Annotated in this window: 184 protein-coding genes, 2 tRNA genes, 5 pseudogenes and 2 riboswitches (1 of these 193 running past the window's edge); of the genes and pseudogenes, 74 read left to right on the forward strand and 117 right to left on the reverse strand. The window is 37.4% G+C overall.

Annotated elements, in window-relative coordinates:
- Positions 1-497 precede the first annotated feature (497 nt).
- On the forward strand, positions 498-929 hold the full coding sequence (locus tag ABFY81_RS03600) for a hypothetical protein (protein ID WP_346790218.1): 432 nt from the start codon (positions 498-500) through the stop codon (positions 927-929).
- A gap of 153 nt (positions 930-1,082) precedes the next feature.
- Here the strand turns inward: ABFY81_RS03600 and ABFY81_RS03605 are convergent, their stop codons facing one another.
- The 14 genes from ABFY81_RS03605 to paaA form a co-directional block, all read right to left on the reverse strand.
- Positions 1,083-2,027 carry a hypothetical protein gene (locus ABFY81_RS03605; protein WP_347913053.1) on the reverse strand — a complete coding sequence of 315 codons (945 nt, stop codon included), beginning with the start codon at positions 2,025-2,027 and terminating at the stop codon, positions 1,083-1,085.
- Between the two features lie 347 nt (positions 2,028-2,374).
- Complete coding sequence (locus ABFY81_RS03610; protein WP_347913054.1) at positions 2,375-2,758, reverse strand: PaaI family thioesterase; 384 nt, start codon at positions 2,756-2,758, stop codon at positions 2,375-2,377.
- A gap of 78 nt (positions 2,759-2,836) precedes the next feature.
- A complete protein-coding gene (locus ABFY81_RS03615; RefSeq protein ID WP_347913055.1) occupies positions 2,837-3,442 on the reverse strand; it encodes a gamma carbonic anhydrase family protein in 606 nt (201 codons plus the stop codon).
- Complete coding sequence (paaX, locus tag ABFY81_RS03620) at positions 3,429-4,394, reverse strand: phenylacetic acid degradation operon negative regulatory protein PaaX (protein WP_000062822.1); 966 nt, start codon at positions 4,392-4,394, stop codon at positions 3,429-3,431. The genes ABFY81_RS03615 and paaX overlap by 14 nt, the downstream gene beginning before the upstream one ends.
- Positions 4,395-4,447: 53 nt before the next feature.
- Positions 4,448-5,737, reverse strand: coding sequence for a phenylacetate--CoA ligase PaaK (gene paaK / locus ABFY81_RS03625; RefSeq protein ID WP_004702409.1), 1,290 nt, complete (start codon positions 5,735-5,737; stop codon positions 4,448-4,450).
- A gap of 40 nt (positions 5,738-5,777) precedes the next feature.
- Positions 5,778-6,986, reverse strand: coding sequence for a 3-oxoadipyl-CoA thiolase (pcaF, locus tag ABFY81_RS03630; RefSeq protein WP_347913056.1), 1,209 nt, complete (start codon positions 6,984-6,986; stop codon positions 5,778-5,780).
- 12 nt (positions 6,987-6,998) lie between these two features.
- The gene (locus ABFY81_RS03635) at positions 6,999-8,537 is read right to left on the reverse strand and encodes a 3-hydroxyacyl-CoA dehydrogenase (protein WP_347913057.1); all 1,539 of its coding nucleotides are present in this window, start codon (positions 8,535-8,537) and stop codon (positions 6,999-7,001) included.
- A 2-nt stretch (positions 8,538-8,539) separates the two neighbouring features.
- Positions 8,540-9,331, reverse strand: a complete 792-nt coding sequence (paaG, locus tag ABFY81_RS03640) for a 2-(1,2-epoxy-1,2-dihydrophenyl)acetyl-CoA isomerase PaaG (protein ID WP_347913058.1) — start codon at positions 9,329-9,331, stop codon at positions 8,540-8,542.
- Complete coding sequence (locus ABFY81_RS03645) at positions 9,331-10,104, reverse strand: enoyl-CoA hydratase-related protein (RefSeq protein WP_151768565.1); 774 nt, start codon at positions 10,102-10,104, stop codon at positions 9,331-9,333. The genes paaG and ABFY81_RS03645 overlap by 1 nt, the downstream gene beginning before the upstream one ends.
- An 8-nt stretch (positions 10,105-10,112) precedes the next feature.
- A complete protein-coding gene (paaE, locus tag ABFY81_RS03650) occupies positions 10,113-11,174 on the reverse strand; it encodes a 1,2-phenylacetyl-CoA epoxidase subunit PaaE (protein WP_004793393.1) in 1,062 nt (353 codons plus the stop codon).
- Positions 11,175-11,197: 23 nt separating this feature from the next.
- Complete coding sequence (gene paaD / locus ABFY81_RS03655; RefSeq protein WP_308965177.1) at positions 11,198-11,698, reverse strand: 1,2-phenylacetyl-CoA epoxidase subunit PaaD; 501 nt, start codon at positions 11,696-11,698, stop codon at positions 11,198-11,200.
- A gap of 16 nt (positions 11,699-11,714) precedes the next feature.
- On the reverse strand, positions 11,715-12,470 hold the full coding sequence (paaC, locus tag ABFY81_RS03660) for a 1,2-phenylacetyl-CoA epoxidase subunit PaaC (RefSeq protein ID WP_347913059.1): 756 nt from the start codon (positions 12,468-12,470) through the stop codon (positions 11,715-11,717).
- 11 nt (positions 12,471-12,481) lie between these two features.
- Positions 12,482-12,772 carry a 1,2-phenylacetyl-CoA epoxidase subunit PaaB gene (gene paaB, locus ABFY81_RS03665; RefSeq protein ID WP_000389648.1) on the reverse strand — a complete coding sequence of 97 codons (291 nt, stop codon included), beginning with the start codon at positions 12,770-12,772 and terminating at the stop codon, positions 12,482-12,484.
- A 32-nt stretch (positions 12,773-12,804) separates the two neighbouring features.
- Positions 12,805-13,743 (reverse strand): 1,2-phenylacetyl-CoA epoxidase subunit PaaA, encoded by a 939-nt coding sequence (gene paaA, locus ABFY81_RS03670; protein ID WP_046879723.1) that lies wholly within the window; start codon positions 13,741-13,743, stop codon positions 12,805-12,807.
- Between the two features lie 265 nt (positions 13,744-14,008).
- Between paaA and paaZ the strand changes: the two genes are divergently transcribed.
- Complete coding sequence (paaZ, locus tag ABFY81_RS03675) at positions 14,009-16,111, forward strand: phenylacetic acid degradation bifunctional protein PaaZ (protein WP_347913060.1); 2,103 nt, start codon at positions 14,009-14,011, stop codon at positions 16,109-16,111.
- Positions 16,112-16,155: 44 nt separating this feature from the next.
- Here paaZ and ABFY81_RS03680 read toward each other — a convergent pair whose 3' ends face one another.
- The 4 genes from ABFY81_RS03680 to ABFY81_RS03695 all read right to left on the reverse strand — a co-directional run bounded on the left by ABFY81_RS03680 (position 16,156) and on the right by ABFY81_RS03695 (position 19,556).
- Positions 16,156-17,535, reverse strand: a complete 1,380-nt coding sequence (locus tag ABFY81_RS03680; RefSeq protein ID WP_347913061.1) for an L-serine ammonia-lyase — start codon at positions 17,533-17,535, stop codon at positions 16,156-16,158.
- A gap of 491 nt (positions 17,536-18,026) precedes the next feature.
- Positions 18,027-18,461 (reverse strand): I78 family peptidase inhibitor, encoded by a 435-nt coding sequence (locus ABFY81_RS03685; protein ID WP_347913062.1) that lies wholly within the window; start codon positions 18,459-18,461, stop codon positions 18,027-18,029.
- A gap of 158 nt (positions 18,462-18,619) precedes the next feature.
- On the reverse strand, positions 18,620-19,072 hold the full coding sequence (gene soxR / locus ABFY81_RS03690; protein ID WP_347913063.1) for a redox-sensitive transcriptional activator SoxR: 453 nt from the start codon (positions 19,070-19,072) through the stop codon (positions 18,620-18,622).
- Between the two features lie 196 nt (positions 19,073-19,268).
- Complete coding sequence (locus ABFY81_RS03695) at positions 19,269-19,556, reverse strand: hypothetical protein (protein ID WP_004702430.1); 288 nt, start codon at positions 19,554-19,556, stop codon at positions 19,269-19,271.
- A gap of 425 nt (positions 19,557-19,981) precedes the next feature.
- On the opposite strand from ABFY81_RS03695, the gene ABFY81_RS03700 reads away from it, so the two are divergent.
- Complete coding sequence (locus tag ABFY81_RS03700) at positions 19,982-20,641, forward strand: epoxyqueuosine reductase QueH (RefSeq protein ID WP_077166341.1); 660 nt, start codon at positions 19,982-19,984, stop codon at positions 20,639-20,641.
- Positions 20,642-20,934: 293 nt separating this feature from the next.
- Here ABFY81_RS03700 and ABFY81_RS03705 read toward each other — a convergent pair whose 3' ends face one another.
- The gene (locus tag ABFY81_RS03705; protein ID WP_347913065.1) at positions 20,935-22,410 is read right to left on the reverse strand and encodes a PLP-dependent aminotransferase family protein; all 1,476 of its coding nucleotides are present in this window, start codon (positions 22,408-22,410) and stop codon (positions 20,935-20,937) included.
- A 113-nt stretch (positions 22,411-22,523) separates the two neighbouring features.
- On the opposite strand from ABFY81_RS03705, the gene ABFY81_RS03710 reads away from it, so the two are divergent.
- The gene (locus tag ABFY81_RS03710) at positions 22,524-22,979 is read left to right on the forward strand and encodes a GNAT family N-acetyltransferase (protein WP_263613418.1); all 456 of its coding nucleotides are present in this window, start codon (positions 22,524-22,526) and stop codon (positions 22,977-22,979) included.
- 65 nt (positions 22,980-23,044) lie between these two features.
- On the opposite strand, the gene ABFY81_RS03715 is transcribed toward ABFY81_RS03710, so the two are convergent.
- The 3 genes and pseudogenes from ABFY81_RS03715 to ABFY81_RS03725 form a co-directional block, all read right to left on the reverse strand.
- Entirely contained in the window at positions 23,045-24,202 is a 1,158-nt protein-coding gene (locus tag ABFY81_RS03715) for a crosslink repair DNA glycosylase YcaQ family protein (protein WP_347913066.1), read from the reverse strand.
- 130 nt (positions 24,203-24,332) lie between these two features.
- A pseudogene (locus tag ABFY81_RS03720) lies at positions 24,333-25,515 on the reverse strand (cyanate transporter).
- Positions 25,515-25,997 (reverse strand): nucleoside deaminase, encoded by a 483-nt coding sequence (locus tag ABFY81_RS03725; protein WP_347913067.1) that lies wholly within the window; start codon positions 25,995-25,997, stop codon positions 25,515-25,517. The pseudogene ABFY81_RS03720 and the gene ABFY81_RS03725 overlap by 1 nt, the downstream one beginning before the upstream one ends.
- Positions 25,998-26,265: 268 nt before the next feature.
- On the opposite strand from ABFY81_RS03725, the gene ABFY81_RS03730 reads away from it, so the two are divergent.
- Positions 26,266-27,117, forward strand: a complete 852-nt coding sequence (locus ABFY81_RS03730; protein WP_347913068.1) for a LysR family transcriptional regulator — start codon at positions 26,266-26,268, stop codon at positions 27,115-27,117.
- 4 nt (positions 27,118-27,121) lie between these two features.
- On the opposite strand, the gene ABFY81_RS03735 is transcribed toward ABFY81_RS03730, so the two are convergent.
- The 19 genes from ABFY81_RS03735 to ABFY81_RS03825 form a co-directional block, all read right to left on the reverse strand.
- Positions 27,122-28,075 carry a M15 family metallopeptidase gene (locus tag ABFY81_RS03735; protein ID WP_019457589.1) on the reverse strand — a complete coding sequence of 318 codons (954 nt, stop codon included), beginning with the start codon at positions 28,073-28,075 and terminating at the stop codon, positions 27,122-27,124.
- Between the two features lie 7 nt (positions 28,076-28,082).
- Positions 28,083-28,685 (reverse strand): hypothetical protein, encoded by a 603-nt coding sequence (locus ABFY81_RS03740; RefSeq protein ID WP_347913070.1) that lies wholly within the window; start codon positions 28,683-28,685, stop codon positions 28,083-28,085.
- Positions 28,686-28,697: 12 nt separating this feature from the next.
- Positions 28,698-29,504 carry a type IVB secretion system protein IcmH/DotU gene (icmH, locus tag ABFY81_RS03745; protein ID WP_198071306.1) on the reverse strand — a complete coding sequence of 269 codons (807 nt, stop codon included), beginning with the start codon at positions 29,502-29,504 and terminating at the stop codon, positions 28,698-28,700.
- Positions 29,505-29,521: 17 nt separating this feature from the next.
- Complete coding sequence (gene tssK / locus ABFY81_RS03750) at positions 29,522-30,886, reverse strand: type VI secretion system baseplate subunit TssK (RefSeq protein WP_004702450.1); 1,365 nt, start codon at positions 30,884-30,886, stop codon at positions 29,522-29,524.
- A gap of 16 nt (positions 30,887-30,902) precedes the next feature.
- Complete coding sequence (tssA, locus tag ABFY81_RS03755; RefSeq protein ID WP_347913071.1) at positions 30,903-31,997, reverse strand: type VI secretion system protein TssA; 1,095 nt, start codon at positions 31,995-31,997, stop codon at positions 30,903-30,905.
- A gap of 21 nt (positions 31,998-32,018) precedes the next feature.
- Positions 32,019-34,703 carry a type VI secretion system ATPase TssH gene (gene tssH, locus ABFY81_RS03760; RefSeq protein WP_347913073.1) on the reverse strand — a complete coding sequence of 895 codons (2,685 nt, stop codon included), beginning with the start codon at positions 34,701-34,703 and terminating at the stop codon, positions 32,019-32,021.
- 217 nt (positions 34,704-34,920) lie between these two features.
- Positions 34,921-35,184, reverse strand: a complete 264-nt coding sequence (locus tag ABFY81_RS03765) for a PAAR domain-containing protein (RefSeq protein WP_002048345.1) — start codon at positions 35,182-35,184, stop codon at positions 34,921-34,923.
- 16 nt (positions 35,185-35,200) lie between these two features.
- A complete protein-coding gene (locus ABFY81_RS03770; RefSeq protein ID WP_004702456.1) occupies positions 35,201-35,968 on the reverse strand; it encodes an OmpA family protein in 768 nt (255 codons plus the stop codon).
- Between the two features lie 2 nt (positions 35,969-35,970).
- Positions 35,971-36,930, reverse strand: coding sequence for a type VI secretion system-associated protein TagF (gene tagF, locus ABFY81_RS03775; protein ID WP_022574835.1), 960 nt, complete (start codon positions 36,928-36,930; stop codon positions 35,971-35,973).
- A 37-nt stretch (positions 36,931-36,967) separates the two neighbouring features.
- Positions 36,968-40,807, reverse strand: coding sequence for a type VI secretion system membrane subunit TssM (gene tssM, locus ABFY81_RS03780; protein ID WP_288100338.1), 3,840 nt, complete (start codon positions 40,805-40,807; stop codon positions 36,968-36,970).
- Between the two features lie 37 nt (positions 40,808-40,844).
- Entirely contained in the window at positions 40,845-42,257 is a 1,413-nt protein-coding gene (locus ABFY81_RS03785; RefSeq protein WP_347913074.1) for a hypothetical protein, read from the reverse strand.
- Positions 42,254-43,252: a type VI secretion system baseplate subunit TssG gene (gene tssG / locus ABFY81_RS03790; RefSeq protein WP_347913075.1), complete on the reverse strand. Its 999-nt coding sequence runs from the start codon at positions 43,250-43,252 to the stop codon at positions 42,254-42,256. The genes ABFY81_RS03785 and tssG overlap by 4 nt, the downstream gene beginning before the upstream one ends.
- Entirely contained in the window at positions 43,216-45,027 is a 1,812-nt protein-coding gene (gene tssF / locus ABFY81_RS03795) for a type VI secretion system baseplate subunit TssF (protein WP_347913076.1), read from the reverse strand. The genes tssG and tssF overlap by 37 nt, the downstream gene beginning before the upstream one ends.
- A gap of 16 nt (positions 45,028-45,043) precedes the next feature.
- The gene (gene tssE / locus ABFY81_RS03800; RefSeq protein WP_039255167.1) at positions 45,044-45,520 is read right to left on the reverse strand and encodes a type VI secretion system baseplate subunit TssE; all 477 of its coding nucleotides are present in this window, start codon (positions 45,518-45,520) and stop codon (positions 45,044-45,046) included.
- Positions 45,521-45,599: 79 nt separating this feature from the next.
- A complete protein-coding gene (locus ABFY81_RS03805; protein ID WP_000653195.1) occupies positions 45,600-46,103 on the reverse strand; it encodes a type VI secretion system tube protein Hcp in 504 nt (167 codons plus the stop codon).
- A 49-nt stretch (positions 46,104-46,152) separates the two neighbouring features.
- On the reverse strand, positions 46,153-47,634 hold the full coding sequence (gene tssC / locus ABFY81_RS03810) for a type VI secretion system contractile sheath large subunit (protein WP_004702469.1): 1,482 nt from the start codon (positions 47,632-47,634) through the stop codon (positions 46,153-46,155).
- On the reverse strand, positions 47,627-48,130 hold the full coding sequence (tssB, locus tag ABFY81_RS03815; RefSeq protein ID WP_107973378.1) for a type VI secretion system contractile sheath small subunit: 504 nt from the start codon (positions 48,128-48,130) through the stop codon (positions 47,627-47,629). The genes tssC and tssB overlap by 8 nt, the downstream gene beginning before the upstream one ends.
- Positions 48,131-48,146: 16 nt before the next feature.
- Complete coding sequence (locus ABFY81_RS03820) at positions 48,147-48,836, reverse strand: hypothetical protein (protein ID WP_068935586.1); 690 nt, start codon at positions 48,834-48,836, stop codon at positions 48,147-48,149.
- A gap of 1,065 nt (positions 48,837-49,901) precedes the next feature.
- Entirely contained in the window at positions 49,902-50,798 is an 897-nt protein-coding gene (locus ABFY81_RS03825; protein WP_347913077.1) for a LysR family transcriptional regulator, read from the reverse strand.
- 98 nt (positions 50,799-50,896) lie between these two features.
- Here ABFY81_RS03825 and ABFY81_RS03830 point away from each other — a divergent pair, with 98 nt between their 5' ends.
- From ABFY81_RS03830 to ABFY81_RS03845, 4 genes are all read left to right on the forward strand, one after another.
- The gene (locus ABFY81_RS03830; protein ID WP_347913078.1) at positions 50,897-52,270 is read left to right on the forward strand and encodes an MFS transporter; all 1,374 of its coding nucleotides are present in this window, start codon (positions 50,897-50,899) and stop codon (positions 52,268-52,270) included.
- The gene (locus ABFY81_RS03835; RefSeq protein ID WP_347913079.1) at positions 52,230-52,631 is read left to right on the forward strand and encodes a hypothetical protein; all 402 of its coding nucleotides are present in this window, start codon (positions 52,230-52,232) and stop codon (positions 52,629-52,631) included. The genes ABFY81_RS03830 and ABFY81_RS03835 overlap by 41 nt, the downstream gene beginning before the upstream one ends.
- A 95-nt stretch (positions 52,632-52,726) precedes the next feature.
- A complete protein-coding gene (locus tag ABFY81_RS03840) occupies positions 52,727-53,671 on the forward strand; it encodes an ABC transporter permease (RefSeq protein ID WP_347913080.1) in 945 nt (314 codons plus the stop codon).
- Positions 53,671-54,552 carry an ABC transporter ATP-binding protein gene (locus tag ABFY81_RS03845; RefSeq protein ID WP_347913081.1) on the forward strand — a complete coding sequence of 294 codons (882 nt, stop codon included), beginning with the start codon at positions 53,671-53,673 and terminating at the stop codon, positions 54,550-54,552. Before ABFY81_RS03840 ends, ABFY81_RS03845 begins: the two co-directional genes overlap by 1 nt.
- Positions 54,553-54,604: 52 nt before the next feature.
- Here the strand turns inward: ABFY81_RS03845 and ABFY81_RS03850 are convergent, their stop codons facing one another.
- The 6 genes from ABFY81_RS03850 to ABFY81_RS03875 form a co-directional block, all read right to left on the reverse strand.
- Entirely contained in the window at positions 54,605-55,627 is a 1,023-nt protein-coding gene (locus ABFY81_RS03850; RefSeq protein ID WP_347913082.1) for an ABC transporter substrate-binding protein, read from the reverse strand.
- The gene (gene atzF / locus ABFY81_RS03855) at positions 55,624-57,435 is read right to left on the reverse strand and encodes an allophanate hydrolase (RefSeq protein ID WP_347913083.1); all 1,812 of its coding nucleotides are present in this window, start codon (positions 57,433-57,435) and stop codon (positions 55,624-55,626) included. The genes ABFY81_RS03850 and atzF overlap by 4 nt, the downstream gene beginning before the upstream one ends.
- 12 nt (positions 57,436-57,447) lie before the next feature.
- A complete protein-coding gene (locus tag ABFY81_RS03860) occupies positions 57,448-57,882 on the reverse strand; it encodes a transcriptional regulator (protein WP_001118704.1) in 435 nt (144 codons plus the stop codon).
- Positions 57,883-57,886: 4 nt separating this feature from the next.
- On the reverse strand, positions 57,887-58,012 hold the full coding sequence (locus ABFY81_RS03865; protein ID WP_001000625.1) for a hypothetical protein: 126 nt from the start codon (positions 58,010-58,012) through the stop codon (positions 57,887-57,889).
- A 172-nt stretch (positions 58,013-58,184) separates the two neighbouring features.
- Positions 58,185-58,724: a hypothetical protein gene (locus ABFY81_RS03870; protein ID WP_347913084.1), complete on the reverse strand. Its 540-nt coding sequence runs from the start codon at positions 58,722-58,724 to the stop codon at positions 58,185-58,187.
- Between the two features lie 86 nt (positions 58,725-58,810).
- Positions 58,811-59,164, reverse strand: coding sequence for a helix-turn-helix domain-containing protein (locus ABFY81_RS03875; RefSeq protein WP_191108417.1), 354 nt, complete (start codon positions 59,162-59,164; stop codon positions 58,811-58,813).
- 92 nt (positions 59,165-59,256) lie between these two features.
- Here ABFY81_RS03875 and ABFY81_RS03880 point away from each other — a divergent pair, with 92 nt between their 5' ends.
- Positions 59,257-59,793 (forward strand): NAD(P)H-dependent oxidoreductase, encoded by a 537-nt coding sequence (locus ABFY81_RS03880; RefSeq protein ID WP_347913085.1) that lies wholly within the window; start codon positions 59,257-59,259, stop codon positions 59,791-59,793.
- A gap of 38 nt (positions 59,794-59,831) precedes the next feature.
- On the opposite strand, the gene uca is transcribed toward ABFY81_RS03880, so the two are convergent.
- From uca to ABFY81_RS03895, 3 genes are read right to left on the reverse strand one after another with little or no spacing between them, the layout of a single operon-like run.
- On the reverse strand, positions 59,832-63,437 hold the full coding sequence (gene uca, locus ABFY81_RS03885; protein WP_347913086.1) for an urea carboxylase: 3,606 nt from the start codon (positions 63,435-63,437) through the stop codon (positions 59,832-59,834).
- Positions 63,438-63,439: 2 nt separating this feature from the next.
- Entirely contained in the window at positions 63,440-64,093 is a 654-nt protein-coding gene (locus ABFY81_RS03890) for an urea amidolyase associated protein UAAP2 (RefSeq protein WP_347913087.1), read from the reverse strand.
- 15 nt (positions 64,094-64,108) lie between these two features.
- Positions 64,109-64,849, reverse strand: a complete 741-nt coding sequence (locus ABFY81_RS03895; protein ID WP_347913088.1) for an urea amidolyase associated protein UAAP1 — start codon at positions 64,847-64,849, stop codon at positions 64,109-64,111.
- A 28-nt stretch (positions 64,850-64,877) separates the two neighbouring features.
- Positions 64,878-64,973, reverse strand: a riboswitch (guanidine-I (ykkC/yxkD leader).
- A 225-nt stretch (positions 64,974-65,198) separates the two neighbouring features.
- Between ABFY81_RS03895 and ABFY81_RS03900 the strand changes: the two genes are divergently transcribed.
- Positions 65,199-65,630 carry an SRPBCC family protein gene (locus ABFY81_RS03900; protein ID WP_077164194.1) on the forward strand — a complete coding sequence of 144 codons (432 nt, stop codon included), beginning with the start codon at positions 65,199-65,201 and terminating at the stop codon, positions 65,628-65,630.
- 53 nt (positions 65,631-65,683) lie between these two features.
- Here ABFY81_RS03900 and ABFY81_RS03905 read toward each other — a convergent pair whose 3' ends face one another.
- The gene (locus ABFY81_RS03905) at positions 65,684-66,238 is read right to left on the reverse strand and encodes a TetR/AcrR family transcriptional regulator (protein WP_347913089.1); all 555 of its coding nucleotides are present in this window, start codon (positions 66,236-66,238) and stop codon (positions 65,684-65,686) included.
- A 706-nt stretch (positions 66,239-66,944) separates the two neighbouring features.
- On the opposite strand from ABFY81_RS03905, the gene ABFY81_RS03910 reads away from it, so the two are divergent.
- The 3 genes from ABFY81_RS03910 (at position 66,945) to ABFY81_RS03920 (ending at position 69,580) form a co-directional block, all read left to right on the forward strand.
- The gene (locus tag ABFY81_RS03910; protein WP_347913090.1) at positions 66,945-68,192 is read left to right on the forward strand and encodes a serine hydrolase; all 1,248 of its coding nucleotides are present in this window, start codon (positions 66,945-66,947) and stop codon (positions 68,190-68,192) included.
- Between the two features lie 157 nt (positions 68,193-68,349).
- Positions 68,350-69,027, forward strand: coding sequence for an HAD family hydrolase (locus ABFY81_RS03915; RefSeq protein WP_191012961.1), 678 nt, complete (start codon positions 68,350-68,352; stop codon positions 69,025-69,027).
- Between the two features lie 124 nt (positions 69,028-69,151).
- On the forward strand, positions 69,152-69,580 hold the full coding sequence (locus ABFY81_RS03920) for a GNAT family N-acetyltransferase (RefSeq protein ID WP_212511637.1): 429 nt from the start codon (positions 69,152-69,154) through the stop codon (positions 69,578-69,580).
- A 111-nt stretch (positions 69,581-69,691) separates the two neighbouring features.
- On the opposite strand, the gene ABFY81_RS03925 is transcribed toward ABFY81_RS03920, so the two are convergent.
- Complete coding sequence (locus ABFY81_RS03925; protein WP_347913091.1) at positions 69,692-70,306, reverse strand: TetR/AcrR family transcriptional regulator; 615 nt, start codon at positions 70,304-70,306, stop codon at positions 69,692-69,694.
- 95 nt (positions 70,307-70,401) lie between these two features.
- On the opposite strand from ABFY81_RS03925, the gene ABFY81_RS03930 reads away from it, so the two are divergent.
- Positions 70,402-70,848 (forward strand): DUF6130 family protein, encoded by a 447-nt coding sequence (locus ABFY81_RS03930; RefSeq protein ID WP_347913092.1) that lies wholly within the window; start codon positions 70,402-70,404, stop codon positions 70,846-70,848.
- A gap of 106 nt (positions 70,849-70,954) precedes the next feature.
- Here ABFY81_RS03930 and ABFY81_RS03935 read toward each other — a convergent pair whose 3' ends face one another.
- From ABFY81_RS03935 to ABFY81_RS03945, 3 genes are all read right to left on the reverse strand, one after another.
- On the reverse strand, positions 70,955-71,413 hold the full coding sequence (locus ABFY81_RS03935) for a hypothetical protein (RefSeq protein ID WP_263613364.1): 459 nt from the start codon (positions 71,411-71,413) through the stop codon (positions 70,955-70,957).
- A gap of 252 nt (positions 71,414-71,665) precedes the next feature.
- Positions 71,666-71,860 carry a hypothetical protein gene (locus tag ABFY81_RS03940; protein ID WP_217486288.1) on the reverse strand — a complete coding sequence of 65 codons (195 nt, stop codon included), beginning with the start codon at positions 71,858-71,860 and terminating at the stop codon, positions 71,666-71,668.
- Between the two features lie 156 nt (positions 71,861-72,016).
- Positions 72,017-72,967: a 3-hydroxyacyl-CoA dehydrogenase NAD-binding domain-containing protein gene (locus ABFY81_RS03945; RefSeq protein ID WP_347913093.1), complete on the reverse strand. Its 951-nt coding sequence runs from the start codon at positions 72,965-72,967 to the stop codon at positions 72,017-72,019.
- Between the two features lie 245 nt (positions 72,968-73,212).
- Between ABFY81_RS03945 and ABFY81_RS03950 the strand changes: the two genes are divergently transcribed.
- Positions 73,213-73,911 (forward strand): DUF1826 domain-containing protein, encoded by a 699-nt coding sequence (locus ABFY81_RS03950; RefSeq protein ID WP_347913417.1) that lies wholly within the window; start codon positions 73,213-73,215, stop codon positions 73,909-73,911.
- Between the two features lie 94 nt (positions 73,912-74,005).
- On the opposite strand, the gene ABFY81_RS03955 is transcribed toward ABFY81_RS03950, so the two are convergent.
- On the reverse strand, positions 74,006-74,869 hold the full coding sequence (locus ABFY81_RS03955) for a hypothetical protein (RefSeq protein WP_100193299.1): 864 nt from the start codon (positions 74,867-74,869) through the stop codon (positions 74,006-74,008).
- 321 nt (positions 74,870-75,190) lie between these two features.
- Here ABFY81_RS03955 and ABFY81_RS03960 point away from each other — a divergent pair, with 321 nt between their 5' ends.
- The gene (locus ABFY81_RS03960) at positions 75,191-75,763 is read left to right on the forward strand and encodes a TetR/AcrR family transcriptional regulator (RefSeq protein ID WP_019457351.1); all 573 of its coding nucleotides are present in this window, start codon (positions 75,191-75,193) and stop codon (positions 75,761-75,763) included.
- Between the two features lie 351 nt (positions 75,764-76,114).
- On the opposite strand, the gene ABFY81_RS03965 is transcribed toward ABFY81_RS03960, so the two are convergent.
- Entirely contained in the window at positions 76,115-76,327 is a 213-nt protein-coding gene (locus tag ABFY81_RS03965; protein WP_002054492.1) for a cold-shock protein, read from the reverse strand.
- A gap of 749 nt (positions 76,328-77,076) precedes the next feature.
- On the opposite strand from ABFY81_RS03965, the gene ABFY81_RS03970 reads away from it, so the two are divergent.
- Positions 77,077-77,799: a type 1 glutamine amidotransferase gene (locus tag ABFY81_RS03970; RefSeq protein ID WP_347913094.1), complete on the forward strand. Its 723-nt coding sequence runs from the start codon at positions 77,077-77,079 to the stop codon at positions 77,797-77,799.
- A gap of 207 nt (positions 77,800-78,006) precedes the next feature.
- On the opposite strand, the gene metC is transcribed toward ABFY81_RS03970, so the two are convergent.
- Both metC and ABFY81_RS03980 read right to left on the reverse strand, forming a co-directional pair.
- Complete coding sequence (metC, locus tag ABFY81_RS03975; RefSeq protein WP_347913095.1) at positions 78,007-79,188, reverse strand: cystathionine beta-lyase; 1,182 nt, start codon at positions 79,186-79,188, stop codon at positions 78,007-78,009.
- 343 nt (positions 79,189-79,531) lie between these two features.
- Complete coding sequence (locus ABFY81_RS03980; RefSeq protein ID WP_347913096.1) at positions 79,532-80,035, reverse strand: Lrp/AsnC family transcriptional regulator; 504 nt, start codon at positions 80,033-80,035, stop codon at positions 79,532-79,534.
- 206 nt (positions 80,036-80,241) lie between these two features.
- On the opposite strand from ABFY81_RS03980, the gene ABFY81_RS03985 reads away from it, so the two are divergent.
- Complete coding sequence (locus tag ABFY81_RS03985; RefSeq protein WP_004702576.1) at positions 80,242-80,562, forward strand: pyrimidine/purine nucleoside phosphorylase; 321 nt, start codon at positions 80,242-80,244, stop codon at positions 80,560-80,562.
- Positions 80,563-80,682: 120 nt separating this feature from the next.
- Here the strand turns inward: ABFY81_RS03985 and ABFY81_RS03990 are convergent, their stop codons facing one another.
- Positions 80,683-81,387: an SDR family oxidoreductase gene (locus tag ABFY81_RS03990; RefSeq protein WP_347913097.1), complete on the reverse strand. Its 705-nt coding sequence runs from the start codon at positions 81,385-81,387 to the stop codon at positions 80,683-80,685.
- Positions 81,388-81,702: 315 nt separating this feature from the next.
- Between ABFY81_RS03990 and ABFY81_RS03995 the strand changes: the two genes are divergently transcribed.
- From ABFY81_RS03995 to ABFY81_RS04010, 4 genes are all read left to right on the forward strand, one after another.
- Positions 81,703-82,521, forward strand: a complete 819-nt coding sequence (locus ABFY81_RS03995) for an isocitrate lyase/phosphoenolpyruvate mutase family protein (protein ID WP_347913098.1) — start codon at positions 81,703-81,705, stop codon at positions 82,519-82,521.
- Positions 82,522-82,570: 49 nt separating this feature from the next.
- Entirely contained in the window at positions 82,571-83,155 is a 585-nt protein-coding gene (locus tag ABFY81_RS04000; RefSeq protein ID WP_347913099.1) for a GNAT family protein, read from the forward strand.
- A 157-nt stretch (positions 83,156-83,312) separates the two neighbouring features.
- Entirely contained in the window at positions 83,313-85,484 is a 2,172-nt protein-coding gene (locus ABFY81_RS04005; RefSeq protein ID WP_347913100.1) for a TonB-dependent siderophore receptor, read from the forward strand.
- A 48-nt stretch (positions 85,485-85,532) separates the two neighbouring features.
- Entirely contained in the window at positions 85,533-86,210 is a 678-nt protein-coding gene (locus ABFY81_RS04010; RefSeq protein ID WP_151684531.1) for a hypothetical protein, read from the forward strand.
- Between the two features lie 53 nt (positions 86,211-86,263).
- Here ABFY81_RS04010 and ABFY81_RS04015 read toward each other — a convergent pair whose 3' ends face one another.
- The 4 genes from ABFY81_RS04015 to ABFY81_RS04030 form a co-directional block, all read right to left on the reverse strand.
- On the reverse strand, positions 86,264-86,734 hold the full coding sequence (locus ABFY81_RS04015; RefSeq protein WP_347913101.1) for a spore coat U domain-containing protein: 471 nt from the start codon (positions 86,732-86,734) through the stop codon (positions 86,264-86,266).
- Between the two features lie 440 nt (positions 86,735-87,174).
- A complete protein-coding gene (locus tag ABFY81_RS04020; protein ID WP_347913102.1) occupies positions 87,175-87,456 on the reverse strand; it encodes a YciI family protein in 282 nt (93 codons plus the stop codon).
- 2 nt (positions 87,457-87,458) lie between these two features.
- A complete protein-coding gene (locus ABFY81_RS04025; RefSeq protein WP_347913103.1) occupies positions 87,459-88,091 on the reverse strand; it encodes an NAD(P)H-dependent oxidoreductase in 633 nt (210 codons plus the stop codon).
- Positions 88,092-88,111: 20 nt separating this feature from the next.
- Positions 88,112-88,885: an alpha/beta hydrolase gene (locus tag ABFY81_RS04030; RefSeq protein ID WP_151762114.1), complete on the reverse strand. Its 774-nt coding sequence runs from the start codon at positions 88,883-88,885 to the stop codon at positions 88,112-88,114.
- 116 nt (positions 88,886-89,001) lie between these two features.
- Here ABFY81_RS04030 and ABFY81_RS04035 point away from each other — a divergent pair, with 116 nt between their 5' ends.
- The gene (locus tag ABFY81_RS04035; protein WP_347913104.1) at positions 89,002-89,997 is read left to right on the forward strand and encodes a helix-turn-helix domain-containing protein; all 996 of its coding nucleotides are present in this window, start codon (positions 89,002-89,004) and stop codon (positions 89,995-89,997) included.
- Between the two features lie 181 nt (positions 89,998-90,178).
- On the opposite strand, the gene ABFY81_RS04040 is transcribed toward ABFY81_RS04035, so the two are convergent.
- Positions 90,179-91,402, reverse strand: coding sequence for a hypothetical protein (locus ABFY81_RS04040; RefSeq protein ID WP_347913105.1), 1,224 nt, complete (start codon positions 91,400-91,402; stop codon positions 90,179-90,181).
- 456 nt (positions 91,403-91,858) lie between these two features.
- Between ABFY81_RS04040 and ABFY81_RS04045 the strand changes: the two genes are divergently transcribed.
- Entirely contained in the window at positions 91,859-92,296 is a 438-nt protein-coding gene (locus ABFY81_RS04045) for a DUF2147 domain-containing protein (protein ID WP_025465118.1), read from the forward strand.
- Positions 92,297-92,391: 95 nt separating this feature from the next.
- Here ABFY81_RS04045 and ABFY81_RS04050 read toward each other — a convergent pair whose 3' ends face one another.
- Both ABFY81_RS04050 and ABFY81_RS04055 read right to left on the reverse strand, forming a co-directional pair.
- Positions 92,392-93,696, reverse strand: a complete 1,305-nt coding sequence (locus ABFY81_RS04050) for an MFS transporter (protein WP_347913106.1) — start codon at positions 93,694-93,696, stop codon at positions 92,392-92,394.
- 263 nt (positions 93,697-93,959) lie between these two features.
- Positions 93,960-94,514 carry a TetR/AcrR family transcriptional regulator gene (locus tag ABFY81_RS04055; RefSeq protein WP_191105437.1) on the reverse strand — a complete coding sequence of 185 codons (555 nt, stop codon included), beginning with the start codon at positions 94,512-94,514 and terminating at the stop codon, positions 93,960-93,962.
- Between the two features lie 1,107 nt (positions 94,515-95,621).
- Between ABFY81_RS04055 and ABFY81_RS04060 the strand changes: the two genes are divergently transcribed.
- From ABFY81_RS04060 to ABFY81_RS04080, 5 genes are read left to right on the forward strand one after another with little or no spacing between them, the layout of a single operon-like run.
- Complete coding sequence (locus ABFY81_RS04060; RefSeq protein ID WP_347913107.1) at positions 95,622-97,019, forward strand: TolC family protein; 1,398 nt, start codon at positions 95,622-95,624, stop codon at positions 97,017-97,019.
- Positions 97,009-98,703 carry an efflux RND transporter periplasmic adaptor subunit gene (locus ABFY81_RS04065; RefSeq protein ID WP_347913108.1) on the forward strand — a complete coding sequence of 565 codons (1,695 nt, stop codon included), beginning with the start codon at positions 97,009-97,011 and terminating at the stop codon, positions 98,701-98,703. The genes ABFY81_RS04060 and ABFY81_RS04065 overlap by 11 nt, the downstream gene beginning before the upstream one ends.
- Positions 98,704-98,707: 4 nt before the next feature.
- Positions 98,708-100,876 (forward strand): site-2 protease family protein, encoded by a 2,169-nt coding sequence (locus tag ABFY81_RS04070; RefSeq protein ID WP_347913109.1) that lies wholly within the window; start codon positions 98,708-98,710, stop codon positions 100,874-100,876.
- The gene (locus ABFY81_RS04075) at positions 100,869-102,869 is read left to right on the forward strand and encodes a hypothetical protein (protein WP_347913110.1); all 2,001 of its coding nucleotides are present in this window, start codon (positions 100,869-100,871) and stop codon (positions 102,867-102,869) included. Before ABFY81_RS04070 ends, ABFY81_RS04075 begins: the two co-directional genes overlap by 8 nt.
- Positions 102,870-103,676: an efflux RND transporter periplasmic adaptor subunit gene (locus tag ABFY81_RS04080; RefSeq protein ID WP_347913111.1), complete on the forward strand. Its 807-nt coding sequence runs from the start codon at positions 102,870-102,872 to the stop codon at positions 103,674-103,676.
- Between the two features lie 71 nt (positions 103,677-103,747).
- Here ABFY81_RS04080 and ABFY81_RS04085 read toward each other — a convergent pair whose 3' ends face one another.
- From ABFY81_RS04085 to ABFY81_RS04110, 6 genes and pseudogenes are all read right to left on the reverse strand, one after another.
- Complete coding sequence (locus ABFY81_RS04085) at positions 103,748-104,845, reverse strand: hypothetical protein (protein ID WP_347913112.1); 1,098 nt, start codon at positions 104,843-104,845, stop codon at positions 103,748-103,750.
- A gap of 72 nt (positions 104,846-104,917) precedes the next feature.
- A complete protein-coding gene (locus tag ABFY81_RS04090) occupies positions 104,918-138,847 on the reverse strand; it encodes a CARDB domain-containing protein (protein ID WP_347913113.1) in 33,930 nt (11,309 codons plus the stop codon).
- Between the two features lie 481 nt (positions 138,848-139,328).
- Positions 139,329-139,679, reverse strand: a pseudogene (locus ABFY81_RS04095) (TetR family transcriptional regulator); the annotation flags it as partial.
- A gap of 550 nt (positions 139,680-140,229) precedes the next feature.
- The gene (locus ABFY81_RS04100) at positions 140,230-141,429 is read right to left on the reverse strand and encodes a PepSY domain-containing protein (RefSeq protein ID WP_347913114.1); all 1,200 of its coding nucleotides are present in this window, start codon (positions 141,427-141,429) and stop codon (positions 140,230-140,232) included.
- 83 nt (positions 141,430-141,512) lie between these two features.
- The gene (locus ABFY81_RS04105) at positions 141,513-143,702 is read right to left on the reverse strand and encodes a TonB-dependent receptor (RefSeq protein ID WP_347913115.1); all 2,190 of its coding nucleotides are present in this window, start codon (positions 143,700-143,702) and stop codon (positions 141,513-141,515) included.
- 138 nt (positions 143,703-143,840) lie between these two features.
- The gene (locus tag ABFY81_RS04110; RefSeq protein ID WP_347913116.1) at positions 143,841-144,332 is read right to left on the reverse strand and encodes a DUF2946 family protein; all 492 of its coding nucleotides are present in this window, start codon (positions 144,330-144,332) and stop codon (positions 143,841-143,843) included.
- Positions 144,333-144,554: 222 nt separating this feature from the next.
- On the opposite strand from ABFY81_RS04110, the gene ABFY81_RS04115 reads away from it, so the two are divergent.
- From ABFY81_RS04115 to ABFY81_RS04145, 7 genes are all read left to right on the forward strand, one after another.
- The gene (locus tag ABFY81_RS04115) at positions 144,555-145,013 is read left to right on the forward strand and encodes a DUF2946 domain-containing protein (protein WP_347016220.1); all 459 of its coding nucleotides are present in this window, start codon (positions 144,555-144,557) and stop codon (positions 145,011-145,013) included.
- Positions 145,014-145,160: 147 nt separating this feature from the next.
- Positions 145,161-146,594: a cytochrome ubiquinol oxidase subunit I gene (locus ABFY81_RS04120; RefSeq protein ID WP_004702604.1), complete on the forward strand. Its 1,434-nt coding sequence runs from the start codon at positions 145,161-145,163 to the stop codon at positions 146,592-146,594.
- A complete protein-coding gene (cydB, locus tag ABFY81_RS04125) occupies positions 146,591-147,595 on the forward strand; it encodes a cytochrome d ubiquinol oxidase subunit II (protein WP_004702606.1) in 1,005 nt (334 codons plus the stop codon). Before ABFY81_RS04120 ends, cydB begins: the two co-directional genes overlap by 4 nt.
- A 139-nt stretch (positions 147,596-147,734) precedes the next feature.
- Positions 147,735-147,959: a helix-turn-helix domain-containing protein gene (locus ABFY81_RS04130; protein ID WP_347913418.1), complete on the forward strand. Its 225-nt coding sequence runs from the start codon at positions 147,735-147,737 to the stop codon at positions 147,957-147,959.
- 151 nt (positions 147,960-148,110) lie between these two features.
- Positions 148,111-149,013 carry a GTP cyclohydrolase FolE2 gene (gene folE2, locus ABFY81_RS04135; protein WP_347913117.1) on the forward strand — a complete coding sequence of 301 codons (903 nt, stop codon included), beginning with the start codon at positions 148,111-148,113 and terminating at the stop codon, positions 149,011-149,013.
- Positions 149,014-149,142: 129 nt separating this feature from the next.
- Positions 149,143-149,703, forward strand: coding sequence for a carbonate dehydratase (locus ABFY81_RS04140; RefSeq protein WP_019457373.1), 561 nt, complete (start codon positions 149,143-149,145; stop codon positions 149,701-149,703).
- Positions 149,693-151,048 (forward strand): dihydroorotase, encoded by a 1,356-nt coding sequence (locus ABFY81_RS04145; RefSeq protein ID WP_347913118.1) that lies wholly within the window; start codon positions 149,693-149,695, stop codon positions 151,046-151,048. The genes ABFY81_RS04140 and ABFY81_RS04145 overlap by 11 nt, the downstream gene beginning before the upstream one ends.
- Before the next feature lie 103 nt (positions 151,049-151,151).
- On the opposite strand, the gene ABFY81_RS04150 is transcribed toward ABFY81_RS04145, so the two are convergent.
- The 7 genes from ABFY81_RS04150 to ABFY81_RS04180 form a co-directional block, all read right to left on the reverse strand.
- The gene (locus tag ABFY81_RS04150; protein ID WP_004702617.1) at positions 151,152-151,388 is read right to left on the reverse strand and encodes a hypothetical protein; all 237 of its coding nucleotides are present in this window, start codon (positions 151,386-151,388) and stop codon (positions 151,152-151,154) included.
- 144 nt (positions 151,389-151,532) lie between these two features.
- A complete protein-coding gene (locus ABFY81_RS04155) occupies positions 151,533-152,465 on the reverse strand; it encodes a lauroyl acyltransferase (RefSeq protein ID WP_039250617.1) in 933 nt (310 codons plus the stop codon).
- A gap of 470 nt (positions 152,466-152,935) precedes the next feature.
- Positions 152,936-154,327, reverse strand: a complete 1,392-nt coding sequence (locus ABFY81_RS04160) for an EAL domain-containing protein (protein ID WP_151684548.1) — start codon at positions 154,325-154,327, stop codon at positions 152,936-152,938.
- Between the two features lie 345 nt (positions 154,328-154,672).
- Positions 154,673-155,752 carry a sodium:calcium antiporter gene (locus tag ABFY81_RS04165; protein WP_223851871.1) on the reverse strand — a complete coding sequence of 360 codons (1,080 nt, stop codon included), beginning with the start codon at positions 155,750-155,752 and terminating at the stop codon, positions 154,673-154,675.
- An 11-nt stretch (positions 155,753-155,763) separates the two neighbouring features.
- Positions 155,764-155,876, reverse strand: a riboswitch (yybP-ykoY riboswitch).
- A 102-nt stretch (positions 155,877-155,978) separates the two neighbouring features.
- The gene (gene dmeF, locus ABFY81_RS04170) at positions 155,979-156,917 is read right to left on the reverse strand and encodes a CDF family Co(II)/Ni(II) efflux transporter DmeF (protein ID WP_347913119.1); all 939 of its coding nucleotides are present in this window, start codon (positions 156,915-156,917) and stop codon (positions 155,979-155,981) included.
- 277 nt (positions 156,918-157,194) lie between these two features.
- Complete coding sequence (locus tag ABFY81_RS04175; RefSeq protein ID WP_134263365.1) at positions 157,195-157,737, reverse strand: TetR/AcrR family transcriptional regulator; 543 nt, start codon at positions 157,735-157,737, stop codon at positions 157,195-157,197.
- 684 nt (positions 157,738-158,421) lie between these two features.
- A complete protein-coding gene (locus ABFY81_RS04180; RefSeq protein WP_347913120.1) occupies positions 158,422-159,612 on the reverse strand; it encodes an MFS transporter in 1,191 nt (396 codons plus the stop codon).
- 102 nt (positions 159,613-159,714) lie between these two features.
- Here ABFY81_RS04180 and ABFY81_RS04185 point away from each other — a divergent pair, with 102 nt between their 5' ends.
- The 6 genes from ABFY81_RS04185 to ABFY81_RS04210 all read left to right on the forward strand — a co-directional run bounded on the left by ABFY81_RS04185 (position 159,715) and on the right by ABFY81_RS04210 (position 166,611).
- On the forward strand, positions 159,715-160,626 hold the full coding sequence (locus tag ABFY81_RS04185) for a LysR family transcriptional regulator (RefSeq protein ID WP_347913121.1): 912 nt from the start codon (positions 159,715-159,717) through the stop codon (positions 160,624-160,626).
- Between the two features lie 356 nt (positions 160,627-160,982).
- Positions 160,983-163,628, forward strand: a complete 2,646-nt coding sequence (mutS, locus tag ABFY81_RS04190) for a DNA mismatch repair protein MutS (protein WP_077162544.1) — start codon at positions 160,983-160,985, stop codon at positions 163,626-163,628.
- A 64-nt stretch (positions 163,629-163,692) separates the two neighbouring features.
- Positions 163,693-164,223 (forward strand): GNAT family N-acetyltransferase, encoded by a 531-nt coding sequence (locus ABFY81_RS04195; RefSeq protein WP_200001258.1) that lies wholly within the window; start codon positions 163,693-163,695, stop codon positions 164,221-164,223.
- A gap of 345 nt (positions 164,224-164,568) precedes the next feature.
- Positions 164,569-164,892, forward strand: a complete 324-nt coding sequence (fdxA, locus tag ABFY81_RS04200; RefSeq protein ID WP_003650851.1) for a ferredoxin FdxA — start codon at positions 164,569-164,571, stop codon at positions 164,890-164,892.
- 131 nt (positions 164,893-165,023) lie between these two features.
- Positions 165,024-165,746, forward strand: coding sequence for a D-Ala-D-Ala carboxypeptidase family metallohydrolase (locus ABFY81_RS04205; protein WP_174742285.1), 723 nt, complete (start codon positions 165,024-165,026; stop codon positions 165,744-165,746).
- Between the two features lie 196 nt (positions 165,747-165,942).
- Positions 165,943-166,611 carry an O-methyltransferase gene (locus ABFY81_RS04210; RefSeq protein WP_004702639.1) on the forward strand — a complete coding sequence of 223 codons (669 nt, stop codon included), beginning with the start codon at positions 165,943-165,945 and terminating at the stop codon, positions 166,609-166,611.
- Positions 166,612-166,727: 116 nt separating this feature from the next.
- Here ABFY81_RS04210 and ABFY81_RS04215 read toward each other — a convergent pair whose 3' ends face one another.
- From ABFY81_RS04215 to ABFY81_RS04265, 11 genes are all read right to left on the reverse strand, one after another.
- Complete coding sequence (locus ABFY81_RS04215; RefSeq protein ID WP_004702641.1) at positions 166,728-167,570, reverse strand: universal stress protein; 843 nt, start codon at positions 167,568-167,570, stop codon at positions 166,728-166,730.
- A gap of 156 nt (positions 167,571-167,726) precedes the next feature.
- The gene (locus ABFY81_RS04220; RefSeq protein ID WP_019457392.1) at positions 167,727-168,338 is read right to left on the reverse strand and encodes a chloramphenicol acetyltransferase CAT; all 612 of its coding nucleotides are present in this window, start codon (positions 168,336-168,338) and stop codon (positions 167,727-167,729) included.
- Positions 168,331-168,930 (reverse strand): YigZ family protein, encoded by a 600-nt coding sequence (locus tag ABFY81_RS04225; RefSeq protein ID WP_004702645.1) that lies wholly within the window; start codon positions 168,928-168,930, stop codon positions 168,331-168,333. The genes ABFY81_RS04220 and ABFY81_RS04225 overlap by 8 nt, the downstream gene beginning before the upstream one ends.
- 92 nt (positions 168,931-169,022) lie before the next feature.
- Positions 169,023-170,213: an HlyD family efflux transporter periplasmic adaptor subunit gene (locus tag ABFY81_RS04230; protein ID WP_019457393.1), complete on the reverse strand. Its 1,191-nt coding sequence runs from the start codon at positions 170,211-170,213 to the stop codon at positions 169,023-169,025.
- A 3-nt stretch (positions 170,214-170,216) separates the two neighbouring features.
- A complete protein-coding gene (locus ABFY81_RS04235) occupies positions 170,217-172,352 on the reverse strand; it encodes a type I secretion system permease/ATPase (protein WP_019457394.1) in 2,136 nt (711 codons plus the stop codon).
- Positions 172,349-173,815: a TolC family protein gene (locus ABFY81_RS04240; protein ID WP_039250636.1), complete on the reverse strand. Its 1,467-nt coding sequence runs from the start codon at positions 173,813-173,815 to the stop codon at positions 172,349-172,351. The genes ABFY81_RS04235 and ABFY81_RS04240 overlap by 4 nt, the downstream gene beginning before the upstream one ends.
- Positions 173,816-174,089: 274 nt before the next feature.
- Entirely contained in the window at positions 174,090-174,836 is a 747-nt protein-coding gene (gene lptB, locus ABFY81_RS04245) for an LPS export ABC transporter ATP-binding protein (protein ID WP_002051056.1), read from the reverse strand.
- A complete protein-coding gene (gene lptA / locus ABFY81_RS04250; RefSeq protein WP_004702651.1) occupies positions 174,836-175,384 on the reverse strand; it encodes a lipopolysaccharide transport periplasmic protein LptA in 549 nt (182 codons plus the stop codon). The genes lptB and lptA overlap by 1 nt, the downstream gene beginning before the upstream one ends.
- Complete coding sequence (lptC, locus tag ABFY81_RS04255; protein WP_004702654.1) at positions 175,368-175,916, reverse strand: LPS export ABC transporter periplasmic protein LptC; 549 nt, start codon at positions 175,914-175,916, stop codon at positions 175,368-175,370. The genes lptA and lptC overlap by 17 nt, the downstream gene beginning before the upstream one ends.
- Positions 175,917-175,953: 37 nt before the next feature.
- The gene (locus ABFY81_RS04260; RefSeq protein WP_004702656.1) at positions 175,954-176,493 is read right to left on the reverse strand and encodes an HAD-IIIA family hydrolase; all 540 of its coding nucleotides are present in this window, start codon (positions 176,491-176,493) and stop codon (positions 175,954-175,956) included.
- A gap of 3 nt (positions 176,494-176,496) precedes the next feature.
- Positions 176,497-177,474: a KpsF/GutQ family sugar-phosphate isomerase gene (locus tag ABFY81_RS04265; RefSeq protein ID WP_019457396.1), complete on the reverse strand. Its 978-nt coding sequence runs from the start codon at positions 177,472-177,474 to the stop codon at positions 176,497-176,499.
- Positions 177,475-177,688: 214 nt separating this feature from the next.
- On the opposite strand from ABFY81_RS04265, the gene cysS reads away from it, so the two are divergent.
- A complete protein-coding gene (gene cysS / locus ABFY81_RS04270; RefSeq protein WP_347913122.1) occupies positions 177,689-179,110 on the forward strand; it encodes a cysteine--tRNA ligase in 1,422 nt (473 codons plus the stop codon).
- A 63-nt stretch (positions 179,111-179,173) separates the two neighbouring features.
- A tRNA-Gly gene (locus ABFY81_RS04275) sits at positions 179,174-179,249 on the forward strand.
- A 129-nt stretch (positions 179,250-179,378) separates the two neighbouring features.
- Here ABFY81_RS04275 and ABFY81_RS04280 read toward each other — a convergent pair.
- Positions 179,379-180,014 carry a TetR/AcrR family transcriptional regulator gene (locus tag ABFY81_RS04280; RefSeq protein WP_347913123.1) on the reverse strand — a complete coding sequence of 212 codons (636 nt, stop codon included), beginning with the start codon at positions 180,012-180,014 and terminating at the stop codon, positions 179,379-179,381.
- An 80-nt stretch (positions 180,015-180,094) separates the two neighbouring features.
- Here ABFY81_RS04280 and ABFY81_RS04285 point away from each other — a divergent pair, with 80 nt between their 5' ends.
- Positions 180,095-180,967, forward strand: coding sequence for an aldo/keto reductase family oxidoreductase (locus tag ABFY81_RS04285; protein WP_347913124.1), 873 nt, complete (start codon positions 180,095-180,097; stop codon positions 180,965-180,967).
- A 283-nt stretch (positions 180,968-181,250) separates the two neighbouring features.
- On the opposite strand, the gene ABFY81_RS04290 is transcribed toward ABFY81_RS04285, so the two are convergent.
- Positions 181,251-181,697, reverse strand: a complete 447-nt coding sequence (locus ABFY81_RS04290; protein WP_347913125.1) for a helix-turn-helix domain-containing protein — start codon at positions 181,695-181,697, stop codon at positions 181,251-181,253.
- Between the two features lie 110 nt (positions 181,698-181,807).
- Between ABFY81_RS04290 and ABFY81_RS04295 the strand changes: the two genes are divergently transcribed.
- Positions 181,808-183,025 (forward strand): MFS transporter, encoded by a 1,218-nt coding sequence (locus tag ABFY81_RS04295; RefSeq protein WP_347913126.1) that lies wholly within the window; start codon positions 181,808-181,810, stop codon positions 183,023-183,025.
- A gap of 77 nt (positions 183,026-183,102) precedes the next feature.
- On the opposite strand, the gene ABFY81_RS04300 is transcribed toward ABFY81_RS04295, so the two are convergent.
- Together ABFY81_RS04300 and ABFY81_RS04305 are read right to left on the reverse strand one after the other, a co-directional pair.
- Positions 183,103-183,867: a hypothetical protein gene (locus ABFY81_RS04300; RefSeq protein WP_347913127.1), complete on the reverse strand. Its 765-nt coding sequence runs from the start codon at positions 183,865-183,867 to the stop codon at positions 183,103-183,105.
- Between the two features lie 322 nt (positions 183,868-184,189).
- Complete coding sequence (locus tag ABFY81_RS04305; protein ID WP_004702672.1) at positions 184,190-184,513, reverse strand: hypothetical protein; 324 nt, start codon at positions 184,511-184,513, stop codon at positions 184,190-184,192.
- A 434-nt stretch (positions 184,514-184,947) separates the two neighbouring features.
- Between ABFY81_RS04305 and ABFY81_RS04310 the strand changes: the two genes are divergently transcribed.
- Positions 184,948-185,067 carry a hypothetical protein gene (locus tag ABFY81_RS04310; RefSeq protein WP_004702673.1) on the forward strand — a complete coding sequence of 40 codons (120 nt, stop codon included), beginning with the start codon at positions 184,948-184,950 and terminating at the stop codon, positions 185,065-185,067.
- A 161-nt stretch (positions 185,068-185,228) separates the two neighbouring features.
- Here ABFY81_RS04310 and ABFY81_RS04315 read toward each other — a convergent pair whose 3' ends face one another.
- The 3 genes from ABFY81_RS04315 to ABFY81_RS04325 form a co-directional block, all read right to left on the reverse strand.
- The gene (locus ABFY81_RS04315) at positions 185,229-186,044 is read right to left on the reverse strand and encodes a pyrroline-5-carboxylate reductase dimerization domain-containing protein (RefSeq protein WP_004702676.1); all 816 of its coding nucleotides are present in this window, start codon (positions 186,042-186,044) and stop codon (positions 185,229-185,231) included.
- A 281-nt stretch (positions 186,045-186,325) separates the two neighbouring features.
- A complete protein-coding gene (locus ABFY81_RS04320; RefSeq protein ID WP_068934403.1) occupies positions 186,326-186,547 on the reverse strand; it encodes a hypothetical protein in 222 nt (73 codons plus the stop codon).
- A gap of 204 nt (positions 186,548-186,751) precedes the next feature.
- Positions 186,752-186,967 (reverse strand): cold-shock protein, encoded by a 216-nt coding sequence (locus tag ABFY81_RS04325; RefSeq protein ID WP_004702680.1) that lies wholly within the window; start codon positions 186,965-186,967, stop codon positions 186,752-186,754.
- Positions 186,968-187,480: 513 nt separating this feature from the next.
- On the opposite strand from ABFY81_RS04325, the gene ABFY81_RS04330 reads away from it, so the two are divergent.
- A complete protein-coding gene (locus ABFY81_RS04330) occupies positions 187,481-188,098 on the forward strand; it encodes a LysE family translocator (protein WP_019457414.1) in 618 nt (205 codons plus the stop codon).
- Between the two features lie 95 nt (positions 188,099-188,193).
- Here the strand turns inward: ABFY81_RS04330 and ABFY81_RS04335 are convergent, their stop codons facing one another.
- Together ABFY81_RS04335 and ABFY81_RS04340 are read right to left on the reverse strand one after the other, a co-directional pair.
- Entirely contained in the window at positions 188,194-188,739 is a 546-nt protein-coding gene (locus ABFY81_RS04335; protein WP_068934405.1) for an N-acetylmuramidase, read from the reverse strand.
- 36 nt (positions 188,740-188,775) lie between these two features.
- Positions 188,776-189,165 (reverse strand): hypothetical protein, encoded by a 390-nt coding sequence (locus ABFY81_RS04340; protein WP_004702686.1) that lies wholly within the window; start codon positions 189,163-189,165, stop codon positions 188,776-188,778.
- Positions 189,166-189,755: 590 nt separating this feature from the next.
- Here ABFY81_RS04340 and ABFY81_RS04345 point away from each other — a divergent pair.
- On the forward strand, positions 189,756-190,427 hold the full coding sequence (locus ABFY81_RS04345; RefSeq protein WP_019457418.1) for a LexA family transcriptional regulator: 672 nt from the start codon (positions 189,756-189,758) through the stop codon (positions 190,425-190,427).
- Positions 190,428-190,577: 150 nt separating this feature from the next.
- On the opposite strand, the gene ABFY81_RS04350 is transcribed toward ABFY81_RS04345, so the two are convergent.
- Together ABFY81_RS04350 and ABFY81_RS04355 are read right to left on the reverse strand one after the other, a co-directional pair.
- Entirely contained in the window at positions 190,578-190,811 is a 234-nt protein-coding gene (locus ABFY81_RS04350; RefSeq protein ID WP_002119938.1) for a hypothetical protein, read from the reverse strand.
- A 174-nt stretch (positions 190,812-190,985) separates the two neighbouring features.
- Positions 190,986-191,062 (reverse strand) — tRNA-Met (locus ABFY81_RS04355).
- A 265-nt stretch (positions 191,063-191,327) separates the two neighbouring features.
- Here ABFY81_RS04355 and xseA point away from each other — a divergent pair.
- Positions 191,328-192,593, forward strand: a complete 1,266-nt coding sequence (xseA, locus tag ABFY81_RS04360) for an exodeoxyribonuclease VII large subunit (RefSeq protein WP_347913128.1) — start codon at positions 191,328-191,330, stop codon at positions 192,591-192,593.
- The gene (xseB, locus tag ABFY81_RS04365; RefSeq protein ID WP_004702693.1) at positions 192,583-192,777 is read left to right on the forward strand and encodes an exodeoxyribonuclease VII small subunit; all 195 of its coding nucleotides are present in this window, start codon (positions 192,583-192,585) and stop codon (positions 192,775-192,777) included. Before xseA ends, xseB begins: the two co-directional genes overlap by 11 nt.
- A 241-nt stretch (positions 192,778-193,018) precedes the next feature.
- Here the strand turns inward: xseB and ABFY81_RS04370 are convergent, their stop codons facing one another.
- On the reverse strand, positions 193,019-193,237 hold the full coding sequence (locus tag ABFY81_RS04370) for a hypothetical protein (RefSeq protein WP_004702694.1): 219 nt from the start codon (positions 193,235-193,237) through the stop codon (positions 193,019-193,021).
- Positions 193,238-193,284: 47 nt separating this feature from the next.
- Positions 193,285-193,878 (reverse strand): LysE family transporter, encoded by a 594-nt coding sequence (locus tag ABFY81_RS04375; protein WP_347913129.1) that lies wholly within the window; start codon positions 193,876-193,878, stop codon positions 193,285-193,287.
- Positions 193,879-194,250: 372 nt separating this feature from the next.
- Between ABFY81_RS04375 and ABFY81_RS04380 the strand changes: the two are divergent.
- Both ABFY81_RS04380 and ABFY81_RS04385 read left to right on the forward strand, forming a co-directional pair.
- Positions 194,251-194,581 (forward strand): annotated as a pseudogene (locus ABFY81_RS04380) (hypothetical protein).
- Between the two features lie 478 nt (positions 194,582-195,059).
- Positions 195,060-195,422 carry a four-helix bundle copper-binding protein gene (locus ABFY81_RS04385; protein ID WP_347913130.1) on the forward strand — a complete coding sequence of 121 codons (363 nt, stop codon included), beginning with the start codon at positions 195,060-195,062 and terminating at the stop codon, positions 195,420-195,422.
- A gap of 603 nt (positions 195,423-196,025) precedes the next feature.
- Here the strand turns inward: ABFY81_RS04385 and ABFY81_RS04390 are convergent.
- From ABFY81_RS04390 to ABFY81_RS04400, 3 genes are all read right to left on the reverse strand, one after another.
- Positions 196,026-196,433 carry a GFA family protein gene (locus ABFY81_RS04390; RefSeq protein ID WP_347913131.1) on the reverse strand — a complete coding sequence of 136 codons (408 nt, stop codon included), beginning with the start codon at positions 196,431-196,433 and terminating at the stop codon, positions 196,026-196,028.
- Between the two features lie 29 nt (positions 196,434-196,462).
- A complete protein-coding gene (gene cueR / locus ABFY81_RS04395; protein ID WP_005070253.1) occupies positions 196,463-196,864 on the reverse strand; it encodes a Cu(I)-responsive transcriptional regulator in 402 nt (133 codons plus the stop codon).
- Positions 196,865-196,939: 75 nt separating this feature from the next.
- Positions 196,940-199,411, reverse strand: coding sequence for a heavy metal translocating P-type ATPase (locus ABFY81_RS04400; protein ID WP_134263311.1), 2,472 nt, complete (start codon positions 199,409-199,411; stop codon positions 196,940-196,942).
- 165 nt (positions 199,412-199,576) lie between these two features.
- On the opposite strand from ABFY81_RS04400, the gene ABFY81_RS04405 reads away from it, so the two are divergent.
- Positions 199,577-199,777 carry a heavy-metal-associated domain-containing protein gene (locus tag ABFY81_RS04405; RefSeq protein ID WP_077164555.1) on the forward strand — a complete coding sequence of 67 codons (201 nt, stop codon included), beginning with the start codon at positions 199,577-199,579 and terminating at the stop codon, positions 199,775-199,777.
- Positions 199,778-199,834: 57 nt separating this feature from the next.
- On the opposite strand, the gene mobR is transcribed toward ABFY81_RS04405, so the two are convergent.
- Positions 199,835-201,505, reverse strand: a complete 1,671-nt coding sequence (gene mobR, locus ABFY81_RS04410) for a phenol degradation transcriptional regulator MobR (RefSeq protein WP_288421333.1) — start codon at positions 201,503-201,505, stop codon at positions 199,835-199,837.
- Positions 201,506-201,875: 370 nt separating this feature from the next.
- Here mobR and ABFY81_RS04415 point away from each other — a divergent pair, with 370 nt between their 5' ends.
- The 7 genes from ABFY81_RS04415 to ABFY81_RS04445 all read left to right on the forward strand — a co-directional run bounded on the left by ABFY81_RS04415 (position 201,876) and on the right by ABFY81_RS04445 (position 207,599).
- Positions 201,876-202,163, forward strand: a complete 288-nt coding sequence (locus ABFY81_RS04415; RefSeq protein WP_000193471.1) for a phenol hydroxylase subunit — start codon at positions 201,876-201,878, stop codon at positions 202,161-202,163.
- 20 nt (positions 202,164-202,183) lie between these two features.
- A complete protein-coding gene (locus ABFY81_RS04420) occupies positions 202,184-203,185 on the forward strand; it encodes an aromatic/alkene monooxygenase hydroxylase subunit beta (RefSeq protein ID WP_347913132.1) in 1,002 nt (333 codons plus the stop codon).
- A gap of 11 nt (positions 203,186-203,196) precedes the next feature.
- On the forward strand, positions 203,197-203,463 hold the full coding sequence (locus ABFY81_RS04425) for an MmoB/DmpM family protein (RefSeq protein WP_000049450.1): 267 nt from the start codon (positions 203,197-203,199) through the stop codon (positions 203,461-203,463).
- Between the two features lie 45 nt (positions 203,464-203,508).
- Positions 203,509-205,035, forward strand: a complete 1,527-nt coding sequence (locus tag ABFY81_RS04430; protein ID WP_151744609.1) for an aromatic/alkene/methane monooxygenase hydroxylase/oxygenase subunit alpha — start codon at positions 203,509-203,511, stop codon at positions 205,033-205,035.
- 59 nt (positions 205,036-205,094) lie between these two features.
- Positions 205,095-205,457: a phenol hydroxylase subunit P4 gene (locus ABFY81_RS04435; protein WP_347913133.1), complete on the forward strand. Its 363-nt coding sequence runs from the start codon at positions 205,095-205,097 to the stop codon at positions 205,455-205,457.
- Positions 205,458-205,471: 14 nt separating this feature from the next.
- Complete coding sequence (locus ABFY81_RS04440) at positions 205,472-206,533, forward strand: phenol 2-monooxygenase domain-containing protein (protein ID WP_347913134.1); 1,062 nt, start codon at positions 205,472-205,474, stop codon at positions 206,531-206,533.
- A gap of 184 nt (positions 206,534-206,717) precedes the next feature.
- Entirely contained in the window at positions 206,718-207,599 is an 882-nt protein-coding gene (locus ABFY81_RS04445; protein ID WP_347913135.1) for a transporter, read from the forward strand.
- Between the two features lie 48 nt (positions 207,600-207,647).
- Here the strand turns inward: ABFY81_RS04445 and ABFY81_RS04450 are convergent, their stop codons facing one another.
- Positions 207,648-208,607, reverse strand: coding sequence for a LysR family transcriptional regulator (locus tag ABFY81_RS04450; protein WP_003652630.1), 960 nt, complete (start codon positions 208,605-208,607; stop codon positions 207,648-207,650).
- 44 nt (positions 208,608-208,651) lie between these two features.
- Positions 208,652-208,781 (reverse strand): annotated as a pseudogene (locus ABFY81_RS04455) (hypothetical protein).
- Positions 208,782-208,887: 106 nt separating this feature from the next.
- Here ABFY81_RS04455 and benA point away from each other — a divergent pair.
- From benA to ABFY81_RS04490, 7 genes and pseudogenes are all read left to right on the forward strand, one after another.
- The gene (gene benA, locus ABFY81_RS04460; RefSeq protein WP_347913136.1) at positions 208,888-210,270 is read left to right on the forward strand and encodes a benzoate 1,2-dioxygenase large subunit; all 1,383 of its coding nucleotides are present in this window, start codon (positions 208,888-208,890) and stop codon (positions 210,268-210,270) included.
- Positions 210,267-210,786 (forward strand): annotated as a pseudogene (benB, locus tag ABFY81_RS04465) (benzoate 1,2-dioxygenase small subunit). Before benA ends, benB begins: the two are co-directional and overlap by 4 nt.
- A gap of 52 nt (positions 210,787-210,838) precedes the next feature.
- On the forward strand, positions 210,839-211,855 hold the full coding sequence (gene benC / locus ABFY81_RS04470; protein ID WP_191105468.1) for a benzoate 1,2-dioxygenase electron transfer component BenC: 1,017 nt from the start codon (positions 210,839-210,841) through the stop codon (positions 211,853-211,855).
- An 18-nt stretch (positions 211,856-211,873) separates the two neighbouring features.
- Positions 211,874-212,659 (forward strand): 1,6-dihydroxycyclohexa-2,4-diene-1-carboxylate dehydrogenase, encoded by a 786-nt coding sequence (locus ABFY81_RS04475; protein WP_347913137.1) that lies wholly within the window; start codon positions 211,874-211,876, stop codon positions 212,657-212,659.
- A 57-nt stretch (positions 212,660-212,716) separates the two neighbouring features.
- Positions 212,717-213,910 carry a benzoate/H(+) symporter BenE gene (gene benE / locus ABFY81_RS04480; RefSeq protein ID WP_347913138.1) on the forward strand — a complete coding sequence of 398 codons (1,194 nt, stop codon included), beginning with the start codon at positions 212,717-212,719 and terminating at the stop codon, positions 213,908-213,910.
- A gap of 480 nt (positions 213,911-214,390) precedes the next feature.
- Positions 214,391-215,749 (forward strand): aromatic acid/H+ symport family MFS transporter, encoded by a 1,359-nt coding sequence (locus ABFY81_RS04485; protein ID WP_347913139.1) that lies wholly within the window; start codon positions 214,391-214,393, stop codon positions 215,747-215,749.
- Positions 215,750-215,793: 44 nt separating this feature from the next.
- On the forward strand, positions 215,794-217,050 hold the full coding sequence (locus tag ABFY81_RS04490) for an OprD family outer membrane porin (RefSeq protein WP_347913140.1): 1,257 nt from the start codon (positions 215,794-215,796) through the stop codon (positions 217,048-217,050).
- A gap of 101 nt (positions 217,051-217,151) precedes the next feature.
- Here the strand turns inward: ABFY81_RS04490 and ABFY81_RS04495 are convergent, their stop codons facing one another.
- The gene (locus tag ABFY81_RS04495) at positions 217,152-218,258 is read right to left on the reverse strand and encodes a beta-ketoacyl-ACP synthase III (RefSeq protein ID WP_039250692.1); all 1,107 of its coding nucleotides are present in this window, start codon (positions 218,256-218,258) and stop codon (positions 217,152-217,154) included.
- 95 nt (positions 218,259-218,353) lie between these two features.
- Positions 218,354-222,211, reverse strand: coding sequence for an ATP-dependent RNA helicase HrpA (hrpA, locus tag ABFY81_RS04500; RefSeq protein ID WP_347913141.1), 3,858 nt, complete (start codon positions 222,209-222,211; stop codon positions 218,354-218,356).
- A 352-nt stretch (positions 222,212-222,563) separates the two neighbouring features.
- On the opposite strand from hrpA, the gene ahpC reads away from it, so the two are divergent.
- The gene (ahpC, locus tag ABFY81_RS04505) at positions 222,564-223,127 is read left to right on the forward strand and encodes an alkyl hydroperoxide reductase subunit C (RefSeq protein WP_003652649.1); all 564 of its coding nucleotides are present in this window, start codon (positions 222,564-222,566) and stop codon (positions 223,125-223,127) included.
- 253 nt (positions 223,128-223,380) lie between these two features.
- Entirely contained in the window at positions 223,381-223,590 is a 210-nt protein-coding gene (locus tag ABFY81_RS04510) for a KTSC domain-containing protein (protein WP_004702739.1), read from the forward strand.
- 50 nt (positions 223,591-223,640) lie between these two features.
- Here the strand turns inward: ABFY81_RS04510 and ABFY81_RS04515 are convergent, their stop codons facing one another.
- Positions 223,641-224,834 (reverse strand): alkane 1-monooxygenase, encoded by a 1,194-nt coding sequence (locus ABFY81_RS04515; RefSeq protein ID WP_347913142.1) that lies wholly within the window; start codon positions 224,832-224,834, stop codon positions 223,641-223,643.
- Positions 224,835-224,954: 120 nt separating this feature from the next.
- Here ABFY81_RS04515 and ABFY81_RS04520 point away from each other — a divergent pair, with 120 nt between their 5' ends.
- Entirely contained in the window at positions 224,955-225,989 is a 1,035-nt protein-coding gene (locus ABFY81_RS04520) for a helix-turn-helix domain-containing protein (protein WP_347913143.1), read from the forward strand.
- Here the strand turns inward: ABFY81_RS04520 and ABFY81_RS04525 are convergent.
- Positions 225,981-226,568 (reverse strand): class I SAM-dependent methyltransferase, encoded by a 588-nt coding sequence (locus ABFY81_RS04525; RefSeq protein ID WP_347913144.1) that lies wholly within the window; start codon positions 226,566-226,568, stop codon positions 225,981-225,983. The two genes, ABFY81_RS04520 and ABFY81_RS04525, sit on opposite strands and share 9 nt — an antisense overlap.
- Before the next feature lie 45 nt (positions 226,569-226,613).
- On the reverse strand, positions 226,614-226,832 hold the full coding sequence (locus ABFY81_RS04530; RefSeq protein WP_004702746.1) for a DUF1653 domain-containing protein: 219 nt from the start codon (positions 226,830-226,832) through the stop codon (positions 226,614-226,616).
- Between the two features lie 255 nt (positions 226,833-227,087).
- Between ABFY81_RS04530 and ahpF the strand changes: the two genes are divergently transcribed.
- Together ahpF and ABFY81_RS04540 are read left to right on the forward strand one after the other, a co-directional pair.
- A complete protein-coding gene (ahpF, locus tag ABFY81_RS04535; protein WP_347913145.1) occupies positions 227,088-228,653 on the forward strand; it encodes an alkyl hydroperoxide reductase subunit F in 1,566 nt (521 codons plus the stop codon).
- Between the two features lie 172 nt (positions 228,654-228,825).
- Positions 228,826-229,170 (forward strand): hypothetical protein, encoded by a 345-nt coding sequence (locus ABFY81_RS04540; RefSeq protein ID WP_004702748.1) that lies wholly within the window; start codon positions 228,826-228,828, stop codon positions 229,168-229,170.
- Positions 229,171-229,231: 61 nt separating this feature from the next.
- On the opposite strand, the gene ABFY81_RS04545 is transcribed toward ABFY81_RS04540, so the two are convergent.
- Entirely contained in the window at positions 229,232-229,843 is a 612-nt protein-coding gene (locus ABFY81_RS04545; protein ID WP_004702749.1) for a glutathione binding-like protein, read from the reverse strand.
- Positions 229,844-230,050: 207 nt separating this feature from the next.
- Positions 230,051-230,686: the 3' portion of an ExeM/NucH family extracellular endonuclease gene (locus ABFY81_RS04550; protein ID WP_347913146.1), read on the reverse strand. The gene runs 1,803 nt beyond the window's last position; 636 of the gene's 2,439 nt are visible here — the last part of the coding sequence; the start codon falls outside the window, past its right edge; it ends in the stop codon at positions 230,051-230,053.

A 230,686-nucleotide genomic window follows, 5' to 3' on the forward strand; every position in this document is an offset into this window, starting at 1 on the left:
GCAAAGCCAACTCCTTTTTATTGGGAGTTCTGCCGACATGAATAGAATTATGGTGGCAGAACGAAAGGGGGTTCGCGGACTGGCCTTAAGATTCCAGCACACCCAAAGGTGTCCCCCTCCCGTTCCGCCGCAGAGGGGGCACGAGGGTGTACACACTAAAAGTATAAAACCTTTAATGCTCTTAAGGGACGATCCGCGACGATCGACTGGCAATGTAGGCCAGCAGGCAAAGAATAGTGCCCAACCCTTTTGCAGTCAAGCACACAAAATGCCATTTGTTTTAAATTAAATCATTAGAAAAGTAAGGCTAAATAATGAAGGAGTTATTGTTAAGTGGAGCGTTATAGAGGGGTATGAAAAAACAGCCGCGGGAGGCTGTTTTGAACGGGGTCTATTTTTAAAAATTAATTTTTTAATTTATCAATCATTACAAACTTTTTTTTTATACATCTGCTAATCTTTATGAAATTATAGTTCAACTCATAGTGAGGTGCGCAATGTTCAAAAATACTATTATTAAACATACCGAAATTTGTATAATAGTAATTCTATCTACTTTAACAATATATGCATTACATCTATTTTTCCCAAAAAATAATTTAGTTGAAACATATTTTACAGAACTAACAATTTCAACAACTACAGCCATTATTAGTTGTTTAGCAATTATTATAAAATTATTAATCAATATATTTAAAATAGAATTACCTGATTTTTATCATAGATCACTAACATTCTTTATAGAAAAAATTTCAATTTGTTTTATTTCAATTTTTGGCTTTTGTATAGCTATGTCCATAATAAATGCTATTTATGGGAATTATCAAATTATACTTCTTTATATTGTTTTAGGAATATTCGGATTAATATATGGATCAGCTACAATTTTCTTAAATATTAAACTTCAAATTAAAGGTTATTTAACTTAAAATAAATTTGACTAAACAGCAATCAGGTAATTTACTTATCTGATTGCTGTTTATTAATACTATATTTTTTCAACTCTAATATTCAATTGATTCAAAAAATCTAATTTACAATACTCAAGAATAAAATTAAAAAAACACTCAATAAATCAACTCTTACACAAACTGAGCAGCCCAATTTCGGAATTCTTTTTTAGCACTATTATCTTTTATTGCATTTTCAATTTTTAAAATATTATCATAAGATAAAAGCTTATTCCCTTTCAAACAATAATTATTTATTTCATGCATATTTTGTTCATATGCCCTAAATTCTTTAACCAACTTTTTGCGATCTTCTTTTTTCATATCTCTTGGATGTTTTAAAGTTCTATGAATAGAAGAAAAATATTTTATTAAATTTTCTATTTCATATGCTTTATATGTAATTTCAAAACATTCCACCTTTGCAATTTTCTCTTTACGATATAAATCTATTTTTATCTCACCCTGACTAGATGTAGGATCATAAATATTGCCCTGTGACTCAACCCGTAATCTTCTTTCATTTTCTATTTCTTGTTCATTTTTCCTAACATTCATCCAAATATCGCCTGAATTGGTAATATTCTGACGTATATCAGCGACTGTCCAATAATTTAAACTTTCATTAGCAGTACTTAGCTGTTTAATTGTTTGAAGTATTTTATGAATTCCATGTTTACCAGCAAATAAAGTTATTTTTTCATAATTATCTTTTAGCTCATTTATTAATAAAAATTTCTCTTCTAAAATTTTAAAGTTTTCAGACTCAGTTCTAAGAGTATTCATCAACTTATATTGTGCCTTAAATTCAGCTCCAAAATATTTTTTCCCACAATCTTTACCAATTATAATCTCTTTTCCAGTTTTCAACTTAACAAGAAAACCATAGTTATGTTTAGTTTTACATCGACTAATTCCACATTTAACTTTATCTCTAAATTGATAAGGTGCAATAATATGACTAAGATTGTCTATCGCTTCTTCTTCATTATTTATAGTAATTTCAGGCAAAAAATTTGGTCTTTCCTCAATATCTTTCCAATTGTAAATTAAACGGTATTCTTGCACTTCCATCATTTAGCAACCACCTTAAGATTCTGTACTATAGATTTTTTGATTTAAAGCTTTAGTAATCTCTTGATATCAATTTTTTCTTTGTGCTCTGTTATCAACTTCAATATTGCTCAAAAAATCTCGAAGCACTTGTGAAACTGATATCAATTTGTCCTTTTTATTAAAGGCAAGTATTAACTTAATAATCTTAATTTAACATAGTTGAATCTATATAAAAGATACTCAACTGAAATGTGCGACAGATTAAGACGTGGAATTAATTGTTATTTATTTAATATCGGAACAGTTAAAAGAATGAACATAAAAAAGCCCCTGTTTTTGCAGGGACTCTCTTCAAAACTAACCCCATATCACGGCGCGAGTCTGTAACACGTAGAAGTAAACAAAGCGACTCTATTATTCAAACCGTCTGTTATCACAACTTCATAATGCGCAAATTTTTTACTACTGCCGACCTTGGTTGCCGTTGCCAATAACACCCTATCTTTCGCACCGCTCATATAGCGAATATCCGCCTGTAGGCCAGTATATGGCGCATCCCCTGCATTACAAGCCATCGCAAAAGCAATATCGGCTAAAGAAAATATCACGCCACCATGTACGCCGCCCAAGGCATTCATGTGTTCGTCTTTTACATTAAGCTGACAACGCGCTTCATCAAAACTGCGATGCAGCACTTGAACACCCAATAGCTCTGCGAATTGATCAACCGCAGTAGTTTCCATTTTTTGCACAAACGTCTCCCTACTCGTGCGAGTATTTCCCTAAATGTTATAAACCTATGTGTATTGAAATTGACTGATTAAAAGCCGTTAAACGCTATCTTGTTTAATCTGATAGTTTGAAGAACTAAAGTCCTTATAAGTCAGGCGGTCATCCACCTCAGAGCTTAAAGGCTGAACTTCTTGCATTGAGTTTAAGCAGCGCTGTGCAAGCTCCATGTATTCTTGCGTGCCTCTAGTTTTCCACTTTTTTTCTTGTTCTGACAAATCACGTGCAACCTTGGCAGGACTACCCATTGCCAAAACATTTGCTGGAATTATATCTTTGGTTTTGACCAGACTATTTGCACCAATAATGGAGTTTTCACCAATTTCGGCATAGTCTAAAATTACGCTGTTCATGCCGACCAAAACATTTTTACCAATGCGGCAGCCATGTAAAGTTGTGCCATGCCCAATGTGGCCCATTTCCTCAACTAAAGTCACGCTTTGCGGAAAGCCATGTACGGTGCAGCTATCTTGTATATTGGCATTTTGCTTAATATGAATACGACCAAAATCGGCACGCAATGATGCAAAAGGTCCCACATATACACCCGCTTCAATAATCACATCACCAATTAAAACAGCAGTTGGGTGTACAAAAGCTTCTGGGCTAACGACTGGAATAACACCGTCAATACTATAACAAGGCATGATTTAACCTCTCATTTGTTGCCACCAAACCTCCGAAACGGCGCCAATAATGTGCTGTGGCATTTGGCATTGGTCCTTCTGCTGTTGCGGCAACAGACAAGAAGTATTCATCGGCAGGTTCAAATACTTTTTTATAAATATTCATTGATAAAGTTCGTGCACTAATCGCAGGCCAGTCAGTTGGCAACAATTCAAGCGGTAGTGCTGGGTCTTTCAATAAAATCCGTCGATAATAATGAATGAGCAAAGTTCGAATTTGAAAGGCCTGAACAGGTTCAAGTTGTTCGTTTTCTTGCATGAGCAACACGCCAATTTCCCTAAAAATATCGAGAAACTGTAAATATCTTTGGCGTAATTCATCAATTGGCCAGTTGGTTCTGAGCATACGACCAATGGTATCGACAGAATTATTAAAGAGCTGCAAGGTTTCGGCTTTAAACACCACCACTTGCTCACTCATATTTAAGTCAACCAACAAGCGTTGCAGTTCAATACGGTTACAACCCGGATAAGCCATTAGGTTTGTAGAAATATTGGCAAACCCTAACCATTCGAGTTCTTTCTTTAGCAACGCTTTATTTTCAGTGTCGAGGCTAGACATCAGAATAAGATCCCAATAATGGTCCCACTCTTTCATCTGGTCGTTATAAATGCGTTGCTCGGCCTGCAAATAAGTCGAACGGCTTGAATCGGTAATTCGATAAAAACTGGTTCTGCCGATTTTGTCCGAACATAACCAATCATTTTTAACTAAACGAAAAACAGAGGTTCTTACAGCGCGGTCATTAAAACCAAACAGCTCTAATAACTGAATCAGGCTCGCAAGACTAATGTTTCCACCCCGATGAAGTACTGAATCTCCAAAAATTGTCGAAATAAGCGAAGTTCCACTTAAGGTTTCATTCTTTACAACAGAATCAATTATTTGCTGTATTTTTGCACTCATACTCATGTCTTGGCGTTTAGTTTCAGGGTATAGATTCTATACCCTGAATGATCTTGATGTTAAGCAATCTGACGCATATCGATTACCCGCTTTGCCTTACCTTCCGAACGAGGTAAGGTCGCTTCTGTAACAACTTCTACAGTAACGCTAATCCCAATCATGGTTTTAATGCGTTTCATCAACTCCTGAGCAAGTTGATTGGCCTGTATATTACAGTTATGACACATCTCTGTACGAATATGCAAAGTATCCATATGTCCTTTTTTAGTCACCAAAATTTCATAATTTGGAACTAAATGCGGAACTTGCAAAATTTGCTCTTCAATTTGAGTCGGGAAAACGTTCACGCCGCGAATAATCAGCATGTCGTCACTACGGCCCACAATTTTATCCATTTTACGCATCGCCAGATTTTCACCAGCAAGCAAACGGGTCAAATCACGGGTACGGTAACGAATAATCGGTAAGCCTTCTTTAGTAATGGTGGTAAAGACTAGCTCGCCAAGTTCGCCATCTTTACAGACTTCACCCGTTTCAGGGTTAATAATTTCTGGGTAGAAATGATCTTCCCAAATGGTTAGCCCTTCGCCCTCGCCTAGACATTGCATCGCAACACCCGGTCCCATCACCTCAGACAAACCATAAATATCGAGTGCTTTAATATTTAGGCGTTCTTCAATTTCACGGCGAAGTTCGTTGGTCCATGGCTCGGCACCAAAAATACCGACTTTTAAAGACGTATTACGTGCCGTACCAAATTGTTGCTCGAGTTTTTCAATAATACTCACGCAATACGATGGCGTAACCATAATTGCAGTAGGCTTAAAGTCTTGAATAAGCTGAACTTGCTTTTCAGTTTGACCGCCAGACATTGGAATAACCGTCGCACCTAAGCGCTCAGCGCCATAATGTGCACCTAGACCACCTGTAAATAGTCCATAGCCATAAGCCACCTGAACCATATCTTTCGCGGTTAAACCTGCCATGCGTAAGCAACGCGCGACAATGTCAGACCAAGTATTAATATCTTTTTGGGTATAACCCACGACTGTCGGTTTACCCGTTGTGCCTGATGACGCATGTAAACGCACAATTTGCTCTTGCGGTACGGCAAACATTCCAAACGGATAGTTGTCTCTTAAATCCTGTTTGGTGGTAAATGGAAACTTTGCCAGATCGTCTAAAGTCACGAAGTCATCAGGATGTACACCTGCTTCATCGAACTTTTTCTTATAGACCGGACTATTTTCATATACAAAAGTCAGGGTTTGTTTTAACCGTTTAGTTTGCAGCTCTCTAAGCTCTGCAAGTGTTAATTGTTCAACATTATCCGTTGTAAGGCTGTCCATCGCCTCTCTCCTCATTATGTAATTTTTAAAACCGTCTGAATTAATTTAAGTTTTCCAAAATCAGTGCGACGCCTTGTCCAACACCTACACACATCGTGCAAAGTGCATAGCGTCCACCGCGTTTTTTTAGCTCACGTGTTGCTGTAATTACTAAGCGAGTACCACTCATACCGAGCGGATGTCCGAGTGCAATCGCACCGCCATTTGGGTTCACGCGTTCATCGTCATCTTTTAGACCAAGTTCACGCATACAAGCCAAAGATTGGGCTGCGAATGCTTCATTAAGCTCAATCACATCTATCTGATCTAGCGTTAAACCTGTCTGCTTTAAAATTTTCTGTACAGCCGGAACAGGACCTATACCCATATATTTGGGTTCAACCCCTGCACTTGCAATGCCAATCACGCGTGCTAAAGGTTTTAAACCATGTGTATCTGCAAATTCACGGTTGGTAATTAACACACATGCGGCGCCATCATTTACACCAGAGGCATTTCCGGCAGTCACCGAGCCACCTTCTTTTTTAAATGGCGCTTTTAGTTTAGCGAGTGCGTCAAGTGTCGTTTCACGTGGATGTTCGTCTCGATTAACAACGTTCACGTTTTTCTTACGGTCTACAATCTCGACAGGCAAAATCTCATCATTAAAGAAACCGTTTTGTTGTGCCGCAGCCGTTTTTTGTTGGCTACGCAATGCAAACGCATCTTGGTCTTCACGACTAATTTGATATTTTTCAGCTACATTTTCAGCAGTTTCAGGCATGCTGTCGGTGCCGTATTGCGCTTTAAGTTGCTTATTTACAAAGCGCCAGCCAATGGTAGTGTCATAAATTTCAGGGGTACGGCTAAATGCTTCAGTTGGTTTAGCTTGTACAAATGGCGCACGGCTCATTGACTCCACACCACCTGCCAAAACGAACTGTGCTTCACCTGCTTTAATTGAACGTGCTGCAAGTCCTACCGCATCTAAACCCGATGCACACAAGCGATTGACCGTCATGGCAGGTACCGTATCAGGTAAGCCTGCTAACAGTGTTGCCATACGTGCAACGTTACGGTTGTCTTCACCTGCTTGGTTAGCACATCCTAAAAACACTTCGTCTACAGTATTCCACGGTAGGTTCGGGTGTTTATCTTTTAAATATTTAATTGGCAATGCAGCTAAATCATCTGCACGTACTGCACTTAGGGCACCTGCATATCGTCCAATTGGGGTACGAATAAAATCGCAAATTAAAACGTCTTCCATGTTGACTCCTGATTATGCAAATTCGGTCATATCACGTGAATATTGAGTAGCAATTTTTTGAGTTTTCGCTACATATTGCTTGAGGTAGATACTCGCGCGATATTTTTCCTCTCCATACAGTGCATATAAGTTATTTAAGGTTTGGAGCACATAAGCACCGCCCATTTGTGTCAACCACTGGTAAGGACCCTTAGGATAATTCACTCCATATTTCATGGCATTATCAATATCTTCCAGACTCGCAACCCCATGTAAACTTGCTTCGCAGGCTTCATTAATGAGTAAAGCGATGGTGCGTAAGGTTAACAGCGCAGGATGGTCTTTAATCCACATCACACTGATACCAAACTGCGCAAAGTAAGTCTCAACTTTAGCCAGATCACTTGCTTCACAAAGTTCGTTATGACTGAGTACTAAAGCTTGCGCCTGCTCAAAATCATGGTGCCAATCCATTAAAACCACTTTACGGCTTAAGTAATGAATATTGGCAGACTCACCTTGGCTTAAACGTAAGTCGATATCATCAATTTGAAGAATATTGTCGTCGCTAGCAGATCCGCTTTTTAAACCTAAACGCGTTAAAAAAGCAGGTAGCTGAGACCAAGTCCCTTTTAGCTGAATATGGGCATCGACTGGCTCGGCAACCACAGCTTGAAGTTGAAATGTCTCGTACTGATTTTTTTCGTTATAACTATAGAAGCCCTGTTTTGACTTACGGCCCCAAGCACCCGCATCGACTAATTCTTTTTGAATGAGGCTTGGACGGTAGCGTGGCTCGTAAAAAAACTCTTGGTAAACGCTTTGAGTTACCGAAAAGTTAACATCTTGTCCAATGAGGTCGGTAAGTTCACACGGCCCCATCGCAAAACCGCCACACTGTTTTAAAGCATAATCTAGTTGGTCGTAGCTGGTAACTTGTTCTTGCAGTGCTCTAAAGCCTTCTGCATAAAATGGACGTGCAATTCGGTTAACAATAAAACCAGGAGTCGACTTGGTGAGTACAGGAATTTTTTTCCAGCCGAGCATCAAGTTTTTTAAAGCCAAACATAGGCTGTTTGGTGTTTTTAAGCCTTGTACAATTTCAACCAGTTTCATGACTGGCGCAGGGTTAAAAAAGTGTAAACCCACTACGCGCTCAGGGTGAGCAATGCCCGCCGAAATTGCAGTCACTGAAATTGAAGATGTATTGCTTGCAAAAATGGTTTGTACACTACAAATTTCAGCGAGTTGCTTAAATAAAGACTGTTTAACTTCTTTTTTCTCAACGACTGCTTCAATGACCAAGTCAGCATCACGTAGTGCTTCAATTTGATTGACCACAGTTAAACGCGCTAAGGCTTCATCAGCTTGCTGTTGTGTGAGCTTGTTCTTTTCAACCAGCTTTTTAAACGTCTGCTCTAAGCCTTGAGCGGCTTGTTGCGCTTTTTGAGCATCTAAATCATATAAAACGGTCGAGTGCCCATTGACGATGGCTAACTGGGCAATGCCGATGCCCATGGTGCCAGAACCAATAACGGCAATTCGGGCACGAGATAAATCTAAATCTGTCATGCTTAGCGCCCTTTAAAATTTGGTTCGCGTTTATTCATAAAGGCTTGCACACCTTCACGATAATCTTCGGAACGACCCGCAATACGTTGTAAATCACGCTCTAAAAGCATTTGCTCATCAAAAGTGTTATTGCTTGATTGATGAATAGCTTTTTTAATAAGAGATAAGCCAAATGTAGGCTGTTTTGCTAAACGTTCAGCGAGTTCAGTTACTTTTGTTTTAAGCTCGGCATCTTCTACAACATCCCAAATCATGCCCCATTCTTTTGCGGTTTCTGCTGGGAGCTTGTCACCTAACAAGGTTAAACCCATCGCACGTGCATGACCTACAGCACGAGGTAAAAACCATGTACCCGCAGAGTCTGGAACCAAACCTAAGCGGCAAAAGGCTTGTACGAAGTTTGCCGATTTCGCTGCAATCACCAAATCACATGCCAGTGCAATATTTGCCCCTGCACCTGCTGCCACGCCATTTACTGCACAAATGACAGGCTTTGGCATATTTACAATCGTTTTAATGAGCGGGTTATAGTAAGTTTCAATGGAATATCCTAAATCTGGAGCTTCAGCATTTGGGTCAACTACACGGTCGCCTAAATCTTGCCCTGCACAGAAGCCACGGCCTTCGCCACTAATCACCACACAGCGAACATCTGGATTTTTAGTCCATAGGTTTAAAACCTCAGCCACTTCACGGTGCATATCAACGTTAAAGCTATTCAGTGCTTTTGGGCGGTTAAATGTCAGGTAGCCAACACCATTTTTTTCTTCAGCAATAATATTTTGATAGACCATCACTCACCTCTAAACACTGGCTTTCTTTTCTCAAAGAAAGCATTAATCCCTTCGTTTCGATCTTTTGTAGCCGCCAGCCAGACAAAGTTTTGACGTTCAAACTTGAGTCCCTGACTTAACGTTGTTTCATGAATACTTTTAATTGATTGTTTAATCACGCGAATCGCTAAAGGCGCTTGTTTGGCAATTTTTGCTGCAAGTTGAACCGCATATTCAACGGTTAATTCGGTCGGCACCACTTGACTGCAAATGCCATGTTGCTCTGCCTGTTTTGCCGAAATCATCTCACCTGTCATGGCCCAGCGCATGGTAAGCTGTTGTCCAACCAAGCGCGCTAAACGCTGTGTTCCACCTGCACCCGGCAACATCCCCAAGGTAATTTCAGGTAAAGCAAAACGGGCATTTTCACCGCAAATCACCATATCTGAATGCAAAACCAGCTCAAACCCAGCGCCTAAGGCATAGCCATTCACTGCTGTAATCAGTGGTTTACTAAACGCATCAATTTTTTGCCAAAGCTTCGGACGAATATCGAGTTGCAAAGACACGGCGTCCATTGCAGCCAACTCGCTAAGATCTGCTCCAGCAGCAAAACATTGTGAGTTACCTGTTAAAACCACCGCTTTGACTTGAGCATTGTGCTCAGCTTCTTCGAGCAACTCGCATAAACACTGCAATGTTGCATTGTTTAAAGCATTTCTTTTTTCTGGACGGTTTAGGGTTAATAACAAAACACCGTCAGTTGCTGTGCTGGCTTTGATTAACTCTTGCATGACAGCCTCTACTCATCAAAACTCAAACGAACATTTGGGCCTTTTGGTAAGGTTTGACAGCTAAGTACATAGCCCTTTTCGACTTCGTCTTTTTCAAGGCTATAGTTAAGGAACATATCGACTTCACCAGAAACAACTTTACAACGACAAGTCGCACACACCCCACCTTTACAGGCATACGGTAAGTCAGCACCCGCACGTAAAGCCGCATCAAGAATACTTTCATCGTCCTGAGCCACAGAAACAATCAGTTCACGACCGTCTAAAATGATGTTGACCTTTTCTTCTTTACGATTTGCATCCGCTTCAACACTACGTTTACGGGCTTGTCCTGTGTGGAAACGTTCGGTGTGGATTTTTTCTTTTGCAATACCATAGTTTGGCAAAGTGCTTTCTACGGCATTCATCATTTCGTCTGGACCACAGGCAAACACATGGTCAAAACTCGTTTCAAGCACATCAAAATCAAAAAGTTGTTTTAGCTTTTCTTCATCAATACGACCATTCATCAGCTCACTATCGTTGAACTCACGAGAAAAAATATTGATGAGCTGAAAACGTTCTTTAAACTGATCTTTCAAATCCATAATTTGCTCGGCAAACATGGTTTGTTTCCATGAGCGATTGCCATAGAGCAAGGTAAATTTAGCTTCAGGTTGTTCAAATAAAACTTGCTTAACAATCGATAAAATTGGGGTAATACCACTGCCCGCAGCAACACCTAAATAGTTTTGTCCGCCCATCTTGGCTGCTTTTTGAAAAAACACACCTTGTGGTGGCATCACTTCAAGCACATCGCCCACTTTCAAATGATCATTTGCCCAATTTGAAAATTGACCCTGATCAATTTTTTTAACCGCAATACTGATGTCTTCTTTTGCTGCATAGCTACAAATTGAATAACAACGGCGGATTTCACCCGCTTCAGTTAAGTGGCGAATGGTTAAGTGTTGACCCGGTTGAAATTGAAATTGTTCTTGTTGTTCAGGTACAACGTCAAATGCAATACAAATTGCCTGATCGGTTTGAGGCGTAATACTTTTTACTTTTAATGGTACAAATTGGCTCATGGCTGATTTCCTTATCTAAAGACTTAAATACATTTGAAGTAATCAAAAGGCTCAAGACAGTCCTGACATTTATAAAGTGCTTTACAGGCGGTAGAACTAAACTCTGTTAACAGTCGGGTGTCTCGGCTTTTACAACGTGGGCACTCGACACCATCTTTTAAATGAACGTGAGTCCCACATTGATGCGCCAACCCTTCAGGTGGTGCAATGCCATAAACTTGCAGTTTCTTTTTACCCGCTTCAGACATCCAGTCCGTGGTCCATGCTTCTGACAAATCGACCATCACTTTGACCGGTGTCAAAGCTTCTGCGGTAAAGGCTTCAGCAATTTGTGTTTTGAGCATATCTGTTGCTGGGCATCCGCTATATGTCGGAGTTAGACGAACAATAATTTCTTGTTGATCGTTAATTTCTACACCACGAATCATGCCTAAATCGACAACCGATAAAACAGGAATTTCAGGGTCACTTACCGTTTGTAGAACATCCCAACATTGGTCGATGCAATGACGAATCATTTGCATGGCTCACCTCCTTGTCTTACCAGGTCATTCCCGGATAAGTTCTTTGAATACATTGCATTTCAGCCAACAAATAACCTAAATGCTCGGTATGCAATCCTTGTTTTGCACCACGGCGATAAGCACCGTTCACAGCAACATTTAATTCAAAACGCTTAAGCTCATCTGCAATGGTTTGGTTCCATTGTTCTTTTTCATTTGAAAAATCTGGAATCACGCCTTGTTCGACTAATGCTTGTTCGTCCGCATTAAGTTCAAATAACTCAGCAGTAAAGCGCCATAAATTATTTAAACCGTCTTGCACACGTTGATGCGCTTCATCTGTGCTTAAACTTAAACGTTCCATCCAGCTTGTTGAAAAACGGATGTGATACTTCACTTCTTTTAAAGATTTAACGGCAAGTGCGCTTAATTCAGGAAGTGAGCTTTGCGTTAAAGCCGTAAATAAATGAAGATGGTAATGGTCCATCAACCACTGGCGTACTATCGTTTGTGCAAAATCGCCATTGGGTTGTTCACACAACAATAGGTTTAAAAACTCTCGTTCTGTACGGAAATACGCAAGCTGATCTTCATCACGCTTAGCTTCATCATATTGACCTGCCAACGTCAGAAAGTTTCTTGCCTGACCCAACAAGTCCAAACCGATATTTGCTAAAGCAATATCAACTTCAAGCTCAGGTGCGTGCCCGCACCATTCAGCCAAACGCTGAGATAAAACCAGTTGGCTGTCGCCAATATGTAATAAGAATTTAGATAAAACTGAATTATTCATTTCCATTCCCCTTACATGTGCTCAATGCCATCTGGAATATGGTAAAAAGTCGGATGACGATAAACCTTGTCTAGAGAAGGATCGAAAAATTCAGCTTTTTCATCTGGCTGTGATGACTTAATCAGTTCAGAGCGAACCACCCAAATGCTAATTCCTTCATTACGACGTGTATAAACATCACGAGCATGTTGTAGTGCGATTTCATCATCAGGTGCTCTTAAGCTGCCTACATGACGGTGGCTTAAGCCTTGTTTACTACGTACAAATACTTCGTAGAGCGACCAGTTGTTTTTATCTTCCATTTTGATTTCCTCAAATTTTTCCATAAATCTTGTTAAGCCACTTTGTTCGCTTCAAGCTGCTGTTTTTTCGCGTAGACTACTGCTGCATCACGAACCCATTTGCCGTTTTCCCATGCTTTACGGCGTGCTTCGATACGCTCGTGATTACATGGTCCACGTCCAGCAATTACTTCATTAAATTCGTGCCAGTCAATCTCGCCAAACTCGTAGTGACCAGTTTCTTCATTGAACTTTAAATCTGGGTCCGGTACTTCCAAGCCAAGTTGCAACACTTGTGGTACGGTGTTATCGACAAACTTTTGACGTAATTCATCGTTACTAAAGCGTTTGATTTTCCACGCCATGCTTTGTGCGCTGTTTGGAGAGTGTTCATCACTTGGACCAAACATCATCAGTGCTGGCCACCAATAACGATTTACCGCATCTTGCGCCATCTGTTTTTGTTCTGGTGTACCGCCTGCCAAAGCCATCATGGCTTCAAAACCTTGGCGCTGGTGGAAACTTTCTTCTTTACAAATACGTACCATTGCACGTGCATATGGTCCGTAAGAGGTACGGCAAAGCGCAACTTGGTTCACAATGGCTGCCCCATCGACAAGCCAACCAATTGCAGCGACATCTGCCCAAGTCAAAGTTGGATAGTTAAAGATGGATGAGTATTTCATTTTTCCATCAATTAATTTTTCCATCATGTCATCACGGTCAGCACCTAAAGTTTCTGCCGCACTGTACAAATACAAACCATGACCCGCTTCATCTTGTACCTTCGCGAGCAAAACCGCTTTACGTTTTAAAGTCGGCGCACGAGTAATCCAGTTTCCTTCAGGCAACATACCTACAATTTCAGAATGACCATGTTGCCCAATTTGACGAATTAATGTTTTGCGGTAGGCATCGGGCATTTGATCCTTAGCCTCGATCGTAATTTCATTGGCAATATTTTGTTCAAATTTCTGGTAATTGTTTTCCATTCTTTCATTCCCTGTAGGTATCACCCATGAATCTATTTTTCGATACACTAAAAACAAAGTCAATCACTTTTTTAGTATCAAATTAAATCTACCACAATAAAATACATCAAATCATTGAAATTATTAATTTTAATCCAATTGTAAAAAACCTTTTTACTTTTATAAATCAAAATAAAGTTGACTTTTAAACAAATTAATCTGAAATTATGAATCATATTTTTGCAATTTTTATAATTGACGTATCAAATAAAAAAGGAGTTTGGTCATGCTTGAACAAGCACACCTAGAAGGAACCTCAACTGACACAGATTTTCAGCAGTCTGAGCATCAACTGCCTCATCTTGCTTCTTATGTCTATGGAACATGGCATTCATCTGACGAAGAACTACGCCCTGTTTACCATGCCATTACAGGTGAATCGATTTATGCCGTAAGTAGTCATGGCATAGATATGAAACGTGCTGTTCAGTATGCCAAACAAAATGGTTCAGAACTGGCAAACTGGACATTCCACCAACGTGCAAATGCGTTAAAACAAATTGCCCAACATTTACTTGAACGTAAGGAAGAGTTCTACAAGCTTGCTTATGCGACAGGTGCAACTCGTAAAGATGCTTGGATTGATATTGAAGGTGGAATCCAGACATTATTTGCTTATTCAAGTCTGGTTCGCCGTGAACTCAATGACGAAAAAATTATTACTGAAGATAGCTGGATTCAATTATCTAAAAATGGAACTTTTGGTGCTAAACACATTTTAAGTCCTAAAGCAGGTGTTGCCGTTCACATTAATGCTTTTAACTTCCCGATTTGGGGAATGCTTGAAAAAATTGCACCGACGCTACTTGCAGGTGTGCCATGTATTGTGAAACCTGCAACCGATGGCTCTCAATTAACTCAAGCGGTTGTAAAAGCCATTGAAGAAGCGCATGTATTACCAAAAGGCTCGCTGCAACTCATTTGCGGTCAGACGTATGACCTGTTAGAGCACCTAGGCCCACAAGACTGTGTTACCTTTACAGGTTCTGCTTACACAGGTCAAAAACTGCGTAATCACCCTCACCTCAATAAATATTCGATTCCATTTAGCATGGAAGCCGACTCGGTAAACAGTGCAATTTTAAGCCCTGAGGCAAATGAAGAAGCTGTCGATTTATTTGTGCGTGAAGTCTTCCGTGAAATGACCACCAAAGCAGGCCAAAAATGTACTGCGATTCGTCGTGCATTTGTTCCTGAAAATTTGTTAGCGACAGTACAAGAAAAGCTAACTGCTAAACTTGCTAAAGTTGTGGTGGGCGACCCTCAAAAAGAAGAAACAACCATGGGTGCTTTAGCGAGCATTAAACAAAAACATGACGTTGCAGAAAAAGTTGCCGAACTCAGCAAAGACGCAAAAATTGTTTTTGGTGGCAATGATAGCTTTACATTTAATGCAGACCATCCTGAAAAAGGTGCTTTTTTCGCTCCAACTTTATTGCTCTGCGAACAACCTTTACAAGCGACCAATGTTCATACCACAGAAGCTTTCGGCCCTGTATGTACCCTCATGCCATATCAAAACATTGAAGAACTAGCTGACCTTGTTTCACGTGGTGAAGGTAGCCTAGTGGCTTCTGTCGTTAAAAATAACGATGAGAATATTGAGCTGATTATTCAAAAAATTGCGCCTTGGCATGGTCGTGTGCATGTACTTGATGCGGAATCGGCAAAAGAAAGTACAGGTCATGGTTCACCACTTCCACATTTAGTACACGGCGGTCCTGGTCGTGCAGGTGGTGGTGAAGAGTTAGGTGGTATTCGCGCGGTTAAACATTATATGCAGCGCACTGCAATTCAAGGCTCTCCAAATAGCCTGACGCAAATTACCCACTCGTGGACTGCCGGCTCGAAAGTTAACGAAGACCGTGTACATCCATTTAAAAAGTCTTTTGATGAGTTAGTGATTGGTGAACGTTTATTAACGGCGCGTCGCACCGTAAGCGAAGCAGATATTGTTAACTTTGCTGGTTTAAGCGGTGACTACTTCTATGCGCATACCGACAAAATTGCAGCTGCCGAGTCTTTCTTTGGTGAACGCGTTGCCCATGGCTATTTCATTGTGTCTGCAGCAGCAGGTCTATTTGTAGATGCAGCACAAGGCCCTGTGATTGCCAACTACGGTATGGACAACTTACGTTTTGTTGAACCGGTTAAAATTGGTGACTCGATTCAGGTTGAACTCACCTGTAAACAAAAAACACCTAAACCACAAAAAGACCCATCTCAGCCTGCGCATGGCGTTGTGGTATGGGATATTAAAGTCAAAAACCAACGTGGTGAACTTGTCGCAACCTACGACATTTTAACTTTAGTTGCTCGCGAGGCTTAATGTTTAAAATGAGATGGGGCCACCTCGTCCCCATCTCATTTTTTTTAACACTCAATGGCGTTAACAGCGAGGCCACCTTTTGAAGTTTCTTTATATTTCTCAGACATATCTCTACCTGTTTCCTTCATGGTCTGAATAACTTTATCTAAAGTCACAAAATGCTCACCTTCATCATGAAGTGCCATTTGTGCTGCATTAATCGCTTTTACAGCCGCAATTGCATTTCGTTCAATGCAAGGCACCTGAACCAAACCACCAATCGGGTCACACGTTAAACCCAAGTTATGTTCAAGCCCAATTTCAGCTGCATGCTCCACTTGCTCAGGAGATGCTCCTAAAATCTCGGCTAAACCCGCCGAAGCCATCGCACACGCCGAGCCGACTTCTCCCTGACACCCTACTTCTGCACCAGAAATAGAAGCATTGAGTTTACATAAAATGCCGACGGCTGCCGCACTTAGAAAAAAGCGAACCACTTTATCTTCGGAAAAGTCTTTAGAAAAAGTCACGTAGTAATATAAAACTGCCGGAATAATCCCTGCTGCACCATTTGTAGGTGCCGTCACCACTCGACCGCCAGCAGCATTTTCTTCATTTACCGCTAAGGCAAATAAATTGACCCATTCCATTGCATGGAAAGTCGTCACAATCAGGTTTGAATTTTTCTTATTTAATAACTTGTCGTGAATTTTTTTAGCCCGACGTTTTACGTTTAATCCGCCCGGTAATATTCCTTCATTGATTAATCCGTTGTGAATACATTGCTGCATCACTTTCCAGATTTCCATAATCTTGCTACGAATCTCAGTTTCACTACGCCAACTTTTTTCATTTTCAAGCATTAACTCACTCACCGATAAATGATGAGCCTTACATAAGCTTAAAAGTTCAGCCGCACTGTGAAATGGATAAGGAACCTTAACGTCATTGGTTTCAGTCTGAGTTTGTGTTAATTGCCTTTGACTGACAATGAAACCTCCACCGATTGAATAATATGTTTCTGCATATAAAATTTCTTGAGCCTCGTTATACGCAATCAGTTCCATTGCATTGGGGTGATAAGGCAAAGATTCATCTAAAAAAAGCACATCATGCTTATAGTCAAAACAAATACTCTTTTGCCGATGAAGCTTAATTGCTTTATTTTCAAGAACATCTTCAATCAAGCTTGTGCTCAATTGAGTATCGATATGTTCAGGGTCAAAGCCCATTAAGCCCAACAGGACTGCTTTATCAGTCGCATGCCCAACGCCAGTTGCTGCAAGCGAACCATATAGCTTAACCTGAACTCTAACCGTCTTTTCTAAATCATTTTGCTTCAATAAATCATCTACAAAATGATATGCCGCTCGCATTGGTCCAACTGTATGGGAGCTAGATGGGCCGATGCCAATTTTAAAAAGATCAAATACACTAATAAACACTGGGTCCTACCTTCGATTCATTATTATTCGTATGTTCGTCATTATTGTGTCCTTGCGGATAGCTCTAAAATTATCATTAAGCCAAATACAAATCACGAATAACTCTTGGGTAGTCGCACAAAAAGACAACGGTTGAACAAGAACCCTAAGCTCATGAGTCCATAGTCATAAATTTTAAAACTTCTATTTTTTAGTAGATGTTTAAAACGATTCTTAAATTAATTTAATGCATCAATTCGTATAAATAACAAACAGCACATATTAGCCATTAGTCGCACGCCCCTATTTTTACTCATTTTTACTGGTAAAGTGCTTTACATGGTTTGATACAACCTACTTAACTCAGATGCATAATTCACCTGTTCTTGCATCTGAAGTTTTTCTGCCTCTAGTCCGCTAGGGGCTTTTTTTTGAGTAGCTGAAAAAATAATAAAAGCCCATCTTCTGACAGGCTTTCTTGTTCGGTCTTAAATCAATTTTTAATTAAAAAATTAACCACAGTTCGCGTTGGTAATTTTTTTAGTTGCTGGATCAATGGTAACAGTGACACGGTTTGTACGATAATCCATTGTCATTGGCTGACCTGGAGCGACTCTACGTACAATTTCTGACTTGGTTGTTTGTTTGATTTGGTCATCAGTTAAGCCAGACTGACCAACTAATTTTTGAGCTTCTTCAGCTACACAGTTAGCTTGGTTATCGCGGAATAATTTCCACTCTTCGACCACTTGACCATTTGGCAAATGACAGTAACCAACCTGACCATTTGCTTCATTTCTAATTTCTAATTTTCCACCTTGATCAACACAATATTTGCTTGCTGGGTTTGGTGAACCAATTTTTGGTGGAGTTAACTCTTTATGTTGTACTGCTGAACAAGCCGTTAACGAAACGAGCGCTAAACCAAGAAAGATAATTTTTTTCATAAATTTTACTTCTTACTAAAAAAGCTAAAGATATCAAAAAAACTCATGTTTTATATGACTTATTTACAATAAAAAACCTTTATAGATAGCGGCTTACAACACATTAAGTTATTCCGATCGGTAAACTATAATCAAAATTTGAAGCCTAAAATCAAGGTTTATGGTCTTTCTAAAATACGTGGTCCAGAGCCTTCTTGTCCTAGTTTATCATCTGGATTTCTTAAGGGGCACTGCTCTAGAGAGAGGCATCCACATCCAATACACCAATCCATCTCATCTCTAAGTCTCGTAAGTTTTTGAATACGCTCATCCAAATTTTTCCGCCAGTCAAGAGATAACTCTTTCCATTGCTGTGCAGTTAATTTAGATCCCATTGGGTACTTGCTTAAAGCTTGTTTAATTTCCTCTAGTGGAATACCCACAGTTTGCGCAATTTTAATGATCGCTATATAACGTAAAACCACTAAAGTAAAACGGCGTTGATTTCCATTGGTCCTAATACTTTTAATTAAATCTTTTGATTCATAAAAATGAAGCGTTGAAACGGCAACGCCACTACGCTTTGCAACTTCACCTACAGTCAACAAACGGCTCTGATTCGTTTCAGTCATTTTTATTAATCTCAAGTTTAGTTGAGGTTTTATAAAAGCATGAGAAAACTTTGTCAAATGAGAAATATAAATTTTAATCATTCATTTATGAGGATTGTTTATAACAACTAAAATTTAGTAAAAGTATTTAGCACTCAATAATGCATAAAAAACAGACAATGTTTTGAAGTCAAATTTTATTAGACCTCATAAAATGCTATTGCCTTCTTTCACAGCCACATATCCAAAACATGTTGTAAACAAATGGCATAGGAGCACCTAATGGATAGACTTTAGCTTCTTCAATTTTATATGTCTTTTTTCTTGATTCGATATGTAAAATATTATCGCAACGAGCAATCACTATTCCTTTTTTATATAATTTTTTTCTTTCATTTTTTGCATCGAATTTATATACCAAAAAGTAAACTTTTTCTCCTACTCCTATCTTTGAATGATTAACCATAATGTAACCATTACAATACTTACATTGCCAATCGTCCATATCTTAAAATATCACATACTCAAATTAGAAAAACATAATAACTGTTATATTATAAAATTATTAAAAACATAAATCTAAAAAATAATTGAATTTTAAAAAATAATACTTATTTGTGACACCCATCACACTAATTTCCAATCAAAATATGAAAAATAAATACCTAAAAGACAAATAGTTACAGCAATGTAGAATTATCATCATTTCTAGTGACCCATAATTTTTCTTGCTATAAAATTAAAAATCACCTCATTGATATTAGGTTAATATAATATATTTATTATATTAATAGCGTTGAATTTTATTTAATCCAAATTAATATTACAAAATAAAAAAATAAAAATTTTCATCTTAAATTGAAAAAAATTCATTCCAATATAATTTTAAAAAACTTAAAATATATAGAAACATAAGTTAATTTTTAAATTATGACCATTCAACGTCAAAAAATCGAGCTCCCATTAGGACATAATAAACTATTACTTCATTCATGCTGTGCGCCTTGCTCAGGTGAAGTAATGGAAGCATTAATTGAATCCGAAATAGATTTTTCTATATTCTTTTACAATCCGAATATTCATCCAATAAAAGAATATCTTATTCGTAAAGAAGAAAATATTAGATTTGCAGAAAAACATAATATTCCATTTATTGATGCAGATTATGATACAGACAACTGGTTTGCGCGTGCCAAAGGTATGGAAAATGAACCTGAACGTGGTATCCGATGTACCATGTGTTTTGATATGCGTTTTGAACGCACTGCCTTATACGCTTATGAACATGGGTTTAGCTTAATCAGTAGCTCATTAGGGATTTCAAGATGGAAAAATATGACGCAAATCAATGATTGTGGGATTCGTGCTGCTTCTCACTATCCTGAAATTCAATACTGGGACTATAACTGGCGAAAGAATGGTGGCTCTAGTCGCATGATCGAAATTAGCAAACGCGAGGAGTTCTACCAACAAGAATATTGTGGTTGTGTATATTCTTTACGCGATACAAATCGCTGGCGTATGAGTAATGGCCGAGATCGTATTAAACTAGGCGTTAAGTTTTATAGTAATGCTATGGAAGAAGATTAAAACTATTCTATATATTTAATCTTATTAGTTTATTTATTTTGTTAACTTTTTAAATTTTCCATAAAAAGAGCCACATCTGGAGAATGTGGCTAAAAGGTGTACTTAGATGAGCTTTGATGTTTTTAGAATAATAAAGCTAGCTTAAAATAAGATTAATATTATTTTAAATTTAAAATATTTTCGCTATTTAGTTAAATTTCATAAAATTATTAAATTTTACTGAATAATTTACTTTATTTATTAAAAAGTAAAATTAACCAATCTTTCATATATAGTTTAAAAAACTCGCTATTTTATTTGTCTAAAATTAAAGCCAATTTCTTAATATTTTCTATAATTTCCTCAGGTTGATGCGCAGCATAGCCTAATAAAACAGCAGCCTTTTTCGGTGTTCGTTGACAATATCGAGATAGAGGCTGAACCGCCAAACCCAAAGCCGAACAATGTGTAATAAATTCTTGCTCAGTCCATGCGCCTTTTAACCAGCATATAAGATGAATGCCTGAGTCTGTGGGCTGAACATCAAGTATGTCTGGAAGATACTCCTTAATTACTTTAATTAGTGTCTGCTGGCGTTCATAGCACGCTTTTCGAACTTTTCGCACATGCCTAGCATAGTGACCTTGTTGTATAAATAGCGCTAAAGCAACTTGTTCTAAATATGAACTTCGCACGTCAGTATAATATTTAGCAGCACTAAAGGTTTCAATTAATGCCTCAGGTACGACCATGAAACCTAAGCGAAACTCCGGAAACATCATCTTGGTAAAAGTACCAGAGTAAATAACACGTTGCTGCTGATCCAAACCTTGTAGGGCTTGGATGGGGTGAGTGCCATAGCGGAATTCACTATTATAATCATCTTCAAAAATCCATTTTTCTGCTTTATTCGCCCAATCTAATAATGCAAAACGGCGAGTCAAACTTAAAGTTCCACCTAAAGGAAACTGATGTGATGGCGCAGTGTAAACAAGTTTGCTTTTTAAATAATGCTCTGTAATGTCAGAGACTTGCATACCCTCTTCATCACTCTCGATTAAATTGACCTGAGCTCCAAAACTTCGAAAAATATTAAAGGCTGCATCATAACCCGGCTCATCCAAACACACCTCATCATTTGTTTGAAGTAAGGCATAGGCAGTCAAATGAATGGCCTGCTGTGTTCCATTTACAATTATAATTTGCTGTTCATTACAATTCAGCCCACGGGTTGAGCGCACATATTCGCAAATTGCCTGACGCAGTGGTAAATAACCACGCGGGTCATGAAATTGACCCAGTTGATAATAAGATTGTCGCCAAGCTTGAGTTAATAGCTTTCCCCAAAGCTGATGTGGAAATAAATCTACACAACCTACCCCTACATGGAACATTTTTTTCTTTTGACTTGACGATGACTGCTCTCGCCATGAAGCCAATAACGCTTCTATATTCGGATTAATATTTAAGGTATGAGGCTTACTTGTTATCGTTTTTTTTGAACTTTCTTGGATATGTATGAGTTGATCTGGTACAACCTCGGCAACGTAAGTCCCTGAACTCGGTTTAGTAAATAAATATCCTTCATCGAGCAAACGTTCAAGAGCCGCCAATACGGAATTTCGTGAAATCGACATCATCTCTGCTAAAGCACGGCTTGAGGGTAATTTTGTTCCGGCAGTGAGTCTTCCATCTAAAATCGCATCACGTAAAGCTGAATATAGCCCATCTTTAATCTGGCCTTTTGGCAAAATCAAATGAGGAAAAGGCGCAGAAATTGAAGCAGCCATAACAAAACTGGTACTGTAGAAAATATCAAAAGTGTACCTTATAAAAATACCACTTTCAAAACTACACTTTAGTTGTCAATTTTCCATTACTTTAAAAATAGAGTGTGCTTTTTATGCAAAATCAAGAGATTAAAATTGTCCCTGTTCAACCACAAGACTATTCACAATGGGAAAACTATTGGCTTGCCTATCAAAATTTTTATCAGGTTAATTTACCTTCTCACGTCACAAAAATAACTTGGGAGCGTTTTTTTAATGAAAAAGAACCTGTGTATTGTGCTGTTGCCAAACAAGGTGAACATATTTTAGGAATTGTGCATTATGTTATTCATCGCTCAACATGGGCAGAGAATAATTACTGCTATTTAGAAGACCTTTATGTTTCACCTGAAGCTCGTGGACAACACATTGGTAAGCAACTTATCGAATATGTTCAGAAGCAAGCCATTGAACAAAACTGCAACCGTTTATATTGGCATACACAAGAGACCAATCATACAGCTCAAAAACTCTATGACTGGATTGCACAAAAACCAGGCGTTATTGAATACCGTATGTCTTTAACCTAACAAGTAAAAACACCAAAAGCCTTAATTCTTTTGGTGTTTTATTTTAAAACTAGAATAGTATTTATTTACTTCTTGCTGCGAATAAGCTTACTCACCTTGTCATTCACAGTTAAACATTGGTTAAATGCTGCGAAGCGTTTGAGTTCTTGATCTAACTCGAAAAAGAAATGCTCTTTATCTTTCACTTTTTTTTCTAAATGTAAGCTAATTACCTCTAATTCTTTCACACTCCGATGTGCTTTACAGTCAATTCGGCCGACCAACTCATCTTGATAAAGAATAGGTAAACAAAAATATCCAAATACCCGTTTGGCTGCTGGTACATAACATTCGATTCGATAATCAAACTCAAATAAAGAAGTTAAGCGGTCACGATGAATGAGCGAATTATCAAAAGGCGAAAGTATTTTTAAACCAAAATCCGTCTCCACTTTTTGTTCTATTGCAGCTACATCCACATACAGGGTTTGACCATCGGCAAGTTTAACCGCTGATACAACACCAGCATCAACCTGCTCTTTTAGCACAACACGCATAGCCTCTTTTAAATCATTTTTCTTTAAATGAACTAATTGCTTCCATGTGAAAGCCCCATGTGCTCGAAGCGTATTATTAAATAAATACTGCGCATATTCATAAAGCGTGGGCATTCTTAAATCAATATTTTCAGGCAAGCAACGCTCAGTCAAATCATAGACTTTTTCCATGCCGTTACGCTCACAAATCATCAGATCACCCTGCATATATAACTGCTCAAAAGCATGGCGACCCGGACCTGTATTCCACCAATTCCCTAAACTTTTTTTATTTTTCTTGTCAATATCACGTAGTCGAATTTTACCTTCGGCACGAACACGCGCCAATATTTCATTCATCAGGTGTTGATCACCTCTATTAAAATATCGGCTTTCCCCATTCTTAACCGACATCATGGCAGGTAAAGCATAGCGATAATCTTTTATAGGAAGATAAGACGCCGCATGGTACCAATATTCAAAAATCTGACGTTCACGAACCAAACTGTTTAAATGACTTAAATCGTACTCAGGCACTCGGCTCCACAATATATGGTGATGAGCACGTTCAACGACAGAGATGGTATCAATCTGCACATATCCTAAATGTTCAATCGCTTGTAAAGTTCCATCTACCCCTGTCGCAAATGGACTATTTTTTCCTAAGCCTTGTTTAAGTAAGGCAATTTTTTTCAAAGAAGACGTCATAAAAATCAAATATTGTTGTATTCATTTAAAATCTAAAAATTTAAGTATCATCCTATCATTATTCCTTAATGTTCTTTACATGCAAATCGTATTTCTTTAGATAGGTCATATTCTCAAATCACATCATATTTTATAGGCGAATTTTGCGATAACTTTTAGGTGCCAGCCTTACCACTAAAGCCATCACGAGCATCACACAACATAAATGAAAAATCCATCCCGCTTTATAAGCACCCGTAAAATCATGTAATGCCGCTACAAACCAAGGTGGTATTGCCGCAAGTAAAAAAACCACCACCTTGCATGAGTGCAGATAAAGCCCCTGCATTGCTAGGCTCTTCAAAATGGTCAAGCGCAACAATGAGTGTTAAAGCAAAACAGCCTCCCAAGCCAACGCCTAAACAAATTGCCCATAAAATAGAGGCAAGTTCAGGCACAAATGCAAGTCCAGAAAACCCAGCAAATTGCATGAATAGAGTAAACCATAGCCATGGACGGCGATCTTTATAGTCTCTAGCTAAAATAGGCAAAATTAGTGCCGATGCTGCTTGGCTTAAAGCAAGTAAAGCGAGCAATTTTCCACTTTGTCCACTACTCCAACCATGATCTTGAAATGAAGGTGCTAACCAAGCAACAACCGAGGAATAACCACCATTAACGAGCCCAAAGCACAGCATTAATAACCATGTTCTAGGTTTCTTAAGCAGCCTCTTGACAGGTGCTGGAGGTGCATTTGAAATTACGATAGAGGGTAAAAAAATAAATGTTGAGATTAATGCCAATACAGCTGGTATAGCAAAGAAAGCCAGTCCAACAGACCATAACCCCGTTATATTGGAGACCACAGGCGCTAACCATGCGCCTACTGCACCACCGCCCATAAGCATGGCTGAATAAAGGCCCATCATCGGTCCAATATATTGGCTGAACTCTCTTTTGATAATGCCAGGAAAAGCTGCTTGTATCAGCGCGACGCCTAAACCAATCACGACTGCACTGATAATTAAACCTTCAGATGTAGGAAATAAAAATCTAAGTATACATCCAATACAAATAGTCAGTAAGGAGCCCAAAACAACGCTACGTTCCCCAACCACGCTCTGTACGATTGGACCAACAAAGGCAATAATTCCCATCAGCATCATGGGTAATAAAGTGAGTAAAGCTATTCCTTGTAGACTTAACCCAGTTCCTGCCCGAATACTGGAGACTAATGGACCAATACTCGTCATAAAAGGTCTTAAATTAAGTCCAACCAAAGCGACTGTTACGATGAGCATGGGCCTAGCCAAGAAAGCTCCAGACTGCTTCATTACTCTGAGCCTGACTTATTGGGTTGATAACTTTGCCAAAGCACATAAAGATCGGTACGGTCTTCAAATCGAACGGGTACATATTCAATTTTCATAGTCTGCTCAGCAAATGGTTTTGCAAGATCAGCATATATTTCAGCTGTAGATAAACCAAAGGGTGTTCCGTCTTCATTAGAATACGCATAGTGAACTGCTTTGATACCTGCTAAATGCATTGCAGCCATACACATTGGGCATGGATGTCCACTTGCATACACAGAGCAGCCTTCTAAGTTTGCAGATCCTAAAACTTGACTAGCTGCACGAATTGCAAATAATTCAGCATGAGCCGTTGGATCATTGGTTGTCAAAATTTGATTTACACCCGAAGCAATCACTTGGCCATCTTTTACAATCACTGCGCCAAATGGCCTGCCACCCTTTTCAATATTGTGATAAGCAAGTTCAATGGCTTGGCGTAAAAACATTTGATTTTCTTTCATCCCTTATCCTCAACTACTTTGCACCTGCTAAAAGAAGTAACTTTTCAATTTCACAGTATTCGCTTGAACATGCATGCTGTAGCAACGATCAAATTGATCCATATATGAAACTTACTTATGAAAAATCTAAGTAAACTTTAAGAGCAGAACAATTTGGAACTAGAATAAGCGTGCCTAAAAGTATTTGGAAATTAAATTATTTAATCAATTGTATTAAGATTATAAATACTTAAGCATTCCGTTCTTTGCCTAGTTGGTGATAATTCTTATGTTTGACCCTCGTCTTCTTCGTGCATTTGTGACTATTTTTGAAAGTGGCAGTTTTACCGCCGCTGCTGATAAGTTACATCTGACACAATCAACGATTAGTCAGCAGTTGGCACGTCTTGAAGAATCTGTTGGTCATTCACTTATTGATCGCACATCACGACCTTTACAATTGACTGCCTCAGGTGAATATTTAATTGGTTATGCTCAAAGGATTTTGACACTTCAACAAGAAGCAGAGGCCGTTCTAAAAGATCCAGCAGGTAGTATTACTATTCGGATTGGCTTACCAGAAGATATGATGAGTACCGCTATGGCAGAAATTTTCGGCATGTTCGCACAAGCCCATCGGTCTATTCGTTTAGATGTTACTTCTGGCCTAAGCCGTAACCTAACAGAGCGTTATCGAAATGGTGAGCTGGATATTATTATTGTAAAAGAACCAGCCGCTAGTGCTGATTGTTATGCATCTTTTCCAGAAGAAATGGCGTGGTTTGAAAGTGAAAATACCACCACACCGATGTCCGATCCAATTCGTTTAGTAACTTTCCCCCAAGGAGGACTTTATCGAGACGAAATGTTTGAAACCTTAGAACGTGAACGAAGACGTTGGTATATTGCTTTTACAGGCAGTAGTTTAGAAAGTGTTTTAGTGAGTGTTGAAACGGGTTTAGGAATATCTTTACTCCCTGTAAGTACCACTATAGGTCGTCGTGTACGTAAATATAAGTCGTTAGGCAAAGCTTCACCTATGGTGGTTTCAATTTACACATGGGAAAAAGCTGGGTTGATTTCCCAGCTTGCTGATAAGATGACTACTTTATTGCACGATCGTTTCGAATCGCTCTCTTAAGCTTTTAACTTATTTCATTTAAGCTTTCAGCAATTAATTTTTCCGCCATTTCCTGAGTTTTCCTCAAACCAGGCATTCTATATTCCGTATGACCATAGTCTTGTATAGATTTCCAGCGCCCCCCCCATGTCAGTCCAACTGACTCTGCAACTTGCCCATACAGTCGGTACCCCTGCATAGCCCATGGATCACGTTCAGAAATAACAACTTTACCATTTCGTTTAAATGCTACATCTGCCGCTAAACCAAATTGATGATAACTTTGATACCCTTTTGCCTTGGTGGTATTCGGGTTGCCTGCCAACATATTTTGGCGGCCTGGGCTGCGATAACCTTCAAGCAAAACAAGTTCATAACCATATTGCTCTTTCATAATTTTAAAGACCATGAGTAAACGCTGCTTATAGCGTGGGTTCATTTTGTCCCACTTACGGTTGACCATGTTGGTATCTAAAATTGCACGACCATCGAAACTTGCTTTATCAATAGGTGAAGAATTAATTGCACCACTGTCTTGAGAAGCATATTGCTGTTCTAATTGCGTCGCTTCAACAATTGCCGCTTCAATCAGACCTTCATCAACTTCAGGCGGTGGTGATAAGATTTCTCCATTTAATAACGCATAAATTTGCGGATCAGTTTTTTTCAAATATTCGGCTTCAATCCGAGTTGAGCTAATTGGGCGAGTAAAGGCAAAAACTAAAATACTGGCAAATAAAAAAAATCCTGCAATTACAATCCACCATTGTTGCAAATGCCAATGAGATTGTAATTTTTCAGGTGCAGCTGCCTGATTCATGGTTTGGGCAAATTGCCGTACTTGATTCAGTTGTCGACGCCCTTGAGGTAATAAAGATAGAACAAATGTTCTACCCTTACTTCTGAGTTCGTAAGACATTAAAAATGCCAGCCCTATAGCAAGGCAGGCAAAACAAAAGAAAATTAGAAAAATCATCATGAATTTACTAATTCACCGCAAACGGGCTGCGAGTCACTTTGATATCAACCGATGCTTTTGGTGTTTCCGCCTCAGCTTCTGGCTCAGCTGGAGCTTGCTTAGCTTCAACAGGTTTAGCTTGAACTACCTTAGGTTGAGCGATAGGTTTTTGCTGAGCTGGGTGTATGGGTTGAGTTGGCTTAGCCACAACTTGTTGCTTAGGTGCTACCCGTTCACCTGTTAACTGTGCATCAAAAGGTGAAACACGTTGCTGAGTTGTTGGAGCCACATTTTTATGAGGAGCAGGTTTAAAAATACCACTCAGTTCATTTTCTTTAGGTTGTTCAAAACCATCATGGCTCATTGGATCAGTTTGTTCTTGCTGACCATTTGTAGCTTGCTCATGTGTAGAGGAGCTCGTCATTAATACTGGATCACGTTCTTGATCTTGAGTTGATTTATTCTCAACAATTGTAGGTTCTGACGAATACGGTTGAGACAAGAACAGGAACAGTGAGATGCTTACAAACACCCCTGCAATAATACCAATGATGATATAGATTACTGGTGATCTCGACTTTTTTTTATTCGATTGCAAAACTCGAATAGAAGTTGGTTTTTCCTGAGCCATTTCGTTCCATCATCAAGGTAAATAAATTGTAATATGTGCCTGCTCTTGTGGGGCAGAAATCACATTTTGATAGCTAGATAATGCTTTATCATTTTGATTATTGAGCATAAATCTTAGACCCGCGAAAGTAAGTAATGCAAAAATCAACAAGAAAATCAAAATCCAGAAAAAAGGTAATTCGCGATGAATAATATTTCGTATCTGATCTGGAATTGCCGAGAACGGCGAAAAAGCAACTTTTTTACCTTTTAAATAATCAATTTCGTCGCCTACTCGTGCAACCAAATGATTTAAGCTTTCGATAGACTCAATTCGATATTTACCCTGAAAACCTAATAATAGACAGTAATGAAATACTTCAAGAGCAGCTAAACGGTCTTTTCCACGGCTTCGCAATTGTTCTAATATTTCGAAGAACTGATAACCCGCCAATTGAGAACCAAATAAGCTCAATTGCAACGGGCTAATCAACCAAGCATTTTGCAAATTAAAATAGCTTGGGTCTTGTTGGGTCACGATTGTTTCATCAATCAATGCACAAAATGCATATTTAGCATCATGAATATCATCTGCTGAAAACTGCAACTTTTTAGCTTGTTGTTCAAATCTATTAAGCAAATCTAAAATCTTTTCACGAAACCGCTGTGGGTCAGCTGGCACATACTGATTTCGAATCAAAAAGATTAAATAAAAACCATCGTGCAATAAATCGATCAGATTAATTACCTGCAGTTTTGCTTGGGACTGACTATTGTTATTTCCCCCAGTCCCGATTTGCCCATCATCAAATAAAGAAGGAGCACCTGTAGATTGTGACATTTTTCTCTCCTTTATCTTTAAGCGTTCATGACCGCAATCAGCTCAATACTGATATCTTGGAAGCCAGCTGGAACGTAAATACAAATCGTCTCTGAATCTAGCATGCGCTGATAGAGTTCATGATGTGGTTCGATTTCGAAATAACTCACGCCAGAACGTACCGGAATAGCCGTTGGAACTTGAATTAAGTGGTGTAATGGAATGGCCGGCAATGCTGCAACAACACGCTGCTCAACATCCAGCGTACTACCGATTTTAAATCGTAGAGGTACAATCTGAATCAACTCGTGAGTCTGCATTGCACTACTTGATACGGCTATATAAAGTCTTGTGTCACGAGTAATCTTATCTGTCTCAAGACTTCCCACCCAATATGAAGGTCGAATTTCTTTAAGTGCAATACTGATATAACGACTAGAAATAATGGTGTCTAATAAATCACGCAAAATGGTGTCGAGCTGGGTGAAGCTTTCTTGCAAATTGTGATGTTTATATGCAGGTAACTGATCGACTTCATAAGCTGTCGAAAAAGTTAATAATGAGCCTGCTAAACGCAATAATTCAAAAAACAATCGTTCTGGATGAATTTGCGGATATTGTAAGAAATGGTTCAGACCAGCATGTGCAGTATTTAAAGCATTGACCAACCAAAACGAAACGATATCACCTGAACGGAATTCAATTAATTTCTGTTCATTTTCTCGGTTGTTGGTTTGAATGGTTTTAATTTTTGCCTTAATAACGTTCAATGTTCTTTTTAAATTCGAAACCAATGTTTCAGATGCATCGACATGCAAAATAGGTGGAATAAATTTGCGGTCAATTTCAAAAGCACCTGAACTCTGACGTTTGATTTTACCTATTGGCAAATAGAGGAAACCATCCAAATTATGATCAGGATTGCTGTTTGCATCTAATAATTTAAACACAGCTCGACGGCGTAACAAGCTGATATCAGCTTCTGTCGCATTTGTGAAAAGATCATGAGTCTCCACAAGATGCGATTGATAACGTCCCTTCTGTGATTGGTTTTGATCGATTAAATTTTGTTTATTGGCTTGTAATAATGGTAATGCCAAATAAATGACCATCTCACCACGTAAATTAAGCTCATCAAGCAAAATTGGTTCAGGTAATAAGTCATAAGCCGGTGCTTGGTATATTTCACCGTCTTGCCAAATCATTTCTACCGACTCAAGCGCAAGAATATGCGTACTAAGCTGTGCTTCATCAAAACTGAGTTTTTGAACACCATATGAAAATGGTACAACAGCGCGAACGGTGTGATTTAAGCGTTGTTCATGATAAGTATCTTGAATTTGGAAATGTTGAGGTCTTAAAAATAAACCTTCGCCCCACAGGACTTTTTCAGCTTTAAACATATGTCTTTACCAATCTTTATTCATATTCATTTTTAGGCTGTACACCTAACATTTCCTGAACCATTTGTAATGGATTTTCATCTTTAATGACTTGTGCCAACCATTCATGTAATGGCATTTGACTCCATTTAATGGTCTTTTGAAGCATATAACTCACAGGGCTATGTGGCTCATTGGCCTGAAAATAATCGGCTATTTCTTGTAGCACTTTCATTGCTTGCTCACGGTTAGCCAAGTGAGTTTGTGCTTGGGGCTGAAACATAGGCTGCTCCGATACGATTTGTACAGGCACTTGATTTCCCATAGATGGAGTCATGATCACAGCGGCCTGTTCTTGGGTTTGGGCAAGCCCAGCACCAAAAGCCTCTGCTTTATAAATCTTGCGTAAAGTGCTGTGAATTGTTTCAAATGCAGAATCAATTGAAGCAAAACTTGGTGCATCCAATCCCATTAAATGATCAAGCGTCTGCTTTAAGACATTCCATTCAGTTAAAACTGAAGTAAATTCTTGATAATTTGAATATTGAAAGGTTTTAGACGTATTAAAGATCGCTTGATCAAATTGTTCCAATTCAGATGGGCCTGATTGGCTGTCGTAATCTTCAGTTTGCTTACGACGAATGTTCTCGTGATATAGAAAATTATCGTAATCAAGCAAATTGTAATAAGGCACTGTGTTAGTTAAAGAGACTTTCTTCAACAAACCAGGCAACTGATTAATTAAACCTTGTAATAAACCAATACGTTGGTCCAAATCATCATCTTCAATAATTGGATGAATATCCTGCCAGTACTGGTTCAGCATGGTATGGGTTAAGGTTAAACCCTTTACCATACCTTCAAAGCCGTGTAGATGATTCCAGGCTTCTATTAACCATGTTAATAGACGGATATCTTTGGTTTTTTCTGTGAGCAAAGTGCTTACGCTCTTTGCAACAAAATCCCAGTCTGCCTGTTTCCGCTCAGCAACCCAATCCCCCTGATCTAATAGTAGATCGTCCTCTGTTCTTGCTTTCTTTATTTCGTGAAATTCATTAGAAAATGAATAATCCTCTCCACAAAGTAAGCTGTCATTAATGGGTTTAAGCAGTTCAGAAATATCAATACTCATCTAATTTTGGCTCTATTAATTTTAAACTTCTGATTTCAACTTTTTACTAGTCCGTCTTTTAGCAGGCTTCGCCACTGGATCTAATAAATATTGGATTTCATCATCTTTCGCATCAATCATGATCACTTTCGGCAATTTTTGATCTGCTAGCGCTACCAAAATTTCAGTTGCCAAAGCAGGTAAAACTGTCGAATTTAAGATGTTATCGACATTACGGGCGCCACTATCCACTTCAGTACAACGGCTGAGTAGCAACTCAACCAAGTCATCTGAATATTGGACTTCTGTTCCATATTGTTTTTCAATTCGTGCGGTAATTTTGCCCAATTTATGTTTAATAATTCGAACCAATAAATCGTCATGCAACGGGAAATATGGCACAACTCTCATACGCCCTAAAAAGGCTGGTTTAAATTGTTTATATAAACTTGGTTTTAAGTGTTCGATTAATTCTTCTGCTGTAGGCCATTCTTCAACAGGCTGATTTAAACACGCCTGCATAATTGCACTTGAACCGGCATTTGAAGTTAATAAAATGGTCGTGTTTTTAAAATCAATAACGCGACCTTCACCATCTTCTAAAGTACCTTTATCAAATACTTGGTAGAACAGCTCTTGTACATCGCTATGTGCTTTTTCAATTTCGTCGAGTAGTACAACACTATAAGGATTACGGCGTACTGCTTCGGTTAACACACCACCTTGACCATAGCCCACATATCCTGGAGGTGCACCTTTAAGTGAAGATACCGTATGTGCTTCTTGATATTCAGACATATTGATCGTGATTAAATGCTGCTCACCGCCATATAGCTCATTTGCTAAGGTAATTGCGGTTTCAGTCTTACCCACCCCGCTAGGGCCAACTAAAAGGAATACACCTTGAGGTTTATTTGGATCTTCTAATTTAGCCTTTGATGTTTTAATACCCTGAACCAATTGTGTAAGTGCATAATCTTGGCCCATTACACGCTCGCCCAATTTATCTTCAAGCGTTAAAATTTGCTTAATTTCATCATTTACCATTTTCCCAACAGGAATACCGGTCCAATCAGAAATAATTTCATTAATAATTTGAGAATTTACGCGCTCAAAAACTAATGGCTGTTGACCTTGAAGACCAGCAAGGTCTTTGCGCATTAAATTAATCTGATCGTAGGCTTCAGACTCATTAGAATGGCTTTGCGCTTCTAATTCCTGAATTTTACGAACTAGCTCTAATTCTTTTTGCCATTGTTCTTGAGTCTCTTGAATCTCATTTTGTAAAGACTCTAAATGATTTTTCAGGTTCTCTAATCGTTCATGATGTATTGGAATCTGACGATGTTCATTTTCCAAAATCTGTTGCTCAAGCTTTAAATTATGTTCTTGTGCCTTCAATTGATCAAGTTTGACTGGCTGTGCATTTTGGGTCAACGCTACACGTGCTGCCGCAGTATCAAGAACACTTACTGCTTTATCCGGGAGTTGACGACCACTGATATAGCGATGAGAAGCATGTACAGCTGTGATAATTGCTTCATCATCAATTTGTAAATTAAAGTGCTTCTGCATTACTGGAATCATTGCACGAAGCATATCAACAGCAACTTCTTCGGTCGGCTCTTCAACCTTTACGACCTGAAAACGACGGCTTAAGGCAGCATCTTTTTCAAAATACTGTTTATATTCAGCCCATGTTGTTGCAGCAATCGTTCGTAGCTCACCACGTGCAAGAGCAGGTTTTAAAAGGTTAGCAGCATCGTTTTGCCCTGCTTGACCACCTGCACCAATAAGCGTATGTGCTTCATCAATAAATAAAATAATAGGATGAGCCGAAGCCTGAACTTCCTGAATCACTTGTTTTAAACGGTTTTCAAACTCACCTTTAACACTTGCACCTGCTTGTAAAAGGCCCATATCTAAAACATGCAAATGTACATTTTTTAAAGCTTCAGGCACTAAACCTTGAGCAATTTTTAAAGCTAGCCCTTCAACTACAGCTGTTTTACCTACACCTGGTTCGCCAGTTAAAATCGGATTGTTTTGGCGTCTACGCATTAAAATATCGAGCATTAAACGAATTTCAAATTCACGCCCAATAACAGGATCAATTCCACCATTCTTCGCTTTTTCAGTTAAATTAATCGTATATTGATCTAAAGCTGGTGTTTTTTGAGTTTTTACAGCTGGAGTAGCGACTTGTTCTAACTCATTTTCTTCTTGTGAAGAGGTTTTAGTTTCTTCTTGTTGTTCTACGCTCTTTTCACAAATCTCAAGAAACTTATGTTTCATCGAATCTATAGGTAAAAGATCAAATAAACTCGAAGCTCTTGTTGCGATTTGATATAAATCTGGTGCAGTTAATACTGCAACCAATAAGTGACCACTACGAATGACAGGGTTTTGTTCTGCTGAAGCCAGTAACCAAGCTTGCTCAAATAAACGCACAATTGATTTGGCAAAAATTGGAGTACGTGTATTCCCTTTTGGTAATTGAGAGATTGTCTCTTTTAAATCATCTGCCAAGGCATCAGCTGAGATTTTATATTTTTTTAATAAAATTTTTAAATCATTTTCTAAAGGCTGATTAAGTAGCTCTAAAAATAAATGTTCAATTTCAATTTCGTAGTTTTGCTGAAGAACACAAGCATTAGCTGATTTTTCTAAAGCAGTGCGCGCAACTGTAGAAAGTTTTGTAATTAAAATTTTTAAACTACTCATCATTACTCTCAATATTTTTAAATAATTTAATACTTAAAATCATAATGCCCGTATATTACCAAAATTTAGCTTTATCCGACAAATAACCTAGCATCATAATCATTAATATGATTTGTTCGATTTCTTATCTCTATATAAAAAATCTAATACCATTAAGAACATTTAATTAGTACATATATCTTTTCAAGTTAATAGTTTAAGTGAAAAGATATATCCTCTGCTATCCTTGATTAACCAAACTTTGTTTCGGTAATAATTTACAACCACAAGATAATGAATCATTTACTCTTGCTGCTGATTTTCCCATGACCTGCATATTTGGATCTCCAGAAACAATCGTAGAAACCGTTTTATGCGCCGGACAAGTTGCTTTATCACCTACACACGCAATTGCAATTCCATCTATTAAAAATGCACTATTACCAGAAATGACTTGCCCTCCACCTGTCGTTGGGCAACCAATCGTAATATAAGGGCTAGCCATATTCTTCTCCTTATGTTTATAAAACGGTAAACTCAATTCGACGGTTTTTCTTTCTTCCTTCTGGAGAGGTATTATCCGCTACAGGTTTAGAAGAACCCAATCCTTCTGCAGATAAATGATCAGCAGGAATGTTTTTACTCACCAAATAATTTTTAACTGCTAATGCACGGTCCTGACTGAGTTTCAAGTTTTTAGTCGCATCTCCAGAACTATCGGTATGTCCTACAATTTTGACTTTTTTACCGCCAACTTTATTTAAAGCAACTGCCATTTCATCAAGAATTTTTTGGCCAGCATCTGTGAGCACGGCACTACCAGATTCAAATTCAATAATTCGATTTTTCAAAGCATCATCAATGACTTTCTGCTCTGCCTGATTTACAGAAAGCTGTGAAAATAATTGATATGGTGGTTGTACTAAACCCTGAAATATCTGAATAGTTGGTTGTATTTCTGTAGGATTTAGCATTTTTCCAGTCAGTTCAAATCGCGTACCGTTAACGCTTAATTTACCCTGAGAAACTTTTTTAAGATCTGGTGTAATCACTCTTGTTACAGAATCACTCCAGCCATTTGGAGCTGCTACTGGTCGAACTTGTATTTTATCTACCACTTGGTCTGCACCATAAACAGACTGCATTTTCATTAAAATAGCCTGTTTACTCGCTTCATTTGGCACGACACCTTCAACAACAATTGGCTGTGCTAAAGCATAATTTGCAATCGCATAAATAAAACAGCCTTTTATTAATTGTGAAAGTTTAATTTGATATTTTTGATTCATTGTTATTCACCCAAAAAAGTCTGTCTAAATAGTTTTAAACCTTGATTTAAACTTAATTGGCGTTGGCATAAAGATTGTTCTAGCGTAGCTAAACCAGCATTTTGTTCCAAATAAGTATCAATCCATTGAGCTTCTATTAAAGAAACCCAATGTTTACTATCCATATTCTGAGTAAAAATATCGCTAAGAGCTAAAATATCCGCACCCTGAAAACCAAAGAATAATACTGGCTGCTCTCGATGTAACAATCCAATCAAGACTTCAGTATTATGTTGTTTTAAAAAACGACAAATGATACTGACCCAGAATGCTGCTATTTCATAACAATAAGCAGGATTATTAATCGGCAAAATCAGCACTTTATTTAAGCGACTGGTTCCATTTTGTAAAATTGGCTGCAGTAATAATCCTAGCCCAATCATACTTTGAGCTAATTCATAAATACTCAGCTTCATTAACTGAGCAAATGAGTGCATTGTATGGTTTTCATAAAAACCGATACATTCACGTTCAGATAAGACTTGAATTTGATTTGGTAAATGATTGAGCTTACCAAATAATAAGTCAGAATCTTTAATACCTCTTAAAGCACGATTATTTTGAAATAAATCGACTAAAACATGCTTATAACTATAAGGTGCATATAATAAATTTTCGTATGGTAAATCAATCTCAAGTAAATGACTGAGTACCATTGGAAAAGCTCGACCTGAACTGTCTTCGCTCGCCAGTAAATTTGCAGCTAAAAACATATTCTCTTGTGGATTTGCAATAAAGAAGTCCAATGGAGGCAACGTACCATATGCCTCTTTGAACGTAGTAGATTGCATTGCATACTCCAGTGCTTCTGTAATCCACTGGTCAAGCACCTGTATTAAGGCATATTGCCCCTTTGTTTTTAAGAAATCACCGCGCGCCGGACTTTTCCCGTAATACAGAGGAGTTGTTTTTAATGTATGCATTAGACCTCCTCCTTTAATGTTGAGGTTATTTTCCCTGTCATGGCTTAACTCCCGCAGCTGGTTGAGTTGCAGCAGGTTGTGTTAATGCAGCAACGGGATTTGCAGGTTTCGTAGGAGCAGCAGCCTGAGCTGGTGCTTGCTGCGCCGATACAACACGGGCAGCTTTATCAGCAGTAACTTTGTCAACCAATTGCATACCAGAGTAACCGCGACTTGAACCAATACTGCCTGAGTTACTACTAATAAGACGGAAGTTCATTTTCACAAACAATGATGGATCCGTCTTACTGCGCCAAAGCATTTCAAACCCACCGTTCTGCTCTTTACGCTGTGCACTATCAATTAAGCGGTTAATACCATATTCACCTGGTTCATCAAAAATCGTATGCGTTTGACCTTGTAAATCTACAGCTGTAATACGCGCACCAGGAATACTGCCTTGATTTGGCCAAATAAAGTTAACCCATTGCTGTACACCATTTTCATAAGTCATACGCTGACCATCAATATCAACGGTATATGAAAGCAATTGAGGGTTTTGGATTGGGTAGAACTGGAAGTTAGACTGATTGGTTGCCGGAGCCGCTGGTGCTTGACTATTTAATTCCCCAGTTGCCATACCATTTGTAGGTGCAACATAGCGTTGGAAATTCATCACAAATTGCGGATTTAAACTAATACCCAAATCTTTCCATGTTTTTGAAGTTAAGGTATAGCCACGACGAATAACAAATGGGTCTAAGCTCTCTTTAACAAAACGGGAAATGCTACCGTTTTCACCAAGAATTTGACCAATTTCACTGCTTGTTGCTTGTAAAGAAGCAGATGAGTTAAATGGATATTTCTTAGCAAGATTTGTAGTAAATGGCTGATACGCTTGCATAACCCAAAGTTTATTAATTTCATCTTGTGTAGGTGTAATTAAACTTTCAAAGGCTTGTGTAAGAGGACTTACCACTAATTTTTGTAAAAGTTGCTGATCAATTTCACTGAAACCAACCGCCATTTTTTCATCTACAATTTTTTGAGTCTGGTTAAATACCGATGTCTGCTCATTTAGGGTTTGCTTAACCAATGTCATTGCACTTGGTCCAACCTCACCCGCATTTTTAAGTTCATTAAACTTACTACGTACTAAAGCAAGATTCGTCATATATTCATCAAGTAAAGATTTACCTTGTTGATCATCACGCTTACGAACCAACTGATAGAACATTTGATATTCTTGAGAAATAGCACCTTGAGCATTAGCAACTGCTTGGTTAGCTAATTGTTTATCATCACGGTTTAAGACCTTACGTTTAAACCATGCAACAAATCCTTTTTGAGGTGCAGCTAACTCTGCCTGAACAACTGGATTATCCCAATTTGTTTCAATAGCTACACGTTCAATAAGCGTACGAATTGGCGAATTTTGTGGCTCACCTAATACATCAATGTTTTTGACTTGCTGAGCAAATTGATTTGCTTTTGCATAGTGAATACCACTTAAGAATTTTCTCCATTCCGCGATATATTCTTGCTTATAAAGTGCTGTGAGCTGCTTTCTAATTTGCTCTGGGCTACCCGAGAAAGTTAAGTCATCAGATTGACGGCTATTAAGCACCCAGTCCTTACTATCTGTAGGCTTATCTGCTGCCTCCTCGATAGCTTTTTCTACATAGTCATTCCAAGCTTTTTGAGTAAATACACCTGGTAAGGCATAGCTGCCCAATACAACATTTTTATTGGCCTCACCAACAATTTGACTTACTGTCAAAGCTGGGAAGCGAACAGCAGCACGCATTTTAATTTCGTTATAAACGCGATCACGTGCTGGCATACCTCTAATCACAGAGAGCAAGACTTGACGTGTCTGATCAACTAATTGAGAGTCAGCATCCAAAATCGGGAATTGCTTGTCATTTGCTAATGTCATTGCATACGATAAGATCTGTTCAGCTTCCTGAATCATATCTGCACGTGGCATTTGCCCTTTATTGGCATCCAGCCAAGAACGCCAGAAACGCGTTACCTGATCGCTTAAGTGACTTGCATCCATATATTGTGGATTACTCATCATCAAATATGCTTTCAATGCATTATAAGCATCTTGTGGATTGGTATCTGACGGCTCTAAATATTGCTGAGTTTGAGCAGTTTGCTTAATCTCAACATTAGTATGATTAGCTTTTAAAGTCGCTTCGTTATTTTTTACACGTTGCAAATACTGAGCAATATTTTGCTGAGTAGGTGTTAAAACAATTTGTTTAACGCCTTTTAAATATTCAGCTTTTAATTTTTCACGTAACTCATTGCCTTGATATAAACCAAAGCTAAATTTTAGAGGTCTATTTTCATCAAACTCGTCTAATTGTTGTAGACGTCTTTGCAAGATAAGCAAGGCTTCCAATTGAGTCGACAACTGCTGACTTGAACCCTTCTCTAACTGAACAACTTTATTTAAATCAGCTTGAACTTCAGAAATAAGCTGTTGGTTATTGCGATACGACCAAACCCATACTCCCAGAATAATTGAAACACCCGCTAAAGCACCTATAAATGCAATGTAGCGTTGACGTTTTCTGCCTGTATTAACATGCTGTTTAACTAAATCTTTATCTTTTAAAATGACTTCTGAAAATAGGCCTTTTAAGAAATAACCATGGTTAGGCGTTGTTTTTAATTGATCTCTTACTTCATTTTGAGCAATTTGAGAAAGCTGAAATTCTTGTGCAATTTGCTCAGTCATTGGACTTTCTATTACACCTTCTTGCAAGGCACTTGTGAAATAGAAACCACGGAAAACTGGCTGGAACTGGTAAGGATTGTCTTCAAACAATGTAGCAATAAAACTTTTGAGTGCAGGTTTTAATGTTTTAAATTCTAATGGGAAAGTCATCACACTCGGTGAGATATTTTGAGAGTGTCGACGGCTAAGGTGAGTTGAACTTACCCCTTTTAAACCGTCATACAGAATAGTGTAATGTTTCTCAAAAAGATCTACCGCATTATGAGAAGAATTCTGCTCATATGGCAGTGTTGCACCCCATGCCTGATTATATTCTTGTACTTCATAGAACTCGAAAAATTCGGTAAAACCCGCAATCAAATCCATTTTTGAAAAGACTAAATAAACAGGCACTACAACTTCTAAACGCTCGGTTAAATCCTGAATACGAGCACGTAAATTTTTAGCAAGTTTCAATGAGTGTTCAGGGCTTTGGCTCACCAGTTCAGCAATACTTACAATAAGAATTAAGCCATTTACCGGAGCTTTAGAACGGTTCTTCTTTAATATATTTAAAAAACCCAACCACTCTGAATGATCTTCACTATATACCGAATAACGACCAGCCGTATCTAATAAAATACCCTCTGTAGAAAAGAACCAGTCACAATTACGGGTACCACTTAAACCAGCCGAAACCATTTTTTGATGGGTTTCTTCAAAAGGGAACTTTAAACCAGAATTATAGATCGCGGAACTTTTACCAGCAGCTGGGTTACCAATAACCATATACCACGGCAATTCATATAGTGCTGCATTACCCTTCTTATCGCCTAACTTTGACTTACGAATCAATTGAATAGATTCTTTCATTTGTTGGCTGATAAGTTGCAGTTCTTCTTTATCTTTATTTTTACCGTACTCTGCTTGAGTATCTTTTTCAATCGCTTCAGCAAGCTCTTCACCTTGAACTGCATGCTTCTTGCGCTGAATTAGCCAATAAATTCCATAAACAATGAGCCCTAAAGCATATGCAGATGCTAAAGCCCAAAATATATGGCGAGGAATTGAAGTATAGGAAGACATCAATGCCACGAACAATGACAAGGCGATAATTGCTTTAGGATTCGTGATGTACTGCCACAAGTAGCCTAAAATTGTATGCATTCTATTCTCGTTCTAAGTTCAAAGTTTAAAGTTTAAATTAGCTATTCAACACCATCGCATCATCTTCTGAATTTTCAGTGACACTCTGCACAAAGGAATGTGCTGACACCGTATTTTCTCCAAAGACAAAAGGAACGATATGTTCAGGAAAATGCATACTGAGCATAAAGCCATAAATATCAACTAAATGCTGGGTATGCCCCAATGAAGATTTCACATAAATAAAGTGATGTGGTTCAACAGAAGTTTGTGTAAATTGCTGCTGCAAATGCTTCGCTGCTTTTATATCTGTCTGGTCTGAAAGAATAAGTACATATGGCTCTTCCCCTACGTACTGCGGTAATTCATTTAAGTTCAGCGTATTAAGAACTTTTGCTGTTTTTTCTTGACCCATCACAATTTTTAAATTTTTAGCAGGTTCAAGTTCTTCAATTTTTAAAGAGGGATCTGCAATAAGGCAGCTTGCCGCGAACTCCGCCGGAATATAGTCCTTAACCATCCAAGACTTTTCATCAATCAGGTCTTGATCTATTTCTGAATCAACAGCAAGCACGAGAAACACTTCATGCTCTTTCTTTTGAATACGTTTTAATAAATGAATAAATTCTTGATAAGCTACACGCTCTCCCAAAAAGTGATATTCGATATGAACTTTTTGGGAAATAATGCCAACTTCAGTAAAGAATTCTAAAATCAAATCATTACTTTGCTCATCATTCCATATATGCAACAAATCCTCTGGAAGAAGAATATGTAAATTCAAACGATTTAAACGATGTACTTCAACTACAGGGGTTTCGATATCTTCATATTCAGAATTTGGATCAACCCATGCAGGATGCATGTGATATTCACGGATCTGATGAGATTCATAAAATAAAATTGAGCGCTTTAAATGTTCAGCCAAGCGATACAAATTCTCTATATTTTGTTCTAGTTGCTGTCTTATTAAAGACATAATACGAACTTGTCTTGGTGAAGCTGCGTATTGAAAATCCTCTTCACTCGACTCAGCTAAATCTTTAATTCGATAAGATAGAAGAGGCAATCCATAAGAATTTAACAACTGATCATCAAGTTCTGGGCTTTTGAAATCTTGTATTTCTTCAATAATCGTTTCATTCTCACCTAAAGCATGTATAGCGAAAGCAGAGTAAATATGAAAATCTAGCTGTTCTAAAGGCTGATCAGGTGTAGTCGTTTGTTTTTGGCTATCATCATCTTGACTTTGATTTTCAGCATTCTCTTTCTTTTCTTTATAGCTTTTATAAGCACTATAAATCAGCCAAGGCGATAAAATCGCCAGTGTAATGATTGCCGGTAACAAAAGAAAATAAAGGAAAAAATCTCCTTTATCAGGGTTATATTGAACATCACGCCAGTAGAAAATAATCAATCCACTAACAATTGTAAAAATAGCGATGAATGAGAGTAATATTTTTTTAATCATATTTGCTCTCCAATAAGGCTATAACATGTTTCATGGCTATGTGTACTAGGCTTGCGAGACATTAAAAAAGCACCTTGCCCTAAGCCACTTTCTTGGCTTTGAGTTAGGCGAACAGGTTGTATTTCCGACTCATCCAGTATCAGTCTTAAATCGATTGATAGAGTCGGACTGCACCATGTTTCTACAATTTTTTTGAGCTTTAAACTAAGCTCTTGATGAGGTAAAAACTTTAAATATTGCTGACGCTTAAGCGGACCAATCTGAATCTCAATTTTTCCATCAATTTGTTGAATCGTTTCTCCACAAAACGTATTTATACCAAGTAAGCTAGGCTGGCTTCCGCCCAAAGTTGTTAACTGATCACTTGCCAACTTAAATGATTCTTGTATGAACTCTTTAATTGTAATTTCATGCTTAAATATACAACTCAACATAGTCTTCAAAGCATGAACAGTATTATTTTGCCCCTGCATTAAGCCTGAAAATTCGGCAAAATATTCATCTAAATCTTGTTGTTGATGTTGTGATCTAACATAACCATTTAAAGCATGCAGAATATCTAAATAATCATTTTTATTTTCTATTTCATATCGCACAGGCAAGTGATAAGTAATACTTGACTCGACATACTGGCTCGTCAGCTTATGATTAAATAAACTAAAAAACTCTTTAGTTTCAGCGCGTTGCTGCCGTGGAGCCTGCTTAATTTTATTTGTATAGGTATAAGGTAATGCACCTTGTATACCAGTAAGACCAACGATCAAGTTTGTTAAATGAACACGCTCTTCTACTAATTCTAAACTTTCAATCTCAGTGGCCGGAAAGTTTAAGTTAAATGAGGTCTCAAACTTAAAATGATCAGTCCACGACGAAGAAGCATCATTAGCTGGGCTATGACGCAATAACCTTGTTGCTTGAATAAATTCAAAAGATTTAGGGCGTTGAAATAACTCAGCCGTTATAGAAGAGTCTTGCCACCAACGTTCTGACTGCATTGGTATAACTCCTGCTGAGATGAATAATCCTTAACCACCAAATCAACAAAACTATTAATTTGAACCTTTAAATTAAAAACACGACTTAATAGTTGACTAAAAATATATAAGCTATGCCCTCTAAACACTGATGAATCAATTTGTAATTCAGCTTTTACCCCTCTCACAAACATTGGAAATGGTTTGCCATCTACAAGTTTATGGGTAAGTGAAAATTCTAATTTTTTAATTGATTCAATAATTAAATAATTTTCTTTTGACTGAGGTAAGTTATATAAAGCCAACAGCTCTTTAACATGAGAAACAGCATCCCCTTTCATAAGCGCTAAGCTATTTAATGAAAGATGCGAAATCACACGCCATTGCTCACTTTGGCCTTGTTCAAACTTATAAGGCTTTGTTGGCCGCTTTAAGACAATGGCACGTCTCGCCAAGCTACTATCGTTTAAATTTAATACGTTATTAGACTGACCCAGCGCTTCATGAGGTAAGTCACGGTTTGAACATAATAATTTGGTGCTAATAAAATCTGAACGTGTTGAAAATGGATTTAGATTTTTAGAAATAATGGAATAGCCCATTTCAACAAAATTAGACTGTAACTTTTGATAATTCACTGAGTAAAAAAAGCGAGCTGTATCATTGTGATAATGACTCATCGCAAAAAAAGGTAAAACTGGAACATAGCTTTCTTCCTGATTTGTTTTTTCACGTACCATATTCATCTCAAGTATTGAATATACTTGATAAAATTCAGGATGGTGAGCGTCTGTAACGAGTGGATATTCGAGTTGCTTATGAACTATTTTTTGAGGTTCCGCATATTTTTCAAATAAGTTGATTACTGGGGTAGTAAACAATTTAAAGTTTGCAATATTTAATTCAGAATAGTTTCTAACAACGGCTTGATCGTTTAAATTTAATTTAAAATGAATTAATAGCTCAAATTCGGAGACTTGTTGAGGTACAGCCTTTAAGAAAGCTAAATCGAGTTTAAGATAGCTAAACTTTTCTGGGAAACAAAAATATTCCATCAACAAGCGATAAGCATGATGTGTATGTTGATCGAGAGGTAATAAACTTTCTTGTTCAGAAAAACCTATTAATTCGAATGGATTCTTACCCAATTCAACAATCGTTTGACCATGTTTAACCGCAAAACTGGTTCCTTTTTTAAAAATACTATCAAGTACTTGTAAAGGAAAATTGGAGATAGCATCTAAATAAATAGGAAGCTTCTCATAAATTAAGCATGCATGAGCACTATTAAAAATTTCAAATTTAAGGCTCAACGTCGCATTTTGGTTTAAGTGCATATGTGCACTAGGTGTAGTTTTAAAATCTAAACCACTTAAATGAATAGGTAGTAATTTAACATCTTGAGTTGTATTAAACTCACACTGTACCCCTTTAAAACTACGAGATTTCAAAACGGTATGGTCAGGTACAAGATGAGGCTCTGTAAGCTGTTTAATTTTATTAATATCTTCAAAGCTAACAACTGAACAAGCAGGAAAATGACGCAAGTATTGAGGAAACATTACCTCAAATAAAGAACGAGTAAAAACATCATAACTGTCTGTAAGTTTTTTATCGATTCTAGCGGCAATCAGCGAAAAAGCCTGTATCAGACGTTCAATATGCGGGTCATCAATTTGCTCTTGATTTAAAGATAAGCGCTGAGCAATTTTTGGATATTTTTGGGCAAATTCTCGAGATTGCTGACCAAATTCTTGTAATTGTTTTTCATAAAACGGTAAAAGCTCTTCTATCACAACACACCCACTACGCTTAAGTTCTCGCTGAAATTACATACTGCTGCGTTGTTGGTTTTAACAATGCATCAAATACAACAGGTTCATATAGAGGGTGAATATTTAGATAAGCCTGAATACTTAAACATAATGCGCCCATATTATGTCCATCTAACAACATCTCTACCCGTATTTGTCTTAGCCGAGGTTCATGAGCTGCTATTGATTGCTCAATGGATTGGCAAATTTTATCTCGGTCTAGAGGATTGGCAGTAGAGAGTCCTACAAAATCAATAATCCCGAACTGAAGTATCGATTTTTTTACAAGCGGATAGTCATCAACCACATGATCTAACTTTGCTACCCGACTATTGAGCAAGTCTTCTAAATCGTTTGCGACTGATTCTCTTAATTGCTGAATAGAAAGACCTTTTGCATAATCTTCACTTTCTGGAATTAAGCGATCAAATAAAGTTGAACGAAATCCGTATGGATAAAGCCGATCTAAGTTCATTCGAGTTCACAACAAAGCATATTTAGAGACAGCAGAGGCTAACTTTATGTCAGCCTCCACCAAATATTCACTTAAATAATTAAGCTGCGTAAGAAGCTGTATTATTAGAAAGTGACCATTTCTTAGTAACAGCACCTTTAGCAGTACCGTTAATATCTTGTTGGTTATAAGTCCACTCAACAGCAGCATATTTCAAGCCAAATGCTTCTGTAGGAACGCCTTCTTCGTTAACAGTTGGAGTCACGCTAGAAACTAGAACGTGTTTCAATTTGATTTGTAAGTACTTGATACGTTTATCGCCATTTGCACGATAAAAGTCGATTTGTACTTCATCAAATGTATAACCAGCTGAACATGCTTCCCATAATTTCGGGCTAGTAGCATCTAAGTCTTTCACGAAAACCATGTCAGAATGTTCAACACGTTCAGCAGTGTGGCCACCTACGCTACTTGAAGTAGCAGATTTAGGTTGACGAATGTTATGAGACCAAGAGTTAACTTCTAACCAACCTTTGTGCTCAGAATCACGAGATTCTCCATCAACTTTATATTTACCGCGAAACTCAACGTATATATCTTTCATTTAGAACTTTCCTATTTTTAATTTAAAGTTATTCTTTAGCTGACCTTGATTAATTTGAGGACTGAGGTAACTCAGTGACAAGTCGTAAAGAAACCGACAACTCATCCAGCTGGAAATGTGGTCGCAAGAAAACCACAGATTTGTAGTGACCTGGTTGAGCAGGATCTTCTACAACTTTTACAGACGCTTCACGTAATGGGTATTGAGCTTTTGCTTCTTGAGAAGCACCGTCATCAAGTAATACATACTGTGACAACCACTCGTTTAAAAATGCTTCTACATTACCAGCAGAAGCAAAACTACCCACTTTATCTCGCATCATTGCTTTTAAGTAATGTGCAATACGTGAAACAGCCATGATGTACTGAATTTGACTTGATAAAGCCGAGTTTGCATTGGCAGTATCGTTGTCATATTTTTTAGGTTTTTGAGTTGATTGCGCACCAAAGAAAGCTGCGTAATCTGTATTTTTACAATGTACTAACGGAATAAAACCTAGATCGCTTAGCTCTTTTTCACGGCGATCTGTGATTGCGATTTCAGTTGGACACTTAAATACGACTTCACCATCTTGTGTTTTAAATGTATGGACTGGCAAACCTTCGACCAAACCACCACCTTCAACACCACGAATAGCGGCACACCAACCATGCATATCAAATGCATTTGTTAAACGAGTACCAAAAGCATAAGCTGCGTTCATCCACAAATATTCATTGTGGTTTTCACCAGAAACATCTTCAATAAAATTAAAGCCTTCTGTCGCAGTACCTTCTTTTGGATGATATGGAAGACGACCTAAAACATGCGGCAACGTCAATGCAACATAACGTGAATCTTCACTATCACGGAATGAACGCCATTGTACATATTCAGCCGTTTCAAAGATTTTTGAAACATCTCTAGGACGATCAATATCTGTAAATGACTCAAGGCCTAAAATGCTTGGGCTAGCTGCTGAAACAAATGGCGCATGCGCTGCTGCTGCAACATGAGAAATTTGTTCAAGCAAATACATGTCAGATGGTGTACGGTCAAACTCAAAATCACCAATTAATGCTGAGTATGGTGCACCACCAAAAGAGCCGTACTCTTCTTCATAAATTTTCTTAAATAAAGTGCTTTGATCAAAATCTGTAGCACCCTGAAAATCTTTTACCAACTCTTTCTTTGTCGTATTTAACATACGAATTTTAATGAGCGGATTTGAAGGAGTTTCTTGGCAGAAGTAATAAAGACCACGCCATGTTGACTCAATTTTTTGAAATTGTTCATTGTGCATAATCTGACTTAACTGACTTGAAATCAGTGCATCAATTTCTGCAATACGCTTATCAATTGATAAAGTCATATTTTCAGAAACAGTAATGGTTCCAGCCATTACTTCTTTAGCAAGTTCACCAATTAGACTTTTAGCACGCGTATGCTCTTCGTCATTTCGTGCAATACGACTTTGCTCAACAATCGAATCTAAAAGATTAACTTCTTCATTTTCAACAAGTGGCATCGCTGCTGATTGAGTATTATTCATGATCAGCCTCCGCACTTAATTTACGAATTTGATCAGTATTTTTAAGAACTTCATCAAGCAAATCTTCTAAACGTTCACTGTTAGAAATTTTGTTTCTTAAATCAGTTAAACGTTCACGCGCTTCAACGAGTTTCTTTAATGGATCAACTTGTTGAACAACATTTTCTGGACGAAAATCTTCCATTGACTTAAATGTTAAATCAACGGCCATTCGCCCACCCTCTTCAGTTAGCGTATTATCTACCTGAAAAGCAGCTCTTGGAGACAACGATTCCATTACTTCATCAATATTGTCTAAATCTACATTAATAAATTTTTTATCTTTTAACTTTGTACGTTCAAGCTCAGATGCCGCAGAAAAATCACCCATCACACCTACAACAAACGGGAGTTCTTTCGCTTCTCTCGCATCACCGATTTCAACATCATAAGTAAGTTGAACACGAGGAGGTCGAATTCGTTGAAGCTTCTTTTGTACGCTTTCTCTTTTAGCCATAAGGTTCTATCCCAGATTATTTAGTTAAAGGGTCAAAAGGTGAACTTTTTGATTTAGTAACACTTGCAACAGGTGCGGTTTTTGGTTTTACAGTAGATGTTTTTGCGGGAGTTACTGTATGTTTATTTGTCACTCTAGAAGTAGAAACTCGATTACGCACTACTTTTTGTTTTCTATAACTTCTTTTTTCATTATCAGCCGAACTACCTTCTGAGCTAGCTTTAAAACTTGACGGATCAGGTGCTGGCATTGCCGTATGAATATTTTCAATTAACTGCTTTGCTGGAGGATATGTAACGTCATTTGTTAAATAACGCATTTCCTGACTACGCATTTGTTGCAAAGAAGTGTTTGCAATACTTACACCAGACAAAAACAAGACATCTGTTATTAATGAACCGCGTATATTTTGACTTTGCAATTGACTTGCTAAATTCAATGCTTTAACTGGTTGATTAGTCTGATAAAACCGCATAGCCGCTTTAGCTAATAAATCATTTTTTTGAGTTGTATTATCACTATCACAAACTTGTTTAAAAATATTCAATAGCTCAGGATCATTTTGACCTTCTACTAATGGATTCTTCTTAATACAACTTCTTTTAAGTTTTACAGGCTCTTGTTCTGCTGCTTGAGCATATGATAGACCGATAATGTTTCCAGTCAAAAAAAGTATCAAAATACTTCGTTTCAACACAACTTTCATTCCTCTGTTTTCTTATTTATTCAAGGTTTTATTGAAAATTTAATATCTTTAAAACATTAAAAAATCTTTCAAAAAACCTTCTATTCAAAAAATTTAGACGCAGTTTATCATATAAACAAACAAATTTTATATAAAAAACATATCAACTTAAACTAAAAGTAAATAGTTAAGATGCTTATAAAATATAGCTTAATAAAGTTATTCTAACAAAAAAATAATATTGTTTATTTTTGTAAATAAAAATAAACAATTGATATTTATCATTTTTATAAAAAAATAAAATTGTTTAAAATTTATTTAATTATTAATTTCTTATTGCATATGAAACATTTTCTTAAGAATATTTAATCATAAATGATATTAAAGTTAATTCTGTTTGGCTAGTAACAAATCAGCTCTATTCATAAAAAACCACTCGGTACATAAAGGTACAAAATTTGTCAATACTAATCTGTCTAATTTATTTTAAAATAAACTCATAATCAACATAAGCCATTATCACATAAAAGAATTTTCTGATGCATTTTTTATCATCGATGTCAAAATTGAGATCGAAAAATTTATTCTAACTAAAGATAAATTTTGCACTTTATATAGTCTAAAAATTTTAATTTATAAAGTTAATCTATATTTGTAAAAACTTAATTTACTCTGGATTTTCCAATCCTAATCAACTTATTTTTAGTCAAAATATGCTTGGTAAATGATACTGAATCTTAAGCATAGTCGCATTATGAGATTTATTTTTAAATAAGCATTAATATATTTTAAAAATCTCAAAATAAACTCTTGAATGCTTCTCATACTTTTAAGTCTATTCAACCTTCATTTCGTTCAGACTCTTTTACTGATTATTAAGTCAGCGTTGCGCTGCTTTATTTAAAGCATCTTTTTAGTCGAATGCCTCACAACTTTTAGATACCACGTCAGTACAAGCACAACCTAGTGGTACACGAAATAGCTTTTAAGTATTTCTCCATTTCGATGGAAAACATTTTATAAAAAAAAGACAGAATTGTCTATTTATTTAAAATAACTTATCTTCAGCAACTTACATATTTTAGTTTACTTAAACGAAAGATGAGCCACCAAAAAGTCTATCAAGGCACGTGTTTTGGCAGGCAAACTAGAGGTGTGAGGATAAAGTAATTGAATATTTTGTAGTGGTAATGAGAACTCGGGCAATAACCGAATTAAGCGATTTTGTTGAATATCCTCATCAACTAACCATGCAGGACAAATTGCCACACCTAAAGATGAAAGAGCCATTTGATGAATAGCTGTTACCGAATTTGATTCATACTGACTTCGAATAAAAGGTAATGCATATTGCTCCCCTAAACTGTTTTGCAAAATATATTGTGAATCTTGCCAATTTAATAAGGTGTGTCCAATCCAAGGGACATCTGCCAAATTGGATATATTTTCTACAGGATGGTTTTGTATAAATTGAGGAGTAGCTACAAGATAAATGGGATATTCCCCAATTTTCCGAGTTTTTAGAGATGAGTTTTTTAAATTTCCTAAGCGAACAACCAGATCTAATTTTTCAGTGACTAAATCATCAAGAGATGAATTAAACGAATACTGTAAGCGTAAATCTGGGTAAAGCCGACAAAACTCAGGCAGTAAAGGCAAAATGAAACGTTGGCCAAATTCATTAGTAGACGAAAACCGTAAAGTGCCTGTAATGCTTGTACCCAAGTGTTGGCTTCGTTCAAATGCTTCATCAATCTGAAGTTGGATTTGTTTAAAATCCTCATAAAAATGCTGGCCAATTTCAGTTAATGCAATATTACGGGTGTTGCGAATTAATAGGCTTGTATTTAGCTGCTTTTCTAATTGTTTTATATCAATACTCACCATTGATCGGCTTAAGCCTAAAATTTCAGCAGCCTTAGTAAAAGAGCCGGAATCAACGACTTGTAAAAAACTGGTAATTTGTTTGAGGTTTTTTTGCACAATTAAGCCAATTGTTTAAAATTATCAAACAATGATTTTACTTCGCTTGCATCGACAATAAAAGAGCTGGATCTTACCCTGCCTGCACGGAGGTAGGTATGTCTTATCGATATAAAATAGCAACAGTGTTTTTACTTGGGTTCTTTATTGATTGCATCAACATTTTTATGTCTGCAATTGCATTGCCTAATATTGCATCATCATTTTCAGTTAGCCAATCCATGGTCGCTTGGGTAACAAATGCTTATATTCTCGGCCTCATTTTAATTATGCCCATGAGTTTATGGTTAGCCACCAAACTGGGGAACCAAAAGTTATTATGTTATTCAATGTTGTTATTCTCGATAAGCATCTGCTTTATTGGCTTTAGCGAATCGATTTATAGTTTAATTTTTTGGCGATTTATTCAAGGTGTAGCAGGAGGTTTATTAATTCCAGTCGGGCAAGCTCTCGTATATGCATTCTTCCCGAACCAAGAACGCCAACGCATTTCTACATTAATTATGGCAATTGCTCTGATTGCGCCAGCTTTTTCACCTGCCATTGGTGGCGTAATTATTGATTCATTGAATTGGAGATGGGTATTCTTATCTAACCTTCCTTTTTCTTTACTGGCGGCAGCTCTGGCATGGTTATGGATTAAAAAAACAGAGAATGTATCGAGTGAAAAACCAGACATAAAAGGCTTAGGTTTTTTTAATATAAGCCTGTTATGTTTGTTACTCTCCTTTTCATTCTATAGTGATTACCACAACGCCTCATTCGCTCTAACGAGTTTTCTACTTTCGGCCGGAATGCTTATTTTTTATATTCGACATGCGAAGAAAATTTCCCGTCCTGTTCTTAATCTTGAGTTATTAAAAAATAAAAATTTACGTCATGCATTTATTGTCTATTATGCCGTTCCGGGTATTTTTACAGGCGTAAATTTACTCAATATTTTTAATTTACAGCTTAACTTTGGCTTTAATGCAAAACAAACTGGTTTATTGATGTTGCTCTATGCAACTGGGGCACTCGTAGCCATGATTAGTGGCGGTCTGCTCTATCAACGGTTAGGAAAAAAGTCTCTTCTTATTATTGGAATAACCCTACATAGCCTTGGCATATTTCTTTTGTTTTGTATTTCAAACACTAGTCCTTTGAGCTTTTTAGTGATTGCTTATTTATTGATGGGTATGGGTGGGGGCTTAAGTGCCAATATTGCCCAAATTAGCTCATTAATTGATTTTTCAGGCCAAGATTTATTACAAGGAAGTGTGCTCTGGAATATTAATCGACAGGTTTCATTTAGTATCGGTACTGTCGTTCTCATTTCGATATATAACTTGATGTCTGGCTCAAGCGATCTGGTTCGCTATCAACATACTTTTTTAATTGCAGCTTTACTCTGCTTACTTTCACTCATTCCCATTTTAAAGGAGAAAACCCATGTCCAAACAAATGGATCAAGCCATTCAAAGTGTCATTGACCTACATGTTTTAATAGAAAATGTATTTACAGGAAATAATACAGAGCAAAATCTGAACCCGCTTTTAGATAGCTTTGATCAAAATTTTAAGATGGTTACGGTTCAAGGCCAGAGTATTGGTTTAGCAGAAGTTAAAAGCTTATTTAGTCAAAATATTGGAAAGAAACCTTCATTAAAAATTGACATTATTAAGAGTACAGCTTTATACGAATTTGAAAATTATTGTTGGGTGCAATATCAGGAACATCAGCAAACTGATGAAACCGAAACATTACGCACTTCGACGGCCTGCATTAAAGTAGAAGGCGAAAAATGTTATTGGGTTTATTTGCATGAAACTTTAATTCCCTCATCTTCTTAACTCATCTAAAGCACCTTAAAGATGGCACCTATTTTGCTTAACAATATTACGTTTTATGAAAATCGTAATACTGATCAAAATGGGGAGCTCTCGATATGGGTTATGTTGCAAAGGAATTTACGCGAAAGAACAGGCTGATTCTCAGTATTTGTTCTTTCGTGATTCCAATATGTCTTTGGTGCGCAATCAGTTACTTACCTTTTGTTTGGCATCCTCAAGTACAAATCACGAATTCGGGAAGTGTTGCTTACTTACAAGTAGGAAGTCGCGTTGATAAAAATGTGTTCTATCTCGAAGCACAAAATGCAGTTAATCGAAATTCTGCACCACCACAAGGTATTTTGGTCAATCCGATTTATTTACCCGCTCCCCATGAGGTCGCTAAGGCTTTGGTCACTGCCTTTACCACACCACCTGAACAACCTGATTCGCCGTGGTTTCACCAAAGTTTATGGCACAGCATTAAACTGGTATTTTCAGCGTTTTTTATTTCTTCCCTGATTGGGATTCCACTGGGTATTTTGTGCGGTTTTTCTAAGCGTATATCCCTGTTAACAGAACCGTTTGTCGAATTTTTCCGTTACTTACCCGCTCCCGCCTTTGGTGCACTTGCAGTAGCAATTTTAGGGATTAATGATGCACCTAAAATTGCCATTATTGTGATTGGTACTCTCTTTCAGCAAATTCTAATTATTGCCAATACCACCCGAATGGTTGATCGGAGCTTAATTGAAGCTGGTTATACACTTGGTACCAATAAGCTCAAAAGTTTATTTCATGTAGTGATTCCTGCGGCCTTACCTGATATTTACCGTGACTTACGTGTGTTACTCGGCTGGGCTTGGACCTACTTAATTGTTTCAGAGTTGATTGGTACAACCTCGGGTATTACGTGGTTTATTACTCAACAGGCTCGCTATCAAAACTTTGACAACGTCTATGCGGCTATTTTGATTATTGGAGTGATTGGTCTGGTTTGTGATTGGGTATTAATGAAGTTAGGTGAGCGGATGTTCACTTGGAAAGTGGGAGCGAAATAATGAACGATTCAACATTTAACGCACATGAATACTTTCAAAAAATTTATGAACGTCCTGTGATTTTAGAAGCCAAACAACTGAGCCAAGTCTTTAAGCATGGTCACAGCGAACGCACTGTTTTAAATAAGCTTGATTTAAAAATTCATAAAAGAGAATTTATTTGTGTGATCGGTCCTTCTGGCTGCGGTAAGTCAACACTGAGCCGTGTTATTGCGGGTTTAGACCCGTACCATAGTGGAGAAGTTTTGGTAGACGGCGAATGCTTTACGGGCCCATGTCCTGAACGCGGCATGGTGTTTCAGGGCTATACCCTTTTTCCGTGGAAAACTGTAAAAGAAAACGTGATGTTTGGTCCGCAAATGCGCGGCGCTAGTCAAATGACAGCCGAAGCTCAAGCACGTGAATGGATTAATATTATTGGTTTAGAAAAATATGAAAATCAGTATCCACACCAACTTTCTGGTGGTATGAAACAGCGTGTTGCGATAGCTAGAGCTTTGGTTAATCAACCTAAAATTTTACTCATGGATGAACCTTTTGGTGCACTAGACCCTCACACCCGTCAAAAAATGCAAAAGCACTTAATGGATTTATGGCAAAACATTGATATCACCATTATTTTTGTGACCCATGACATGGATGAAGCGATTTTACTGGCAGACCGAATTGTGGCACTCAAAGCCAATCCTGGTGAAATTAAAGAAATTATTGAAGTTAATTTGCCGCGTCCACGCTCACTCGACTTAATGAGCACACCTGAGTTTAAACAGCTCCGTTCACGGGTAGATTATCTGGTACACGCCGAAGAAGATGAGCTTGACCCTGCTTTACAAGACTTACCAAAAATACCGCGTATGACTCAGGTCAGTACAGAAAAATAAGTCAGACATAAAAAAGCCCAAGTTCATCTTGGGCTTTTTTTATTTATGGGGTTTATTTGAGTTGTTCTATGAGTGTTGGATAAATCAGCCCATCTACATTTTGTTCAGTTTTATAAATACCGTTTTCGACGTTAAATTTATTAACGTGATAGGTCGAGCCATAAATCGAGTCAAAGCCTTGAGATTTAGCAAATACTTTTTTATTGGCATTGATATCTAATAAATGCGTACCGCTGACCATCAACTCATATTGCTTTGGATCAACCCCTGAACGGTTTGCCATAATTTTAACCGCATCGGCATGGGTTGCACGGTCATTAATATATTTAACTGTTTTGTCCCATACCTGAATGACTTTTTTCCATTCTTCTTGATGAGCAGTTAAATGGCTCATGTTGACAGTCAAAGTGTCATAAATTAAACCCGGCTTGTCTTTAGAGGTATAGATAATTTTAGAACCTGCCACTGCTTTTAATGCCTGACCTGCAACAGGTTGCCAAACAGCGATTGCAGAAATATCGGGGCTATTAAACACTTGAGGTAATTGATTCGTCGCTGAATTTACCAGCTTTACCTCATTCGCTTTAATGTTATGGTCGGTCAAAGCTGTTGCTAGCAAAAGATGATCAACCAAACCTTTTTCGACGCCGATCGATTTTCCTTTTAAGTCTTGAATGGTGTTAATGCCCTCTTTTGCAATAATGACATCATTGCCCGCAGAATAATCTGTTGCCATGATCATCATGCCTTGCGTACCGCCAGAAGCTGTTACCAAGTTATCGCCATTGGTGACCAACACAGCATCGAGCTGATTTGCTGAAAAGGCCGAAAGCGAAGCCGAATAATCAAACCACTTAAACTCAACATTTAACCCTGCTTCTTTTAACCAACCTTTTTCAATGGCTACTTGCCAGGCCACCCAGCCCGGCCAATCACTATAGCCAATGGTAATTGGTTTTGTATTTGTGGCTGCCTGAGCATCTTGTTTAGCCTCGGGCACTTTAGCAGTATTGTCACACCCACCCAATACAACTGCCGATAAAATAGATACGGATAACAACGCTTTTTTAATCATATAGAAACTTCCCCAACATTTTTATTAACAACACTTTGAGCGGTTTGATTGAGTGACTGTATATAAGCTCGCCAGCCTCCAAAATGGCTAATATCGGTTGCATCTTGAATGGCATACGCTTCGCAAATAAAGCCTTTGACCCATGTACCATCTTTTAATTTCAGGTTCCCAATACCAAGTGGTGCAGGTACTTCAGCCACAATGGCTCCAAAATTTGCTAAGGGAACATCCCACACTTCAACTTCAATTGAAGTACCTGCTGCATCGCATTGCAGCCCCGGCTTTGGTGGCGTGGTATTTTTTAAGGCAAAAAGTTTATAAGTGTCTGCTGTCTGGGTTTTCTTAAGCAAAGTGGCCTTGCGACTAGTCAGCTGAAAATTAAGCGGCATACCTGTTAAGTGTGCTCCCACAACAGCTAGCTGCACTGAATGATTCGACTGGATGTTTATACTTTTTTGATAATGTTGAGTTGATTTACCTAAACTCAGCGATGTTTCGGCTTGCCAGAGCTGTGCAAAATTGGCGAGTGCCTGATCGTACCAAGCTGGTGCAATAAAGGTTACTCCGCTTGGTAGACCATCCTCACGAAGTACATTAGGTAAAGCCAAAGCCGAAAGATCGGCAAAATTGACAAAGTTGGTATAGGCCCCCATTTGCGCATTTTTAGTCAATGGGTCGGCTTCAATTTCGGCAATGGTGTAAATGGTTGGTGCTGTCGGAACCATCAATGCACCAAAAGGTTGTAATGCCAAATTAATTTTTCTAGCCAGTACGGCACGGTTATATTCGGCTTGAAGCGCATCTGTTGCCTTGAATTTATCTGCTTGCGCAATAATTTGAGCAATAACTGGATGAGCATTTTCACGTGTTGTCATGCGTTCAACGGCGACTGTTCTTTCTGCCACCCAAGCATCGTTATACAGTGCGACAGCAAGCTCATTAAACGCGCTGAAATCAATACTCTCAACTTCATAGCCTAGTTTTTTTACGCGCTCAATTGCAACTAAAAAGGCTTTTTCAGATTCAAGATCGCCATAAAACTCAAGCTGAGTTGGAATAGCAATTTTTTGTTTAGAAAATTGAGTTGGTACATTGGCTGGATGTGCTCGTGAATATTCATCTGTTTCATCATAGCCCTGCATTAAATTGGCAACGGTCCACGCATCATCAATATGCAGCGCAAAAATAGAAATGACATCAATAGTCCGACATGCAGGAATTAAACCTGTGGTAGAAAACCAGCCCTTTGTTGGTTTTAGGCCCACAATATTGTTATGGCCCGCAGGTACACGCCCTGACCCCGCCGTATCAGTTCCCAAACTAAAAGGCACAATACCGTTGGCGACCACCACTGACGAACCAGAACTTGAACCACCACTAATATATTCAGGGTTAAAGCTATTTTTTACTGCGCCATAGGGCGAGCGAACACCAACCAGTCCAGTTGCAAACTGATCGAGGTTAGTTTTACCAACCACAATTGCTCCTGCTTTTTTTAGCTTGGCTACTACAGCAGCGTCTTGGTTCGCTAAATATTGAATCTCTTTACAGGCAGCAGTGGTACGAAAGCCAGCAACATCAATATTGTCTTTAACTGCAAATGGCACCCCGTATAGGGGTAAGTCTGCAATACTCTGGTCTTTTAAAACATCAATTTGTACCTGCATCTGCTCGTTCGAGGCTATTTCAATCCATGCATGATCATCATTTTTAATTTCTGCAACATAACCAATTAGATCTGCAAGATGGATTTGCCCGTTTTGATATGCTGTTTTCCAGTCTTGGATAGTCCATAATTTTTTCAACACGCTACTCCTCATTTAGTCATTTTGCTGTATAGGCGGCATGACGGCATCCATCAGTTCTAAATGCCCTTTAATCACCCCTTTCAGCACAATAAATTGCTGGCTAATTTGTCTGAGTTCAGAACTCGCACCCTGCATTAACATGACTTGCAATATCTTTTGTTGGTCGAGCTGGATATGAAGTGAACTAATCACTTGTGCTAAAAACTGTTGTTGTAAATCGACCAATTGATTACGCAAGGTCATTTGGCTAGCGTCATAAAGCAGCGTTAATGTGCCCACCATGACTTCATTGGCCTGCGCCTGCTCTGCAATCAGGTGTTTATTAATCATGTCGACAATCGCTTGCGAGCGACTTTCATAGTTCTGCTCGACAATTTTTTGATCGAGTGCATTGAGTGTCGATTCAGGTACAGTAATACTGATTCGAGCCAACTTTTGTTTTGCCACAGTCTTATCCTTTTGTTTTAGGCGGCTGATTGTTTTGCTTGATATATACGCCTGCACGTACGCTGAGCAATTCGACTAAAAAGGCTTTTAAAGTTGGCTTTGGTTGAACCACAGGTTTTACATCGTTCATATCTCACCTCTAGTTTGGTATTACCAAATTCAGTTTTTGTATTACTGATAAGAGATGCAGAAAATGTGCCAGTTTTTAAGGTAGGTTTTGATGGATTTGAGCGGTATTTATGAGTGATTTTTGGGCAAAAAAGAAGCCCCATGCACAAGGATGGGGCTATCTCTTTTAATCCTTAGTTATGTTTCAATAAATCATTCTGATTAAAAAGGAAACCATCTTTAGGTGCCTCTATCTTTATATTATTTATTAGAGTTTTAAAATCATTAATTGCTTTATTTGTATCGTTACCTTCTCCCTCATATGTCACTAAGACAACTCCAGCATTAGTACCTGATGAAGCACTGATAAGAAAACGTTTATTAAAGTTGGTTGTAAAAACATTAGCTTGATAATTCATACCACTACTCAATGGAATATTAATATCTTCATTAACCAATCTTACCCCTTCCATTTTTACTAGTCCTTGTTTCGGAATTTGTAAAGAAGCAACCAGATATTGCATACCTTCTTCTATACCTTTGGGATAATATATTGAAATTATAATTGCCTGTTTACTCTCCTGTTTTATTGCAACAAGTTCTCCATTTTGACCTTTGCTAATATCCCACTGATCTTTTAAATTAACTACAATATTTTTATATTTTACTTCTTGAGCGTAAGCCGGAGTAAGTAGATGAAAAAAAATAAGTGATAGTAATAATATTCTCTTCATAATAATTTCCTTTTTTTATTCGTGAAGAATAATATTAAATATCACTAAAATAGTCTAATCTATTCAATAATTTAATGTTTTTAATCTTATGACTGATTAATCATCGTATGCGCCCATAGCGATAAAGACTCTAATACAGGCTTAAAAGACTGGCCTAATTCAGTCATTTCATAAACCACCTTAATCGGTGCTTTTTCACCATAAACGGTTCGAGAGATTAAGCCACTTTGCTCTAATTGTTTAAGTTGAAGGCTTAAGGTCATTTCTGTGATGGTGGGCATTAATTGATTGATTTCATTAAAACGTTTTGGCCCATCTTTTAGATAATACAAAATGACGCCTTTCCATTTTCCACCCACCAAATCCATAGCCATACTGATATGACATGGATACGTTTTTCCATTCATGCTGATTTCACATTTATTTTCAGTATTTGCCATTTTTAACGCCACCTATCAACTTTGATAGTTATTGTACACCCATACTATAAAAATTATAGTGACTATGATTTTTATAGCTACAAGGCATTATTATGGCTTTACTTATTTTGGCCCATCCCTACTACGCTCAATCAATTGCAAATAAAACGATAGTGAATGAACTTATAAAAACCTATCCGGACCTTGAAGTCCGAGATATTTTCCAGCTTTATCCGGACTATAAAATTGACGTCAGCGCTGAACAAGAAGCGTTGTTACGCCACGACACGATCATTCTGCAATATCCAATGTTCTGGTTTAATATGCCGGCAATTTTGAAGTTATGGTTTGATGAAGTTTTTACTTATCAGTTTGCTTATGGCTCTCAAGGCGACAAATTAAAAGATAAAAAAGTCATTATTAGTATGACAGTCGGGCAAAAAGAAGCTGACATGGTGAACGACCGAGAAAACTTAATTGATAGCTTTTTAAAAGCGGTTCAATATTCAATTCAATATACGCAAATGCAATTAAGCAGTTCATTCTTGCTTTATGAAGTTTCTCCGTTATCAGGTCATTCAGAGTCTGAAATTAAGTTAAAAGCGGTTGAGCATGGTCATAAAGTATTAAAGCATTTGACCGAAGCATAAGAAAAAGAGAGCATCAATATCGATGCTCTCTTTTTAATTTAGGCCACAGGTGCCAAAGTAAATAGCACTTGTCCTGTTTTTACGGTTTGACCTTTTTCAATGGTAATGGTTTCTACCTTCATGCGTTCAGGCGCAATAATTGGAATTTCAATTTTCATTGCCTCAATTACCGCAAGGGTTGCACCTTCTTCAACAATATCTCCCGATGCACATTCGATTTTCCAGATTGACCCTGGCATGTGCGATTCGACTGCACAACCGCCTTCAGGGATCACTACGGTTTCGCCTTCATCAACAGCATCTAGACTTTCAGAGATGTATTCCTGTAAGCCCGCTTCGTGCCAACGGCGGCGTTCAGCCTCAAAGTTAGCTTGTTGCATGTCTTTAAAGGCTTGAATGCTATCTTGATGTGTTTTTAAAAACTCGTTGTATTCTTTTAAGTTGAGCACGCCATCTTCAATGCGAAGTTGTAGACGGCCTGCCTTAAAGTCTTCGCGCATTTGCAGAAGTTCTGTTTCAGAGACTTCATAAAACTTAACTTGGTCAAAAAAACGCAGTAGCCACGGTTTACCATCTTCGAAGTCGGCATTTTTACGGTAGCGGCTCCACATTTGGGTGGTACGGCCAACAAACTGGTAGCCACCCGGCCCTTCCATACCGTACACACACATATAGGCACCGCCGATACCCACGGCATTTTCAGGTGTCCAAGTTCGCGCAGGGTTATATTTAGTAGTGACTAACCGTTGGCGTGGGTCGAGTGGTGTCGCAACTGGCGCGCCCAAATACACATCGCCTAAACCCATCACTAAATAATTCGCACTGTAAACCACATCTTTAACTGCTTGCTTTGAAGCTAAACCATTAATACGGCGAATAAACTCGACGTTATCTGGACACCACGGCGCATCTGGACGAACAATTTGTGTGTAGCGTTCGGTGGCAAGCTGAGTTTGCGAATCTTCCCAAGCCAAAGGCAAATAGACAGTGCGTGAAGGCACCTGCATATTTTGAATATCGGGTAACTCGGCTTCTGCTTGCTGAAGTTTCTGTAAAAGCTCTAGTTGATCGAGCTGGATTGAATCAAAATGAATTTGTAGTGAACGAATGCCCGGTGTTAAGTCGATAATGCCCTGAAGGTTTTGATCTTGGACCCATTGCATGAGCGCATGAATACGGAAACGTAAATTTAAATCAAGTACTAACTCACCATATTCCACCAACAAATAGCTATTTCCTGCTGGTCGATAGGTCACGTTTGGTAAATCAGTTTCACCTTCTAAAGTGGCTAAAACGGCATCTTTTAAAGTGTCGGGTTCTGCTTGAATGGCTGGGTTAAAATCGATCTGAGTTGTATCGGTCGCAGTTAAGCTTTGATGATATTTTTGATCGAGTGTTTTTGCTTGTGCGTAACTCACAGGTACAAATTTGACCTTATCGCCCGCTTTTAGCTGCCCAATTTTCCAAAGCTCGGAATGAATCACTACCGCAGGGCAAACAAAACCACCTAAGCTCGGACCATCTGGACCCAAAATAATTGGCATATCGCCCGTAAAATCAATTGCCCCAATCGCATAAGCGTTGTCGTGAATATTGGATGGATGTAAGCCTGCCTCACCACCGTCTTCACGTGCCCACTCAGGTTTTGGCCCAATTAAACGAATGCCTGTACGGCTTGAGTTATAGTGAATTTCAAACTCATTGGCAAAGAAGATATCAATATCTTGTTTGGTGAAAAAATCTGGCGCGCCATGTGGCCCATACATGACTGCAATTTCCCAATTTTGAGTAAAGCTTGGAATTTGTGCTTGAGCTAAAGCTGTGGTCGATTGAGCGGAATATTCAGTAATCGGCAGCATATCACCAATTAATAAATTACGGCCTGCATGCCCACCAAACTGTCCTAAAGTGAAAGTTGCCTGTGACCCTAAATAGTCAGGAACATCGAAACCACCTTTCACGCCAATATAGCTACGGCAACCTGAACGGATAAGTCCACATTTTAAAACTTGGCCTTTTTTCACATTGATGGTTTGCCACATCGGCACAAGTTCACCATCAAGTTTTGACGGCATATCACCGCCCGTAATGACAATTTGGCTGTCGCAGTGAAACTTTAGAGTTGGCCCTTGCAAGGTACATTCAAGCCCTGCAGTATTTGGCTCATTGGCTAAAAGCTGGTTTGCCACCGTTAAACTGAGTGGATCGATAGCACCAGATGGCGGCACCCCGACATCCCAATAACCTAATCGACCTGTTACATCTTGAATGGCAGTTTGAATACCAGCCTGCAACACCTCAATTTTTTGAGTTTTCCATTCAAAGGTATTTAAAAATCGAGTGGTTTGAGTACCTAAAGCAAACACATCGCAAGCAATAATATTTTGTAAATATTCCAGATTGGTTTCGATACCAGCGACTTGCGTGTTGGCAAGACTAGCGCTCATTGCCTGTATGGCTTGGTCCCGTGTTGCAGCAGTCACAATGATTTTGGCAATCATTGGGTCATAAAAAGACGACACCGTTGACCCTGTTTCTACCCATGTTTCGACTCGTGCTTGCGGGTCAAATTTAACATGGGTGAGTAAGCCCGCACTTGGTTGGAACTGTTTAATTGGGTCTTCGGCATAAAGACGTACCTGAATGGAATGTCCTATTGGCTCTAACTTTTCAGTCGGTGCTGACCAGTCACCGCTTGCTAAGGTAACCATCCACTCGACCAAGTCGACACCAAACACTTGCTCAGTCACGCCGTGTTCAACCTGCAAACGCGTGTTAACCTCTAAGAAATAAAATTCTTGGGTTTCGGTGTCCATGACAAACTCAACCGTGCCTGCCGAGCGATAGTTCACCGATTGCATGAGTTGAATCGCAATTTTTTGCAGGTAGTCACGTTGCTGCTCATTTAAATGTGGCGCAGGTGTTTCTTCAATCACCTTCTGATTACGGCGTTGCACCGAACAATCACGCTCACCCAAGGCTAAAACTTGTCCTTGCCCATCACCAAAAATTTGTACTTCGATATGGCGCGCGTGTTGTACAAATTTCTCTAAATACAAACCCGCATCTTTAAAATTGACCTGTGCCAAATAAGACACGGTTTGATAGGCATCTTTTAACTCGGTTTCGTTCCAAACCAGACGCATACCAATACCACCACCGCCCGCGGTACTTTTCAGCATGACTGGATAGCCAATACGGGCCGCTTCGGTTAAAGCCTCAGCTTCATCGGCAAGTAGTGAACTGCCCGGAAGTAAAGGTACATTGCTTTTAATAGCAAGTTCACGTGCAGTATGTTTTAAACCAAAGTCGAGCATTTGGCTTGAAGTAGGCCCAATAAAAGCAATGCCTTGGCTTTCACACAAATCACAAAACTCGGCATTTTCAGATAAAAAACCATAACCGGGGTGAATGGCTTCAGCTCCCGACTGTTTTGCTACCTCAAGGATTTTTTCAATATTTAAATAACTTTGATTGGCAGGTGCAGGCCCAATGAGGAAAGCCTCATCGGCCAAAGTCACGTGTAAAGAATCACGGTCGGCCTCAGAATAAACCGCAACCGAAGCGATCCCGAGTTTTTTAAGGGTGCGAATGACGCGACAGGCAATTGCACCGCGGTTAGCAATCAGAACTTTTTTGAACATGCTTACACCCCTTCCGCTTCACGGACAACCAGTTGAATTTTGGTTGGGTTATAGGCATTACATGGGTTATTGAGCTGCGGACAATTTGAAATTAAAACAATCAAATCCATTTCCGCCCGAACTTCGACATATTTACCCGGTCCTGAAATTCCATCATCAAATTTAAGCTGACCGTCTGGCGTAACAGGCACATTCATAAAAAAGTTAATGTTTGGGCCAATATGACGAACATTTAGCCCATGCTTTTTTGCAATCGGGTGTTTTGCCAAGGCATACATAAAGTTGTTACGGCAACTATGCATAGGGTACGTTTCATGTGCATAGCGAACCGTATTACTCTCACATGAACAAGCACCGCCAATGGTGTCATGGCGCCCGCAGTTATCATCATGAATAACCGCAATTGTTCGGCCAAAGTTGCTATAGAGCTTAGTACCTTTTTCTAAATAGATTTGTTGGTTGATAGCCAGAGTGTCCATTGCGCTATAACGCTCAGTTGGATTTTCGGCACTCATAAATAAAGTATCGACCGCTTGGTTTCCCTCAAGGTCAATAATTCGGAAATATTGGCCCTTTTTAACCTCACACATCCACGCTTCACCCGCAGGACAAACTTCATTTAAAACTGCTTTTTCAAATGATTGTAAAACTGTCATGATGCTTCTCCTGATTTAAATATTGCTAAGTGCGTAGTAGCGGGCTGTGTTTTGGAACGCACGCTGATTTTGCGAACATGCATCACGACAAATATCGCTGTCTGTTAGAGAATTGGCTTTAAATAAACTGAGTTGAATATCGGCAGGTTGATAGTTTGGGCTGGTGTCTAAACCATGCGGTGCAGCAGATAAAAATAGCAAGCAGTCCATTTCAAAGCGCAGTTCAATGCTTTGATTGGTGTTGTCAGAACTGACATAAGACAAAGCGCCGTTTTCATCTGGCACAACTTTAGAAAATAGGTTAACCGCGGCACTCAGGTCTTGGCTGGCAAGCCCGTATTTACACATTTCAATGAGTAAACTGTCTAAGCCATTTTGGTACATATCATTGCGGGCATCTTGAAATGTGCGATTGCCGAATTGCTTTTCAATTTGCTCAGGTCGGCTTGGGCCACAAAGCGCGTCATTCCAACCATGGTCATCATGAACAATGGAAGCCATGACACGGCCAAGGTCTGAGTACAATACGTTGGAAGCTTTTAAATAGGCGGTGTGTTGCCCTTTTAAACTGTCAGGCATGTTAAAACGTTCAAGCACATCGGCAGCATTTACACAAAACAAAGAAACATTTGCCTGAGCGCCAAGCGATGTAAATCTAAGAATGGTTCCTTTTTGAATACGGCCTGACCAGTGATGTCCTCCGGGTAAAAGTTCGGTCCAAATCGCCTGATTGTTATGATAACTTGCAGTGTTCATAGCTACTCCTGTCGGATAGTTTTAGACTTCCTCCCGGGCTTTTATCCCTCCGTGTAGTTCGCTAGGAACCGTGAACTCTCGGTCCAGTCATACGTAAAGTATCGGAACCCTAGATCACTTTTAATTAGTTATGACTATGCAAAGGACATGCCAGCTTAGTATTACGGTTTTGGTTAAAAGTAATACTAATTTTGGGCAATTTGAGTGCGATTTAAAACACAAGATAAAAATCTGCACTCAAAATTGTGCATTTAAAAGTAACTGAACAAAAATTCCACACTATTAAAAAGCGTGCTAATATTCAAATTGTGACAATTACTCATGTCAAATTTACTTTAGAGGGAACAAGATGTTAAAAACTCAAAAAATCAACATCGTACAAGAATTTGATGCACCTATAGACAAGGTTTTTGCAGCCTTGAGTGAACATGAAAACCTAAGCAAACTTTTTGCTCCTGCTAAAGTCACTCGTATTAGTAATGGCAAGGATGCACGTAACGGTGTTGGCTCTGCCCGCAAGATGTCTATTCCGTTTACACCTTCATTTGTTGAAACAAATTTAGTCTATAAAGAAAATGAACTGATTGAGTATGCGATCACAAGCGGCATTAGCCCAATTAAGGCACATCGCGGTGTGATGCAATTTACTGACTTGGGAAATAACCGAACTCGTTTGAATTACACGATTAGCTTTAAAGGCCGCGTTCCTTTTATTGGCCCGATTATTAAAGCGGCCTTAGAAAATGGCGTGAGCCGTGGTCTTAAAAAACTTAAGTTTTAACCCACCCTATCAAATAAAAGCCCTATTACGGGCTTTTATTTTTTTAAATATTTCTACGAAAGTATTGCTATAAAATATTCGAATTGCTTGTCTCTTTCATCTACATCGGTATGACTGAGCCTTTGAATAATAGTTCCTTCAATTATATGTAAAAATAATTTGGCATCATGAAATGAGGCTTCCCTATTAAGTACTCTGAGATGGCTATAGATTTCATTGGTCAGCCATGTTCTATATTTAATGGCGACTTGGTAAGCGTTTGAATAATTATTTTTAGTTTCAAAAATGGCTTTAAATAGCAGGTAATACCGCCCTTCCAAGTCGGTATGCAAGTCATAAAGTATTTTGAGTTTTTCCTTTACACTTGTATTGTGGTCGCACTCGACCATTGCAATGACTTTCTCTTGTAGCCGTTCTTTTTGCACGAGTAGGCAAATTTCGATAAACCGCGCTTTGGACTGAAAATAATGATAGAAAGTCATTTTTGTAATTTCAGATTCTCTCACAATTCTGTCGACGCCCACTAAATGAAATCCGTGGTGGTGAAATAAATCAATCGCCTTATTAATAACTTTTAAAGCACGTGTAGAAAATACTAAAGGTGGCATAGTTTTTACCGTTATAAATTCTTGTTGTTTCTAAAAGAGAAAAAAGCCTGTGCCCTTTTTGGGAGAAAAAAAGGCACAGCAAAGCCATAAAGACTGTGCTTGGCACATCTCAAGTTTTGTTGTTGCTAAGTTTTAAGTAAAAATGACTTTAAGCCTGAAAACCCTAAAGACAATCAAGCTGTTTAAAGATGATTTAAGTGGTGTCGTTATAGCTTTTGGCATCGAGAGCCAAGAAATAATGAATGTGCAAAGCCAACTCCTTCTATTGGGAGTTCTGCCAGACATTAAAATTATGGTGGCAGAACGGAAGCGGGTTGACAGACTGGTAGGACTCCAGCACACACGAATGTGTCCCTCTCCCGTCCTACCGCTACGGGAGGGAACGAGAAGTACACATAGAAGTATCCCTCAGAAAGGAATAAATCTGATGCGGTCCTAAGTGGTCTGTCAAAACCACCTGGCAATGTAGGCCAGTCTGGAAAGGATATTATCCAAGTTACGTGCAGTCAAGCTTATAAAATGACATTTGCTTTAAAATAAATCATTAAAAAGTAAGGTTAAATAATTTAATTTTATTATTAAATTAGGGTTTATAAAATCAAAGAAATTTATATAGATATATAAATTTTGATGCGTCAAAATGAATGCTTATTTTAAATCCATTTATAAAAAACTGTAGATGAGTCTAAATATAAGAGGACATTGAATGAAGAACTTTCTCACCAAGAAAATGTATACAACTAGAGCTTTATTTTTTGCTGTAGGCGTTATGGCTTTAAATGTTTCCCCTATTGTTATTTCTACTACTCATGCAGCGACAGAACAAAAAATGGATAATTTATCGACTAAGCTTTCATCAATTTTTGCAGATAAACCCGTAGAACCTGCTTTATTTAGTCCTCAATTTTTAGGACAAGTTTCCACAACACAAATTCAAAAAATCGTTGATGATTTAAAAGCCTCTTTAGGCACTCTTAAAAGTATTAATATTTCTAATGGTTCAGGAACGATTGATTTCGAGAAAGGCGAATTACCTGTTTCAATTAGCTTAGATGAGCAAGGGCAAATTAGTACCCTTTGGTTTAGCGCGCCTCATTTTAAGACCGTAAGCCTAGACGAAATGGTTAAAGGTCTACATGAAAACGCAATCGGTAAAACTTCTCTTTTAGTTGTTGTAGATAACAAACCTGTGATTGTTGAAAATGACAAAACCCCAATGGCTGTTGGTTCAACTTTTAAGTTACTCGTTTTAAAAGCGTATGAAGATGCGATAAAAAAAGGTGAATTAAAAAGAGAAACTATAGTCTCTTTAAAAGGAAAAAATCGCTCATTGCCAACTGGAGTTTTACAAAACTTGCCTGATGGCACACCTGTAAATCTGGAACTTCTTGCGCAGTTAATGATCCAAATTAGTGATAACACTGCAACCGATAGTCTTATAGATGTATTAAAAAAGCCTCGTATAGAAGCGTTGTCACCTAGAAATTCTCCTTTACTAACGACACGAGAGCTATTTCAACTGATTGACCCAAGCAACGAAAAGCTAAAAAATAAGTTTAAAACAGGTACAAAGTCGGCTCGTCTAGAAGCACTCTCTGATTTAGACAAACTGCCACTACCAAGTGTGAGTAGCATTGGAAAATCGGCTACTTGGCAAGATGCTGAATGGTACATGTCAGCCAATGAGATTTGTCCTCTGCTTGAAAGTGTTCAAGATGCCCCTGCTCTGAACAGCTCTTTAAACCCACTTTTTAAAAATTTAAATTGGCAAAAAATTGGGTTTAAAGGTGGTTCTGAATACGGTGTGATTAACTTTTCAGTGATTGGAAAAACTCAAAAGGGCCATAAAGTTTGTGCAGTATTTACCGCAAATGGAAATGAGCCGCAGCCTGAATCAAAACTAGCCATATTATTTACAGGCATACTTCAAGCCGTTGATTCTATGAATCGTTAACTATAAAAGCCCATCATGAGTAGAAGGCTTTTAGCAATTCCTTATGATAGGCTGATTTGGAGTTATTCAGAGAATAATCGTAAAAGTATTTTAATTAAACTGAACAATAGGTAGAAAATCGATATAAGTATTAATCTATTTATAAAAGATGCTAAAAATGAAAAAAGTACTTTTGTTTGACCTGGATCAAACCATTCTTAATCGCAATGAATCGCTTATAAAGTTTCTAAATTGGCAAGTAAACTTCTTTAAATTAGTACCACAAGAATTAAAAGAGTCTTTTATTAAAAGCTTCATCAAGTTAGATAACAATGGAAGTGTTTGGAAAGATATTGTTTATGATCAATTAATTAAAGACTTTAATATCAAAGGATATGATACGTCGGAATTACTGCTGTCTTATATTAGTAACTTTAATAAGTTCTCTACGGCTTTTGAAAATGCTCAAGAAACTATCCAGAATCTTCATACTCAAGGATACACATTGGGCTTAGTATCAAATGGAAAAACACCATTTCAAGAACATAATTTTTATGCTTTAGGAATAACAGATTATTTTTCAACTATCGTGATTTCTGAAGCCATAGGTTTAAGAAAACCCGACCCAGCAATTTATCTATATGCTTGCACTCAATTGGGCTGTAACCCATCCGATTGTATTTTTATTGGAGACAATCCCAAAGCAGATATAGAAGGCGCCAAAAAAGTGGGTATGCAAACTATATTTTTTCACCCAACTCTTACTCTTGAACACCCTCTTTCTGATGCAAGTATTCATCATTACGATGAACTTGAAGAAACAATTAAGAGATTAGTTACTAATCCCCTTTATTAAGCCAATCAATATTATAAAAAGCTTAATTTAAATAATTAGCTAAGTATTTAGTTATTTTTAAATTTTATAGTTATGATCGAAAAACCAAACTTAAAAATTACAGATAGTACTTATAGGAAGAGTAATGGAAATTTCATTAAGACTTGCTAACACTGCCGATCTCAAAGCTATAAACGAACGATATGCTGAGGTTGACTTTGTTCCATCACATGAAGATGAACTTATTGTACTCGCCTCTATTGGTAACAAAATTGTTGGGCAAGGTAGAGTTGTGTCTATTGATTCGAATAGCGGCGAACTCGGTGGAATTTACGTCTTTCCTGATAATGAAGGGTTAGGCATCGCCCGTAAAGTGGTCGATTTCTTAATTAAAAACTCAGATTTTTCTGTGCTTTATTGTCTACCTTTTGCAGAACTAGAAGGTTTTTACAGCTCGATGGGTTTTGCTCCAGTAAAAGACATGGTTCAAGTACCACAGGCTGTAATTAAAAAACATGAGTGGTGTAATAGTAATTACGACAAACCTGTTTTGCTTTTAGAAAGAAGTAAATGATGTAAAAACTCATAAAAAACCGCCCCAGAAGGCGGTCATTGAGTATAAAACAGTAGGCATTGCCCACCCTGTTTAAGACATTGAGCACAACTTAGAAATCAGAATGAAATCTCAACGTTTGAGGCGATCAATTTGTTCATTGATAAGACGTTGTGCAAGCCCAAGGTAGCCCCCTGACTCAACGTCCCAACTCTGTAACTGTCCATCAATGTTCATACGAGCAAGGCCATAAGCCAATGCACGAGTAGATAACAAGGCATCTTCAGCCGAAATACCGACGAGCTCTCCACTCGATACAGCATCATTCAACAGTTGTCGCATCTGGCGACGAATCTTGTCGTTGGATGCCCGAAGCCCACTTCCCTCGAAATCGATGACGGCGCGCGTGGAAATCACTTGAAAGTGATGCGGATTTTCAAAGGCCCAAATCAAGAACGCCTGTCCTAATGCACGGTATTGCTCTAAAGGTGAAAGACTCGCTGCTTGTGTGAGTGCCTGATCGATTTGCATGGTGAGACGAACCATAGCCTCTTCTGCGACCGCATTCAGTAGTGCAGTTCTCGATGGAAAATGGCGAAACGGTGCACCTGGTGAAACACCCGCCCGTTTGGCTGCCTCTCGCACAGAAACGGCTTCAATCCCACCCTCTTTTAAAAGAACTAGCGTCGCATCAATAAGTGCGGCTTTCAGTGCGCCGTGGTGATAACCCCGTTGTGTGTCTGCCATGAATTTCATCACTTGTAAATTTACGATAGTTTAACTTTGACAGTACTTTGAGATCAATGTAATCTGTGCTTACATTAATCTCAGAGTGCTTCGTTATGAACACAAAGTTACTGGTCACAGGAATATTGGGGGTATTGCTTTTGGGATCGCAAGCCTATGCGAACGAGACCAGTGTTGGCGTATCACCAGTGCAGCAAAAGGATAATGCTCCCCATTTGATTATTGACTCTCCAACAGATCATCAGGTCATTAAAGGGGTGGTCATTATCCGCTGGCATGCGCAGAATATTCGAATATTGTCTGTTTATGGCGATGCGGCGCTCGCGGTTAAACCAAAACTCGGTCACCTGCATGTTTCGCTTGATCACAATTCTTGGCATTGGGTACAAGCGTCTGAAGAGCCAATCGTCCTTCAGGGACTGGCTCCCGGTGAGCATACGGTTTCCATTGATTTGGCTGATGCGACACATCAAGTGTTAGATCATCAGACATTGACGTTTGTCACCACAAACATAGACTCTAGAAATACGCATTCCCATTGATCAGTGATGGTGTAAAACCCATAAAAAAAACCGCCCCAGAAGGCGGTCGCTGAGTATAAACCAGCAGGTATATAGAAGTATGGTGGACGAATACTTCTATATTCTTTTATGAAGGAGTTTTCTCGGTTTTCAGAAAATCTTTCGATTTAAAATAATTAATAATCATATCTGCATGTTCTTCTTTTTGAGGAGCAGCTGTCACAGGAAATGATTCTTTCGTCATTTTAAATCCGTGCGGGATGAGCTGTGAAATTGGTGGAAATTTGGGTTTCCCACCTTCTGTAATCCGCTCAATAAAACTTGCTAACCAGAGTAAATACTCTCCTTCATTTTCAAACTTAGGCATAACACTTAAATCGACTTTGACTTTACATTCACTAAGAGGCTTGGTGAGCTGTTCATCAAAATCAATGTAATTGAACTTAAGTTTAAACTCAGTCCCTTTAATGGCCTTACGTATCTGACTGATTAAACAATTCAGATTTTGTGTAAGGTCATTGGTGAATAAGTCGTCTTTTTTAATATTCTTATAAACCTTTTCAGCCACGGCTAAATACTTTGGCATTTTTTACCCTCCTCAATCTCAATTGTTATAAAGTTTTGATCTTAAAATGTTTTATGGTTCTGATTATGGCGAAACAAATGTAAAGGAGTGAAACATTATTATAGTCAAACGTAAGAAGTTAAAGCGTTATGTAAATCGCACTAAACAATCACATAAAAAAAGTATGGTTTTGATAACTCATCCGCAATTTTTCTAAATTATTAAGATGTTTTGAAATATTTATTTTCAATTAAAATTTACCATTTGGTAAAATTAATACGGTCGCATTTGCTGATCTCGTCTTACCAACCCTAAAACTGATCTACGAACTCTAATTTCTTCTTCAGAAAATGGTAAATGTTCTTTTAACTCATCTATAGAAAGAGAATTATTTTCTATTAAAAAACAGTCTTGTTCGGTCGTCCAATGTGAAGCCACCGATTCAGTTTGCTTGTAGTAACGTTTCATATACCTGAGTAACTTTATGACCATAAAAAGCTTAAGCATACAGCAAGCTTTTTATAAGTTTTGGGCAGAAAGAAGAATAGGAATACTACCGAAATACGCTACAATAAAAAAGCCAAACATTGCAGTAAAGCCCTGTTTGGCACTTCTAAAATGAGTTTAATCTAACTCTAGCTGTTGTCTTAGTTTAAGAATATCGACTAGCCCTTTATCTCTTTTTTGATATAAATCGACATCTTTATAATGTGTTAAAAGCTCTTTCGTTTGTTCTTCTAACAACTCTGTCGTTTCTTCTGAGTGTTGGAAAGCCTGCATATCATTCCACCATTCGGTCATAGGTGGCCCGAGGTGGTGAATTGCCTCTTTAAAGCCCTTCTGGTTCGCAAGCTCCATATTTATATAGGGACCAAATAATGCCCATCTCAACCCTGGCCCACTGGTAATTGCGATATCAACATCTTCGGCTAAACACACTCCTTCTTTAACCAAGGAAAATGCTTCTCGCCATAAGGCCGCTTGCAAGCGGTTCGCAACATGCCCTTTTACTTCTTTATTTAAAATAATCGGGTGTTTGCCTAGTCTTTGATAAAACTCGGAAGCGCGCTTTAAAAACTGTGGGGCTGTTAAATTTCCACCTACAATTTCAACCAAAGGTAATAGATGAGGTGGGTTAAATGGATGACCTAAAAGTATACGCTCGGGATGAGCTGCCTCTTTTTGAAAGTCTGAAACTTTTAGGCCGGAAGAACTTGAGGCAATCAGTGTCTTTTCAGGACAATATGACGTGATGTCTTGATATAACTTTTGCTTTACATCTAAACGCTCCGGCGCATTTTCTTGAATAAAATCGACATCGGCTACGGCATCTTTTAAGTTGTTGTGAAGTTCTAGATTTGAAAGAACATCTTGTAAAGAATGGCTAGGCTGCGTTTGCAAATCTAAATCTTGTAAATCTTTTAAATTTGCTTGTATTCTCTTTTTAAATAATTTTTCATCTATGGGATAAGGATCATATACCTTTACTTTAAAGCCTTTATATAAAAATAATGCTGTCCAACTTGCGCCAATGACACCGACACCAACCACACCGATTGTTTTAATTTCTTCCATACTTTCCTCACAAACCTATTACTTTTAAAAACTGTCCTTATTTCCTTACACGACCATAAAAATAGTCGACTTCTCATCTTGTCTTGGTTACTTAAAGCCATTTTATAATAGGCAAGCTGAACCCAAAGTTCATATCATTATTGTACTTTTCTTGCATTATATTCATTTTTTAACAACTAAAGATTGCAGCCCTAGAAGCGCTAAACGTGTATGATTGGCAGGGTTTTGAGCGATTTAAATTTCATATGACAAATACATTTTCTGACCACAAGCAAGTTGAAGTGGTGTCTACTTTTGCTGAACTTGTAAATACACATTTTCAGGGAGATAAGAATGCTATTTGTTGGCACAGAAATTTGCTTGGCGACTTTAAAGAAATTGTGGCTAAGCTTGAGTTAAAAGAAAATATTACCGAAATTTCTACTGAAGACCTGTTAGCAGTTAAGCTTTCAGAACAAGGTGATTTGGCTCGAGACATTATTTTAAAAGACATGCAGCTTTTAACTGATATGGGTGCATCGCCTGTACTTAATTTACTTAAACATTATGAACGTGATGAAGAGCTAGATTTTATTTCAACAGATGTCTATTCATTTCATGTTGATCGTTCCCCTATAGAAACTGATACTTTTTTATGTACCTATCACGGCGCGGCCAGCGATATTGTGCCTAATGATCAGGTTGAACAAAAAGTTTTAATTCCAGAAATTAGAGAAAAACTCAAAGCATTACACAACGGCCCAGAAACGGAATTTGAAAGCTTTTTAGCAGAGTATTTTTTTGATTTACATTACCAGCCTAAAGCCCATGCACAACCTATAAATTTGGGTACAGGACACTTGTGGCGTTTGGCGGTAGATCATCCCACTCAAAAGGTTTTACCGTGTGTGCATAGAGCACCAGTTGAAAATGATGGTGAATATCGGTTGCTGTTAATTTGTTAGCTTATGCGTATAAGATTAAGATAAAACCACCAATAAAAAAGCCTACCCACTATTGGATAAGCTTTCGTGAAGCATTCGGAATGGAATATTAAGTTTATGCCAGTTTTTTTGTCTCCATAAAATCGACATAAGCAATTTGGGCATCCCAAAATTCATTCCATAAAGCGCAGTACTCCATACACAGCTTGGTAAGACTTTCATAATCATCTTTGGTTATGCCTTGAGCCAATGCAAACCACAAGTCATCTTCATGATCATCATCTGCTGCTTCTGATGTCTCGTCAGTCGATACACCATGTACATGGTAATAGCCACCACCCTCAACCTCAATTCCAACAGCCTTAGTCGCCTCACGTAGCGGAGGACTAAAAAGAATGACTTCTTCTTCTGCAACCGCAAGCAATGCAACAACTTTAATATAACTATCGTATGAAGATTCTAAAAACGTTCTTACCTGATCTGCGATTTTTGAAGGATGGTATGATCTTCGATCCTGTTCATTTAGACCATAATCATTAAGTAAATCTTCATAAAGTGGATAATGTGCATATTCAGGATTACCCAAATAATAATTATCTTGGTCTGTTCCAGGTCGAAAACCAAATTCATCTAGTATATTTAAACTTAATAAAACACGTGGGAACATTTTAGCTCCAGAGTGTAATTTCGGTTCTAATTGTTTAGTCTGAAATTGAGCCATTAATAAAGCATCCGTAAATACTTGTACAATAGCGTGACGATATTCCAAATGAATTTTTGTTAAGGTAAATTTATCAAGCTGTCCGTTATTTAAAATTTCAATTGCTGGATGTGTACATACTGGTAATTTAGCGATTTTTTCTCTTAATTGTTTGAGAAATGCTAGATTTTCTTCCCACTGTTGTGAAGGAATACTATTCTTCATCCCCAGTAAAGCTTTTTGTCTTGGATTATTAAAATCTTCAAATTTTTTTGACATAATCATTCTCAATAACAAATTAATTCTTATAGTTAGGTTTTGAGTTCTCCATTATTTTAATTGCGCATTCATTTGCTACTCAATAAAATTGTATACTCATCCCTAAACAATTCGATATTAGGTTTATTATTTACACAAATCAATCCATGTTTTAATAAATTTTTTTAATAAATTAATTAACAATTGATAGCAAAAAATATTGTCATTTTTATTATTTCATCTGTTGTATTACGACAATCTTTTCAATATGATTGAAATTAACTTTTATAAGAGACCACTTTAAAAAGAAACGGAATTCAAAAGTTTACAATGGGGAAATTGATGTCAAAAAGAGACACTATTATAACAACAGCTATAGCCCTTTTTAATCAGAAAAGCTATAACGGCATTGGAATTGACAAAATTATTGCTGAATCTAATGTAGCAAAAATGACATTCTACAAGTATTTTCCGTCCAAGGAAAATTTAATAGAATCATGCCTTTACAAGAGAAATTCCGACATTCAGGCAGCTATATTAGAAAGAATCAATACTAAAGATTTGCCTTTAGTTCAGCTCAGGAGCTTATTTGATTGGTATATTGACTGGATTTATACCGACGATTTTAATGGCTGCTTATTTAAAAAGGCGACCATGGAAGTTGTACAAGTTTATCCTTCAGTAAAAAATCCTATTAACGACTATCGTAAATGGATCTATACGCTTGTTTTTTCGATATTAATTAAAGTTTATGTTGAGGATCCTGAAGCATTAACTACACTATTTCTGAATATTCTTGATGGCATTATTATTGATGGCACAATTGATAAAGGTTTAGTTAATCGGGAAAAAACATGGTCTTATATTATTAAAATAATTGAGCTTGAAAAAACAGAAGCACGCATCGCTAGTTAAATTATATAAAAGAGATTTTTACATCAATTAAAAGATCTGTTTTAAAATTTCAGTTAACATCAAATTTATTAAAGCCTTATATTTACTCAATGTAATATAAGGTTTTATATACCTCTTATATTATTCTCATACGATTAAGCGATTTTTTAAGTTTCAGGATGAGAAATCCTTGAGCTAACAGGTTCAATTTAAAATTGTTCTTCAAACTATCCTTTCTCTTCATCAAAAAGTCTTAGTACAAATCATTCAGACAACACTTGATTAGAGTTTGGTGGGGCTAAGATGAAATTATTCTTTTTTAGTCAATAAAAAAGCCCTCAAATGAGGGCTTTTTCTATTCTACAGTACTAATTACTGAGGAATGATGTTTGTAGCGCTAGGGCCTTTTTGACCTTGCACAACATTAAAAGTCACGCGTTGACCTTCATGTAAAGTTTTGAAGCCAGAAGAAGCGATTTCTTTGAAGTGAGCAAAAACGTCTGGACCTGAATCTTGTTGGATAAAACCGAAACCTTTAGTTTCGTTGAACCACTTAACTGTACCAGTAGCTGTGTTGTTAGACATGATATACATCCTATTGATTTTTAAGAACTTGTGCCATGAGACATGACGGGTTTAACTTGGAAAAAATAACGAATTGAGCTTAAGATCTTAAAAACGGAGGATTATGAATAAAGCTTCGATACTAAAAGAGGATTTACTAAACTAATAAGTCTTTTTTCTAGTTGACTTCATTATACATCAAAAGAACACTTATTCAAGCAATTTATATAAATTAATTTATTGATTCTACAGCAAACATTCGCTTACATTTGTAAAAAACAATTACAATTTATTATATAAACAAATAGTAAATAATTTTCTATTTAATAGTTTAAAATTTTAAAACTATACTAAATGGAAATATAACTACAAATAATGAATAAAAAAACATACTCATAGTCTTTATCAAATACAACAACTTACAATTTTTAAGTATATTTTTATATAATGTTAAAAATCATTATCACTTATTAATTTTTTGAATAAGCACATAAATAAAAATATTTAAGAAATTTATCTTTAAATCACAGTTACAACAAGAAAAATTAAATATAATTTAAAATTATTAAATAAATTAAATGATTATTTTTATTTTATATTCTTTTTTTTCAAATAATCGAATTAGCAACAACTGCAAAGAATATACCAAACTGGACCATATAACTTTGAAAAACTGGATGTGTTCACTAGCCCTTAAGCTTCATAACCTATCTTTGGCTTAGATCTAGCAATAAACCTATCTATACCTTCTTTGAATTTAGGGAACTATCATGCACCTACATTTTATTGTTCATGAAGATTTTGAAGCACCTGGTGCATATGAAATTTGGGGTCAAAATAATCACTGTAAAATGACATATTCAAGAGTGTATTTAAATGACCCCTTACCTTCTACGGTTGAAGAAATAGATTTCCTGATTGTAATGGGTGGCCCACAAAGTCCAGATACACCCATTGCTGCGTGTCCTCATTTTAATTCACTTGCTGAACAAGCGGTTATTAAGAAAGCCATCCAAGCAAACAAAGTCGTTTTAGGGGTATGTTTAGGTTCACAGCTCATTGGTGAAGCTTTAGGTGCCAAGTTTGAACATAGCCCTGAAAGAGAAATTGGTAAGTTTCCTATTATACTGACAGAGTATGGTTTAAAAAATTCTCTATTTTCACATTTAGGAAAAATGACAGAAGTTGGCCACTGGCACAATGATATGCCCGGGTTAACCAGCGATGCAAAAATTATTGCTTTTAGTTCAGGCTGTCCGCGACAAATCGTTGAATACTCAAAATTAGTTTATGGTTTGCAATGTCATATGGAACTAACGCCTGAAGTTGTTGAATTACTCATTCAACATTCAGCAACTGAACTCAATCAAGCTCATGATTATAAATTTGTTAATACCCGAGAAGAATTGAGGAGTCATGACTACCAAGAAATGAACCAAAACTTGTTTATTTTCCTAGATAAATTAAAAGATGAGTATTTAAAACTTAGCTAAATGATGGCAAAGCCCTTTTAATAGGGCTTTCTTTCATAAAATTAGATGATCTATAAAGTTTAAATTCGCTTTTGCACCGACAGTAAACGAACATAATATCGCAGCAACAGAATCCCAATTAGTAGATGGTCGCTATACAATATCTAATAAAATGATAGCGTCTGTCACACATAAAGCGGCTGATGTGCAAAGTTAGGTTTAAGATGACTATATAACACTTTCAACAAGCATTTGTTCTGCGCACTTTAGTGCATATTCCAAATCTTTTTCTAAATCGACCACCGATTCTAGTCCGATATTTAAACGTACTAAATAACCATCTTTAGGTAGATTCGTATGGGTTCGATAAGCTTGTCCAACAGGTAAAATCAGACTTTCAAACCCACCCCAAGACAAACCAATGTGAAATAATTGCAATGAATCAAAGAATTTTTGCACATAAGAAGGTTCAGATTCTTTTAAATAAAAAGCAAATACTCCAGATGAACCATGAAAATCTCTTAACCACAAATCATGATAAGGGCTGGTTTCTAAGCCCGGATGAAGCACTTCCTTAATAGCCGGATGCGTTGCTAGAAATCGAGCAATAATGAGAGCACTATTTTGATGCTGTTTTAATCTTACTGCCAAACTTCGCAGGCCACGTGAAGCCAAATAAATGTCGTCTGGGCTTGTGGTCTCTCCAAACAAATGACCTGTTTTCGTGAGTTGCTCGTATGTTTCGGCATTTGCAGTAGCCACGCCCATGAGTATGTCAGAATGGCCACCAATGTATTTGGTTACGGACTGAATAGAAATATCAGCACCATGCTTTAAGGGTTGAAAAAGTAACGGCGTTGCCCAAGAGTTATCGACTAATACTTTTGCGCTATATTGATGACTAATTGCAGAAATTGCCGCAACATCACTCAGTTCAAATGTCATTGAACCCGGTGACTCAATAAACACCACACTAGTACGATGATTAATTTTTTCAGTTAATGCCTCAAGGTTAGTAGAGTCAAAATATTCAACACTTACCCCCATTCTGGCTAATATATTGTCAGCAAAGTTTCGCGTTGGGCCATAGATGTTATCGGCAATCAAGACATGGCTATTTGCTTCTACACAAGCCATAAGTGCATGTGTACATGCCGATAACCCAGATGGAAACACCATACTACCCGCACCACCCTCAAGCGCATTGATTGCACTTTCAAAAGATTTAGCTGTTGCAGCACCGAAACGGCCGTAATGTCGATACACCCCACCATTTCGTTTAAATTCTTCCCACTCACTAAAGCTATTTACAACAATAGTCGAACCACGAAAAACAGGTGTATTGACTAGACCATCAAAGCGCTCGGGTGTTCGTCCTAAATTAATGACATCTGTGCTGAATTGATTCACTTTTATATTCCAAGAAACATATCAACTTTATTACCAATTCATGATAGTGAGGTTTCAATGGATATAAATTTTAATCTTTTCTATTCTTTATCCTAAAATTAGATTTATATTTCTTATTTTTACTTAAAATTAGAATTTTAATCCAATATTTATTTCTTATAGTAAAATATGATTTTATAGTGTCCTGTGTAGATCTGCTTGTTGTTCGAACTAGCTCTTATGAAAGGTACTTCTCACACTATTCTACATCCATGATTTGCTTTAATTTGTACCGAACGTAAATAAGGTTTAGCTTCTAGCATTTTTGCTGGTCCTTAATTTTTAATAGTATTCGCAGTTTTTATTAGAAAAAATTTAAAGGAAGTTCTGTCGTATATTTAATTTGCTCCATAGCAAAGCTAGAACTCACATCGGCCAATCCGTTAATTTCAATTAATTTTTTATATACTTTATCGAATTCAGCAACATCCGATACAGCAACTTTAAGTAAATAATCTGTTTCACCTGCCATTCTATACACTTCAATCACTTCATCGATGCTATAGATATGAGAATGAAATTTTTGAATCCACTCAATATTGTGTTGTGCTGTTTTAATAAACACCATCACAATCACATTAATGTTGAGTTTTTTACGGTCTAGCAAAGCGACTTTTGCACGAATAATACCCTCTTCTTCCATCTTATGTATTCTGCGCCAACAAGCCGTGTTGCTTAATCCCACCTTTTCCGCAATATCACCTATTGCCAATGTGCAGTCCTTCTGTAGAAGATCTAATATTACACGGTCATATTTATCTAAATTTAACTTCATACCTTCAAGCTTCTCTGCACTATGTGTTTGCAATAAATCAAATCAATGAACAATATATTAGATTGTTATTCTAATTTTAATAAAAAAAAATATTTACCTATGTTTTAAATGATCTCCGCGCATTCGAGACGCATTTATTTGTATTGTTCACTTAATAATCTATTTTTAAAGCTTGAAAGTTTAGATGAGCTTTTATTATTATCTTGTACATATTCGGTACAATAAAAGAGACAAGAAAAATGCCAAATCAATTTGATGCTGTTTCTATAACAAAAAAAGCGAATGTTCATTACGAAGGACACTCAATTAGTCATGTTATTGAACTTGAAGATGGTACAAAAAAGACTTTAGGGGTGATTCTTCCAACAGAAAAAGCTTTAACTTTTAAAACCCACGTTTCAGAACGCATTGAGATCATTTCAGGGAAATGTAGTGTTCAAATTGGCGATGATCCGGATACTAAAGTCTATTCCAGTGGTGAGTCTTTTAATGTTCCTGAAAATAGTAAATTTAAAATTATTACAGATGAAGTGATTGATTACGTCTGCCATTTAGAATGAATCAACATTACAAAACCATACCTTTTATAAGGTATGTTTTCCTATAAATATTTTCATCTTTTCTTAAAAACTAGACGAGATGAAGTTTAAATTTTAGTATTTAAGCACTTTTACAATTATCTATAAGCTTCCACCACCATCAACATTGAGAACTTGGCCGGTAATAAAACCTGCATGATCTGACAATAAAAAAGCGACTGCATGTGCAACATCTTGTGGTGTGCCAATCCGTCCTAAAGGAATGCTTTCTAATATCGCTTTTTCAGCTTCACTTCCAACAGGTCGGGTTTTTCTAAAAAGTTCCGTTTCAATCGGCCCTGGTGCTATACAGTTTACCGTTATTCCAAACTCAGCTAACTCGAGTGCCCAAGTTTTAGTACACCCGACCAAGGCGCTTTTTGCTGCCGAGTATGCTGTGCGTTGTTTTGCTCCGTAAATTGCTCTGCTGCCAATATTAATAATTCGTCCAAAGCGCTGTTCTTTTAGTTGCGCAACAAAATGCTGAGTTACTTGTATAGCCGCTCTTACATTTAAGTTCCAAACCTCCTCCAAGGCAAGAAAGGAAATCTGGCCTAAAGGTTGAGGCAAGCTAATTCCTGAGTTATTTACAATTCCATGTATGACATGAGATTTAGCAATTAATGCTAAGGTTTCTTCAGTTTGTTCTATATTGGATAAATCACAACTAAAAAGCTGTCCGGGAAAGTCTATATGGTCGATATTTCTGGCAATGCCAATGACATGATGTCCCTGCAAGGACAGTTTTTCGCTAATTGCTTTTCCAATACCTTTTGTAGCGCCTGTCACTAAATAAGTGTTTTTCATAGCAGATCCTTATTAGACATAAAAATAGTTTCTGGTTTGTTCTCCCCTGTTAACTACAAAAATAATAAAACACTCACTATGATTTTTTATGACGATAAACAGATTTATATAAATTCAAGAAAACTATAATCAATATCCCCAAAATGGACATGACTTTATTTTGATTTTCTTATTTGAAATGAAGAAGTGGTTGTATTTGTATACATTAAAAAGTTGTTATAGTCATTCGACTTGAGTTGGTCTTTCAATCTCTTAGTTTAAAGGCAAAATTGAGTGACTGAGTTTAAGTAAATACATTAAAAAGAGTACGAAATAATGAAAAATTCAGTCGATGAGAAAAGAAGAATTTTCCGCGATCTCCATAAAGACGGATGCTTTATTTTACCCAACCCTTGGGATGCAGGCAGTGCAAAAATACTCGAACAACTGGGCTATAAAGCACTGGCAACAACAAGCTCAGGTTCTGCATGGTCTTCTGGAAAGGCTGATGGTCAACTCGACCGAGATGAAACCTTGGCACATCTACGTTATATGGTTCAGTCCACTAACCTACCTATCAATGCTGACTTTGAAAGTGGCTTTTCAGATACAACTCAAGGCGTCATTGAAAATGTTCTAATGGCAATTGATACAGGTATAGCGGGTATTTCTATTGAAGATTCAACCGGAAATGGTGAAAAGCCGCTTCGTGATATTCCTGACGCAGTTGAAAGAATACGAGCAGCTCGCGTAGCGATCGACCAAAGCGGAATTAACGTCATGCTTATTGGTCGTGCTGAAAACTTCTTTGTGGGTGTACCCGATTTAGAAGATACCATTAACAGGTTAAAAGCATATTCAGAAGCTGGTGCTGACTGCCTGTATGCGCCTGGTATTAAAACTCGTGAACAAATCATCGCTGTGGTGAATGCCGTTTCACCAAAACCTGTAAACGTTTTAATTGGTTGGGATAGTGATTTAACGGCAGCAGAACTTGCAGACTTGGGTGTAAGACGTATTAGTCTTGGTGGAGCATTAGCTCGTTCAGCTTGGGATGGTTTTATTAAAACAGCAAGTGCGATTGCCGAGTCAGGCAATTTCCATTCGCTCAATACTTCTGTTTCAAGTGGCGATCTTAATAGTCGATTTAAATAAGATTTGGATAAACGGCTTTATTTAGTACTTTTTAGCTAGGACCTCTGTTATGCCTTTAAACATAACTCTTTCAAGCCATCGTATTCGACTACGCATATTAACTATTGAAGATTCAAGAGACTTAGTTACCGCTGCTTCAGATGGAGAACTATGGAACCTCCCTTTCACTGTAGTCCCTTCAGCAGAAACAGTAGATGACTATATTCAGCATGCACTAGAAGGTTACCACGCTGGTACGGTACTTCCTTTTGTAGTCGAAGATATTGCTACAGGAAAAATCATTGGGTCTACCAGATTTTGGAAAATAGATAGAAAAAATTTAAAGTTAGAAATTGGAAGTACTTGGTACTCAAAATCGTGGCAACGAACATACGCAAATACAGAAGCAAAATATTTGCTGCTTCAATATGCCTTTGAAGAGCTAAATTGCGTTAGAGTTCAGTTCACAACAGATGTACTCAATGAAAAATCCCAAAATGCGATTTTAAGACTTGGTGCCCAGAAAGAAGGTGTGGTTAGAAATGAGCGAATCATGCCTGATGGGAGAAAAAGAAATTCAGTCAGATTCAGCATTATTGATGAAGAGTGGCCGAGCATAAAAGATAATCTAATTAAAAAGTTAAATTATTATTAATTTTTCCTACGGCTTTATCACCCACAACCATTGCAAATGAGTCTCATTTATATATACTTTACTCACTTTTTTGAGTCTAGTCAGCACTCTTGTTTGTTCGCTTGAATAGTCGCTCTTTTTTAGCCTTTCACGATTTTTATATCACTTAGGTATACTTATGTTTGCTTTCTCCCCGCGTAAAAATTTAATTACTGTTGAAATTTTAAAACATAGTAGCCCCTTACTTTTATCCCTCATCCCAATGATGTCTTGGGCAGAAACAACCGCGATTCAACCAGCACAACTAGAAACGATTAAGGTTCAGGCTGAAGCAGACTCAAGTTATATCGCAACACAAACGGCGTCGATGCTTAGAGGCAAACAAAAAAATTTAGAAAGCCCGCAAACCGTAAACGTTGTATCCAAGCAATACATGAAAGATTATTTGCCTGCAAACTTGGACAATGCATTGACCCAAGTCAGCGGCATTACGCAGGGTAATACTTTAGGCGGTACACAAGACACAGTAATGAAGCGTGGCTTTGGTGATAACCGTGACGGCTCAATTACCGTAAATGGTATGCCAATTGTGCAAGGCCGAACCATGAATGCGGCAGTTGAACAAGTTGAAGTTTTAAAAGGCCCATCTTCATTGCTCTATGGCATTATGGATCCGGGTGGTGTGGTCAATGTCATTACAAAAAAACCTGAGACTACCCAGAAAACTGAACTTTCCGTTTACGGTTCAAGCTTTGCAGCAGGTAAAAATGGTCTAGGTGCAAGCATAGATACCACAGGCGCAATTAGCGACAGTAACTTTGCTTATCGCTTTATTGCAGATCATTCCGACGCTGACTATTGGCGTAATTTTGGTAATCTCAAACAGACTTTAATTGCTCCGTCTGTCGCATGGGATAATGGTCAAACTAAAGTGAACCTGAGTTATCAATATCGTCACTTTGATGTACCTTTTGACCGCTCTACCGTTTTTGACCCGAAAACCAACAAAGCCCTACCCATCTCTAAATACCAACGTCTAGATGAAGCGTTTAACCAAATGAAAGGCGAAGATCATTTGGCGCAATTGTTGGTAGATCACCAAATTAATGATAACTGGTCGGCTCACTTTGGTTATACCTACAACTACGAAACTTATGATGCTAACCAATTACGTGTAACCAAGTTAGATACAACTAAACATACCGTGACACGCCGTACCGATGCGACTTTAAATGCCCAAAGCGTAGACAGTAATGCTCAAGCATATATTAATGGTTCAACTAATTTGTTTGGTTTAAAGCATGATATTCAGTTCGGTTCAGACATCGAATACCGTAAGTATTTCCGTCCAGATATGGTTCGTGGCAATACTTCAACTTTAGATTATTTAAATCCAAGTTATGGAACTGTTGAAGCATCTCAAAATGTGGTCGCATCAGATAGTGACCAAACAGATAAACTACACACTTACGGTTTTTATGTGCAAGATGCAATTCACTTAAATGAAAAATGGATTGCTGTGCTTGGTGGTCGTTACCTGAACTATCAGCAAACGGCTGGACGTGGCAGACCGTTTAAAGAAAATACCAACACTAACGATGATGCTTGGCTCCCACATGCAGGTTTAGTTTATAAATGGAATGACCAGCTTTCATTCTATGGCAGCTATACCGAGTCACTTAAACCGTCTTCTTCTATTGCACCTTTGGGTGGCGATGCTGTTATTAACTCTGATGTTCAACCTGAACAAGCCAAGTCTTATGAAGTTGGTGCAAAATATGAGTTAAATGACCGTATCAAAGCTAACTTTGCACTCTACGATATTAAAAAGCGTAATGTTTTAGCTAAAGTGACTAACTCATCAACTGGTGAAGTTGAACTACATACTACGGGTGCAGTTCGTTCTAAAGGTGCTGAGCTTGACCTGACAGGACGTGTAACCGATCAACTTGATGCAACCCTCACCTATGCCTATACAGATGCGAAAGTAACTGAAGATGAAAGCGGCCTTGAAGGCAATCGCTTAAATAATGTAGCGAAAAATACTGCTTCTTTAGCATTGGCATATAACTATGGTGAACTTTACAACGGTAATTTACGTTTTGGCGTAAGCGGTAATTATGTGGGTAAACGCGCTGGCGATTCGGAAAATACCTTTGACCTGCCTGACTACACCCTTGCCAATGCCTTTGTAAGTTATGACACGACTATTGCCAAACAAGCAGTCACGTTCCAATTTAATTTAAATAATATCTTCGACAAAACCTACTACACAGCCAGCGTCAACAATTTAGCCGTGTCTCAAGGTGACTCTCGCCAAGCAGTATTACGTGCAACCTTTAAATTTTAAAACATGGGATCAGAGCAGTGCCTAAATCACTGCTCTTTTGAGAACATTATGAAAAAGCTTCTTTCCGTTGTCCTGTTGATTGGCACATTGTTTAGCTCAGCAGTTTATGCTCAAACACGAATTGCCCTCATCTCTCAAGTTAAAGGTGCATCGGCTGGTACAGATATTGCCATTCAAAAATACTTGCAAAGCAAGGGCTATCAAGTTGAGGTATTAGATCAATCTGTTTCACCAAACACCTTAAAGAACACAGATTTAGTCATTATTTCATCTACAGTTGCTTCTAAAAACCTTCAATCTGGTTGGCGTCAACTACCCCTTCCACTCATGACGTGGGAAAACGATTATCTTGATGACTTGGCTATGACAGGTAAACGTATAAATACCGATTTTGGCGAAGTCGAGAAAGAACGTTATTTGTGGTTGGTCAATGCGCCGCATCCATTGTCTGCGCATCTTCCTGCCGGAACCCGCAATGTGTATAAAGCTCAAGCTCCTATGAGTTGGGGTAAGCCGGGTTTAGGTGCCACCATTATCGCAACGATTTATGGACAACCTGAGAAAGTCGCAATTTGGGGATATGAAAAAGGTGCAACCATGGATTATGAATCTTTAGCGCCAGCAAAACGTCTCATGTTCTTTCTTAACAATGACACGTTTACCAATCTATCTGACGATGGCTTAAAACTGTTTGATGCCTCAATTCAATGGCTCACCAATAAATAAAATCATTTATACAGCTCTCAAGGTCTTATTAATTACACCTTGCAGAGCTGCGATTAGTAGACAACATTTACACGAACCCAATCTTCATACTTTGTAGCCTGCACATTGGTACTCGACTTAATTACTCCATAAATAGGTATATTTTCTTTCATTCCTGTTGCGATTCCTGAGTGCATTTTACTTGCTACATTTCCCCAAATTTGAGTATGCCCTGCATCTTGATACAGTATATATGCGACAGAGGCAGGACTTGTAGCAGATTTAAGCTCAAAATTATTGTCGGAAGTTACGGCCAATTGATACGGTGTATTATGGTTACATTGGACAGTTACATCGGTTCTAGCGGCAGCAACTGGCTGCGCACGTACAACTGAACCGAAATCTAAATTTCCTTGTGTTGAGACTTCACAACTTTCTACAATAGTTAAGCTAACCTTTAATGACGTAGATGCGCTTGCAGCCTCTGCACTATTTATTAAGAGTATTCCTATAAGAGAAAATAAGGCGTGTTTAATGAGTTTCATTTCTTCTCCTTATCTTTATGTTCTAATGTCTTGTCAAATTTATAATGTCATTTTTCTGTTTTACTAAAGAAACAGTTTTTTCAGGTTCGTTTTATTTATAAAGCTTAATATTGCATACTGTCAATCGATAATAATCACATGATTTTCATATTACTCTTATAATTTGTGATGCATTCAACGTAATTAATTTAGTTTAAAAAGTAGTTAATATTTTTTATTCCTGTTAATTACATTTAATAAACTATTTCATTAGGAGTTGAAAACTAGCAGATACCTCAATGTAATAGGTACTTAAAAATCATTTTTTTAAATGCTGAAGCTTAACAAAGTTTAATTTACCAACCTTATTAAGCTGCATTTTAAAAATCAAAAATTGATTTAAATTAACAGTTTATCTTTTTAAACAATAGCTAAATAAATTATTACCCCCTTATCTAAAGTTAAAATAGAAAGTTTTTATTTTTAATGATTGAAGATAATTTCTTTACTTCAATTTCGACCAAATCAAATTCAACGAATGGATCACTCTTAAGAACATCTTGAAGATGATCTTTATTAACGAGTGTACTTAGAATAAAACCAGCGTTTTCATTTTCGATAGGTCCAGCAAAGATGAAATGACCCAAATCAATGTTTTCCTTCAACCATGCTTTGTGACTTTCAAGATGCTTACGAATGATCTCATCTGAAACTTTATAAGTTAACGTAATACATGAAAGCATAATCAATCTTCTCTTTTACTTAAGTTGCTAATGACTTCATCAATACTCGACAAAGCTTTTTGAATTTCAATATCTTTAATGGCTGGGGCTTTTGATGTTCCCTCTGCTCTAACAAAGTAAATATCTTTAATACCTAAAAAATTGAAAAAAGCTGTGATGTATTTTTCTTGGAAGTCCATATGAGAGAAAGGCTCTTTTGAATAGAATCCTCCTCTTGCAGATAAAATTACTACTTTACGCCCTTCTGATAAGCCTACGGGGCCATTTTCAGTATACTTAAATGTTTTACCAACCTGTGCAATTCGGTCAAACCATGCTTTTAACTGAGTGGGAATAGAAAAGTTATACATAGGGGCTGAGATTATAATGAGTTCACTATTTAAGAACTCGGCAACCAACTCATCGGAAAGCTGATGTTCTTTAATTACATTTTCATCAGAAATATTTATATTTAAGTTTCTAAAACCTGCCGCGATTTCTCCTGTTAAATGGCTTATAGGATCTTTAACAATATCTCTATAAGTAATTTCATTTTGATGATCTGCTTCATTCAAGCGTTCTATAAATGTAGCTGCCAGTTTTCGAGATATAGATTGTTCGCCAAGAATACTCGAATCAATATGTAAAATTTTCATAAATACCGCCTAAGGAATTACTATTTAAAGCTTTTAGCTGCTTTATCAATCAGTTTGGAAACTTGATCTGGATGAGAAATCAGAGATAAATGACTAGAGTTAACTCGCATTACACTTGAGTGAGTCTGTTTAGAAATCAATTCCTGTGTTCGCGAACTCAATGCATTATCGTGAGTTGTAATGAGATACCATGTAGGTTTTACACGCCATGCAGCTTCAGAAATTTTTTGAGTGAATGCTTTAGCAGAGATAGGCTGTTGAACAGATGCAAGTAATTTGGCTTGCTTTTCCGACATATCGTTGGCCATTACATGTTGAAACGTTTTAGCATCATCTAACCAAATCAAACCGTTTTTATCAGGCTCAAGCCCTTCCATTGGAGATTTTAAGCGCGTGAGTAAATCAGATGCCGACTCATTACTATCTGGTACTAACGCTGATAAATAAACAATGCCTTTCACATTTGATGCATTACCTGCTTCTGTTACAACCACGCCACCCCAAGAATGACCAACAAGAAGTACATCACCTTTTTGTCTTTCTAAAACTTTTTTTGTTGCATCAACATCTGCATCTAAAGAAGTTAATGGGTTTTGAACGGAAGTAACATGGTATCCAAGCGATTGCAATCGACTTGAAACTGCATTCCAACTCGATCCATCAGCAAAAGCACCATGTACTAAAACAATATTTTTAACTGCTGCATGAGCATTTTGAATTACAAATGGAGATAGAGTTAACGCAGATAGCGTTAAACGATAAATTAAACTTTTAACTTTATTATTTTTCATCATCATTCATTCCTATAACTATTCAACTTTTTAAAAGTATAGTAGGTTTGAATTTATGGGATAGATGTCTTATAAGACAACATTCATGTAAAATCAGCCAAATTATGTAAGTTGATCTTATGAAAATCTTAATTTATGTACCTCAGTTTTGTATTTATTCAGCCATAGCTGGAATTAATGATATTTTCTGGATTGCTAACAATATTATAAAAAGCAAAAACTTATTGAATTTAAAAAACTTAAGTGAGATTAATGAGTTTAAAGTTGAGCTCGTAAGTATTGATGGCAAGCCTGTCGTAAATGCACAAAATAAAATGATAGATGTAGATCTTTCGATAGAAGAAGCAATAAATAGTGATTTAATTATTGTGCCGGGAATGATGCTGAGCGATGAGCAAACTCCTATTATGCCTTCAGAATATAAAGCAGTATTAGAGTGGCTTCAAAACGAAAATATCAAAAAAACAATTATATGTGGCGTTTGTGCTGGAACCTTCGTACTTGGAGATGCAGGCTTATTAAATAGGAAGAACTATGCTACTACATGGTGGTTGTATCATACCTTTCAAAAAAGATTTCCCCATGGAAAGTTAAGTTGGGGCAAAACCTTTGAAAAAGATAAAAATATTATTACAGCTGGTGGTCCGCTCTCTTGGATTGAACTCGTACTTTATATTGTTAGTCAATTTGCAGGACCAGAAGTCGCTAAAGCAATCTCAGATTTAGCAGTTGCAGGAGCACAGCCCGTATCTCAGCAAATATATGTACCTGAAGGTTTTACGAGTTCAGTTGATCCTTTGCTCATGAAAATTGAAGAGTTTATTAAATATACTAATCCGAATATTTCACTTGAAGAACTAGCAGAAAAATTAAATATAAGCGAAAGAACGCTTTACAGAAAAGTTAAGAAATTAACGAATGAAAGTCCCAAAGATTTAATTACTCGATTTAAAATAGAAAAAGCATGTTATTTATTAGAAAACAATAGCTTATCTATTAAGACAATCGCACAAAATTGTGGCTACAGTGAAGATACTGCCTTTAGGAAAGCTTTTACAAAGATCTTAAATATGAATCCATTAGAATATAGAAAATATATTAAAAATAGAGTTTGAAAGAATTGAATAACTGAAAGGAATATCATTCTAAATTGTCTTATCTATTAATAAGGAAAAGGATATCTAAGCCAGCATTCCTACCTAACAATAAATACGACTCAAAGAAGTTCATTTATGGCACTTTATTGATCTATACAAGACTATGTCCATGTGCCACGAACCAACCTAACAAATAAAATTATTTTATTTTAAAAACAGAGATATAACTTAAGATTTGAAGAGCAAATATAAAGATAAAAAATGAAATCCAGTTATAATTATCAACTAAATAAGATGCAACTGGCACAGATACCAAAATTAAAAGCATAGACAAAGATGTCAAAATAGAAAATTTAAATGATGACCTAGCACCATTAACAGCTTGCATTAAATAATTTGAAAAAGAATAAGTAACAAAGCTAGATGAAACAATATTGAATGAGAACAAAACAAGTAAATAAACTTTATTAATTTCATTATAAAAACTTACATAGATAAAGAACAACAAGGTTAATGATTTCAATAACAAAGAAAAAAACATTATATATTTTGCAGGAAATTTACTACTCATACGCCCCCAAGCGTAACCACAAAACACTACAGCGAATAGTGGTAGAACAGTATTTACCACTCCAAAAAACTCAAGCGTTAGTTCAAACTTTTTGATAAAGAATATGATCACAAAAGATGACAAAGTTAAATCAAAGAGCTTATAAAACGTTGAATAAAAAAATAATTTACTTATATCAGAAAGAACAGAAAACGAATCTTTTAAATTGTATAGACTGGTTTTAACAATAAAAAATAAAGAGATTGGTGGTAAAAACATTAAAAAATAAAATAAATTTTCCCGACTAAATTTCCAAAAATCGCTTAATTTATTAACATTAAAAACTATAAAAAAAAGCAGAAAAATCAAAGATGAAAATATAAACAAGTGACTTAAACTTCCTTGGAAAATTTTATTAAAAATAAATAAAACTGCCCCACCTGCAAAAATAGAAGCGATTCTCCATCCAAAAATGTAATAAGACAACAAAGAGGTACGCTCTTCATCTGTAAAATTTTTAATTAAATTTGCATCAGTCAGGATATCAAAACATGCACCCAAGAAAGCCAAATTGAGTAACATTATAATAAAAACAATACTATATAAATCCGAAAATGCGATTAATATAAAGAAATTAAAGCTTATTAAGAGTATAAATATTGATATTAAAAATTTGATAGATGACTTATCAACTGAATCAGCGAAACCACTCCATAAAAATTTAAAAGAATAAGGCAATAAAGCAAATACCATAGTAGAGATAAAAGAAACTGGATAGCCCAAATGAGTGAAAGCAGCTTGAAGTGTAACTGTTAAAAAACAATATATATAACCAGACAAAAATCCAAAAAAAGTTAACCTTAAATTATTCATAAAATACAACCAGTTAATCACTAAAATCAACAAACAGAACTATTCAAAAAATAATTCTTTTCTAGCTTTTTAAATATATTTATATATACATTAAGCAACTTATATTATTTTTTAATTTTTTTTAAAATTTTATATTATATTTTTGTACTCCTTTAATATCATATAAAAATAACTAAGCGTTAGTTAAAACAATTACCTATTTTTACTTAGTCCGTAATCAATAGAAGTACGACCTCATTCGCACCATCCAACAGCATTCTCTAAAGAACCAAACAATTCTGTACATTCTCGCAATTGCATAAAAAAGGTGATCAAAATAATATAAAGCCCAATAAAATATAACTTTACATATTGTTTAGCTTATAGATTTAATACTAAGAAAACTGTGAAGTTAAATTTAAAATGAATAATTCTAGTGACTAAAACCATCCACCTTTAACTCGAGAAATCATGGATATGAAAAAATATTTATTATTACTTTTACTTAGCTTCTATTCGATACATTCATTTGCTTCGGACAAACTACATGGCAGTGTTTGGAAAACCATTGATGATGAAACAAATCAGCCTAGAGCACTGGTAAAATTTAGTGAAGATAAAAATGGGCTTCTTACTGCAAACATTGAAAAAATCCTTGTTCCAAGCGAAGCCAACAAATGTACGATGTGTGAAGGCACTTATAAAAACAAATCTTTAGTTGGTCTAACCATTGTCAAAAATTTAAAAAGCGTAGGTAAAAATAAATATGACAAAGGATCTATTCTCGACCCTCAGTCAGACAAAACTTATCGCTTTAGCGTAACTGTATCTCCAGACGGCGAAAAACTTACCGCGCGTGGCTATATTGGTATTTCTGCAATTGGCCGAAATCAAACGTGGTATCGAGTTAAATAACTCTTGAACTAGCTTGTGACCTACTCTCTTTAGCCACTCACCGATCATAATTACGGTCTATATGTGCACTATATAAATGATGTATGTAGACATTGTTATGATCGGTATTTAGCCTGAACACTCAGCATGATAATGACGAAGAGCGAAGGTATTGCAGCAATCACAAATAAATGGGTAATGACCAAAAATTGAGAGAGATACCCACCAAATAGCGGCCCAATAACCGACCCTAAACGAGCAATTCCAATACTCCAACCTACTCCTGTAGTACGAAGTGAAACTGGATAATAACTTGCAGACAGTGCATTAATAGCAGGCTGCCCACCAACAATTGCGAAGCCAGCTATAAAAATAATTATAAATAGTAAAACAATATGGCTAACAGCATAGCCAATTAAAGCAACACTTATCACGGCAACGATAAAAACAGGAATGAGTACTTTATAGAATCCTGTCTTATCAATTTTAAGTCCCATCACCACACTACCAATCGTCCCACCTAACTGTAAGGTCGAACCGATCATTAATGCCTGATTTAATGAAAGACCTGACTCTTTGGCTAAGGTGGGTAGCCAATTCGCCAGAAAATAGAGACTGATCATATTTAAAATACTGATGATCCAGATGGAATAGGTAAAAAATGCGCGCTGATTTTTAAACAATTCAAGCGGCGACTTTTTAATCTCGACTTCAGTGTTATTAATGATTTTTATTTCTGAATTGAATGTTAATGCAGGATAAAATTTCTTTAACCAAAATAAAATTTTAGGCGTATTTTTGTTATCTTCACTCAGAAAATATAAAGATTCTGGCATCTTAAAGTATGTAATAAAGAAAATAATTAAAGGGATAATACCGCCAAAATAAAAAATCGACTGCCAACCGCCCCAAGGAACGAGTAAGGCGGATATACCGCCCCCCAACATTGCCCCTACCGTATAGCCACAAGAAATGACCATCATGGTAAAAATACGAGATTTATAGGGCACAATTTCGGAGCTATAAGCCATCACATTTGGCATGATGCCGCCTAAAAAAATTCCTGTAACAAAGCGGATTACGGTCAATTGCTCAATATTGCCGACATGGGGTGTTAACAGCATCAATACCGAGAACATAAAGGTCGAAATGAGTAGTATCGGACGGCGACCAAAACGATCAGAAAGTGAACTTAATAAAAATGATCCGACAAACAAACCAAATAAGCTTGCACTAAACACCACCCCTAACATGGTTTTTTGAACACCCCAGTCTTCTATAATCATTGGGGCTGCGTAAGCCATAGACTGAATGTCATAGCCATCCATAATCATGAGTAATAAACAGGTGATCAGAATAAATTTTTGATAACGTCCAACTTTTTGCTGATTGATCAAATCACTTAATGCAACTTCTTTCATGGTATTCCCTTCTCCATGACATGCTTTAAATTAATCCATTTTAATTACGTTATTCGTAATTTATTTACTATTAGCGTAATTAAAAATAGCAATATTACTCCCATAAAGTCAAAAAAATATTTTTTTGCAATATAAACAATATATTAAGTGAAATTTTAATTTCCCCAATTCATCACGTCAGCTTATTGCAAGCGGCCTTTGGTCTGCTTATTTGGCAAAAATCAAGCAGACCATACATGCTATTACTTACATTATTTTAAAATTCAGACAGATATTTTAAAAAACTGCTCCATCACAGCATCTCTTTCTTCCAAACTATTCGAGCTTAAAACTTGTAGTAACAAACCATCTATCAGGTTTACCACCATGTTGGCATCGAATTTTGGCTCGCGAGTTTCTCCGCTAAAAATCAAATCAAAAATTTCATGCAGCAGCCACTTTCGATATTCAACTGCCATGCGATAAGCCTGTGGGTAAAGTAGTTTTATTTCAAAAATAGCTTTAAGTAAAAAGTTATACAGACTGTTTAAATTGGCATGGAAAACCACTATTTCTTTGAGTTTATCGATTGGTGTTCGGTAATGGTTTGAATAAATAATAGAGAGCACTTTTTCTTTGAGCAGGCTCTTTTGAAAGGCAATACACATTTCGATTAAGCGTTCTTTAGAGTGGAAATAGTTGTAAAGCGTACCTTTGGCAATTTGGGTTTCTTTAACAATCAGGTCCACACCTACATGATGAAACCCATGTATCGTAATGAGTTGTATGGTGGTTTGAACGACATGTAGTTTTTTGGAAGAGGTTTCTAAATTTCGCATAGTTTTACCGTTATAAAATTCTTGTTGTTTCTAAAAGAAAAAAACTGTGTCCTTTTGGGATAAAAAAGGCACAGCAAAGCCGTAAGACAGTGCTTGGCACATCTCAAGTTTGTTGTTGCTAAGTTTTAAGTAAAAATGACTTAAAGCCTGAAAACCTTACGGCGTTCAAGCTGCTTTAAATTTTTAAGCTGTGTCGTTATAGCTTTTGGCAAGGGCTGCCAAGAAATAATGGATGTGCAAAGCCAACTCCTTTTTTATTGGGAGTTCTGCCGACATGAATAGAAATTATGGTGGCAGAACGAAAGAGGGTTGACAGACTGGTGAAAGATATAACCAGCACACCCGAAGGTGTCCCCCTTCCGTCCTACCGCTACAAAAAGGGAGACGAGGAGTTTACACATAAGAGTATTCCTCAGACGGAATAACTCTGATGCGATCTTTCATTCAGCCTGTCAAAGCCGGCTGGCAATGTAGGCCAGCAGGCAAAGAATAGTGCCCAAGTTTATTGGCGTCAAGCACACAAAATGACATTTGTTTTAAATTAGATCATTAAAAAAGTAAGGCTAAACAATGAGTAGGTTATTGTTAAATTGGGTTTATAAAGCAGGTATTCTATCTCCATTACAACCTCTACTCTACAAATAGTACTTTGAAATAAAGTGCAAAACTCTTCTTGCTCATGCTGCCAATTTGCTTAAAAAGTTTTATAGGCAATATGATTTAAGGTTTTTGTTTAAAAAGTAGGTCTCACAATTTTTCTATCAATAGATTTCTAATTTTTTGTTAAATCTAGTTTGTTATCTTTTGATCTATTTCAGACTAAAAATTATGTGATTTCTATTATTTAAAAATCAAAATTTATTAACTTAAATTAAAAATCTTAAATTTAAAAATGTTAACCAATCAACATTTCCAAGATAAAAATAGGACTTATCCTTTCATTTAAAATTCAATTTTAATATAAGAACAATAACTCATTTTATTAAAACTTAAATAGATTTTTAATTACTCACTTTTCCTTTTTAATTTAATTATTTCAACACTAAGATAATCCAAAATAATTTTAATAAAACAATTTCCAATTCCTCTACCAAGTTTATTATTTTTATGAGAAAATTACAAAAACATACAATTTTTTACATGATGAACAAATTCACCACTTTATTTTTACAAAACACATTTGCTGGGGCACTCTCTCTTTTAGCAATAAATTCTGCTCAAGCAGATGATTTATATACATTATTTAATAAAGCAAAATTATATTCCCCACATTTACCATTGGCCTATACTCAAAGTGAAATTGCTAAACAAAAAACAAACCAAGCACTTGCCAGTAAAGATCCAAAAATCAATTTTACAGCTCAAGAGAAAAAGGGATTTAATAAACAACCAGCCCACGAAGAAACCGATTATCGTTCAAGAAATTATGCGGTTCAGTTTTCTATTCCCGTTTATAACAAATCTCAAGATGAAGCAATTAAAACAAATAAAATTGGAGAGAAAATTGCTTTAGAGCAACTACAAGCAAACTACAATGAACTCTTACAAAATATTGTGGAGCAGTATTTTAAAATTTTAAATCTCAACTCTAAACTTAATCTTATTCAACAACAGCAAATTTTAGTTCTTGAACAAAAGAAAATGGCAACTGCAAATTTTAATCAGGGAATGGTATCTATTACTGATTTAAGAGAAGCAGAAGCAAAGCTATCTACCCTGCAAAGTCAAGAAAATAGTATACGTTTTGAAATTGCGAAAGAAAAAAGTATATTAGCCGAGTTTATAGGAACGGATACCATCAGTTTTGCTGAAAATAAAACATCTTTAGAAAAACTCCCTCCTCTCTCATATACCGATCAGGCACACTACAATCAGTTACTACTAGAGAAGAATAATCAAATTAAATTGTCAGAACTCAATCTAGATGTAGCTAAAGGTGAGATTAAACAATCTGAAGCAGAAAGATATCCTGTTTTAAATTTTTCTGCGAAATTAACTAGAAATCTGGACTCACAAGATTCTGCGTTTACTAGTAAACAAAATGGCCTAGATTATTTATATGGCTTTGAATTAAATATTCCAATGTATAACACCGAAACGTCTTATAAAATTAAGGAGAAAAGAGCAAGTTTAGAAAAAAGTAGATATGAACTACAACTCTCAACTCAAAAACAAAAAGCACAGATGCTCGATGCCTTTTACAGCACTTTATCTGCAATTAATAAAGCAAACGGCATGAAAGATGCCGAAGATTCATCTCAAAAAGCATGGATTGCCAATAAGCGTGCCTATGAAGTAGGAATGCGAGTAAATGCTGAGGTCTTGGAAGCACAAGCAAAATATTTTGAAAACAAACAAGAACGTTTAAGTGCTTGGTATGAGGCTTGGCAAAACTATATCAAACTGAAAATTACGACAGGTATTTTAACTGAACAGCAAATCATTGATATAGACCATATTTTTTATTCAACCTCTTCCCAATTAAGTTCTCGTTATGACAGATAATAATTTACAAAATTTACCAGATGCTATTCAGCACTGGTTACTTAACCTTAAACGTCTGAATATTAATGTATTGGCTGTTTGTTATGAAAATTTAACAGATTTTGGTAGCCATGCTTTTGAAGACTCTCAAATTAATGAATTATGGAATGTAATCAAACAACAGTTAACACTAGATAAACCTGTTGCTATTCAAAAAAGTGAACAAGGTTATCTTATTGGTTATTTACTGATAAATTCTAGCTCATCCTCGTATCTTGGGTTATCCATCACACCACCTATTCATGAAACGACACTGGAACTTATACGAACCAGCATGGGGTGGTTATTTTACGAGCAACAAAGTCAAAAGCTTCAACATGCGATTCAAGCAGAACAACTTCTTGAAATTTTTGCACATGTCATTAATCAAACACAGTTCCAAATTGCGGCACAAGAATGGGTCAATCAAACCACGACCCAAATTCGTAAACAGTTTGCACAATATCAGGATATTCAATTAAATTACTTTTTAGTTAAAGATGCTCATAAAGTGAAATGGGTTGTCTCCTCTGAACTGTCATGGACAGAAAAAGGAGCAGCAGAAATGCAAAAACTCAATGAAATCGCATTACAAGCATTATTTTTACAACATGACCTCAAAGAATATCAGTGGTTCGCCTATCCTATTTTTCATCATGGAAAAATTCAGGCTATTTTAGTGGCGAAAGACCGTGATTTTGAACAATATGAAGTACATAATGCGTTAAGCTTATACTTAAAAAGCAATATCGATTTAATTCATCCGCTTTTACAACATTGGTATCAATCCGAACAAAGCCTTCTTCAACATAGCTTCAAGTCTGCAAAAAATATATTAAAAAAATACAGTACAGAAGGTCACTATGCTTGGAAAATTATTACAGGCCTTATTGTTGTATTTCTACTGTGTATTACTTTAATTCCGGTTGATAAGTTAGTTACTGCTAACCTAAATGTTGAAGGTAAAACTCGCTGGATTATTTCAGCACCAACTCAAGGTTTTATACAAACGGTATTTGTCCGCCCTGGAGATAAGGTTAAAAAAGATCAAGCGTTAATCCAACTCGATAATACTGATCTAAAAATACAAATTGCTGAACAACAAAGTTTACTTGATCAGGCACAACATCAGTTCCGTGTGGCTATGGCAGATCAGAACCTGACAGATAGTGGTTTAGCGGCCAATCAGATTAGGCAACAAGAGGCAAAAATCCAGACCATTCAAAGAAAGATTAATCAAACTAAAGTGACCGCGCCAATTACTGGAACCATTATTGACGGCGACTGGGCTCAACAAATTGGCACGCCTGTTGAAGATGGTAAAGAATTATTCCAGATCGCATCACAAGATGCCTATAAAGTCATTTTGCATGTTGCTGATAAAGACATTCACTTCATTCAAAAAAACCAGAACGGCGTTTTAAAGCTAACAAGCTTGCCAGATCAAACTTTTCCAATTCGTATCACCCGTATTACTCCGGTTGCTTCAGTTCAAAACAATATAAATGGCTTTAAAGTTGAGGCTGCATGGATAGGTTCTCCGCCTGCCCTAACCCCTGGTATGCAAGGTGTTGGGAAAATTACAGTGGGTAAAACCAATCTACTCTTTCGCTGGTCACGAGATTTCATTAACTGGATGAAATTAAAGATCTGGTCAAATTGGTAAAGTCATGCAAAGTTTGTTTTCAGAACACTGGCATCTTGTACGTCATTTAAAACCTCAATTGCGACAGAATGTTGAGGTTTTACCACGTATTTTACGAGGTCGTGCTTGGTTTTTATTATTTGAACCGATGTCACAACGCTTCGTCAGAGTTAACCCCGAAACATGGTATGTGATTACTCTTTTAGATGGCAAAACTAATGTTGAACAAATATGGGATAAAGCAGCTGAATATATTGAAAAACAAAATGTCAATCTCGACCAACACTACCGAGCAATTAGTCAAAATGAGTTAGTACAATTACTCACTCAGCTTTATAACAATGACTTATTACAAACTGAGGTGTCTTTTGACTCTGAAGAACTATTTAAGCGTTATAAAAAACAAAAATTTAATAAATTAAAGCAATCATTTTTAAACCCAATTAGTTTAAAAATACCTCTGCTTTATCCCGATGCTTTTTTTGGTCAATTAAGTAAATTAGCGCGTTCCATTTTTAGTGTGTGGGGATTTTTACTCTGGTTTTTAGTCGTAACTCCTGCACTTTTATTGCTGAGTGAGCACTGGCAAAGTTTAACGAGTAATTTATCGGACCGAGTGCTATCAACCAGTAACCTTTTTATTCTTTGGCTGACATATCCAATTGTTAAATTAATACATGAATTTGCTCATGGTTTAGCAATAAAAGCCTGGAATGGAAATGTCAGAGAAATGGGACTTATGTTCATTATGTTCATTCCCATTCCCTATGTCGATGCGACATCTTCTTATCATTTTGTTTCTAAATGGCAAAGGATTGTGGTATCGGCTGCAGGAATTCTCACTGAGCTTTTACTGGGCGCAATCGCAATTTATATCTGGCTATCGACTGAACAAGGCTTGATTCACGCATTTGCTTACAACGTCATTTTTATTGCTACTATTTCTACAGTATTAGTAAATGGTAACCCACTCATGCGCTATGACGGTTACTACATTTTGTCAGATTTGCTCGAGATTCCCAATTTGGCAGGTCGAGCGACTAAATATTGGATTTATTTATCAGACCATTATTTGTTTGGTGCAAAAACAGTACAGCCACCTTATGCAACTGAAAATGAAAGATTTTGGTTATTCATTTATGGTTTGCTGTCTCCTATTTACCGCATCACCATCATGTTCAGTTTAGTCTGGTTTATAGCACAAAAGTACTTTTTCTTTGGTGTGATACTGGCTGCTATCTCTGGTTTTATGACTATTGTTTTACCTCTATACAAAGGAATAAAACATATTTATCAAGGAGCGACCTTGTCAAAATATCGTGAACAAGCCATTCAACGTTTATGGATTATTATTGCGGCAATTGTTCTTATATTTTTTATTATCCCGTTTCCATATTACAGTACTCAGCAAGCCATTGTATGGATGTCAGAAGAATCAATTATTCGTGCGAATGAGTCAGGACATATCCAAGACATTAATTTTAAGAACAGCCAGATTCAACAAAACCAAATCCTTTTTCAACTTTCTAACCCCGATTTACTTGAAAAATATGAGTTACAAAAACTTCAAGTTGAAGAGTTAGATTACAAGCTAAGACAAGCTTCTCTGGATGATCTGGCTCAACGTCGCAAATTAGAATATCAAAAGCAAGGTGCCGTTCAGCAGCTTCAACAGTACCAATATAAAATTGAACAGCTTCAAGTCACGAGCACAGTTTCCGGAAAATGGTTTGCTAAAGATGCTACTGAGATCAAGCAAAGATACTATAAACGTGGTGACATTATTGGTTATGTTATTAATCAACCGGCACAAATTGTTCGTAGTGCGGTTTTACAGCAAGATTATGATTTAATTCAGAACCGCTTAAAAAATATTGAAATCCGCTTTAAAAATCATTTTGATGTGATTTATACAGGGAAAATCATTAGAAGTACCCCGCAAACACAAAAGAAACTTTTATCTTCAGCATTAGGTAGTCAAGCGGGTGGAAATATTACAGTTGATCCTAATGATCAGGAAGGCAAAACAGCTTTACAGAATTATTTTGATTTAGATATTCAACTGTCACAACCATTAGACTCTTCTGTTTTCGGTGATATTGCATATGTTCGTTATCATTTAGGCTACTCGCCTCTTGCATGGCAGTGGACTAGAAAATTGCGTCAATTATTTTTGGAGCAATTCTATGTCTAATCTACGTGCCATCAAAAATATGTCTCTGCACCCTTTTTATTTATCAAATGTGGCGCGAGTAGAACAAAAAGATATAGAGCTACATAAGCTTGAAATATTTTTTGCAAACTTATTAGGCTGGATTCCCGCAAAGAAAATTTCTAGAAGGCATATTCATAAATTTGCACAAGCAATAGCAGTTCATAAAGATGCTTTAAAAGAGCTGGACCAATCACAGCTTGTACAGAAATTTCAGCATACTGTTCAATTATTATCACGCGAGGCCAATCATAATCAGTCTATCGCTTTAATATTTGCATGTGTTGGAGAAGCGATTTCTCGTGTTTTTAATATCTACCCTCACCCTGTTCAATTTATGGGAGCATATATATTACTAACAGGCAGACTTGCTGAAATGCCTACAGGTGATGGGAAAACACTTGTCGCAAGTATGGCCGCAACTATTATGGCTGCAACTGGTAATTTCGTTCATGTTTTAACTACAAATGCTTATTTGGCTCAGCGTGATGAAGAAGAATTACGTCCCCTATTTGAGTTTTTCCAACTCAGCAGCGGTGCAATTCATAGTGAAATGGAAGTTCCGGAAAGGAAGAAAAATTATCAAAAGCAAATTTGCTATGTCAGTGCAAATGAAATCGTTTTTGATTACTTAAAAGACCACATTTCTGGAAAAGGTACTCAACCTAGACAAATTGAAAACTTACGTTCATTGGCAACTGGAAAAGTCGCTGATGATACGATGATTGTACCAGCTCTACACTTTTGTATTGTAGATGAAGCTGACAGCGTGTTTATTGATGAAGCCCAAACACCAATGGTGATTTCGCAAGAAACCGAAGGCCTTATTGAAGCGCCAGTTATTCATTGGGCAATTGCCCAAGCAAGAGCGCTTATTCGAGATGTCGATTTCACGATACTTGAGGCTGAGCACCATGTTGAAATAGAAAATATTTCTCCAGAAAAACAGGTTCCCTTACCTCAAGATGTCAGACCAATCTGGTATAACCATGCATGGAAAATGCTACTGGTTAAACAAGCACTTACTGCTTTATATCTTTATCATAAAGACCAGCACTATATTATTCAGGATAATAAAATTCAGATTGTGGATGAGTCTACAGGCCGAATTATGGCTGATCGCTCATGGGAACAAGGATTACATCAACTCATCGAAGCTAAAGAAAATATTGAGCTCACCAAAGGCCGAGACACTCTAGCCCGAATGACCTTTCAACGTTTCTTTAGAAGATATTTACTTTTATCAGGCTTAACAGGAACTGGGCTAGAAGTTGCACGGGAACTGTGGATGATCTACCGTTTAAAAGTATGTCAGATTCCTCCAAATATTCCGTCCAAACGCAAACAATTTAGACACCGATATTTTAAAAATAATGAACAGAAATATCAGGCAATTGCAAAACATGCTAAAGCAATTGCCGATACAAAACGCTCAGTTTTAGTTGGTACACGTAGTATTGAAGCCTCCGAAGCTATTTCGGAAGCACTTGCCCGACTTAGCATTGAACATATTGTCTTAAATGCCCGCCAAGATGCTCACGAAGCTTCAATTATTGCTGAAGCAGGACACAGTGGAAAAATTACAATAGCCACCAATATGGCTGGGCGTGGTACAGATATTAAATTGCGTCCTGAAACCAAACAAGCTGGTGGCCTACATGTCATTTTGACGGAGTTTCACGAATCAGCTCGAATTGACAGACAACTTTATGGTCGGGCTGGTCGCCAAGGTGATCAAGGATCATGTGTTGCCTATATTTCTGGTGAAGATCAGTTAATGCAACAAAATATCCCATGGCTTATAAAGTTTATAAACTTTATTCCCTTCATTTATTTGCAATATATTTTTTTAATTTTTGCGGTAAAACGTATGCAAGAAAAATGTCAAAAACGTGCTTACCGCAACCGTATATCCATGTTTAAACATGACAAAAAATTAAATTCTCAAATTGGCTTTGCAGGAAAAATTTATTAAATGAAATATTCGCTTATTCTTCCTATTACACTTCTTTTATCGGGTACGACTTATGCAGAAGCTATCAATTTCTCATGCATGATACAACCTGCAAAAATTGTTGAAGTACGAAGTCCAATTACGGGGGTCTTACAGAATATTCCTGTAAAAGCAGGAAGTCCGATTAAAAAAGGACAAGTTCTCGCTCAAATCGAATCGAGTGTCGAAAAATCTGCAACTCAGTCTGCTTACTATAAAACCCAGCTTAGAGGTTCGGCCAACATAGCAAGATCTAAAATTGAGCATGCTGAAAGTAAAGTACAACGTATGAAACAATTATTAGCAGAAAATTTTGTTTCCCGCCAAGCATATGAAGATGCTTATAGTGAGCTACAACAAGCTCGCTCAGAGCTACAATCAGCTCAAGAAAATATCAAGCAAGCAGAATATGAATACAAACAAAGCCAAGCTGATTTAAACCGTAGAAAAATTTATAGCCCTTTCAATGGTGTAGTTATACAACAGTACATCCATGCAGGTAGCTTAGTCAGCCCAACCGAAGGTAAAAATCCAATTTTAAAAATTGCTCAAACTGACCAATTTAAAATAAATGCAATTGTGCCTTTAAAGTACTTTAATCAGATTAAAAAAGGTCAAAAAGTAAAAATTGTGCCTGAAAGCCCGTTTGAGAAGTTTGCTACTACCATTCAACTTGACCACGTTGATCAAGTCATTGATGCAAGCTCAGGTACTTTTAGTACAGGGGCAACTATAAAAAGTAATAGCGTAAAATTTCCAAGTGGTATTCGCTGTAAGATGTATTTATAACTTTGTGCTAACTTTCTTTAAATGTATGAGTATAAAAAGACATGAATATCCTTTTATACTCATACAGTATATTAACTTTCTAAAATATTCTGAATTTCTTGTTCCAATCTTTCATGAAACTGCTCTACCGTCATATCTTTAAAATACCTATTTCTACTTACATAAGGTATAGCTTCGCGAACCAATTGGTCATATAAAGGATCATTCACATATTTTGCCAACACTAAACGAGAGATTGCCCCTAAACCTGTAATATATTCTTTTTCATCACCATGGTTCAGCCATTGATTTAATGTTTCTATATCTTGATGTTTCTTTGCATCGTAGATTAAAAAATCATGTACTTGATCTAAAACATGCTTTAATTGACTAGGTTCACTAAAATGGCTTGGCTCACCTGTTGTACCATGAAGTTTTGGTAAATATTGTAAGGTGTCATCATTAATTAAATGCTGCCGTAATATCCGTATTGCTTTTTCAGGTGAAATTTGAATATAGCTTGTTAAGTTTACTTGACGATAAGCTAAAGTATCAGTTTTATTAGTTCCTAATATTATTATCCCTTCATAAATTTGATCATCGAACTCTCTAAAATAATTAGTTATTTGATTAAATTGATTACTTTTTCTCTTTCGTGTAAAACCTAAAGCTGCTTTATTTAACTCTATCCAGTGATCTGCAAATATACTCAATTTTTCTTTAGTTGAAGGTATTGCTTTAAACTGTTCAAGTTCTTCTTTAGTAACAGGCTTTACCGCATCTAGCATTTGTTCAATACTTTGCTGATCAGGGAATATTTTTTCACGACTGAAAAATATATATGATCTTGCATCAAAGGCAACCAAGTCATGTTGGCGTAAAGTTTCAACTAAAACTTTATATAAATATTTACTTTTAGCTAATAGGCCTTGTTCAATACAAAATACATTTTCGGAATAATCAAAATAAGCTTTTACATTTGTAAATGAGCTGATAATTTCTTCATCAAAGTTAGCCGCTAGTTCTGGCTGGCCCACAATGCTTTCAACTGCCAGTAACCAGTTTTTAAACTTGTCTGTTAAACCCGTTACTTGGGCATGAGTTGCATAATATTCTGCTTGTTCTAATGTAGTAATTTTTACATCAGGATGATGCTCATTTGCATCCCAAATATAAAATAATGATGACACGTGATTCCCCTTTTTTAAACTAAATTATAAATAGATAAAGTAGGGATGAATGAATCATCCCTACTTTTTTAATTAAAACAATTGTTTCCAGTTTTGTTGTGCAGTCTGCTCCAAAGCTTTTAACCATGCGTCAGATTGCTCTTCCTGACCAAGTATAATTAGATCTTCGTCTTCATCTTTTGGCAGAATATTTAAATCTAACTGGGTTGAAAGCAGTGGAATCTGACATGACCAATGCGCTTTAACCTGTAATGGAATAGATTCAACGTGGTTCACCCATGTAGAAACAAAACCATTTACCAATTGCCAAGGGCTTAAACATGCTTGTCCACCTAGCATTTTCACTACGACTGTTTTTAGAGTACTTGCACTTTGCTGGTTACTTTGCTCAATTGATGTGGCCTTAATCTGAATAGTCATATCCTGATTACGATCACTTGCAAAGTGGATTTGACTCCAGTCCCATAGTGTTATATCAACTAGTTGTTGAGTTGAACTTACAGTAACGTAATGTGTTCCATCAGTGAGCACCGTACCTTGGTTAAAACCACTAAGCTCTAGCTTAAGTTGCTCTGAACCATCTTGGTCATTACTACGTGCAGCAATTATTGGTAAATAACTGGTTTGCCCAATCATTGCATAGACCAAATTTTCAGTTGAGGTGTAAGTTTCAACTAAGCGAATATTGCTTACAAAAGCAGTTCGACCAAATGTATTACCCTCTAGCTGTAAACGAATTGTACGATTACAACCATTCCCCTCAAAAGACATATGTTGCTCTTGCCAATTTAATGCATTTTGACCGCTAGGAGCATCAAATACCGCAATCTGCTGACCATCAACATAAACTCCGACACGTCCCATATTTGCTGCTTGACCCAACAGACCAGCTAAATCAAAACTTAAGCTATAAGTTGTACCAGCGACTGTATTTACTTGACGTTCTATTGCAGTTTGCTGATATAGCGTATCTTTACCATCATTTAAACGAATCCAGACATTTGAGTTTAAACCTTGTAAAGGAATGTTTTGACCAGAAGTATTTTTGAGTTGGTCACCAGAGTGCCACACTTCAAAGGCATCTAATTTAAACAATTGTTCTTTGTGGGTTGTCCAACCATCCAAGTTCCAACCATAAACAACGGTCGGATTCTTATTTAGGATTGAGTTATACACCCCACGCCATTCTGTATGGAAAACTTCTCGACTCGTTAGAGCATGCTGCGATTGATGAGTTTCCAAACTTGGCGCATCTGCAACTGCTTCTACAAATACAGTAAGTTCCTGAGTAGATGTAGCAATACTTGAATTTGATTGTTCAATACTACTTGCAATGACTTGTAACTTTAACTCTCCACTAAAATCTTTTGGTGGTGTCAATTTTAAGGTATCGAGATTCCAATTGGTAATATCTACTACCGTATGCAGTTCGGTTACTATGAACTCATTTACACCATCATTAAGTTTACTACCTAATGGTAAGCCTACTAACGCAAGTTTCAGTTGCTCTGAACCATCGTTATCTGTCAACTTGGCATGAATACTCGATAGCGCAATTGGTTGATCTTCTTTACCATGGTTTAAAAGCTTAGATTTAGATAAAACAATATTATCAATCATTGCTCCTCGACCACTTGCATGAGTGAACGGAGCCTCAATGATAATTTGAAGATTTTGTATCTGCCCAGTTCCAGTAAAGCTAAACTGAATATTTTGCCAGTTCAGTTGATCATTTGGACTCGTATTGGCATAGCTTGCAATACGCTTGCCATCTACATAAATACCAATTTGAGTAAAGCTTTGGCTGAAACCTAAACGTCCTGCATAATCAAAAGTCAGCGTATATTTTTGTCCAAATACAGTTTGTACTTCACGCTCAATCCCTAAAGTTTGTGCGACAAATGCATCAGCGTCATTGAGTTCTAACCAATTTTGTCCAGCTACCGTCTTATTCGCATATACAGTAATCATCTGATCAGTTGCATTTTGCATTTGATCGCCATTACTCCATATCTCAAACCCATCACGTCCTGTTTGTGAACGATTAGGCGTTTTAATTAAGCGCCAGCCATCCAAATAACGACGTTCTAAAAGTGTAGAGGTTTTATCTTTATTTGGAGCAGCTTCCCAAGTGGTGCGGAACAATTCCTCTTGGTCTGTTTGAGGCTCACCAACAACTAATTCTGGTTTATCGGCAATAGCTTCAATATCAATAGTCATTACAGTGTTTTGACTTTGTGTTTTTCCATCTAATGCGACATACACAAATTGAGCATAGTGCTGTTTTTTGTTACCCAAACCTTGTGTGAGAAAACCTTGACTACCCGAAGCATTCAGCTCTGGTATAAATCTCAATTTTCCTGACTCTATTTCAGACTGCGTAAATACATCATTAACTTGAACTGCAACCCATTGACCTTCTGAAGTTAAATGCTGTAATTGACCATTGGCTGGCAACTCAGTAATTTTAATAGTTAATAAATCACCATCGACATCACTTACCAAGAAATCATTCCAGTGTAGTAGCAGAGCTTGATCTTCTGAACCATAAATAGTTTTCGGAACTGCTACTGGTGCATCATTTACTGCATTTACTGTAATAGACACATTCACTACTTGCGAGTTTAATTTTCCATCAGTCACAAAGTAACTAAAGCTATCGGAACCAAAGTAATTTGCATCTGGCACATATTGGTAATGGCCATTTGCTAACTGCTCTAAACGACCATGCTGTGGTAACGAGCTGAATTGGGGAGTCAGTTGATCGCCCTCTGCATCATAAGCATTTGCTAATGGGTCGAAAGCTAAAGTTCGATCTTCATCAGTACTTATAATCTGTTCATGTAACACAGGGGCTGTATTTGATGCCAATACATGAATAGTAAAAGTATAAGGTTGTGAAGATTCTGTACCATCCGTTAACACAACGCTAAACACATCATCTCCAACAAATGCTTTATCAACCAAATAAACATAATGCCCTGTTACTGCATCATAATTGATCACGCCATTTTGTGGCTGCTGGGCAATTTGTACAGTAATCGGGTTGTTCTCAGCATCTTGAACATAAGCATCAAAATCTAATACCAATGACTCACCTGCCACAATTTCCCATTGTGGTTGGGTAGTAAATACCGGAGCATCATTTACTGTATTAATCTCTAATTGCACTGTAGCAACTTTAGATTGTTGACCATCAACAGTCGTAAAGTAGTAGCTAAACTGGTCTTGACCAAAATAATTCGCGTGCGGTACGTAACTGAACTCACCACTGGCTAGTAATACTAATTCACCATGTTGTGGTGCTGTTACTAAAACGACATTTTCAATTGATTTCCCAATCAATAAGTCATTACTTAATACATTGCCTGTAATAGTTGTATCTTCATCAAACTGGTAGTGATCATTCACTGCTAATGGTTCAGCGACTAAGCGGATATTGTTGAGTGTGACAGAACTATCTGCTGAACCAAAACCAAGTAAGTCGAAAGATAATAAAACATCTCTACCTGCCAGCGCTTGGTCTAAGTTAATAAAGAAAGTTTGGCTACCATCGCTATTGATTACTCTCTCAATTCCTTGTGCCAAATAGTTTTGACCATTTGCCTGTAAGTTAAACAGTGCATCGGTATTGTTCAGGTCACTCACCTTAAACAATGCTTCACCAGTATGAGCATCTAACAATGCCACCTCAAAAGCATCATCAGGACTATTGTTATAGTCTGTTAAATGCTGTTCTTTTACAGTGAACGTTAAGACCTTATCTTGTGTACCAAGTTTAAAGGCTTGTGAAAGATTGGTGTGTTGTTGCTGAGTTTCATTTAAAACAATATCTTCTTGATTTTGTTTTATTTCTCCAAAAGCTGTCCAGCCTGATAATCCAGTATTGGTATTTTGGAACATCTGCTGAATCTGTAAATTTTGACTATTCCATAAAGGTGCTGTTTTAGGGTTAATACTCAAAGCACCCACTACAAAATAATGAGTTGGTTCATTATCTTCTTGTTGAGTATTTGATGGTTTTTGCGCTTGCCAACCTTGTAAGTTTTGCTGGGTTGGTAATAAACGTATACCTTGTTGAATAAACCCACCCATTAAATCTTGACTAATAAATGTATCAGTTAAACCAATTGTATGACCCAACTCGTGAATAAGTACCGTAAGTAAATCAATTTGAGTCGATATCTGACTGTTTGAAGCCACTCCATAACTTTGGGTGGAATTCATTGTAAACTCAGTATGTTCAAATGGAGATTCATCTATAAACCAACCATAACCTGCAGCATTTGGTGATAAAACAATGTGATTACCGTTTTCTACATAAGCAATTGTTCCATTAATATTAATATCTTGAATAGATAGACTAACCTGATCAAATAATGCGGCATCTACACCTAAATTAATCCAATATTGCTGAGCTGACTCTAATAAATGCTCTATTGACACACGGTTAAGCTGATACTGTTGTTCCACTACACTTGAAAGAAGTATCTGCATAGCCTGATCTTGATTTTTAGCTCGCTTCACTGTCCCATCTGCAAATTGAGTGTAGTTACTACTATTTACAATATAATATTTATCATATGGAGTCGCTTTTTTAATGTTTTGCTCAGCCGTATCAGAAGAAGTGGTTTTTTCATAAAAACGTAAATACAATTCTAGACTTTGGTTTACACCAACAGAACCACTATTTTTTTGGATATTACCTTGTTTTTTAAGATAATAGCCTCCATCATCTCCCTCAACAAGGATATTAATACCACTATCTTCTTCAATGGTTTTTAATTCTTGAATTAAATCTTGATTAAAAATCCGAATAACGATTTCTTCATTTTCATCGTCCTGTTTTAAAATATCTCGATAAAGATATTTTTGATTTGGTTGATAACCAATTGAATTTTTGATTTCTTCATACAGATTATCTAAGAGTTGGGCATTTAAACTATTTATTCCATCTTTGACGGCATCTTTCATATATTGCTGTAATGAAGACTTTGCTTCGACAATTTGCAGAGCCATATTTTTAGCATCAAAGTAAAGTCCATCAAAATAGCCACGAACTGATTGTTCATACGCGCCTGTTTTCGAATCTATAAACTTATATACTTTTGGTACATAAATATCTTTACCGTCTGCATCTTTTGACTTGACATATAGCTGATAATTAACCTGTCCAAAATACTCACCATTTGAAAGATTATGCGTTTCTTGTATATGCTTTTGTACAGCTTCCTCATGTAGGCTGCCCATCCATTTAGATTCACCATAAGGAGAGGTTTCATCATTTAAATAGCGATGTAATGTTGTGCCATCATCAAACTCCACAGCTAACTGTTCTGCCAACAATTCATCGCTAGCACGCTTTGCAGTCTCATGCTCGTCATAACGTTCGTCTGTCAACAATAGTTTTAATGCAGCAGCATTTGACTTCAACTTACTGGCTTTCATATATAATTGACTTATTTCAGTAAGCTCGTGCTGAATTACAGAAGCAAATAAATTTTTATCTCTTAAAGCCTTAAGATTTAAGTCAATTTCAATTGTATCTCTCCACATTGCATCAAATACAACTTCGTTATTTTCAGATCTCACATTAATTGTGAAACCAGCCATAATTTTATTTTTATTTTCTAAAGCACTCGTATCATAAGTGTAGTTGTACTGATATTTTTCCCCCTTTAAATCTTTCTTAGTAATGTAATGATCAAATAAGTAACTTAAATTTCTGGTATTGATCTGAATCGTTTTCCACAGCACTTTAGATGATGTAACAACATTACTCTCTACCACTAAACCTTCATTTTCGCTACCTGTTGGGCTCATAGGTAAATATAGTTCTATGGCAACTTGAGCAAAACCTTTACTATCACTAGTTTTCTGTCCAGTTGTTGATAATGTTACAACTTTCGCTTCAACGAGATTACTCCAACCTGCAAATAAAATTTTGCGGTCGATTAAATCTTCTAAATACTCCTTCAATAAACTTGCTTGCGTTGTAGAATCATATTTAATGCCATCGCTGTTCTCTATCAGACCTTTAAATACATTGTAGGTCTCGTCAGTTAGAATGGAAGTACCACCAACAAAATATGAATCCGTATTTTTACGCTTTTGCTCTTTTTTCTCCGAACCACTTGAAGTACCTGAACTAGGGTTAGTCACACCACTTGATTGAGAAATTATTGAAGATACAGATGCAATAGCTGCTGTAGTCGCTGCAACTTGTTTAATCGTCTTCGCATTCTTTGCAATCGCATCTCTAATAGCAGTAGCAACACTCTTTTGTATTTTTACAATCTGATTTTGCTCTTTAATGATACTTGAAACATTTTTACTTGCTACAGATGCAGCTGTTGCAGCTAAATTTTTAGATCGCTGTAGACTCTGCTTAAGGAGTTGAGGACTAACCTCTTTTGCGATTTGAGCAGCAGTACGGAATGAACTTCTGACCACATTAGTCGCCACCACAGTTTCTGCTTTAGAAGCCATATATATAGTATTTGGCGGAGCACCTTTAGTTAAACTTAAGATCACAACCAAAGCCTGTCCAGCTCCTTTTAATGACATCGCATTATCAGTGAGCTGGATTTCTACATCTTCACCGTTTAATAAACCATTTAAAGATTCTAAATTAATTGAGTCATTTAATGCTTCAATTGAAATTGTTGGATTTGGAAAAACAATATTTAATTGATCTAACATCCATTTCATATCTTTATTTAATAGATGCTCCCCTAAAATTGAAAGTCTGAGCGTAACTTCAATCTCTTGAATTGACATATTAATGAGCTGGCTAAATACACCAAATAACTCGGTATCAGCTGTAGTTAAAGCAAATTCAGCACTTTTAGCATCAGCAAATGTTGATAAGAATAGCTGCTTAGCAATATCTACTTTTTCTAATTCTGGAGTCGCTGAACCATACAAGTTCTTTACAAGCTCAGCTTGAACCATAGATGAAATATATAGATTTTTTGCATATTCTCTAACTAGAGAATTTCCTACTGAACCCATAGATTTAATGTCAAGACCACTATAATCAGGTTTTTCTGAAGAAGGTGTAGGTGCATCTGGTTGATCTTCCTTATCTGATTCAGAATGTAGATAACTATCTAAATCAAATATAGAACTATGCTCATGTGAATAACTTTGAATAGTTTTCACGGAGTTATAGAAAACATTAGTTCCTGTTAAATCATCAAATCGAGAAGGTAACGCCGCATCAATTGGCTTTTGAGTATCCACCTTACCAGCTTTAATAAACCTATCAGCAGAATCTAATAAGTCTTGAACATTCCAGACAAAAACACTTCTAAACATCCGTGAATAATAGCTATCATCAGGGCCTCCCATTTCATCCATCCAGACACTAGCTTGTAATAAACCATTATCAGTAATAGTCAATGTCTCTATAGATGCACCAATAATAGGTATTGTTGAACCAATAAACATTGGTTCACCATAATACCCAAATGGGTCTTGGATAATCCCTATTTTCCCACCTATTCTTTTGTTTACACCCCACATACCATACTCTGATACTGAAGTATCATTAAACCAAAAATTATAATCAGCAACCAAAGCATACATCATATTGTTATAATTGACTAAAACGACATCAGAGGAGTTTTGAATTTCCTGTCTATTTGTTCTAGCTCTTGGATTATAGTCTCTTTGAGTATAGGTTGGCTTTAGTCTAATTTTTTTATGCACAGAAGATTGCGTGAGATTACCTTGGTTATCCAAACCAACTTTAATGGTGCTTACCCCTTGATTTACATCTCGCAAACTCGTCATTATAAACTCACCTGCATATAACCCTTCGGCAATACGCATTGGACGCTGACCTATATTACCTAGGTCAATGGCATTAATAATATCTACCCCATTATTGTCAGTAAATTCACCTTGATAATTTATTTTATTTAAATCAATAACATAAATATCACCAACAGGGTCTTTTGTCCAATAAACTGCTCCGCCTATCCCACCTAGAACACCACGATTTGAAACTGATGCAATTACAGCCAAGTAACGTCCATGACTAATTGCCATATCTCCAAAGCCAGTTACAGCAGCAGTCGAAATATCTAAACTTTGTTGTACTTTTAGAAACTCTGTTGATAACTCATCAACATTAATACGAATCAGTGGTGACGGTCCATAACTACTGACATACAACCAACCATCATTGTATAGAAGTGCAGAGATGTATTCGCCTGAACTATTAACAGTGATAGAATCTACGATTTTATAAGAAATCATATCTAACACATAAATTGTGTTTCTCCCCGCAATAAATGCTAAGGTTCCTTGTTCATTGTATGTAATTGGATCAGTTTTATTTGATGGCAAATATAAGAACAATCCATTGCCTTTTTCATCAGCATTAACAATACGCTTAACTCCAAAATCTGAAGTTTGCTTACCTTGCTCTGTAATAATAATTTCTTTATTACTCAATGCTATTGAAACTTTTGGTGCTTGAACTTTTAAACTTACAAAATCTGAGTATTCAGAATAATCACTCGCTATTCGAATACCATTATCTGTGTAAGTATATAATTTCTTCTCGAGGTAAATGTTATGTAAACCTAGAGCAATACCATCATCTATTACAATTGAATACGTATTTCCACTTTTCCAATTAGCTTTATAAGACTTCCATATGAGCCCATGTTCTGCTTTATCGCGTGGATGGTCAAGTTGATCACCTTGTGGAACCAACCATATATTTAGATCAAATGCATTAGATACATTTTGTACATCAACAGTTAACTCATTTGTATTTGCATTAAATGAATATCCAGAAATACTTGGTTCCTCTACATTATTATTTTTTGGAACTTCAATTTTATTAATGGTTATTCCACCATCATCTTTATTTACTGGCACTTCTTTACTATAGCTACCTGCAAGCGTATAAGTCACGACAGAGAAACTATCATAAAGTGTGAAAGCAGAGTCTATCGCTAAACCTACCAAACCACCACGACCAACGCTCATCACAGCATTAGCTGCCATACTATATATAAAGGAATAATCAGTAGATGACTGAACAATTGTCATTGCTCCAGTCTTTTTATCCACATTTTTTATCCGTGTTGTAATAACCACTGTTCCTGAAACTGACACGCCTCCAAATGGCGGACTTGCTGTTCTTGCCATCCCTTTCGCATCAACAAATCCATTATCCAGTAACCACCATGTTTCACGTTCAACGCCATTGGCATCAGTAAATATACCTTTCCTCCAAAACAACACCTCTGTTCCTTCATTCAGCTGTTCTGTACTTCCTGTTTGAGGATCAATATAAGAATCACCAACTTTGATTCCGAGTTGTAATGGTTTAGTTGCAGTTTCACCAGATAAATCAATTGTGAAAGCACCTAAACCAGCTAAATATTCTTTGGCTGGCAATGGAATACCAACGCTATCTAAAGCAACTTTTTCGATTGATACGGCTGTACCATCAGGTAAGGAGCCTGAGGCAACCATAAGAATATTCCCCGAAGAATCAGATGTAATTCCTCCCTCTTTATTCGATACTTTAATTGTACCCAAGAGTTCTTGCTGAACATTAAGTACAATTTCTGTCTGCATATTTTGATAAATAATCGTGATTTTTGCTTTGCCAAGTACTTTAGGAATCACTAAACCGTCTGCTGTAATATCTGCAATATTACTATCACTAATATAGTATTTAATCCCTGTAGTTGCTTGAGAAATATAATTACCATCAGCATCATGAACTTTGAGCTGTCTTGTAGCAGAAAGAGGTAAATTTACTGCTCTTGGATAAACATCTACTTCAAAACCATCTTGGTCAGCATAAGGAGTATAAATACTGTGATCAACAGAGATGACATTCACCCCCTCAATACCTCTAGCAGACACATGGACTGTGGCAATACCCGACTTTTTCGTTGTGATATTACCTTTGGCATCTACCGTAAGCACATCTGGGTTATCGCTCACAAACTGTAAATAATCAGCAGTTAAGGTAACGCCCTCTTCATCTGCAAAATCACCTCTTACATGCAAGCCAGCACTATTGCCCAAAGCGACAGCAGCTAACCGCTCAATATGAATTAAGACAAGTTTTGCATCGCTGATATATATTTTCAGTTCAATTGGCTGTCCTTTGCTATATCCATCATCAGCTTGCAAAGTTACCGTTGCGTAACCTGAGAAACCTACTTCAGGTTTAAAACTTAAATTTTTACCATTATATGAGAGCTGAGCAACACCATGAGTACTGCTTAAGATATTCCAATAAACTGCATCACCTTCGCGATCAACTGCGATCTGGTCTAATTGACCAGTTACAGATAAATCACGATGTGTTTTTAACGCTTGCGTCCCTTGCGGTACAACGTTGACAGGTGCCTTATTTGATTTCCAACCATAGTTTGCATACAAAATTTGTAGATCAGCATGATTAATAAGACCATCACCATTTAGATCAAACTGATTTTGTCCTTCTTGAGCTTGTTGCAACAAAGTACTATCTAAACCATCGACATTACCATCATGGTTAAGATCCCCAACAATAGACAGTCGGACGGCGACTGCACCAACTCCACTTATAGCTAATTGCTTAAAGCCTGCTGACGTAATACGTACTAAGGTAACTGTATGCTCACCATGTCGTTGTTGTGACACAATAGTTGCATCAGCAACATTAATATTTTGAACATTACCTTGAGTTTCAACTGCAACTAAAACAGCTCCTGTTGCACCCATCGCTTTAATGGTTGATGCCAGTTCTGATTCACGAATAGCAAAATCAAAATATTGAGTTTGATTATTCAAATCACCTTGCCATTGTGGTGCAGAATGATTTTGATTCAACCAATCAACACTTGCACCTAAATAAGCTATCGCTTTTTCTAGACGGACTTCTCCTGTTGAAGTGTAACTATAGCGTTGAACTACTTCTCCCGTGATTAGATTACGTACTAACTCAAGTTGGTTGGTACTATTGTATTTATACAACAAGCTGATTGGTTCACCTTGACTACCTTGACCAAGAATCTGGCTAATACGGCCTTGGCTATCACGTTTAAACTCAATACTTTGAGAGGTTTTTCCATCTACCAACACAATATTATTTTGACTAACAAGCCATTGCTCGCCTGTATTAAAGTGGATCGAAAGCACTTTGCCTGCTTGGTCTAGTAAATAACGTGTACCATCTGGTGCAGTTAGATTGAAATAACTCGGAACCCAAGCCAGACCTGTACTTTCGTTATATAAACTCTGACCTTGTTGAATCAAGTTATCGATATGAAGATCGGCCGAGCTATGTGCAGTCAAACTCCAACCTTGCGCATTACTAAACTGTGGTGTGAATTGATGAATACCCGTATTTTCGCTAGTCACATCTTGCGTCTGCAAATTCAGCGTAAAGTTCAAATATTGAGTTTGTATTGCAGTTAAACCTTGTGGGATTTGCAACCAGACTTTTGCTCCAGTTTGCCAAGCAGCAACAGTACCAACACTGTTATTTAAACGTTGGTTATGAGTCAGTTGGGTATCAAATAATCCAGTTGTCCAGTTGGCGAAATCACCATGGCTATCTGTCGTAATTGAGCGAACCAGATCAATTGTTTGTGAACCAATTTGTAAGCTAGCATCTACATGTGTTGCTTGATTCAGTTGTTTTGTGACGCTATTGATCTCAATATTGGCATATAGTTCTTCAACTCGACCAACTAAATCCCAAGCAGTTAAGCGTAATTGATATGCCCCATTTACAAACAATGCTGGATCAATTGTAAAAATATCTAGCGTTTGATTGCTATAACTTGCTTTCAACGACACATCTTGCAATGTATGCCATTCCAATAGTCCTATCGTATTACGGGCAATTTCTAATTTATAGCCCATAAGCTGCTGTTCTTTAATTGATGCAGTCAGGTCAGTGATGTTTTGTACCACAATAGGTGCGGTCGTAATTGCTGCACCTTTAAGTTGTCCTTGCCATGCTAAAACAGGTGCCGAATTATCTTGTGGATCTTTAACACGAATGGTCTGAACTTGTTGCTGACTAAAACCATCAATATCTATAGCAGTTGCACGAATTTCTATAAGTCCTGGCTGTTGCCCAGTCAGTTTAATTCGCCCAGTAGAATCCAAGCTTACTACTTGCCATTGATCAGTTCCTAACGCACTGCCTCGAACTTCAACCATAGTATTAGCAATAGTACTAAAGCTATCTGCTCGTACCGTCGCTGTTACAATTTGTCCTGCAACCACTGGAATTGCCGGGGTAGTTTCAATATGTAAAGTAGGTTCATAAGCATTAGGGTCTGCAACTACATTAAAGGTAATTGCTTGACGAACCGTATCATAGCCATCTGAAACTTTAACATAGGCTACAAACTTACCAATTTGTCCTGCATTTGGTGTCCATGATAAGCGTCCTGTAACAGCATCATAGCTTGTACCTTGTGGCAATTGGTCAAAGCTTACAATCAAACCTTGTGTCTGCGCTTGCCCATCAATATCAGATACATAGATATTTCTATTATTGTTTAAGCTATTTTGAGCCGACTTCACAACGTCAAGTTGGAACTGTTGGCCTACCACTAAAGTACGGTTACTACTTTGAATTTTCGGTGCCTTATTCACATCAAGAACACGAACCTGTACAGTTTTGAGAACAGATGTTTGTCCATCAGTTACCATAAAGGTCAAGTCAAAGGCCTTTTGATCACCAAATTGGTTATCGACAATATTATTCGCTGGTGTCCACTCGACGTAGCCTGTCGTTGCATCAACATAGATATCTGCTGGCGTATTAGCATCATGTACTAATTGGTAACGTAGCGCATCATTATCACCATCTTGTGCCAATAAATTAAATGAAAGGGTTTCACCTTCATAAACTAGTTGTAATGGCAGACTTGTAAATACAGGTTGTTGATTAACATTTGCAACCTGTATCTGGACATTGCGATTAAGTTTGGCACTACCATCGGTTACAGTTACGGTAAAGTTGTAGTTACCTAACTGACTACTTCCCAAACTGCTTTGTGCAGCAAACATAGATGGCAACCACTTCAATACAAGCTGGCTTTGTCCATTACCTAATGCTTGAGTGGTGATATTGACACCTTTTGGTAAAGCACTAAATGACCAATAGAGTTGATCTAGGTCAGCGTCCTTAACCGTCATAGTCCATGTAAGCGGCTGTCCTTCTTGTGCCTGAAGAATAATTTGGTCCGCTTGTTGTACAACACTTCCACCTTGTTGTACCTGCACATCAAGTAATTCTGGCGTAAGATTAGTTGCCCGTACTACTATGCGAATATCTTGTGCCACTACATTTGGTATAGCGACAAAACCTTCTGGAACTGGATAACCTAAATCTTTTGGCGGTAAGCCCTGATCTGATACCTGAACACTTAAATCGTATTGACCTACTTGATTTGCCGTTGGAGTCCAGACAATTTCTGCATAACCATATTTAGCATTTTGAACAAGTTGTGCACCCGCAGGTAAACCCTGCACAATATAATTTAACGTGTCCTGATCTAAATCCGAAACAGTAATTGGTACACGTATTTGTTGCCCAACTACGGCGACGTTTCGTGTAGGCACACTGAGGTTAGGTGCTTCACTATAGCTTCTAACTGTAACGACAAAACTCTTACGCTCTACCTGTACTTGATTAATATCGCCATCACCATTATCTCTTGCTGTCACGGTAATCGTGTAATCACCTCGGTGACCCGCTTGCGGTGCAAAACGGATTACTCCCTTAACATTACTACCCGACTGGCTTTGAATATATGTCGCAAAACTTGGTAAGCCTTCAATTTGCAATTCAATCGGATTACCATCTTTATCTGCTGCTGTAATTGGAATTTCAATCACAGCCCCTTTATCAACAATCACACTTTGAACATCACCAATTTCAGGTGTACGGTTCGCATTAAGTACGTTAATCGTAAAAGTGCGTTCTGTAGAAAGTGGTTGACCAGTACCGTTACCATCATCAGTTGCAATCACTTTAATCTTGTAAATGCCTGATTGTTGGTAATTTGGATTCCACTCAATTTCTAGTGTTTCAGGGTCAAATGTTGCTCCTTCCGGTAAACCTGTTACCTCATAACTTACTGAAGCAGGAACATCAGACATTTGAACTGCTTTGCTTTGCGGATGCGATTTAAACGCAGGCTCAAATCCTGGATTATCTGGATCAAAAGCAAATATATTTAAACGAACACTTGCACCTTCGAGCACAGTCCATGTTGAACTAGATTCAAATTGAGGCGCAGCATTAACATTGTCGACCACCAAAGATAATGTTTGCGTTGCAACTGTGCGAACAGGAATACCGCCATTAGTTGGGGTATATGTTGCCACTAAGCGAATTGGAATATCATAACTACCCGCTTGCGCATAACCTGGAGTCCATTCCAACCAACCGGTATCTTTATTTAAGACAGCACCATTCGGTAACCACTCAGCGCTATAGTTCAGTTTAATATCCTGACCAACATACTGCATTAGTCCATGTGGTAAGCTTCCTGCTAACTGCAAACTAAAACGCTCACCTTCACGCAATTGCTGTGCTGCCACTGGCAATAACACAGGTTTTTCATACCCTTGTTTTACGGTAATATTAAACTGATAACGGCTTTCGTGTTTTCCATCAGATACAACTAACTCAATATTTTCATATTTACCGGCCTGATCATAAGCAGGTGTCCAAGTCAACATACCTGTAGTCACATCAAACTCAGCCCCAGCAGGTAAATTACGTACCACCATACTGATACGATCACCATCTTCATCTGCAGCCAATAGCTGTTGACTGAGACTTTGTCCTTCAGTTAAGTCAATATCTCGTATGGTAGTAATAACTGGCACATGATTCGCACCATCAACTTGAATTTTAAGTCGCTTAAGTGCAAAACCTCCGCGGCTATCAACGACTTTGACTAGAATTTCGCTATCTACGCGATCTTGAGCCGTTGGTGTCCAATGCAACTGTGCATGTGATTGATAGCCTTGATCAGAAGCTTGCCCTGTAGTCACAGCATCGATACTGACACCTTTCGGTGCTTCTACGATACTCCAGTAGAACTGTTTACCATCCTGATCAGTGGCTGTTAAATCTAAATTCCAGCTCTCATTTACTTTGGCCTTGAGTTTAGTTTCATCATAACTAATTACAGGTGGCTGATTGTCATAAGGAAGTGCATAAACTTGGTGTGTAAGATCAAATTTTAATAAGCGAGCTGCATCGTTAGATAATGCTAAATCTTCAGCTTTAACTACGGATACAGTAATACCTGTGAGTTTCTCTCCAACTTTTAGAGATCCACCATGAGCCTGTAAATAGCTGCTGACGTCGAGTAACCATAATTCATTTTGGATACCTTGCCCTTGCGTTGCTGAGACAATACCGCCATTAAAATAGTGCCCTGGATCGAGTAATAACAGCAATGGACCTTGAATATTATCCTGACCGATATTGGTGATTTTTACATCATAACTTACTGTATCATTTAAACGATCTGCACGAGTTTTATCAAACTCAATACTAACGAAAGCACTGTAATCGGTCACAGTAGTGAAAGCTGCGGTGTACACTCCCTCTAGGCGAGTTTGTTTTGCACTTTGCACATTGGATGACACTTCAAGACGCCATTGTCCAGCTGCAATATTTGGCAAAGTTAAAATGACACTATTGGTTGCGTTATCCCATTGCACAGACTCAGGAGACAAGACTTGATTAACATTTTTGCCTATACCAACAAATCGGTAATTTGTTGGATTTAAAACACTCGCAATATCTGTACTATCATTCCCATTATTTCCTAACCACATTGATTGATCAAAAGTAATAGTTGCATTAGCGAGTGGTAATGGAATATACGCCCCATCCTGTATTGAACTTGCAATGATGGTTGGTGCTTTGAGTAAGGCAATTTCATCAATGCGATTGGTTTGAGCAACTAAAATACGCTGGTCATGAGTAATCAGGATTGATTCACCACGAGAACCACCTTGAGCCAATTGAACCGCTTGACGTTTTGCCAAGCTAATCATCCAAACAGCGGCGTTATCCAGTTTTGACAACGACTTACTGCTATTGCTTAATTGTTGGCTATTATTTGCAGAAGCAAATAATAAACCTTCAAATGCAGTGCCCTTTTGGCCAAAGACTAAACTATCAATTAAGCCATTTAACGTGTATTCAACTTCAGCACGGCCTTTCGTTTTCCCTGTTAATGGCAAACTAATAATATCGGTTTTACCTAAATGAGAAAGAACATTAGCACTCGTCCAACGTACAGCCCATAAACGCCCATCCGGTGCGAAACTTAGATCTGAGACTAATGCATTAGAGAAGTGTGTCCATTGCTGTCCTTTTGGTGCGTTAGAGTCAAAAATCTCAATACCATTTCCAGACGAAACATAAATACGATCAGTTTCAGGTTCAATTGTCAAAGCATGTGTTAAAGGTTCATTAGAAGGACCTTTAATACGCTCAATAATCTGACCGGTTGAATAATCCAACAACCACAACTCTTGACCCGTTAATACCCATAGTTGGCCCTTAGAATCTAAGGCCATATCCATAATCGGCTGTTCAAAAGTATAGAGAGGTTTTTGTTGGGTTCCTCCATGCTCCCCATAAATAAACAGCTGATTACGATATTGCCCAGCACTGACTAAAATACGATGGTCAGGCAACTCAACCATTGCTAGTGCGCCTACTTCACCTTGGCTAGCATTAAAACCGCTAGCAAACGCATTTAAAGTAAATGGAGATAAAACTGTATTTAAATCGGTGTTTTGATTTTTATCCGTTTGACCCACTAGACCCTTTTGAGCTTCTGCAAAAATAGTGTTATTTAAATAACTACGATCTTGCGTTGCTTGAGGGATTTGAGCAGTTTGTTGCAATGCCTCATTACTACCAATTTGAGTTAGTAGTTGTTGGCGTGAACCATCATCTGGAATTACTGCATTAGATACTTTAGCAATTTCCTGATTACCCGCCACATCTGTAGCAACTGCTAAAAATTCGTATTGGGTACCTGTTTGTCCTACAAATAGTAGCTCACCATTGGTTTGTGTCAGTTGCTTCTGCCAAATCTTAAAGTCTTTGCCATTTTCTGCAACATACAATGTGACATGTTTAATGCCGCTTACATCATCTTGTGCAGACCATTTGACTTTGTAATGTACTTGATTTTCAACAGCACTTTGCTCAGATACAACCTGTACTGTAGTAACAGGACGTTGATTATCTAAAATATACGTTAAACTTTGGCTATCTACAGGTGGTGTATTATTTAAATATATACGCGCTTGCGTGATAATTTCTTCACTAGATTTTGCTGTCCCTGCTACTTGAATGGTATAACCAACAAAACCTTTGTTATTTTCACTTAATTTCAATAAACGATGTAAATTTTGCGTTGAGACTTCACCTGTAGTTGGATCAATCGCTTGAATCAACCATGTCACGATATGGCTTTCTGTATCAATACCTGCACTGACTCGTAAAATAAAGCCCAAGCTACCTGTAAAATCAAAGTCGCTGCTAAAACTACTACGATTTTCTGGCACATGAATATTAATATCACCAATTTTCATATCCGTTAAATTTAGGCTAGATAGATCTAGCTGCTCATCAATTGCTGTAACTAAACGGATTTCATGAAGTGACTGCTCGGTTGTATTTTGGAAATTCAGTTTGAATGGTAATGCTGTCTCACTTGGGACATAGCTCTTACCATCAGTATGTGGCATGACTGATGGGCCTTGTACATGTACCACATCAGTATTTACAGCAGCCATTTGCTGAAGATATTGACTCAAAGCAAGCGCCTGTGCACCTATTGGGCGAAACTCGCCATCCAATAAGCCTAAATGACGTAAGTACTCTAATTGAGCCTTGTCTCCAGCGAAAACATTAAAGTTGATAAAATGCGTATTGCTCACATTATTTAAAATAAGATCTTCTTCAGTAATATTTTTTGGTACAGGACTCGTGGCTGAATTACCTAAATCATCTTGACGCAGTTCATAATAATCAATCTGAGCCTTTAACGCATTTGGATCACCAGCCCATTTAGAAGTATCACCATACCATTTTTGCATTTGCTCAAAGAAAGATAATACGCTTGCTTTCGTTTGGTAACTTTCACCAGCTTTCGATAGTAAAATGCCAGTTGCTAAATTTGCAGTAAGACTAAGGACTTGAATACTTTCTTTAATAGCAGGCGCCTGATTTTCAGGTCGTAATAATCCTGCATCTTCTAAAGCAGCTAACCAACCCTGTGTCCATTGAGTTTCATCCGCTGCTAATGCTTTCAAATTTGTACTAGCAGACTTATCTTGTAAAATCGCATCACGCATTTTTAATGCATGTTTGATTTGATCTTGAATAAATTCATTACGGGTAATCGGTGTTGCCGCTGCAGCAATATTAAAACGAAAGTCTAATGCGAGCATTTCTGTCTCAGTCAGACGGTTTTCTGTATCTAAGAATCGTTCTGCAAGCCCGCGTCGAATTTTATTTAGATCTAAAACTCCTCCATCTAATAGACCTTGTGATCTCCACTCTGGATGTATGATATAGAGTTGCTCACGTAACCCTTCAAAATCCATTTTTAGCCATTCTGCCAAACCTGGATAAGTTTTAATATTAAAGGTAAATCCAGTATTGCCAGCAGCATTAATATCAAAAGCATAGCCAGGTGCTAAGTTAATTCCAGCAGTATTTAATGTTCCATCTAGGCTTGCCCAAGGAATTTGATTAATTTTACTCTTATCTGTTGGAGTAACACCGTATTGCTGGGTATTTGCCTGATCACCAACGACTATACCTGACGGCTGCCCCCCTACATTTGAACCAAAAATTAAGAAAGGTAAATTTAGCCCTTCAATCAGTGATTCGTTATAACCCATCTCCACAGCACCAATATCCAGACGGACATAGGGTGTATCAACATTGGTTAAACTTTGAAGAGAAACACTGTAAATACCTGTTTCACCTGGGGCGATTTGGCTTAACCCACCTAAACCAATAGTGACATCTGGTTCAATCGCACGTTCAACTAAGTAGTGATATGGCTCAACAACTCGGTCACCATTTGGATTAGTAACTATAATGTCATATAAGCCATGTGGTACTTGGCGTAAATCAAATATTGCACGGATATGTGTAGCATCTAAAACTTGCCAACGCTCTGGTTCGACTTCATAAACACCAGGACGGCTGAGCTTGACTAAGGCGCCAGCAGCAAATCGAGCACCATAAATATCCATGGTTACCCAACGATAGTCATCTGTACCTGTACCACCCTGATCTGGCGTCACTTTAGTAATAGAGAGTGGCAAAGTTTCCGCAAGGATTGTTGCCGCAGTGCCTTTAGGAGAGTTGCTCGCTTTTACAAGAATATAATAAGTACCCGCCTGTGTGGTTGGAACCATCAACTCCTGATCAGGAGAGTTAGGTACGGTATAAGCGTAATCATATTGCCCTGCACTAGGTACGGCTTCGTAACGGATATACAACTCCGTAGAACCTTTCAAAGCACTAGAGTCTAGACGAACACGAAGTGTTTCTCCTTGTCCAACCTGAAGTTTGTAAAGATACTGATCACCACTACTTAATTCCAAGTCAGTGCTAGTATTCAACAGTAAGTTAGGAACTGTTACGTTAAAAGTAGTGGCTGAAGCGGTTTCATTATTCGCTTCAGCAGGAGCAATATTTAAACCCGTTTCGCTATAAACAATATCGCCTTCATATACTTCGTTATAAATATCTGGGCGAACAACAATATACCATTGCCCATCCTGAATCATTGGTAAAAGTGCATCAACAAATCCGGTATATTGTTGATGAGCATCTAAACCACCTTGACGCGTAAATCGTCCCAACAAAACATCCTGGTTATCCCAGCTATTATTTCTAGACAGATATACCGCATCTGACCACTGACCATGTGCTTGGTAATCAGCTACATTTTTTACAGTGTATTCAATACGAACTTTTTCACCTGTTTTTACTTGCTTAGGCAATAAAACATCAGTGACCTGTAAATCGACTGGATCAGGTTGAATGATTAATAATGGTTGTTCAGACGTAAGCGTATTATTTAAATCATTTTCAAACTCTAAAACTTTACCTGTTGCTCCACCTCGATAATAAGCGGGGTCTGTTACCACAAATACATAGTATGTTCCTTTTAATTCTGTAGGAATTTTTGCTTGAATAGAGGCTGAATATTCAGCATTTGCAGCTAATCCACCACTATGATCAACGAAACCTAAAAGTTTATCTTTACTTAAATCTAGCACTCGGTCGGTAGATAAATAAATGAGATCAGTCCAAGTACCTTGATCTGAAGGTGTTCGTCCTCCAAAATTTTTGACTTTATAAGTAATATTAACCTTTTGCCCCGAAATGACACTGGTTGGGCTAGTAACGTCTACAACTTGTAAATCAGGTGGACTAACATAATTAATTGTTAAAGCAATTGATTTTTCATTATTCGCTTCGTCTTTAAACTCTAAAACAGCACCTTGATCATAATTAGATAACTTCTCAAGTGTATGTAGTGATTTTCGAATACTTGAAGATGCAGAATATCCAAAAACATAGTTAGTATCTGCTTTAACAATAATATTAAAATCCCCACCGATTGCCGATGGTATGGTAAAAGTAGCCGTTTGAGTATAACTCTCACCAATTTTTAGAACATCTACTTTGCCTTCTGCATTTCGAATAAGTGTTTGCTTAACTTTCAGGCCAACTTCAAATTCATTACCACGATCAACTACTGGATAATCTGACTTATCAATAGTTTTATCATTTGATAGATAGATACCATCCAACCAAGAGGATACACGTGTATCACGACTGCCTTCATTTTTAACTGTCCAGCTAACCGTAACAATATCACCAGCATTTGGGTTCGGATTAGAAATCTGAATATCTTTAATAACCAGATCGGGCTCACGATAAACAATATTTAATGAAGCTCCAGACACATTGTTCTGTGTAATATTCTTCTCAAACACGGTTTCTTGATAAAGCCCTGAAGCAATTTCGTTATAAGTACCTTCTAAAACATCCCTGTTAAAATAAGGTTGATCTAAATCTAATTTAGCATCACTTAATACAAAAATATAATATTGCCCATCGTAGCCGACCGGTACCTTAAATTGGCCAGTTGCGGTATAACGCTCTCCAGTCTTCAAACCTTGTGCATTAGAATGCTGCACAGTACCTATTAACTTTGAATACTCCCTCGTATATTCCGGATATGCACTGATAACAATATAATCATTCCATGATCTTGTACCAGCCCAAACATCTGCACCCTTATTTTCTACAGTCCAAGTAACATTAACAGCTTCACCTGAAAATACTTGTTGATCGACTACAATCTGAGTAACAGCCAAATCTGAAGCAGATGCCGTCACCTGTGAAGCAACAGCAAATGTATTATTCTGTTTGTTTTTTTCTATTTTTGATTTGCCATTAGAGTCTTTTAAATCAGTTACATTAGTTTTTACAACCAAGTGAAGACCTGTCACCGATGGCGCTAATAATGGAATCGTCTGCTCAACAGTGTAAGTTTCGTTATAACCTAATTTTCTCTTTTGAGAAAACTCACCTAACTTCCATTTTATTGTAGCTTTAGATAAATCAGCTTGGTCTGCTAACCAAACTTCATCCGTCCACGAGCCATCAAACTCATCTCCAAGATTCTTAACCGTATAACTAAATTGATAGCTTCCTCCAGCAACTGCCTCTCGAGGTGCCTGAATATCAATTACAGAGAGATCTGGAGGTGCAAAACCTAAAATATCAATAGCTCTGGCTTTAAAATTATTATTATCTACCTGAGTTGGATCATCCAGATTTATATTTGTCGCAAGCGTATCTTCTAAAATTGCATCATAAGTATCGCTCCACACAGTAATGTAGTACTTACCTGAATATGTTCCCTCAGGTATGGTTACAGTGATTTGCCCTAGATAATCTTCACCGACCTCAAGATGACCAGTATGGCGAATATCACCTAACTTAATGTCACCTTTTGATGGATTCGGTTGACGTTTATCTACAGTTAACCAAACACTATCTACCCAACTATTAATATTACTTTGATCGCCTTGAGTTTTTGCCGATCCCTTATTTGTTACCTTGTAGTCAACTGTAATTTTACTACCATGACTTGCTTGATCTGGTGCAACTACATCACTTGTCACCAAATCAGCAAAAGGTATAGGTTCAATATAAAGTTTTTCTACTCGAATATTATTGTTTTCATTTGGATATTCATCTAAAACATTACCAGAGTCGGCGACCACAATAATGTAAACATCACCTCTATAACGTAAAGGTACAGTAAACTCATCAGTGGTAGTTGTATAACTCTGCGTAGGTGCTAAAGCTGCTCCACTGCTATAACGACCTACTAAAATATCATCTGAACTGAGATTTCCATCAAGCGATAAGTATACTGAGTCACTCCATTGAGTATTCGTCACTAAAGGACCCATATTACTTACTGTAAATTTTACACTTGCTTTACCACCAGCAATCACTTTATCTGGTGCTTCAATCGATGTAACTCGTAAATCTGGTTTTGGATTTAGGTTTATTTGTAAAATATCATCTGAAATTAAGCTATTATTTTGACGGGCGGTAGCATACTCATAAATTTGACTAGCTGAATTTTTACCTAGCTCAGCATTAGTGATAACTTCTAAACGCCACGCTCCCTCCATACGAGAAGGCAGGCGAACCTTTTCAGTACGGCTATAAGTCTTACCTGACTCTAAACCTTGAGTATAAGTATAATTACCTAAAGAAATTGCTGATTTACTACCATCGAGAGAAATCAGGCGAAGACTATCCGTCCAACTACCATTTGCATTCTTTGGACCTTGGTTATTAACAGTCCATGTAAACTCAACTTCTGAACTTTCAGTTGCTGTATCTGGTAAAGTAATATTTGTTACAACAAGGTCAGGATATTCAGCAAGTTGTATAGGAACAGCTAAACCGGTTTTTTGGTTATTATCATTATAAATAAACTCAAATACACTATGACCAACATTCGTACCGACATTTAAGTAATAATTTCCAGACAGACCATCAGGGAGAGTAATAGTAAGCGAGTGTTCATAACTATCACTCGCTGCCAAATAACCTAGATGTTGAACTGAACCAAGATCCCATAATTGTCCTTTTCCATCTGCCTGACTGCTTAACCATACATGGTCAAACCATACATCTTTGTCTGTAATACCAATGCCGTTATTACTTACTGACCATCGAACAGTTGTAGATGAACCACTGATCAACTTTTCTGTATTATCAATTGATAGTGAAGTTAATTGTAAATCAGCATAAGCTCTTGGCATTACATCAACAAGATGATCGAATTCCACTGTATTATTCGATTCGAGATCATTTTCCCAAACTTGCTTTAAGCTATCTGTTTGAACAAAAACATGACCATGTCTAGTAAAATTAGGACCAAATCGATACTGAATAGACGAGGTGTAGCTATTGTTCTTTTCTAAAGCTCCATCATGTACAACTTTGCCTAAAACAATATCATCTGAGTTACCGATAATATCGTCAGTAGAATAAATAACGGTATCTGTCCATGTCGTGTTTAATCCAGTGCCTGTTCCAATGTTAGACACGGTCCACTCAACACTTAAAGAAGCAGGATCACCAATAACTTGGGTTGGAGCCTTAATATTGCTTACGATCAAGTCTGCATATTCTGCTTTAGCAATCTCTAGACTTTGCTGATACTGATTATTTTGTTCAGCATTGTATTCAAAGTTTTTATTGTCAGCATCAGTAACAATAAGTAAACGCCAACGTCCAGATAAACTTTCAGGAATTTTATAATTTAAAATAGACGAAATAGATTGTTGACTCTCTATTGCTGAGTGAACTACTTCACCAATTTTAATATCTTTATAATCAATTACATCATCAAGTGATAAATAAACGATATCTTTAACCTGAGCCGCTTTTGTAGTTCCCTGATTATAAGTTGTCCATGAAATATCAATATTTTGTCCACCTTGTAAAACTCCTGTTGTTTTTACATTACCAACAACAAGATCAGGACTCACAATTTCAATGTTCTGTGTACCTTGATGGCTTACTAAATCTAGCTCACGAACATAATTATTAACATCAGAAATAACTTCTAAACGCCAAGCTCCTAAACTAAGCGCAGGTACATTTATCATTATTTGCTGTTTAATACTTCCTCCTTTTTGAATGCTGCGGTTAAAAGAAGGTGTTGCTAATACATAAGTTTGGGTAGGGTTTGCGATATTTACTAAACGGAGATGATCATATACAAAACCTGTAAAGTCAGCTGTACCCATGTTAATTAAGGTATAGGTCAATTGAACCTGATTTCCAGACTGCCATTGTGTCTCGACTGAAATATCAGATACTTGAATATCTGGAAGTTTTTCCGCTTCTAGAGTAATTGCAGTTTTCGCAATATTATTTTCTGTATGCTCAGGTTCATAAGTTGAACCAAAACTATCTGTTTTCACAAATAGATAGTAATTTCCAGCTGCTAATGAAGACTGAATATCTAAATATGCTTCATATGACTCATTTAATCCCAAATATCCTAAGTGAGTGACTGACCCTAAAGCGACAGCCGTAGAATCTAATATCGCATTAGACGAAATATAAATTGTATCTACCCAACGATTAATATCAGTAGGCAAGTTTCCTTTATTGGTTACCTTCCAAGTTACCCTTCCAGACTCATTGATACTTAAATTATTAGGAGATATTAAAATTTCAGGGATAAGATCAGTAAATGTCTTAATAACATTTATCGTATTTGAAATTAACTGATTATTAACTCTCGTATCAGGCTCTTTGATACTTTGATTAATATCACTAATGATAGCAATAGAATATTGACCTTCTAAGCGAGGAGGAATTTTTACAGATATATTCTGCTGATAAGTTTCACCTATAGCTAATTCCTTAACTCTATTAAAGTTAGCAAGTACAATATCATCTGCATTACCTATTATTGCATCACGACTCAAAATTACTCGATCAACCCATTGACCTGATGCAGCTCTATTCCCCTGATTCGTAATACTCCATAGAATTTGTGTAAATGCACCAGAAGCAACTTCTGTGGGAATCACAATATTTGAGATTTTCAAATCTGCATAAGTTTGTGCTGTAGAAGAAAATTGTGTACTTAGACTATTATTGGCTTCTGCATCACCTTGATTATTGACTTCATAAATAGCACCTTGTCCTACAATATTGCTATCAGCAATAACCTCTAAAATAAATTGACCAACCCCAGCAATTCCTTCTGGTAAATTAAAACTGAAATGGCGATTTCTTGTTTCACCTGCTAACAATGCTTCTGCATCTTTTCCAGTAAAGGCAACTGCAAAATTAAGGACAATTTTTCCAACTGAACCATCCGTATTCTTTTCTCTAACAATGATACGATCTTGATAGTTTTTAGGTGTTGCAACACTACCTTGGTTAACATCCTGCCAACTTAATGTAACTTGGTCACCTGCTTGCAATTGTTGCTGTTCAATTTTTAAATTTCTAACAATCAAATCAGGACCAGCAACTACCTCTACTTGAGCTTGATTATCAAACTCTAAAGAACCTGTTTCATCGTATTCAGCAATCGTATTCAGCGCATCAACTTTAACAGTAACGACAAATCTTCCAATTGAATTATTTTCTGATGGCCAATTAAATGCTATTTGTCGAGAAGCAAATTCCTCATTTTCAAGATTCTGAGAATTTTGAATAATATCTTGACGGGTAATAACTGCACCAGTAGTTAAATTAGTAACTTCTACACGCTCAACCCAAGAACCCTTGGCAGTACTTCGTCCTATATTTTTGGTTATCCAGTTTAAGGTTACTAAATCTCCTGCTTGCCAATTTGCATTTGGAGTTAATGCAAGCTGGTCAACAACGAGGTTCGGATAATCACGTAACGCACTATTAAAAATAGCACTAAGATGATTATTTTGTTTTGTCTGAACAGTCTCTTTTTGCGAATTAAAATAATCACTGTCAATAATTACTTCAAATTCCCCAGCACCTAATTTACCTTCAGGCATACGAATATAAGATTTTCTTAATACACTTTGCTGAGGTAATAAAGCCCCTGATTCTTGCTCTATATAAGGTATAAGGCTCTGTGCTAAAATTTCACCTGTTGATTTACGCTTAATCAGAACTCGATCAGTAAAATCTCCGAAAGACGCTTGCTGACCTAAATTGCTGAGCGTCCACTGTATTTCTAATAAACTACCAGATTGAATATTTTGTTCTTGATTAGGTTCTATTACGATATTGGTTACATTCAAATCCGCTTTTCTTTCAGTGTTGTTAAGGTCAATAATAAGCGGTTGAGATGGCGCATGAACATAAACTGTCATACGGTAAGGTAATTCGATATCACGAGCATCCGATTCATCTAATAAAATAGTATATTTTCCAGAAACAGTAGCAACAAATTCTGATCCTAAATTATTCAAATCTGATCGAGAAATTACCTGAGACCGCCCATAAGGATCAATCACTATTAAATTAGTAGAGTAATTATATCTCCATTGCCCATTGTAGTATCCATAAGATGGTGCAGTTACATCTTCAAAATCAATGAAAATTCGATCACCAGTATTTGCCTCTATTTGATATACCTGTTTCTCACCTAGAGGGGTTAAACGATTTTCAATGACTTTCCCGCTCTCAATTTTTTGTGCTTGAGTAAGGTCAAGTAATTTAAATCCGTAATTTTTAGTGCTAAATTCTTGTGTAAAAATTCTAAGTTGATAATTACCTGCACCCAATATAATTGGATTATAATAAGAATTTAAACTATAGTTTCCAATTGTAGTACCAGCTTGATTAATAATTTGTAGAGTAACCCCACTATTATTAATATAATTTAACTGATCAAAATAAAGTGTAGTACTTTTATCAAGTTTTAAACTATATAAATGGCTTTGATTACTAGCAGTTAAAATTCCACTTGTTACTTCATTTATATTAAAAGTATGAATATTAGTAGAGTTCTTTTCGCCTAACCAATCTATTTGAAAAGTTACCTGCCCCGCATAGTTAAATCCATCAACCTCATCATAATAACTTCCATTAGCATCAAAAACTATATAATAATAACCAACACCACTTAGATAAATAGCATTAGAATCAACATTAGCCGAATTATTACTAGATGTAACTAATTGTCCAAAATGATTATATATTTTATAATTTAGGATATTTCCAGAATACAAAAGACTATTAAACTGAATATAACCTGATTTCTCTACATTAAATTCATAAATATTATTAGCCTGACGCGTTAAACTATTAGAAGTTGTAACCGACTGTCCAATATCAATGAAAGTCTTATTTTCTGAAATATTAATCCATTTTAGACTCACTGTACTTGATGAATAGCTAGTTAAATTACCTCTTACAACATAACCACCTGCTTTTAAAAATACTAAACCATTAGAACCAGATAAAACCTGACTACCATCTTTTAAGCTAATAGTTTTAAATGTACCATTATAGAAATTTTGATAAGATGAGTTAATTCGATCCAAGTAATACAAACCATCTTCTTTAACTTCAAAATAAAATAGGTCCTGATCATTAATACCATTTAAAACTGTGCCATTCCATGTATTTTCATAAACTATATCTTTAGTAAAAACCTGAGGTAATACAAAGTTTACAATAGGATTTAAAGCTCCCAAACGACGTGCAATCTGGATAGAGTTTTTCCCAACTGTACCTGCAATAAGATTAGAATTATCCTTTGCGTTATAATTATTATTTGAAGATGCACTTAGACCAATATAGTAAACACCCGTAGTTGGAACAATATAACGATAATTATTATACGCATCTCCATATTGGGTACTATATACTTGTTGACCATTTGCATTAAAAATACGCGTAAGATAACTATAGTTAGTATAAGCGTTAATTGCCAAAGTATCGCCAGCTATAAGCATGACTTGATACATATCCACATCTTTATTTGTATTGGCACCATCACCTATATATGTTTCTATTGTATACAACGCACCTTGAGGTACAAATATTTCTTGAGCTGTTCTTAGAGTTTCACCTGCATCTGAAACCGTCGTTAGTTTACTATTTTTGCGTTCAAAATATAGCTCTCTTTGAACTAATTCTTGTTGGCTGGTAATTTTTACATAATAAATATCAGTAGAGGTTATAGAAAAACTACCTTCCTGATTTACTACATTTAATTGTTCACCATTTTTTCCTAAAAGTGCTATTTCACTATTTTCAAGTCTTACAAAGAATTGATCATCCTGATTAAGCATAACACGATAATAACGCTCCGTTGAAACGGGTTGATCAACAAGAAGTGTCTTTTTACCATCAATAAATAACTCTCTTGCTTCAGAAATATTAGAACTTAAGCTTCCAGAATTATCATCAAAAATATAATTGGCATAAAATTGATAAGCGCTATCATTATCGTTATTTGAGCTAATTTCTAAACGGTACTGCCCAGCTTTCAAATAAATCTTTGCGACTTGGCTTGTCGTTAAATTATTGTACTGTGAAAGTAGATTATTATTTGGTCCAAATAACTTTAGATACATTGAAGACTGACCAAGTCTTAAATCTTTTAAGCTAAACCAACCATCTTTTTCTAAATCAAACTGATAAGAATGAGTGCTATCTGATGTATACAATGTACCTAACGTAAGTTGATCAAAAACTATAGAAGTAGTTGTATTCGCTACAGGATAAATCTGAGCAGTAATATTTTTTTCTACTACGGAATTATCTGTTCTTTTTACTAATAAATATAACTTTTCAGCATTAGCAATAAATGAAGGCGCAGTATTATCAGAATAACTATTATTAACTAAAATACTTCCCGACCCATCAAAAATAGAATAATACAAATTACTTGAATTATAAAAATCAATATTATATTTTTTACCAACTTCAAAATCTAATACATAAATTGCTAATTTTTGATTTACTGCCAACTTTGCAGACACGGCTTCACTACTATTTAAAATTTGTGAATTATCTTGCAATGACAATAACTTAAGTTGATAACTACCTAATGCTGTTCGATCTGAATAAAACTCAAATACATGATCCCCAGCCGGTAAAGAAATTACCTGATATTGATTTGAAGTTAAGCTAATTCCTCTTTGTTGACCAGTTACATCTTTTAGATATGCATAACCGACGTTACCCGAAATAGAGTCTAAAATTATTGTTTGAGTTTGTTCCAAATGTAATTTATAACGATGTACTTCACCTGCTTCAGATAAAGTACCTGCTATAGACTGGTTAAGCTGGATCTCTTGAGTAATTGTTTGTGGTGTACTAATTCGAATTGTTGTAGATCTGGCTTGTTGACGCTGTGACTCATTAGATCCATGAAGTGATAAATAATAAATACCATCTTTTTTTAGGTTAACTTTCACAGCATAATCATAGTTATAATACTGGTTACTGAAAGTAATATTATTACCTAAATCATCATATAAATACCAAGCTGCATATTGAGCTAGATTATTACTATTACGTGGATCGATAACCCAATTTTGACCAGCTTGACCAGTAATTTTCCAAACTGTTGTTTCAGCACTTTGATTTACAGTTTTAGTCACAAGTTGATCTAAAGGTAGTTCAATTGCCTGTTTTAAATCAGTAATAGTGAAGTTAAATTGGCGTGCTGTATTTGAATAGTTAAAACTATTAAGAACAACTAAATCATAGCTACCTGCATCCAAAGTAAGTATTTTATTTCCATAAGTATTACCTGCACTTAAACTCCACAATATATTAGTTGAGTAAGTTGGTTTAAAAATAAAATCTACACCATTACCCAAGGTCGCCAAATTTATTTGAGTTTTCTCTGTAACAGTAAATCGGTATATTTTTTGGTTATTATCTACATAATTAACTGAATCACTAACAAAATCACCAACACTATAATTATTTATTGCTTGTTTATTTTTCAATGAGAATTGAACTTTATTATTGTAACCTCTTAACTGCCAATTATTAGCATATGAATATTCTTGGCCTGAAGTTACTAAATAGTAATCTCCACTCATATCAACTTTTAAATTCGCCCCCTTATTTCCTTCCAATGTATAAACTAAATTCCCATCTTTATTAAATAAATAGTATTTTAGTCTTGAGCTATAAAAATAGCTTTCACTACTACTAGAATACGAATAACCAAAATTTGTATTTAAATCATATTCTTGGCCTTTCACTAAATTTAATTTTAAAATTTTATCTGGGATACTATTGGTATAGTTTACGGTAGCATCTATACTTTCGCTAATATCTTGTACAGGTTTAACTTTAGATATTTTAAAATTAAGCTTCCGAAGCTGATCAGTAATAAGCTGTGTATTTGTTATTTTTAACGTATATTGACCAGAATTTAAAAAATATGCTTTTTTATTTCCATACCAATAAAGTTGTTGGGCAATATCTTTCCCATTTTCATCAAGTAGTTGATACGTATATTCAGTTTCATTTGGTAAAAACTCAACCAAACCAATTGACTCAACATTAAGCTGTACACTTCTAGTTTGATTTTGCTTATAAAATTCAACTACTGAATCCAACTCTAAAATAACTGGTATCGCTGAAGTAGCTTGTCCCACTAGAGAGAACTGGAAATTATTAATGATAGTGCTGCTATTAACAGAATAAACAACCAATTTATACTCAGAAAAATATTCATTTAGCGCAAGATCAACAATATTTCCATTTAAAATACCATTTTTTATTAGTTGACCTTTTAGATTATAAAGTCGATAATTTAAACCATCCCAACTTGTAGCGTTCTGAGCTTTAATATAATAATTTCTTTCTTGTTGAGTTCTAAAATTATATATAAATGTAGATTGATTAGAGAAATCAACTGTATTTACAGTGTTCTCAACTAAATTTGAACTTTGATTTATAACACTAAAAGTAAAGTTTTCTGGTTGTTTAATACCATAAAATTCAATACGATAATTTCCTTTGATTAACCATTGCATAAATCCAGTAGTATTTATACTACCTTCAAAAACACTGCCTTTATCAAGATCAACAATTCTTCCATAATTAAATGGTAGTTTAGTGAAAGTAAGTGCATAGGTATCTGATTGATCTACTTGAAATTCAAAAGCTAAATTTTCTACGACCTGCTGAGCAGAAATATTATTTGCCGTATTCAATTGAATAGGTTGAGCTACTCCAGGATCGGCCACTGGAGATACACTATCTATGATATTGACAGATAAGTCATGAATGCCTATTCCATGATTTGCAAATCCAATATAAATCTTTTTCTGATAAGATGTATAAAAGTCTAATTTAATTGTATTTTTACTACCATATGCAAGTACATTACCCATACCATCCCATACGGTAATATCCAAATCAGTAGATAAGGCTTGATCAAAAGAAATCGTATATTTTTTATTTTTTTCAACATTTAAAAAGTATTTATTGCTCTTTACTTCGGGCAATTCGACAGAAATATTTTTACTTAGTTGTAACTCATCAATTATTTTTTCCGAATGAATAGTTATTTTTTGATTAATTTCCTCAGAAATATTTTTGTTAATGACAAGCTGATAATGACCTTTCTCTAAATAAAATGACTGAACTTTTCCTAGCTGATTTCTTGAGATATCTAAACTTATATTGTTTCCAACTAATTTTATATCAGTTGCATATCTAGAACTATCTACATCAATAAAGTAAACCCCCTCTTCTTCAACATTAATATTATTAATTATTTTTTTATAATTTATACTATTATTAAGATTTAACTCTACAGATGTAACGGCATTTAAACTTACATTATTACTTTTAACTAAATTATTTTTATTAATCTCAACTAAATTAGTTTCAACCTTATTCTCCAAAACTCCACTATAAACTAACCACAAATACTTAGCTTTATTATTTACATCAATTAAATTACCATCTCCTTGTTGGATCTGTAGTCCATAATCATCTGTCAAATACCATTTTTTTTCATAATTTAAAAAACTTAATAATGTATAACTAAAGTTAGTTATGGTACTTTCATTATATTGTTCTGATGTAGTTAATTTTAATGTTAAATTAAGAACTGCAGATTCAGATCCACCCGTACTTGTCCCATCAACAATATTAAAACTAGCACCAAAACGATGGAATGCTAAATAAAAATCACCATTTTGATTAAAAGTATAATCTAGGTAACTATCATCTGCCGCGGCAACTCTATTTCCTTGAGTATCAAAGATACTTAAATAACCATCAAAAGATCCACCTATCAAATTTTGTCCATTTGGTGTTGACACATATAGCCTATCGCCTTTTTTTACATTTATTTTATAAACATCAACATCAGGCTTTCCTGTACCATTATCACCTAAATTAACTTTAAGATTTTCATTTTTATTATTTCCCAATCGTAAAAATTGAGCAGTATTTAAACTACCACCAATATCTCCTGTTAAATTATTGATTTGATTTGCTTGATAAGTATTATAAATTTTTAACTTTATAATTCTATCATTTCCATTATTAACTGCTACATTTTTAAAAATATCAAATTCCTGATTTTCAACTTCAGTAACAGAAATAAAATATTCTTGATCTTTTTTAGAGGTATAATTAAAATCTTTTGTATTTTCGTTCTTAATTAAATTACCATTTTTATCATATACCTTGAAATTTAATACTTCTTCGGTTTTAAAATTTAATGTTTCATTTATTAATAATGTATATGAATAAATTGATGCTTTCTGCAATCCAATTTCTGTATCATAAATATGATTGTTGTTATCAAAAAATATTTGATCAACACCTTCGTCAAGCTTAATCACTTGTGTTGCGTTAGATAATGATTCTAAAGTTAATGCTTCACTTTGCTGCAAATTTGCATCAGGATTTAGACTAGATTTTACTTTAAAGTGTAAATTACCTATAGTATTTGAAAAACTACCTACTTCTATTCTGTATAGGCCTGTCTTTAAAAATATTGGAGTATAGGTAATATCGTTATCTAGTGTGTTGGATGAACGTAACTCTTTACCCCATTCATCTTTCACAGTAAAAGTATAATTATTGATTCCAGCTGATAGCTTATCAAATATAATCCATTGATCTTGTTCTAAATTTAATTCATATACATTAAGCTGTGATGGTGTTTTAAAATCTGCATCGATTTTTTGATTTACTTGAATAGTCTGAACTGTAGGTTGAGAATGATATAATTTAAAAGTAGTTTTTAATGTGTCTTTTAACTCCGTCCCTTCTATACTTAACCAATATGTTCCAGTTTTATCTACTGTAAAACCTTTGTCAGAATTCAAATTATTCTTATTAATAAGCAATTTAGCATCAGGATCGAAAACACTCCATGATCCATAAGATTGTTGTACGGATAATGAATCATAAAAAAAACGATCACCTGCTTGTGCATCAAAACGATATAATACTGCACTTGAAGCTGGAGATAACTCAAGCTTGGTGTCTTGATTTAAGCTTAATGAGTTTGCACCACTTTCACCAATAAGATGAAATTTAAAACTAGTTTTTGTATCATCTAAAGCATCAACAGTTAATGTATATGTATCTGGTTTTAAATCCAAAAATAAATGACTTTGATCAATAAAGTTCGTAGTACTAAATTGATTTTCTGTTTGAGCTCCTTTTAAGCTCCACTGCATTTTATTGTTATCTACGCCATCAAAAAAGAATTTTGTTTTCTCTTTAATAACAAATTCATATTGTTTTTGTTGTCCAGGTTGATCAATGGCTCCAGTAATTTCTTGTATTCCTGGCATTAAATCTGCTGAAAGCAAAAGTTTTGATTCAAGTTGTTCAACTGTCCACATTTGCTCTTGTGCATTTGTATTCGTTTCTTGTTGGCTCATGCCTCACCCCAATTGTTACTAATTTGTGAATTTTTGTTAAAACAAGTTTATATATGAATTGTAAAGATTGTTTTAATAAGGATCAATTTATTTTTAATTATTTAAGTTAATAAAATCAGCCTCTTAAATAAAATAAAACACCTTATTGACTTACACCCAGACATCTAAATTTAATTAATCTTTATAAAAACAAAATAAAAACATGAAAAATGCGCAGATATATTAAATTAAACTAAACAATAACTATTTTTTTAATATATTTATGACTAAAAATTCAAAATTTATTTCTAATAATTATTTCTTTTAAATTTATAAATTACAAAAATTTAAATTTAAAAAATAAGAAATATTTACATCTTAATTTAAAAAAGTATCAACTTTTTAAAAAATTAATTGATTTTAATCACATATGAATTTCTTCAAAATTTCTAGTAAGTTGGCAGTATTATTAAATACTGCCCTCTATTATTCTTAACACTTTTCATTCTAAATTATTTTGTTTTTCACTCTTTCTAATGAATGCTTTAGAAAAGCAAGCAAACATATCGTCTCTTTTCTCTAAGCTTAAAAGCTGAATAATTGTACCTTCAATCATATATAAAAATAATTTGGCATCATTAAATAATGTATTGACTTGTAATTTTCTAAGTAAGCTATAAATTTCATTGGTGATCCATGTTCGATACCTCACTGCGGTTTAATAGACATTTCGATAATTGTTTTTAGTTTCAAGAAGGGCTTTAAATAATATGTAATAGGGCGCTTCTAAGTCGCTATGCAATAAATAGAGTTTTTTCAGTTTTTCCATCACGCTTGTGTATTGGTCATACTCGAAAAATTCACGTGAAGAGACTAGAAATTTACATATAAGAGTATTCCTCAAACAGAATAAGTCTGATGCGAACTTTCATCACGATCTGCTAGAACCAACTGGTAATGTGGCCAGTAGGCAAGGAATAGTGCTCAAGTTTATTGGAGGCAAGCACACAAAATGACATTTGTTTTTAAGTTAGATTATAAAAAAAGCAAGGATAAATAATGAGTAAATTATTGTTAAATAAAAGTTTATAATGTATATAAACTGAATCTAATTATCTATAAGCAGTCTACTGGAGGGATCTTATGTTTCAGTAGGCTGGTGAAAACCATCAAAAATAAAGACAGAAAGATTTAACCTGTAGAAAGTCTAGTTAGACCCAAATATTGTGCGACTCTTGGAATTTTACTAAAGCATAACTTTTCGAGTAATAAAACAACAATTAAGGTTAAACCCAGTAACGGCAGTATTATGCCTATTATCATAATCAATACTTTAAATGATAGGCTTAGGCGGTAAGGTAAACTTATAGGCGGGGCACCTAGCTCATGTTGTGGCTTCCGCTTTATCCACCTCCACTGATACTCACTAGAATTAGAGCAATGACAGTAAACACACCAATCATAAGATTTAGTAAACCAAACATTTGACCTTCATGAATCGCAACGCCATATCCAATCAAACGATCAAGCAGCAGTTTATTTGCAAATGTCTCATGTTTAATCACGTTTCCATGTTCATTAACAATAAACGTTTCTCTTAAAGGCCTATTTTGAGTTTGTGATGAAATGCTCCAAGTCCCTGCCATTGCACCTGAAGGTTGAATTTGTATAGGTGGCTGTAGTTTGAAAGTATCAACTTTTGAAATTAAGTCGTCCAGTATATGTGCGTGTTCAACATTCAATCGAGTGGTTTGGGATACCATCATATGATGATGCTCAGATTGCATATGTTTAACAGCTTGGTCGAACTTTTGTTTTTGATGATGTGATTCTTCTTTGCTACTGGTTGTCCAATCTTGCTGAACTACAGTTGGAGCAGACCATTGCCGAATATTTTTTAGCATCCCACCCCATGAAGCTGTCCACGGTAATCCTGAAATGAGTAGAAATATCGTAAAAAACGCTACCCAAAAACCTGTCACCGCATGGATATCTTTCCAAAAGGCACGACCTTTACGGTTTAAACGCGGATAGACCATACCTCCAAATGAAAGCTTGCCACCTTTGCCCAACCATAAATAAATACCTGTCACAATCATGATAATGGTCCAAGAAGCAGCAATTTCTACAACTCTAGAACCATTATCACCTAGCATTAGCTCTCCATGTAAATGAAAAACCTGTCTGGTAAATTGATCATCTTGATTAATGATTTTCAAAATTTCTAAAGATTCAGGATAAATATAAACTTTATAAACTTCTGCATTTTTCGCGACTAAAACACGAGTTGCAGAATGCTCATTTGGCCCAAGTTCTATCGCAGAAAAAATAGAGTTTGGTACTGCTTTTAAAGCCGCATTCACCTGAACTGATGGCGACTTGGCTTGATGAATAACCAAATTGTTATATGGTCGATCAATCCACTCATCAATTTGTGGTTTAAAAAGATAAATTAAACCTGTAAGTGAAAGCCATAAAATAAAAGGTATACAAAATAAGCCAGCATAAAAATGCCATCGCCATACTGTTGTATAATTTAACCCTTGTTTTGGGTTTTTCTGTGTATGTATTTTCTGCTCTGTACTACGCTGTATCATCTGCATAGTGAGACCTCCATAGAAAAATACAGCGATTAAGACTAAAAGCTAAATCTCTGTATTTTTTACTCATTCAACAAAATGCAAGATTAAAAGGTGTATTTAGCGCCAACGGTGACTGCTAACGGCAATGCATAACTTGGAACAGTACCTGAACCTGAGGTATTTACGCTGCCATCGGCCAGATAACTTAACCCTTGATCATAGTAAGATGTGTCACCAATATTTTGAGCAATCAGGTACAGCTTTAACTTATCATTGGCTTGATAATTGACACTAATATCTGCTGTCAGTGCGCCATCATTTTTCTGGGTATGTGCTGTATTGTTCCAGTAGTCAGGGAAATCTCTTAGTTGTAAAGCGATATTGAGTTTGTCTGTTGCTTGCCATGCAGCTCCAGCACTCACATTCCACAAAGGAATTTGACCAAGTTGTTGTCCAGTCGGTGTCACAGAAGCCGGATTAGTGGTCGATACTAGTTCTGCTTTAGTTCTTGTATAACCAGCGTTTAAACTAAGCCTGTCAAATATCTGCCAGTTTGCAATAAGCTCAAAGCCCTGCATTTTTGCATCACCAGCATTAATGTACTGTTTCAAGGTTTGAGCAGAAGTAACGCCCGTACCACAGTAGTTATTGGCCACTGAACATCCTGTTTTTACAGTCGCATAGTCAATATAGTTATTTACTTTGTTGTTAAAATAAGTGCCTGACAAACTAAAGTCTTGGTATTTGAAATCGAAACCAGCTTCAGCACCCTTGTTGGTTTGCGCCATTAAATCTGTATTTGGAATGGTATACCCCGTCCCACTCACAAAACTACGATACATTTGATTTAGTCCAGGCGCAGAAAAGTTTTTGTACGCAGCAGCACGTAAATCTAACATATCATTGACTTGATATTTTAAACCTATACGTGGATTAAAATGATTTGATGACTGATCTGGCAATGCATTATTAATATCACTGCCGCGATAATTTCCATAGGTTTTTGCATCACTTGCTTTCCAATAGTCTTGACGTAAACCTAAGGTAATATCTAAAGGAATAACAAATGGTCTATACACTCCCTGAGCAAATATTCCTGCAAATTGGTGATTTGCTTCTGCAGTAATATTCCCCTGATATCCTGAAGCATTATAAATATTTAACGGATCTTTAACTCCAATTTGGCGGTAGTCCACACCCACTTTTAAGTCTGTTAAGTTCCTCCATGCAGTTTGTAAATACATCGATGTTCCAAAGCTATCGTATTCAGCTTTTTCTTTTTGACTCACGAACGGCGTGCCATTATTTGGTGTTGCTAAGGTGTAACCATTGTTTGAAGCATTCTGAGTCTCCATTTCGGTATATTGATACCAACCCAGCAGATTCAAGGAAGTATCTTTGGTAATATCAGTCTTACCACCTAAAGATGCTCGATAGGTATTCCACTGGTTATTTGCCAAATCATATGTCGAATGGTCTTCACTGGTTTGGCTAGCTTGTAAAGTCAAAAAATATTGTGAGAAGTCTGTAGGCGTATAAGTTGTCTTAAAATAAACATTATCTGTCTGCGACTGGGTTGTTGTCATTGCAGGATGTCTATATTGCTCTGGTATTTGTTGATAGCCATCCGATCGACTTCCGTCATAACTTAGCCCGACTTCCCAATGATCATCAATTTTATAGCCCGTACTTATGCCATAACTTTGACTATCAAAACTACCGGCACTCACACTTAACTCTGTTTTATTTTCAGGATGGCGAGTAATAATATTAATTACCCCACCCATCGCCATATTTCCCCACAAACTCGTTGCACCGCCCCCTCGAATGACTTCAATTCTTTCAACTTGATCCTTGGGAATTTGCGCCCAATTGATTGTACGAAAGTATGGATCATTGACTGGAATGCCATCGAGCAACACAAGCGTTAAGCCATTGGTTGAAGTGCCAAAACCACGAATGTTTAGCATTTGCCCTGTAGGATGAATTTGTGTTGATGGCCGTGCAGGCACAACAATTCCTGGAATTTTATTAATAATTTGATCAATGCTTGTTTCTGGCGCATTTGAAATTTGTGTGCGCGTCAATACAGTTGTACTGATGTCCATATCTTTTAGCGCAGTACCACGACTCGCCATAACGGAAATTGTTGGTAATTGATCTACAGACTTTGCTTTTTCATTTGTGATTGATGGAGTGGTCGCTTCAGCATGAGCTTGTTGTATACCTAGCGTGATCAAGCTCATCGCAATAGTTAAAGCTTTAGGCAAACAATGTTGTTCAGTAATATTCATAAAATAACCCAATTCGGATCAGAATTTTTCAATACGATGACTCCATACCAAGCCTTATTGAATGTCGTTATACGACTCAACAGACTCAAGTAAGGAAAAAATAATGAATTAGATCAATTTCATACAAGTTGTATAAAATTAAATCGCGAACTGAATTTTTGGGGGAGCTCTATTCTGGAACAAATAGAAATAGAGTTTTTGATGTAACTTAAAGAAATATGCTGTTAGAGCAACTCGAACGGGTTCAGAAAGCAAAATACTCAGTAAAATGAGTAAACAACTCAGTAATACTGGATTAAATTGATGTCCAAGAAGTAAACAGAATTTACACGATAAGCTATTAGCATGCTGATCATTAGCAGAAGTATCAGAGGCTTTTATATGCTTGATAAGCTTTGAATGCTCTTCACTTTGTACATGTACTGTATGCTTCACTGAAGCCTGTGTATGATGCATTTCATGTGCTTGATGACTAGAAATTGATGGTATTACACTTACACTGGCCAACTGTTCACAAATACCGAAATTTAGCTCAGGATGTTTTACAAGAATAGGCGTAATAAAAACAGAAAGCTGCATTAGCCATGCAAAGATGGCTAAAAAAATACAAGCAGTCCGATGATTCAACATACGCAATGTACAAAAAATGAAACAGGCAGATTATAAAGATTTTTTTAATTATTGTTAGATATATTTATCTCTATTCTCTCGATTACTAATTGTGGCTAATTAAACTTATAAAATAGGAAAAATCAAAGTTTTATAAAAAAATCTATTTATGCCTTTAAGAAGTCGGATTTTTTGTTATAGTGTTGCGCAACTGATTTCCATAAAGTGATTATTTGGGTGTCAATGGTTTTAGGCAGATTGCTTGGTTTAGCAGCAATCTTGTTACAAATCGCTGTTTTCTTACAGCCATTACTACCAGAGAAATATCAAGTTTCTCCAGTATGTGAGACTATTGCCCAAGCACTTCAACTCAATCACTCTCCAGAGCAGCATTCTCACCATTCAATGCATCATGATGATTTATCTCATCATCAAATGCATGATATGACCTCTTCTTCCGACACCAAAGCTGAAGCGAAGCAAAATACGACACATCATCATGATGCGGGTCATCAATGTCAGTACTGTGTTGTTTACAGTCACGTGTTGCCTTTGCCAGATCTGGATTTAAAGCAAATTCTAGTCAGAATTCAGGTTCGGTTTCTTGCTTTTCTAGAAAACTTTTTTCATGTTTTCTTTAAGCTTCAACAGCTCTTTCTTATTCCCCAAGGCCGCGCCCCACCTTTATTGCTATCAGTCTAACTTGATACTCAAAACTTTATGTTTTGAAAAAAAATATATTTTTCAAGAGATTATAGTAATGCTTTCTTTTCAAAATCATGCTCTTAAACGGGTAGAGATAACTACAACTGTCGTTTTAGCAAATCAAATAAAATTTGAGGTGCTCGTATGACTCTAGGTTTAACAGCACTTGAATTGGCTCGAATCCAATTCGCATTTACTGTTTCATTTCATATTATTTTCCCTGCGATCTCGATTGGTCTTGCAAGCTTCCTTGCTGTTTTAGAATGGCGTTGGCTGCGTACCAATGACGCTATATATAAAGATCTCTTTAAGTATTGGGTCAAGATCTTCGCGGTTGCATTTGGAATGGGCGTTGTCTCTGGTGTGGTCATGAGCTATCAATTTGGAACCAACTGGAGCGAATTTTCAAGATTTGCAGGTGGAGTTACAGGCCCTTTACTCACCTATGAAGTTCTTAGTGCTTTTTTCTTGGAAGCTGGGTTTTTAGGAATTATGCTGTTTGGCTGGGGGCGTGTGGGTAAAAAAGCTCACTTCTTCGCAACGCTTATGGTTGCGATAGGTACCTGTATTTCAATGTTCTGGATTTTATCTTCAAATAGCTGGATGCAAACCCCTCAAGGGTTCTCAATTGAGAATGGAATAATTGTTCCTCAAGACTGGTTTGCAATTGTATTTAACCCTTCCTTCCCTTATCGACTTGCGCATATGGCAATCGCAGCTTTTATGGTTGCAGCTTTACTTGTAGCAGGTACCGCAGCTTGGCATTTAATTAAAGGTCGCCGTGACGAGTTAATAAAAAAGTCGTTTTCTATGGCTCTTTGGCTGATTTTAATTTTAGCGCCAGTACAAATCTTTGTCGGTGATGCACACGGTTTAAATACCTTAGAACATCAACCAGCAAAACTTGCAGCAATGGAAGGTCATTGGGAAACCAATCATAACGAGGGAATGCCACTGTACTTATTTGGTATTCCAGATATGCAAGAAGAACGCACTAAGTATGCGGTTTCAATTCCAAATCTTGGAAGCTTAATTCTTACTCACTCCAAAGACGGAAGCGTAAAAGGTTTGAAAGATTTTGCACCAGAAGATCGCCCGAATTCGACTGTAGTATTTTGGAGTTTCCGAATTATGGTCGGGCTTGGCATGCTTATGCTGCTTTTGGCACTTACAGGATTATGGCTAAGAAAAACTGGCAAGCTTTATGAGAGTAAATGGTTTCATCGCTTCGCTTTAGTTATGGGCCCGTCAGGTTTTATTGCTTTACTTGCAGGTTGGTTTACTACAGAAGTTGGACGTCAACCTTGGGTTGTTTATGGGGTCATGCGAACTAAAGATGCATTATCTCCCGTATCTGCCGAACAAGTCGGACTCACGCTCATTATTTTTGTTTTGGTTTATTGCATCGTATTTGGAATCGGCATTTATTACATGCTGAAATTGATCAATAAAGGGCCTGAGTTCATTTATAGCCAAGTTAATGAAGTTGGCGGTGTTGGACACTTTAAAACACCAATGCGCCCGCTAAGTGCAACTGATGAACATATTGACGATCAAGGACAAGGAGCATCTTCATGATTGATTTATCTTTGATCTGGATTGTCATTATTGCAATTGGCGTATTTATATATGTTGTACTTGATGGTTTTGATCTAGGCATTGGAATCTTGTTTCCTTTTATCAAAGACCAGCAGGAACGCGATGTAATGATGAATACCGTTGCACCTGTCTGGGACGGTAATGAAACATGGATGGTACTTGGCGGTGCTGGTTTGTTTGCGGCATTTCCGATGGTTTATTCAGCAGTTTTATCTGCTTTATATTTACCTATTATTCTCATGGTGATCGCTCTAATTTTTCGCGGTGTCGCTTTTGAGTTCAGATTTAAAGCGAATCGAACCAAATACCTATGGGATGCTGCTTTTATTGGAGGTTCTGTTTTATCAAGTTTCTTACAAGGTGTCATTCTTGGTGCGTATATTCAAGGTATCCATGTTATTGACGGTCGCTATGCAGGCGGCGGATTAGATTGGTTAACGCCTTTTTCAGTTTTTACAGGGTTCGGCGTAATCATTGTATATGCAGCACTCGGTTGCGGTTGGCTCATCATGAAAACTGAAATGCAATTGCAAACAAGTATGTATCGCTTAATGCCAAAACTAATTATGACGCTATTGTTAGTTTTTATTGCTGTGAGTGTTTATACCCCATTAGCTCATCCGGTTATTGCAGCACGTTGGTTCAATGCGCATCAGCTTCTTTACTTTAGTCCGGTACCTATTCTGGTCGTAGTTTTTACTTATCTCACCATTAAAGCCTGTCAAAAACAGCAAGAATCAATGCCCTTCTTATATACCTTGGCTTTAGTATTTTTGGCCTATACCGGTTTTCTGATTAGCATTTTTCCATACGTTATTCCGCCATCAATTACGATTTGGGAAGCCGCAGCGCCTGCCAATAGTCAATTGTTTGCGCTTATAGGCGCGCTCATACTTATCCCTATTATCATCATCTATACCATTATGGCTTATTGGGTGTTTAGGGATAAAGTACGTGTAGGTGATGAAGGTTACCACTAAGAGTAAATGACATGAAAGTATCTAAATTCCAATGGTTTATTTTACTCTGGGTTGCTGGTTTCTTAAGTCTACTCACTATTGCAATGTTCTTTAGATTACTTTTGCAGCTTGCTTATTAAAGGAGGATCACACAGTGGATATGCCCTCCATCATGCAAATGGACGAGCAAGAGTTTGGCTATGAAATTATCAGAGCACGGCGCCAAATGAAAATTTCACAAGCTCAACTTGCAAGTAAGCTAGGAATATCAATACGCACTTTAGAAAGTTGGGAAAGAGGAATTAGGCACCCTTCTAAACCGTCTCAAGCACTTATTCGGCTATTTATTAAATCACCCGAATTTGTTTTGAAAAATCCGACTTAACAAGAAAAGACCATGCACAAGCATGGTCTTTTCTACTTTATTTTTTACTTAATTAAAATTTATCAAGGTACTTAAGCCATCTAGCAAACTTGCCAGCTATTAATGCTATGTTATAACATAACATTAATTTCATAATTTAAGTTCTTCATAAATGAATCTTGTTCTCCCAGATATCTCTGCCGAGCCAACTTTACCAAATGCTTATAGTTACCGCCTAGATTGGGTGGGTATGGAAAACATCGCCTTGCCAATCCGTATTGAAAATACTTTATGCTCAAGTCAGGTCAATGCTTATGTCAGTTTAGATGATCCCTTAGCAAAGGGCATCCATATGTCACGTCTGTATACACGCCTTTTAGAGTTAACATCCCTCGAAAATATTAATATGCTCGATCTAAAATTAGTCTTAGAAGCCTTTTTAGAAAGCCATCAAGATTTATCGCAGCATGCAAAAATTGAAATTCACAGTAGCCTGTATATCGAACGACCAGCATTAGTCAGCAAGCTTTCAGGGTGGAAAAGTTATCCTTTTGTTTTGTCATGCCAACTTTCTCATGATCAATTCGAGGCAGAATTAAAAGTCGAGATTCCCTATTCTTCAACCTGTCCATGCTCTGCTGCACTTTCAAGAAATATTATTCAACAACGGTTTGAGTCAGCCTTACAAAATCAAGAAATTCGGCTTGATCTACAAGACATTATGAGCTGGTTAAATACCACAGATGCAATTGCAGCAACGCCTCATAGCCAAAGAAGCTTTGCCCTCCTTCAATTTAAATTAAACCAAGACTTTCACGAAATTCCACTCATCGAGTTTATAAACCAAGCTGAATTAGCCTTAATGACGCCCGTACAAACTGCTGTAAAACGGGTTGATGAACAAGCATTTGCGGTTGCCAACGGCCAAAATTTAATGTTTTGCGAAGATGCATTAAGACGACTTTATGGCTCATTTATACATCACAAATATATTCATGGTTTCAAATTTAAAGTGACTCATGCAGAAAGCCTGCATGCACATGATGCTGTGGCTCAAGGGTCTTGGCAGTGGTAGGACTTTCTATAAGCAACTGAAACTATGCGTTATTGGGTTGAAAAAACTTGTGTTTCACATGAATTAAATAGTTTCAGCTTGCGCCTCTCACCATCTCAACTTAAATAAACTGATATCAACGGTAATTCCATGCTACGTAAAAATCCATCTGGCCATCTCCCTGTTATTGATCAATCAGCTTATGTCGATCAAACCGCTATTATTTGTGGCAAGGTCATTGTTCATGCCAATGTATTTATTGGCCCTTATGCCGTAATTCGTGCAGATGAAACCGACGAAAATGGAGAAATGCAACCTGTTATCATTGGCGCAAATTCCAATATCCAAGATGGTGTTGTGATTCACTCCAAAGCTGGTGCATCAGTAGTGATTGGTGAAAGTACATCAATTGCTCATCGTTCAATTATTCATGGGCCTTGTGAAATTGGTCACCATGTTTTTGTTGGTTTCAACAGCGTCATATTTAACTGCAAGGTCGGTAATTACAGCGCTATTCGCCATAACGCAGTCGTCGACGGACGTGATTTACCGAACCATTTTTATGTTCCTGCAATGAGCTACATCAACCCTAAAACTGACTTAGCGCAATACCCTCCGGTTGATATCTCTATCAGTGAATTTTCAGAGAGTGTTGTCTCAACAAACATTGAGTTGGTCAAAGGCTATAAGGCATTACACAATGAGTTTTAAACCCTATTCTAAAATTATTATTCGAGATGCCAATGTAGTGAATGAGGGAAAACAGCAATGTGTAGATGTACTTATTCAAGATGGACGAATCGAAAAAATTGCGCCAAGCATTCCTCATGTTGTTAACGCTAAAACAATTCATGCTAATGGAAACTGGCTAATTCCCGGAATGATCGATGATCAAGTCCATTTTAGAGATCCAGGCTCAACACATAAAGGCAGTATTGCTTCGGAATCTATGGCAGCAGTTATTGGTGGAATTACCAGTTATATGGATATGCCCAACACAAATCCACCAACCTTATCTTTAGATGCCTTAATACAAAAAAAGCAAATAGCCGCCCAATATAGCATGGCAAATTATGCCTTCCATTTTGGAGTAAGTTCTGCAAATTTAGATATTGTTGAACAACTTAATCCCAAGCTCATCAGCGGTGTAAAAGTTTTTATGGGCGCCTCTACTGGCAATATGTTGGTAGATGAACCACAAGTGCTTGAACGTTTATTTGCAAATGTCCCAACCATTCTTTTAACGCACTGCGAATATACACCGCGCATTAAAGAAAGAGAAAAATTATATTTTGAGAAATATGGTGCAAACATTCCAGCACATATGCACCCTAAAATTCGGGATAAACAAGCCTGTTTTGAGAGTTCACGTTTAGCTGTCTCTTTAGCAGAAAAATATGGAACTCAACTGCATGTTTTACATATTAGTACAGCCAAAGAATTATGCTTGTTTAAAGATTTGCCCTTAAATTTAAAGCATATTTCTGCGGAAGTATGCATTCATCACCTTAGTTTTGATGAATCAGACTATGCTGCGCTTAGCCATTTAATTAAATGTAATCCAGCCATTAAAACCCAACAAGACAAAGATGCACTTATCACTGCCATCGCTCAAACTAATCGCTTAGATATTATTGGTACAGATCACGCACCGCATACATGGGATGAAAAACAACAATCCTATTTAAAAGCACCATCTGGCCTTCCTTTAGTTCAACATGCTATTCCTGCACTCATGGAACTTGTAGCAGATAAAAAAATAAATATAGAAACAATAGTGAAGAAAACATCACACCAAGTCGCTGATTTATTTAAAATCAAAGATCGAGGATATATACGCGAAGGCTACTGGGCAGATTTAGTTCTGCTTAAAGAAAATAAAGAAGCTATTGCTGTTAAAAATCAAAAAAACTATATGCGATGTAACTGGACTCCATTTCAAAACAAAAGCTTTCGCTATGAAGTTGATACAACTATTGTTTCAGGACAGTTGGCTTGGCATCAAAATCAGTTATTTTTAAGTTGTCGAGGTAAAGCATTGGACATAGACAGATAACTCAAGTGAAATTTAAAAATAATTAAATTAGATGCTATAACTTGTTCAGATTAAACCATAAAAAACCCGCAAAATATTGCGGGATTTTTTGTAGTTCATTGAATTACCAATGACCGCGTCTGTCATGATGTCGTTCAAAACCACGTTCACGATGTGCTTTATTATGATAGTAGCCTTTACCATGATGATTGCCATGATAAGCATAAGCTTTACCATGATGCATACCGTGATAAGCATGACCATAACCATGATGTGATTCGCGATAACCATGGTCTTGTGCAAAGGTCGGAGCTGAAAGCGCGATGACCAATGCAGCGAAAATATACTTAATGTACTTCATACAAAATTCCTTTTTATTGTAGTACCGGAATTTAAAGTAAGACATAAGTTGGTAGCTAGTTACAAGTGATGATCTGTACTAGAGTGTAAGCTACTAAGCAAAGATAAGAAGCAACTCAATCTTAAATAATGAAAGCAAAATCTATCAGTAGAATTTTGCCTCACCAATCGGACGAGTTTTAAACCGTCTATGAAACCACATGTATTGTGTTGGGGCGATTCGAATTTGATTTTCAATAATTTTATTGACGCGTTCAGCATCATTTACTTCGCATTCACTTGGAAAGTTTTCAAGTTTAGGTTCGACGAGCACATTGTATTGAGGGTTTCGAATATCCCCACTTCTATAAAAATATAGCGGTATTGCAACAGCATTTGAAATATCCATAAGTCTACGGTGGGCTGTTACTGTTGCCGCCTGTATTCCAAAAAACGATGCCATCACACCTTGCTTCAAACCAAAGTCCTGATCAGGGCTATACCAGATTGCATGACCATTTTTCAGTTTCGAAATTAAGCTACGCATGTTGTCTTTCGCAATTTGGTTTTTATAAACCCGAGCGCGACTACGATGAATGAGAAAATCCATAAAAGGATTATTTTGCGGCCTATACACCACATCCATATCAAAAAATAAGGTACATGCAGCGCCACCAGCATCTAGCAAAGTACTATGTGTGCCTAGCAACAAGATACCCTTATCCCGATTCTGTTCCAGATGTTCCAAGCCTTCTATACGAACTCTTTTTTTAAACCATTCAGGACAATACCAAGCGTTTAAGGCTTCAAATATCCCTATCATGGTGTCTTTAAAGACTAGCTTTGCTTTGGCTTCAATTTGCTCAGGTGTTTTTTCAGGGAAACAAGCTTGTAAGTTTCTTAATGTTGTTTTCCGTCTCGAAGCTAATAATATCCAAGCAATTTTTGAGAAAACCTTTGCTAAACGCCACTGGATTGCCCAAGGCAAGTAAGCAAGAAACATGAGAATAAAAGCTGCGAACCAGATACCCCAATATTTTAATGATAGAAAGGAAAATTGAAACTGCCCAGATTGATACTGCGGTTCAGATTTCGTCATACTGTAAATATCTAGAGGTATAGGTCTTCATCCTAACACAGCCCGAATCTACATCCGTTTGCAAAGTGTGTCTTAATATGTAGATTAATTTATTAGAAAAATTTATATCGCGTAATGACGACCCACCATATTTTCTTTAAAAATTATATAATATTTAACAATTACTTATATGTTTTTAGTTATCTAAATTAGTTTATAAATCATAGATAAAAATTAGAAATCCACACCTCGTATGACTTGCAGAAATTCCGAATATTCATCTTCATTTTCAAAAGTAAATTCTACGTCTGAGCCATCTGCGAATCGAACAAGAACAGAACTTAAATCAGAACTGGTTGTAAATTTAACAACTTGTTCAAGATTATAATGTGTTGAATCTACTTGGTAATATTTATATTCTCTTGGCATAGCAGTGTTCTATTATTTTATGAGATGTCACTACTATAGAACAAAATTTAGATCTGTTTTACTTATTTATTAAAAGTTGGCAACTGTTTAATAAAGTCATTTAACGGCATTGGAACGCCCCATAAATAACCTTGAAACTCGATACAACCGTTATTTTTAAAAGCATAAAATTGTTCGGCCGTTTCTATTCCCTCTACTAAAACTCGAAGGTTTAAATCTAGACCAATTTTAACAATACCCGAGACTAATTTATAACTGCGTTTATCATCCAACGCTGCCTGTACAAAGCTACGATCAATTTTGATTTGTCTAATTTGCATTTTTTGCAAATAACTTAAAGATGAATAACCTGTCCCGAAGTCATCAAGAGAAAGCTGAACTCCTCTTTCCGATAAGGAATTCATTTTTTCAATCATGCTCACACAATTGTTCAAAGCAATATTTTCAGTAATTTCCAAGATAAGCCGAGATGGATTTATGTCATATCTATGAATCATGCAAATTACAGTTTCCTCAAAGTTGGCTTGCATGAAATGATCAGCACTAATATTGATTGAAAGTGTCAAATCTTTCGTCTGCTCTTGTTTACTCCAATCTTGTAAAACTTTGCAGGCTTGAGCTAAAACCCATGTACCTATTTCAGGCATTAGTCCTAAAGTTTGTGCCGCAGGAATAAAATCTTGTGTGGGAACAGAACCTAAAACAGGATGATGCCATCTGAGTAAAGCCTCAGCACCAATTAACTTTTCAGAAGCATTGACTTGAGGTTGATAAAACAATTCAAATTGCTCTTTTCCCAGTGCTAAACGTAAGTCTTTCGCCATGGAATCTTCTATTTGTATTTCTAATTGCATGGTATAGATGGATATACAAATCATGAGCGTGGCGACGCAAATTGCAATCCATCGACCATGACTCCGAGTATGTTCCGATAGCGGTATAGCATGCTCTAAAGTAAAAGAGCTGCCACTAAAAAATATAAAGCACGCGATTGACAGTAAAATTAAAACGAGTTGTAAGAAACTCGGATTTCTGCGGTAGTTTAAGTATCCTAATATTGCCCCAGCAGGCAAAAACAAATGAGCAACTTGAGGATGATGAGTAGTCGCTATATCAAAAAATACGCAAAAAACGACTGGAAAAACAAGTAGAACAGCTTGAGATAAAAGAATACCCGCTGAAATTCGATTTATATAAATGAGAAAAAAACTAAAAATGGAAAGCAGTGTAAAAACGATATCCATATAAACAATGATCCACATTTTTGAAAATGCGAAATATATGGTCCAGAACAGGCAAAAAATAATACAAATAAAGATATTTGCTTTAGCTGCGATGGTAAGCTGCTGGTCTTTTATGTTGTGGTAATTATTTTTACATTTTTTTAAGTAAGACGAAGCTATCATAGGTAAATCAACCATAAATATAACAAAAGCAGTAACATTGCCCTTCATGCTCTATTTCAGAATTTAACAATCAAACTTAATTTTCTATAAAGTTTTTATTTATCTTTTATGCGTTTAGAAAGTATTTTATTACACAAAATAAAGTTCATTTGTTTAATAAATTTAGTCAAAAAAGAGGACTTTTCAAAGACCCCATAAGTTTAAATTATGATTCACTCAGGGTACAAGCCTCTGCTACTAAGGTACAGGGCATAAGTTATGAAAAATAGGACAATTGGTTAATTATTTACCGATTTTACAAGGTTATTAGCTCATCGTTTTTTAAGATTATCTAATCAATAGCAAATACGACGACTGAAACGCGCTGGCACATGTCCAGCGCGTTAATGTTTATCAGAGATAAATCACAACTAAAATTGCGAAAACACCATACAGCGCACTTACTGCAACCAATGATCGGTCATCGACTGTGCCACGGCGGAATAAATTCCACAGAAACACAATCGCTAATGCAGTAATAATGCCAGAGGCTAACAACAAAGTATCAAAGCGCCACGGCGTAAAGAAAATACCTAATGCACTTGGTATGGTGGCCTGAATCATCATCGCACCAGAAATATTTGCTAAAGCCAAACGCTCTTTACCTTGGCGTACCCAAATCAGCGCATTCATAATCTCAGGTAATTCGGTAGCAACTGGACTCAGTAATAAAGCAACCAAATGTGGCGGCCAACTTAGCGCTGTACCAATCGCTTCAAGCTGAGCAACAAAAGTATGCGACGCAACACTAATTACAACTAAAGCGACCAATACCTGTAGACCAGCCCACCCTAGTGATGGTTCGGCTGTATTAGGACGAAACTTGAGCGGTTCAAGGTCTTCTTCATCGGAAGATGTATCAGCTTCCTTAATCTCACGCCAAACATAAGCTGCATAAGCCGCTAAAAATAGAATGCCTAACCATGGTTTGATGGCAAATGCGACTAAACCAAGCGCTACTTTTAAAACGAAGATAGCAAGGAACGAGACTTGATCTCGGCTTAAACGGGCATAATCAACTTGAACTTTATGCGAAGTTCGAGCTAATTTTTTGCGATGAAGCATCAATACCAGACCGACTACGGCGTAACCCAAGGTCGCTAAAACCAATGGGCCACCCATTGCAGCACCAACACCAAGGTCTTTTTGTTCTGGGGTATCACCAAATACGACGGCCATAAAGGTCACCGCACTTTCAGGTAGCGCTGTACCAAAAGCTGCGAGTACCGAGCCTACTGCTGTTGCACCAAGATTAAGACGCTTACCAAACCATTCAATTCCATTGACGAAATATTCACAGGCTAGGTAAATTGCCGCGGCGGACACAAAGAATAAGATGAACGTGAGGAGCATAGGAATAGTCCAGCCGGGCGAATAAGAAACCATTGGCGCGACAACGCTCCTCGCCCGACTAGCAAAGTACGTTGCGGCCAAAGGTCTCGCCTAGCTCACACTGTGTATACAGTGGCTGAACACGCCATGAGATACTGATCTCAAGTTTGTTGACGTGGTCTTCCTAGTTGGGTACTAGGAATGGCTACTCCCCAATGACAATAGGTGAAGTTTACCAGTGATTGAAAAGTAACTCTACAAAAATGGTCTGACAAAATGATCAAGAGCTTTAAAAATTCACAGTCGGTTTTAAAGCTCTCTTTATCGACTAAATAAAATGTATTTCTACACTGGCATGTACAATTTCTTCATGAATAGACAAAGCCTTTTTAACTGAATCGGGCGTTAAATCTGTTCGGTCTGCTTCTAAAGCCAAAATGCATGAAAATTTTCCTTTACCGACTTTCCATACATGTAAATCTGTAATTTTCACTTGTGATAATTGCTCAATCACTTCTTGGATTTCAGCGACTACTGGATGTGACATTTCAGCATCTAATAACGTTTTTCCTGTGTCACGCAAAAGCCCCCATGACCACTGTGCAACCAGTATCGCCCCTACAATACCCAATAAAGCATCTAAAAAATTCCATCCAAAAAATTTACCCGCTATAAGTGCGGCTATGGCTAATACAGAAGTTACAGCATCGGCAACCACATGTAGAAACGCAGCTTTATGGTTTAAATCGTGATGGTGATCATGATGATGGTGGTGACTATGCTCATGGTCGTGATGGTGGTGGTGATGTTCATGATTATCGTGTAATAACCACGCACAAATTAAATTGACTGCCAACCCCACAACAGCAATAGAAATCGCTTCATTATAATGAATATCAACAGGATGGAGTAATCGCTCAATAGATTGAAATCCCATTAACAGTGCAACGACCATTAATATGATTGCACTGCTATACCCACCTAAAATTTCGATTTTCCAAGTTCCGAAACTAAAGCGTTTGTCATGGGCATAACGACGAGCCATTTTGTAAGCGACATAGGCCAACCCTAGAGCAACCATATGTGAACTCATGTGCCAGCCATCAGCTAAAAGAGCCATGGAGTTAAAGATCCATCCACCCACAATTTCAAAAACCATCATCACGGCAGTTAAAATCGTTGCGATCAAAATTTTCTTTTGAGCAAGCGGGTTTCCTTCATCGAACTGATGAGAATGGTAACGTTCTAAATTGCTGTTAATTTCCATATTTATGGTCTTTTATTAATACTCCCCCATAGTATATATTTTTTTGAAGAAAAATATGTTAGATCACGACCATAACAAGAAAACTTTTAGAGAAATCTTTACTGAGTCATGACCTAAAATTGACCTACTATATTTCAAAACCACTATAGATTGAGGCGCTCTGAATGGCTGAGTACATCCATTCATAGAGCTGCATGTGAGAGCAACTACAACACTCATTGCAATTTTTTCATAAAAAGCATTTATATCTGGAGCAATCAGATAACCCAGACTAAACTTAAAAAAATTGCTCCAATACCTCATCCCTTTCTTTCAAACTGTTTAAGCTTAAAACCTGTAACAGCAAACCATCTATCAGGTTCACCACCATATGAGCATCGAATTTTGGCTCGCGGATTTCCCCGCTAAAAATCAGGTCAAAAATTTCATGGCGCAACCACTTTCGGTATTCAACTGTCATGCGGTAAGCCTTTGGATAAAGCAGTTTTATTTCTAAAATAGCTTTGATTAAAAAATGGTACTGGCTGTTTAAATTGGTATGTAACACAATAATTTCTTTAAGTTTATCTTTTGAACTGTAGTAACGGTTTGAGTAAATGATAGAAAGCACTTCTTCTCTGAGCAGGCTTTTTTGAAAGGCGATACACATTTCAATCAGGTGTTCTTTAGAGTGGAAATAGTTGTAAAGCGTGCCTTTGGCAATTTTGGTTTCTTTAGTAATCAGGTCTACGCCTGTATTGTGGAACCCATGCGCCGTAATGAGTTGTATGGCAGTTTGAACGACATGTAGTTTTTTGGAAGAGGTTTCTAAATTTCGCATAGTTTTACCGTTATAAAATTCTTGTTGTTTCTAAATGAGATAAAAAGCCTGTGCCCTTTTGGGAGAAAAAAAGGCACAGCAAAGCCGTAAGACGGTGCTTGGCACATCTCAAGTTTTTTGTTGCTAAGTTTTAAGTAAAAATGACTAAAGCCTGAAAACCCTACGGTGTTCAAGCTGCTGTAAATTTTTAAGCTGTGTCGTTATAGCTTTTGGCAAAGGCTGCCAAGAAATAATGGATGTGCAAAGCCAACTCCTTTTTATTGGGAGTTCTGCCGACATTAAAATTATGGTGGCAGAACGAAGGGGGTTCGCAGACTGGTCATAGATCCAGCACACCCAAAGGTGTCCCCCTCCGTTCCACCATAGAGGGGGCGCGAGGGTGTACACACTAAAGATATAAAACCTTTAATGCTTCTATGAGACGGTCTGCGACAACCGACTGGCAATGTAGGCCAGCAGGCAAAGGATAGTGCCCAAGTTTATTGCAGTCAAGCATACAAAATGACATTTGTTTTAAAATAGATCATTAAAAAGTAAGGATAAATAATGCCTGAATTATTGTTAAAGTGGGGTTTATAAAAAGACGTTTTTCTTTCCCCCAAATGCTACGTTTTCAATACCATTTACACGTTATGGATTTAGTCGTCACTATTTTAATGTACGAAAAAAATAGTGACTTTATAATTAGGTTATAGGCACACGTTTAGTCAGCTTCTTTTGCAAAACAATAACGAGAATTGGGAACCCTGCTGCGGAAATTGCACATACCGCCAGTAACGTATTTACACTTTGTGGCGTCATGCCATGAGTAGGTAATAAAAAGGCAGATAAGAAAAAAGCAACCGTTGTCAGCAAATACATGATGGATGTCTGTAATGAAGAAAATCCAGCTCGTTGTCGGTCGTTAGGAAACTGCATCGTAACCACTGAAGATGACACCAAACGACTATAAGATGCACCGAGAAATAAACTAATAAATAATGCTGCATGCTGATAGCCAAGCATTGGTATAAGCAAACTCACGATAAAGACTAGAGTCGAAGCTGTAGCCAGTAGTAAAGCAGAAAAACGGGAGGTTAACGCCCCTGTAATTTTTGTAGATACATAGCCCATCACGCCCCCGCTAAAAAATAGCCAAGGCAGTAGATCTTGCGAAGCGCCCAACTGTTGAATCATTAAGGGTGCCAAAATAGGAATAACCAGCATAGGACTAAACTGTACGAGCGCATTAGCAGAGGCGAACAATAGAGTATCTGCATCTAAAGGCGGCGCACGAAGCATATCTAAAGAGACTTGGTCTTTGGGTATAAGCAATACAATAAGTGGCAATGCCAACATACACAATGCACTTATGAGCCACAAAGCCACATGCCAACCATAGTGAGTGCATACAAATAATATGGCGGGCATTCCGACAATACTTACTATTGAAAACGATGCAATCACCGTCGCCAACATTTTCCCCCGTAAATTAGGCGGTGCATTGTTTATTAATATACTGATACCCACTCCCATGGTAGTACCACCAACCAACCCTGCACAAAATCGAAGTGCAAGTAGAAGACTAAAACTAGATGTGCAGGTAGTCAAAAGTGTTAGTAGACCCAACAGCGCCATATTGATAATTAAAAACCGCTTTTTATTGAAATGATCAATCCAGTAAAAAGCAATAATTCCCGAAAGAACGGCGCCAAGCGTATACATCCCTGAAACATAACCTGAGAATGATACTGGCACTGCGAAATCTGTCGCAATAAAAACAAAAATAGGATTAAACACCATATATTCCAGTGCATTCGTGAACTGGACGAAAGCAATGACAGTGGCTATCCACATGAGGGCTTTATGATTAAACGTCTGTTTGGCTAGGGACATCGCAGTAACCTATAGATAAAAGATGTCCGAGTTTAACTGCTATCAATAATATTGATTATATGGTAAAAATTGCATTTATTATTATCAAATATGGGACAATTGATGCGTCCGGCTCTGGATTTTAATACCCTGAAAGTGTTCGTTGCTGTGGTTGAAAGAGAAAGTTTTGTGGGTGCATCGAAACTCCTTGAAATGCCGACATCAAACGTGAGTCGCTGTATTTCTCAGTTAGAAGAAAAACTCGATCTTCAGCTCATTGAGCGCAGCACCCGACATATGAAAGTCACTCAGGCGGGGCAGCTACTCTATACCAGAGCAAAGCCATTACTCGAAGCGCTTGAGCAAACGGAGACAGAGTTAACGTTGCGGCAAATGCAGCTCAAGGGTCCTTTACGAATCTGTATTCCCACTGAAATAGGCCCTGCATTGCTAGGTTCTGTTATTGCAGAATTTGCCTGTCAGTATCCCGAACTAGAAATAAGCTGTGTCACAAATTTGTCGGGTTTTGAATCTCTGCGAGATGATCTGGATTTAGCTATTATTATTAGCCGCGGTCAAATGGATAACAGTGACTACATCGCTCGTCATCTGGTGACTATCCCTTGCACCATTGTGGCAGCCCCTTCTCTCATTCAGCGTTATGGCATACCAACTCATATTCAACAATTTGAAGAATTACCTTGTATTACAACAGTCAGTGCACTCAAAGGTGCTCCTTGGCAATTTGTTAATAAAAAGGGTGAGTTCGAGACCATCAAGGTTAAAGGACACTATCGGGTGAACAGCGGAGAAATGGCGGGCCAAGCTGCTGTAGCAGGTATCGGATTTGCAATTTTATCGAAACACGCTTGCCAACCTTATATTAGTGACGGTCGCCTCATCGAGATTGAGTTTGAACAAGCAGTAGCGCCACTGCAATTGTTTGCACTTTATTCAGATCGCCGTTATTTGCCTGCTAAAACAAGAGCGCTTATCGATTTCATACAGCAGAAATTGGGACATGTATCCTTATAAAACCTATCATTTCATACGCATTCTGAAATCGGCATATTTACCTATGTCAGTTTTATCAGGACTGTCAATCGTCACCCTGTCTTCTACTCAAACTGCTCAGGTCGCTTTCTTTTTGTTGCTTATTTCCTCGCTCATTTTAGGAATCCTTTTTGCGAATCAGTCTCAATTTGTTAAGATGGCAACCGTGAGAAATTAAGTTAAGCTCTTACACACTGTTGACTCAATTTTGACATAAAAAAGGTACATGAAAAGGTATACTTTTTTCTTAGATTAAGTCCAATTCACACAGAAGTTATTAGAATTGGTTAGATGACCAACCGTAAAATATTATTGCTTTTTTTAAGGGTTTATTACGCATGAATAGCGCTGAAATCATGGCCGATCTCTCTAACCACACTCCAATGATGCAGCAATATCTCAAGGTCAAAAAAGATTATCAACATGCGTTGCTGTTTTATCGTATGGGCGACTTTTATGAACTTTTCTTTGAAGACGCACACTTAGCAGCCAAACTTTTAGGAATTACCCTAACCCATCGCGGTAAAGCAAACGGCAACCCGATTCCAATGGCAGGTGTTCCTTACCATTCAGCCGAAGGTTATCTTGCTCGCCTTGTCAAAGCAGGTCGCACCGTAGCCATTTGCGAACAAGTCGGTGAAGTCACTGGTAAAGGCCCTGTTGAGCGTAAAGTTGTTCGTATTCTTACACCTGGTACATTAACCGACGACGCACTACTCACAAGCTATCAGTCATCCAACCTTGTTGCGTTATGTATTCATCAAAATCAAATCGGTTTTGCTTTGCTCGACTTAAGCGCAGGTATTTTTAAAGTTCAGCAACAAGACTACAAACCTGAACAACTTCCAATTGAACTTGCACGCCTCATGCCAAGTGAAATTTTGATTGATGAAGATCTGGTTGACCCGAATATTATTGAACAAATTAAAAAGCATTTAGATTGCCCTGTAACCAAGCGTCCAAATGTAGACTTCAATTTAAATAACGCACAAAAAACCTTATGTGACCAGTTCTCTGTATCGACGCTTTCTGGTTTTGGACTCGACACATTACCGTTAGCTAAGGCTGCCGCAGCGGCTCTGATTCACTACGCTAAAGAAACTCAGAAAACGGCGTTACCGCATATTCGTTCTATTCTTTTAGAACAAAGCACAGACTTTATTGCGCTTGATCCAATTACACGCCGTAATTTAGAAATTATTGAACCTTTGTTTGAACATGGTACGTCATTATTCCAACTGGTAAATGACTGCCAAACTGCAATGGGTGGCCGTTTACTCAGCCGTACCCTCATGCAACCTGTTCGTGATACGGCGTTACTCGATGCCCGCTTAGATGCAATTGAACAACTCATTCAAGGCTATCACGAAACTCCAGTTCGTTTAGTGCTTAAAGAAATTGGCGATATTGAACGTGTTCTTAGCCGTGTTGCGCTTGGTAGTGCTCGACCACGCGATTTAGTTCAGCTTCGTCATGCTTGCGCACAAATTCCATTTTTAAGAAATGCTTTAACGCCTGTTATTCAATCAAAAAAATCCAAGTTATTAATTCAACTCGATCAAGAACTTGGTGACTTTAAATCGCTTCATCAACACTTGATGGCAGCCATTGTTGAAAACCCACCTGTATTACTTCGTGATGGCAATGTAATTGCAGAAGGTTATGATGCAGAACTCGATGAATTGCGCCAAATTCGTGATCATGCAGGTCAATTCCTGATTGATTTAGAAATAAAAGAGCGTGAACGCACGGGCATTAACACCTTAAAAATCGGCTATAACCGTGTGAGTGGCTACTACATTGAACTTACGCGCGCTCAAGCTGAGCAAGCCCCTGCCGACTATATTCGCCGTCAAACTTTAAAAAATGCAGAGCGTTACATCACACCTGAGCTAAAAAGCTTTGAAGATAAAGTTTTATCAAGTGAATCTCGTGCATTAGCGCGTGAAAAAGCATTATTTGAAGCTTTACTTGAAAACCTCCGTGAAAATATTGCTCACCTACAAATGATGAGTTCGGCAATTGCACACATTGATGTAATTGCAAACTTTGCTTATCAAGCGCGTTTAAACAATTGGGCGCGACCAGAATTTACCCCAGAAACCGGTATTAAGATTCAAGGTGGTCGTCATCCTGTTGTTGAAGCATTAAACAAAGCACCATTTACACCAAATGACACTTTCCTTGATGCTCAGCACCGCATGGCAATTATTACTGGCCCGAACATGGGTGGTAAATCTACCTTTATGCGTCAAACTGCATTAATCAGTTTACTCGCTTACTGCGGTAGTTATGTTCCTGCACGAGCCGCCAAGCTTGGCCCAATTGACCGTATTTTCACACGTATTGGTTCAGCCGATGATTTGTCGACAGGCAAATCAACATTTATGGTCGAGATGACTGAAACTTCACAAATCTTGCACCATGCAACCAATCAGTCTTTGGTGTTAATGGATGAAGTTGGCCGTGGTACCAGTACCTACGATGGACTTTCTTTAGCATGGGCTTGTGTGGTCGATTTAACCAAGCGCGTAAAATGCTTATGTCTATTTGCCACGCACTATTTCGAATTGACTGAGTTAGGTAGTGAAGCAGGTATCGATAACTATCATGTGACGGCGCAAGAGCTTAACGGCAACCTGATTTTATTGCACAAAGTTCAACAAGGTCCTGCAAGTCAAAGTCATGGTTTACAAGTTGCGAAATTAGCTGGTATTCCTGCTAATGTCATTAAAGAAGCTCAAAAACGTTTACGCATTTTAGAGAAGCAACAACAGCAACACTTACAAACTAGTGTTCAAGATGATTTGTTTGCAACTTTAGATTCAAATGCTAAATCAAGTACGCAAGTCATAGAGAAAGTGATTGAAATTGAAGTGCCTTCACCTGCCCTAGATTTGCTTAAGCAAATTGAAGTCGATAACTTGACACCTCGCCAAGCACTTGAACAACTTTATGAACTAAAAGCTGCACTTAAATCATAATCATTGATTGAGCAAACATGTCTATGGGCATGTTTGCTCTTACTTTAAGGAGAATAAAATTTCTATTTTCTTAAGGCCACTACAATACACAGAGATCGATTTAATTTGGCAACACATTAGTCGACGTGAACTCATTACCCAACTCTATATACAAAAACAAGAACAACTCGAATTAACAGATTGTTTTTACGATGTTGAAAATTGGGATGCCTATCATTTAGAAAATGACCCACCGAAGTTAAAAGAACTCTATCAACAAGGTGCTTCATTTATAGGTGCTTTTAATACATCTGAAAAATTAGTTGGCATTAGTGTCGTGTCGAATCAACACATTGCTGATTATCCAGATGCAAAATTACTGCAATACTTTTATGTCGATGCAGACCAGCAAGGCCAAGGTATTGGTGCAAAACTCATGCAGGCAGCCAAAGAGTCAGCTAAGCAACTGGGCGCGCTGCAACTTTATATTTCAGCCACACCGAGTAAACGTACTGTCGACTTTTATATCAAGCATGGCGCAGTAGTATTAGGACATCCAGATCAGCACTTATGGGAGCTTGAACCAGAAGATATTCATTTGCTTTGCCTACTTTAAGTCTCGATATTTAAAGTTTTTTTGGGTATCAGTTCGGCATAAAAGTAAAATTTAAAACTAAAAGTTGTATTTAAGGTATCTAATCAAATAGATACCTTGACCTAAATGACATTTGCAACTAGATGCAAAAATTTATTCAAGATGTTGTTTTTTAAAACATATTATTATCTTAATTTTACAATTTGGCCAATCTCAAGCTCACAACATTGTTTTAAATATCAATGTATTAACTTATCTTCATATGTATAAATAAACAATATCAATAAAAGCAATTGTTTGTTTACCCCTTTTTTGCCTAAAATAAGCTATTCGAAATGAAACCATATTTTTTAGGTAGCTGTCGCCATGACCTTTGTTGTCACTGAAAATTGTATTAAATGTAAATACCAAGATTGCGTAGAAGTTTGTCCTGTAGACTGTTTTTACGAAGGTCCGAATTTCCTAGTGATTAATCCGGATGAATGTATTGACTGTGCATTATGTGAACCAGAATGCCCTGCAAATGCAATTTTCTCTGAAGATGAGTTACCAGAAGGTCAGGAAGTATTTATTGAATTAAATGCAGATCTTTCTCAAAAGTGGCCTAACATTACTCAAATTGGTGACCAACCTGCTGACCGTGAAGAATGGAACGGCAAACCAGATAAGTTACAGTATCTAGAAAAATAATTTCAAAAAAGATCAGCAACCGCTGATCTTTTTTATACCCTATTCAAACATTTCATTGCAAATTCCTCGTAATTTGTGCACTGTTTTGCATTAAAATAAGCGCAATATTTATTAAGCTTTTGATTTTTCTTATGCGGAAGTTTTTGCAGAGTATGTTGCCCTTATGCATAATCCCAGCGATTATGGTAGGTTGCGTCAGCTCTCCCCAACACACAACAACAGGCAAAACCTCTCCAAACGGTAAACGCATTTTTATTCCTCAAGAGCGCGTTATTATCGAACGTCCTATTCCACCTAAAGTTGAGCCTGCTTCTTATCGTGCCTGGTTAAATACTGGCGATCATTATGAACGTGTACGAGAATATGAAAAATTTCTAGCGCGTAATAATGTTGCAGGCATCGTACCAAGCTTTGAATTATTAAGATCAGCGCGTGATTGGCAAAAGTGCGGCAGCTCGGAATATGCTGTACCAAACCGCGAACTTTGGAATAATTCTTTATCGACCTTACGCGTCTTTAAATATTTAATTGCGGCAAAAGTTCTAACTGACTTTGAAGTAACCTCGGTGTATCGTGATTTACCTTTAAATCAGTGTGCTGGCGGTGCAAGTTCGTCTAAGCATTTGTTTAACTCAGCCATCGATTTTCGTATTGGACCAGAAATTCCACAGCCACAAGACTACGCATTTATTGAAAATACAAAGTTTAAATTGTGTCAGTTCTGGGCTCAACATGGCCAAAGTTTAAACCTAGGTATTGGTTTATATAGTTCAGGACAAATCCATATTGATACTCAAGGCTATCGTACTTGGGGGCCTGACTTAACCCGTAATACTTCAATGTGTAATTTTTAAAATTAATATCCCCTAATACACTTTTGTATTAGGGGATTTTTGTTGTTCTCATTTATATAACCCAATAAGAAAAACGCTGAAATTAATTACGAATTTGTACATTCCATAATCAACCAAAATTTCTTAATCCAAAGATTTTTGCACTCTAGTCATAAACGTTTAAAATACGCCTATCAACATACAGGTAAATTTGACTATGCAGCAGTTGTGGACAGACATTGACGAATATATCGACTCACATTTAATTCCCGAAGATCCTCGACTCGACTTTGCATTAAAAAATACCGACGAACACGGCTTTTCAAATCATCTTGCAGTTGCTCCAAACCAAGGGATGTTCTTGCAAATGCTTATTCAGATGAATAATTGCAAGCGTGTTTTAGAAATTGGAACTTTTGCAGCCTACAGTACCATTTGGCTAGGACGTGCCCTGCCTGAAGATGGTTATTTACTGACTATTGAAGGCCGTGATACTCATGCAGAAATGGCTCAAAAAAATATCGACCATGCGAATCTTCCTGTAAAAGTTGAGCTAAAAGCAGGCCGTGCTGCAGATATTCTTTCAGCAATTGACCCACAGTCAATTCAACCTTTCGATTTTATATTCATTGATGCAGATAAACAGGGTTATCCTGAATATTTGGAACTCAGTTTAAAGTTTTCAAAATCAGGCACGATTATTGTGCTAGACAATGTCATCCGTGGTGGCGATATTTTAAATCCTGAAAACAAAAAACCGAGTATTGAAGGTATTCGCGAAACTTTTAAAGCCCTCGAAAATCATCCGCAAATTCTGTCTTGCACAGCTTTACAAACGGTTGGCTCAAAAGGTCATGATGGTTTCGCTATAGCGATTGTGAAATAATGATCAAAAAATCATCTTTTTTATTTTATCATTTATAATCAATAGATTACTTTTATTACCCTCGCTTTTCCATATAGTTATCCACAACATTTGCGGATAACTATATGCAAATCTCATCATTTAGCCACAAGTAAAGGCACAGTTGCATTTCGGAATATAGTCGTTGCGATACTTCCTAAGAAGAACTGATGAATCTTGCTATGACTAAATGCACCAAGCACAATAATTTGAATACCATGCTCTTGTTGATATTCAAGAATATTCTGAGCTACATCACCATATCGGTAAACGGTGACAACCTCTAGACCAGCTTGTTTAAGATAATGCTCAGGTTCATTTAATATTTCAGGATGATCCCCCACATACACTAAATGGCATTGTAAAGTCCGTAATAGATCACTTTGGGCAATACGGCGCATCATCTTTTGACAAGTTGGTGAATATTCATAGGCGAAAATAAAACGTGTTGGCACTTTAAAGTTTTCACCAATGGTCAACACTGTGCAATTTGCGCCGCGAATGAAATTTTCAACATTACTACCAATAGGTTTATGCTTTTCAGCTGCTCTTTCGCCAACTCGACCTAAAATAACAATGTCATTTTCATCGAGGAGATTAAAGCTTTGCTCTAAAAAATCACCCTTTTCTTGAATTTTTGAGCATGTAATTCCGTGTTTTTCTTTAATTAGGTCAGAAATATGTCTGAGTAAATTATTGCTGTAATCTAAAGCGAGTTCACTTTGTTTTTGCTCTAATTCAGCTAACTCTTTAAGCAACATCGCATTGCTTTCAAAGCCGATTACCCCACTAATCTCACCAAGGTGATAACTTGCTGGGTAGTAATCTAGAATTTGTAATAATACAAGCTCTCGTCCAGTTGCTTTTGCAACCCACGCTGCTGCATCTGCAATAGCATTAATACAAGGTGATGAGTCAATACACGCAATAACACGGTTCATTGTTTGCCTCTCTTCTTCAGGTCTATTTGCCTTGGAGATTTTTCTATAACTTAGCTTTAACTTAACATAGATAAAAATCTGTATGTTAAGGTTTATGTATTAAAATCCACTTTTTTGTTTAAAGATCAAACATTTTATTACACTCTTAAGACTGTATTACTCTCTTAAGCGAATAAATTTTGCTGGGTTTCCCCCCACAATATGATAGGGTTCGACATCCTTAGTCACCATACTATTCATACCAATAACAGCATGTTTTCCAATTTTAATACCGTCTTTTATTCCTACATGTGCACCTAACCAAACATCTTGCTCAATTTCAATTCCCTGAGACCGAACAGGCTGTTGGTAAAGTGGACGGTCTAATTGCATACCATGATCAAATGCATAGAGATGGCAATAAGCAGCTATACGAACTTGATCATGTAATTTGATGCCAGCTCGCCCACCATCTAAAATACAATGATGGTTAATTGCGACTTCGTTACCAATCTCAAGCGGCCCATGCAAACTACAGTCGGCTGCAATAAAGCAATTATCACCAATCTTAATTTTTCGACCAGGCTCGGCAAAAATATGAGCTAAAGGTGAAATAAAACAGTTCTCACCAATCTCGACTGTTTCCATGTCCATTAAATAAGTCTGATATTCTTTTTGCCACTCTTCAGCCCATGCACGGTTTTTAGGTTTTAGCGTCCAATATAACCACGGCATATAATTTAAACGGTGTTTATGTTGCTCACGGTACTTGAGTAAGGAGTCAGTCATCAGTTAATTCCTCCTCAACTTTTAATTCTTCACGGCCACGCGTCACGTCGCGAAGTTTCAAAGCAAGTGGTTCAATTTGGTGGACTTGTAGTCTAGCTTCAATATCTACACCTGTTGCGGTATAAGTTTCTTGGTATTCTATTTGATGCTGTGAAAGTTCATATTGAAAAATAGCCCATTCATTAAAATGACAAGAAAAGTGAATGGTTTTCTTTGCAATAAGTTCAATCCGTTCAGCTAACAATAAGGATTGCCCTGCACAACCGCCATAAGCCCGTACTAAACCACCAGTTCCCAGTTTTATACCACCATACCAGCGGTTCACCATGACGATGATGTTAGTTAAGTCGTTACCTTCAATAGTCGCCAAGATTGGCCGCCCTGCCGTACCAGATGGCTCGCCATCATCATTAAAGCGGACGTTATGTCCAATTTTCCACGCCCAACATTGATGTGTGGTCGATATATCCTTATTGAGTTCTAAAAATTCTTTTACTTGTTGCTCATTTTCTACTGGCGCAGCAATTGCCTGAAATCTACTTTTTTTAATTTCTTCTTCAAATGTAACAGGTGACGCAATCGTAAAAGCCATAAAATAAATAAAGCATAATAAAAATCAAATTATAGCGTGAATTTAATAGAAGCAAACCCATAAAAAAGCCCCGAATTTCGGGGCTTTTACTATTATCTTTCTCGTAATGCTTCTTTCGCTTTATTAAACGGTTTCAGCAAGTAATCCATTACAGTTTTCTCACCCGTACGAATATCTACAGTTGCCACCATACCTGGTGTAATACCGAAAGCTTTACCTTGTTTGTTGTAGAGCTTATCTGTATCAGTGCGGATATAAACACGATAGTAGAACTGATCTTGTTTAACTTCATCACGAATCGTGTCTGGAGAAATAACGGTAACTTTACCTTTTAAACCGCCATAAATTGAATAGTCATACGCTGTGATCTTCACCAAAGCTTCTTGACCCGGACGAATAAATGCAATGTCACGTGGCAAAATACGCGCTTCAATAAGCAATTGTTCATCAATTGGAACAATTGTCATTAACTTACCATTTTGCGGGATAACACCACCATGTGTTGTCACAGTAATTTCTTTTACAACACCTCGCACAGGCGCTCTAAATACAGCACGATCTAAACTGTCACTACGGCCTAGTACGATTTGTTGTTGAGTTTGGCTATCTGTATTGGCTTTAGATAACTCTTCACGAGCCTTCACATAATACTGGTTACGTGCATCGTTCATTTTATTTTGCAAATCATTTGCTTCACGACGTAAACGTAAAACCTCAACTTCACTCGCTGCGCCTTTAGCAACTAGCGGCTCTGTCATTGCCAACTCTTGTTGAACCAATTTTAAGGCTTGTCTTAAACCAGATAATGTCTGTTCAAGATCAGCTCTACGGGACTCATACAATGCTGTTTCTTCGTGTACAAGCTTAGGGTCTTTTGCAACGATTTCAGGGAAGACTAATGGTGTGCCATTCACTTCTGCACGTAAACGCGCTGATGTGGCCTGAGCTGCAATTAATAAAGATCTAGACTCACCCACATTTGACGCAAAACGCGTTGGGTCTAATTGAGCAAGAATTTCACCTTTTTGAACAATGTCGCCTTCTTGCACATTCAGTTTAGTTAAAATACCGCCTTCTAATGATTGAATCACCTGTTCTTTAGATGATGGAATTACTTTACCTGTACCTGTAGATACTTCTTCTAACTGAAAAAACCATGCCCAAACAAACAAGCTAATGAGTCCAATACCTACAATCCAAATCACTAAACTGGCACGTGGTAATGGTGGTTCAGTATAAGATACATTCATTGAACGGGTGAGTTCTTGTTGTGGTTCGCTCATGAATTATCCCCCTTGGCTTACTTGTTTTTGTTGGGCTAATGATTGATTAAGTACTTGATCTCTTGGTCCATCCATCACGATCTTGCCCTCATTCACGACAATAATACGATCGACCAGTTCTAAAACAGCGCGACGGTGTGTTGCCACAACCAATGTTCGATGTGCCAACCACCCTTTAAGGTGATCAATCAGTTGCTTCTCTGCCACATCATCAATCGCTGCTGTTGGTTCATCAAGTAAGAGAATATTAGGTTGACGGATTAATAAACGTGCAAGCAATAAGGCTTGTCTTTGACCGCCAGAAAAACCAACGCCACCTTCTAAAATAAGGTGATCAAGTCCTTCTTTTTTCTCTTGAACAAAAGGAAGTGCCCCTGTCACAACCAATGCACGAAGAATGTCTTCATCCGTTGCAAGCGGTGCGCCTAAGGTTAGATTTTCACGAATCGTACCGTAAAATAAATGAGCATTCTGGTTAAGTAAGCCCATATCACGACGTACATCAGATGGGTCAATTAAAGAAAGATCTAGACCATCTAAATGCACAGCGCCTTGAACTGGAACCTGCATACCAGATAAAAGTTGAAGCAAGGTCGACTTACCGGCACCATTACGACCTAAGATTGCAATTTTTTCACCCGCACGAATCTGCAAATGACGAATAGCAATACTTGGTTTGGTGTCATCGTCAGTGTATTGGAACAATAAATTTTTTAATTCATAATTTCCGTTTAAGACAGCCTTATGTACTAAATGAGAGCGATCAGCCTGATCGATCGAACGTTGCATGAGTTCATCTAAACTTTGTTTGGCAACTTTCGCTTGCTGTAAACGTCCTAATACCCCTGTAATTTGGGCAATCGGCCCCAGCATACGTGAAGATAAAATTGAACATGCCACTAACGCACCTGTGGTCATTTCCCCATCCATCACTGCAAAACAGCCAACTAAAACCACAATGGCATAAGTTAGACCTTGAATCATTTGGGTCCAAGCCATCAAAGTACCCACAATTTTACGCTGTTTCATACCGATATCGGCTGAAACTTCATTCATGTGATTCCACTGGTTTTGGAAACGTGACTCAGCGCGTAACAGTTTAATGTCTTCAATACCTTGCACCGCTTCCACAAGAATTGCGTTGCGAATTGAAGATTCTCTCATGCCCTCTTGTGCCAGTTGAGCCAGCTTCTTCTGTACCAAAATACCCGGCAAAATCATGAGAGGAACAACAAGCAACATTACCCAAAATAATTTGCCACCAATAATGGCAAAAATAGTAATGAATAAGAAAAAGAATGGAAAATCTGCAATTGCACTAATGGTGGTTGAAGTCACCAGTTCACGAACACCTTCAAGTTCACGAATCTGGGAAATAAAACTACCTGTAGATTTTGAACGTTCCTTATTTTTAATTCTTAGGGCGTGGCCAAACACACGATCCGAAACACGTAAGTCAGCACGTTTACCGATAATATCGGATAAGTAAACCCTTGAAACTCGTAAGGTAAACTCAAAAAGAGCTGCAATCAGTACCCCACCTGCCAAAACCCACAAGGTCGGAATTGACTGTGATGGCACAACACGGTCATAGACCTGCATGGAGAAAATAATGGTTGCCAGTGCCAAAATATTGGCAATTAAAGAGGCAAACATAATATCGATGTAACGCTTCCAGTCTCTTAAAACAATTGACCAGAACCAGTTTGCTTCGTATGGCTTGATATATTCATCAATACGCGCATCTGGAATAGACATTTCAGGGCGCAAGATATAGACATTTTTAAGTGTCGTTTTCAGAGCCTCTAAAGATAAGTTCTGAGAAAGACCTTGATCTCCACTGAACTGAATACTGACATTTCCTTGCGTATCCGCCTTATCAATAACCCCGACTTGTCCATCATTAAACTCCACCATAACCGGTAAACGCCATGGGTTTAATAAGTCTAAAGAGAATGGTGCCTTACGAAGGTTTAATCCGACCTGACGCGTCATTAACTGCAAGATGTCATCAAGATTCTGGTTTTGGTTCCAATCAAGTTGTAAGCGAATTCTTTCTTCTGACGGTTCTATTCGGTAATGTTTGGCAATAGTTAAGACCGCCTGTAACCAAGGCTGGTAATTTATTTTTGTCATCATGGTTGTACTTCGAACCCCTGAATTGAAATATTATTTAAGCCGTAGGCTTGGCGGGAACGTCCTGTTGCTTCAATGTACTGAACAATGCTGTTATAAATGTCATAGCGTGCTGATTCGAGTTCTGAGTTGGCACTGTGAATGGCTTGTTCGGCATTTAATAAATCGACCAGTGAACGAGTACCAAGCTTGTATTGTTCTTGGTAAAGTTCACGTGTACGAACCGTGGTTGCTTGGCGACTTACCAAAACCTGCATTTGACGCTGTTTATTCTCAATCTGTTCACGACTGGTTCGAATTTGATCCAGCACATCCATATATACTGAATTTACTTTAGCTTTCGCAGCTTCTTCAGCGTAACTTGCCATTTTTACCTGTGAAGCAGTTGCCCCACCTTGATAAAACTGACTCGTTGCTTCTAGCATGACTGAACTATATAAACCGTTATCTTTATCGTTGTTTGGATTTTTACCATTAATGGCCTGACTAACTGAGCCTTTTACAGCTAAGGTCGGATAGCGAGTTAAACGGGTTTGTTCTTTTTGCGCTTTAGCAACCTCAACACTTGCCTGTGCGGCAATCATTTTAGGAATAGTATTAAACTCAGGCTCACCATATAAGTCAGATTGCTTCACTAAATCATCAGAAATAATCCAACCTGTACGAGTAACATCAGCACCCAATAATGTTCTTAAATGCTGTTGATACTGACGTAACAATGATTGTTGGGCAATTAAAGTTGACTGTGCAGCTTGTAAGTATGACTGCGCTTGAATAGGATCGGCTTGACTCGCAACACCTGCATTTGCACGCAGGTTAGCAATATCTTGAATTCTTTGAATACCTGCAATTTGCTGCTCAGCAATTTTATTAAGTTGCAGATAACGCTGAATATTGACGATAGTCTGCGCAACATCAAGCGCAAGGGTATCTACGCTGACCAGAACGTTTGCTTGTTCCACCTGAACTTTAGCTTGTTCAACACTTACACCTGATTTGATTTTACCAAAATCAAAAAGCATTTGAGTGGCAGTTAAAGTGAGTAACTGCCTTCCTCGTTCTCCAGTGGTCAAGTCACCAGTTGAGACGCCTCCGGCAAGCTGAGGATAGTAACCAGCTTTAGCAACGTCAACACCTGAATTTTGACCTGCTAAAGTTGCAATAGATTGTGAAATATCCGGACTACGCTGAATCGCAATTTTTACTGCATCTTGCAGTGTCAGTTTTTTAGAGGGTAAGGCGTTAAAAGATGAAGCTGAATTATCATTAAGTTGAACAGTTGGAAATTCCTGCACAATAGAACGATCTAGCTTAAAATTACTAAGCTCTTGCATCTTGGCTACTTTAAAATCATCACTACTTTTCGGGACAAAAAGTTGTGACAAGTTATCTTTCAGGGTGTGATATTGCTCACTTGGTTTAGCAGCGTATATCACGACAGGTACATGTAGTGAACTTAAAAGCATTAGCCCTTTCAGGAAAGCTTGCTTTCTACATTTCCCTTTCTTTCTTTTCTGGTTATATCCAATCATGCTTATCTTGTTGATGTTGTTTGTTATCGTTTAAAAGCATCTCCATTCTACAGAGTTTTTTAGTTAAAACAGCATAATTGGCGGAATAAATCACACATTATTTTTCTATTAAATGATTGGTATATATTATTGTTTTTATTTACAAAACCTCCAAAAATGAAAAAAGAGGCCTTGACCTCTTTTTAACCAAACAGATTAGTGGCTTTAACTAAACTGTGAAATCATCACCCAAATAGACTTTACGAACTTGTTCATTGTCTAAAATCTCTTGTGGCGTACCTTCTGCAATTACTGAGCCTTCACTCACGATATATGCACGCTCACAGATTGCTAAAGTTTCACGAACGTTATGATCTGTAATGAGTACGCCAATGCCACGATCTTTTAAGGTCTGGATAATGTCTTTGATATCACCGACTGAAATTGGATCGACACCCGCAAATGGCTCATCTAAAAGCATAAATTTAGGGTCAGCTGCTAAAGCACGCGCAATCTCTGCACGGCGACGTTCACCACCCGATACACTCATTCCTAATGAATCTTTAATATGACTAATTTTAAAGTCATTTAATAACTCATGAAGGCGTTGTTGACGTTGCTGTTTATTCAAATCTTTACGCGTCTCTAAGATCGACATAATATTTTCAGCAATTGTCAGTTTTCTAAAAATAGAGGCTTCTTGAGGTAAATAACCAATACCTTTACGTGCACGCTCATGCATCGCCAAATCGGACATATCTAAGTCGTCAAGATGGATCTCGCCTTTATCCATGCGTACCAGTCCAACGACCATATAGAAGCTCGTCGTTTTACCAGCACCATTAGGACCAAGCAAACCAACAATCTGTCCACTTTGCATACTAAAAGAGACGTCTTTAACTACCCAACGCTTACTATAGTTTTTTGCTAAGTGCTTAATACACAAAGTTTGCGGTTGTTGAAGAGCTTGCTGCATTAGTCACGCGCTCCTGGGAAACTTTTTGAACTTGACGGTGGAATAATAATTTGTACACGGTTTGAAGAAGAGCCTTGAGCTTCGACATCACCTTTATTCATACTATATTTCAGAGAGTTACCACGAATACTTGAACCATCTTGATATAAATATGCACCACCAGACAAAGTAATAATGCCAGTATCAGCATTATAAACAATGGTCTGACCCTCACCACGCGCTAAGCCTTTATTCGCGTTCACTTGCTGCTGAAACTTAGCAGGTCTACCCTTTGCAGTGATAACCTGAATTTCACGTTTCGAGTTAAGATTAGCAACAATCGAATCTGCTTGTAGCTTCATCGTACCTTGCTCAATCACAACATTACCGGTATAAGTCGTCAAACCAGTTTTTTCATTATATGTTGCGCGGTCTGCAACCAATGAAATTTGTTGATTACGGTCAGACGGCAAAGCAAACGTCGAAGCAGATGTTAAAGCAACGAATGTAATTACCGCAGCTTGTTTTAGGAAAGCTGAAGAACGTTTTAAATTAAGACTTTGGTGCATACTTTCCTCGAATATTAAAAAATTCGTACTGACCGTTATTCAAATTGCCTTTTAATCCTTTACTCACAAACTCGCCTTGTGGAGACTGAACAATCACTTGATGATTTGTTTCAATATCTCTGTTTTTTGGATAGGCAGTTAACTGATCGGTTTGAAACTCAATTGTTCCTTGAGGTGCAATCTTAGTTGCAACCACATCACCCGATAAGACAACCTTTTGATTATCATCATAACCATAAGCTTGTTTAGCAAAGAATGTTGCATCAACTTTACCTAATTTATACATAGAAGCATTAAGTTGATCCAACTTCGACGTTTTTTGTTGCATATCCTGTTCAAGCTGACGAACTTCAGCACGAACATACAAATTGCCTTTGTCATCAGTTTGAGTCAAATGGACGCCCTGCGCCGAATAAGTCATATTCTTCGCCGAACCAATGTCCAGTTTTTTTGCCTTGCCACTATAGTAGTAGTAACCACCACTTACAGCAGCAACCACTACAGCAACAATATATAAAACTCTGGTATCCATGAGCAGGAATAGCCTACCTTTTTAAGTAATCTTGTTATTAATGCGGTACTGCAAGATATTTTTCAAGAAGTTCTTGGTAAATGCCTTTTGCGATCAGCAACATATCACAGACTTCACGTACAGCTCCACGACCACCCATCGCTTGGGTAACCAAGTGTGCACGGCGACGCACTTCTTCATGTCCATTTGGCACAGTAACGTTCATTCCTGCAATCGCAAAAGCCGAAAGATCAGGCCAATCATCGCCCATATATAAGCAATCAGAAGGCAAAATATTAAACTGTGCACAAGCTTCGCGAAGTGCTGAGCCTTTGTCTTCACGACCCTGAAAAACAAGGTCTACCCCCAAATCAGACATGCGTTTGTCAACGATATTACTTTTTCGACCAGTAATGATAATGACTTTCATACCTGCTTTTTGAACAAGTTTCATGCCTAAACCATCACGAATATCGAATGATTTAATTTCATCACCCGTATTGGTTAATGTAACAAAGCCATCGCTCAAAATACCATCAACATCCAGAACCAATGCCTGTAAATGACGTGCTTGTTCTAACAATGCATACGATGCCATGAATTAATTCACCCCTGCCTGAATAAGGTCATGCATACTAATTACACCAATCACTTTGTTTTGGTCATCGACCACTACAAACTGACTAATTTTTTTCTGGTTAAGCTGTTGTAACGCTTCTACAGCACGTGCTTCTTGAGAAATAGTTGACGGTTTTTTTGTCATCACATCAGAAACAGGTAAATTCACATCAAAACCTTGCTGTTTATCAATGAGGCGACGTAAGTCCCCATCTGTAAAAATACCGAGCAAATGATCTTGTTCATCAACAATCGTCGTTAAACCCAAACGCTTATTCGAAATTTCATAAAGCACTTGATTCATTGGGGTTTCTGGCGAAACTTTTGGTAGCTCATCGCCTGTATGCATTAAATGTTTTACATGTAAAAGTAAACGCTTACCCAATGCGCCTGCTGGATGTGAACGAGCAAAATCATCAGCAGTAAAACCACGTGCTTCTAGTAATGCAACGGCCAAAGCATCACCTAACACTAATGTTGCCGTCGTACTTGATGTAGGTGCCAAACCTAAAGGACAAGCTTCATCAGACTCACCTAAAGTTAAAGCAATATCAGCATTTTGTGGCATTGGGCCTTTATCAGTACGGCTAATCGTAATCATAGGTACGCCAAGATGTTTAATCAGTGGCATGAGCATCATGATTTCATCGCTTTTTCCAGAGTTGGAAATTGCAATAAGCACATCTCCACGAACCAGCATACCTAAATCGCCATGGCCTGCTTCACCAGGATGCATAAAGAAAGACGGCGTACCTGTAGAGGCAAATGTTGCCGCCATTTTTCGACCGATATGCCCAGATTTACCCATACCTGTAATCACAACACGACCTTTACACTGCAACAGTACTTCGCAAGCACGGTTAAAACGGTCATCAATTTGTGTTGCTAATACATCTATGGCTTGTTGCTCAATGCGCAATGTAGCTAATGCACTGCTTTGGAAATCTGTAGGATTAGGCATACGAGTGTGACTCAAAATAATTGATCTGATCTCTCTATTGAGATCGGTGATTTTAATCAAAAGATTTGGGGGCATTCTAGCATAACTCAATCAGTTACACGTTTTTAAATGTATAAGATTTCACAAGCTTATAAAATTAATGCATAAAACTTTTTTAAAAATGATGCATAAGTTATGATGTAACACTATTTTTGTTGAGTGTTTGAAAACCCTTATGCAACCATTTGTTTTATATAACTCTGAGCAACGAAAAAAAGTTGAATTTGTACCTCGCAAAGAAGGTCACATCGATATGTACGTCTGCGGTATGACCGTTTACGACTACTGTCATATCGGGCACGCTCGGGTTATGGTTGCATTTGACTACATTATTCGTTTCTTGCGTAGTCAAGGGTGGAATGTTCGCTACATTCGCAACATTACTGATATTGACGACAAAATTATCAAACGTGCTCAAGAAAATGGTGAAACCATCCAACAGCTCACCACTCGTTTCATCGATGCTATGAATGAAGATGCAGCCAATTTAGGTTGTGCTGCACCCGATGAAGCACCGAAAGCCACTGAATATATCGACCAGATGCAAAATATGATTGGCAATTTGGTCAATAAAGGTGCTGCTTACCCTGCTTCAAACGGCGATGTTTATTTTGAAGTGACCAAATTTGAAAAATATGGTCGCCTTTCTGGCCGTAAGCTTGATGATATGCAAGCTGGTGCAAGTGAACGTGTCGATGTAGAAGTTGAAAAGAAACATCCTTTTGACTTTGTACTTTGGAAACATGCAAAAGAAAACGAACCATCTTGGGCATCTCCTTGGGGTAATGGTCGTCCGGGGTGGCACATCGAATGTTCTGCAATGTCGACTTGCTGCTTAGGCAATCACTTTGACATTCATGGTGGTGGTTCAGATTTAATGTTCCCGCACCATGAAAATGAAATTGCTCAAAGTGAAGCTTCAACTGGTGAGCAATATGTGAACTACTGGATGCATGTTGGCTTTATTAACGTTGATGGTGAAAAGATGTCTAAGTCTTTAGGCAACTTCTTCACGATTCGTGATGTGATGGAGAAGTTCCACCCTGAAGTGATTCGCTACTTTATTGTGTCTTCACACTATCGTAGCCCTGTGAACTTCTCTGATGTAGCGCTAAAAGAAGCAAAAACTTCTATAACTCGTTTCTATCATTCATTTAAAGCTTACCAACAAGTGTATGGTCAAAAGACAATTGAAACGCTTGATCAAAGTTTTATTGAACGCTTTAACAACGCAATGTGTGACGATTTCAATACGGCTGAAGCAATGGCAGTATTGTTTGAACTCAACAAAGAGTTAAACCGTGCTGTAAAAGAAGAGCAAGCTGACCAAGCAACTGTGCTTTATTCGACTTTACGTCACCTCACCAACATTTTAGGTTTGGTACAACACAATGTAGATGATTTCTTAAAATCAGATATTGGACAAGAAGCGCTTGCTTTGTCTGATGCTGAAATTGAAGATTTCATTCAACAACGTGTTGATGCGAAAAAAGCTAAAGACTTTGCGAAAGCAGATGGTATTCGTCAGTCTTTGCTCGACCAAGGTGTGGTACTTGAAGATACGCGTCAAGGTACAGTTTGGCGTCGTGCTGATTAAACGTTCAATTAGATCACAAGAGTGTTGACACTTTAATGAAACACTCTATAATGTGCTCACATTGCGGGAATAGCTCAGTTGGTAGAGCATAACCTTGCCAAGGTTGGGGTCGCGAGTTCGAGTCTCGTTTCCCGCTCCAAAATTCAAAAACCACTTAATTCGAAAGAATTAGGTGGTTTTTTTATTGGCTATGTATAAATTTAGAGAAGTTTTGTCACTCTTCTTTCCATACAAACAAAAGCTTTTATATTTGTAAGATTAAAATTTTTTAATTCTTTATATGTCCAATTTGTTGTAAATAGGCGACGACCATTAATTTTAAATGTGACTCTAATACCTGCTCCACTTTATCTGTTACCTGATTTTCAAGCACTCTTTTTATTAATCCCATAATTGCACCTAAAACAAACTCAGCGACGATTTGACTATCATCAAACTCAATATCCGAAGCACTCTCCAATAAATTTGAAACAGCGGCTAACATACGGTCATTCATTCGCTTTGAAAGATCCAATCCCCCTCTTTCTCCTGAAATAGCATATAGCGCCTTTGATTCCTCAGGATTACTTAACTTTGCCAAGATTATTTCATCGACTAAAGCTGAGATTAGAGTCCTAATTGAAGTCTTTTCATATCTCAGGCAAAGCTCTTCAATTTTTTCTGCAACGCTATCAAGATGACGTTGCAAAACTGCAGCTAATAAAGAATCTCGGTTTGGATAGTATTGATAAATACTACCGACTGATACACCCGCTCTTTCAGCAATACGCGTGGTATTACATTTTACAATTCCTTCTTTGAGTAAAACCTGAATGGTTGCTTCATGAAGAACTTCTATTGTTGCTGTTGAACGCGCCTGAACTGGTGATTTTCGTGGCTTCAGAGCAGTTTTATTTATAGACATAAAATGCGAATTCTAAATGTGAAGGATTCTTCATAAACTTTATCTTTAACAATATTGAAAGTAAAGTCTGAGGAAAACTTATGTCCAATCTTATAAATCTTTCCGACACATACAAACTTGGAAATAAAATTGTAAATAGAATGGGCTATGGTGCAATGCAACTGGCAGGTCACCATGCATTTGGACCACCAAAAGATAAAAATGCTGCAATAAATGTCCTAAAAACCGCTATCGAGTTAGGTATTAATCATATTGATACCAGCGATTTTTATGGCCCTCACATAACCAATCAAATCATTCGAGAGGCTTTATATCCTTATCAAGATGATCTTACCATTGTCACAAAAATTGGAGCAAAGCGAGGAGAAGATGCCTCTTGGCTACCAGCTTTTTCTGCAGAACAAATAGAAAAAGATGTACATGATAATTTGCGTAATTTGGGTGTACAAACTTTAGATGTTGTAAACTTTCGAGCAATGTTTAACCCTATGATGCCTTCCGAAGGTTCCATTGAGGAAGTAGTTGTTGTACTGGCCAAATTAAAAGAAGAAGGTTTAATTCAACATATTGGATTAAGCAATGTTACAGAAGCTCAAATTATTGAAGCTGAAAAAATCACAGATATTGCTTGTGTACAAAACCAATATAATTTGTTCAATCGTCAAGATGATGTATTAATTGATCAACTAGCTAAGAAAGGAATTTGTTATGTACCCTTTTTTCCGCTAGGTGGTTTTACACCTTTTCAATCAGATACATTATCTGCTATAGCAAATGATCTTGGTGCAACTCCGAAACAAGTCGCATTGGCATGGCTATTAAAACGATCACCTAATATCTTATTAATTCCCGGCACATCATCAGTAGCTCATTTAGAAGAAAATATTGGTGCTTCCAAATTGATATTGTCAGATGAAGTCTACAATTTACTAAGCTCTTTAAATAACAGCTAATTGTTTGGCTGGAAGTAAGTTCCAGCCTATGCCCATATTCTAAAATTTAAACCACTTAATTTGAAAGAATTAGGTGGTTTTTAGCTATTAGTATTCAAAATCTGTGTTAAAGCCTTTTATAACTGTAAAGACACTACTACCTTCTTTATTGACTCAATTTCATATATACTGGCCTTAGTATGAGATGAGCCTTATATAGTTCATTGCTAGATCAATGAATGACTAAGCCCTTAGCTTTCGAGCAAGGGCTTTTTTACGCCTAAAATAAAGTATTAACAATAATTCATTTAACCTTTTGCACTTGAGTATCTGAACCTCTGAGCACTTTTCCATCTTGTCCAACGGGTGCCATAAATGGAATTTGCTGACCTGTATTTTTATCAATTAATAGAGAATGACGCTCACCACTTTCAAATAAGTTATGCTCTCCCCATTGTCGTAAAGCTACCACTACTGGAAACAAACTTTCTCCTTTAGTAGTCAACACATACTCCTGATAAGCCGTACCATCAGAAGCATCTTGCATTTCAAGAACACCAGCATCAACTAACTTTTTCAGTCGATCAGAAAGAATATTTCTAGCCACTACTAAGCTCTGCTGAAAATCTTTAAAACGGCGCATTCCATCAAAAGCATCACGCACAATAAGCAGTGACCATCGGTCTCCTATAAGGTTGACGCAGCGCGCAACAGGACAAGGCTCATCTTTTAACAATGTAGAGTTCGTCATTGAGTTTCCTTATCAATAATCAGTAACCAGCCATCCAGTTGCATTTTAAAACTAGTAGACTTAACATTCAACTAGTTGCATTTTAAAACCAGATTAAATGGATTTAGGCCATGAAAGCTTCTCTTGCATCTTCTACTTCACACGCCAAAAGTGATAAACCGCTTTCAAGCATGCCTCGTGGCGTAATTTTGCTGTTTGCTATAGCCAGTGGTGCGAGTGTGGCAAATGTCTATTACGCGCAGCCTTTGCTCGACATATTGGCTAAAGACTTTAATATTAGCCATGCCTCAATAGGTGGTGTAGTGACAGCCACACAAATTGGCTGCGCTCTTGCTCTATTGTTTCTAGTACCGTTGGGTGATCTTGTAAATCGACATCGATTAATGACCCTACAATTATTGGCTTTAGTATCTGCATTGCTCGTGGTTGCCTTTGCTCATTCTGTAAGTGTTCTATTGGCAGGAATGCTTGCTGTCGGTTTACTCGGCACAGCCATGACTCAAGGGCTAATTGCTTATGCTGCAAGCGCTGCTGCCCCACATGAGCAAGGACATATAGTAGGTACCGCACAAAGTGGTGTATTTATAGGTTTACTGCTTGCCCGGATATTTTCAGGAGGAATTAGCGATATTACTGGTTGGCGTGGTGTGTACTTTTGCGCAGCAATACTTATGCTCATCCTTGCGTTGCCACTTTGGAAACGCCTTCCTCATTTAAAAACTCAGTCTGTTAACATGCGCTACCTACAGCTTTTAACATCAATGTTCAAACTGCTTCGCCAAGAGAAAGTTTTACAAGTACGCGGTGTTTTAGCTTTACTCATGTTCGCGGCGTTTAATATTTTTTGGAGCGCGTTGGTACTGCCGTTAAGTGCACCACCATATAGTTTTTCGCACACTGTAATTGGGGCTTTTGGACTTGTCGGGGCTGTAGGTGCATTAGCTGCCGCACGAGCTGGGCACTGGGCTGACCACGGTTATGGTCAACGTACAAGCGCCATAGCACTCTTAATATTGCTAAGCGCATGGGTACCACTCTCGCTCATGGACTACTCACTTTGGGCGCTCATAATTGGCATAGTACTGTTAGATTTAGGTGGTCAATCTCTGCATGTAACCAACCAGAGTATGATTTTCCGTACTCATCCAGAAGCGCATAGTCGGCTCGTTGGGCTATACATGCTATTTTACGCGGTAGGAAGTGGGCTAGGTGCAATTAGCACAACTGTTACTTACGCTTATGCTGGATGGCTGGGCGTATGTACACTCGGTGCAAGTGTTAGTTGTTTGGCGCTATTATTTTGGTGGATAACACGTAAAGTCTCTTAAATATCGATAAAATCTAGCCTCAAATAAAAAAAACCACATCACCCAACAGAGTAATGCGGTCTTTTTTAAGAGTTAATTTAATGAGCTGTCCGTGCTGCTTTAGGTTTAAAGACCATTAAACAAATCAAAATAAAAGCCAACAAAACGAAAGATGCGCTAAATCTACTTAGCTCTAACCCACCATGTGCAATGGGTTTATCGAGGAAGTCTCCCAATACTGCACCTAGAGGTCTGGTAAGAACAAAGGCTAACCAGAATAATAATGTTCTTGAGATTTTGGTATAAAAATAGCAAATTGCTAATACCAATAATAAAGTACCAAAAATTAAAGCCGCGCTCGTATAGCCCAACCCTTGGGTATCTGCAGTCCAGTCACCTAATGCTGTCCCTAAAGTTTGAGAGAACATGATGGTTAACCAATAAAAAGCTTCGCTTTTAGCAGACTGAATGCTTTTTACCGAAATTGTGCCGCAACTTAAATACCAAACAAACAGAGAGAGGCCTAATAAAATAAGTAATATTAAACTACCCCCTGCATAGCCCACGCCTAAAGTTCGGTCAACAAAGTCGGCAATTGTGGTCCCCAGCGTGGTCGTAGCAATAATAGTCGCCCAATAAAAAAATGAATTATAGTTCTTAGCTTTAATTTGCAAGCCAACAAAAACTGCAAATATCACCGCGAAAATGGCTGTACTGATCACATACCCCAAGTTCAGGGACATAGATAGCGCATCTCCAGCTGTTTCGCCCAAAGTTGTGGCAGCAATTTTAATGATCCAAAATAGCAAAGTGACTTCCGGAACTTTACTTAAACTTTTAGATAAACTTTCATGACTTATCATTGTATGTTCTCCAAACATACTTACTGATTCTCCATATCTAAGAGTTCAAGCCTTAAGATCAAATTAAGAGTAAAAACAAACTACAAATTTTGCCTATAATGAGTACTTTTAATAACTAGAAGACATAATTAGCCTTTTATTTGTTGTAAACATTTTGCGATGCACAACCGTTTAATAATCATGTCATAAAAGCTAAATGAGCTATAAAGATAGTGGAATGCGACACCTATTTTTATAGTATCCGATGCAGCATTTTTTTAAATTATTTAGTTAGTTGAAATAAAAAACCTACTCAATGAGTAGGTTCGATTTACATGTAAGTTCAGCTTATAGAACTTTTGATTAAACATTTTTCATGCCATGCCGTTTGAAAGTCTTCGACAGCTTTTGTCTTAGTCAAAGGATCTTCAAATAACTTTGAAGAATATGCTGTATCAATAAGCTGTTGATACAACTGCTTTGCCTCTACTTCTTCAAGATGACTCGCAATCTCTTGTAGTTCAATCACTGGTACATCATGCTGTCTTGCATCCATCACTCCTTTTGCAGCATTTTTCACAAGCTGACAATAGTGAATCTCCATTGTTTCTGATGCCGCATAACATGGAAGTGTGATAGCGCTCATAAAGAGGAATATAAATTTCATAGTCTCACCTTAATTTCACGCGCAAGGGTAGCAATTTATCCTCTAAAATTTAAGTCTCAAAAGATCAACTTTTAAATTAGGCAAACTTCCCCATCACAATATATAAATAAATTCCTAGATTTTTCAGCTAGATTCTTTATCAAGATTACAACCTACAGAATGCATAATTTCTAATTAATTCAAAAAATATATTTTATGACTATCGATTATTTTTTATCTAAAAGTCATTAAAATTTAAAAATAAATATCGTTTTAATTGCCCTACAGCATATTATTACTATTACTTACCTTTCTGAAAATTTAAGAAAAACTTAATTAATGAGTAAATTATAACAGTCTTCTTATCTGTTATATTTTTTTAAAAAAACTCTGTATCTATGATTACACATCGAATCTGTTCATGATGGTACATATCTAGACACGAGGTAGCTAACATGAATTTTTTGAGAAAGAAAAATAAAGCTAGTTTTGTATTATTTATTATTACTCTCTACTCAATGTTAGGGTTTGGCATCGGCTTTATTATTTGGGAATATTTTCTTAAACTTCATTGATTTAAAAGTTTGAAGTTACAAAGTGAATTTAGAAGAGCTTTCGGTAAGATTAAATACACTAAAATGTTTGTTCAGCAAGCACATGATTAAAGTGACTGTATCAAGTACCTTTCAACGATATGTTATTTCAGGGTTAAAAGGTACTTGGTTAGAAATAAAAACTAGTGTTTGATAATTTCAGCGTTAATCTCTGCACTTATTTCTTTACTACGGTGATACGCTGCTTTTAAAGCGAGTCGAATATCATCAGAAAGATTACCTAATTCAAACATCCGTAATGCAGATTCAGTGATTCCATTAGCCAATGTCACCTTTCCACATAATTCACTTGGCTGAACGTTACTTTTGCGTACCATTTCCACAGCACCCGATGCAGCTTGTAGTGCTAGATCTAAAGCAAATTGCTTATCTAAACCCATAGCCGTACCTGTTTTAATCATACTGTCGAGAATATAAAAGAAATAAGCTGGCCCTGAACCTGATAGCGCAATAATCGCATCAGCATCTGATTCAGAATGCGCCCAATACGTCTTACCTGTTGCTGAATAAATTACCTCAATGACCTCTTTATCTAAAGGTTCCAAGTATTCAGAACCAATCAGCACATGTGTACCGCTATAAGTTAATACTGGGGGGTTAGAAATAATTCGTATAATTTTTTGTGAGCCCGTCATACTCATAAGTTGTTTAATATTCACCCCAGCCATCATCGACACTATAGTTTTATCTACTAACCATTTTTTTAATGGCGCTAGTATGGCTTTTAAGTTTTTGGGATCTAATAACAGAACAACAATATCAGCCTTTTTTACCTCATGCTGCTTTTGCTTCAGAATGATTTCATTATCAAACTTTACTTCCTCTATAAGATTAATTTTTTCTTTTTGAAATCCCTTTAAAACTAAACCTCCAATCAAAGCTAAAGACAAGTTACTGCTGCCAATAAAGCAAATATTAGGCTGTACTATATTCAACATTTAGAGTTATTTCCTTCCTTTAGATATACTACAAAAAGAAATATTATTTATGACTTAAGTCATAGACCGTTAAAACTATAAAAATTTAATAAACTTTTATAAATATTAAGTTTAATTTTACAACAAAGTTATATTCTGAGTTAAGAGTACTCTTCACTCATGACTTTATGAATAACAAAATAACTTAAATTGTTAAAAATATGTAATTAAAAATAATATTTAGCTTATCTCATTTGAGAAATTGAGTCGTTAAATTTAAAGTGCTTTTAATTAATATTAACTTAAAAATCTTTCTTTTTTTTAATAAAACTCTCGGCAATTTTTAATGCTTCTTGAAATTTTATGTCACTACACACCCAAAAAGATAAAAGCTTCCCATTTAAATGAAAATACTGCTTCTCATATTTAGTTACTTCATCTGAGTGAGGATTTCCCGCACTAAAATAATTTTCATTATTCTTGCAAACTTTGCCATTTAAAATACCGCCAATGCAAATATCCATTTTTATACCAATTATTGATTTAACTTTTTAAGCATAAGTTTAATTTTTATATTATATAAATAAAATAATCAACTTATTTGATTGTTCATGTAAAAAAACCCACAAAGGAAGAAGTGGGTTTTTTAACTAAATTAATGATTTTTAAAAATTACTTGAGCAATTTACTCTAAAGATAACCCAATAAAATCATCAAATTATATAAATTTAAGCATTATTCACAATAGTGATATTTGATGCTTGTGGGCCTTTTTTACCCTGTGTCACAGTAAACTGAACACGTTGGCCTTCTAAAAGAACTTTGAAGCCTTGTGTTTGAATTTCAGAAAAATGTGCGAAAACATCTTTACCTTCATCAGATTGAATAAAACCAAAACCTTTAGTTTCATTAAACCATTTTACTGTACCAGTAGTATTAGACATAAATTAATCCTAACTTTTAAAAAATTATCATTTGTTATTGGAGAAACCAATTAAACTCAAAAATATGCGTTTACTTAAATATCTTATAAAATACGGAGGATTATAAATAAAACTGCGAAAAGAAAGATTTAGGTTAACAAGAATATTTTTGTAGTTATGCTCGACTATACACGCTTCTTATCGAATTGCAATCTCTATCTCGATTAATTGATTTTTTACTCATTTCGATCACAGACACCATCTTCTTATTTATTGATTTTAAATACTATTTACAATAAATTTAATTGATTTAATATTGATATATTCATTAGATATATCTCATTTTTTTACACTCTGAATATTTTTTCTTCTATAGATTTTTAAGGCTTACTATAAGCTTCATAGTCACTTTGATGAATGACTAAAATATTTTATTATTTTATAAAATATACAGACTTGTATATACATATTATCTCTTCTACTTTAAAGTACGCGTGCAGCTTAATATGTTGATGATAAACAGGAAGTAACCACGTGAACGGTCTTTTAGTATTTATAACCATTGCTTTTCTCACGTTATCCAGCCCCGGACCAGGCGTTTTATTTACAGTAACAAATTCAATCAATTATGGTGTACGAACAGCTTTATTCGGTATTAGTGGTTTAATCATTGGTATGTTTATTATCGCTGTAATTTCTGCAAGTGGTGTTGGGCTTATTATTACCAGTAATCCCACTATCTTTACTGTTTTAAAGTTTATTGGAGCCTTTTACTTGATGTACTTAGGCTATAAAAACTTTATCAAAAAGTCCCCTACTCAAGATTTACTAGAAACTGCACATGACGAGAAAGGTATAAAGAAATCAAAACTTTTCTATCAGGGATTATTTGCATCACTATTAAATCCCAAAACAATTGTCTTTTTTATCGCACTTTTTCCACAATTTATTGATATTAAAAAAGAAATATTAAATCAGTTTTTAGTTTTATCTTTAACATTTTGCTTTATTGGTTTTTTAATTCATTTAGTCTATGCCAATTTTTCTTCAATTTTTAAAGAGAAAATGCTCGCTGGGAATAATTTTGCAAAACTAAATAAAGTGAGTGGCTGTATTTTCTTCCTTTTAGCGATTTTACTTATTACACAGTAAAGTAGTTTTATTTATATAAACCAAACAAAAAACGACCAACTTGTTAAGTGCTTTACAGCCCTTTTGCTTAAAACAGCTTTAGCAAGTTGGTCTTTTTATAAGCTCACACGATTGGCAATCCATCCGAAAAAAAATTGCTCATATTTTGGATTCTTTTCTGTAATTTCAATATAGCGCTGACCTTGCATAATATTAAGGAGACGTACGAGTACCTGCTCACCTTCATGACCGCGCTTATCAATATACATTGATAAAGCCTGCAATGTAGATGGTCCATATTCCCCATCTAACTTAAGATCTGTCCAGCCCTCTTTTCCTTGGCGATTTAACAAGTTCAAAGCCCGTTGCAGAAGCGGTTTTGTAAAGTTGATTCCACAATTTACTCCAGTATCAAATAGTTCTTCAGCAGTAGTTGGACTGATTAAATTAACTTGATCAAATCGTGGTTCAAGCCAATATTGTTTCTTATAAATCTCTCTAGCAATTTCTAAAGGTAAATCCTTCATTTCACCTTGATATCCATAACTACGAGCAACTGCTTGAGTAATTCCAAATTTTGTCGCTTGGCCAGAGTCCAGTGGGTCATTTACATATCCACCTTCACGTTTTATAAGTGCATCTAAATATTGTTCAATATTCATAGGACTGTCCTCATTTATATCACCTACTGTTAGATATTAATTTTGAATATCATCTTTTGCTTTTTTTAAGTCTTTCATCACTTCAACAATGGTTTTTCCTTCTTGTTTATTAATAAAGTTAAATATCCACCTCACAATCGCCCAGCCAGGTAATCCACAAATAAAGAAGAATCCACCTAAAGTAATCATTCCCCATATATCTGTTACCCACTCATGCAAGTTCCATTTCATGATAATGAATGAGCCACCTGTCAAGCTTGAGACAATGGTACAAATCAAACCAACTACCCATTCTTGGGGTGACCGTGGAAAACGCATGATTAGAACAACAGCAACAACCAAGCTTATTGCTAGGCCAACCATTATTACTGTCCCATAGAGATTAAAAGCAGTCACTAATCCATCAGTCGTTAAAAACTTTCCCATAACTCAATCCTCACACGCTCTAAAAGGATAAAATCTTATAAACCAATGTTATTTAATACCTTTTTAGAGAAACTATTTAAATAAAATCGCTCAATCTCATAAACCTTTTTACCAGCACTTAAGCATTAGCATAAGAACAAGAAAAAAGAGTAAAGTTGATGAATTGCTTCACTTTTTTGACCAAAAATTTGACATAACATGCTGCCGTATATCGGAAACTTTTGTGAGTCATTAAATTCTTTGTTAGATTCTTCATGTTCTTGATACCCTTTATCGACGAACATTAAGCCTGATCCACGGAATCGGGCTTTTTTTATTTCATTTTTTGTTTTTGATAGCTGATCTCTATCACTGATTCACTATCGCCATTTTTTATATTCTGTCGTCCATTGAGGCAGAATAATAATCACTACTTACTAAGCCATTGATAAAAATTAAAAATATATTTAAGTAAAATATTTAGTTCATTCTATCAATGGTTCCTTATAACTGATATTATAACTATAGTTATTATTAGTCAATAACTATAGTTGTTTTACTAGATATAACTTAAGTTATATATTTGTTATAAATTAGCTGGTGCGATCACTATGGCTCTTAAAGACCGTTTAAAAGATTCAAGGATTAAAGCTAAGAAAACTCAGGCAGAAGTTGCTGAAGCAGTAAAAATGTCTCAGCCTGCCTACCAAGCTTTAGAATCGGGAAAGAACTTAAAATCTGCTTTTCTTCCACTTATTGCACAGTTTTTAGGTGTAGATGCTTATTGGCTTACCACTGGTAACTCAGAAGATTCTTTTAAAGAAAGTGATGTGTTTAGTCCTACTGTAGTAAGTCATGATGCAGTAGATCAATATCTATGGATTGATGTGGTTGAAGCAAGTTTTTCTTGTGGTACAGGTGAATCAATCGAATTTCATTTTGATGCAATTAATGGAAAAATTCCTTTTCCTGCTTCTTTTTTTAAAGAAAAGCGCGTTCCTCAAGAGTGTATGCGGATTATTAAAGCCAAAGGCGATAGCATGACCGATTACATTAAAGATGGGGATTTGGTTGGCATTGATATTTCTCAGACTGAAGTCATTGATGGTGAGATTTATGCTGTTTATTTCGCTGGCGAAGGAATGATTAAACAAATTTTTAAAGAAGCAGATGGTTCTTTAATTTTGCATAGCTTAAATGAAAAATTTAGAGACCGCCGTGTAACTGAAGAAAACGGTAAAAACTTTAAAGTTATGGGCCGCCAGTTCTGGCGAGCAGGTTAATTAAGTTATTAAATATAGCTAAAATAATAATTTCAAAATTTACGTAGACTTTACTTTTTTATAGTTTTAATTATTTCTATATTCTATAAATATAAAAAAACCTATCTCCATAAAAAGAGATAGGTTTTTCCGCTTTAGTGCCATGTGTTATCAACAATATGTATTTAAACGATAAAGTTGATTAAAACCAGCATAGAAGCTTTTTCCATCTTGGTTTAGCTCAATTTCTTCACCAGACTGAAGTTGAATTTTTTTACCAACTTCAACCCAACGATATCCATCGAGAGAGTTTTGTTTACGCACATGAGGAACAATCCTCACATTAATCTCATTGCCATTTACGGCTGTGGCAATGTGCCACTCATTTACTATATTCACAATCATTTACTCATTACTGAGCTCATGTGATTTTACGGTATGTAATTAGAACGCTAGATTTAAGGTATGGACAGTTCGTCTAGAATTTAATATTTAGCTTGATATAGGGTTATTTATAAGCTAATTGCTTTTCATGAGTTCGTATCATGAAAAGTGATACATCACAGAGCATAATATTTTTGGATGCGGGAGTCGGATTTGAACCAACGACCTTCGGGTTATGAGCCCGACGAGCTACCAGACTGCTCCACCCCGCAATTGGAAGTAAGCTTTATACGCCTATATATTTTATAAAGCAAACTTTATTTTTTAATCGGTTGTAATTATTAACAATTATCTTTTTATTAATTTTTCATTTTTTACCACTTGCTCTAAATAGGCGTATCAATTTCCAACTTTTAGCTCGTTAAATTGTTGTATTTATTTTAAATAGAACCCGATATTTATAGACACCAATTGCCTTGCTTGAATAGCTTTTATACTATCTAGATTCTTTCTCTCATTAATACATTTATAGTTTATATGTCTGATCCTCAGTTCTCGCTAAGTGAATATCTCGGCACTGTGCAGGAAGTCATACGCCTGACCTTTGACGATCCCGTATGGGTTAGAGCAGAGATTCGGAATTTAAATATTAAAGGTGGACATTACTATTTAGAACTTGCAGAGAAAGACGCAGATACAGATAAAGTCATCGCCAGTTGTAAAGCAACCATCTGGAAATTTTCAGCGAGTAAAATCGTTCTTAAGTTTGAACGAGAAACAGGAATTGAGTTAGCAAGTGACTTAAATGTTTTGATTAAAATTAGAGCGCGTTTTGATCCGCAATATGGATTTTCAGTCAATATTGAAGAGATAGACTCAAGTTTTACACTTGGTGAAATTGCAAAACGTTATCAACAAATTGTGGAGCGTTTAACTCAAGAAGGTTTAATTCATAAAAATAAACTCATCCCTACTCCTTTTGATATACAAAATGTTTTAGTGATTGCTCCTGAAAATGCTGCGGGCCTCGGTGATTTTAAAAAAGATGCAGACGCTCTTGAGCGAAATGGGGTTTGTCATTTTGTTTATCAAAATGCAACCTTTCAGGGCAATACGGCTGCCGTTAGTCTGATGGAGTCGTTGGCAACTGGTTTAAAGCAATGGGCAAATCGTTATAACTTCCCACCCGATCTGATTGTAATTATCCGTGGGGGTGGTGCTGTAAATGATTTAGCTTATTTAAATGATTATGAGCTCGCTGCCCTACTCTGTAAACGCAGCGTACCAATTTGGGTTGGTATCGGACATGAAAAAGACCGTACCATCCTTGATGAGATTGCACACCGTTCGTTTGATACTCCAAGTAAAGTGATTGCTGGTATTCGCAACCATATTGTTGAACGCGTACAAGAAGCACTAAATAGTCTACAAACGATTAAGCTGCTTTCTCAGCATCAAATCACGTCGTATCAAAGCAAAAATGATCAACTGCTTCAACACATTAAGTCTTCGGCACAAAATCAGCTTAACTCGGCGCATCGTCTACTTGACCAGATGAAAGAACGTATTCAGTTTAGCTCACAGCAACAAGTTAAATTTTCATTCGCTCAAATCGAATCTTTAATGAAGGAAATTCTTCTGCAAAACCCGAAACAGGTTCAAGCCAAAGGCTATGCAATAGTCAGATCTGAAGGAAAAGCTATTCGCTCTATACAGCAAATTTCAAGCCCCGTCATTGCAATTGAAATGCAAGATGGGGTGCTTGAAGCCAACATTACACAGGTAATTCCAAATGAAAAATGAAGAGTTAACGTTTAAAGATGGTCATGATATTTTGAAGAAAAATGCTGAGTTATTGGAATCTCAAGAAAGTCCCGATATTGATAATTTAATGAAAGTTGTTGAAGAGTCTATTAGCGCTTACAAAGCTTGCAAGTCTCGAATTGAAGCTGTTCAACAAGCTTTAGATGAAACTTTCAAAGAATAAGATTTCATAAAAAAAGCCCATTCCTACTTCTCATTGAAGGAATGGGCTTAGTGAATACCACTTAGTCCTGAAATGCAAAAATGAGGATTAGGTCACATTTTTGCAAAAACATAGTCCCATAATGACTACCAATGTTCAATATTTTAATTGTGTCTATACGTTAGTTTGGCTTAATTTCCACCATTGAGACTCTAATAAACACAAACTATGTAGTTGGTTATTGTTAAATTTAATTTAATAGTTATTCCTCACTGAATGCACCGATTAACTGATAAATTTTGCCGTCTTTAGGATTTTCATATAACAAATCCATATTGGGCAAAATGATATCGTCATTAATTTCAATATGTTCAATGCTTTTATGAAGTTCAAGTGCATGGTCATTCATTGGTCTAACTTTTGCCAAAGCAATTGATTCTTTGTCAAACTGATCCTTGATAATTACTTTTAATCTTTTCATAAAAATCTCCTGAAAAATAAATTTTTAATATAAATAATCGGTTAAATTTAAAATGAGCTAATCGCAGAATAGCCGATTGGCATCGCAAAAAAAGTTAAAATAAATGCAGCCGTACGTTGTAAATTACGTTGATTCAACCAAGTTACTTTATTTGAAATCAGTACTGTTCCAAACATAATCCATAAAAAAGCAATTGGGGTAATTAAAGATAAAAAGACAATAATGTGAATAAAATACAAATTCGGATTTTCCCACGCTGCATGTGGAAAAATCGCTGAAGCAAACAGTAACGCTTTAGGGTTTAAAAGTGTCGCAACAAATAAAGCCTTTGGCGTGATCAGTGGTCGATCTAGCTTAATATCTTCAGTCGATGTTATCCAAAGTTTAAAAGCAAGATAGAGAATGAAACTCGCGCTCATCAATTTTAATATAGCTGGAAGCCATGGAATAAAATGAGATACCGACTCAAGTAAAACACACCATGAGGTAATCGCGATCAGGTAACCTATTACCTCTGCTGGAATTAACTTAAGAGAATGCTTTACCCCTGCTTGCAAGCCAGCCGAGGCTAATAATGTATTTGTTGGTCCTGGAGTCAGCAAGATAGTGACTACAAGTCCAATAAATAAAAATGACACCATAGGCCAAAACTCACTGATTGCTCTAGGCGAAATATGTCAAAAAAGAGCATCTATTGTCGACAAAATCGTTGTAACAAGAAATATTACAAATACTTTTTTATTTTTAAAATCATAATCATATTAAAAAGTGAACTTAGATTCATTACAATTTGTTTGATTTTAATTTGCAAAATACGTCACACATTTTTTAAATGAGTTTCAGTCAGATTATATTATTTTTTAACTATTGCACAAAATGATCACACGACTTGAAATTGTTAAATTGATCAATATATATACAAATAGAAATCGTGATTTTATTGAATAGATGTATCGCTCCCATCAATTCATTGATTGTCGCTTTCATCGAATTAAATAGTTGATGGAGGATGCATGATGAATGCTTATGTTCGCCCTCATCCCGATGGGTTTAAAGCTTATTTAGGTAAAAATCAAAAAACAGGTCTCTACATTGTTCGGCTTGGCTGGACAATATATGAAACCAATGCAAACGGTTCTGTTCTATATTTAGTCAAGAATGAAGATAAGATTCCATTGGATGTAGATAAGTTTAAAACTGACCGACCAAAAATTTATGCTGCTCTTCTTAATGAAGTTCAGTTTCAACGCAAGAAACAACTGGCGATTGATCTCCAGCAATCAAATATCCCTTCTTATGACCGTAAAGCCTACAAAAAAACGGCGCGGCTTTATAGGTTCTTAAAATTATCTATTAATCGTCGCTGTATATAGAAAAAGCACCCTCGGGTGCTTTTTCTTTTAACGACCAGTTGTAATTAATACGAACATACTCAGTATTAATGTGCTTAATGATCGTTTGCAATGGATGTGGACTTCATGCTCAGCTCCGTGAGCGTATTGATTAACGTTTTCCATTTCGTGTCCTTCAAAGTTCACATTCCTAATTTGCCTAATATTCACACAATAAGAAATTAGCCAAAAGTATTATATCGAAATAAAGTTTATGTCTTGTTTAAGAAATTTCTTCTTCGTGCTTCATCTTCTTTCAAAAATTGAGTGAGCCAAGTACATGTAACATTCTTATACGAGGTTAATCACTTATTGAGCATTTGTAGACCTTTCATTTCAAAAGCCCCTGTAGGAGAAATGATTTTATAAAATGAAAAAAGATAACAATATTCGGTTTTTTAATAAAAACCTTTGAAAAGGAGAATATTAAAATGAATAGCTCGCAAACCCCTGATCCTTCTTTATTTAGTCAAGCATCTAATTCTATTCAAGCCTGCATTGAATGTATGTTTGCTTGTAAACATTGTGCCTCTGCATGCTTACAAGAAGAGCATGTGCATATGATGCGTGAATGTATTAAGCATTGTTTAACCTGCGTAGAAACCTGTCAGTTATGTACGTCTTTAGAATTAAGACATTCCGAGCTCGCTGAACAAGCTATGCAATTATGTGCGAGTGCATGCCAACTTTGCGCTGCTGAATGTAGCAAGCATGAACATGAACATGAACATTGCCAGATTTGTGCAAAAGCTTGTTTAGCATGTGCACAAGCTTGTCAGGCATACCGTGCTTAACTTCCTAGTGAGCATAGAAACCTACGATCTATAAGGCTCGTAGGTTTTTAAATTTAAAAAAAACAAAGAACTAGAAAATTAAAATTTTAGATGAGATGAATAACTACTTTTCTTTAGGCATAAAAAAAACCCGCATCTTGGGGAAAATGCAGGCTCTTAGATCTCCCACAACGACCATGAGTTCATTATTAAGCTTGAACTTTAAACCGTTGATTAAATGTACCCTTAATAAAAACAAATTACAATACAGAATAGTCTGTTTATTTAAAATATTTTGTTATTTTTACATTAATTTTTCATAAATAGTCTAAAAATTTATGCACTTCTCAAACTAGAATAGCTTTCTACAGGCATTAAAAAAGCCCGTTTCACGGGCTTTTCTGCAACGGTGAGCAATCTAAGATTTGTGTCTATCCATCTCTTACATGCTCTTTGCTAGCTATATGTAAGGTCCTATCGTATCTTTTGCCCTGTCCCAAGTTTCCCTGTGGATCGAGGAGATATTACGATTACCTTAGGTACAGTTATAGCACATTATTTATTCATGACTAGTCTTGTTCACGTTTTTTTACAAATGAATAAAATACCATCCAACCTTAATATTTAAGGGTTTTCTACTCCATTTTGATATTGGCGAGCACTATCGCAAATTGGATACCATTTCACTTTTGAAGACACAAAAGCATGAGAAATGACAGATGTCGATATTTCTTCATTAATGAGTCCTACCCTTAAACGCACCACTTCAGGCTTATCTAGACGCTCACTCCAGATCGGTGAACCACAGGTTTTACAGAACACTCTCTTTTTATTAGGCGATGCAAAATAGGCCTGTAACAGGTTTTCACCCTGCACAATATTTAAGTCACTTTTTTGTACTTGAGTAATGGCAGCGAAAGCAGCACCTTGGGCTTTTTGGCACTGCGTGCAATGACAAACCATGATGGGTTCTAATTCGGCATTAATGTGTAGTTGAATCCCATTACAAAGACAAGAAGCTGTATAAGCCATGATTTTTCCTTTTTTTATTTTAATGAAACTTAGCTTACACCTACACCTTTTTCAATGTGATCTAAGATCGCACAAGAAGCTTGCTGGTTACCGCAGCAATCATCGGCTGAAGCCTGCAAAATATTGACCATTTCTTGGAGATGGGCAATTTTCTGTTTTAATTCGGCAATGTGTTTTACGGTTAAGGCTTTCACCTCCGCACTATGCCGATCTGTATTTTTCCAAAGCGAAATAAGCTCTTTCATTTGTTCAGATGAAAAACCTAACTCACGAGCATGCTTTAAGAAGTTTAAAGTTTTAAGGTCTGTTTCTGAATAAATGCGATAGCCAGAAGCAGAACGCTGAGCTGCTTCAAGTAGACCGATTTCTTCATAGTAGCGAATCATTTTTGCCGAAATGCCTGAATGTTTGGATGCCTGACCGATATTCATCTCACACCTCAAATATTAAATTTGGTTTAAGATCTGCTGTCATGATCTTAAACCAAAAGTTGATTTTCAGCACCCTTACTGTACTGGCGCATGAAAACGTTTTAAGCGTAATGCATTGCCTAAAACAAAGACCGAAGAAAGTGCCATAGCGCCTGCTGCAAACATTGGTGAAAGTAATACACCAAATGCTGGATATAGCGCACCTGCTGCAATTGGAATAAGTGCAACGTTATATACAAATGCCCAGAACAGATTTTGACGTATGTTTCGCATGGTGGCTTTACTTAATGCAATTGCGTTCGGTACACCTTTTAAACTACCTGACATCAACACAACATCGGCAGCTTCAATCGCAACATCTGTTCCTGTACCAATGGCTAAGCCAACATCTGCTTGTGCCAAGGCTGGTGCATCATTAATACCATCGCCTACGAAAGCCAAACGACCATATTGTTTTTGTAGTTGGCGAACTGTATCAACTTTGCCTTCAGGTAAAACCTCTGCCACAACTTCATCAATATTCAGCTTTTTAGCAATCGCCTGCGCCGTATGACGATTGTCTCCTGTAATCATGGCAACCTTGAGACCTAATTGATGCAAGGCCTCAATCGCAGCATAGGTTGTCTCTTTAATGGGGTCTGCCACAGCAATGATTGCAGCTAGTTTCTGATCAATAGCGACATATAGCGGTGTTTTTCCTTCTTCACCTAACTGAGCAGCAATCGCTTGGAATGAGTTGGTGTCTAAACCAAGTTGGTGCATATAACGATCTGCGCCAATTTGCACTTTTTGACCTGATACTTCAGCCTCAATACCTGAACCAGTAATCGAGTTAAATGCTGTTACTGGTAATAAGTTTAAGCCTTCACTTTCTGCTGCTTGAACAATCGCAAGAGCAATTGGATGTTCAGACTTAGCTTCGACTGAGGCAACTAAAGTCAGCACTTGTTTACGTTCAAAGCCAGATTGCACATTAAAGTCTGTTAGTGTCGGTTTACCTTCGGTCAGTGTGCCCGTTTTATCAACTGCAACTACCTGCGCTTCTTGCAAAAGCTGCAAAGCTTCACCTTTACGGAACAGAACCCCTAACTCAGCACCACGTCCAGTACCGACCATAATAGAAGTTGGTGTTGCAAGCCCCATCGCACAAGGACATGCAATAATCAGTACCGCAACGGCATTCACCAAACCAAAAGTTAGTGCAGGCTCTGGTCCCCAAATAAACCAAACCAAGAAAGTGATTGCAGCAATTAACATCACTACAGGCACAAACCACATAGTGACTTTATCAACTAAACCCTGAATCGGAAGTTTAGAACCTTGGGCTTGTTCAACCATGCGAATAATTTGTGAAAGTACAGAAGAAGAACCTACTGCGGTTGCCCGAATGTTTAGAGTACCGTTTTGGTTGACCGTACCACCGACCACTTGATGGCCTACTATTTTTTCAACTGGGACAGGTTCACCCGTAATCATAGATTCATCAATGTAGCTGTGTCCTTCGACGACTTCACCATCGACTGGCACACGTTCACCCGGACGAATTTCTACAATAGTTCCACTGACCACTTCAGCAACTGCAACTTCCACCACTTGACCATCACGCTGGATACGAGCAGTTTTCGGCTGCATTCCCACTAGGTGTTGAATGGCTTGTGAAGTACGTCCTTTGGCTTTTGCTTCGAAATATCGTCCAAGCAAAATTAAACTGACAATTACAGCAGCCGCTTCAAAGTAAACATTGACCGTGCCTTGGGGTAATACGTGTGGCATAAAGGTTGCCACAATTGAAAAACTGTAGGCAGCCAAAGTTCCAACTGCCACTAGCGAGTTCATGTCTGGCGCTAAACGCCATAGAGCTGGAATTCCTTTTTGATAAAAACGGCGACCTGGAAAAACGAGCACTAATGTGGTCAAAGCAAACTGTAAAAGCCAGCTATTGTATTGACCAATCGTATGCATGACCCACATGTGAAAAGCTGGAATGAGATGTGAACCCATTTCCAGAATAAACACAGGTAAAGCCAATACAATCGAAATGATTAAATCTTTTTTAAGCTGATCTAACTCTGACGCTTTTTTGTCGAGTTGCTCATCTTGATTTTTTTCAGATGCTTTCGCGTCGTAACCTGCTTTTTTTACAGCGCGAATTAAGTCTTCGACATTAACTGATGCATCTGCCTGTACCCAAGCCTGCTCTGTTGCTAAGTTGACGGTAGCTTCTTGAACGCCGTCTACTTTTTTAAGGGCTTTTTCAACACGTGCAACACAAGATGCACAGGTCATGCCCTCAATAGACAACTCCACTGGTGCAGCTTTTGGAACATCATAACCCGCTCGTTCAACTGCTTTAACCAGTGCTTCACGCTGAATCGGTTGATTTGAATAAACAACGGCTTTTTCTGTTGCCAAATTAACGTTAGCAATTTCTACATTTTCAACTTTCTTAAGGGCTTTTTCGACACGACCTACACACGAGGCACAGGTCATACCTTCGATTGGAAGTGTTTCACTATATGCTGGCAATTTTGTGTTTTTTGAGTCCATCAAACACCTCTGCAAATCTGCAAAATTTAATATTCTGTATTGAGCATACAGATTCCCATCATGGGAAGGTCAAGCATATTTTTTTAAAAATTGGTCTTGACCTTACAATCATGACAAGGTTTAGACTCAGTGTTATCCAAACAAACATCTCATTCTTGATGGAGTATGAACATGAAACTACTTATTGAAAATATGACTTGTGGTGGCTGCGCTCGTGGAGTGACTGCGACGATTCAAGATATCGATCCAAATGCAAAAGTAGATGTAGATTTAGCAACCAAAATCGTGACTGTTGAAAGCAGTGAAAGCGTCGATAAAATTACTGAAGCACTTGAAGAAGATGGTTTCCCAGCGAAAGTGCAATAATGAATAAGGCCTAACGTTTAAAGTTAGGCCTTTATTTTTGAGCTTATTGATATTGACTCAAAGCTGAAATTTTTTAATTCGATAATCCAGTGCTGCCCGAGTTAGCCCTAATAAACGTGCCGCTTCAGACACATTATGATTTGCCTTTTTTAAAGCCGTTAAAATTAACTGCTTTTCGTGTTCTTCTAAATTAAACTCTGCCTGTAATAATTGCTCAAAGTCAGTTTTAACAGCTACAGCCTGCTCTGGGTCATGCTTAATCTGTGGGAAAATGGCATTTAACTTAATCAGTTGCTGATCGTCCGTTAATAAAACCGCCCTTTCTAATAAATTTTCCAACTCACGAATATTTCCCGGCCATTCATATTGCTGCATAAAAACTTTGGTCTTTTCACTTACACCCTGAATGGTTTTGCCGTACATTTTTTCAAAGCGATGAAGAAAGTGTTCAACCAATAAAGGAATATCTTCACGGCGCTCCCGCAAAGGTGGAATCTGGACTGGAAAAATATTTAAGCGATAATACAAATCTGCCCGAAAGCGCCCTGTTTTCACAGCCTGCTCAAGATCTTCATTAGTTGCTGTAATTACACGGACATCTAAAATACGAGTTTGTGAGTCTCCTACTCGCTCAAATTCACCTTCTTGCAAAATGCGTAATAGTGCCGCTTGCGCACGAGGTGAAAGCTCAATCACTTCATCTAAAAAAATAGTTCCGCCATTGGCTCGTTCAAACTTACCCAAGCGAGATTGATGCGCTCCTGTATAAGCACCTTTTTCTACGCCAAATAATTCGGACTCAATTAACTCTGGTGGAATTGCTGCACAGTTTACCGCGATAAAAGGTTGGTCTTTTCTTTGGCTAGTTTCATGAACCCCTCGTGCAAAAGCTTCTTTACCAACGCCTGTTTCACCTTGTAGCAAAATGGAAACTTTCGAACCCGCAGCTTTTGTTAGTAATGCACAGACCTGTTTATAAGATGCTGACTTACCCACAGAACTAAATAATTGGTAATCGGCTTCGCTGTCGCTATAAATTGATTTTTTTAATTCAAAAAGTTCAGCCTGCAATGCAATGAGTTCTTTTTCCATGGGTTCGGGCGACATGAATTGAATCAGCTCATCAGCATTTTCCCACTCTTCTAAAGGCTTACCGATAATACGACAATGTTCATCGCCACAGGCCTTACACTCTATTTCTTGATAAATAATGGTCATGCCCGTGGCAAAACTGCTGTATCCGCATGCATAACCAAGAAGCATCCAACACGCAGGTTCATCACTTGGACCAAAATGCTCTAAATGCACATCGGCTTCAAAAGAATTGAGCCAATTTAAATCGGCATAAAACTGTTTTTTATCATGGCTTAAATTGAGCTGGTTGGCCTGTACTTGCACCATTCCACGAATGGCGTGCATTTGTGGACCCGCCATAAAAGCATCGTGTTCATTTAAATCGGGACGCATTTTTGTTGTAACTTCTGCATCCTTTAACCCTGCTTGATACCCTAAACGAATAAAGAAACGCTTAGTCCGCTCAAGCCCAATCATGTTCGCTAAATCTTTACGCAAATATCCCATAATACTGGTGTGTAAAAGCAGCATCCGATATTCATCAAACCAGATTTGGCCGTGGGCAGTATCAAAGTGCAGTTTAGACAGCAAATCGTGAATTTCTTGCGGATGATCTGCGTATCTTCCCGTTGTATCGTATTTTACTCGAGCCATGAGTGATCTGTTTTAATCCATTAAACACATTTGGGTGTTATCTCATCTTATAGAAGAACACGATAAATGTCCTAGTACCTTAAAGACATAACTTCATACTAAAAAAGTATTTCTAAATTTCTCCTTTTAAAGCCTCAAACATTCTAAAAATAAATTTTTTGCGGCCCTCTTCATCAAATCATGAATATCTCTATTTCATCATTCAAAAATATTCATGAAATAGTGAATTTTTAAAACGCCTCACTTTCAAAAAAAACCATAAATACATGTTTTTAATAACAAAAATAAAGTTGGCATAGCTTTTGTAAAGCTTATAGCGAGAGCAAGGAGCATTCATCAATTTCAAGACTATGTCTTGATGGAGTACAGCATGACGCAACCTCAAGTCGAAGCATTAACCAAATATATCCGGGTCACTGGCGACTTAAACGCAGAGTTTATCGAATTCGATTTTGCCATTCACGACCCAAGTCTATTTGTGGAACTGGTTTTGCCTAAACATGCATTTAATGATTTTTGTAAGACCAATCAAGTGGTTGAAATGACCCAAGAGCAGCAAGCTTTTAATGATGCTCAGGAAGAAAAATGGCGCTATGGCACTGAAGCAACCTTAGTCGGCACGCAACGTAATAGCAACGATCACGATGATCAGATGTAAAAATATAAGGAGATAAAGCCATGACTTTAGAAATCAAAACGTCAAATGTCGAACCTATCCGCCAGAACTATGCCTATATCGAAAGACGATTTGGTAGTAAGCCAGCAACTCGATATCAAGAAGTAAGTTTTGATGTACAGGCAGAAACTAACTTTCACTATCGTCCTTTGTGGAAACCTGAAAAGACCTTAAATGATAAAACCCATACTGCCCTGCAAATGCAAGATTGGTATGTATTTAAAGATCCACGTCAATTCTATTATGGAACTTATGTTCAGCATCGTGCGCGTTTGCAAGACACTGCCGAAAGTAATTTTGCTTTTTTTGAAAAACGTCAGCTTGCAGAACATTTGTCTGATGAAGTCAAAGCTAAGGTCATTGAATGCCTATTGCCATTTCGCCACGTTGAACAAACGGCAAACTTACACATGATGTCTGGCAGTGCCTATGGTTATGGCACCGTGCTTACCCAAGCCTGTATTTATGCCGCGATGGATCATTTAGGAATTGCGCAGTACATCTCACGGATTGGTCTAGCTTTAGATGGTAATAGCGGCGATTCATTACAACAGGCAAAACAGGCTTGGATGCAACATCCAGCATGGCAAGGCTTACGCCGTCTGTGTGAAGAAAGCCTCACCGAGCAAGACTACTTCAAACTTTTCTTATTACAAAACCTTGTGATTGACGGTTTTGTGACAGAGCTTGTTTATCAACAGTTTGATCAGTGGTTAGTCACTCAAAATGCTCGTGACTTAGCCATGCTGACTGAGTTTATGAAAGACACTTTAGGTGATTTACGTAAGTGGTCAGACACCGTCATTAAAACTGCCGCAGCGGAATCCGATCACAATAAACAACTATTAAATGAATGGTTCACTCAGTCTTTAGCTCAAGTAAAAGCGGCCTTTACACCTTGGGCAACAGCAGCCTTAACAGCAAATGCAGTCGATCAAGCAGAACAAGTTGTGATTGAACGTGCAAAAAAACTAGGCCTACAACCTGAACTTGCAAATGCTTAAGGAGAAGCAACATGTCTAAAGTCTATCTCGCGTTACAAGACAACGATACGTCACGCTACATCCTCGAAGCGATTGAAGAAGATAACCCAGAAGCTTCAATTCAGTATTTACCCGCCATGATCCGAATTGAAAGTGAAACTGATTTGGTGATTAAAGCCGAAACCGTATCTGAAAAACTAGGCCAAGATTGGGACATCCAATCATTACAACTCAACATGATTACGCTGGGCGGCAACGTCGAAGAAGATGACGATACTTTCCGCCTTCACTGGAATTAATCACAACATAGACGTTGTTTAACAAAGATTTAAGGATGATCAATCATGACAACTCAAACGAAAGAAACCAGCAAAAAGTTAAATGCGAAAGATCGTTACCGCGCATTAACCCGTGATCTGGACTGGGACTTTTCTTATGCTGACCGTAAAGAGGCCTTTCCTTATGAAGAGTTTGAAGGTATCAAAATTACGGACTGGTCTAAATGGGAAGATCCATTCCGTTTGACCATGGATTCTTACTGGAAATATCAGGCAGAAAAAGAGAAAAAACTGTATGCCATTTTTGATGCATTTGCTCAAAACAATGGTCAGATGAATGTCAGTAATGAACGCTACTTAAATGCGATCAAACTCTTTTTAACAGCGGTGACCCCACTTGAATATCAGGCTTATCAAGGCTATGCCCATGTAGGTCGCCAGTTTAGTGGTATTGGAGCACGTATTGCTTCTCAAATGCAGTCGATTGATGAGCTGCGTCATGTGCAGACTCAAATTCATGCCATGAGCCATTACAACAAGTTCTTTGATGGTTTTCAGGACTGGGCACACATGCATGACCGCGTTTGGTATTTGTCTGTACCTAAATCATTTTTTGAAGACGCCCGTTCTGCTGGCCCTTTCGAATTTTTATTAGCAATTAGTTTTGCTTTTGAATATGTACTTACTAATTTACTGTTTGTGCCATTTATGTCAGGTGCAGCTTATAACGGCGATATGGCAACCGTAACCTTTGGCTTTAGTGCACAGTCAGATGAAGCGCGCCACATGACGCTTGGTCTTGAAATCGTAAAATTTTTGCTCGAACAGCATGAAGACAACGTGCCGATTGTGCAGGAATGGATTGATAAATGGTTCTGGCGTGGAACGCGTTTGCTTTCAATTGTGGGCATGATGATGGATTACATGCTGCCAAACAAAGTGATGTCGTGGAAAGAAGCTTGGGAAGTTTATTTTGAACAGGCAGGTGGTGCGCTATTTAAAGATTTAAGCCGTTATGGCATTCGCATGCCGAAATATAGCGATGTCATTGTGAAAGAAAAAGAACATGTCTCGCATCAAGCATGGTGGATTTTCTATAACTTTGGTCATGCTGCTGGTTTCCATACATGGATTCCAACCGACGAAGAAATGGATTGGTTATCGGCTAAATATCCAGACACTTTTGATAAATACTACCGCCCAAAATGGGAGTTGGCTCGCAAAATGGAAGCCGAAGGTAAACGCTTCTACAGCGCAGGTTTACCACAGCTTTGTCAGGTTTGTCAGATTCCAATGACCTTTACCGAAATGGGCGATGATCCGACTCAGTTTAGTTATCGCCATAGCATCTACCAAGGCGAACGCTACCACACCTGTTCAGATGGCTGTCATGACATTTTCGAGCGCGAGCCTGAGAAATATATACAAGCATGGCTCCCTGTAAATCAAATTTTGCAAGGCAACTGTGGTGGCGGTGACCTCGAAACCATGCTCCGCGATTATTACCGCATGAATGTCGGGGCCGACAATCTGGATATTGAAGGCTCGCCAGACCAACAGCGCTGGAAAAAATGGAAAGGCAACGCAGCTTAAGCACAAGGAATTGTTCAGGCAGTCATCAAGCTGCCTGATCGGAAATAAGGAGATTGAACATGACTGTTCGCGCGATACACAACAACTATCAATTTGAACCACTTGATTTGCAAAAAAATTATGGCGATCAATTCTTACTTTACGTGGGTTGGGATCATCACACACTTTTTTGCTCAGCACATGCCATGCTTGCCTCACCTCAACAAACTTTTGGACAGTTGATTGAGCAACAAATTACAGGTGGTTTTGCCCAACATCCAGATTTTGACAAAATTGATTGGTCAAAAGTGCAATACACATTAGATGGTCAAACAATCGAACCAGAGAATACAAAAAGCTTGGCAGAGCTTGGTTTTGGTCATAAGTCATTACTTCGTTTCGTTACGCCAGAATTAAATGGCTATAACGACAGCTACGTTTAATTCGGAGGTGTGTCATGAGTTATCAAGTCACCATTGAACCGATCGGAACAACGATTGAAGTAGAAGAAGACCAAACCATTTTAGATGCCGCTTTACGTCAAGGCGTTTGGTTACCCTTTGCCTGTGGTCATGGCACTTGCGGGACATGTAAGGTTCAAGTCACCGACGGTTTTTATGATGTCGGTGAAGCCTCGCCATTTGCGCTCATGGATATTGAACGTGATGAAAATAAGGCGCTTGCCTGCTGCTGCAAACCACAATCCGATATGGTCATTGAAGCCGATGTTGATGAAGACCCAGATTTCTTAGGCCATCTGGTTCAAGACTATCAAGCGACCGTCATTGAAATAAAAGATCTATCGCCAACCATTAAGGGGATTCGTCTACAACTAGATCGGCCAATTGAGTTCCAAGCGGGTCAATATATTAATGTCCAGTTCCCAGACATTGAAGGAACTCGTGCATTTTCAATTGCTAATTCACCAAGTGAAGTCGGCATCGTTGAGCTGCATATCCGTAAAGTTGAAGGCGGTGCAGCGACGACTTATGTACATGAACAACTTGCCACAGGTGATCAGCTTGATATTTCAGGCCCTTATGGTCAATTTTTTGTACGAAAGTCAGATGATCAAAATACCATTTTCATTGCAGGTGGTTCAGGTCTTTCAAGTCCACAATCGATGATTTTAGATTTGCTTGAGTCTGGAGATAGTCGCACCATTTACCTCTTCCAAGGAGCACGAGACTTGGCGGAGCTATACAATCGAGAATTGTTTGAACAGCTCGTAAAAGACTATCCGAACTTTCGCTATATCCCTGCTCTCAATGCACCAAAAGCAGAAGACCAATGGACTGGATTTACCGGATTCGTGCACGAGGCTGTTGCAGATTACTTTGAAAATCGATGTGGTGGACACAAAGCCTATTTGTGCGGCCCACCAATCATGATCGACTCTGCAATTTCAACACTCATGCAAAGTCGCTTATTCGAACGGGACATTCACACTGAACGTTTCTTAAGTGCAGCCGATGGTGCTGCTGGACAGTCACGTTCGGCTTTATTCAAACATATTTAAAGATAAACCTTTAAGCACTCCACTTTTTCAAATGAGCTTTGTATTTGCAATTTAGAAAGCAAATACAAAGCTCACAGGAGTTCTGCATCCCAAATTTTTAGGTTAAACAGACTCAGATTTTTAAAAATCGTTAAGGAATAACGTTTTTTAGTGACAAGCCAAACAACACAGAATAGGACATTCTATGAATAACAAAATTGCTGCAATCATATGTGGTGTAATCAGCGCCCTTTACCTTCCCTCTGCATTTGCGACAGAAAATGGCTCAGACTCTTTTGCATTAGGTGCCGAAGGTATGATGGCGGGTGCCTTACCACCTGCTGGGGTCTATCTACTCAGTTATTATCAAAATTACCACGCATCAGAGTTTCAAAATGGTCCCGATCAGTTCCATGTTGATGTCAACGCCGTGGTTCCTCGTTTGGTCTGGATGACCGATCAAAAAATTATGGATGGACAACTCGGTTTTTATGCAGCCCAGCCATTGGTTGATCTAAGACTAAAAGTAAATGGAATGGCGGACTCAAAGCAAGGTCTCGGAGACTTGATTTTGGGTGGGATGCTCGGCTGGCATCAAGGAAATCATCACTGGATTGCAGCCCTAGAAACCTTACTTGGAACAGGTGATTACGACACTCCAAGTACGACACATCCAGTTGAAGCCAATCTCGGGAAAAACTATCACACTATTCGACCTATTCTTGCCTATAGTTATGCCAACTCGGCGGGCTTAGATCTTTCAACTAAACTGTCTTATAGCTGGAATACACGTAACGACGCGACCGACTATAAGTCTGGACAATACATTGCGGGTGACTATAGCTTAGGTTACCGCATTAACCCCAAACTCAAAGTTGCAGTTGAAGGCTATGCTTTTAAACAAACCACAGATGACAACGTAAACGGAAGTGACATTGGGTTTAAAGGACAGGCTTTTGCAATTGGTCCAGGCATTCAATATGCCGATAAAAACTGGTCTATTGAAGCCAAATTTTTAAAAGAAACCGAAGTCGAATATCGTCCCGAAGGACATACCAGCTGGCTAAAACTAATTTGGGCTTTCTAAAACACATCAACGCATAGCTTCAGCTTTTGAGGCTATGCCCTGCTTTATTTAAAAGTCGATGCCGTTTGAATCATCTATCGGGTTCTGATCGAGCGTGAAAACCGTCCGTTGATAAGGTATCCCTTCAAGATCATACACCTGATAAATACAATCAAATAAAAGCTGTAAGTCTTCACTTCGGTCCATTGCACGAGCAGTGATGAAAATCGGGCTGACTGCGCCGTTATCTAAAATCGGAATGTAATTTAAATGAGGAAAACGAATGGTATCGGCACTGGCAGGAATAATACACAAACCTTCACCCGCTGCCACCAAGCCCAACGCCAGCTGAATTTCCCGTATTTCATGCATATTTTTTGGAACCAAACTATGCTCGGCAAAAATATTTAAAAGCTGGGTCGAAAAATTAGGCTTTGGCGAAGTGGGATACATAAACATCTTTTCATCAATGAGATCGGCCAGATATACGCCCTCCGTACGCTGAGCAATCGGATGACTCGTATGTGCAGCAACCACCAAACGTTCTTTACGTAGCAGAATACGTCTCACCGCAGGGTCACTAATTCTTAAACGTCCAAATCCAACATCAATACGCCCTTCTTTTAATGCCTGTAGTTGCTCGGTCGTACTTAACTCCATCAATTGAATATTCAAATGAGGTTGCTGTTGCCGAAATAAATAGATGATTCGCGGCAGTAAACCATAGAGTAAAGACCCGACAAAACCAATCGTCACACTACGTTCAATGAGACCAATACGTTTGGTCATACTTTTTATTTCTTCAGCATTCGACAAAAGTTTAAGGGCATGCTGATAAAAGAAATGTCCGGCTGGTGTTGTCTGTAAAGGACGGCTTCCGCGCTCAAACAGTTGAATTCCAAGCTCACTTTCCAAATTTTGAATCTGTCGACTCAAAGGTGGTTGAGCAATAAATAGTTTTTCCGCGGCTTTTGTAAAGCTCTGCTCTTCAACAACAGCCACAAAATACCGTAAATGTCTTAGTTCCATCAGGTTTCCATACCTTTAAGATATAAAAAAATGCAAATTCAGTCTTAGACACAGTTTAACCATTCTTTTAAGGTATATACAAGCAACAAACCGATGAAGTGATGAATTGCTTAGTGAAAAAGCCCTCTTGCCAATCTTCCAGTGATTCATCTTCATCAATTCACGGTTAAACACCCAGCGCACTAATGCGCTTCATTGACAATATTAGGATATCAAGACCTTGTAGATCGTAGCTAAGGCCTTGGTGACTTCCACACTTTTGGAAAGTCGGAGAACGGACATGCCACGTATTCCTGTAATCAATACTAGCCATCTTGACCGTATTGATGAATTACTTGTCGATAACATCGATACAGGTGAATTTAAACTTCATCGCTCAGTGTTTACTGACGAAGCCCTATTTGACCTCGAAATGAAATACATCTTCGAAGGCAATTGGGTTTACTTGGCACATGAAAGCCAAATTCCAAATAATAATGACTACTACACCACTCACATTGGTCGTCAGCCAGTCATTATTGCCCGCAACCGTAACGGTGAACTCAATGCCATGATCAATGCATGTTCACACCGCGGAGCACAACTTTGCCGTCACAAGCGTGGTAACAAAGCGACCTATACCTGCCCTTTCCATGGTTGGACGTTTAACAACTCAGGTAGACTTCTAAAAGTTAAAGATCCAAGCGAAGCTGGTTACTCGGACTGCTTTAACCAAGAAGGTTCACATGACCTTAAAAAAGTGGCTCGTTTTGAGAGCTACAAAGGTTTCTTATTTGGTAGCTTAAATCCCGATGTTCCTTCACTTGAAGAATTCTTGGGTGAAACCACCAAAATCATCGACATGATTGTTGACCAGTCTGAACATGGTTTAGAAGTTTTACGTGGTTCATCTACCTATACCTATGAAGGTAACTGGAAACTCACCGCTGAAAATGGTGCCGATGGTTACCACGTTTCTGCTGTTCACTGGAACTACGCAGCAACAACTCAACACCGTAAAGAAACACAAGCTGCCGATAACATACGTGCGATGAGTGCAGGTTCTTGGGGTAAACAAGGCGGTGGATCGTATGGCTTTGAAAATGGCCACATGTTGCTTTGGACACAATGGGCAAACCCAGAAGACCGTCCAAACTTCCCGAAAGCAGACGAATACACCGAAAAATACGGTGAAGCGATGTCGAAATGGATGATTGAGCGCTCACGTAACTTGTGTCTTTATCCAAACGTTTATTTGATGGATCAGTTCGGTTCGCAAATTCGTGTACTTCGCCCACTTTCTGTCAATAGAACCGAAGTCACCATTTACTGTATCGCACCTAAAGGCGAAGCACCTGAAGCTCGTGCACGTCGTATCCGTCAATATGAAGATTTCTTTAATGCTTCAGGTATGGCAACACCAGACGATTTAGAAGAATTCCGTGCTTGCCAAGCAGGCTACGCAGGTATTGCCCTTGAGTGGAATGACATGTGCCGCGGTTCAAAACACTGGATTTATGGACCAGACGATGCAGCGAATGAAATCGGTTTAAAACCAATGTTAAGTGGTATCAAAACTGAAGATGAAGGTCTTTATCTTACCCAACATCAATATTGGTTACACACCATGAAACATGCGATTGCATCAGAGAAAGAAATTGCTGATCAGGGAGAAACAGCATGAGTGCTCAAGACAAAGCAACTTTAGAAAATATTGCTCAGTTTCTCTATCGTGAAGCTCGTTTTTTAGATGATGAAAAATGGGAAGATTGGATTGAATGCTATGCACCCGAAGCTTCTTTCTGGATGCCAGCTTGGGATGACGACGATAGATTAACTGAAGATCCGCAATCTGAAATTTCACTTATTTATTATCCAGACCGTCAAGGTTTAGAAGATCGTGTGTTCCGTATTAAAACCGAGCGCTCATCTGCAACCATGCCGGACACACGCACAAGCCACAATATTGCCAACGTTGAAGTCGTAGAACGCGACGGCGACAAAGTCACGGTCCGCTTTAACTGGAATACCTTGAGTTTCCGTTACAAGACAAATTACAGCTATTTCGGTATGTCACGTTATGTGATCGATTTTTCAGGTGATCAACCAAGAATCTTGAGCAAGTATGTCGTTTTGAAAAATGACTATATCAATCAAGTGATTGATATCTACCACCTTTAAGACATACCCCCTCAGTTAAACGGACTGTTGGCTGAGGGTAAAAGTTTCAAATATTTTGTAGGATACATGCCATGTCAAACCACAATATCGCACTTCAATTTGAAGATGGTGTTACACGTTTCATTAACGTAGCTCAAGGCGAAACCCTATCTGACGCAGCCTATCGCCAAAAAATTAATATTCCTTTGGATTGCCGTGACGGTGCATGTGGAACTTGCCGCGCATTTTGCGAATCCGGCAGTTATGACATGCCAGAAGAAACCTATATTGAAGATGCACTAACCCCAGAAGAAGCTGAGCAAGGCTATATTCTTGCTTGCCAATGTCGCCCAACTTCAGATGCGGTATTCCAGATTCAAGCCTCGTCAGATGTTTGCAAAACTGCAATTCATAGCTTCCAAGGCACCCTAGCTCGCGTTGAAAATTTATCAAACTCAACCATCACATTTGATATTCAACTTGATGAAGGTCAACCAGATATTCATTTCCTTGCAGGTCAATACGTCAACGTTGCTATTCCTGAAACTGGCGAAACACGTTCATATTCATTTAGCTCAAAACCGGGCAATCGCTTAACGGGCTTTGTGGTCCGTAACGTACCAAATGGCAAAATGAGTGAATTCTTGAGCAAAAATGCCCAAGCTGGCGACAAAATGACATTTACCGGCCCATTCGGTAGCTTCTATTTACGTAATGTAGCGCGTCCAGTGCTGATGCTCGCAGGTGGTACTGGCATTGCCCCATTTATGTCGATGTTACAAGTGCTTGAAGAAAAAGGTTCAGAACAGCCTGTTCGTTTAGTCTTTGGTGTAACTAATGACTTTGATTTGGTTGCTTTAGAAAAACTCAATGAATTGCAGGCGAAATTCCCGTGGTTTGAATATCGAACTGTGGTCGCAAGCCCTGAGAGCAACCATGAACGCAAAGGCTATGTCACTGGTCATATTGAAAGTGAATGGTTAAACGGTGGCGACGTCGATGTTTATCTATGTGGCCCAGTACCAATGGTAGAAGCTGTACGTGGCTGGTTAGAAACTGAAAATATCAAACCTGCTAACTTCTTGTTTGAAAAATTCTCTGCGAATTAATAGGTGGAGAAGTTATCTATGTCAAACCGTCAAAGATTTACCAATAAAGTCGTGATTGTTACGGGTAGCGCTCAAGGCATTGGCCGTGGCGTGGCACTGCAAGTTGCAGCTGAAGGCGGCCAAGTCATCATGGCTGACCGCTCTGAATATGTTGAAGACGTTCTCAAAGAAATTCAGAGCGCGGGTGGCGATGCTGTCACGATTAATGCTGACCTTGAAACCTATGCAGGCGCGCAAGCGGTAGTTGCAAAAGCCATTGAACACTATGGTCGGGTAGATATCCTGATTAATAATGTGGGTGGCGCGATCTGGATGAAACCTTTTGAAGAGTTTTCCGAAGAAGAAATCATTAAGGAAGTGAATCGCTCGTTATTTCCAACGTTATGGTGTTGCCGCGCTGTGTTACCTGCCATGATTAAGCAACAATCAGGTGTGATTGTAAATGTATCTTCAATTGCAACCCGTGGTATTAACCGTATTCCCTACTCAGCATCTAAAGGCGGTGTAAATGCTCTAACAGCATCGCTTGCTTTTGAACATGCTAAAGATGGAATTCGAGTCAATGCTGTTGCGACTGGTGGAACTGAAGCACCACCTCGGAAAGTACCACGCAATGCTAATCCGTTAAGTCAAAATGAAAAAGACTGGATGCAGCAAGTGGTTGATCAAACCATAGATCGAACATTTATGGGCCGTTATGGCACAATTCAAGAACAAGTCAATGCAATTTTATTTCTTGCATCAGACGAAGCATCCTATATGACCGGATCGGTTATTTCGGTCGGAGGTGGAGATCAGGGTTAACCCTGATCTTTTTACATGATTGGGTAAATAACATGATTTGCATGGAGGCAATCACACATGGCAACCCTGTTCAAGACATTAAAAACTGACTGGTCCATATCAGCAACAGTTGCTGGCTTTCTTGCGGTTTTAATTTCTTACTCAGGCCCACTGATTATTTTTTTCCAAGCTGCTCAGCGTGCCCATGTTTCCACCGACATGATGGTGTCATGGATTTGGGGAATCTCAATTGGTGCCGCCGTTTCAGGTATTTATCTTTCAATTAAATATAAAACGCCTGTCATAACTGCATGGTCTGCACCGGGTACTGCCCTGTTAGTTACCCTATTTCCCAATGTCTCGTTGAATGAAGCAGTAGCCGCCTATATTACTTCCGCTATCGTTATTTTTTTAATTGGTATTACAGGTTACTTCGACAAGTTACTGAAGTGGATTCCCCAAGATGTTGCTGCGGGCATGATGGCAGGTATTCTTTTTCAATTTGGTATTGGTCTGTTTACCGCGTCTGATAGCATGCCTTTTATTGTTTTTAGCATGCTTATTGTCTTTTTAATTGCCAAACGTTTAATGCCGCGCTACACCATGATTTGGGTGTTAGCTGCTGGAGTTTTATTAAGCCTCATTTTAGGTAAGATGAATCCGGTTGATGTGAGTTTTAGTTTAGCTATTCCACAGTGGATTAGCCCAGAATGGACATGGAACTCAACACTGAACCTCGCTGTTCCTCTCATTTTAGTTAGCCTAACCGGCCAGTTTTTACCGGGTATGGCGATTATGAAACTCAGCGGTTACGATACCCCAGCCAAACCAATTATTACTGTCACCAGTATTGCTTCTTTAGCTGTTGCATGTGTCGGCGGTATTACGATTGTGCTTGCCTCAATTACCGCAGCTTTATGTATGGGCAAAGATGCACATGAACTGAAAGAAAAACGTTATATTGCAGGAATCGCCAACGGAATTTTTTATATTTTAGGAGGCTTATTTGCTGGCAGTATTGTCATGTTATTTAGTTTACTTCCTAAAGAGTTGGTGGCAGCACTGGCAGGTTTAGCCCTGCTTGGAGCGATTGCCACAAATATTTCTGTTGCCATGAAAAATGACAGTCAACGTGATGCTGCACTTATTACTTTTTTAGCGACAGCATCAGGCATGCATTTTCTTGGATTAAGCTCAGTTTTTTGGGGTATTTGTATTGGTGTAATCGCCCATTTCATTCTCACACCACGCTCAACGCCAGCCACAAATTAAGTTTTTTTATCTAAACACCCGCCACTAAAATAAAGCCTCAATCGCCAAATTAGGATGCAAATAATTCGCTAACACTGATTTGGCGATTTTTTATTGAATATAGATTAAATTTCATTTTTAAGATGAATCTCTAAAATAATTAAATAATAGACTTTAGTATTTTGTTTTTATATTTTCACTTCAATTCATAATATAAATTTAACGATATTTTTAAGAGTGATTATTATCAATAAAATCCATAAAAAAACATCTATAAAATCCTTAAAATTCTCATCATACAATATTTAACCCTATTTTAAAGACACAACAAAGACAGCTAAAACAATAAAAATAAATACATATTTTTCAAATAATTAAACCAATAAATGCACAATACCTTAAAGACATAAAGATATATCAATTAGGTTTTTGACTCTAATCCAATAACAAAATAGTTTATTAAAAAATAACGCGATGCTTCACAAATTGGAGGTGAAGAAAATGGATACGAGCAAGGTTAATATTAATGAGTTAATTGATAAAGCCAGTTTTACATATTTTCATTGGAAAGTTTTAATCTGGTGCTTACTTATTATTATTTTTGATGGATATGATTTAGTTATTTATGGGGTTGCTCTGCCTCTCTTAATGCAGCAATGGTCATTAACTGCGGTAGAAGCTGGTTTACTCGCCAGCGCTGCTCTATTCGGGATGATGTTCGGTGCCATGATTTTCGGCACACTTTCAGACAAACTGGGACGTAAAAAAACCATCCTGATTTGTGTCACCTTATTTAGCGGATTTACCTTTATAGGTGCCTTTGCCAAAGGACCAACTGAGTTTGCTATTTTACGCTTTATTGCAGGCCTTGGTATTGGTGGCGTTATGCCAAACGTCGTTGCGCTTATGACCGAATACGCACCAAAAAAAATCCGCAGTACATTAGTCGCAATTATGTTTAGTGGCTATGCAATTGGCGGCATGACATCAGCGCTACTTGGTGCATGGCTCGTGAAAGACATGGGCTGGCAAATCATGTTTTTAATTGCGGGTATTCCCCTGTTATTGCTCCCACTCATTTGGAATTTTTTGCCAGAGTCTCTCACCTTTTTAGTGAAATCAAACCATAGCGAGCAGGCAAAAAGTATTGTTTGTAAAATTGCGCCAGAAACGCAGGTAAACGCCAATACACAACTGGTGTTAAACGAAAGCACCACAACAGATGCACCTGTCCGTGCGCTTTTCCAACAAGGCCGTACCTTCAGCACATTTATGTTCTGGATTGCTTTCTTTATGTGCTTACTCATGGTGTATGCCTTAGGAAGCTGGTTACCTAAACTCATGCTGCAAGCGGGCTACTCATTAGGTGCGAGCATGTTATTCCTGTTTGCACTTAATATTGGCGGGATGGTCGGTGCAATTGGCGGCGGTGCTTTAGCAGATAGATTCCATTTAAAACCTGTTATTACAATCATGTTTATTGTGGGATCAGCAGCTTTAATTTTGCTTGGCATTAATAGTCCGCAATTTATTTTATATAGCCTGATTGCGATTGCTGGTGCTGCCACAATTGGCTCACAAATCTTACTCTACACCTTCGTTGCACAGTTCTATCCAACGGCACTTCGTTCAACTGGCATGGGCTGGGCATCTGGCATTGGTCGTATCGGTGCGATTATTGGACCAGTTTTAACAGGAGCCCTTCTCACACTTGAGCTTCCTCACCAAATGAATTTCTTAGCGATTGCAATTCCGGGTGTGATTGCTGCACTTGCAATATTTATGGTCAATCTAAAAGCCTCTGTTGCTGCACAAACGCCATCAACTTTTAATCCTCAAAACACGCTTACTCAGCAGTAAATATAAATGCGCCGAGGACTGGCGCATCTTTTTGGAAATGGACTATGGAATTATTACACCGCTTTAAGCCACGTGCTTTAACTTTCGCGACCTTAGTATTGATGTGTGGCAATTCATTCGCTGCAAATCCAAATCAGCAGCCCGAAGATGAATGGAAATTCACTTTAAAAAACGCCTATATCAACCGTAATTTTGATAACGATGCCTTAAAAGATACGGGCAGCTGGTCTCAGGCAGCATCATTATTTTATAAGTCGAAAATGCATGACACCCCACTGCAAATTGCAGATAAGCCCATTACCATTGGTGCAGATGCTTCTGTTCAATACGCCGTGCGCTTAAGTTCAGACAAACACGTTGCGGACACCGTTTTGCCTTTTAATAAAGAGACTCAGTCGCAAGCATCCGACTTTCTAAAATACGGCGCAACTTTAAAACTAGGCTACGACAAAACACTTTTAAGTGTCGGTGAGCTCTGGCTAGACTTACCTGTAACGGCTGTCGATGCGAGCCGACAATTACTTGCTTCTTATTGGGGAACCAATCTTAAGTCACAACTTTCAGATCAGCTCTACGCAGAAATTGGACGAGTGGAAAAAGTCTCGCCACGAAATGAAGAAGATTTTAAAAAGTTTTCGTTCACTTCAAATGGCATTACCAAAGAATCTGATGGTTTAAATTACATTGACCTGCGCTATCAATTTACGCCGTCACTCAAGGGTGAATATTACTTTGGTAATTTAGAAGACCTCTACAACAAACACTATGTAGGATTAGAGCATAATTGGAAACAACCTAACTTTGCGCTTACTTCTAAGTTTAAATACTTCAATGCAAAAAATGACGGCAATACCTTTGATATTGATGCTCAAAACATTGGAGTGCTAGAAACACTTAAAGTAAAAAATCATACCTTTGGTTTGGGGTATCAACAAATTATGGGTGAGTCGGCTTACCCATTACCAGACGGCTTTTTGCCAGAGACCTACTTCATTAACTGGAATGCCACGGGCTTTTTTAAAAAAGATGAAAAGTCTTACCACGTTATATACGGCTACGACTTTAAAGATTACGTTCCGGGCTTAAACGCGATGGTGAAATATGTTTACGGAAATGATTTTAGAGCAGCCAATGGTGAGAAAAACCACGAAACTGAGTCAAATGTGATTTTAAACTATGCATTTCAGCAGCCTTTCTTAAAAGGTCTTGCCCTGCAATACATTCGGATTGATTACAACGTAAAACATGGCAATGACTTTGGTGAAGATCGCTTGTTTGTAAACTACACTAAAAAGTTTTAATTATTTTTGATTCAATTGAAGCGGGCCACTTTTGGTCCGCTTTATTATTTTTGAGCCATAAAAAAAACGCTCTTACGAGCGTTTTTAATTAATCTAGTAACTTAAGCAACATGCTTTTGTACAACAATCGAACCGACTGAATAACCAGCGCCGAAAGATGAAATCACGCCATATTCACCATCATTCACTTCGTGGCCTGTACGGTGTAAAGCAATAATCACACCTGCTGAAGAGGTATTAGCAAACTCATCCAGAATAATTGGGGCACGGCTTAAATCTGCATCTTTACCAGCCACATATTTCAAGATTAGTTCATTCATGTTGGCATTGGCTTGATGTAACCAGAAACGCTTAATATCGTTTGCAGTTAACTGCATTTTTTCCAACTGTGCATTAATGATTTTTGCCACTAACGGACAAACATCTTTAAATACTTTGCGGCCATCTTGACGGAATAACTTGTCATCAACTACCGCATCTTCGCTGCGGTTTAAGAAACCGAAGTTATTGCGAATGTTGTTTGAAAATTGAGTAAATAAATGAATATCTAAAATTTCAAAACCAGTTTTAGTAGTGGTTTCTTCAATAATAGAAGCCGTTGCAACATCACCAAAAATAAAGTGACAATCACGGTTACGGTAGTCTAGATGACCAGAAGTAATCTCGACATTTACCAATAAAACACGGCGAGCACCTGAACGAATTGCATCAGCCGCTTGTTTCAAACCAAAAGTGGCAGCTGAACATGCAACGTTCATGTCGTAGGCATAACCTTGAATGCCAAGTGCTGACTGAATTTCAATTGCAACTGCTGGATAAGCACGCTGCATGTTTGAACATGCCAAAATTACAACATCGATATCTTCGGCAGTTACGCCTGCATTTTCCATTGCCTGCTTTGCAGCAATCACACCCCACTCTGCTTGAAGTGAAAGTTCATCATTTGAACGTTCAGACAAACGAGGACGTAAACGTGTTGGATCGAGAATACCTGATTTCTCAATCACGTAACGGCGCTTAATACCAGATGCTTTTTCAATAAATTCAGCGCTTGAACCACGTAATTCTTCGAGTTCACCTGCTGCAATTTTCTCTGCATTCTCTTGGTTATATTGTTCCACATAAGCATTTAAACTGTCGGCCAGTTCTTCATTAGAAATGATTTCTGTTGGGTGAAATAACCCAGTACCTGTGATACGAATGCCCATGTAAAACTCCTAAAAAAATGAATAGGGTCTGTTAATCTTTCATTTATAAATTGCGTTGTAGGCTAAACAAACGCATAAACAAACCCCGATCTATCTTAACTGATTCCCAAACGATCCCATAACTTTTGCAGTCGAGTTGGCGAAATAGGCATCTTGGTTTTCATCGGTTGAGAAAATAAAGAAATGCGAAATTCTTCCAACATCAAATACAATTCTTTGATTCTTGGATCGTTTTTGAATTTAAATACCTTGTCCATCCATGGATCGACATCATCAATAGCGGCATGATCTCGCTGTAGATTATTTGGCAATCGATCTAAACGCAATAGCAGTGCTTTTAAATAACGCGGATATTCTTGCCAAAGATCTACTGGTTGGCAGTAAACAAAATTGCCAAGTGACATGAGATCTAACTGATCTTCAATATCATCAATACTACGTCCAAACACTCCTGCATCAAGCACTAAAAGCTGACGACGGATTTGCTGCCACTGTATATAAATATCACTTAATTGCTCAAGTGCTTGCTGACCATGGGTCAAAAATTGCTTTTTAACTTGCTCAAGCAGTTTATTAAATTCATCAGCATTAATTGGCAAAGTTGTAATTGCCATTTGCAACGTAGCATAGACCAACATCTGCTCAAGTTTGGCTTTATCGCCTAAAGGTGAATAAGCCAGCGCGAGCGGTTTTGAAATCTGCTTTTTCAACTGACGAACCAAGTCACCTAGTTGCATATGGACCAGACGAATAATCCCTTCACGATGCTGCTTAATAGCTTCAGCCTGATCATTAAAAGTCTGTATAACCACACCAGAATCATCTTTCACTTCAATTTCAGCAAAAGTTTTGGTCGGTACCAAAGCTTGATATTGTTTAACAACAACACCTGTCACCTTTTGCGAAGCTTCAAAGGTAAAGTTTTCAGGGAAAGTTTTAAATTCGCCTTTTTGCTGTTTCACTGGACGATGCGTTTCTACACGACAACGTGCTTTTAACTCCGGTAAATCACGACCTTTGGCAATCAACTTACCTTTTTCATCAATGACCTTAATAAAAGGCACCAAATATGGATCAATACGTTCAAACGAAAAATCTTTTTCAGTAATTTGCTCACCACGTAAAGCAAAAGCTAAATAACTAAAAATATGCTGACGCAAATGTACAGCATCGATACCCTGCATCAGTTTACGAGCTGTGTCAGGAATAGGCACTACACTACGACGTTTGTCTTTTGGTAAAGCTTTTAGTAGTGCTTCGATTAAATCTAAACGCCAACCCGGAATACCCCAAGACCAGATGTTTTCATCGACCTGAGGAAGAGCTTGTACCGGAATTTGAACCGTTGCACCATCTTCATCATGGCTTGGGTCAAAACGATAAGTCGTTGCTAAACGTAGCTGCCCATTATGCAAATGATCTGGGAATTGCTGTGTTGTTGGACGGTCATTGAGCCAAAGTGCATCATCTTCTACAAATAAATAACGTGGATTTTTTGCTTCAACCGTTGCACGCCAGTCTTCAAAACTACTTCGACTTGCAATTTCTTCAGGAATTTTAGAGGCATAGAACTGATAAATCGTTTCTTCATCCACCACCAAATCACGACGACGCAATTTATCTTCAACGCGTTCAACTTCTTCAAGTTTAAGTAAATTGTGTTTTAAAAATGGCGGAACTGTACCTAAGTTACCTGTGGTTAATGCATCACGTAAGAAAATTTCATGAGCAGCAGGCTGGTCAACTTTCTCAAAATTAATTAAGCGCTTTGGTTCAATAATTAAACCAAACAGCGAAATTTGAGCATACGCATTTACAATCCCAGCTTTCTTAGACCAATGCGGCTCAAAATAGTGATATTTCAATAAGTCACGTGCAGCAAGCAAAATCCATTCAGGATCAATTTTGGCTAAAGTACGTAAATAAACCTGAGAGGTTTCCACCATCTCAAAAGCCATCACCCAAGCAGTATTGGTTTTGTGCAAAGTACTGGCAGGAAAGACTTTCGCCTTTTGCTGACGCACTGCCATAAAGATATTACGTTCATCAGTTTTATTGGCAATAAAAGACAATAAACCTGTAAGCAAAGCACGGTGTAGGTTTTCATAGTTCGCAGGTTTTTCATTAAAACTTAGTTTTAAACCTTCACCTAACTCAACCAATTGTTTATGTGTCTGTTTCCATTCGCGTAAACGTAACCAGCTTAAAAAGTGCTGCTTGGCAAACTGGCGACGTTTATTTTCAGACATGCCTGCTTCACCTTTAGGATTTAAAGTCTCCCAAAGTTTTAAATAAAACAGAAAATCTGAATCTGCTTCTTTGAATAGTGCATGCTTTTGGTCAGCCTGCATTTGTTTGTCGGCAGGGCGCTCACGTGGGTCTTGCACTGCAAGCGCACTGACAACCACTAAAATTTCTTTAAGTACCCCGAAATGAGCACCGCCCACAATCATGCGCGCGAGTCGTGGGTCAATTGGCATACGTGCCATCATTTGCCCGACTTTAGTCAGCTCATTTTTCTTCTCGTTAAGTGCTCCTAACTCGATGAGTAGTTTTCGACCATCATTGACTAGGCGGAAATCTGGTGGCTCAATAAAATCGAAGTTTTCTAGCTCACCTAACCCTAAACTTTGCATTTGCAAAATAACCGAAGCCAAGTTGGTTCGTTTAATTTCAGGTTCGGTAAATTCAGGGCGACTTAAGAAGTCTTCTTCGCTATATAAACGAATACACACACCCGGAGCAATACGACCACAACGCCCTTTACGCTGATTGGCCGCAGCCTGCGAAATTGCTTCAATGGGTAAACGTTGTACGCGTGAACGGTAGTTATAACGCGATATACGTGCAAAACCACTGTCGATTACATAACGAATATTTGGAACCGTCAGTGCAGTTTCGGCCACGTTCGTGGCAATAATAATACGACGACCTTTTCCACCCGGACTAAAAATCTTTTGTTGTTCAGAAACAGCTAAGCGTGCATACAAGGGTAAAATTTCGGTGTGTCTTGGCCCGTACTTTTGTAAGGTTTCCTGCAACTCACGAATTTCTTGTTCTGTGCTTGAGAAAATCAGAATATCGGCATGTTCAGGATGGCCTTTTTCTTCGGCATCGGCAAAACATTCTTCTACAGCTTGTACCACTGCACGAGGAAGGTTTTCCTCAAAATCATCGAACTCGTCATCATCACTACCACCAATATTCATCTCTGAAATTGGGCGATAACGTACTTCAACTGGGTAGCTACGACCTTCTACTTCAAAAACTGGTGCATTATTAAAGTAGTTACTAAAACGATTTACGTCTAAAGTTGCCGAAGTCACAATCACTTTTAGATCTGGGCGCTTTGGCAGTAACTGCTTTAAATAACCCATAATAAAATCGATATTGAGTGAGCGTTCATGCGCTTCATCAATAATGATCGTGTCATATTTAGATAAAAAACGGTCATTGCCTAACTCAGCAAGCAAAATACCGTCGGTCATTAACCGTACAATCGAATCTTGCGAGCCTTGTTCATTAAAGCGGATTTTAAAACCAATCGATTCGCCGAGCTTTTCGCCAACTTCTTCTGCAATACGCTGAGAAACACTACGTGCAGCTAAACGACGTGGCTGGGTATGACCAATCATGCCCGTTAAACCACGACCCGCTAACATGGCAATTTGAGGAAGCTGGGTAGTTTTACCTGAGCCTGTCTCACCTGCCACAATAATAACTTGGTGCTTTTGAATCGCTTCAATTAAACGGTCTGCATATTGAGAAACAGGTAAATCCTGATTCAGTTTAATTTTAGGTAGACGTTCAAAACGCTGTCTAACTTTTGCATTAGACTGTTCAAATAATTTTTCAATCTCTGAAGTATCGGCTTTTTTATCTTTACGCAAACGATTTAAACGGTAACGATCTCTCGCCATCACCCATTGATCTATATTTAAACCATTCAGCACAGATAAATTTTCCTGAAAATTCAACAATCCGCTATTTTACGCTGTAATGCTCTTCAGGTAAAACAGTTGGTTTTTTATATATTTTTAATTTTTTAAAATTTTACCCTTGAATTTTGTCTCGCTAGACTTCATGTTGTTATGCAAGTTTCTTTTACGATAACTGTCATTTGATTTACATGTTTTTGCAGTCAAATCGAATACAGTGTTTGGGGACTTAAAAATCGTAAATTTATCACTTATTTAATTTTCCGATTTTAGTCATGTAAAAATACTATTTCCCCAATAAAGAATTTTTATTTATTCTACATCTCGTAAACAAGTTTAAATATAAACCTCAATCATGGAGACAATGATGAGCTTGATTAATACTGAAGTTAAACCTTTCCAAGCAACTGCTTACCACAACGGCCAATTTGTTGAAGTTAACGAAACTAACCTTAAAGGTAAATGGTCTGTTGTATTCTTCTACCCAGCTGACTTCACTTTCGTTTGTCCAACTGAACTTGGTGACTTAGCTGACAACTACGCTGAATTCCAAAAACTTGGTGTTGAAATTTACGCTGTATCTACTGATACACACTTCACTCACAAAGCTTGGCACGACACTTCTGAAGAAATCAAAAAAATCCAATACCCATTAGTTGGTGACCCAACTTGGACTCTTTCTAAAAACTTCGACGTTCTTATCGAATCTGAAGGTTTAGCTGACCGTGGTACTTTCGTTATCGATCCAGAAGGTAAAATCCAAATCGTTGAACTTAACGCTGGTGGTATCGGCCGTGACGCGTCTGAACTTCTTCGTAAAGTAAAAGCTGCTCAATACGTACACGCTCACCCAGGTGAAGTTTGCCCAGCTAAATGGAAAGAAGGCGAAGCTACTCTTGCTCCATCTATCGACTTAGTTGGTAAAATCTAATTTTTTAGATTAGACCAATACGTCTAAAAACCACCCTTTTTAGGGTGGTTTTTTTATTGATTATTTTTATAAATCTAAGTCTTATTATCTACCGAAATTTCATAGCTAATTTTTTACAATTCTTATACTTATAAATTTATAGCAACATTCATTTATGAATTGTCAGCCTGCTTAACTTAGAGTACTGTCGAATTATGAAACAAAAGAGTTTTGTATATGTATTAAAAGATCAAACAAAAGTAGGAGTAGTTATATGGAAAAATCTGTTGTTGTAACCTCTTGGAAATATGATGTTTCTTCACGCTATTTAAAAATTTTCTATAGCAATGGCTCAGGTGAGCTTTATCATCCCGTTCCAGAGTTTATCTACAATAATTTGTTACGCACCACGGATAAAACTGCATTTGTTCACAAATATCTTGAGTTTGATCTTCATTTTAACAGGCTCTGTATTTCTGCTTAATTATAAAAAATCAGCCCGCTTGGGCTGATCTGTTTTATATCTTTCGACTATTAAGCCGCGTTATTTTGCTTAATATATTTCTCTAGCATTTTTTCTTGCACATCAACATGCATATTGATTTTACTGAGGTCGCCCTTATAGTGCTCAACAACACGTTCATCCATAATTTTTGACCACCAAGATGGAATAAACGCGGGCAAAATCATTGCACCATAACCTGCTGGCAATTGCGGCGCATCTTCAAAATGCCGCAAGGTCTGAAAGCTGCGAGTTGGATTGGCATGATGATCTGAATGCCGTTGTAATTGATACAAGAACAGATTGGTCACCACATTATTATTATTCCAGCTGTGCTCTGGCAAAGTACGTTCATATTGGCCATTTTCTTTCTTTGCACGCTTTAAACCATAATGTTCAATGTAATTCACCGATTCAAACAAAGTTATTGCATACGCAGCTTGAGTAACTTGAAACGGAATCGAACGCGCACCAAATTTCGCAAACATGGCTGCATGGTACACAACCGACATTGCCCAGCCATGAATCAGTTCATTTTCCTTACAGAAGAAAGGCAATTTCTTACGTTCTAAACGATTTTTTTCAATTTCAATCGCCGATTTAAAGCTGCCAATTACAGTCCGCGGTAAAAACTTCCAAAAGGTTTCACCAAATTGTGAAGATGCTGGGTCTTCAGGTGTCGCAACTCGGCGGTGGTGTCCATAAGGGTGTTCAATTCGGAAATGGTTATACCCCGAAGGTGCTAACGCCAAATGAGATAAATAATGTTCAAGTCGACCACTCTTATGACTAAGTTCATGTGCAGTATTAATCGCAATCCCATTGACCATTCCTACTAAAGTTCCAAGTAAAACCTGATCAGCTATAGGTGTATTTTTACGAGTTGCCAAATATGCTCCATAGATATTGGTTGCATATTGCAAAGGAATAAAAAGTTTAACAATGCGGGCGTAATACGGATCTGCTTCTAAATCAGCGATTGCATCTAATGGTGGATTTTCCTTGTCTTCACCAATCAATTTATCTAATGTCGGAATAACACCATGAATAAATAATGGCCCAAATGAAGCGAAGAACTTTTTAGTTTTTTTAGGACCAAATTGGTAGCCTGCTAGCCCACCCATTGCAATGGTCGGTACAGCTAAACCCAATAGCCATAAATGACGTTTTTTATCCTTAAATTTTGTTGTCGCTTGCTCGACATCCAGTTGAGTATGCATATTCATTAGAGACTCCAATCAAACACAAAATGTTTTGCTTGAATTGATTGTGCTCGCTCATAACCCCTCTATATTATCATTTTAAGACTTGTTATTATCATTTTAAGACTTTGCTGAGTTTTTCTTGTGCAGAAGCAACAGATTCCTGTTATCCCATCACGTTATTATTTACGGCTGATTGAAATTTTAATCGGCACGCATCAATACGATAATGATTTACTGAGGACATTCAAACAAGAACTGGCAAAAACAGAATTATTATCGATTCAACAAATTGAACAATTTATTGAAATAGGTTTGAGTTTGCCCAACACTCAAGACTTAGCCTTTGAACTGGGTAAAAATATTAAACTCAGTTCACATAGTCTGGTCGGCTATGCGCTAATGACCAGTCCTAATTTGGAACATGCACTTAGGCTGATTGCACAATATTTTAGACTGATTATGCCGAGTTTTAAGCTCAGCATTGGGTTTCCGACCAATCAGCAAAAGGTTGAACTATTATTTGAACCGATTTTGCAGATGAATAAGCAGTGTTTGGCTTTTCATATTGAAGCGATTGCCGTGGCGTTTTACTACAGCTTGTTAGAGTTGGCAGGCCAGCAATTACAACGCTACCAATTGTATTTGAGTATTCCTGAGCCGAGCTATCAAGAACGTTACATATCTTTAGTGAAGGCCAATTTCCACTTTAACTATACATGGCTTTCAGGTATACGCGTGGTGATTGATGAGCAACAACTAGCACTACCCTTGCCTCTAGCTGACGCACATAGTTTAAAAATAGTTGAGCAACGCTGCCAGGAACAAATCCAGAAGATCTACCATCAAGGCGAAATTGTTGAATGGGTCAGCATGATGTTGCGACAAGCCAATCAAGTTCCAACCCTAATGGAATGTGCCAAAGTATTAAATATTTCGACCAAAACCTTGCAACGTTATTTACAGCAGCAAGGTGTTGAATTCCATGCTTTAAAGCAACAAATCAGCACTGAGCGTGCCATTGATTTATTAAAGAATTCTAGCTTTACCATTACCCATATTGCCTATGAACTGGGCTATTCTAATCCTGCCAATTTCACTCGTGCATTTAATAGAGTACACGGCTGTAGTCCACAAGCTTATCGACAAGAATATCTCAAGAAAGTAAATCTACTTTAGAACCACTAAACATAAACCAGCGCCTATAGGTAAAATACTACTCATGAAATCTGCATTCTTTTTAATCAAAGCTAAAAATGGACTTACCTCAGCTGCATGTGAAATAACCTTATCTATAATAAGAACACCACCTTTGGGCTTCATCAGACGCTTTAAATCTGGCCAATAACTTTCATATGCATCACGTTCAGCGTCTAACAAAATAAAATCGAAAGTTTCCTGAGCTTCATTTAAATAATCTGCGGCATCCCCTATCCAAAAATCAACAACTTCATTTAATGCCAGTTCAGTAACATGGCGTTTCGCCTCATTACTACGATTGGCATCAATTTCAAGCGTGATTACTTTTCCGTGTGTCGATTGTGCAGCCTCAGCAAGCCATAAAGTAGAATAACCTGTTGAAGTACCAATTTCTAAAATTGATTTGGCCTGCTGCATTCGAATCAATTGCGATAGAAGTTTTGCAGACTCAGCCTCAATATTTCGATAGCGCAGCAAGCGATCTGACTGCTGGGCATCATGTCGTTTAAAGGTGTCATATAAATCTGCAACTCTTTGTAAGAAAAAAGTATTTGGCATATTTTCACCCTTTAAAATTGTTATTTTATATGACAGCCGTTTAAATTAAGTGCTTTGAATTAACTTGAACCTCGGCACGATACTTCCATCAGCCATTTGAACCGTTTCAGTAAACATATCTAGCGGACGTACCCATGTTGAATAGTCACCATAAAGACACTGATAAACAACTAACTCCTCTTCAGTCTCGCTGTGTTTTGCTACAGAAAAAACTTGATAGAGATTACCTTTATAATGCTGATAAATGCCGCGTTGCAATGACATGAAAGTACCTTTTAATGTTATGACATAAAATCTTTACAGCCATATAACATATATAAATTTTTAAATACTTTCACTTTAAAAGATAAAAATGAGTAATAAAGAGCATTTATAGATAAATTATTGATCTTATTTATGAATACACTCAATAATTCAAAAAACCGATCAAATCTATAAAAACATACTGTTTCACCTATCTTGTGTTTTAACGTACTATGCATCTATTGAAAGAATTTGGATGCATTGGAGTAAAAACAGATGTTAGATCAAAACATTAAAACTCAATTAAAAGCTTACTTAGAACGTTTAGAAAGTCCAATCGAATTAGTGGCTGCTTTAGATGAGTCAGATAAAGCGGGTCAAATTAAAGAGTTAGTGACAGAAATCGCTGAGCTTTCTGACAAGGTGACTGCCCGTTTTGATGGTAACAATACACGCCGTCCAAGCTTTGGTGTAGCTAAAGCAGGTGAACAGCCTCGTGTATTCTTTGCAGGCTTACCAATGGGCCATGAGTTTACGTCTTTGATCTTGGCACTGTTACAAGTCTCTGGTTATGCACCGAAGGTTTCTGATGAAGTGCTAAATCAGATTAAAGGCCTAAACCTCAAAGCCAACTTTGATGTGTTTGTATCGCTAAGCTGTCATAACTGTCCGGACGTGGTACAGGCGCTTAACCTGATCGCGATTTATAACCCGAACACCACAGCAACTATGATTGATGGTTCATTCTTCCAAGACGAAGTTGAACAACGCAAAATCATGGCTGTACCAATGGTGTTCCAAGACAATGAGCACATTGGTCAAGGTCGTATGACCCTTGAAGAGATTGTGGCAAAACTTGATACCAACTCAGCTGAAAAAGATGCAGCAGCACTGAATGCCAAAGATGCTTTTGATGTATTGGTGATTGGTGGTGGACCTGCGGGTGCAACAGCAGCCATCTATGCTGCACGTAAAGGTATTAACACTGGTATCGTGGCTGAACGCTTCGGTGGTCAGGTCATGGATACCATGGACATTGAAAACTTCACGTCTGTGCAAAAGACTCAAGGTCCTAAGTTTGCTGCCGAGATGGAAGCACACGTTCGTGAATACGATGTCGATATCATGAACCTGCAACGTGTCAGCAAAATCACAGGTGCAAACCAAACGGCAAATGGTCTGGTTGCAGTTGAACTTGAAAACGGTGCAAAACTTGAATCGAAAACTGTGATTCTTTCAACAGGAGCGCGTTGGAGAGAAATGAATGTACCGGGTGAAGCTGAATACCGTACCCGTGGTGTCGCATACTGCCCACACTGTGATGGTCCATTGTTCAAAGGCAAACGTGTTGCAGTGATTGGTGGTGGTAACTCAGGTGTTGAAGCTGCAATTGACCTTGCAGGGATCGTGGAGCATGTGACTCTGGTTGAGTTCGATACCAAACTTCGTGCTGACCAAGTTTTACAAAACAAATTGCATAGCTTGCCGAACACCACTGTAATTATGAATGCCTTAAGTACAGAAGTGTTAGGCGACGGCTCACAAGTCACTGGCCTTAAATATAAAGACCGTGCGACTGATGAAGAGCATGTGGTAGAACTTGCAGGGATCTTTGTACAGATTGGTTTATTGCCAAACACTGACTTCTTAAAAGACAGTGAAGTTGAGTTAACCAACCGTGGTGAGATCATTGTGAATGACCGCAACGAAACCAATGTACAAGGTGTGTTTGCTGCGGGTGATTGTACGACTGTGCCTTACAAGCAAATCATTATTGCTACAGGTGAAGGCGCTAAAGCATCACTCTCTGCGTTTGATTACATCATCCGTTCTGGGCAGTAAAAACTGGTTAGCTCCCTCTTATTAAACGAAAGCCTAGCATTGCAAAATGCTAGGCTTTTTTAATATTGAAGTTACAACTTTTTAACAATTTTCGATCTTTATTAATCATTTACTTTATGTTTATATTTTAGACATCCATATTTGGATGCCATGAATTAGAAGGAAAAACACAATGAATAAATTACTTGTTGCTTTAGGTCTTGCTGCGACCGTAGCCCTAGTTGGTTGTAATAAAGATAAAGCGCCAGAAACTGGTGCGACTACAGGTGAACATTTAGAAAATGCAGCTAAACAAGCAACCGCTGATATTAAATCTGCTGGTGATAAAGCTGCGAGCGATATTGCAACTGCTACAGACAATGCTACAGCTAAAATTGATGCTGCTGCTGACCACGCTGCCGATAAAACTGCAAATGCTGCTGCACAAACTGAAGCGACTGCGCGTAAAGCAACTGCTGATACAGCCAAAGCTGTTGAACATGCTGCTGCTGACGTTAAAGAGAAAGCTCAAAACTAACAATCTCAATATTAAAAAAGCCCCTATTGATTAGGGGCTTTTTTAATACACTTAAAATCGCTTATGAAATTAAACCTTCATCACGCATTGCAATTTGTACAGATTGACGCTCAGCAACTTTATTACGTAATGCAATAATATTTTTATAAGGTGTTAAATCATGCTCAATAGAATTTGACCAATTCGTTAAAACAAATAGATAAGCATCAGCTGGCCCAAAATTATCATTTACTAAATAGTCATAGTCCGATTCAGATAAATAACTATCGATATATTTTAAAAGGCGGTCGATTTCAGCATAAGCTTTCGTCTTTTCATCGTTTGTTAACGGTGCGCCAAAAAATACTGCATAAGCATCATGTAATTCAGAGTTCAAATAACCTAACCATTCCAATACTTTCGCACGGCCTAAGCCTGAAGGAGGAATTAAATCCTGTTTTGGGTCATGCTGCGCAAGGAATGGTAAAATCGCCACGTTTTCAGTCAAAATTAAACCCGGGTTAATTTCTAAAGCTGGTACATAGCCCTTCGGATTAATTTCGTAATAATCTGCGCCTTTTTCTGTTTTATGTGTTTTTAAATTTACTTTTTCTAAATCAAAATCAACATTAATTTCATTTAAAATAATATGTGCAGCTAAAGAACATGCGCCTGGCGAATAATATAATTTCATATCTGATCCTTCTTATCTCACATTAACGTTTTAAATTGCTTCTAAAAAACCTGCAAGGTTTGTACAATTCCTTAATTGTAAAAAAGCGTAAATTTATAAATTAGTTACACTATCTAATATTCTTGAAAAAGTTTGACCTTGCAAGTTGTCTTGCGTGACGATTGTTTAAAATATGATAAAACACATTCACATCACGCATTTTTCCCGTTAATTACGCTTAAAAAGTTGGCTAATCCATTCCACTAATTGGTTTAAGAAATCCAATATAGGATTTTTGTTGCCATTATCAGGATGACTTGAGTCTTTACCATTTAAATCTAGATCGACAATGACAGGATCATGGTCCGAAGAACGATAGGCATCTTCACCATAAAACAGCGCTTTTTGCTCATCGGTTTTATATTCTTCGTTGTAGTCTAGAACTGTTGGCTCATCTGCATTGATATGCCAAGCAAACGTACGAACTACTTTTGGATATAAATCTGCGTCGGCAATTGCATGGTCTAAGTTACCCGCTCCACCATTGCCATTTGCATCACTTGCCACACCAAAAACATAGCTATATGCCTGAGCACCCTGCCCAATCTTAGCGTCATTGAGTAAAACCTTATAGTTGGCTTTTTCAAAAGCTAAAATTGGTGCTTCTTTTGCGTAGCTGTTCATATCCCCTACCAGCAAAGCATTTTGCTTAGGAACTTGAGTTGGATTTTTCGCGAGCCACTGCACGATTTGATCAACTGCTTTCACACGGGTTGGGTTCCAACATCCTTGACCATCATTTTGATCAGCGTCGGTAGAGTTCGCGTCTACTCCAGTACAACCTTTTGACTTTAAATGGTTTGG

Source organism: Acinetobacter sp. WA-87 (genome assembly GCF_039938935.1).
Classification (GTDB): domain Bacteria; phylum Pseudomonadota; class Gammaproteobacteria; order Pseudomonadales; family Moraxellaceae; genus Acinetobacter; species Acinetobacter seifertii.

Excerpts from the sequence above, each read along its gene's own strand:
- ABFY81_RS03600 (WP_346790218.1), top strand. The coding sequence starts at position 498 with ATGTTCAAAAATACTATTATTAAACATACCGAAATTTGTATAATAGTA.
- ABFY81_RS03605 (WP_347913053.1), bottom strand. The coding sequence starts at position 2,027 with ATGATGGAAGTGCAAGAATACCGTTTAATTTACAATTGGAAAGATATT.
- ABFY81_RS03615 (WP_347913055.1), bottom strand. The coding sequence starts at position 3,442 with ATGCCTTGTTATAGTATTGACGGTGTTATTCCAGTCGTTAGCCCAGAA.
- paaX (WP_000062822.1), bottom strand. The coding sequence starts at position 4,394 with ATGAGTATGAGTGCAAAAATACAGCAAATAATTGATTCTGTTGTAAAG.
- paaK (WP_004702409.1), bottom strand. The coding sequence starts at position 5,737 with ATGGACAGCCTTACAACGGATAATGTTGAACAATTAACACTTGCAGAG.
- pcaF (WP_347913056.1), bottom strand. The coding sequence starts at position 6,986 with ATGGAAGACGTTTTAATTTGCGATTTTATTCGTACCCCAATTGGACGA.
- ABFY81_RS03635 (WP_347913057.1), bottom strand. The coding sequence starts at position 8,537 with ATGACAGATTTAGATTTATCTCGTGCCCGAATTGCCGTTATTGGTTCT.
- paaG (WP_347913058.1), bottom strand. The coding sequence starts at position 9,331 with ATGGTCTATCAAAATATTATTGCTGAAGAAAAAAATGGTGTTGGCTAC.
- ABFY81_RS03645 (WP_151768565.1), bottom strand. The coding sequence starts at position 10,104 with ATGCAAGAGTTAATCAAAGCCAGCACAGCAACTGACGGTGTTTTGTTA.
- paaE (WP_004793393.1), bottom strand. The coding sequence starts at position 11,174 with ATGAGCCAATTTGTACCATTAAAAGTAAAAAGTATTACGCCTCAAACC.
- paaD (WP_308965177.1), bottom strand. The coding sequence starts at position 11,698 with ATGCAAATGATTCGTCATTGCATCGACCAATGTTGGGATGTTCTACAA.
- paaC (WP_347913059.1), bottom strand. The coding sequence starts at position 12,470 with ATGAATAATTCAGTTTTATCTAAATTCTTATTACATATTGGCGACAGC.
- paaB (WP_000389648.1), bottom strand. The coding sequence starts at position 12,772 with ATGGAAGATAAAAACAACTGGTCGCTCTACGAAGTATTTGTACGTAGT.
- paaA (WP_046879723.1), bottom strand. The coding sequence starts at position 13,743 with ATGGAAAACAATTACCAGAAATTTGAACAAAATATTGCCAATGAAATT.
- paaZ (WP_347913060.1), top strand. The coding sequence starts at position 14,009 with ATGCTTGAACAAGCACACCTAGAAGGAACCTCAACTGACACAGATTTT.
- ABFY81_RS03685 (WP_347913062.1), bottom strand. The coding sequence starts at position 18,461 with ATGAAAAAAATTATCTTTCTTGGTTTAGCGCTCGTTTCGTTAACGGCT.
- soxR (WP_347913063.1), bottom strand. The coding sequence starts at position 19,072 with ATGACTGAAACGAATCAGAGCCGTTTGTTGACTGTAGGTGAAGTTGCA.
- ABFY81_RS03695 (WP_004702430.1), bottom strand. The coding sequence starts at position 19,556 with ATGGACGATTGGCAATGTAAGTATTGTAATGGTTACATTATGGTTAAT.
- ABFY81_RS03700 (WP_077166341.1), top strand. The coding sequence starts at position 19,982 with ATGACCATTCAACGTCAAAAAATCGAGCTCCCATTAGGACATAATAAA.
- ABFY81_RS03705 (WP_347913065.1), bottom strand. The coding sequence starts at position 22,410 with ATGGCTGCTTCAATTTCTGCGCCTTTTCCTCATTTGATTTTGCCAAAA.
- ABFY81_RS03710 (WP_263613418.1), top strand. The coding sequence starts at position 22,524 with ATGCAAAATCAAGAGATTAAAATTGTCCCTGTTCAACCACAAGACTAT.
- ABFY81_RS03715 (WP_347913066.1), bottom strand. The coding sequence starts at position 24,202 with ATGACGTCTTCTTTGAAAAAAATTGCCTTACTTAAACAAGGCTTAGGA.
- ABFY81_RS03725 (WP_347913067.1), bottom strand. The coding sequence starts at position 25,997 with ATGAAAGAAAATCAAATGTTTTTACGCCAAGCCATTGAACTTGCTTAT.
- ABFY81_RS03730 (WP_347913068.1), top strand. The coding sequence starts at position 26,266 with ATGTTTGACCCTCGTCTTCTTCGTGCATTTGTGACTATTTTTGAAAGT.
- ABFY81_RS03735 (WP_019457589.1), bottom strand. The coding sequence starts at position 28,075 with ATGATGATTTTTCTAATTTTCTTTTGTTTTGCCTGCCTTGCTATAGGG.
- ABFY81_RS03740 (WP_347913070.1), bottom strand. The coding sequence starts at position 28,685 with ATGGCTCAGGAAAAACCAACTTCTATTCGAGTTTTGCAATCGAATAAA.
- icmH (WP_198071306.1), bottom strand. The coding sequence starts at position 29,504 with ATGTCACAATCTACAGGTGCTCCTTCTTTATTTGATGATGGGCAAATC.
- tssK (WP_004702450.1), bottom strand. The coding sequence starts at position 30,886 with ATGTTTAAAGCTGAAAAAGTCCTGTGGGGCGAAGGTTTATTTTTAAGA.
- tssA (WP_347913071.1), bottom strand. The coding sequence starts at position 31,997 with ATGAGTATTGATATTTCTGAACTGCTTAAACCCATTAATGACAGCTTA.
- tssH (WP_347913073.1), bottom strand. The coding sequence starts at position 34,703 with ATGATGAGTAGTTTAAAAATTTTAATTACAAAACTTTCTACAGTTGCG.
- ABFY81_RS03765 (WP_002048345.1), bottom strand. The coding sequence starts at position 35,184 with ATGGCTAGCCCTTATATTACGATTGGTTGCCCAACGACAGGTGGAGGG.
- ABFY81_RS03770 (WP_004702456.1), bottom strand. The coding sequence starts at position 35,968 with ATGAATCAAAAATATCAAATTAAACTTTCACAATTAATAAAAGGCTGT.
- tagF (WP_022574835.1), bottom strand. The coding sequence starts at position 36,930 with ATGCATACATTAAAAACAACTCCTCTGTATTACGGGAAAAGTCCGGCG.
- tssM (WP_288100338.1), bottom strand. The coding sequence starts at position 40,807 with ATGCATACAATTTTAGGCTACTTGTGGCAGTACATCACGAATCCTAAA.
- ABFY81_RS03785 (WP_347913074.1), bottom strand. The coding sequence starts at position 42,257 with ATGATTAAAAAAATATTACTCTCATTCATCGCTATTTTTACAATTGTT.
- tssG (WP_347913075.1), bottom strand. The coding sequence starts at position 43,252 with ATGCAGTCAGAACGTTGGTGGCAAGACTCTTCTATAACGGCTGAGTTA.
- tssE (WP_039255167.1), bottom strand. The coding sequence starts at position 45,520 with ATGAACTTAGATCGGCTTTATCCATACGGATTTCGTTCAACTTTATTT.
- ABFY81_RS03805 (WP_000653195.1), bottom strand. The coding sequence starts at position 46,103 with ATGAAAGATATATACGTTGAGTTTCGCGGTAAATATAAAGTTGATGGA.
- tssC (WP_004702469.1), bottom strand. The coding sequence starts at position 47,634 with ATGAATAATACTCAATCAGCAGCGATGCCACTTGTTGAAAATGAAGAA.
- tssB (WP_107973378.1), bottom strand. The coding sequence starts at position 48,130 with ATGGCTAAAAGAGAAAGCGTACAAAAGAAGCTTCAACGAATTCGACCT.
- ABFY81_RS03820 (WP_068935586.1), bottom strand. The coding sequence starts at position 48,836 with ATGAAAGTTGTGTTGAAACGAAGTATTTTGATACTTTTTTTGACTGGA.
- ABFY81_RS03830 (WP_347913078.1), top strand. The coding sequence starts at position 50,897 with ATGTCTTATCGATATAAAATAGCAACAGTGTTTTTACTTGGGTTCTTT.
- ABFY81_RS03835 (WP_347913079.1), top strand. The coding sequence starts at position 52,230 with ATGTCCAAACAAATGGATCAAGCCATTCAAAGTGTCATTGACCTACAT.
- ABFY81_RS03840 (WP_347913080.1), top strand. The coding sequence starts at position 52,727 with ATGGGTTATGTTGCAAAGGAATTTACGCGAAAGAACAGGCTGATTCTC.
- ABFY81_RS03845 (WP_347913081.1), top strand. The coding sequence starts at position 53,671 with ATGAACGATTCAACATTTAACGCACATGAATACTTTCAAAAAATTTAT.
- ABFY81_RS03850 (WP_347913082.1), bottom strand. The coding sequence starts at position 55,627 with ATGATTAAAAAAGCGTTGTTATCCGTATCTATTTTATCGGCAGTTGTA.
- ABFY81_RS03865 (WP_001000625.1), bottom strand. The coding sequence starts at position 58,012 with ATGAACGATGTAAAACCTGTGGTTCAACCAAAGCCAACTTTAAAAGCC.
- ABFY81_RS03870 (WP_347913084.1), bottom strand. The coding sequence starts at position 58,724 with ATGAAGAGAATATTATTACTATCACTTATTTTTTTTCATCTACTTACT.
- ABFY81_RS03875 (WP_191108417.1), bottom strand. The coding sequence starts at position 59,164 with ATGGCAAATACTGAAAATAAATGTGAAATCAGCATGAATGGAAAAACG.
- ABFY81_RS03880 (WP_347913085.1), top strand. The coding sequence starts at position 59,257 with ATGGCTTTACTTATTTTGGCCCATCCCTACTACGCTCAATCAATTGCA.
- uca (WP_347913086.1), bottom strand. The coding sequence starts at position 63,437 with ATGTTCAAAAAAGTTCTGATTGCTAACCGCGGTGCAATTGCCTGTCGC.
- ABFY81_RS03890 (WP_347913087.1), bottom strand. The coding sequence starts at position 64,093 with ATGACAGTTTTACAATCATTTGAAAAAGCAGTTTTAAATGAAGTTTGT.
- ABFY81_RS03895 (WP_347913088.1), bottom strand. The coding sequence starts at position 64,849 with ATGAACACTGCAAGTTATCATAACAATCAGGCGATTTGGACCGAACTT.
- ABFY81_RS03900 (WP_077164194.1), top strand. The coding sequence starts at position 65,199 with ATGTTAAAAACTCAAAAAATCAACATCGTACAAGAATTTGATGCACCT.
- ABFY81_RS03905 (WP_347913089.1), bottom strand. The coding sequence starts at position 66,238 with ATGCCACCTTTAGTATTTTCTACACGTGCTTTAAAAGTTATTAATAAG.
- ABFY81_RS03910 (WP_347913090.1), top strand. The coding sequence starts at position 66,945 with ATGAAGAACTTTCTCACCAAGAAAATGTATACAACTAGAGCTTTATTT.
- ABFY81_RS03915 (WP_191012961.1), top strand. The coding sequence starts at position 68,350 with ATGAAAAAAGTACTTTTGTTTGACCTGGATCAAACCATTCTTAATCGC.
- ABFY81_RS03920 (WP_212511637.1), top strand. The coding sequence starts at position 69,152 with ATGGAAATTTCATTAAGACTTGCTAACACTGCCGATCTCAAAGCTATA.
- ABFY81_RS03925 (WP_347913091.1), bottom strand. The coding sequence starts at position 70,306 with ATGGCAGACACACAACGGGGTTATCACCACGGCGCACTGAAAGCCGCA.
- ABFY81_RS03930 (WP_347913092.1), top strand. The coding sequence starts at position 70,402 with ATGAACACAAAGTTACTGGTCACAGGAATATTGGGGGTATTGCTTTTG.
- ABFY81_RS03935 (WP_263613364.1), bottom strand. The coding sequence starts at position 71,413 with ATGCCAAAGTATTTAGCCGTGGCTGAAAAGGTTTATAAGAATATTAAA.
- ABFY81_RS03940 (WP_217486288.1), bottom strand. The coding sequence starts at position 71,860 with ATGAAACGTTACTACAAGCAAACTGAATCGGTGGCTTCACATTGGACG.
- ABFY81_RS03945 (WP_347913093.1), bottom strand. The coding sequence starts at position 72,967 with ATGGAAGAAATTAAAACAATCGGTGTGGTTGGTGTCGGTGTCATTGGC.
- ABFY81_RS03950 (WP_347913417.1), top strand. The coding sequence starts at position 73,213 with ATGACAAATACATTTTCTGACCACAAGCAAGTTGAAGTGGTGTCTACT.
- ABFY81_RS03955 (WP_100193299.1), bottom strand. The coding sequence starts at position 74,869 with ATGTCAAAAAAATTTGAAGATTTTAATAATCCAAGACAAAAAGCTTTA.
- ABFY81_RS03960 (WP_019457351.1), top strand. The coding sequence starts at position 75,191 with ATGTCAAAAAGAGACACTATTATAACAACAGCTATAGCCCTTTTTAAT.
- ABFY81_RS03965 (WP_002054492.1), bottom strand. The coding sequence starts at position 76,327 with ATGTCTAACAACACAGCTACTGGTACAGTTAAGTGGTTCAACGAAACT.
- ABFY81_RS03970 (WP_347913094.1), top strand. The coding sequence starts at position 77,077 with ATGCACCTACATTTTATTGTTCATGAAGATTTTGAAGCACCTGGTGCA.
- ABFY81_RS03985 (WP_004702576.1), top strand. The coding sequence starts at position 80,242 with ATGCCAAATCAATTTGATGCTGTTTCTATAACAAAAAAAGCGAATGTT.
- ABFY81_RS03990 (WP_347913097.1), bottom strand. The coding sequence starts at position 81,387 with ATGAAAAACACTTATTTAGTGACAGGCGCTACAAAAGGTATTGGAAAA.
- ABFY81_RS03995 (WP_347913098.1), top strand. The coding sequence starts at position 81,703 with ATGAAAAATTCAGTCGATGAGAAAAGAAGAATTTTCCGCGATCTCCAT.
- ABFY81_RS04000 (WP_347913099.1), top strand. The coding sequence starts at position 82,571 with ATGCCTTTAAACATAACTCTTTCAAGCCATCGTATTCGACTACGCATA.
- ABFY81_RS04005 (WP_347913100.1), top strand. The coding sequence starts at position 83,313 with ATGTTTGCTTTCTCCCCGCGTAAAAATTTAATTACTGTTGAAATTTTA.
- ABFY81_RS04010 (WP_151684531.1), top strand. The coding sequence starts at position 85,533 with ATGAAAAAGCTTCTTTCCGTTGTCCTGTTGATTGGCACATTGTTTAGC.
- ABFY81_RS04015 (WP_347913101.1), bottom strand. The coding sequence starts at position 86,734 with ATGAAACTCATTAAACACGCCTTATTTTCTCTTATAGGAATACTCTTA.
- ABFY81_RS04020 (WP_347913102.1), bottom strand. The coding sequence starts at position 87,456 with ATGCTTTCATGTATTACGTTAACTTATAAAGTTTCAGATGAGATCATT.
- ABFY81_RS04025 (WP_347913103.1), bottom strand. The coding sequence starts at position 88,091 with ATGAAAATTTTACATATTGATTCGAGTATTCTTGGCGAACAATCTATA.
- ABFY81_RS04030 (WP_151762114.1), bottom strand. The coding sequence starts at position 88,885 with ATGATGAAAAATAATAAAGTTAAAAGTTTAATTTATCGTTTAACGCTA.
- ABFY81_RS04035 (WP_347913104.1), top strand. The coding sequence starts at position 89,002 with ATGAAAATCTTAATTTATGTACCTCAGTTTTGTATTTATTCAGCCATA.
- ABFY81_RS04040 (WP_347913105.1), bottom strand. The coding sequence starts at position 91,402 with ATGAATAATTTAAGGTTAACTTTTTTTGGATTTTTGTCTGGTTATATA.
- ABFY81_RS04045 (WP_025465118.1), top strand. The coding sequence starts at position 91,859 with ATGAAAAAATATTTATTATTACTTTTACTTAGCTTCTATTCGATACAT.
- ABFY81_RS04050 (WP_347913106.1), bottom strand. The coding sequence starts at position 93,696 with ATGAAAGAAGTTGCATTAAGTGATTTGATCAATCAGCAAAAAGTTGGA.
- ABFY81_RS04055 (WP_191105437.1), bottom strand. The coding sequence starts at position 94,514 with ATGCGAAATTTAGAAACCTCTTCCAAAAAACTACATGTCGTTCAAACC.
- ABFY81_RS04060 (WP_347913107.1), top strand. The coding sequence starts at position 95,622 with ATGAGAAAATTACAAAAACATACAATTTTTTACATGATGAACAAATTC.
- ABFY81_RS04065 (WP_347913108.1), top strand. The coding sequence starts at position 97,009 with ATGACAGATAATAATTTACAAAATTTACCAGATGCTATTCAGCACTGG.
- ABFY81_RS04070 (WP_347913109.1), top strand. The coding sequence starts at position 98,708 with ATGCAAAGTTTGTTTTCAGAACACTGGCATCTTGTACGTCATTTAAAA.
- ABFY81_RS04075 (WP_347913110.1), top strand. The coding sequence starts at position 100,869 with ATGTCTAATCTACGTGCCATCAAAAATATGTCTCTGCACCCTTTTTAT.
- ABFY81_RS04080 (WP_347913111.1), top strand. The coding sequence starts at position 102,870 with ATGAAATATTCGCTTATTCTTCCTATTACACTTCTTTTATCGGGTACG.
- ABFY81_RS04090 (WP_347913113.1), bottom strand. The coding sequence starts at position 138,847 with ATGAGCCAACAAGAAACGAATACAAATGCACAAGAGCAAATGTGGACA.
- ABFY81_RS04100 (WP_347913114.1), bottom strand. The coding sequence starts at position 141,429 with ATGCAGATGATACAGCGTAGTACAGAGCAGAAAATACATACACAGAAA.
- ABFY81_RS04105 (WP_347913115.1), bottom strand. The coding sequence starts at position 143,702 with ATGAATATTACTGAACAACATTGTTTGCCTAAAGCTTTAACTATTGCG.
- ABFY81_RS04110 (WP_347913116.1), bottom strand. The coding sequence starts at position 144,332 with ATGTTGAATCATCGGACTGCTTGTATTTTTTTAGCCATCTTTGCATGG.
- ABFY81_RS04115 (WP_347016220.1), top strand. The coding sequence starts at position 144,555 with ATGGTTTTAGGCAGATTGCTTGGTTTAGCAGCAATCTTGTTACAAATC.
- ABFY81_RS04120 (WP_004702604.1), top strand. The coding sequence starts at position 145,161 with ATGACTCTAGGTTTAACAGCACTTGAATTGGCTCGAATCCAATTCGCA.
- cydB (WP_004702606.1), top strand. The coding sequence starts at position 146,591 with ATGATTGATTTATCTTTGATCTGGATTGTCATTATTGCAATTGGCGTA.
- ABFY81_RS04130 (WP_347913418.1), top strand. The coding sequence starts at position 147,735 with ATGCCCTCCATCATGCAAATGGACGAGCAAGAGTTTGGCTATGAAATT.
- folE2 (WP_347913117.1), top strand. The coding sequence starts at position 148,111 with ATGAATCTTGTTCTCCCAGATATCTCTGCCGAGCCAACTTTACCAAAT.
- ABFY81_RS04140 (WP_019457373.1), top strand. The coding sequence starts at position 149,143 with ATGCTACGTAAAAATCCATCTGGCCATCTCCCTGTTATTGATCAATCA.
- ABFY81_RS04145 (WP_347913118.1), top strand. The coding sequence starts at position 149,693 with ATGAGTTTTAAACCCTATTCTAAAATTATTATTCGAGATGCCAATGTA.
- ABFY81_RS04150 (WP_004702617.1), bottom strand. The coding sequence starts at position 151,388 with ATGAAGTACATTAAGTATATTTTCGCTGCATTGGTCATCGCGCTTTCA.
- ABFY81_RS04155 (WP_039250617.1), bottom strand. The coding sequence starts at position 152,465 with ATGACGAAATCTGAACCGCAGTATCAATCTGGGCAGTTTCAATTTTCC.
- ABFY81_RS04160 (WP_151684548.1), bottom strand. The coding sequence starts at position 154,327 with ATGAAGGGCAATGTTACTGCTTTTGTTATATTTATGGTTGATTTACCT.
- dmeF (WP_347913119.1), bottom strand. The coding sequence starts at position 156,917 with ATGGAAATTAACAGCAATTTAGAACGTTACCATTCTCATCAGTTCGAT.
- ABFY81_RS04175 (WP_134263365.1), bottom strand. The coding sequence starts at position 157,737 with ATGCGAAATTTAGAAACCTCTTCCAAAAAACTACATGTCGTTCAAACT.
- ABFY81_RS04180 (WP_347913120.1), bottom strand. The coding sequence starts at position 159,612 with ATGTCCCTAGCCAAACAGACGTTTAATCATAAAGCCCTCATGTGGATA.
- ABFY81_RS04185 (WP_347913121.1), top strand. The coding sequence starts at position 159,715 with ATGCGTCCGGCTCTGGATTTTAATACCCTGAAAGTGTTCGTTGCTGTG.
- mutS (WP_077162544.1), top strand. The coding sequence starts at position 160,983 with ATGAATAGCGCTGAAATCATGGCCGATCTCTCTAACCACACTCCAATG.
- fdxA (WP_003650851.1), top strand. The coding sequence starts at position 164,569 with ATGACCTTTGTTGTCACTGAAAATTGTATTAAATGTAAATACCAAGAT.
- ABFY81_RS04205 (WP_174742285.1), top strand. The coding sequence starts at position 165,024 with ATGCGGAAGTTTTTGCAGAGTATGTTGCCCTTATGCATAATCCCAGCG.
- ABFY81_RS04210 (WP_004702639.1), top strand. The coding sequence starts at position 165,943 with ATGCAGCAGTTGTGGACAGACATTGACGAATATATCGACTCACATTTA.
- ABFY81_RS04215 (WP_004702641.1), bottom strand. The coding sequence starts at position 167,570 with ATGAACCGTGTTATTGCGTGTATTGACTCATCACCTTGTATTAATGCT.
- ABFY81_RS04220 (WP_019457392.1), bottom strand. The coding sequence starts at position 168,338 with ATGACTGACTCCTTACTCAAGTACCGTGAGCAACATAAACACCGTTTA.
- ABFY81_RS04225 (WP_004702645.1), bottom strand. The coding sequence starts at position 168,930 with ATGGCTTTTACGATTGCGTCACCTGTTACATTTGAAGAAGAAATTAAA.
- ABFY81_RS04230 (WP_019457393.1), bottom strand. The coding sequence starts at position 170,213 with ATGAGCGAACCACAACAAGAACTCACCCGTTCAATGAATGTATCTTAT.
- ABFY81_RS04235 (WP_019457394.1), bottom strand. The coding sequence starts at position 172,352 with ATGATGACAAAAATAAATTACCAGCCTTGGTTACAGGCGGTCTTAACT.
- ABFY81_RS04240 (WP_039250636.1), bottom strand. The coding sequence starts at position 173,815 with ATGCTTTTAAGTTCACTACATGTACCTGTCGTGATATACGCTGCTAAA.
- lptB (WP_002051056.1), bottom strand. The coding sequence starts at position 174,836 with ATGCAGCAAGCTCTTCAACAACCGCAAACTTTGTGTATTAAGCACTTA.
- lptA (WP_004702651.1), bottom strand. The coding sequence starts at position 175,384 with ATGCACCAAAGTCTTAATTTAAAACGTTCTTCAGCTTTCCTAAAACAA.
- lptC (WP_004702654.1), bottom strand. The coding sequence starts at position 175,916 with ATGGATACCAGAGTTTTATATATTGTTGCTGTAGTGGTTGCTGCTGTA.
- ABFY81_RS04260 (WP_004702656.1), bottom strand. The coding sequence starts at position 176,493 with ATGGCATCGTATGCATTGTTAGAACAAGCACGTCATTTACAGGCATTG.
- ABFY81_RS04265 (WP_019457396.1), bottom strand. The coding sequence starts at position 177,474 with ATGCCTAATCCTACAGATTTCCAAAGCAGTGCATTAGCTACATTGCGC.
- cysS (WP_347913122.1), top strand. The coding sequence starts at position 177,689 with ATGCAACCATTTGTTTTATATAACTCTGAGCAACGAAAAAAAGTTGAA.
- ABFY81_RS04280 (WP_347913123.1), bottom strand. The coding sequence starts at position 180,014 with ATGTCTATAAATAAAACTGCTCTGAAGCCACGAAAATCACCAGTTCAG.
- ABFY81_RS04285 (WP_347913124.1), top strand. The coding sequence starts at position 180,095 with ATGTCCAATCTTATAAATCTTTCCGACACATACAAACTTGGAAATAAA.
- ABFY81_RS04290 (WP_347913125.1), bottom strand. The coding sequence starts at position 181,697 with ATGACGAACTCTACATTGTTAAAAGATGAGCCTTGTCCTGTTGCGCGC.
- ABFY81_RS04295 (WP_347913126.1), top strand. The coding sequence starts at position 181,808 with ATGAAAGCTTCTCTTGCATCTTCTACTTCACACGCCAAAAGTGATAAA.
- ABFY81_RS04300 (WP_347913127.1), bottom strand. The coding sequence starts at position 183,867 with ATGATAAGTCATGAAAGTTTATCTAAAAGTTTAAGTAAAGTTCCGGAA.
- ABFY81_RS04305 (WP_004702672.1), bottom strand. The coding sequence starts at position 184,513 with ATGAAATTTATATTCCTCTTTATGAGCGCTATCACACTTCCATGTTAT.
- ABFY81_RS04310 (WP_004702673.1), top strand. The coding sequence starts at position 184,948 with ATGAATTTTTTGAGAAAGAAAAATAAAGCTAGTTTTGTATTATTTATT.
- ABFY81_RS04315 (WP_004702676.1), bottom strand. The coding sequence starts at position 186,044 with ATGTTGAATATAGTACAGCCTAATATTTGCTTTATTGGCAGCAGTAAC.
- ABFY81_RS04320 (WP_068934403.1), bottom strand. The coding sequence starts at position 186,547 with ATGGATATTTGCATTGGCGGTATTTTAAATGGCAAAGTTTGCAAGAAT.
- ABFY81_RS04325 (WP_004702680.1), bottom strand. The coding sequence starts at position 186,967 with ATGTCTAATACTACTGGTACAGTAAAATGGTTTAATGAAACTAAAGGT.
- ABFY81_RS04335 (WP_068934405.1), bottom strand. The coding sequence starts at position 188,739 with ATGAATATTGAACAATATTTAGATGCACTTATAAAACGTGAAGGTGGA.
- ABFY81_RS04340 (WP_004702686.1), bottom strand. The coding sequence starts at position 189,165 with ATGGGAAAGTTTTTAACGACTGATGGATTAGTGACTGCTTTTAATCTC.
- ABFY81_RS04345 (WP_019457418.1), top strand. The coding sequence starts at position 189,756 with ATGGCTCTTAAAGACCGTTTAAAAGATTCAAGGATTAAAGCTAAGAAA.
- ABFY81_RS04350 (WP_002119938.1), bottom strand. The coding sequence starts at position 190,811 with ATGATTGTGAATATAGTAAATGAGTGGCACATTGCCACAGCCGTAAAT.
- xseA (WP_347913128.1), top strand. The coding sequence starts at position 191,328 with ATGTCTGATCCTCAGTTCTCGCTAAGTGAATATCTCGGCACTGTGCAG.
- xseB (WP_004702693.1), top strand. The coding sequence starts at position 192,583 with ATGAAAAATGAAGAGTTAACGTTTAAAGATGGTCATGATATTTTGAAG.
- ABFY81_RS04370 (WP_004702694.1), bottom strand. The coding sequence starts at position 193,237 with ATGAAAAGATTAAAAGTAATTATCAAGGATCAGTTTGACAAAGAATCA.
- ABFY81_RS04375 (WP_347913129.1), bottom strand. The coding sequence starts at position 193,878 with ATGGTGTCATTTTTATTTATTGGACTTGTAGTCACTATCTTGCTGACT.
- ABFY81_RS04385 (WP_347913130.1), top strand. The coding sequence starts at position 195,060 with ATGAATAGCTCGCAAACCCCTGATCCTTCTTTATTTAGTCAAGCATCT.
- ABFY81_RS04390 (WP_347913131.1), bottom strand. The coding sequence starts at position 196,433 with ATGGCTTATACAGCTTCTTGTCTTTGTAATGGGATTCAACTACACATT.
- cueR (WP_005070253.1), bottom strand. The coding sequence starts at position 196,864 with ATGAATATCGGTCAGGCATCCAAACATTCAGGCATTTCGGCAAAAATG.
- ABFY81_RS04400 (WP_134263311.1), bottom strand. The coding sequence starts at position 199,411 with ATGGACTCAAAAAACACAAAATTGCCAGCATATAGTGAAACACTTCCA.
- ABFY81_RS04405 (WP_077164555.1), top strand. The coding sequence starts at position 199,577 with ATGAACATGAAACTACTTATTGAAAATATGACTTGTGGTGGCTGCGCT.
- mobR (WP_288421333.1), bottom strand. The coding sequence starts at position 201,505 with ATGGCTCGAGTAAAATACGATACAACGGGAAGATACGCAGATCATCCG.
- ABFY81_RS04415 (WP_000193471.1), top strand. The coding sequence starts at position 201,876 with ATGACGCAACCTCAAGTCGAAGCATTAACCAAATATATCCGGGTCACT.
- ABFY81_RS04420 (WP_347913132.1), top strand. The coding sequence starts at position 202,184 with ATGACTTTAGAAATCAAAACGTCAAATGTCGAACCTATCCGCCAGAAC.
- ABFY81_RS04425 (WP_000049450.1), top strand. The coding sequence starts at position 203,197 with ATGTCTAAAGTCTATCTCGCGTTACAAGACAACGATACGTCACGCTAC.
- ABFY81_RS04430 (WP_151744609.1), top strand. The coding sequence starts at position 203,509 with ATGACAACTCAAACGAAAGAAACCAGCAAAAAGTTAAATGCGAAAGAT.
- ABFY81_RS04435 (WP_347913133.1), top strand. The coding sequence starts at position 205,095 with ATGACTGTTCGCGCGATACACAACAACTATCAATTTGAACCACTTGAT.
- ABFY81_RS04440 (WP_347913134.1), top strand. The coding sequence starts at position 205,472 with ATGAGTTATCAAGTCACCATTGAACCGATCGGAACAACGATTGAAGTA.
- ABFY81_RS04445 (WP_347913135.1), top strand. The coding sequence starts at position 206,718 with ATGAATAACAAAATTGCTGCAATCATATGTGGTGTAATCAGCGCCCTT.
- ABFY81_RS04450 (WP_003652630.1), bottom strand. The coding sequence starts at position 208,607 with ATGGAACTAAGACATTTACGGTATTTTGTGGCTGTTGTTGAAGAGCAG.
- benA (WP_347913136.1), top strand. The coding sequence starts at position 208,888 with ATGCCACGTATTCCTGTAATCAATACTAGCCATCTTGACCGTATTGAT.
- benC (WP_191105468.1), top strand. The coding sequence starts at position 210,839 with ATGTCAAACCACAATATCGCACTTCAATTTGAAGATGGTGTTACACGT.
- ABFY81_RS04475 (WP_347913137.1), top strand. The coding sequence starts at position 211,874 with ATGTCAAACCGTCAAAGATTTACCAATAAAGTCGTGATTGTTACGGGT.
- benE (WP_347913138.1), top strand. The coding sequence starts at position 212,717 with ATGGCAACCCTGTTCAAGACATTAAAAACTGACTGGTCCATATCAGCA.
- ABFY81_RS04485 (WP_347913139.1), top strand. The coding sequence starts at position 214,391 with ATGGATACGAGCAAGGTTAATATTAATGAGTTAATTGATAAAGCCAGT.
- ABFY81_RS04490 (WP_347913140.1), top strand. The coding sequence starts at position 215,794 with ATGGAATTATTACACCGCTTTAAGCCACGTGCTTTAACTTTCGCGACC.
- ABFY81_RS04495 (WP_039250692.1), bottom strand. The coding sequence starts at position 218,258 with ATGGGCATTCGTATCACAGGTACTGGGTTATTTCACCCAACAGAAATC.
- ahpC (WP_003652649.1), top strand. The coding sequence starts at position 222,564 with ATGAGCTTGATTAATACTGAAGTTAAACCTTTCCAAGCAACTGCTTAC.
- ABFY81_RS04510 (WP_004702739.1), top strand. The coding sequence starts at position 223,381 with ATGGAAAAATCTGTTGTTGTAACCTCTTGGAAATATGATGTTTCTTCA.
- ABFY81_RS04515 (WP_347913142.1), bottom strand. The coding sequence starts at position 224,834 with ATGAATATGCATACTCAACTGGATGTCGAGCAAGCGACAACAAAATTT.
- ABFY81_RS04525 (WP_347913144.1), bottom strand. The coding sequence starts at position 226,568 with ATGCCAAATACTTTTTTCTTACAAAGAGTTGCAGATTTATATGACACC.
- ABFY81_RS04530 (WP_004702746.1), bottom strand. The coding sequence starts at position 226,832 with ATGTCATTGCAACGCGGCATTTATCAGCATTATAAAGGTAATCTCTAT.
- ahpF (WP_347913145.1), top strand. The coding sequence starts at position 227,088 with ATGTTAGATCAAAACATTAAAACTCAATTAAAAGCTTACTTAGAACGT.
- ABFY81_RS04540 (WP_004702748.1), top strand. The coding sequence starts at position 228,826 with ATGAATAAATTACTTGTTGCTTTAGGTCTTGCTGCGACCGTAGCCCTA.
- ABFY81_RS04545 (WP_004702749.1), bottom strand. The coding sequence starts at position 229,843 with ATGAAATTATATTATTCGCCAGGCGCATGTTCTTTAGCTGCACATATT.